This window comes from Nocardia vaccinii NBRC 15922, assembly GCF_001613305.1.
GTDB lineage: Bacteria > Actinomycetota > Actinomycetes > Mycobacteriales > Mycobacteriaceae > Nocardia > Nocardia vaccinii.
In genome coordinates, this window is the sequence record NZ_BDCC01000012.1 from 286,621 (window position 1) to 517,306 (window position 230,686).

Here is a 230,686-nt window from a genome sequence, read left to right on the forward strand (position 1 = left end):
GCACCAGTTCGGTGACCGCGTCCGGACCGGCAAGCCGCACACCGAGTTTCGCGGCGGCGGCCGGATCGGCGACGGCGACCTCGGTGGTGCCGGTGGCTCGGATCTGCTGCGCCAGCAGGTCGGTGTTGCCGCCCCGCGCGGCCAGTCCCACCACCTGGAACCGGTCCGGGTTCTCGGCGATCACCTCGAGCGCTTGCGTACCAATGGAACCGGTGCTGCCCAGGAGCAGGACTCTCACTATGTCGGACACCACTCCATTGTTCCGCATTACGGAAGCTGACACCTGCTCACCCCGCTGGCTACGACGGGCAGTCGTATGTAACGATGATGTCCGACAGTTCTACCTGTAACCGATGGGAGCGAGCAGTGGCCGGCAAGGATATGGAACACGCCGAGAACAGCGGCGTCGTCACCAAGGTCGACCCCGCCGAGGTTCCCTCCGCCGCCTTCGGCTGGAGCGGTGAATCCCGGATGACCTTCAAGGTCGCGGGCGTGGTCGTGGCCCTCATCCTGCTCGCCATGCTGTACGAGAACCAGCAGGGCGCGTCCACGGGCTGGACCGGTTACATCTACCTGATCCTGTTCGCCGCGACCATCCTCGGCATCCTGGTCCGCGACACCGTGCTGAAGAACAAGCCCAAGTAGAACTGGGATTCAGCCGCCCGGAGCCCCGCGCGGGGCACGACGAGAGACCGTCACCGGGCGGTTTTCTGTTGTCCGAGAACGGTTATCGACCGCGCCGACCGCGAGCGTCCCGCTGCCCCGCCCTGCTCGCGCGTGCCCCTTCGGCTTTCGCGCCACCGGCCTTCGCGGCGCCCGATCGGGTACCGGCCCTGCCGCTCGCGGACTTCCCACTCGCCTTGCCGCCGCCCGAACGCGATCGCCCGGACTGCGCTCCCCTGCCATCGGCTGCGCTGGCCTTGTTCCCGGCGGACTCGCTCTTACCCTCCGGCGCCGCATCCTGCTGCCGGCCGCGGGTGCTGCGGGCGGTGCGGCCGCGGACGACGCCGATGAAATCCTCCACCGCCGGGTTGTCCACGTCGATCGGCCAGGCCAGGGCGATCTCGGTCGGGGGGAGGTCGGTGACCGTGCGGTAGACGAGATCCTTGCGGTGGTGCAGGCGGGCCAGGGAATGCGGCATGATCGCCGCGCCGCCGACCGCCGCGACGAGTTCGACGGTGCCGGACAGGGCGTCCAGGTCGCCGGCGTCCTGCATGCGCTCGTCGGTGAGGTCGGTCGTGGCGACCTGCTCGAACAGCGCGATCGGGTGATCCTTGGGCACCACCACGACGGGCAGTTCCCGGTACAGCGGTATCGCGTGCAGTCCCTCGCGGTCGATGGGCAGGCGGACGAAACACATGTCGACCTCCCCATCGCGCAGCGCGGACTCCTGCCGCGCCTGCGGGATGCCGATCACCGCGAGCGAATCGTCCGCGAACCGCTCCGCCCAGATCCTGGCCCACTTGGCGACCGTCACGCCCGGCACGTATCCGACCCGCAGCGCATCGGGAGCACACTCGTTCATCCGACCAAGCGTATGGGATACCGCCACCGGAATGCCCACTGCATCTCGCAGGAAATCCGAACGGCCCGCGCCGGCTCGGGGTGAGATGACGCTGTCGATGCTCGACCCGACCCTGGGTTCGAGAGTGCTACCGCGGATCGTCCGGAAGGACATCGGCGGGCCGGCCGGTGTCGTCGAGGGCGTTCGCGAGGCCGTCGGTGCGGGGGGTTCCGTAGCGGGACGGGTCGCCGGGGTCGGTGGGGGTTCGCAGGGTCTCCGCGATCTCGGTGAGGGTGGCGGCCAGTCGGGGCGCGTTGTGGCGGTAGATGTTCGGGTGCGGGACGCCGCGGAAATCGTGGGGCATCCAGATGTCGTGGAAGACTTCGGCGGTGACCACGGGATCGGGTCGGGCCAGATCGATGTCCAGTAGCAGGATTTCGTCCTCGGCGTGGGGAATTCCGTTCTCGTCCAACCAGGTTCCCGGACCGGTGAGGACCAGGTCGCAGATCGTGGCGTCCGGATCCAGACCGGGTGGGCGCGCCTCGGTCAATGCTCGGGCGACGGCGGGATCGTCCAAGCGGCGATCGAGCGGAATCGTGGTCAGCACCCCAGGGACGATCCTGCGCCCCACGCACCATTGGCAACGCACCCGTTCGGGACGTAGCAGGCCGTGCCGAACCGTGATGTCGGCGAGCCGGGCGGCCACCTCGAATTGCGCCGCTCGACTGCCGACCGCCTCGGTGGGCCACCACGTCCAGGTGAGGCTGAAATGGGGAGTGCGCAACAGCGTCCGATCAGACATCGCTCACCTCACCCGCCGGGGAATACCGATCCGTCTCCGGGAATCGTACGGGTGGTGCCGTCGGAGAACCGCAGGTAGTAGGTGAGACTGCCACGCTGGGCCGACTGCGCGAGGCTCTGCGCGGTCGCAACGCTCAGTTCCGAGGCCGGGAAGGGCACGTCGAGGATGCCGACCTTGTGGTCGGCCGGTGCGTTGATCAGTTGTCGCACAATGCTGTTCGCGGCATTGCGGGGATTTCCGGTCTCCTTCAGCTGATAGCCGTAGAGCAGGTGACCGTCCGGCGCCTTCACCCCCACATCGATGTCGTAGACCCCGTCGGCCTTCCGCTCGAAGACCAGATTTCGCTGACCGCGGCGATACAGCTCGTCGCCGAAGCGCAACTGCTGCGCCGCCGCGCTGCGTCCGGTCACACTGGACTGGGCCAGCGCAGATACCTGGTCGGCATAGCCCTCCATATCCTTCAGACGCTCCGAACCGATGATGTCGGCGACCTCCGCACCCGCGGGCGTGCGATCACCGGCCCGCAGATTCGCCAGAATCTTGGCCCGGTCTCCCTGCTTGACCGGCAGGCGACCCAACGCGGCGGAGACCGCCTCCTGCTGATCGGCCCGCATCCCGCCGGCGCCGGGCGCCCGCGAGGAGATCCCGTTGTACTCCCGAGTCCACTGCTGCTGCGGAATCGGGCTGCCCGAATCGGTATGCCGTTGTGCGGCATCGGCGACGTCCTCGGGCTCGTCGGGATTCAGCGCGGGAACCTTCCGACCGTTACCGGTCACCTGTTTGCGGACCGCGTCGACCTGGGCGTTTCCCATCGCCCGGACATGACACACGACCCTGGCCTCGATCGGGAACGTCTCCCCCTCGTACGACGCGACAGGAGGGATGTAGGTCGCGGTGCAGGTGAGCGTCTTGGAGCCGTTGGGAGGCATGACGGCCTCCCCCTGGCACTCCGGGCCCAGGTTCATCGCGACCTCGGCCGACATCGTCACCTGATAGGTGAAATCGACCGATTCGACGGTGATTCCGGGACCGGCCTCGATGGTGTTGGAGACGTCGAATTCCACCGTGCAGGTGCCCTGGCACGGATTCTGCAGGAAGTGACCGGTGACGGTGCCGTTCAACCGGACTCGTGAGTCGATGGCATCGGACAGGGTGTTCACCTGATCCGGCATCGCGTCGTAGAGGTCCTCGGTCTTGTCCCCGTCCACCGCGCCGGCGTTCAGGTCCATCTGCGGCAACTGCGGCTCGCCCGGATCACTCGCGCCCGCGTCGACCACGATCCGATCGATATCGGGAACCGGGTCGCCGGAATCCGGCGTCCCGGACGGGACGGGACCACGATGCACCGGCGTGTACCGCGCGGGCAGCACGGACAACCGGGACGGCGAAAGGCCCACGGGCACAGGGCCGGACACTGGCGTAGTCGATGTCTCGGCCGACCACCGCACCCCGGCAGACGGCGATGCGCGCAACGGTGCTCCGAACGACGTGATCGGGATCGTCTCCGCTACAGGCGATGACGTTGCCGCCGAGGGGATTCCGGGCAACAAGGCGCCGACCGGACGCGTCCCGGGCGACGGTGTCGCGGGCGGCGGCGCGAGCGACGACGCCGCGGGTGGTCGTGTCGCCGGCGGCGGAGTTACCGGCGCGGGCGTTCCCGGAGTCGGCGAGGCGGGCGCGGAAGTTGCGGGAGCCGGGGTCGCCGACGACGACGGCGCCGTGCTCTGTGGCCCGGACGGAGGCGTCGTGGGCGAATGCGCGGTGTGCCGTACCGGATCACTCAGATAGACGGTGACATTGCCGCTGGTCACCGGCGTGGAACGGTGGCCGCCGATATCCACGGGCGTACCGATGCGCAGCGGTCTGTCATGTGCCGCAGCAGGATCCAGAGCGACGGCGAGGTTGATCGGCGCCAGGACCGTGGCGGGGTCGGCGGTGAACAGGGTGGGCGGGGCCAGGACCTTGCGTCCTGCGTAGTTCGCGGCGGCGTCGGCCGGGGCGCCGAACGCGGTCCAGGCATCGGCCGCGCCCTGGAGAAAGGATTTCCCGCCCGTCGCGAAGTAGTTCAGCGACGCGCCCGAGGAGGTGGCGACCGTCCCGGTGGCCTCGCCGACATTGGTCACCGTCAGGTCCACCTGCAGCCACTGCGATGGCGAATTCGCACCCCCGAGCATCCTGCCGGTGAAATGCACGGCCGGAGTGCGAGTCAAGCGCAGCTGCGCCGTCGCCAAATTCTCCCGGGCGACCTGCCGGCGTTGCACGGCGGTATCGGATACCTGCCCGATCCGCACCACCGTGAACACCGCCAGCCCCACGACCAGCAGCACGGACAGGATCGCGAGAACGATCGGCAACCCTTGAGAACGACGTTGCGGCGCAGGCGAATTCGGCGGCAGCGAATAGCCGGGCGCACTCGTGGCCGGCGGAACTCCGAACGAATGACCTGGCGGCACCGGATAACCGGGCCTCGAAGCGTCGGTCACGGCCCCTCCTCGCGAGTCGGTCACCCCTCGCGCCGACCGGGACAATCGTACGACGGAGCACCGACAGGCACCAGGAAGATTCCGCGCCGCAACATCATCGGGCAGCCGCGCCGACGCGCGCTAGAGTCCGTGCGCTCGTTCACCACCGACCACGGCGGCGACCTTCGCCTCCGTCGCCGCGGAGAACGGCGATTCGTAGTCGGCCACGGCCTGTGCGGTCTCCTCCAGGATCAGATCGGCGTTGATCTGCGCACCCGCCATCGCTCCGGCCGCGGCGGACGCGCCGACCTGGGCGAAGGGGTCGGTGACGTTGCCCGCCAACCAGATTCCGGCGACCTCGGCCCGCCCCAGCGGATCGGATGGGATGTACTCGCCTGCGCCGCTGGGATGTTCGACCGGGTGCAGACCGATTCCGGTGAGGAATGCGGCGCGAGCGGCCGAGCGCGAAGCGACGGCCAGCGCGGCTCGTGGGACGACCGTGCCGTCGGCCAGGCGCACACCGGTGATGTGCTCGCCGGTCACCTCCACCGCGGCCACCGCACCCTCCACCACGCGGATGCCGCGTGCGGCGAGCTGCACGGCCTGCTCGGCGGACAACGCGGGCGCGGTGTGCGCGAAGTAGACCACGTCATCGCTGAGCTGCCGGAACATCTGCGCCTGATGGATCGACGCGGGTCCGGTGCCGAGCACCCCGATGGCCCGGTCGCGGATCTCCCAGCCGTGGCAGTACGGGCAGTGCACCACGTCGCGGCCCCACTGCTCGCGCAGTCCCGGAATATCGGGCAGTTCATCGACCACGCCGGTCGCGACCAGCAGCCGGCGCGCCCGCACCGACCTGCCGTCCCCGAGACGCACCACGAATCCGTCCTCGTCCCGCACGACCGCGGCGACCTCGCCGGTCACCACGGTTCCACCGTATCCGGCCACCTCGGCGCGCCCCCGGGCCAGCAGTTCGCCGGGCGGAGTGCCCTCGCGTGCCAGCAGCCCGTGCACCCCGTCGGCGGGCGCGTTGCGGGGCGCGCCCGCATCGATCACCGCCACCGATCGCCGGGACCGGGCCAGCATCAGCGCCCCGTTCAGCCCAGCCGCACCGCCACCCACCACGACCACGTGGTATCCGTCCTGCAATTGTTCGGTCACCATGACCACCTCCTCGGCACACCACACTCCGGACCACATCCAGTTCCGGCAAGTAGATTTGCTGAATCAGCAAAATTCCGCCGCACCGGCCTTCGCGCACATCGGTCGTGCCGCGCTGTGGCCGAGCAGCGGGTCCACGCCGAGACCGCGGTGATACGTGGGAGACTCGTCCGCGTACCGATTCCGACTCACCGGAGGTGGCAGCACCGATGAAGAGCACCCGGATCGTCCTGGCCGCACGCCCGGTCGGCATGCCCGAACCCGAGAATTTCCGGACCGAGACCGTCGAACTGCCCGAACCCGATTCGGGTCAGGCCCTACTGGAAACGCTCTATCTCTCACTCGATCCGTACATGCGCGGACGGATGAGCGACGCGCCGTCGTATGCGCCCCCGGTGCAGCTCGGCCAGACCATGGTCGGCGGGACGGTCTCGCGCGTCCTCGAATCACGTGATCCCGCAGTGCGATCCGGCGACATCGTACTGGGTTACGGTGGCTGGCAGACCCATTCGGTGGAGCCGGTGCGGTATCTGCGCCGCCTCGACCCGGCCGCGGCGCCGGTGAGCACCGCGCTGGGCGTACTCGGAATGCCCGGATTCACCGCCTATTCCGGGCTGCTCACCATCGGCCGCCCGCAGCCCGGTGAGACGGTGGTCGTCGCGGCGGCCACCGGGCCGGTCGGCTCCGCGGTCGGGCAGATCGCGAAGATCCACGGCGCCCGCGCGGTCGGCATCGCCGGTGGCCCGCAGAAGGTCGCGCTGCTGCGGGAACGCCTCGGTTTCGACGCCGCACTCGACCATCGCGCACCGGATTTCGCCGAACAGCTCGCCGCCGCGGTGCCGGACGGCATCGACGTCTACTTCGAGAACGTCGGCGGCGCGGTCTTCGACGCGGTGTTCCCACGGCTCAACTCGTTCGCGCGAATTCCGGTGTGCGGCTTGGTCGCCGACTACAACGCGACCGACCTGCCCGAGGGGCCGGACCGGCTGGGGCTGCTCATGTCGGCGGTGCTGCGCAAGAGCCTGACCATCCGCGGCTTCATCCAGACCGAATTCGCCGGTGAGCAGATGCCCGCCTTCCTCGAGCAGATGCCGCAGTGGATCGCACAGGACCGGGTCCGCTATCTGGAAGACGTGGTCGAGGGATTCGACGGCACGATCGAGGCGTTCCGCGGACTGCTGGTCGGCAAGAACCTCGGCAAACTCGTTGTGCACGTAGCGGACTGAAGGGATGTGAAACATGTGTCGCGCCGCGGCGATACCTGTCGTGTGAGCACCATGTCACTGCCCCTCGCGCCGGCCGAACGGCGTGCTGCGGTGCGACGGCTCGTCGCCATCTTCGGCTCGATGAACGATCTGATCGACCTGCTGGACGTCGATCCTCGCGATCCCGCCCTGGCCCGCGCCCGCGCCACTCGCGACCTGATCGGCGAACTCGTCGTCGACCTGGCCGGAACCGCCACCCGCCGGTCGGCCTGATCCGATCCCGTCTGGTGGGGACCAGGCGCGCGATCCTGCAGATCGTGCTCCCGAGCCACAGCCGCTCTGCCGCACAGTTGGCGCTGCACGAACTTCTCCACCACGTTGACCAGGTAATTCACGAATTCGGTGACGAATGATTGGACCTGACATATAGGTATGCCTTACCTTTGGCAGGGTGAACTGGGCTGAGGCTGTACCGAACCTGCTGATCTGCCTTCGGGAAGGTCTCGAGGCCGGTCTCGTCGTGACCATCCTCTTGGCCGCGTTGCGTAAGGCGGCAACCGCGGAGCGTCCCGTCTCCACCGCACCGATCTGGCTCGGCCTGCTCGGCGCGATCTCGGTGGCGGGCAGTTTCGCAGCGGTGCTGACCTATTCGACCAGTGTGCTGTCCAGCTCGGCCCAGCAGGCGGTCGGTGGCGTCCTGAGTGTGCTCGCCGTAGTCATGGTGACCTGGATGATCTTCTGGATGCGGCGCACGGCGGCGACGCTGTCCAAACAGTTGCGCGGCGAGGTCGTGCGCGCCGCGGCCCTGGGCGCGGGTGCGCTGGCGCTGACCGCATTCCTCGCGGTCGGCCGGGAGGGGCTCGAGACCACGCTGTTCGTCTGGACCGCCGTCAAGGCGTCCGGCGCCACGGTGGCCCCGCTGATCGGCGCGGCGCTCGGCCTGATCATCGCCATCACACTGTGTTGGCTGCTGTATCGGCAAAGCGTGCGGTTCAACCTCGGAGTGTTCTTCAATCGGACCGCCCTGCTGCTGATCGTCATCGCGGCCGGTGTGCTCGCCTATGGTCTGGGCGATCTGCAGGACGCGGGGTGGCTGCCCGGCCTGCACTGGGTGGCCTTCGACCTCACCGCACACGTCGACCCGAACTCCTGGTGGGTCTCGATCATCTCGGGTATCACCGAACTCACGCCCAAGATGACGGTCCTGCAGGTCGTGTCCTGGGTGGTATATCTGGCCGTGATCATTCCGCTGTTCGTGCGGGCGGGCCGACCGGCCGCGGCACCGGCCGCTGCCACCACCACCGCCCGAGCCGCCGAGCCCACGCCGGACTGGTGGGAGCGCGTGGCCGGACCGCGCCTGGCGCTCGTGGCCACGGCCCTGGTTCTGGTCCCCGTCGTGGCCGCGGCCATCGCGATCGCGCTGCTGCCCTCCAGCAGCAGCGGTTCGGTCCAGGCCGTCACGATCGGCGAAAGCTCGTGCGCACCCGAGTGGAAGTCCGGCAAGTCCGGCACGCAGACCTTCCAGATCCAGAACAAGACGAGCAAGGCGGGCGAGATCAACCTGCTCGACGCGGGGGGCGCGATCGTCGGCGAGATCGAGACCATCGGCCCGGCCACCACCGCGGACATGACCGCGACGCTGGGCAACGGCAGCTACACCATCACCTGCCTGATGTCCGGCAAGCCCAAGACCACCTCGCCGACGGTGCAGGTCAGCGGCGCGTCCGGGAATACTCCGCCCGCGGTCCAGCCGGTCACCGCGAACGACCTGACCCCGGCCAACAACGCCTACCAGGCCTACGCCGATCAGGCGCTGAGCAGGCTCGCGAGCGCGGTCACCGCGATCGGCAACGATGTGCAGGCCAACAACATCCCTGCCGCACAAGCAGATTGGCTCGCCGCGCAGATGGAATGGGAACGTGTCGGCGCGTCCTACAACAGCTTCGGTGATGCGGGCACCGCCGTGGACGGGCTGCCCGATGGCCTCCCCGGCGGCGCCTCCGACGCGGGTTTCACCGGCCTGCACCGGATCGAATACGGCCTCTGGCACGGTCAGGGCCCCGATCAGCTGATGCCGGTGATCGGTCGGCTCGGCGGCGACATCGCCGACATCCGGAAGAATCTGAGCAGCGACGATCTGGCGGGCGATCCGACGAATCTGCCGATCCGCGCGCACGAGATCCTCGAGGACGCTCTGCGCGATCACCTGTTCGGCATCGATGATGAGGGCTCCGGATCGGCTTATCCGCTGACCGACGCCGATATCGACGTCACCCGCACGGTGCTCGACGAACTCGGCCCCCTGCTGGATGCCCGCGCACCCGGCCTGCGCACCGAATTGTCCGCCCACCTGGACACCCTGCACGCCGCCCTGCTGGCCACCCAGGACAACGGGCAGTGGCGTGCGCCCGCGCAGACTCCGCAGCCGCGGCAGCAGGCCGTGCGAGCCGCGCTCGGCGCGGCGCTGGAAGACCTCGCCCGGGTGCCGCGGTTGCTCGAAGTTCCACTCGCGCACTGAACTTCGGCCCCACACCCCACACCCCAACACAGTAAGTAGGACCTCACGATGGATGTCAGTCGCCGCCGATTCTTCTCGGGCGCCGTCGCGGGTGCGGCCGGGACCGCGCTGACCGCCGGGGTGCTCGCCGAGGGCGCTCGCGTGGACGCCGCCGCGGCCGGTACCGGGCAGAGCGCGATGGCGTCGTCGTATCCATTCCACGGCACCCATCAGGCCGGAATCCTGACCCCCGGGCCCTCGGGCAAGCAGAACGCCGCCTGCTTCGCCGCGTTCGACGTCACCGTCGCGAACAAATCCGAGCTGGCCGATCTGTTCAAGACGCTCACCGGCCGCGCGCGCTTCCTCACCGCCGGTGGCGCCGCGCCGGATCTCGGTGTGGGACAACCGCCTTCGGACAGCGCGGTACTGGGCGCCGATATCCCCGCCGACGGCCTGACCATCACCACCGGCGTGGGCGCGAGCCTGTTCGACGACCGGTTCGGGCTGGCGAAGCTCAAGCCCGCCAAGCTCACTCCGATGCGCACCTTCCCCAACGACGCCCCCGATCCGGCGTGGACGCACGGCGATCTGCTGGTGCAGCTGTGCGCGAACCATCCGGACACGGTCCACCACACGATCCGCGATATCACCCGGCAGACTCGTGGTGCGCTCCAGTTGCGCTGGAAGATCGAGGGCTACAACTCCCCGCCGCGCCCGTCCGGCACCGGCCGAAACCTCCTGGGCTTCAAGGACGGCACCGCCAATCCGACCGGTTCGAACGCCGAATCGCTGATCTGGACCGACGCCGCGGACGAGCCCGCCTGGACTCGCGGCGGCACCTACCACGTGGTGCGGCTGATCCGCATGCTGGTGGAGTTCTGGGACCGCGTCTCGATCACCGAACAGGAGAACATGTTCGGCCGCCGCCGCGATTCGGGCGCGCCGCTGGACGGCAACCAGGAATTCGACACCCCGGACTACGCCGCGGACCCCAAGGGTTCGGTCATCCCGTTGGATTCGCATATCCGCCTTGCCAATCCGCGCACCCCCGACACCGCGCGCCAGCAGTTGATCCGCCGGTCCTACAACTACGACCTCGGCGTGGACCCCAACGGCAACCTCGCCACGGGCCACATCTTCTCCTGCTATCAGCAGGATGTGAAACGCCAGTTCGAGGCCATCCAGACCCGCCTGGTCAACGAACCGCTCACCGACTACGTGCAGCCGTTCGGCGGTGGTTACTTCTTCGCACTCCCGGGCGTCGCGGACAAGAACGACTGGTACGGCCGCGGGATGCTCGCCTGATCGCGCCCACGCGTACGTGGGACCGGCCCGGATCCGGCGCTGCTCAGCGCGAGTCGTCCGCGAGGCAGACCGCCAAATTCCGCAGCCCGTCCCGGATGCGGGATTTCACCGTGCCCACCGGTTTACCCAGCCGCTCGGCGACCTCGGGATAGGTGAGTCCGCCGTAATAGGCCAGCACGATGGTTTCGCGCTGTAGCGGCGTCAGCTCGCGCAAACCGCGAACGACCGCCCGCTCGTCCAGCGTCTGCTCTACCGCTTCGCAAACCACGTCGTGGTCCCGCGGACGATTGAGCCTGCCGAAGTGCGCGTCGCGGCCGATGGCCGCGGATTCGGCGCGGATCCGGTCGACCGCGCGCCGATGGGTCAGCATCTCGAGCCAGTTCAGAGGGCTCGAGAGCCGTTCGTCGTAGCGGCCCGCGAGCAACCACACCTGCAGGTACACCTCCTGAGCGGTCTCCTCGGCCAGCGCGCGGTTGCGCAGTAACCACAGCGCGTACCCGAACACTCGATGACTGGTCTGCCGGTACAACGCCGTGAACGCCACGCGGTCGCCGCCGCTCACGGCGTGCAGGAGTTCGACGAGGTGGCGGCGGTCGGTGTCCTGCTCGGCTCGCGCAGCACCGGGGGCCCGCCCGAGGATGGGCTCATCGATGGCTCGCGAACCGCGTACCGGATTTTCTGTTCTGATCACGCTCGCACCTGCAGCAATCCTCCGAACAACATCGGAACGATCGGTATTCGCAATACCGGCCGCAGGGGCTGCACGGCCGATCGGACGCAAGGGGCTTCGCGCAGCACCACCCGCCGGTTTGGTCGGGCCACGAAACCTCTCGCATCTGCCGACGGAACCCACTGGGGCGGCACACCGAAACGCACCCCGTATGGAGGCTGAAGCTCGAGTCGCATCTCGACACTGTTCGGATCCACATGTCACTCTCACGATCATCGGTGTGCGCTGACCAGCGGGAGGCCGCGCGGGACGTCGGGAGACCGCGACGGCTGTGGTCCGCGCGCACCGACCGAGCCGCACGTCCGCGTGAGCCGGCATCGTATGCTGGAGCGTGCAGCTGGTTCGCCGTGGTGAAGCTGAGGAGCCCCGAACTCACCCTCCGGCGTCGAAGCCCGGCCGCCGACGGTTTCGTACCCCGGCCCGGGTGAGAGGGAACCCGGTGAGAATCCGGGACTGTCCCGCAGCGGTGAACGGGAACGACCGCCGTCACAGGCACTGGGTGCGAGACCTGGGAAGCGACGGCCGTTAGGACCAGCCGGGCAGCACCGTCTGCCGCGGTCGATTCATCCGAATCGGCGCCCGTGAGTCCGAAGACCTGCCGTCTGTGCCGGATACGCCGTATCCGGCGGCCGTCGCCCCGCGGAAAGGGCGTGCGCCGAGTGGAACCGGGCACGGTGTCATGCTGTGAGGGCTCCATCAGCGCACGTTCGACGGGTGGCGGTCGTCCACTGTCGAACAGGAGCACAACCGTGCCTGATACGAACACCACATTCACCGCGACGGTGCTGGGCGCGCCGCGCATCGGCCCGCACCGGGAGCTCAAACGGGCCGTCGAATCCTATTGGGGCGGGCGCATCGATGCCGCCGAACTGCATCGCGTCGCCGCCGATCTGCGCACCGCGCAACTGACCTCGCTGCACGCGGCCGGGCTGGATTCGGTGCCGGTGGGCACCTTCTCCTACTACGACCACGTCCTGGACACCGCGGTGCTGCTGGGTGCCTTGCCCGAACGTGTGCAAGGCATCGAGGACGAGTTGGACCGGTATTTCGCCGCGGCCCGCGGCACCGACGCCGTCGCTCCGCTGGAGATGACCAAGTGGTTCGATACCAACTACCACTATCTGGTGCCGGAAATCGGTGCGGCGACGCAGTTCTCACTGCATCCGGACAAGCCGCTGGCCGAATTGCGCGAGGCGCGGGCGCTGGGAATCCCGGCCCGTCCGGTCGTACTGGGCCCGATCACGTTCCTGAAGCTGGCCAAGGCGGTCGACGGCACCGACCCGCTCGATCGGCTGGCGGACCTGCTTCCGCTCTACGAGCGGTTGCTCGCGCTGTTCGCCGAGGCGGGAGCGGGCTGGGTGCAGTTGGACGAGCCGTCGCTGGTGACCGACCTCACCCCGGCCGAATCGGCCGCCATCGACACGGTGTACCGGCGTCTGGCCACAACGTCCTCGCGGCCGAAGATCCTGGTCGCCGGCTATTTCGGCCGTCTCGGCGAGGCGCTGGAACCGTTGGCGCGCACCGGTGTCGACGGTATCGCGGTGGATCTGGTCGCCGATGAGACGGCCGATCTGCCGGTAGCGCGGACGCTGACCGAGATATTGATCGTGGCCGGCGTGGTCGACGGGCGCAATGTCTGGCGCACCGACCCGGATGCGGCTCTGGCCACGCTCGCGCAGCTGTCCGACGGCGGCGCGGCGGTGGCGGTGTCGAGTTCATGTTCGCTGCTGCACGTGCCGTATTCGCTCGAGCCGGAGACCGACCTCGAGCCGCGGCTGGCGTCGTGGTTGGCGTTCGGCGCGGAGAAGGTCGCGGAGATCGTCACGCTTGCGACTGCCCTGCATCAGGGGCCCGGCACGGTGGCCGAACAGCTCGAGATCGCCCGCACGGCACTGCGCGATCGCCGCAACGACCCGCGGCTACACGTCGAGCGGGTCCGCACCCGGCTGGCCCGGCTCGACACCGCCGACACCCGACGCGCCCCGGCCGATCAGCGTCGCGAACTCCAGCAGGCCCGGCTCGGTCTGCCGCAGTTGCCGACCACCACGATCGGCTCGTACCCGCAGACCGGCCGGATCCGGCTGGCCCGCGCCGCGCTGCGCCGCGGTGAGATCGACGCTGCCGAGTACGCCGCCCGGATGCGCGCGGAGATCGCCGAAGTTGTTGCGCTGCAGGAGGATATCGGCCTGGACGTACTGGTGCACGGCGAGCCCGAACGCAACGACATGGTGCAGTATTTCGCCGAACAACTGGGCGGATTCGCCGCGACGTCCAATGGCTGGGTGCAGTCCTACGGCACCCGCTGCGTACGGCCGCCGATCATCTACGGCGACGTCACGCGGCCCGCCGCGATGACCGTCGAGTGGATCTCGTACGCGCAGTCCCTGACCGGTAAACCGGTCAAGGGCATGCTGACCGGCCCGGTAACCATCCTGGCCTGGTCGTTCGTGCGCGACGATCAACCCGAGTCCGATACCGCCCGGCAGATCGCCCTGGCCATCCGGGACGAGACGATCGACCTGGAGGCCGCGGGCGCCGCGATCATCCAGGTGGACGAGCCCGCCCTGCGCGAACTGCTCCCCCTGCGCCGGGCCGACCAGGCCGAATACCTCACGTGGGCGGTGGCCGCCTTCCGCCTGGCGACCTCCGGCGTGGCCGATACCACCCAGATACACACCCACCTGTGCTATTCGGAATTCGGCGAAATCATCGGCGCCATAGCCGAACTCGACGCCGACGTCACCTCCGTGGAGGCCGCCCGCTCGCATATGGAAGTCCTGGACGACCTCAACGCCGCGGGCTTCGACCTGGGCGTGGGCCCCGGCGTCTACGACATCCACTCCCCCCGCGTCCCCACCCCGGAGGAGATCACCGAATCCCTGACCCGGGCCCTGAAAGCCGTTCCCGCCCAACGCCTGTGGGTCAACCCGGACTGCGGCCTGAAAACCCGCGCCCCCGACGAGGTCATCGCCTCGCTCCGCAACATGGTCACCGCCGCCGCAACGCTGCGTCAGGCATGACCTGACGCACCCGCCGGCCGGTGTCGCCGACACCGGCCGGCGGACCGGTCCGGCCCGCCTTCGGCGACCGGGCCGAATTCGGCGACACGACCCGGACGAACAGCAGAACGTCCGCGGCGGTCAGTCCATATGTTCGATCTGGCGGATCTTGTTCATGGCATCGAGGGCGGCCACCTTGTAGGACTCCGCGAGGGTGGGGTAGTTGAAGACGGCGTCGACCAGGTAGTCGACAGTGCCGCCGCACCCCATGACGGCCTGGCCGATGTGGACGAGTTCGGTTGCGCCGGTGCCGAATACGTGGACACCGAGCAGTTCGCGGGTTTCGCTGCAGACCAGGAGTTTCAGCACGCCGTAGGAGTCGCCGATGATCTGGCCGCGGGCCAGTTCGCGGTAGCGCGAGACGCCGACCTCGTACGGTTTGCGGTCGGCGGTCAACTGATCCTCGGTCCGGCCGATGAAGCTGATCTCCGGGATGGTGTAGATGCCGATCGGCTGCAGCGAGGACAGCGCCTGCACCGGTTCGCCGCAGGCGTGATGGGCGGCCAGACGGCCCTGCTCCATCGAGGTCGCGGCCAGTGCCGGGAAGCCGATGACGTCGCCGACCGCGTAGATGTTCGGCACCTCGGTGCGGAAGTATTCGTCCACGGCGACGCGACCGCGCTTGTCCGCGCTCAGACCGGCCTTCTCCAGGCGCAGGCTCTCGGTCATGCCCTGCCGCCCAGCCGAGTACATCACCACCTCGGCGGGGATTCGCTTGCCGCTCTCCATGATCGCGATCGCACCGCGCGGATGCCGCTCGACCGCGGCGACCGTCTCGCGGAAGCGGAAGGTCACCGCGAGGTCGCGCAGATGGTATTTCAGCGCCTCGACCACCTCGATATCACAGAAGTCGAGCATCCGGTCGCGCGATTCCACCACTGTCACTTTGCATCCCAGCGCGGCGAACATGGAGGCGTATTCGATCCCGATGACGCCCGCCCCGACCACGATCATCGACTGCGGCACCCGGTCGAGCTGGAGAATTCCGTCCGAATCGATGATGGTCTTCCCATCGAAGTCGACCGTTTCCGGGCGCGCGGGCTGGGTTCCGGTGGCGATGACGATGTGCTCGGCAGTGACCCGGGTCTCCCGGCCGGTGCCGTCCATCACCTCGATCGTATGCGCGTCCAGGAACGACCCCATCCCGGGCAGCATCGTGATGTGGTTGCGGGACAACTGATTTCGGATCACATCGACCTCGCGGCCGATCACGTGCTGGGCCCGGGAGAGCAGATCGGTGACGGTGATGTCCTCCTTCACCCGATAGCTCTGGCCGTACATCTCGCGCTGGCTCAGGCCGGTCAGATACAGCACCGCCTCGCGCAGAGTCTTGGACGGGATCGTGCCGGTGTTGATGCACACCCCGCCGATCATGTCCCGCCGTTCCACCACGGCGGCTCGTCTACCCAGTTTCGCGGTGGCGATCGCCGCCTTCTGACCGCCGGGGCCCGATCCGAGAACCAGAACGTCGTAGTCGTACATGCGGCTCAGTCTGACAGCGAAAGGTGAAATCCACAGATGCAATCGGCATCGCGCCGGTCGATCCAGGGGCATCATGGTGACCACACCGCGGCCGCACGATTCGCGAACTACCGGCTCGGGAACCCATAAGCCCAGGTGAGAGTGCGAATGTCGGAAAAGATGTTTTACCGCCGCGCGCACGGTTACCCGGGGAAGAACGCCGACGACGACGCCGGCGTCGATGATCGGGTTCGAAGACTGGCCCACGCAATCGAAGACAGGCCACGCCCGTGGCCGTCCGTCCCGACAGCGGAAGGAACCAGACATATGCTCATGCTCACCCCCACAGCCATCGAGGCCGTACGCACGATCACCTCCGGTGATGGTGCGCCCGCGGAGGCGGGCCTGCGGATCTTTTCCGCAACCGAGAACACCCAGGCGCTCCAGCTCGCGGTTGCCGCATCCCCGGCCGAGCAGGACCAAGTGCTCAGCGCCGAGGGTTCCCGCATCTTCCTGGACGAGAAGGCCGCCGCCTTCCTGGACGACAAGATCCTCGACACCGGCCTGGACGACTCCGGGCAGAGCACCTTCGTCGTGGCGCCGCAGGGCCAGAATCAGCCGGACCAGAACCCGCCGCAGATGTAACCCATCGAGGTGGTTTCGCTGTGCCCCAACGCTTTTCGGTTCGCAAGCGCTCGGCGCACCGCCCGGGGAACGACGGAAAATCGCACCACCGTTGACATCGACGATCCCTGGCTGTCCGGCCGATCACCGGACAGACCAGGGATTTCGCCTACGAAGGCCACCTCGGCGGGAGTCCGCTCAAATCTTGGACGGATGAGCGGCCAGTGGTGTCACCATAATTCTCATACCGGCCGCCCTCGCGGCCCTGGTCACCCACCTGCGCGACGTCCGCGACCGAGGCCCCGGTCTCGTCCTGCTCACCGGTCGCTCCGGCGACGGCCGAACGACGTTGCTGCGCGAACTGACCGCACACCACGACGGCCCGGTCCGCTGGTCAACCGCCGCATCGTGGGAAACCGGCTACCCGTTCGGCATCATCGATCAACTCTTCCCGGGACTCGTCTCCCCCGTCCGCCCTACCGATGCCGCGGGTTCGGACAGCGCCACTGCGACACCAGCCGAGACCGCAGACCATCGGAAGTACCGAACCCTCGGCAGCACCACGGGCTCCACAGCGCCCGCAACGCCCACGATAGTTACGGGTCCCACAGTGACCCCGGCCCTTTCCGGATCAGCCGCCCTCGGCGGTGCGGCAGCGACGTGCGCGGCGGTCGAGGATTTCGGCGACGGACGGGGGCCGGTCGAGATCGCGGCGATGATTGCCGAACGAATCGGTAGTGCCGAGACGGTTCTGATGGTGGTGGACGACGCGCAGTGGGCCGATGTCGTTTCACTGCAGACTCTGGCATCTGTGGTGCGCCACTATCGTGACGCCCGGCTGCTCGTCGTGGCGGCGATGGTTGTGCGGGATGCGGATTTCCCGCCGGAGGCTGTCGAACTGTTGCACCGGGTCCGCACGGACACAGTGCGAATCGATCCGCTCACCGCCGCCGAGATCGGGCGGATCGCCGCGCGGCACGGGCTCGCGCTCCATCCGTCGATGGCCGAGCGACTGCGTGCGCATACCGACGGCGTGCTGCGCGACGTCGAGCAACTGCTCACCGAGGTTCCGCCGCGGGTGTGGTCGGGCTTCGATCCCGACCTCCCGGCACCGACCACGGTGGCTGCGAAAGCACGTGCGGCACTGGGTGATTGCACGAGCGCAGCGCGGCGACTGATCGAGGCGACGGCTGTGCTCGGGGCCGGCAACCCGGTACGGGATGTGGCAGCGCTTGCGGGAATCGACGACGATCTGCTCACTGTGCTGGACGAGGCGGTCCGGACCGGACTGGTGCGACCGGGGCCACAGGGACTCACCGAGATCGGTCCGGCCGACTCGATGCTGCGCGCGGCGGTGCTGGCGGATATGGGTCCGGCCGCGACGGCCGAACTGCGCTGCCGCGCAGCCGAATCGACCGAGGATCCGGTGCGACGACTGCGACTGCTGGTGGCGGCCACACCGGTGCCGGATGCCGATCTGGCCGATCGGCTCGACGAGCAGGCAGACGAGCAGGCGGCGAAGGGCGCCTGGGGAACCGCGGCCTCGCTGCTGCGAGATGCCGGCCGCCTCACCGCCGATCGGCTCACCCGCGAAAGGCGATTGACCCGAGCGGTGGACGCATTGGTCGGGGCGGGTGACATCTTCGCCGCCACTGCGCTGATCCCGGAGGTGGAAAGTCTGCGGGAGACGCCGCTGCGCAATGCGGTCCTGGGTTATCTGGCGATGGTGCGCGGGCGGCCCGCCGAGGCGGAGACCCGGCTGGCCCGAGCCTGGGATCTGGTGAACGCCGAACGGGAACCCGATGTGGCGGCACTGATCTGCCAACGCTATGTGCTGCATGCGCTGTGCCGTTGTCGCCCGAAGGATCTGGTGGACTGGGCGGATCGCGCCATCGCACTGGTCGGACCCGGTGCCCCGGCGGCGGTCGAGGCGGCCGCGATTCGCGGGCTGGGCCTGATGTACGGACACACCAGTGCGGCGCGGCGATCATATTCCGAACTCTCCCGCCAGATCCCGACCGGCGCTCAGGTGCAGCGCATGATCATGGGACGCGGCTGGCTGAATCTCATCACCGACGCATTCGACGACGCCCGCTCGGATCTGGAAAGCTCCGTCCCGACAACCTATCTCGGTGGTTCCACGCGAATTTCGCTGTGGGCCAGGGCCTGGCTGGCGCGCGTCCAGTTCCTCACCGGCGACTGGGACGATGCGTTGCACACCGTCGCCGAGGCCGCCGAACTGGTGGACCGTACCGGCATGGCGCTCTCGGCCCCGCTGCTGCATTGGACCGCGACATCCGTGCACTGTCTGCGCGGCGATTGGCATGCGGCGCAGATCTCCTTACGACATGCCGCGGCGGGGCCGCAGGATTACGAAATCATGCGGGTGCCTTCGTATCTGGCCCGCGCACAGTGGGCCGAGGCGCGAGCGGACTCGGCCGGAGTGCTGCGCGCGCTGCGTCCGATGACCCAGGCGTGGGCGTGGAACGGCCCCGACGATCCGGGCCAGTGGCCGTGGGCCGATATGTACGCGCTCGCACTGATCGCCGAGGGCGCGTACGATGAGGCCGAGGCATTTCTCCTCCGGCACGAGCGGCACGCCGCCGAACTCGTCCGTCCCTCGGCCCAAGCCCGCCTGCGCGCGGCACGTGGCCAATTGTCCGGTGCGCGCGGCGATCTCGATCATGCCCGCGCGGCCTTCACCGAAGCCCTCGAACAGCTCGACGGTATGCCCCTGCGGTACGACCGCGCCCGGGTGCGCCTGAACTACGGGCAGATACTGCGTCGCGCCGGTAAACGGCGTGAGGCCGACGCCGAACTCTCCACCGCCCGCGACCTTTTCGCCGCACTTGGCGCACATACCTATGTGATCCGCTGCGACCGTGAACTCAAGGCCGGAGGTGTGCGGGCCCAGCGCGCGGACCGGACCGGTGACCAGCTCACGCCGCAGGAGCGGGCCGTGGCCGCACTGGTCGCCCGCGGGCTGCCCAATCGGGAGGTGGCGGCCGAGCTGTACATCTCCACCAAAACCGTTCAGTACCACCTGACTCGCATCTATACCAAGCTCGGTATCCGCTCCCGCGCCGAACTAGCGGCACTGCGGGAGAACATCTGACGGGATCGGCGATCGGATGAGCCATGTCCGGTGGTCACCCGCCCTCCGTACCGGGCGGTACCTGCCGGACAACAGTCGCACCACGATGGATGTACGCGGAATGTGGACACTGTCACATCAAGATCCGGAAATGATCGATCCGTACCTGAGCGTTTGCTGACTAGTGACTAATTCTCCGACTCCCGGTATGTTCTCAAGAGTGGAGGATGCTAGAGAGTTGCTCACCTATCAGGTGACGATCTCGCGGCCCGACAACTACGGCGAGACCTGGTGGCAGGTCGGCAATGCGGGCAGCCCTGCCCAAGCCGCCGCCGCACTGACCGAACTGGCCGTTCGCTGCGCGCTGGAACCGACCTCGCCCACGGGTCGCTGCTGGTTCGTCTGCGACGTCCGTTTCGCCGATAACGTGCAGGTCGACTACTTCGTAGGCTCCATCAGCACCACCCATCTGGGCGATCAGCTCCGCGGCGCGGCAGCCCGCGTCCGCGAGGTGACCGACGCGGCCGCCCAAGCCGCCCACCCCCCGCTCCCTCCGAACGGCCCCCGCTGACCGACCCCGTACACAGCGGCGGGAAGCGAATACACATTCGGCATACAGCTAACTCTTAGCAATATTTAATCGGCACAATCGGACCTCGCCGATCGAGCCCAACGGACACCTCGCATCGAAAAACCGGTCTCGCCATCCAATGTTCCCGCGCGCCAGACCGTTTCGGCAGTCGGCAAGCGACGGTGCGTGATTCGCACGAAACCGTCACCGAGGGCCGGATGGACTTCGCCGCGGTTCAACGCCCCACCACGAGGCCCGCCGCCTCGATCCCGAGCGTGCCGCCGTGGCCTGAGCCCACAGGCTCGATATTCGAATTACCCACCAGCACAGGCGAAGTCGAAGAGGCCTTCGACTCGGCGAAGTCTCCCGCAGCCCAGCGCAGACCTCACCGGCCCCACTGCGGCCGACCCCCTGCTGATTTATCCAATATTGTGTTGTATAAATAAGGTATGAGGTATGCGATCAGCGGACCGCGCACGGTAGGGCGCCGCGGGGTCGACGCGCAGGCCGGAATCGGCCGATGAGTCCGTCACCAGCCGATCCCGTCGGCCGAACGGCCCGTACTCACGGTCGACGTGCCGATGTTTTGTCGGCGCTGCGCGCAGCCCGCGAACCGTTGAGCATCCTCGACCTGTCCACTCGACTGGGACTGCACGCCAACACCGTGCGCTTCCATCTCGACGCATTGGTGTCGGCCGGGCAGGCCGAGCACGTGCGGCCGGAACGCACCGGCCCGGGGCGGCCCGCACAGATGCTTCGCGCCCATCGTGGGATGGACCCGACAGGCCCGCGCAACTACCAACTGCTCGCGCGGATCCTGCTCGCCGAACTCGAGAACGCATCCGATCCGGCCGCGCACGCGCTTCGGGCCGGGCGCGCCTGGGGCCGCCGGCTCCCGCCTCCGGACACCGGGAAATCCGCCACCGATGTCCTGCTGAGCACGTTGGCCGAGCTCGGCTTCGACCCGCGGCTGGATTCGGCGGATCGGGAACGAATCCTGCTGCGGCACTGTCCGTTTCTGGATTTGGTCGAGGACCGTCCCGCACTGGTGTGCGCGGTGCACCTCGGCCTGATGCGCGGCGTGCTGGACGCCCGGCGCGCCTCGGTCACCGTCGACCGGCTCGACGCGTTCGCCCGGCCCGATCTGTGCCTGGCACATCTGACCACCACCGGCGGGGAGTATCCCGCCGCAGAACAGACAGGACACATCCCATGAGTTCCGCCCAGGCCGTCATCACCGCCATCCTGTTCGTCTGGCTGGGCATGGTGTTGGCGATCTCGTTCCTGGAAGCGCCGTTGAAATTCCGCGCACCGCAGGTGACTCTGCCGATCGGACTCGGCATCGGCCGCATGGTGTTTCGCGCGCTCAATACGATCGAGGTCGTCTTCGCCGTGGTCATAGTGGTGGCTCTGCTGTTCGCGCCGTACGGCGGCGTCTCGGTCGCGGCGGTGATCGCCGTGCTGATGCTCGCGGGCCAACTCCTGTTCGTCCGCCCCGGACTGACCCGCCGCAGCGACGCCGTTCTCGCGGGTGCGGACGCTCCCCGCTCGAACGCCCACTACGCATACGTCGCCCTGGAGGTGATCAAGGCGATCGCGTTGCTGGTGGGCGGGATCCTCGTGCTGACCGACGCCGTCGTCTGAGCGCGAAGCCGACCGGGTGATCCGCGGCGGACTCAGTCGCCGGGAACCGGAGACGCCGCCTAAGCTGAGGCTCCGAACGTCCGGCGAACGGGGGAACCGATATGAGGCACCATTCCCGGCGACTGGTCGCCGCCACCGAACCCCACATCGAATCGCAAGTACATCGCAGTCCTGATTTCGATCGTGGTGGTGTCGGCCGTCGCGATCAGCGTCGGCCTGCTGGCGCGGATCGCGTTCGCGAAGGAGATCTCGGGTAAGGCCATCGCGGTTCCCGGGGCGTCGTCGGCAGCGCATGTACTGGCCGACGGCGCGGTCCGGATCGGGGATCCGCATGCGAAGGTGACGGTCCGGGTCGTCATGGATCTACAGTGCCCGTACTGCAAGATGTTCGAGGCGAACAACGGGTCGGTGCTCGAGGGCGCGGTACGCGACCACACCGCCGCGGTCGAGTACAGCGTCATCACCTTCCTCGACCGGGCGAGCACCACGCAGTATTCCTCCCGCGCCGGAAACGCCTCGTTCTGCGTCGCGAATTCCGGCCTGGAGCACTATCAGTCATGGCTGGCCGCGATGTTCGCCCAGCAGCCCGAAGAGGGCAGCGACGGCCTCACCGACGAGCGATTGATCGACATCGCCCGGACGGCGGGCTACACGGAAAACGCTGTGGCGCAATGCATCACCAACCGCAGCTATGACACATACCTGCGCGCGAAGACCAAGGCGGTGCTGGCCGGCGGGGTGCACTCCACGCCCACCGTCACCGTCAACGGCAAACAGATCACCGCCGGCGGCGCCCTGCTGTCCCCCGGCGGGCTCGCCCCGTTCATCGCGGCGGGCTGAGCGCGGAAGACGTGTTTCGCCGCGCTCGGATATCGGGCGATGATGTCGGGGAGACCTGTTTCAACACCCCTGATCGTGCAGGCCGCGACAAGTGGCGGCAACGACCCCGGTGATCGACCGCATCATCACCCGATCGCGACGTCGAGTAGATAGGCGGCGGCAGCCAGTGCGAGGAGCAGGTAGAGGCCCGGGAAGGCGATGTTTCGGAAGACGCGGGCTCTGATGTGAGCGGCGATCGCGCCGACGAAGAACAGGGTCAGGCCGATTCCCGCCGCCACGCCGAGCCAGGGCAGGGCGAGCAGTCCGGCGATGAGCCCTACGGCCCCCGCCAGTTTCAGTGTCGCCAGGTACGGCACGGTGCCCGCAGGAACGTGCACCTCGGCCGAATTCCGCATTACGAACCCGGCCCGGACATAGTCGGCGAGCGCGATGGCCGCGTTCGCCGCGATGCACACGATCGTGGCGACGAACAGGGCGGTCATGCGCAGCACCGGCTCTCGGTGCGTTCGACGATCGCGAGATTCCGGCGCAATGGGGTCCGGGACCTGACCTTCGGTACGCTCATCAGCAGGTTGCTCCCTCGTGTGGTGGTGGACTTCGGAACAGAGATTCGGTGGTCTCGTTCGTCCCGACGTCTCACGCCTCGGAAAGGTGACACCCGGTGGTATCCGATGTGGAATTCGAAGCGGCCCGACCACAACTGACCGCGGTGGCATTCCGATTGCTCGGATCGGTGCACGACGCCGAGGACGCCGTGCAGACCACGTGGATCAAGGCATCGACCGGCGACGCGACCGATGTCCGCAACCCGGCGGCGTGGTTGACCACGGTGCTCACCCACGTCTGCCTCGATCAACTGCGCACGCGACATCGCCGCCGCGAGGAGCCGCTGCTCGCGGACATGATCCCCGCCGAGGCACTGGCGGCGGACGAGAGCTTTCTACAGCGCGAGAACATTTCCCGGGCCTTGATGGTGGTCCTGGACCACCTGACCCCGCCGCAACGCGTCGCGTACGTCCTGCACGACCTGTTCGACTTCCCGTTCCGGGAGGTGGCGCGGACTCTCGCCACCAGCTCCGACAACGCGAAGAAACACGCCAGCCGGGCGCGTCGGCGCATCGAACGAGCCGATCCCGAACCGGCGACCCCCACCGAGGCGAGCGCGGTCGTCGAAGCATTCCTCGACGCAGCCGCCGGTGGCGACATCGACCGCATGCTCGCGCTGATGACCGAGGACTGCGTGCGCGCCGCCGATCCCGCGCTGGTGCCGCCCGGCGCGCCGCCGGTCGTCGCCGGCGCTCGCGCGGTCGCCGAGGAGACCACACTGTTCGCCGACCGGATCCGCGCCGCGGTCCCGATGGTGATCGCCGGCCGGGCGACTCGTGTCATCGCCCCGGGCGGCCACCTCCTGGCGTTCGTCGACGTCACCACCCGGAACGGTCGCGTCAGCCGGATCGACGTCGTTCGTCCTCGCATGCCGCGGGATCGACCCGATCTCGCCGCCGCTCACCAGCGCTGATCAGCGGCGTCGCGGCCTGACGATGCCGGATCGCTCGGTAAGGAGGCGACAGGGTGGCCGAATTGCCTGCGGTCCGACGCATGCGCCGCGCCCGGCATGGTCCGGCCGCTGCCGATCAGCCGGCAGGCCAGGACCGCCCGAGCCGACCCCTGCCGGGTATTGACAGCACGCAGATAGCGGGCGATGATCGAAACTATGGAAACTAAAATAGTTTCTTCAGTTTCCAGCCATGAACGCGCCGAGGCGATCCTCGACGCGGCCGGCCGGTTGTTCCTCGCCCCCGGTTCGGGCCGGGTCAGCATGGACGATCTGGCCCGTGAGCTGGGGATGGCCAAGAAGACGATCTACCGCCACTTCCCCGATAAGCACACCCTGATGACCGCTGTACTCGACCGGCAGTTCGGCACGATCGAGCGGACTCTGATCGCGGCGGCCGAGGAATCCCGGGACCAGCCGTTCTCCGAGCAGGTACGCCGGTTCCTGATAGCGGCGTGCGGCGAACTCGAGCGGATAGGGGCAGCCCAGCTCACGACCGGACGCGGCGACGCCGTCCTGCGCCGGCACGTGGAGCAGCGCATCGACACGGTCGTCTACCAGCGGCTCGATGAACTGTTCCGGGACGGGTATCGGCACGGACTGCTGCGCGTACCGCCCGAACTGCTCGGCGAGATCGTCCGCGGCGCCGTGGAGCGGCTGCTCAATTCCCGGCTGCCGCGCGAACTCGATTGCACCGCAGCCGATCTGCTCCGCGCGACCGTGGACACGGTCCTGTACGGAGCGATCCGGCCCGACAGCGAAAGCGAGGTCACATCATGACCGATACAACCGGCAGGACAACCGGCAGGGTGGCGTTGGTGACCGGAGCCGGCAGCGGAATCGGCGCGGCCACCGCGCGCCTGCTGGCCGAACGCGGCATGCGCGTGGTGGTCGATTACCTGCGCAACGCGTCAGCGGCCGAGCAGGTCGTGGCCGATATCGAGGCCGCGGGCGGCCAGGCGATGGCCGTGCGGGCCGATGTCCGCGATGCCGCGGCGGTCAGCGCGATGATCGACCGGGTCGAAGCCGCCTGGGGCGGTGTCGACGTGCTGGTGCACAACGCGCTGACCCCCTACGCGATCAAGACATTCCAGGACATCAGCTGGGAGGAGCTGGGCGGCAAGCTCGACGACGAACTACGCGCCGCCTTCGTCGTCACCAAGGCCGTACTACCTGCCATGACCGAACAGGGCTGGGGGCGGCTCATCTATCTCGGCGCCGTCCCCAGCCGCCGCCCCCGTGCGGGGATGATCGCGCTGGGCACGGCCAAGGCCGCGCTCACGCAATTCTCCCGCTTCCTCGCCCAGGAACTGGGTCCGCGGGGCATCACGGTCAATGTCGTCGAGCCCGGCCCGGTGGCCGAGACCAAGATTTCGCAGGTCATCGACGATGAACAGAAGCAGCGCCAGGTGAACGCCACCCCGCTGGGCCGGCTGGCGCGCCCGGACGACGTCGCTCGCGTCATCGCCTTCTACGCCGAAGCGGACAACGCCTTCATGACCGGGACCACCGCCGCGGTCAACGGCGGAATGGCCATGTACTGAAAGGACAGTCGTGGACACCATCGATCTCGCCTACGTCGGGCGAGGCATGCACGAAGAACTCACCGCCTACATCGCGGACCAGGAGGACTTCTACGCAGACGAGGGCGTGCACGTCGCCCTTCGCGACGGCTGCGCCTGGGACGAATCCCGGCTTCGGCGCGTCGCCACCATCGGCCTCGGCCGGGCCCTGCTCTCCCGCCTGACCAGCGACATCCCCTGGGTCGCACTCACCGTCAACACCCACCGGCCGTTGTTCTGGTTCCTCACCCGCCCCGGCGTGACCTCCCTGGCCGACCTGGCCGGTCGACGGCTCGCGGTTCACCCCGCGCACACCGCACCGGGCTGCTTCGCCCGCATCGTACTGCGCCGGGCCGGGCTCGATCCCGACCGCGACGTCGACTGCGTCGTGCGCCGGCCCGGTGACTACGGGATGGATCTGCGCCGGCTGCGCGAGGGCACGATCGATGCCGCGTATGTCGGCAGCACCATGGCGCCGGAGGCCGTCGCCGCCGAATTCGGCTGGCAGTTGCCGGGGTGGGTCGGCGACCACTTCCGGATCCCCACCGTCGGCGTGGCCGTCGACCCCACACACATCGCGCCGGACGACCCCGCGGTCCGGGCCGTGGTACGCGCGCACCGACGCGCCCTGCGAGTGATCCACGACGATCCCGACACGACGGTGCGGTACATCCGGACCTTCCTGGGCCGCCACACCACACAAGAGGCCCGCGCGCACTACGACAGGTTCATCGCACCGCATTTCACCACCGACGGCCAGGCAGACCTCGAGGTCGCGGCCGCGGCGATCACCGCCGTCGCCACCGAGCTCGGCGTGCGAGAAACCGTCACCGCGACGGAGTTCTACCGCACCGCAACCGCTTAGGGGTTCGGCGGCACCGCCATCGAGAACGATCCGGAAGAGGAGGCACTTGTCATGGATGTGTACGAAGCGGTCAGGAGCCGGCGGGCGGTGCGTGCATTCACCGATCGGCAGGTTTCCGAGACGGTGCTCGAGCGCGTGCTGTCCGCCGCGGCGTGGTCGCCGTCCGGGTCGAACCTCCAGCCCTGGCACACCTATGTGCTGACCGGCGAGTCGCTGGCCGAGCTGAAGAGGCGCGCCGGCGAGCGCGCGGTCGTCGGCGACCGCTGGGACGAGCCCGAGTACCGGATGTATCCCCCGGAGCTGAGCTCGCCCTACCGCGAGCGACGGGCGGATTTCGGCGAGAAACGCTATGGCGCACTGGGCATTTCGCGTTCGGACTGGGATGCGCGACGCAAGGCCGCGACCGAGAACTGGGAGTGTTTCGGCGCGCCCGCGGCCCTGTTCTGCTACATCGACCGCGACATGGGCCGACCGCAATGGTCCGACGTCGGCATGTACCTGCAGACCGTTATGCTGCTATTGCGTGCCGAGGGCCTGCACAGCTGCGCGCAGATGGCATGGTCGGTGTACCACAGCACCGTCGCGGAGATCATATCCCCGCCCGACGGGCTCATTCTCTACTGCGGTATGTCGATCGGCTACGAGGACGTCACGGTGGAGCAACCACGCACCGGCCGGGCGCCGTTGGATGAGACGGTCACGTTCGTCGATCGTCGGCACCACACGACAAGTGGCAACACCCGCACCGATCCCAGCGCGGGCCGACTCGAGAATCATCAGGCACCGCCGAATCACCAGGCGGCACCGGCTCATCAGCCGCACTCCCTCGCCCCGAACGTCCAGGGGCACCGAGATCCAGCACAATCGACCGTAAGGGGAATCTCATGAAGATATCGGTTATCGGCACCGGACTCATCGGCTCGCAGGTGATCGACGACCTGACCGCGGCAGGGCACGAGGCCACCGGGCACTCCCGCTCGACCGGTATGGATCTGCTCACCGGCGACGGGCTCGACGACGCGCTGCGCGGCGCGGAGGTCGCGGTGAACCTGACCAATTCGCCCACCTTCGACGACGACTCGATCGACTTCTTCCGCACCTCGGTGACCAACCTGCTGGCCGCCGCGCAGGCAGCGGGCATCGGGCACCTGGTAACGCTGTCGATCGTCGGCGTCGATCAGGTGCCGGACATGGCCTACTACCGGGCCAAGGCACTGCAGGAGAATCTGGTCGAGACGGGCCCGATTCCGTACTCGATCGCGCGCGCCACCCAGTTCATGGAATTCGTCGCACCGACGATGGAATGGACAACCGACGGTGACGTCGTGCGCCTACCCCCCACCCCGATACAGCCCATCAGCTCCGCCGATGTCGCCGCCGCGGTCGCCGAGGTCGCCGGGGGCGCGCCGCTGCGCGGTATCCGGAACATCGCCGGACCCGACGTCTTCACACTCGACGAATTGGGACGGATAACCCTGGAGGCCAGGGGCGACCACCGGCACGTCGTCACCGACCCGACCGCCGGCCTGTTCGCCCTGGTCAAGGGCGACGTACTCACCGCACCGGAAGACGCCCGGCTGGCCGGCACCCACTACCGGGACTGGCTACGGTCGCACTGACATCTCGCGGCAGCTCCTGCGAGCGGCCCGTTCGCCACGACCGAGCGGGCCGCCTCGAGTGCGAGTTCGCGACCGATTCCCCAGGCCGCACCCGCGACGAATCCCCTTGTCGCCGGCATGCTTCCTACTCTCTTCCGGGAGAGACCGAGCGGCGGCGGACGCCGGCCAGGCACGATCACACGCACCGAACTGCGCGTCAATCTATACATATGAATAGCATTGAACGTAGGGTGTGGGAGCTGCCAGCACAAGAGTGCCACCCAGGGGAGAACAGTTATGACCGCTTTGGAACGGCCGAAGAAGACCGCGCTGCTCGTGGCACAGCGCATCGTCGAGGACATCAACGCCCGCGGGAATCAGGTCGGAGATCGACTGCCCCCGGAGAAAGCGATGCTCGAGGACTACGACGTCGGCCGCGGCACGCTGCGAGAATCGTTGCGGTTCCTCGAATTACAGGGCGTCATCACGCTCAAGCCGGGCCCCAGCGGCGGCCCGATCGTGCAGCAGCCGGACAGCTCCGCACTGGCCACCTCGCTGAGTCTGCTGTTGCAGTTCCAGCAAGCGCCGTTCCAGACGGTGATCGAGACCCGCGCCGCGCTGGAACCGCAAATGGCCCGGCTCGCCGCCCAGCGAATGAGCGAGGAAGACGTCGCGAAACTGTTCGCGATCGTCGAACTCGAACGGCAGAACCTCGACGACCACGCGGGATTCCTGGCTCAGACGCGGCGGTTCCACACCGCCGTGGCCGAAGGCTCCGGCAACCTCATCTTCGCGGCACTGTTCAACGCGCTGTTCGACATTCTCGACGGGGCCGCGGTCGGCATCGAGTATCCGCCGAGGCAGCGGCGACTGACCGTCGACACGCAATCCTCGATCGCCACCGCGATCTCCGAGCGCGATGCCGACCGCGCCGAGGAGTTGATGGCCACGCAGATGCGGTTGCTGGCCACCCACACCGCGAAGCACTACGCCAAAGTGCTTGCGGCGCCGGTGATGTGGAAGATGTGAGATGACGATGGCGACCCGACCGATCCTGGCCGACGACGAGGCCGATCGGGTCGCCGGCGGCGTATACCCCGTCGACTGGGCCGCAACGCCTTCCGGCGGGCACCCCGACCCTCAATTCCTGCGCATGATTATTAGCTGCGTGTAGGATCGGCTGAGTGTCCGGGGCCTCGGGAGATACGTCGCATCGCGTGCCCGACTGGGTCGAGAGCGGAGTGCCGCTGCTCACCGGATACGCCGACGGTTCACCGCTGATTCCTCCCGGCTCAGCGGCGACCGTCGCCCGGCGGCACACCGACCGGATCGCGGCGGCGACCGGCGGCCGCGTCCGGTTGGACGGGGCCCGGTTGCTTTCCGAACGGGCGGCTTTCACCGGATTCGGACGCGGCGGCACCACCTCGGCTGGCGGACACTGCCGCCTGCTGCCCACCGCCGATGGCTGGGCCGCGGTCAGCTGCGCCCGCCCCGACGATCCCGTCCTGCTCGGCGCACTCGTCTGCCGGGAGGTCGGCGACGATCCCTGGCCCCACGTAGCGCACTGGCTGCGCAGACACACCGGTGCCGAATTGGCCGAGCGGGCAGAACTTCTGGGCGTGGCCGCGGGACCCGTCGCCCCGGTGGGGGCGACCGTGCCACAACCACTCTCACCGCGCTCGGTGAACGGACTGCGAGTAGTCGACTTCAGCGCACTCTGGGCGGGGCCGCTGTGTGCACACCTGCTCGGTCTGGCTGGAGCGCACGTCATCAAGGTCGAGACGCCCACGCGCCCGGACGGTGCGCGCCGCGGCGATCCCGACTTCTATCGGCTGCTGCACGCGGGTCACGAATCGGTGGTCCTGGACCCGGACGTCCGCGAGCAACGCACCGCACTCGCCGACCTGGTCGCCTCGGCGGATATCGTGATCGAGGCCTCGCGCCCCCGCGCACTCGCCGGATTCGGGCTCGACGCACAGGGTTTCGCGGACTCCGGCGGAACCTGGATCTCGATCACGGCACACGGCCGGGCGTCGAACCGGATCGGATTCGGCGATGACATCGCCGCCAGCGCGGGACTCGTCGCCCGCACCGACGACGGCACACCGGTTTTCGTGGGCGACGCGATCGCCGACCCACTGACCGGACTGGCCGCTGCGGTCCTGGCGATGTCGGCCCCCGCCGACGGCTCCGGCCGGCTGTGGGACGTCGCGATGTCCGCGGTCGTGGCCGCGACGCTCGATCCCGCGCAGGTCACCGAGCCGATCGACGAATCACGAATCCTCGCGCCGAGCCGCCGGGAGGCGACCGGCGAGGCGCCGCTCAGCGGCCGCGACACCGACGCGGTTCTCGCCCGGTTGCGCAGGCAATCCGCATGACGGCGTTGCTGATTCGCAATGCCGAGGTCTCCGGTACGCGCACCGACGTCCTGGTCCGGGACGGACTCATAGCCGCGGTCGGCACGTCATCGGCACCGCCCGGAGTTCCCGTCCTCGACGCCGGTGGCGGCGCACTCCTGCCCGGCCTGCACGACCACCATCTGCACCTGCACGCGATGGCCGCCGACGCGAACTCCGTCCGCTGCGGTCCACCACACGTTCGCACGGCCCGCGAACTCGCCGATGCGCTGGCCACGGCTCCCGGTACGGGTTGGATCCGCGGGGTCGGCTACGTCGAAACCGTTGCCGGACTGCTCGATTCGAGCGCACTCGATGCGCTGCACCGCGAGCGGCCGGTCCGCGTCCAGCATCGCAGCGGTGCGATGTGGATGCTCAACTCGGCCGCGGCCCGCCTCGTCGGCCTGGCTTCGGCGGCGGAGCACGGGGTGGAACGCGACGACAGCGGTCACGCCACCGGCCGCGTCTGGCGTGCGGATACCTGGCTGCGCTCACGATTGCCCGACACCGGGCCGCCCGACCTCACCGCGGTCGGCATCCGGCTCGCCCGGTTCGGGATCACCGGAATCACCGATGCCACACCGGATCTGAGCGTGCACTCGCTCACCAGCCTGATCGACGCGGCAGCATCGGGCGCGATTCCGCAACGGCTGAACCTACTGGGCGTTCCACTCGGCCACCCCGGCGATCCCGCCGTCACGACCGGGCCGTACAAGATCGTCATCGCGGATTCCGGCCTGCCCGATATCGAGACGCTGGAGGCCACCGTCCGGCAGTCGCACGATCGCGGACGCCCTGTCGCGGTGCACTGCGTCAGCCGCGAGGCTCTGCTCATCCTGCTCGCCGCATTCGATGCCACGGGCGTGCTTCCGGGCGACCGGATCGAACACGGTGCGCTGGTTCCGGCGGAGTCCATCGACGTGCTGCGACGTCTCGGGATCACCGTCGTGACCCAGCCCGGCTTCATCGCCGATCGCGGCGACGACTATCTGCGCCGCGTCGACGCCCGCGATCTTCCGGATCTCTACCGCTGTCGGAGCCTGCGCGATGCCGGTGTGGGCCTTGCCTTTTCGAGTGATGCTCCGTACGGCCCCGCCGATCCTTGGCAGGTGATCGCCGCGGCCACCGTGCGTCGCGCTCCCGACGGCGTCGTCGTCGGGGACGGTGAGACGCTGCGGGCATCCGAAGCCCTCGAACGCTATCTGGCGCCGCTGCTCGATCCGGGCGGACCCGCCCGGGCCGTCGTCCCCGGCGCGGCGGCCGATCTGGTACTTCTGGACCGGCCGATCGCGTGGGTGTACTCGCGGCCGAGCGATGCTCCGGTGCGCTGCACGCTCATCGACGGACGAATCGTCCACGTGCGGTAGGCACTGCACCGAACATCGCAGCGCACATCCGATCGGCACCGTGCATCAGAGCCTGAACCCGGCGCGACCCCGTCACGCACCACCCGGCGCCGCCGGGCCTCGCCGGGAACGTACCGTCTCAGCGCCCTGCGCCCCCGGCAGCCTTCTTGGCGGCGTTCACCACGCGCCGCCGCCGATGATCAGCCGCTGGATCTCGCTGGTGCCCTCGTAGAGCCGCAGCAGTCGCACATCCCGGTAGATCCGCTCGACCGGGACCTCCCGCAGGTAGCCCGATCCGCCGTGCACCTGCACCGCGAGATCGGCTGCGCGGCCGACCATTTCGGTGCAGAACAGCTTGGCCGCGGACGGGCCGATCCGCCGGTCCTCGCCGGAAACGTAGCGCGCCGCGACCTCGCGAACCATCGCCCGGCCCGCCATGACGCCGGTCGCGATATCGGCGATCATCGCCTGCACGAGTTGGAAGTCACCGATCGCGGTTCCGCCCTGTGTCGCCGTCGCGGCATACCCGCTCGCCTCGTCGAGGGCGCGTTGCGCGGTACCCACCGACAACGCCGCGATGTGAACGCGGCCACGGGCAAGCGAGGTCATCGCCGCGCGGTAGCCCACATCCTCGCTACCACCCACGAGCGCGGCGGCGGGAACCCGGACGTCGGTGAAATGCACATCGGCGGTCCAGGCGCCCTCCTGCCCCATCTTGCGATCCTTGGGGCCGACTTCCACTCCCGGCGTGTCGGCGGGCACGAGGAAGACCGCGATACCGGTGCCGTTCTCGTCCGCCGGCCGGGTCCGCGCGAACACGATGAACAGGTCCGCCAGCGGAGCATTGGTGATGAAGCGCTTCTGACCGGTGATGACCCAGTCGTCGCCGTCGCGAACGGCCCTGGTCCGCAATCCGGCCGGATTCGATCCCGCCCCGGGCTCGGTGAGAGCGAACGAGGCGACGACCGCACCCGAGGCGATGTCCTCGAGCCACCGCGCCTTCTGCTCATCGGTACCGAACCCCACCAGCACCTGGCCCGCGATGCCGTTGTTGGTGCCGAACATCGAGCGCAGCGCCAAGACCGTGTAGCCGAATTCCATCGCCAGCTCGACGTCCTGGGTCAGATCGAGCCCGAGCCCGCCCCATTCCTGCGGGATCGCGTAACCGAACAGGCCCATCGCCGCCGCATTCGCGCGGATGTCCTCGGGAATGCTGTCGGTATCCGCGATCTCCTGTTCCCGCGGCACCACTTGTTTGCGGATGAACTCGCGAGTCTGCGCCAGGATATCAGCGAAATCTTCCGGACCGACTGCCGCAATGCTTGCCATGATGGAAGTATCACCCCAACGGAGGATCCCTGGATGACCCCCACGAACCGTACGGATGATCGCCCCCTCGCCGGGCTCCGCATCGTCGAGATCTCGAGCTTCGTCGCCTCTCCCCTGTGCGGCCTCACGCTGTGCCAGCTGGGCGCGGAGGTCATTCGAGTCGACCCTCTCGGTGGCGCCGCGGATATCGATCGGTGGCCACTGACCGCCACGGGGGAATCGATCTACTGGACCGGACTCAACCGCGGAAAACGATCGCTGGCGCTCGATCTGCGCAGCGATTCGGGGCGCGACATCGTGCAACGCCTCATCTGCGCCCCGGGCGACGGCGGCGGCATCCTGGTGACCAATGCGGGCGGGCGAGACTGGCTGAGCCACGAAACACTGTCCGCGCTGCGCTCCGACGTCATCACGCTGGAACTGCTCGGCCAGCGCGACGGACGACCGGCCGTGGACTACACCGTGAATGCCGCGCTGGGCTTCCCGCAGATCACCGGACCACTGGAGCACACCGGCGTGGTGAACCACGCCCTGCCCGCATGGGACGTCGCGGCGGGCCTGCATGCCGCGCTCGCGGTCACCGCGGCCGTCCATCGCCGCGAAGCCACCGGGGCGGGCTCGCGGATCGTGCTACCGCTCGAGGATGTCGCCCTGGCGACGGCGGGTGCGCTCGGTTATCTCACCGAGGTGCAGATCAACGGCAGTGGGCGGCCCGCCACCGGCAACGCCGTATACGGAACGTACGGAACCGATTTCGTCACCGCCGACGGCGAGCGGTTCATGGTCGTCGCACTGACCTCGCGGCACTTCCGGGATCTGATGGCCGTCACCGGAACCGAAAAGCTCGTCGACGCGATGGAGTCCGCCCTCGGCGCGGACTTCGGCCGGGAAAGCGACCGCTACGACCATCGAGAGGTGCTGACCGCGCTGTTCGCGCGCTGGTTCCGCACGCACAGCGCCGACCACGTCGCCCGGGAGCTGGCCGCGTCCTCGGTGCTGCACGAGCGATACCGCAGTTTCGAGCAGGTGGTCAGGTCCGGAGAGCTACAGGCCAATCCACTGTTCGCCGAGCTGGCACAACCGCGCATCGGCACCTATCTCGCCGCCGCCATGCCGGCCTCCTACGACGGTGCTCACCTGCGGACCGGACCGGCCGCGAGTTTGGGGGCCGACGGCCCCGCCGTCCTGCGCGATGTCCTCGAACTCTCCGATTCGGAGATCGGCGCACTGGAGAAAGCCGGTGTTCTCGCGATCTAGCGCGACCGGCCGGATCAGCGCGGCCGACCGCCATCGCGCACACCTGTGTGTGTACCGCACGACGCCACCGACTCGAAAGAATACATTGCATGTACCGTTATATAACGGTACATTTTTCAAGTGCATAATGACGGCGGTGTCGCCGCAACCTCATGGTGGCGACGTGTCAGCGACGAGGTCGAGACGGTCGGTGTGGCGCCGGTACCCGACGACCAGCGAAACGCCACTGCCGGAAAGCTTTTCATCACGTGGGCGATGACCGCGGCCTCGGCCATGACGCCGCTGATCGGCGCGATTCTCTACCCCTACGGCCTGTGGTACACGATCGGCGCGATGGCGGTCAGCTGGCTGGTCTTCCTCATCCCGTGCGGCCTGTTCTCCGAGATGGGCCGTGAGCTGCCACTTACCGCGCTGGTGGTCGCCCGCCGCACCTACGGCCGGTCGGCGACGTTTCTGCTGTCGACCTTGTTCTCGTTCGTCAATATGGCCTTCTTCGGGCTGAATGCCGCCGGTGGCGCCCATATCCTCGCCGCGCTGACCCATACCGGCGCGGCGCCCTGGTACTGGATCATCGGCGGCTCGAACGTGGTGCTGGTGCTGTTCGGGTTCAAGTGGCTCGAATACTTCTACCGCTACACGGCATTGCTGTTCCTGACCTGTTACGGCGCGCTGACCGTCTATCTGGCAACGCACTATTCGCTGCACGTCCCGCCCCGGACCGCCCCGATGCAGTGGGGCACGGCGATTTCGGTGATCGGCGGGTTCTGCATCCTGTCCTGGACCTACAAGACCTCCACGGTCTCACGCTTCTGCCTCCCGGCCGACCGAACTCCCCAGCGGCGCTGGTACTTCCTCGCCCCGAGCCTGGGCATCATGCTTCCGAACCTGGCCATGGGCATCATGGGCGCGTACTCGAAGGAGGCGACCGGCGACTGGAATATCGCTGTCTCCGGCGCGCACATCCCGGGGTGGGGCGCGGTGGCAGCGCTGGGCGTGGCACTGGCGATCATGCACATCAACGCCATGAACCTCTACCCGGCGACCGTCGATATCCTGGTGTCCCTCAACACCATTCGCACACCGCGCAGCTGGGAACAGCCCATCGCGACGATCGTGCTGGGCATTCTCGGCGTTCTACTCGCCCAAGCCGGAATCCTTTCCCACGCGGAAACTTTCGTTACCGACGCCGGAGAGCTGCTCGGGCCCTTCACATTCGTCCTGATCGTCGACTGGCTCTGGGGACTGCGCGACAAACACGATATCGACAGCTACTTCCGCCCGGCCCGCACGACCGCCGACCGGTGGCGCCCGGCCGCCCTGTCCTGTTTCCTGGCGGGTTTCATCGTCAGCTTCTGGGGCACACACTTGCTCCCCGGGACCTTCTACCACGCCGTACCCCTGAGCCTGGTCGGCTCCCTCACCGCAGCCCTGAGCTACGCGACCGTTCTGTTCGTGCGGCGTCGCCGCTCGCCCGGCGAGAACCCGCCGGATCAGATGGTGCCGAGAGTCTGCTCGAGCGAGTCCAGGTTCTGACGCAGTCGCTGCAGGATTCGCCGCGGGCCGGTGCCGCCGTCGGTATCGGCTTCCGGATCGATGACGGTTCGGGTCGCCATTTCGGCGAGTTGCGCGGCCGCGGCGGGACCGTCGTCCTGGCCGGGATGGTGCCAGAAGGCGATCCAGTTCAGCATCCCGATGATGCCGAGTGCGGTGGTTCGAGAATCCGCGGGGTAGAACTGGCCGGCGCGTATGCCGTCGTCGATGACCTTGATGAATTCCTTGAGGACCTGGCGACGGCTCTTGCGGTAGGTGTTGGCGAGGGCATCGGGTAGTTCGGCTTCCGAGCGCAGGAGCAGGCGGAAACGCTCGGGCGTCTGCATTTGATGCAGTGCGATGGACAGCGCCATTTCCCGCAGCCGCTGGGCCGGGTCCAGGTCGTCGCGCTGATTGATCTTCTGCAACTGCTGCGCGGGTTGCTCGGCGATCTCGATCACCAACCGGGCCAGCAGTTCATCCTTGTTGGCGACATAGTGGTACATCGCCGAACGTGTGAAGCCGGTCGCCGATGCGATGTCCTGGAGAGTGGTTCCGGCGAAACCCTTTTCGGCGAACAAGCGGGTGGCGTGTTCCATGATCTCTTGTTCGACGAGTTCGCGCCGTGACGTGCTCTGCGTCGCGGCATCGGTGCCGGACACCGCGCCCCCTCGGCCGCGGGCGGGGCGTCGCGCGGCGGTGTCGCGTGCTTCGGTGGTCACCTTGGACAGGGTATGCGGTGTCATGCCGAGACACGATCCACGGACGCGGGTTCCCGCGTGGTGTGCGCAACGGGGGTCGAGAACACCAGGTGCGCACGCCCGCTCGCCAGCGCCGCCGCCGCATCCGCCCGATGTTCTTCCGGTATCTCCACGACGATGGTCGCGGTGGAACACCACGTGGCACGCTCGGCGACATCGAGACGAGTCAGCACGTCCGACCGCGACGGACCGCCGGTGAGCCACACGATGCCCGAATCCGGAAGTGCCGCGACAAGTGCATTCGCCCGCGCGTCCCATGCGGAGTCGGTGTCGATCTCGACGATGTGGGTCGTGGGATCTTCCCGAAGGGCGGCGGACGCGAGTCGCGTGGAGAATGTTCGGCCGGATCGCGCCAGCGGCTGCGCGAGCACCCAGTCCACCAGTCCGGCGTCGGGGACGGTGTCCGCCCGGACCCCCGCGTAGCCGGCGACTCCGTGGTGGACCACATTCGGCGCCGACGTCGCGAACCGTTCGAGACTCACCTTTCCGGCGCGGGTCATGTAGTTGATCATGAGTTGGTCGACAGGAAGGGCAGTGCGGTCGGGGAACGAGTCCCACCATCGCTCACTGCGGGCGGCAATGGACTGCAAGTGCTCGACGTCGGGACGACGGACCCGCTCATATTCCGCCAGGGCGTCCTCGAGCGTCGAATTCCCGATGATCGCCCGGTCGAGCGCGATGGCGTCCTCCATGGCGAGTTTGGTGCCCGACCCGATCGAATAGTGTGCGGTGTGGGCGGCATCTCCGAGCAGCACGACATTGTCCGCATGCCAGCGTCGGCACGTCACGGTACGAAAGCGGAGCCAGCGGGTGCGATTGCCGATGAGGCGATGTCCGGAAAGTGCGCCGCTGAATGCCTTCTCCAGGTAGAGCAGAGACTCCTCATCGGATTCCGACGCGGGCGTCCGTTCGGTGGAGGCATCGAATCCGGCCCGCTTCCACGTGTCCTGGTCCGTCTCGATCAGAAATGTACTGCGGTCGGCGGAGTACGGGTACGCGTGCGCGACGAAAGTACCGTGCTCGGTGGTGACGGGGGTGAACACGGCGCTGGGAAGTGCGAAGTCCGTGCCACACCACAGATACAGGCCGGCCCCGGTCCGGATCCGCGGCTCGATTCGGTCCGTGAGGGCGGATCGAGTGGCGCTGTTGACGCCGTCGGCGGCGACGATCACGTCGGCCCGGAGATCACCGATCGTGTACCGCCGGCCGAATCGGAGCCGGACTCCGGCCGCTTCGGCGTGCCGCTGAAGGATGGTGAGCAGGGTCGTTCGGGCGATCGCCAGTAACTCACCGTGCGAGATCCGGGAGATCTCGTCACCGATCCGCATCGACATCTCGTGCGGGTGCGCCGCCGCGACGATGTCCTCGAGTGACAGAGAATCGGCCGCTCGCAGATTGCGCTGCGTCCGGGATGCCAGGCCCACCCCGAAACCGAAGGTCGTGTCCGGGGATCCCTGCTCGTAGACGGTGACCTCGGCGTCGGGATGACTGCGCTTGAGTAGGCGTGCCGCATACAGTCCACCAGGGCCGCCGCCCAGTACAGCCACTGTCCTCAGTTTCATGAAAACTCCTAATAGGTTCGCAGGGAACAGCTTTCACAGCTCGTTCGGGCCGGGGGCCCCCGATCGGAGAGTGGATGTCGCTGTGCGTGCGCATTCCTCGGCCAGCTTCCGGCCGATGTCGTTGCGCAGCTGTTTCTTATCGATCTTTCCGACGTTGGTCTGCGGAAGGGCCGGCACCCACTCGAGCCGCTCGGGCCATTTGAACTTCGCGACGCCCAATGCCTCCAGGTGTTGCCGAACCTCGGTCATCGTCAGTGCCGTGCCGTCCTGCGCGATCAAATACGCGCACGTCTTCTCGCCGAGCCGGGCGTCGGGCATCGCCACGACCGCGGCGTTGGCAATATTCGGGTGCTTGACCAGCAGAAGCTCGATCTCCTCGGCATTGATCTTCTCGCCGCCGCGATTGATCAGGTCCTTGAGCCTGCCTTCGATCGAGATGTATCGCTGTCCGTCGATCACGGTGATCTTCGCCAAGTCGCCGGTTCGATAGAAACCGTCCGAGGTGAATGCGGTTCGATTGTGTTCGTCCGCATCGAAATAACCCGCGATGGTGTACGGACCACGACAACTCAATTCGCCGACACTGCCGTCGGGGAGTTCGGCCTGGCCGCCGGGCTCGAGGATGCGGACTTCGTCGTCCGCGGACAGGGGCGTGCCGACCGTCCCGAACCGCGCGGCGGCCGGCGCGTCCAACGGCGTGACCAGGAACATGCCTTCCGACATACCGAACATCTGCCCGGCCCACCGCTGCGTCCCGGCATCGGCCCGCTCGAAAATCGAAGAGGTCGGTTTCGCCCCGGACATGACGATCCGTCGCAGCTGCTGTCGCGGCTCGTCGAACTCCGGCGAAAGCAATGCCTGGTAGTGACCGTGCCCGATGAGGACGTCCGTGGCATGAGCCTGCGTCATCAGCGGGAATGCCGTTGCGGTATCGGCGGTCGCCAGGATCAGGCACCCACCGACCGAATGAGCCCCGTGCAGCCCGCAGGTTATTCCCGCGTTGTGAATGAGCGGAATCAGGTGGGCGACTCGGGTGTTCTCGTCCCACCCCAGACGCCTGGCGTACAGCAGTGCGTTGTTCCAGTACTCCACGTGCAGTCGCGGGATCACCTTCGGGGCGCCGGTCGTTCCACCCGAAAGCTGGAATGCCACAACGTTTTCCGGATCGATCCCGGATTGGATGCGGTCCACGGTGGCACGCGCGTCGTCGGGCGTCAGCTCGGCCCCGAGCGATTCGAGCGCGATCAGGCCCGCGCCGTCCGACGGTGCACCGACGGTGATGATGTGCCGCAACGTCGGATGGCCGGTCCGCTGTTCCCGGGCGAAAGCGATGAGATCGAACGAGGTTCCACCCTCGACCAGATGAGCCACCGCGGCCACCTTGCGACTGATGTGCCCGATCTCGTGACCACGGTGTGCGGCCAATGTCGCGACGGGGACCAGGCCCGCCTTCAGACATCCGTACCACGCCCACACGGTCTCGAGCCGGTTGGTGACCTGGAAGACGATCGGATCTCCAGGTTGCAGGCCGAGCCGGGCGAGTCCGGCCGCGATCCGGTCCGTGCGGAGATCCAGTTCACCGAAGGTCACCGTTCCCTGCGCCGCGATCACCGCTGGGCGATCGGGAAATCGCCGGGCGATCTCGCGCAGTCGCTGGGCAAGCGGTGTGTCCGTCCAGGCTCCGGACCTGCGGTATCGCTCCATCCGCTCAGCCGGATACCCGACCAGCCGGTGCTCCCAGCGGGCTCGGCCCGGCCGAGCTGTGACCGTCATCGACTCGCCACCGCAGGCAGCAGCCGGGCCAGTTCCGCGATGTGGTCCGGGTGATCGGCGGGCACGATGCCGGAGTAGACGGCGGTCCAGCAGCCCGGGCAGCACTGCTGACGGAAGACGACCTCGGTATCGACGTATTCGGCGGGATCGGAGGTCACCTGGGCACCGGCGGCGCTCGACGGGCCCTCGTACCGCGCGAGAGCGAGCTTCCCGGATTTGTCGTCGCCGAGCAACCGCCCGCAATGAGCGCATCCGATGACGCGGGCCTCGCCGATCGTGACCTCGACGAGGTTGTCGTCGAGTCGGCGGGCATCGGTCAAATCCAGTGTGGCGCCCTGGTTCGGAGGCTGCGAGGAGCGGTCTCGCCGATGCTCTCGTATCGATGTGCGGAGTTCCTCGGTCCCGGCGGCATCGACCGCACCGTCGACGACGCGGACGCCGTACCCGCTCTCGGCACCGGCGAGCGTGACCTTGCCATTGCGGACATCGGCCGCGACCGCCTCGGGTTCGCGCCGCAGCGGATCGCCGTACCCGCCACCGCCTTGCCAATGCATGTACAGCACCTCCCCCGGAGCCAGGAAGCTCTCCGCGTAGCAGGCGCCCAGTTCGTGTGTCCCGGCCAGTTCCTCCAGCGAGCCCGGAATCCGTCCCTCGGCCAGCATTGCGGCGACACCGGAGTCGCGAGCGAGGACCTCCAGTCCGGTGTTGCCGGGCAGGCCACCGGCCAGCCCGCCGTTCTGCGCCACGGCCTTACCCGCCGAGGCGAAGATCAGCCCCATCGGCAGGCTGGTGCCGTACGGGGTCACCGCCAACGACGCGCTCACGCCGCCTCGGTGACGGCCCGGTCCGCCGGAATCCGGCTCCTCACGCCGCCACAGGGTCAGCAGGGGATAGAGGAACTCGGTCATCTCGGTGTCGGGGATGCGTCCCATCGGAATGCAGAACAGTCCGCCGGTATCCATTCCGTCGGCCACCGGTCGGGCGCCGTAACCACCGGCCATCGGCTCCATGATGATGTTGAGGAAGGGCACCGGCTGCTCGGGCCGCTCATCCAGACCCGCGACCACCGCGGTGTCCCAGGTACCGCAGCACGACGCCTGGACATTCTTACCCAGCTCGATGTGCCGATCGAGCATCTGGGCCAGACATTCGGCGATCAGGTTGCCGGTGAGCCAAGCGGGTCCGATCGGGCCGCGGCTGACCGCCGCGGGGAAGGTGGCATTGTTGAGCGTCCCCTCCTCCGATACCAGGTCGAAGCAGCGCATGAGCCCACCCGCCGACCACGGGATGTCGCCCGCGAGAATCGGGAGCAGAGCCAGCATCACCCCGCCGCGCATTCCGGCATAGGTGCAGTTGATGACGCCCGACTGCGGATCGGTGCCGGTGAAGTCGAAGACCAGATGGTCACGATTCTTCGTCATCGCCACGGTGATCTTGTGCACCTCGCGGTCGCCGACCTGGGACTGGTCCTGATAGCCGGTGGCCCGCCAGGTCCCGTCGGGCAGATCGGTCAACTTCGCCCGCAGCCGGGTCTCGGCGTCGGCCATCATGCGCTTCATGACCGCTTTCACGGTGTCCGCGCCGTACTGTTCGATGACCGCGAGCAACCGGTTGCGGCCCACCGTGTTCGCCCCGATCTTCGCCCGCAGGTCCAGGCCCACCAGCATGGGCACCCGCGAACGGCGTACCCAGGCATCGGCGACGTCGCGCTGGAGTTCGTAATCGCGGACGACCTTGATCGGCGGGGTGGGCACCGATTCGGAGAACACGTCCTTGGCCGCGGGGTCGAACGATCCGAGCCCGGAGCCGCCCAGATCGGGTTCGTGACAGATCGCGCTGGTCCAGCCGAACAGCTTTCCGTCGTGGAACACCGGTTGGTACACGATCACATCACTTTGGTGCAGCCCGCCACCGACCCACGGGTCGTTGCACAGGAACATGTCACCGGCGGTGATGCCGGGGTTCGTGGCCCGGTTCCGCAACGTCCAGTAGATCGCCAGATCGACCGCACCGACCAGCATCGTGTTGTAGAGCCCGACCTGTACCTCCTGGCCGAGTTCGTCGCTGATGGCGAAGTCGAAGTCGTTGGCGTCGGTCACGATCGGTGAACCCGACATGCGCTTGAGGGCCTCGCCCATCTCATCGGTCACCGACCAGAGCCGATGCCGGATCACCTCGTAGGTGAGCGGGTCGACACTGTCGATCTGTTCCTGGGTGACGGTGTGCACGGGCACCGACGGCGGCAGCGAACGCCGCAGGGCGTCGAGGTCCGGGGGTCGGCTCGCGAAACCTTCGGAACCGGGGATCGGTGTGGTCATGGTTCTGTACTCCTGTGGCGAGATCTGGTTCGGACTCGGACGGTCCGGGTCAGTCGACGGTGATGTGCAAGTTGCCGAGCCGGTCGATCGAGCCGGTCGTGTCGTGTGGCACCACCACGGTCGTGGTCGGCACTTCGATGACGGCGGGCCCGCGCAGGACATGGCCCGCGCGCAACTTCGCGTAGTCGTAGATATCGGTGTCCACATAGCCGCGCCGACCATCCAGGCACACTTTTCTGGTTCCCACGTGCGCCGCGCGCGGGTCCGATGATTCCGCGGCGGCCAGAGCCGGCAGTTCGGGCGTGAACGGCAGGACGCCGGTGCCGCGCACCCGGTAGGTGATCGCCTGGATGCCCGCCTCCCGGAATCCGCTGTCGGGACCGTAGAGGTCCGCGTAACGCTGTTCGAACATGGCCGAGGCCTCCGCGATTTCGGCGGCGCCGAGCGCACCGGCCGGGATCGGCGTCGCGACCTCCGCCAGCTGCATCGTGTACCGCATATCGATCTCGCGGCTGATTTCGATCGTGGCGAACCGCAATCCCTGCCGCGACAGCATCTCCCGGACCTGCTCTTCGAGTTGTTTGAAGTTCCGCTCGACACGCGCAGGGTCCAGCGGCATCACCGCGGGGTCCGAAAGTTCCTTGGCCAGAACGATATTCGAGGATGCCAGGCCGTAGGCGGAGAACGCCGACGCGACCTGGCCGAGGGGCACGACGACATTCTCGACGCCGATCTCCTGTGCGTAGAAACCGCAGTGCGCGGGGCCTGATCCGCCGAAGGCGTACACGATGAACTCGCGTGGGTCGTGCCCCGCCTCGACGACGGTCTTGCGTAACAGGTCACCGGTCTGCGCGTTCTGCACCTCGTAGATCGCCGCAGCGGCATCCTCGACCGACAGGCCCAGCGGCTCGGCGATGCGGGCCCGGATCGCCTGCCTCGCGAGCTCGAGGTTCAGCGCTTTTCGGCCGCCGAGCAGTCCACGCTCGGGAAGGATGCCGAGCACGAGGTTGGCGTCGGTGTTCGTCGGTTCGGCGCCGCCCTGCCCGTAGCAGGCAGGACCCGGGACCGCCTGCGCGCTGTGCGGCCCGATCTGCAGGTTCCCGCCCGCGTCGAGCCAGGCGATCGCGCCGCCACCGGAGCCGATCGCGTGCACCTCCAAGGTGGGCACGTTGATCGGATGGTGGTTGATGATGGTGGTCGACGAACGTACCGGCTCACCGTCCACGACGAGTCCGGCAAGAAATGTCGTTCCGCCGGCATCGGTGGCGATGATGTTGCGGTGGCCCAACTGCCTGCCCAGTGACACGGCGCCGACCACACCACCGGTCAGGACCGAACCGACGGTGGAGATCGCGTTGCCCGGCGCTTCCGCCGCCGCGACCGCCCCACCGTTGCTCTGCATCACCAGCAGCGGTCCCGCGAGCCTGCGATCACGCAGCTTGCTCTCCAGCTCACCGAGATAGTTCCGTAGTCCCGGGCCGATCTGTGTGCTCATGATCGTGGTCGCGTTGCGCGCGAACTCGCGGATCCGCGGGCTCACCTCACTGGACAGGGATACGAACACGGTGGGGTCGATCTCGTGCACGATCTCGCGGATCCGACGCTCGTGCGTCGCGTTGCGGAAGGACCACAGCAGCGATACCGCGATGGCCGAAATCCCGTCGGCGAGCAGGGTTTTCACTGCTGAGCGCACTTCGTCCTCGTTCAGCGCCACCACGACGCGGCCGTCACGATCGACCCGCTCGGTCACCTCGAGCGCGTGCCGCTTGGCGACCAGCCCGTGGGATTTGCTCTGGTCCAGCACATTCTGCAGCTGTTCGGCGGAGCGGCCGAGGTAGCGACCCTCGACGTTCATGATGTAGATCGAGTCGCGGTGCCCCTTGGTGGTGAGGAAGCCGACGTCCGGCACCTGGTTCATCACCAGCGCGTTCAGCGACGACGTGGTGCCGTGCGCGATGTGGTGGGTGTCGGCCAACATGTCCTCCAGCGGCCGTCCGAGCTGTTCGGCCAGCACGTCGAGCACATCCATCACGCCCTGGGAGTAATCCGGTGGCGTGGACGGCGCCTTTCCGGCGAGTACGAGCCCATCTCCGTCGTCGAGGACGGCGTCGGTGAACGTGCCACCGACATCCACACCGATCACATATGCCATTGCCGCTGCGCTCCTTCGGACAGTGGTGAGGCCGAATCCGACCAACCCAACCTGTTTTACGATGGCGTCAAGTATTTGACGTGCAAGACGACATGTCAAGGGGCTTCGGTGACTTCGATCACTTCACTGCCGTCAAAGGCGTTGCACGCCAGGCCAACTCCACTCCGACACTCATTACGGAGCGATAGATGACAGCCCGGTCGCTCGCACGAGGCACACGGACACCCACCCCACTCGCACCAGCCACACCACCCTTGACTAATCTGTCTCAATCGTCGAATAATTTTCGCACACGTCAAACTTTTGCTGAATGGCCTTCGAGGAACAGATCGGAAGGAAAGAGATGCACAGACACCGGATCGGGCTGGTGGTGCCCAGCTCCAACGCCACCGTCGAGACGGAGATGCCCCTACTGCTGTCGCGGCATCCCGAGGCCGAGTTCTCGTTCCACTCGTCCCGGATGCGGATGAACACCGTCTCCCCGGAAGGGCTCGCGGCGATGAACGCGCAGCGCGAGCGGTGCATTCTGGAAATCGCCGACGCATCCCCCGAGGTCATCCTGTATGCCTGCCTGGTAGCGGTCATGGTGGGCGGGCCCGGGGAACACCAAAGGGTGGAGAGTGCTGTCGCCGAACAACTCGCCACCGGCGGCTCCCCGGCACTCGTCCGCTCGAGTGCCGGAGCCTTGGTGGAGGGATTGCGGGCGCTGCGGGCGACGCGAGTCGCACTGGTCACTCCGTACATGCGACCGCTCGCGCAGCAGGTCGTGCGGTACATCGAGGCCGAGGGCTTCACCGTCACCGACTGGCGGGCGCTCGAGGTCGAGGACAACACCGACGTCGGATGCATCCCCGGTGACCAGGTCATGGCAGCGGCCCGATCGATCGACCTGAGCGACGTCGATGCGCTCGTGATCTCGTGCTGCGTCCAGATGCCCTCATTGCCTCTGATCGAGCCCGCCGAGCAGGAGTTCGGCATTCCCGTGCTGTCCGCGGCGACCGCCGGTGCCTACAGCATCCTGCGCAGCCTGGGCCTCCCGGTCGCCATACCGGGCGCCGGCAGCCTGCTGCGCGCGGACGCCACCGTCGCCGCCGGCTGACCGACCACCGTTTGGAGTCATCATGAGCGAACTCGCACACACCGTCCGGGGCGTCGACCACGTCGCCTACCCGACTTTCGACCCTGCCGCGACGGTCGCCTTCTACCGTGACGTGCTCGGATTCCCTGTCGTGCATTCGATCTGCGCGGCCGGGTGGGGTCCGGACAAACATCCCGATTTCATTCACTTCTTCTTCGATATCGGCAACGACGATCGCCTGGCGTTCTTCTACTACTTCGGCCTCGAGCCGCTCGACGGCGGACCGCAGGGCGACGCGTACTCGCGCTTCGAGGCAGACGTGCCGATCTGGTTCATCCGCTCGCGCCACCTGGCCATTCACGTCGACGGCGAATCCGAGCTCCTCGAATACCGGCGCCGTCTGGACGGCAGCCGATGGCCGGTGGAAATGCAGATTCAGCACGAAACCATCGAATCGATCTACACCCACGACCCGAACGGCTACATGATCGAGATCACCCGCGCGCTTCGCCCGGTCACTCCCCAGGAAGATCTCGACGCGAATCTGACCATCGACGCGCTGGTCGAGGTCGCGTCGCAGCCGAACCCGAGCATGGCCGCGCTGCTGGCCCGCAAGGCCGAACTCATCGTCGAGCGCGCGGCGGCCTGGCAGGACGCCCACGATGCCCGCTCGGCCGATGCCGGGGTGGTGGCGAAATGACGACGCTGTTCATCCTCGACGTTCCCGAGAACAAGCCGGTCACCGAGGTGGCCGGACACGATTCCTCGATCACCGTCGACCGCGTCGGACCGTATTTCAAACTCACTTCGGCCGGGCCGATCGTGATCGATCGCCGCGCGACCGGCTGCCGGCACGCCGTCTGGTACAGCAGTGTGGCCGGTCTCGTCGACTCGGTCATCACGCAGTGGGACAAGGACGCGATGAAGGTGGAACCCCGATGACCCGATCGGCCGAACGCCTCGGCGCCGGGCGGTACATCGAATCCGCACAGGCCCCCGAATCGACGACGACCTCCGTGCACGAACTTGTCACCGCGGACGGCGCCAAGGTCTCGGGCGTGCTCCGCACCGTCCCCGGAGCACGCACCGTGATCGCCCTCATGCACCCGCGCCAGGACCTCACCCACCACGTGCTCGTGCCCGAACTTCTCGCCCGCGGGCTGGCGGTGTGGACCCAGGGCACCCGGTCGCCGAACAACGACATCGCCTTGATCCACGAACAGGCCCTGCTCGATGTCGCCGCAGGCCAGGTCTTCTTGCGCGACAAAGGATTCGGACACGTCCTCACACTCGGTCATTCCGGCGGCGGCACGCTGTTCGCCTTCTACCACCAGCAGGCTGGGCTGCCTCCGAGCCGGCGTCTGTCCACCACCCCGGCGGGGCGGCCCGTCGATCTCGCCGGCGCGCAGATGCCACTGCCCGACGGCGCCGTCTTCATGGCGCCGCATCCCGGCCAGGGCGCGCTGTTGCAGCGTTCGATCGATCCCTCGGTTCTCGACGAGAGCGACCCGCTCAGCGTCGATCCCGCGTTGAATCCGTTCGACCCGGCCAACGGCTTCGCCGAACCCCCGCACACCTCCACCTACCCCCCGGATTTCGTGGAGCAGTACCGTGCGGCGCAGCGAGAACGCATCGAACGCCTGGACGCGACAGCGAAGGATCACGTCGCACGCGCATCCGCCGCACGTCGGCGATTCAAGGAGTCCGGCGACCCGGTCGACCGGCGCGCCGCCCTGGCGCCCCGCGTGATGACCGTCTATCGCACCGACGCCGACCTCCGATTCGTCGACCTGTCGCTGAGCCCGAACGAGCGTCCGTACGGATCGCTGTTCGGTCGTCGCCCGGATCTGACGAACTACGGTCTGGTCGGCTTCGGCCGGTTCACGACACCGGATGCGTGGCTTTCGACATGGTCCGGGCTGAGCACCAACGCCGATTTCGTGCGCTGCGCACCCGGGGTGAGTGTTCCCGCCCTGTTCATCGAACTCACCGGCGATCAGGCCTGCTTCCCCGAAGACGCGAAACGGATGGTCGCAGCGCTCGGTTCGGCCGACAAAACCCATACCTCGGTGGCGGGAACCCACTTCGGTGGTCCGATACGCGACGGGGCTCCCACCGCGGCCGCCCTGGCGGCAGCCCAGATCGGCGGCTGGCTGGCCGGCCGATTCCAGTGACCGAAACCGCCGCACTCACCTGCTCTGGAAAAACTTCCCGGCCGGTGCGGCGGCGGCGCGCACCAAATCGGCGTACACGGGTCCGGCCATCGCCGTGTGGACCAGGGCCAGATGCAACTGGTGTACTCCGATTCGTTCCTCCCAGCCTGTCGCGAGTGGATGAATCTCCTGATAACCGGCGATTATCCGATCCAGGTACGGCGCGCCGCCGAACAAGCGCAAAGTGGCCAGATCGGTCTCTCGATGTCCACCGTGCGCGGCCGGGTCCACCAGCCAGACTTCGTCACGACCCCAGAGCAGGTTGTGCGGATGCAGGTCGCCGTGAATTCTGGCCGGCCCTTCGACCGGCGGGTCGAACCTGTCCAGAGCCGTCTCGACGGCCGCGACATCATCGGCGGTCAGAGCCCCCGCATCCCTCGACGCGCGCAGATAAGGCTCGATTCGGCGCAGCCGGTACCACTCGAGCCACGCGATGGCGCCGCTGGTCGGCGTGTTGTCCAGAGGTTGGGTACCGATATACCCCGCCCAGTCGGCGCCGAAGTCCGGACAGGGTGCCTGATGCAGTGCGGCCAGTCGCCGACCGAAGTCCTCGGCACTGGCTGGACTCGGTTCACCGTGATGGATCCACTGCAATGCGATTCCGCTCGAATCCACCGCGATGACCTCGGGCAGCGACGGGCCGCCGGGCACCGCGATCCACCGGAGCCCCGCTGCCTCGGCAGCGAAGAAATCCGCGGGCGGCATCTTCGGCAATCGTTTGGCGAACAGCTCACTGCCATCATCCAACGTCAGTCGTTCCGCGATGCACACATCGCCGCCGGACACCGGAGTGACCCGAATTCGCTGATGCTCGAGGAACATTCCGAGATGGCGTGGGTTGGCACGAAGCCAATCGAGGTCCATCGGCGCGATGGTACGCGACGGCGGCTCAGCGCAGCGCCTGCGCCGCCTCCTTGCCCTGTTCGATGTCGCGGGAGGAACAGCACAGCAGATCGATCCCGGCCCGATTGGCGGCAATGGCCCGGTTGCCGGTCGACCCATAGTGCGCGAGCGCTCCCGCTTCCAGTGCGTCGCTGATGATCAACCCCTGGAAACCGAGTCGCCGGCGCAGGTGATTCTGCAAAATCACCGGCGACATGCCCGCCGGGCGGTTCGCATCCAGCGCCGGATAGATCGCCCAGGACGGCATGACATGTGCTACCCCGGCTCGAATCGCCCGAGCGAACGGGACCATGTCGACCCCGGTCAATTCCTGTGCCGACAACGTGATCGTGACGGGCTTTTCATCGGTGTTCGCACCCGCCGGCGCGGAACCCAGGCCCGGGAAATGTTTTGCGCAGGCCGAGACCTTACTGCCCTGCAGGGTCCGGACGTATGCTTCCGCGCAGTCGGCCACCACCGCGGGGCGGTCGGAAAAGCTGCGCCCGTACTGGTCCAGAAAATCCCCCGGACTGCGGTGCACACCGAGCACGGGGGCGAGATTGGTGTCGAGATTCGCCGCGGCCAGCACGTGCGCGGCAGAGACCGCCTGGGCGTCCGCGGCGCGAGAGACATCCCCCGCGGCACCGACCGTCTTGGCGGATCCGGCCGGGCCGCCCGGCAACCGGTTGACCTGCCCACCCTCCTGATCCGTGGTCAGCAGCAGCGGCACCGGCGAAGCCTTGCGCAGCTCCGCCGCAATCTCGGCGAGCTGCTGTGTGGACGCAATATTGTCGGCGAAAAAGATGACGCCCCCGATTTGGCTCCGGGAGGCCAGTGTGAGCAATTCCGCCGGAGGGTGGGGGCCCTTGTACGAATAAATAATGCGTCGGCCGGCAGGCAGCGCCGCGGCCCGGGCGCGCATCGCCGGAAGCGCCATGACGCCGAATGCGGCAGAGGACACCGAGGTCAAGAACCGTCGCCGGCCGAGCATGCGTATCGTTCCGTTCGTTGGCAGAGTCGGATGGTCTCATCCACCGTAACCGCCACCGGGCACGGGCCGGCCCGCTGCCCCTCCACGCGCCGAACGGACTCCCGCACAAGAGGTTTCGGTGAAGTACCGCTCCGAACCCGGATCGGGTGCAACGGGGGTCGGGTCGCCGGGACCGCCACCCTCAGAGGCGGTCCGCCCTGCTCTCGGCGAGGTCGTTGAACCGGGCGAGCATCCTGCCCAGCACGCGTACGTCCTCCGCCGGCCAGGTGGCGAGCATCGCGTGGAAGCGTTGCTGGCGGGCGGTGCGGGCGGTTTCCACCCTCCGGCGTCCCTCATCCGTGAGGACCAGCAGGTGAGCACGGCCGTCATCGGGATCGGGCCGGCGCTCGATCAGCCTGAGCTGTTCCAGCACCTTCACTTGCCGGCTGATGGTGGCCTTGCCGACGCCGAAGTGATCGGCCAGATCGCTGGGCCGCGAACGAGCACAGTCGTATATGCCGATGAGCAGTCCGTACGCTGCGGGCTCGAGCTCAGGGTGCACCTCGCGAGCCACCTCGGCGGACAGCGCCCGCGCACGACGGAACAGCACGCCCAGCTCATGCTCGACCGCCCGATACGCCTCATGTTCGCGCGCGGTCGTGGTTCCCTTCGTCATCGGTCCTTCATCTGCCCTCATACCCGCAACCTATCGGTTTTCGCCGGACCGCCACGATCGGCGGTCCGGCGGATCCGGGTCATTCGGCGGGGTGGCCGAGCCACAAGTCGTGCGAATCGTCGCCGTGGCCGGTCAGCTCGATCCCACTGGCCACCACTGGGTACCCGGTGGCCGTGACGGTGTACCGGCCACCCGTCAGGCCGGTGAAGTCGTACTCCCCGTCGGGGCCGGTTGTCCGAACGCCGACCACGTTCCCGGCCGCGTCGAGCAGCCTGACGCGGGCGTCCGGGACCGGGCCGCGGCCCTCGGCTCGGATCGTGCCGCGGATCCGCATGCCGGGGCGCAGTTCGACCTCCTGGCGGGTCCGGCCGCTGCCGACCTCGACCGGCACGGCGGCCGGACGGTATGTGGCGGCACTGACCGCGAGCGTGTAGGCGCCGGCGGTCACCGCCGGGACGAGGAAGGCGCCGTCGGCGTCGGTCGCGCCGCCGGCGACGACCTCACCGCGTCCGTCCGTCACGACGACCATCGCGTCCTCGATGGGTGCGCCGTCCACGCCGCGGACGACTCCGGCCAGGGCGCCGGAGCCGATGAGCGACACGTCGAAGTCGACCGGCTCGTCGCCGACCACCAGGGTCGCGGCCTGCGGGTCATGATTTCCCGCTGCGGCGATCAGCACGTAGGTGCCGCCGCCGAGAGCAGGCAGGACGTACCGTCCGTCGGCACCGGTGGTCGCGCGGCCGATCTGGCGCCCACCGACGTCGATCAGCGTGAGCACCGCACCGGGCATCGGGACACCGCCGTTGCGGACGAAACCGCGAATCATGCCGCTGCCCTGCGACTCTCCCGTCCGGACGGTGGCATCGGCTGGTATCGGAACGGTGACCTGGCCGTTGGACCCGACCGGGTTCCGGGCAGCGGTGGGGACCAGCTCCGGGTGCACGGCGTGCCGGCCGCGCGCCGAGGCGTCGGTCACGGGCGTGGAGGGAGCCAGGGCGGTCGGCGGCTCTTGGCTGTTGGACGTGCGCAGCGGCACCTCCTTGATGAACAGGATCACGATCACCGCGATCAGTACGCACGGCGCGGCGTACATGAAGACGTCACCGACGCCGTGACCGTAGGAGTCCTGGACGACGCCGCGGATCGGGGCGGGAAGGGCGGACAGCTTCGGGAGCGAGTCACCGCTGCCGACCGCGTGAACGCCGATGCGCGCGAGGCCGTCCGTCATGTAATGGGTGATCCGGTTGCCCAGCAGCGCGCCGAGCGCCGAGACGCCGATCGCGCCGCCGAGCGAGCGGAAGAAGGAGACGGTCGAACTGGCCACTCCGAGCTCCTGCGGCCGGACCTGATTCTGCACGCACAGCACCAGGTTCTGCATGGTCATGCCCAGGCCCGCCCCGACGCAGAGCATGTAGATCGCCACCTGCCAGTAGGCGGTGTCGTAGCGCACCAGGCTCAGCAGACCGTAACCGGCGGTCATCGCCACAGCGCCGAACACCAGGATGTTCTTCCAGCGTCCCGTGGTGCTGACGATGCGCCCGGAGATCGTCGACGCGACGGCCAGGCCGCCGATCATCGGCAACGTCATGAGGCCCGCCTTCGTCGGCGAGTCGCCGCGGGCCAGCTGGAAGTACTGGCTGAGGAAGGTCGTCGCGCCGAACATCGCGACGCCGACGAACAGGCTGGCCAGTGTGGACAGCGACAGGGTGCGGATTCGGAACAGGTGCAGTGGCACGATCGGCTCGCTCGCGAAGTTCTCCGCCACGACGAACAGCACCGCCAGGACCACCGCGCCGCCGAGCATCGCGGCGGTCTGCCACGACAGCCAGTCGTACTTGCTACCGGCGAACGAGACCCAGAGCAACAGCAGAGCGGCCGCGCCGGAAACCAGTGTCGCGCCGAGCCAGTCGATCTTCACCTTCCGCCTGTTCGTCGGGAGGTGAAGGGTTTTCTGCAGAACGATCAGCGCGACGACGGCGAACGGCACACCCACGTAGAAGCACCACCGCCAGCCGAGCCAGGAGGTGTCGACGATGACACCGCCGATCAGCGGACCGCCGACGGTGGCCAGGGCGAAGACCGCGCCCATATAGCCGGAGTAGCGGCCACGCTCGCGCGGCGAGATCATCACCGCCATGATCACCTGCACCAGGGCGCTGAGCCCGCCGGCGCCGAGCCCCTGGATGACCCGGGCCGTGATGAGCATCGCGGGGTTGTGCGCCTGCCCGGCGATGGCCGAGCCGACGACGAAGATCACCAGGGCGAACTGGATCAGGAGCTTCTTGCTCACCAGGTCCGCGAGCTTGCCCCAGATCGGAGTCGTGATCGTCATCGCGAGCAGTGTCCCGGTGATCACCCAGGTGTAGGTGGTCTGGCTCGCGTGCAGATCAGCGATGATCGTCGGCAGCGCGTTCGACACGACGGTGGACGACAGGATCGTCACGAACAGGCCGAGCAGCAGCCCGGATAGAGCTTCCATGATCTGCCGATGGGACATCGGGACACCTGAATCAGGTGCCGTCGCGCGCGCCTCGGCCGGTGCAACGGTTGCCATCCAACTTCCTTTCGCGCCCCGAAAGCCCGTGGCGTGAGGGACGGTGCTGACCTCCGCGGCTCGCTACCACAAAACTTGGTTGCCTAAGGCAAGTATCTACTAGTTGGTTGCCGAAAGCAACTTTATTTCGATGGTTGGGTGAACCGAGCAGGCCACCACACTCCGCTGCGAGATACCCGAACCATCCGGAGCAGGAGAAGTGATACCCCGCACCGCATTCACCGCACGCTTGCAGTTCGCCGGCGGCTCATCCATCGCCGCCCGCTTACAAACCGCCTGACGGTCGGAATCCTGCCCGCATATTTTCGACGATCACCGAGCCGAAACGCTATGCCTCGGCGGCGAGCTGCCCACACGCAGCCGCGATCTCCTGCCCCCGCGTATCCCGCACCGTACACGCCACACCCTGCGCCTCGACCCGCCGAACGAACTCCCGCTCAACAGGTTTCGGCGACGCATCCCACTTCGAACCCGGAGTCGGATTCAACGGGATCAGATTCACGTGCACCCGAGAACCCAATACCCTGTGCAACTTCGAACCCAGCATGTCCGCACGCCACGGCTGATCGTTGATATCACGGATCAGCGCGTACTCGATCGAGATACGACGACCGGTCCGATCCGCGTAATACTTTGCCGCGTCGAGCACTTCGGCCACCGACCAACGATTGTTCACCGGCACCAACGTATCCCGCAACTCATCATCCGGAGTATGCAGCGACACAGCCAAAGTCACCGACAAACCCTCATCCGCAAGCTTGCGAATCGCCGGAGCCAAACCCACCGTCGACACCACCACACTCCGCTGCGAGATACCCAAACCATCCGGAGCAGGAGAAGTGATACGCCGCACCGCATTCACCACACGCTTGTAGTTCGCCAGCGGCTCACCCATGCCCATGAACACGATGTTGGACAGGCGGCCGGGGCCGCCGGGGACCTCGTCGTCGCGGAGGGCGGCCGCGGCGGCGCGGACCTGGTCGACGATTTCGGCGGTGGACAGGTTGCGGTTCAGGCCGCCCTGGCCGGTGGCGCAGAACGGGCAGGCCATACCGCAACCGGCCTGGCTGGAGATGCACAGGGTGTTGCGATCCGGATAACGCATCAGAACCGATTCCAGGAGGGTGCCGTCGCCGGCGCGCCACAGCGTTTTGCGGGTGGCTCCGTCATCGCACACCACGTGCCGGACCTCGGTCAGCAGCGGCGGGAACAGTGATTCGGCCACCGCTGCGCGCAGCTGCGCGGGCAGATCCGTCATCTGCTCCGGATCGGCCACCAACCGGCCGTAGTACTGCCGGGCGATCTGATCGGCCCGGAACTTGGGCAACCCCAGATCCTGAACCGCCTTGCGACGCTCGTCCGCATCGAGGTCGGCGAGATGCCGCGGCGGCATGCCGCGACGCGGAGCATCGAAAACCAAGGGGAGAGGGGTAGCCATAGCCCTACCAGTCTCCCATCCACTTCCCGGTCGATGGGTCCCGGGCCCCGTCGACTCGGTCACATACGCTCGGTGGCGCGCCCGGACGGTCGAAACGCCATGGGCGAGCCGGACCTCGAGATTACGGCAGGAATGGTTATGGCTGAAATGCGCCTGCCCTATCGGACCACAATGGTGTTGTGGCTGAAGATGTCGAACTGCGGGTCTATGCCGAACTCAACGATTTCGTGCCCTCGGCAGCGCGCTACGCGGCGCAATCGCGGCCGATCCGTCCGCATCAGACCGTGAAAGACATCGTCGAGGCCGCGGGCATCCCGCACACCGAGATCGACCTCATGCTGGTGAACGGCGAATCCGTCGACTTCGGCCACCACCCGCGGCCCGGCGATCGACTCTCCGCCTACCCGGTATTCGAGACACTGGATATCGGGCAGCTGACACGGGTACGCCCCCGGCCGTTGCGAGATCCGCGCTTCATCGTGGACGTCAATCTCGGCGGACTCGCACGGCTCATGCGGTTGATGGGACTCGACGCCCGATGCCGGTGGGATGCCGACGACACCGCGCTGGCCGAGGCCGCCTCGGCCGAGCATCGGATTCTGCTCACCCGCGACCACGGACTCCTGAAGCGACGCAACGTGACCCACGGCGTGCTCGTACATTCGGACCGGCCCTTCGAGCAGATCGTCGAGGTGATCCGCCGACTCGATCTGGCCGATCACCTGACACCATTCAGTCGCTGCCTGCGCTGCGGCGGCGTGGTCGCCGATGTGGCCAAGCAGGACATCATCGACAACCTCGAACCACTCACCCGGAACTACTACGACACCTTCAGGCAATGCCAGGAGTGCGGCCGGATCTACTGGGAGGGTTCGCATCAGCAGCGGCTCAACGACCTCATCACCGAGATCCGCGCCGCCATCAGACCTGATTGACGGGCGCGGCGCAGACCGCTGAGCGGATCCGCGCGCCGCGAGGGCTGCGCGCGTTCGCCCGCGGACGGCTGTCGGCCGGTATCAGAACCCGCTCTCGCCGAGGGTCATGACATCGGTGTCGATATCGGCGATGACCGCGTGATCGGCGGCCAGTCGCGGCAGCACCTGCCGGGCGAAGAACGCCGCCACCGCGACCTTGCCCTCGTAGAATGCGCGATCGGCGCCCTCGGGGGCCGAATCCAGTGCGGACAGTGCTGTTTCCGCCCCGACGACGAGGCGCCAGGCCACCAATAGATCCCCGACGGCGAGCAGGAAGGCGACCGAGCCCAGGCCGACCTTGTACAGCTCGGTAGGCTTCTCGGCGGCGCCCAGCAGATAGCCGGTCAGGGCGCCGGCCATGTCCTGCACCCGGTCCGCTGCGGTCGACAGCAGATCCTTCGTCACCTTCAGCCGCGGGTGGTTATCGGATTGCGTTGTCTCGCGGACCTTTCCGAGTACGTGCCCCAAGGCGACGCCGCGGTCGCGGGCGATCTTGCGGAAGAAGAAGTCCTGCGCCTGGATCGCGGTGGTGCCCTCGTACAGCGAGTCGATCTTCGCGTCCCGGATGTACTGCTCGATCGGGTAGTCCTGCAGATAGCCGGATCCGCCCAGGGTCTGCAGCGATTCGGCGAGATATCGGTAGGCCCGCTCGGAGCCGACGCCCTTGACGATCGGCAGCAGCAGATCGTTGACCCGGGCCGCCAGTTCGGGATCGACGCCCGAGATATGCTGGGCCACAACGTCGTCCTGATGCCCCGCGGTGTAGAGGTAGATCGAGCGCAGACCCTCGGCGTAGGCCTTCTGCAGCAGCAGCGAGCGCCGCACGTCCGGGTGCCGGATGATGCTCACCTTCGGTGCGGTCTTGTCGGCCATCTGGGTCGGATCGGCGCCTTGCACGCGGGTCCTGGCGTACTCCAGGGCCGTCAGATAACCGGTGGACAGGGTGGCGATAGCCTTGGTGCCCACCATCATCCGGGCCTGCTCGATCACCCTGAACATCTGCGCGATACCGTTGTGCCGCTCGCCGATCAGCCAGCCCTTTGCCGGGACCCCATGCCCGCCGAAGGTCAGCTCACAGGTCGCCGACGCCTTGAGCCCCATCTTGTGCTCGACATTGGTGACGAAGACGCCGTTGCGCTCACCGAGCTCACCGGATTGCAGATCGAAGTGGTACTTCGGCACGAAGAACAGCGACAGGCCCTTGGTGCCCGACTCGGCGCCCTCGGGCCGAGCCAACACCATATGCACGATGTTCTCGAACAGATCGTCCGAATCCGCGCCCGTGATGAATCGCTTGACGCCCTCGATGTGCCACGAACCGTCTTCCTGCCGAACGGCTTTCGTGCGTCCGGCACCGACGTCGGAGCCCGCGTCCGGCTCGGTGAGCACCATGGTCGCGCCCCAGTTCCGCTCCGTCATCAACGTGGCCCAGTGCCGCTGCTGTTCGGTGCCGATGCCGTGGACGATATCGGCCATCATGGAACCGGCGAGATACATGTGCGCGGCCGGCTGCGCGCCGAGGATGAATTCGGTCAGCGCCCAGGCGAGCATGGACGGCGCGGGGACGCCGCCGATCTCCTCCGCCTTGCCGACCCGCCACCAGTCGGCGTCGTGCCAGGCCCGCACCGCCTTCTTGAACCCCTCCGGCAGCCGCACCGAGTGGCTCTGCGGATCGAAAACCGGTGGCGTGCGATCGGTTTCGGCGAATGGCGCGGCAACCGGGCCCTCGGCCAGCCGGGCAGCCTCGGCCAGCATCGACCGTACGGTGTCACCGTCCAGGTCACCGAAGGCGCCCGACGCCAGCACGGCATCGAGTCCATACACCTCGAACAGGTTGAATTCGAGATCGCGCACGTTGCTCTTGTAATGACTCACGGAGCCAATGCCTTTCGAGAATGAGTGGGGTGCCGGGCGGGACGCGACGATGGGACGTCGCCCGGCCACACTCTGCGGCAGCCGCCAGCCGTTGGCAATCAGAAGTTAATGACCACTAAGTAAATACGCGCAGACAATCCGCATCAGGATGCGCAGATAGCAGGACAATTGAAGGCCATAAGTTAATGGCCGCTAAGTGATGCAAATCACTACACGGTCAGTCGGGGTCCGATCGGAGCCGATTGGATGCACTCGCCGACCACGACCAGGACATCGACCAGATCTGCGCGGTGTCGTAGCCTCGGATTGCGGACGGCATCAATGACCACGGTGGCGGCGGCACGGATCAGTACGCGCGCCACCGGCGGCGGCACGTCGGGCCGGACGGCCTGCAACATGCGGCCCCACTGGGCGATCCCGTCCAAGCGCACCCGACGGTACCGCTGCACCGCGTCGCGGGGCAGATGCCGCGTCTCGCTGACGGTGATCGCGAGCAGATCCGGTTCGTCGGCGCCGAAACGGGCGAAACTGCGCATCAGCGATCGCATCGATTCCTCGGCGCTGCGCCCCTCGGCGACGGCCCGCGCCAGCATCAGGCGCATCCATTCGTCCTGCCGGCGCACGATCTGGTCCAGCAGGTCGGCCTTGCTCGAAAAGTGGTGGTACAGAGCGGGTCCCGAAACACCCACGGCCGCGCCGATGTCCTCGATCCCGACCGCGGCGAATCCGCGCGTGCTGAACAACCGCGCCGCCTCCGCGAGCATCCGCTCGGACCGCAGCGCCCGATCCAGTTCCGTATTACCGGCCTCGGTACGCACCTGCCGCGCCTGACTACCGGTCACCGGTTCGGGCAGCCGGGCGGAAACCACCGCCGCGACGGCAGCGTCGAGCACCTGAGCCGCCATCGGCGGCGGCAACTCGGCGCGGTGATACGACGGGCTCACCGCCACCGAGAGCACGCACCAACTCAGCAGCTCGGCATCCGCGCGAGTCAGTTCCGGGCGGCGCGCCAGGATCCAGCGCCGCAGATACCCGGTGAGCCGTACGACGCGAACCAGCACGGCGGCCCGGTCCGCGGGTGCCAGATTCCGGAACTCCAGCTGCCACAGTCGCGGCAACCCCCGTAGTTCCAGCGCGACCCGAACCAACTCGACCGGCACGGCGTCGGCGCGGCCACCGGACCGGGCGGCCGCCGCAAGCCGGGTCAGGGTGTCGTCCAACCCGACCAGCAGGCACTGGCCCAGCAGTTGCTGCTTGTTGCGGAAATGCCGGTACACCGCCGTCGCCGAAATACCCACGGCCGCCGCGATATCCGCCATCGACGTGCCGTGATAGCCGTTGTGTGCGAAAGCGTCGACCGCGGCGTCGAGGATCATGCCGCGCCGGTTCGGTGGCCGCCTGCTCGTAGTGCTCATCAATGCCGAGTGTCCTCGACGCGCCCGCGACCGGGCGGGCCCGGGGCGTGCCGGCCGGGCATCAGCAGATAGGCCGCTATGGCCATGACCAGCGGCAGGAGGCTCACGGTCAGCATGGTGAGCCGCAGTCCGCCGGAGAAGTCCAGCCCGAGGTCCAGCCCGGCCGCCTGCCGCAGCAGATTCGGGTCGTATCCGGTACTCCCCGGGCTGAACGCCATCCCGCTGCGCACGGCATCAACGGCGTGTTCGGCCTGGTGCACGGACAACCCGCGTGACTTCGCGTCCGCCAGCCATTTCCGCTGGAAGAAGAACCTGAGCAGCAGCAGATAGACGGTGGGCCCGAGGGCATAGCCGGTCATCCCGAAGGCCAGCTGTGTGGAGGCCACAGTGCCGGAATGCCCGGGCGGGGCCTGGGAGAGAACTGCCTCGGAGACCGCTGTGGAGGTGACCAGCGATCCCAGATTGCACAGCCATACAGCCACCACGAGCAACCACAGCGCCATCGTAGGACTGGCGGTAGCCGCCAGCAGCAGTCCGCTGGCCGCCAACAAGAGCAGTCCGGCCACCATCACGGGCCGCGGGGTGTATTTCCCGACCACGCGCCCCGCCAGGATCACGGCACCGGCAATCAACAGTGTGCCGGGCAGATACAGCAGCCCGATCGCCTCGGGGGACAACGACAGCACCCGGGCGCCGAACTGGCCCAGGACAATGCCCAGCCCCGCGGCGAGAAAATTCAGTGCGAGTGCCGCGGCCAGTGCCACAACGAATGCGGAACTGCGGAACAGCGCCAGGTCCAAGGCTGGTTCGGGGGTGCGGCGCTCATGGAGCACGAAAAGCACGGCAGCGGCTGCGCTGAACACCAGTGTCAGCCAGGTCTGCGGCCGGGAGATGCCATTCTGCGCCGCCGCGAGGCCGATGACGAGGGTCAGCAGGGTCACACCGACCAGGCTGATTCCTGTCACGTCGAGCCGCCGGCGCTGTGCGACGGGAGTCTCCGGGACGTACCGGGCCGTCAACCCGAGCGAGACCAGGGACAACAACGGGGCGACCAGGAACAGAAACCGCCAGCCGCCGACCGCCACGACCCAACCCGTGAACGCGGGGATGACCCCGCACAGGACCATTTCGACAGCGACGAAAACACCGATGGCCGCCGGCCGCTTCTGCTCCGGCACCGAGGTCTTCAGCAGGGCCAGCGGCCCGCCCAGGAGCGCAGCCATTCCCAGTCCGTCCAAGGCGCGCATTGCCAGCAGGTAGCCGTAGCCGGGGAGGAATAGGGTCGCCAGGTTGACTGCCGTGACGACGCCCAGTCCCAGCATCAGCAGACGCTTGAGCCCGAACGCGTCCCCGAGATTGCCCGCGCCGAGGACAGCGGCGGCCATGACGAGCGTCGCCATACCGCTCGTCAACCCGACGAATTGCGGCGGCACGTAGAAAGCGCGGCTCACCTGCGGCAGATTCAGGCTCAGCACCAGCGGGTCGGCCACCGTGACGGTGAAGGCGGTGGCGAGTCCGAGGATGACCGCCAGGGGTGTTGCGTCGGCCTGTGATCGTGCCGTCGGCACCGCGAACACCTCCATATTTCTTCCCGGCTTCCGAGCCGGTCGGGACTGGGCATCATCCTGGCGAGAAGGTCACCACCAGAACGTCGCGATACGCAGGATGACCCCGATCCACCGGATACACCGGCGACACGCTGTGCAGGGTGCGACGGTCGTCCGCCAGCAGCAAGGTTCCCGGCTCGCTGAGCGTGGTCGTCAGCAGCCGTCTCCCGGCAGTATCGAACACCGAACTCTCTCCGCCGACAGCGTTCTGCCGTCCGATGAGAAGCGAAGACACCAGGGTGACGCCGTCCCGGTGTCGGCCCTCCGGTGTGGGCAGTCCATGCGCGTCTGCCGAGGCCCGCACGCGGAAAGGATGCACCTTCGCGTTCCACACCGCCGGATCGTCCAGGACTGCCGCGATCCGTGCCAGCAGTGGCAGCAGAGCCCGGAACAGGGTTGCGGACACGAAGGAATCGGTCAGCGGCTCGAAGATGCGATTCACGCCGATATAGAGCGGATTGCTGTCATCCGGCTGCACGAAGGACTGCTCATGAGGCAGCGGTACGAACTCCCCCTTCGCCGCTCGGATAGCGAAGCGTCCATAACGTCGCAGCCTGCACGTGCCTTGGTCGGATGCGTAACCGTCCGGGCACAGCCTGTCCCAGTGGGTACGAAAACGATCCCACGCCCGCTCATCCACCCCGAGGCACGATGTCGTGACATGCGCGGGCATGAGATGGACACCGTCGCAGACCAGCGCCTGCCGGGCGGCCTCTACCGGGTGGCCCGCGTGCGAACCCGGCTCGGGTGCCGGCGGCTTCGTCACCTGCTCTACCCCGTCGGTCATCTTGTTCACGGGGTGCCCTGCCTTCCGATGGGTACTGTTCGGCAGTCTGCTCTTTCCCGTAGTGTGCGCTTTCCCGCTGCCGCAACCAAGCCTCGAGCAGCAAAGATGCCGAATACCGCGTCGAATACACGGCAATGGGTAATCATCGAGCATGACCAGCGACGCAGCCTCGAGCCCGGATACTCCCCCGCGGACATCCGCCGCCCCGGAGTCGCCCGCGATCCCGGAACCTGCCACCGGCTCGAAACCGCCCGCAGTCCCGGACACGACGAGGCCCGACACCACCACCCGCCCACGGACGCGGTCATTGGGGACGCGTGTCGGATACGCCTGGACCAGCCTGGTGGCGGCCGCGATCATCGGCATCATCCTGCTGATCTTCATCCTGCAGAATCTGAATCAGGTGAAGGTCACGCTGTTCTTCTGGAGTTTCTCGCTGCCGCTGGGCGTGACCATCCTGCTGTCCCTGATCGCCGGATCGCTGGTGATGAGCCTGGCGGGCGGCTGGCGAATCCTGCAGCTGCGCCGCGCGGCCAAACGCCCCTGAGCGCTACCGGCGCACCAGACGCCGATACGTCACCTTGTCGAATTCGCGACCGAACTCGTCGATCGCGATCACGTCCATCTCACTGGAGAACACCCCGGGCCGAACATCCACACGAATGAACGAGTACCGGCTGTAGCGCACCCGTGACCACTGCACCGCCTCGTACTGCTGCTTCCCGTCGGCGTCCCACAGCCCACTGCGAGCCACCGAGGTATCGGGCAATTCGTGACCGCGGTAGCTCTCCCCGAACTCGAACTCGCCGTGCGCGGCGCCGCCCCCGCCGACGACGTAGTACACGGTGCCATCGGTTTCGGGATAGACGATCGCGTTGTCCGCCGCGACCCGTGTCGCGCGGCCGCGGCGGATCGGGTCGGTGCGCTCGAAACAGTGATTGTGCCCCTGCAACGCCAGATCCACGTCGTAGCGATCGAACAGTTCCGCGAACATCCCGCGCACACCACCGTCGCTCGCCGCGCCCACACCGGTCGCATAGGCGCATTCGTGGAAGAAGCAGACGATGAAGTCCACGGCCGGATCGGCCCGCTGCGCGGCCAGCGTCCGTTCCAGCCAATTCTTCTGCGCCCCACCGGAATAGCCGAGATTCGCCCGATACTGATAGCAGGCCTCGTTGGCATCGAGCGAGAGCACGGCGACGTTGCCGTACCGGAAGGAATACACCGACGGGCAACCGGACGGGCCGTTGTCGGGCATATCCAGTCGCGCGGTCAGCCCACCGTAGCCGTGTGTGCCGTACACCGCCTCCATATCGTGATTACCGGTGGCGAACATCCACGGCACCCGTGCGGCACTGCCCTCGATGGCCTGGAAGTAGTTGTCCCAGACGAACGGGTTGTAAGCGTCGATCTTCGGGTTCCGCGAGGTGCCGCTCGGGACGAACCAGTCCGGCCCACCGCCGTGCGAGGGGTCGGCGTAGCAGATGTCACCGGCCAGAATGTGGAAGTCCGGCCGACAGGCGACGATCTGACGCTGAATCGCAGCGGCATTGCGCGCTCCCGGCGCATCCCCCTTGCCGTACTTGTTCCGGTACCCGCCGGGGTGCAGCCCCGCGGGCTGTGCGGGAGTGTCGTCGATTCCCTGATCGCCCATCATGGTGAACCGGAACGGCAGCAGCGCCGCCCGTGAACTCGGCATGGCCGGAGCCGCCGAAGCCACCTCGCTCACGAAACCGTCGGAGGTGCGCCAGCGGTAGAAATGCGGAATCCGTCCGGGCAGCCCGTCCACGGGCGCGTGCACGTAGAACTGCTCGGCCGCGAGCACTCCGCCGTCCGTGCGCGGAATCTGGGTGAGCAGATTGCGCACCCGCGCCTCGACGCGCGCACCCAGCGCGGGAGTCGGACCGTGTTCGAGAAAAACCTTGGCGCCACCCGGATTACGCGACAACTGCGCGGAGAACCGCAACTGACTCGCCGCATCCGGGCCGAATCCGACATGCCGCCCGGCCACCGCGAGCGGAGCCCCGTCCGCATAGGCGAGCGTGCCGAAGGAAGAAAATCCCGCCGCCATCGCCGCGGCGGTACTGCCGCGCAGCAACGAACGACGGCTCACCACATGCCGTTTCAGATACGACCGATGCCAGTCGTACTGCTCGTCCATCGTCATCCGGGCGGCCAGGGCCGCGGGAATTCCGGTGTCCGGGGCCAGGCCGGGAGGGTTGAGCATGAGGGAAACCTTCGCGCCGAGAAGTGGGAACGGATATCCGGGACTCATCCAAGTCGCGCAAGATTACCGACACCCGACAGCCCGATGAACGCGGCCTTCCCGGCCTCGGGGAGGTTTCGGCGTCGAAGGGATCGACAGGCTGGGCACCCCGCCCGGCGAATTCACAGCAGCGCGGTCAGCACCAACCAGGACACGAATGCCGAGGGCAGCATCGAATCGAGCCGATCCATGATGCCGCCGTGGCCGGGCAGCAGGGTGCCCATATCCTTGATGCCCAGCTCCCGCTTGATCTGCGATTCGATCAGGTCACCGCAGGTGGCGACCAGCACCACCGCAACACCCAGCAGGACGCCGATCATCGAATTCGCCTGCAGCAGCAGGGTTACCGTCAGTAGTCCGCCGATGATGCAGAACACCAGGGAACCGCCGAATCCCTCCCAGGACTTCTTCGGGCTGATCGCCGGAACCATCGGATGCCGCCCGAACAGCACACCCGCGACATAACCGCCGACGTCCGAACAGACCACCAGGATCATGAACGTCAGCACCCGCAGATTGCCGCGCGGTTCGGACAACATCAGCACCGCGAACGAGGCCAGCAGCGGAATCCAGGCCAGTACGAAAACCGTGATCGCGGTGTCGCGCAGGAAATTTCGCGGTGTCGCGGCCAGGCCGTGATCGAACAGCCGCCACGCCATACACACCAGCGCCGTCAGGCCGAACGCCCCCGCGACGCCCTGCGCACCGAACGGCCACGCCAGCCAGATCAACGCCTGCCCGCCCAGCAGCAGCGGGATCCGGGGCACCAGCACGTCGGCCTCGCGTAGCCGTTTGGCGACCTCCCAGGTGGCGATCGCGATGGCGACCGCGACCACGCCGACCAGAATCCTCGGCGCGAACAGCAGGATCGCGATCAGGGACAGACCGAGCCCGAAACCGACCGCCAGTGCGGCCGGTAGATTTCGGCCCGCCCGCGAGGACTTGGCCGCCTCGGCCCCGTCGGCCTCGGGCTGCGACTGCTCCCCCTCAGCGGACGCCTGCTCCGAACCGGCGGGAATCGCCTGGTCCGGTGCGCCGGATCTACCGTCTGCTTCGCTCGCCGGCATGCCCTCGCCGGCCGCGGCTTGTTCGGCCACGATTGTCCCGTCGCTCACGACTCCGCCTCGCTGGCGCTCGGCTCCGCCGTGCGCGACGCGCGCTGTCTTGTCGGTTCACTCCGCTTCGCTGCGCTCACGACTCCACCTCGCCGACACTCGGCTCCGCCGTGCGCGACGCGCGCTGTCTTGTCGGTTCACTCCGCTTCGCTACGCTCACGACTCCACCTCGCCGACACTCGGCTCCGCCGTGCGCGACGCGCGCTGTCTTGTCGGTTCACTCCGCTTCGCTGCGCTCACGTATCCGTCCACTCCGTCCCCGCCCCGGGCAGGCACTCGCGCCCGGGGCCGTCAGACCTCGAGCAGCTCCGATTCCTTGTGCTTGACCAGTTCATCGATCTGCGCCACGTATTTCTGCGTGGTCTTGTCCAATTCCTTTTCGGCGCGGCCGACTTCGTCCTCGCCCGCCTCGCCGTCCTTCTGGATGCGGTTCAGCTCGTCCATCGTCTTGCGACGCACGTTGCGGATGGCGATCTTGGCGTCCTCACCCTTACCCTTGGCCTGCTTGACCAGCTCGCGACGCCGTTCCTCGGTGAGCTGAGGCACCGAGATGCGGATGATGTTGCCGTCGTTGGTCGGGTTGACGCCCAGGTCCGAGTTGCGGATCGCGGTCTCGATCGCACCCAGCTGAGTGCTCTCGTAAGGCTTGATGACGACCATCCGGGGCTCGGGCACGTTGATACTCGACACCTGGGTGATCGGGGTCGGCGAGCCGTAGTAGTCGATGACGATGCGCGAGAACATGCTCGGGTTCGCCCGACCGGTGCGAATGCCTCCGAGGTCGTCCTTCGCCACCCCGACTGCCTTCTCCATCTTCTCCTCGGCGTCGAAGAGTGCTTCCTCAATCACGACCGTTTCCTCCACAGCGTTAGTCGTTGTCGGTTCCGGGATCACGAGGGCGGGCATCCGGAGAGGACACCGCTCCCGACGCTCGTCAGGACCGAACCAGTGTGCCGATCTTCTCACCGGCGACCGCTCGGGCGATATTGCCCTTGGTCAGAAGATTGAACACCAGTATCGGCATCTGGTTGTCCATACAGAGACTGAAGGCGGTGGCATCGGCCACCTTGAGGCCCTGCTCGATGACTTCCTTGTGGGTGATCTCGGAGTACATCGTCGCCGCCGGGTCCTGCCGGGGGTCGGCGTTGAAGACGCCGTCGACGGCCTTGGCCATCAGCACGACCTCCGCGCCGATCTCCAGGGCGCGTTGTGCGGCCGTGGTGTCGGTGGAGAAGTACGGCATGCCCATACCGGCGCCGAAGATCACGACGCGACCCTTCTCCAGGTGCCGCTTGGCGCGCAACGGGATGTACGGCTCGGCGACCTGCCCCATGGTGATCGCCGTCTGCACCCGGGTGTCGACCCCCTGCTTCTGCAGAAAGTCTTGCAGCGCAAGGCTGTTCATGACGGTGCCGAGCATGCCCATATAGTCCGAGCGAGCCCGTTCCATCCCGCGGTCCTCGAGCTCCGCGCCGCGGAAGAAGTTGCCGCCGCCGATCACCACCGCCACCTGAACGCCGGTCGCGACCACCTCCGCGATCTGCTCGGCAACGGTCTGCACGACATCCGGGTCGAGCCCGACGTTGCCGCCGCCGAACATCTCTCCTCCCAATTTGAGGAGTACTCGGCGATAGCCCTTACGAGCCGGTTCCGGGTCCGACATCTGTCTCCTTCTCCTCGGCGGAACGCCATGCACACGCGAAAAGACCATCCGGTGTCGCAGCGAGCACGGGATGGTGACAAAAGCTGCGTCCATCCTGCCCTATGCCGGGACGCGACGGTGAGCCGACCCTGATTCGACGCACGGAGGGCTCCCCGCGCAGTGCGCGGGGAGCCCTCCGGAGTCGATCCGGCCCGGTCAGGCCTGGCCGACCTCGAAGCGAGCGAAACGGGTCACGGTGACACCGGCCGCGTCCAGCTGCGCCTTGACGGTCTTCTTGTTGTCGGTGACCGACGGCTGCTCCAGCAGGACGACGTCCTTGTAGAAGCCGTTCACCCGGCCCTCGACGATCTTCGGCAGGGCGGCCTCGGGCTTGCCCTCCTCCTTGGCGGTCGCCTCGGCGATCTCGCGCTCCTTGGCCACCAGATCCGCGGGAACGTCCTCGCGGGTCAGGTACTTGGCCTTCAGGGCCGCGATCTGCATACCGGCGGCACGAGCGGCCTCGGCGGCGCCCTCGCCCTCACCCTGGTACTCGACCAGCACGCCGACGGCCGGGGGCAGGTCGGTGGCGCGCTTGTGCAGGTAGGTCGCGACCGGGCCCTCGAAGGACACGACGCGGCGCAGCTCGAGCTTCTCGCCGATCTTGGCGGCGAGCTCCTGCACGACCTGGTCGACGGTCTTGCCGCCGAGCTCGACGGCCTTGAGCGACTCCAGATCGGCCGGGCGCGCCTTGGCGGCGGCCTCGACGACCTGGGCGGCCAGGGCCTGGAACTCGGCGTTCTTTGCGACGAAGTCGGTCTCGGAGTTGATCTCGACCATGACGCCGTCCTGGGCGGCGACCAGGCCCTCGGCGGTGGCGCGCTCGGCACGCTTGCCGACGTCCTTGGCGCCCTTGATGCGCAGCACCTCGACGGCCTTGTCGAAGTCGCCGTCGGTCTCTTCCAGGGCCTTCTTGCAGTCCATCATGCCGGAGCCGGTGAGCTCGCGGAGCCGCTTGACGTCAGCGGCGGTGTAGTTCGCCATCCTGGCGAGCCTCCTTAACGGGGAGTGGGTATCAGGTCGTAGCACCACCATGCCGACCGCTTCCGAACAGGAAGGGCCGGCACGGTGAACAAATCCGTTCTGGCGGCGGGGTTGCCGCCATCGAACGCCGCAGCGTCAGCTCTCGGCGGTGGCCGGCTCCGCGGCCGGGGCCTCGACGGCCTCGTCGGTGGAGGGGGTCGCCTGAGCCAGCAGTTCCTGCTCCCACTCGGCGAGCGGCTCACCGGCGCCGGCCTCGGGCTTGACATCGCCGCTGGCGCGCGCGGCACGAGCCTGCACACCCTCGGCGACGGCGGAGGCGACGACCTTGGTCAGCAGCGCGGCCGAGCGGATCGCGTCGTCGTTGCCCGGGATCGGGTAATCGACCAGATCCGGATCGCAGTTGGTGTCCAGGATCGCGATGACCGGGATGTTCAGCTTGCGAGCCTCGCCGACGGCGATGTGCTCCTTGTTGGTGTCGACGACCCAGATGGCCGAGGGGACCTTGGCCATGTCCCGGATACCGCCGAGGGTGCGCTCCAGCTTGTTCTTCTCACGCGTGAGCATGAGGATTTCCTTCTTGGTGCGACCCTCGAAACCGCCGGTCTGCTCCATCGACTCCAGCTCCTTCAGGCGCTGCAGCCGCTTGTGGACGGTCGAGAAGTTGGTGAGCATGCCACCGAGCCAGCGCTGGTTCACGTACGGCATACCGACGCGGGTGGCCTCGGCGGCGATGGACTCCTGCGCCTGCTTCTTGGTGCCGACGAACAGCACCGTGCCACCGTGGGCGACGGTCTCCTTGACGAACTCGTACGCCTTGTCGATGTAGGTCAGCGTCTGCTGCAGGTCGATGATGTAGATGCCGTTGCGGTCGGTGAAGATGAACCGCTTCATCTTCGGGTTCCACCGACGAGTCTGGTGCCCGAAGTGCGCGCCGCTGTCGAGCAGCTGCTTCATAGTTACGACAGCCATGGCTGCGTATCCCTCTTTCGTTGCTGGTTGTCGCAGGGGTCGGCGACCTCTGCCCTGGCGTCCACGGCCGCCGGAACCCCGTTTCGGGGACCAGCCGACGGCTTGTGCGCTGGGACGCGCGAAGTCGATCCGGGATGAGCGGACCGCCGATCCAGTCTACGAGCCAGCGGCCGGAACTCCTAAACGGGGTGCTGTGGGGCCCGGACGGGGTGGCGCCCCGGGCGACAATTTGAAGACGTGCGCATTCACATCACCGGCGTTGTCCACACTCGCCGAAGGTCGGGTTTCGCGACACGACCGCGCCCGGCACCGTGGAGATATGCGCCGCATCATCACGATCGTCCTGGGCTGGCTGGTGCTGCCGATGCTGCTGCCCATGCCCCGCGCCGAGGCCGGACCCGGGAGATTCGACTGGCCGCTGCACCCGCGGCCGCAGGTGGTGCGACGGTTCGACCGGCCGGTGCACGATTGGCTGCCCGGGCACCGCGGAGTCGATCTCGGCGGCGGCGCCGGGCAGCCCGTGCTCGCCGCCGGGGACGGGTTCGTCGTCTTCGCCGGAGAGGTCGCCGGTAAACCGGTGGTGTCGGTGGATCACGGGGGCGGGTTGCGAACCACCTACGAACCGGTGCGCGCGTCGGTCACCCTGGGGCGCAGGGTTTTTCGCGGCGAGACACTCGGCGTGCTCGAGGCCGGGCACGCGGGATGCGCTGACGCCTGCCTGCATTGGGGAGTGCGGCGCGGGCGCGAGTACCTCGATCCGCTCGGGCTGATCCGCCGCGCGCCACTTCGACTCGAACCGGTGCGGCCGGAACAGGGAGAGCCACCGTGATCCGGCGAGCCGGGGTCCTACCGCCGTGCGCCGGCCGGCTGGGCACCTTCGCGCTCGGCGAGCTCACGCTTCCACTGACGGAAGGTCTCCTCGGTGCGCCCGCGACGCCAGTAGCCCGAAATCGAGGCGTGATCGGCGGGGACGCCTCGCTCCTTGCGGATGTAGGGGCGCAGCTCGTGCATGACGACCTGGGCCTCACCGTGGATGAAGACGTGCACCCGCCCGTCCCGCCACGGTTCCGCGCGCACGGCCTCGGCTAGTGCGGCGCCGGGCTCGCGGTCGCCGCGGTGCACCCAATCCAGTTCGACGCCCGCGGGCCGAGGGACGTCCAATTCGTCTGCGGGACCGGCGATTTCGACGAACACACGCCCCACCGCATGCTCGGGCAGCGCAGCGCAGGCGGCCGAGATGGCCGGGAGCGCCGATTCGTCACCGGCCAGCAGATGCCAGTCGGCATCGGCTTTGGGCGCGTACGCTCCGCCCGGACCCGTCAGCTCGAGCTCATCGCCCGGCTGCGCCGCCGCGGCCCACGGCCCTGCCACACCCTCGGCGCCGTGATAGACGAAATCGATGGCGATCTGCTCGAGCTCGGGATCGATCGAGCGGACCGTATAGGTACGCGTGGTGGGGCCGTCCGGTCCCGGGATCTGCAGTTTGACGTAGGCGTCGGTGAAACCGTTGGGCGTGAAGGCCGCGAATCCGGGGCCACCCAGGTGAACCCGGATCAGATGATCGGTCAGGCGTTCGGTGCGCCGGACCACGAAGGACAACGGTGTACGAGCCACAAGGCACCTCCGGTGTAATTAGGATTACCTAATAAGGACAGTAGCATGAACTATCGCCGATAGCTCACGATATGTTTTTGACGGTAATTCAGCTGGGGGATCACGTCGTAGGCCAGGATGGAGTGATGGCAGACGAACCCGGTGCCCCACCCTTCACCTATCCCGAAACCGGTGCGACGAACGGGGAATTCCCGTCCGGATATCACCATTTCCGGCTGCGGCGGCGGATCGGAACGGGCCGCGCCCTGTTCGAATCGGCAGCGCAGGAGGTCCTGGCCTATCGCATGCAGCGCGGCACCGGCATCTTCGGCTCCGCGAGCACACCGTCGGCAGCGCCGGGCACCGCACTGACGGTCCGCCTGGGCATCGGTCCGCTCGCCATCACCGCGCCGTGTCGCGTTGTCTACGTCCTGGACGAGCCGAATCGTCGCGGCTTCGCCTACGGCACCCTGCCGGGACATCCGGAGATCGGCGAAGAACTGTTCGCCGTCGAATACGACCCCGCCGACGATTCCGTCAACGGCCTGATCGCCGCCTTCTCCCGGCCTGGGACCTGGTACACCCGCCTCGGCGGCCCCGTCGCACGCCTGCTGCAGAGCTACATCGCGAGAAAGTACATCGACGCAATTCGCCCCTGACCTGGGCTCGGGACCCACCGACGACATCGGCGGTCAGAACTGTCGACGCGCATCCGGGGGGCGGCAACAGCGGGGCGAATTCGCCGCGGCAGGCCGCGGTATTCCTGTCCCGGCACGCCTGTACCGCGCACATCTTGCTGACTGCGGACTCGCTGGAGAAGAGTGCGGGGCGAAACCGCGGCGGCTCAGGCCCGCGGATGCGCCTGGTCATGGACCTTTCGCAGGCGTTCGACCGAGACGTGGGTGTAGAGCTGGGTGGTGGCCATGCTGGCGTGGCCGAGGAGTTCCTGGACCACGCGCAGGTCCGCACCGCCCTCCAGCAGGTGCGTGGCGGCTGTGTGCCGCAGCCCGTGCGGGCCCAGGTCGGGAGCTCCGGGGATCGCCGAAACCACCTCGTGCACAACGGTTCTGGCTTGCCGCGGGTCGAGTCGGCGACCGCGGCGGCCCAGCAACAGCGCGCGTCCGGACTCGGAGTTGGCGAAGGCCGAGCGGCCCGCACGCAACCAGCTCTCGAGCGCTTCGTCGGCGGGCGCACCGAACGGGACCGCGCGTTCCTTGTTGCCCTTGCCCAGGACGCGGACCAGGCGGCGCTCCCGGTCGACATCGTCGATATCGAGACCGCACAGCTCGCTCACTCGGATCCCCGTCGCATACAGCAGCTCGACGATCAACCTGTCCCGCAGCGCCATCGGTTCATGTTGTGCCGCACCGGATTGCGCGGCGTCCATCACGTCGGCGGCCTGTTCGCGACCGAGCACCGCGGGCAGGACCCGATGTGCCCGCGCCGATCCCAGCCGCGGCCCGGGATCGATCGCCAGCCGCCCGGTGTGGGTGAGCCATGCGGTGAAGGTCCGCGCCGCCGACGCGCGCCGCGCCATCGTGGTGCGCGCCGCCCCGGCCCCCGACTGCTCGGACAACCAGGACCGCAACAACGGCAGATCGATCTCCCCCACCCCGGAATCGGCCGCCCGAGAACACAAATGCAGCAGCAGCGACCGCGCATCACCCAAATACGCCCGCACCGTATGCGCCGACCGATTGCGCCCGAGCCGCAGGTGCCGCCCGTACTCGAGCAACAACGCCTCCAAATCCTCGGGCAGAGCATCCATACCCTCAACACTCACCGAGCTCCGCCCCCGTGACAAGTCACCCCACCGCACTCACGCCGGATCCGTACCCGCCGACTCGCTGCCCCACCGCCTCGTCGCCCACCGCCTTCATCGACCGCACTGCGTGCTCGGACCATCCGGCCACCGGGCGGCACACCGGCGGAACAGTTCGAGTTCGAGTGGATCGTCGTGGCCACCAGCGCCACCGTGGCCGACTGTCACGGCAGACCGACGACCACTTCGAGACTGGCCGATCCGCGGCAGTTCCGGCTCGGTGACCGAGTCATGGTGGTCGACGACGGTTTCGGTGAGCCGCCGCCCGCCGGGCACTGCCGACAAGCTACATGCGGCCACGCCCTGCCCTGATCGGCTTGCCGACAAGCACGCCCCGCCCAGCCGTGACGGTCGCGAGATCGCGCTTTCCTTCCGCGGAGAGCTGCCGGCCGCAGGCATCGGCTATCGACCCGGGCGGAGGGTTCTGAACCAGCCGGATTCGTCGCAGCCGACCAGTCCCGCGAGGTCCAGGGCCGCGAGCGCGGCGCGGACGGATGGGAGTGGGAGTCCGGACTCGCCGGCTAGTTCGAGGGGGATTCGGGCGCCGGTTCTGGGGAGGGCAGCGTAGACGAGAGCCTCGTCGCCGTTGAGGGATTGTTCCGGGGTGGCGGTGTCGGTGGGCAGGGACAGACGCAGTGGGCCGGCCTCGTCGATGATCTCCTCGGCGCGGCCGACCAATACGGCTTCGCCCTCGCGAATCATGCGGTGGCAGCCCGCCGAGGAGGCGGATGTGACCGGGCCGGGGATCGCCAGGGTCGGACGGCCCAGTCGGCGAGCCCATTTCACGGTATTGCGCGCACCGCTGCGCAATCCGGCCTCCACGACCAGCACACCGTCGGCCAGCGACGCGATGATCCGGTTCCGCGCCAGGAAGTGATGTTTGTTCGCAGTGCTACCGGGCGGATATTCGCTCACCACCAGTCCGGTCTCGGCGATCTCGGCAAGCAGGCGTGCGTGTGCGGCAGGATAGGGCCGGTCCACCCCGCAAGCCAGGACCGCGATCGTCGGTGCACCGGCGACCAGCGCCGCGCGATGGGCGGCGCCGTCGATCCCGAAGGCGGCTCCGGAGACGATCGTCCAGCCGCGCGCTGCCAGGTCGCCGACGATTTCGGCGGTGACCCGCTCGCCGTAGCCGGTGCTGCAGCGCGCACCCACCACGGCCAGAGCCTGTTCGCCGGCGGTCAGCAACGACCCCGGACCCCGCACCCACAGCACCAGTGGGACCGCTGCTCCCGGATCACGGTTCGAGTCGAGCCGGCCCAACCCCAGCATCCGCCAGGCAGGCCATTCCGGATCGTCCGGTGTCACCACCCGCCCACCCGATTCGATGATGCTTTCCAGATCCCTTACCGCACAGTCGATTCCACGACGCTGCTCCGTCGGCCCACGCAACGACTCGGGCAGGTCGCACTCCCGTACCGCCCGCGCCGCCTCGACGACACCGACCCGCTCGATCAACGCCGACAACGCCGCACACGGCCCCTGCACGACCCGCGACAGGTACACCCAAGCCAGCCGCCGCTCATCAGCATCGTGCATCGCGAGATCCATTACGCCCGTGGCATTCTCATCTTCGTCAACAGCCGGTTCCGCGCTCACCGCTACCGCCCTGACACCGTCGCGACCACCAAACATCAACTCCCCATTCGCTACCGCCGGCCCGGCTCCGACACGATCAGGCAATCTCGGCTCCCTTCCCAACCGCGTCTCGGTACCGCCGTATCCGCCGGAAAACGCCTCCCCCATTCCAACCGCTCCCCCGGCGCCGTCAGCACGATCAACCGTCGTCGATCCATCACTCGGCGTCCCAGCCGCCACACCATCGCAGCCGCGCAACGTCGAGCCATGACTCACAGCCGCCGCAACGAGATCATCACAATCACCCGAAACCGGGCGATCACTCACCACCGATCTCCCGGCACCGTAGCCATCGCGGACGGTCGGCCGGGCGAGCACAGCGGCGTCTTCGCGCGACGTCGAATCCCCGCCCTGGGTGCGGGCATCGACGTGTTCGCCGGGCATCCGATCCGCCCCCGTGTTCATGCCGCACCGCGCTGGCGGAAGTTCAGGGCCTGCATCACGTCCTGAGTGCCCGGTCTCTCGCCGCCGCGCAGGTCACAGATGGTCCAGGCGACGCGGATGGCTCGGTCGGCGCCGCGCGCGGACATTCGGCCCTGTCGTAGCGCGTTCTCCACCGGGACCAGTGCCTCGGCGGGAAGCCGGAAACGTTGGCGCAGAGTGTGTCCGGGGACCTCGGCATTGGTGGTCCAGCCGTACTCCCGCCAACGCTCGGCGGCAGCCCTGCGTGCCGCCTCGACCCGGCCGCGCACCACCGCACTGCTCTCGGCCTCGGAGGAGGCGAACGCACCGGAAGCCTGCCCGTGCATCTGCACCCAGATGTCGATGCGATCCATCAGCGGCCCGGACAGCTTCCCGAGATAACGCCGCCGCGCCAACGGCGCACAGATGCAGTCGACATCACGCGCGGGGGCGCACGGGCAGGGATTGGCGGCCAGCACGAGTTGGAAGCGGGCCGGATAGCGGGCCACTCCGTCCCGCCTGGCGATGCGAATCTCCCCCTCCTCCAATGGAGTTCGCAATGCTTCCAGCACCTTCGTACCGATCTCGGCGCACTCGTCCAGGAACAGCACCCCGCGGTGGGCGCAGCTCACCGCTCCCGGCCGCGCCGAGCCCGACCCGCCGCCCACCATCGCGGTCACCGAGGTCGAATGATGTGGCGCGACGAACGGCGGGACGGTGATCAGCGGATGATCGCCCGGCAGAATTCCCGCCACCGAATGGATCGCGGTGACCTCCAGCGCCTCACGCTCGGTCAGCATCGGCAGCAGGCTCGGAAGACGTTGCGCCAGCATCGTTTTGCCGATTCCAGGCGGTCCGGTCAGCAGGACGTGATGTCCGCCCGCGGCGGCGACCTCCAGCGCCCAGCGCGCCTCGTCCTGGCCGATCACCTCGTTCAGATCACCGCAGGGCCGCTCGGAGGAGGGCAGCGCGCCCTCGGGCGGACGCAACTCTCCCTCACCGCGCAGCCAGCCGATCAATTCACGCAGGGTGGCAGCACCGAGCACGGTGATCCCGTCCACCAGACTCGCTTCGGCCAGTGCGGATTCGGGCACCACCACCGTGCTGCGTCCGGCAGCCCGCGCGGCGAGCACCGCGGGCAGCACCCCTCTGGCCCGCCGGACACGCCCGTCCAACGCCAGTTCGCCCAGCAACACCGAACCCGCCAGCCGCACCGACGGAATCGCGTCCCCCGCATCCAGCACCGCCGCGGCCAGAGCGAGATCGTAGACACTGCCGACCTTGGGCAGGGTGGCCGGTGACAATGCCAGGATGACCCGGCCGTCCGGCCATTTCTCTCCGGAATTGGTCACCGCGGCCCGCACCCGATCGCGCGATTCGTTCAGCGTCATATCGGGCAGCCCGACCAGGTGTATCGATGGCAGCCCCTGGCCGATATCGGCCTCGATCTCCACCAACTGCCCGTCCACGCCGGTCACCGCCACCGAGAACGCCCGGCCCAGCGCCATCAGAACACCGCTTTCAGATGTTCGATGACCGGATCGTCCTCGGGTTTCACCAGCACCGACACCACATCGAAGCGGATCTGCCGCCACGGGCCCTGCTGTTCGTTGAGCCACAGCAGCGCCAGGCGTCTGATGCGCTGCTGTTTGGTGAAGGTCACCGCCTCCGCCGGGACACCGAATTTCAGACCGGAACGGGTCTTCACCTCGACGAATGCGGTCACCCCCGCATCCCGCCCGATCAGATCCAGCTCACCGTACCGGCAACGCCAGTTCCGCTCGACGATCTCCATCCCGGCCGCACGCAGATACTGTGCCGCCAGCTCTTCCCCGTGTGCGCCGAGCGCCAGATTATGTGCCACCCCGTCAGGATCACCGAGCCGCGCTCGGGATCCGTCACCCCGAACTGGGGAAACAGAAAACCTGTGGACAACCCCCGGATGTGGACAACACGCGGCCGCCCCGCCGGACGCCGTGTCGGCCGTTATTCGGGCAGTCGGAGGTCCGGCTTCTCCAGCTCCTCGATGTTCACGTCCTTGAAGGTGATGACGCGAACATGCTTGACGAAGCGGGCGGGCCGGTACATGTCCCACACCCAGGCATCGGACATGCGCACTTCGAAATACACCTCGCCATCGGCGTTCTGCGGCCGTAGTTCGACGGAATTGGCCAGGTAGAAGCGGCGTTCGGTCTCCACCACGTACGAGAACTGGCCGACGATGTCCTTGTACTCGCGATACAGCGAGAGTTCCATCTCGGTTTCGTACTTCTCGAGGTCCTCGGCACTCATCTGGTGGAAAGTCCTCCTAATTCACGACGCCGCCCCCGGCGGGCTCGCCATACTGCGTGTCCTGACATCATCTCGCATGCGCGGTACCGGTAGCCAACCGCCTCGCTCCGGAACCGAGGCGGCGGACCGGCTCGACCTCGGCCCCGCCGATCATCCGCACGTTCCGCCAGCTCTGGCGATGCTCGCTGCTGGGCCCCAGACGATCCAGCGCCGCGATGTGCTCCGGCGTGTTGTACCCCTTGTGCGCCGCGAAACCGTAGCCGGGCAGTCGCCCGTCCATCTCGACCATCATCCGGTCGCGGGTCACCTTGGCCAGCACACTGGCCGCGGCGATACAAGCCGCCGTGGCGTCGCCGCCGATCACCGGCAGCGAGGGCGCCATGATGCCGGGCACCTTGAAACCGTCGGTGAGCACATAACCGGGACGCTGATCCAATCCTGCCACCGCTCGCCGCATCCCCTCGATATTGGCGACGTGGATGCCGATCGCATCGATCTCCCAGGCCGGAATCACCACCACCTGCCAAGCCAGCGCCCGGCGCTTGATGATCGGGAACAGTTCCTCGCGAGCGACCTCGGTGAGCTTCTTGGAATCATCCAGGCCGGCGAGGGAATCGTATGCCTTGGGCGCGAGCAGGCAGGCCGCCACGACGAGGGGACCCGCACAACATCCCCGCCCCGCCTCGTCGACCCCGGCGACCGGCCCCAGGCCGCTGCGAATGAGGGCCGCCTCGAGCGTGCGCAGACCACCGGCCTTGCGCATCACCACTCGCGGCGGCCAGTCCCCGGCTCGTTGCCCGTTGCGCGCCACTGCACCCACCGTTCGATTATCCGTTCGCTCTTCACAACTGTCTCCGCCGGACCGCCCTCGTGAGCCCGGCCAATGGAAACAGTCAGCCGCAACCGCTCAGTTCTGCTGCGGATTCTGGGATCGCACCGGGCCGATCCGCCCCGGCGGCCAGATCTTGAACACCGCCTTGCCACGCACATCCTTCACCGGGACGGTGCCGGAAAACTCATCGTCCTGATGTGCGCGCGAATCGGCGGATTCGTTGCGGTTGTCGCCCATCACCCACAGATTGCCCTCGGGCACCTTCACCGGGCCGAACTCCCGCCCGACCGGATTGATCGACAGCCCCATCGGCGTCTTGACCGCGAACGGCAGACCGGGCTGATACGGATACAGGTACCGGGCGTACGGTTCGTCGAGCGGCTTGCCGTCGACCAGCACCCGCCCTTGGGCGTCACAGCACTGCACGGTCTGACCGCCCACCGCGATCACCCGTTTGACCAGATCGTTCTCATCCGGCGGCACCAGACCGAAGAAGGAGAAGAAATTCTGCACGCCGCGCACCATGACGTTGCTGGAACGATTTGTGTGGTACTCCTTGTTCCACGATCCGCTCGGGCCCACGAAGACGACCACGTCGCCCGGTTTCGGGTCGCTGAAGTCGTACGTCAATTTCTCGACGTAGATCCGGTCGCCGACGCAGGTGGGACAACCGTGCAACGTCGGCTCCATCGACTGCGACGGAATCAGATACGGCCGACCGATGAACGTCACCACCAACGCCGCGATCACCGCCGCGATCACGATCAGAATCGGCAACTCCTGCCAGAACGGGCGTTGCTTCTTCTGCTTCTTCCCCCGCGATCGCCGACGACGCGGCACCGGCGCGTTCGCACCGTCGTGATCCACCTCGGTCGACGCCCTGGAGTCGAATTCGTTTGCCACGCCGAACAGGTTATCCCGCCCACACCCGCGCCGGTGACCGGGATGTCGACAAGTGCCGCAACGCGTTCGGGGCGATGTGCTCAGTTGGTCTGGGGATCCTGGGATCGCACCGGGCCGATCCGGTTCAGCGGCCAGATCTTGAACACCGCCTTACCACGCACATCCTGCACCGGCACGGTACCGGTGTACTGATCGTCGATATGTCCGCGCGAGTCGAGCGAATCGTTGCGGTTGTCGCCCATCACCCACAGATTGCCCTCGGGCACCTTGATCGGGCCGAACTCCCGCCCGACCGGATTGATCGACAACCCCATCGGCGACTTGACCGCGAAGGGCAAACCCGGTTGGTAGGCAGATATGTAGTGTGCATACGGCTCGTCGAGCGACTTGCCATCCACCATCACTCGGCCCTGCGCATCACAACACTGCACCGTCTGACCACCCACAGCGATCACCCGCTTCACGAGATCATTCTCATCCGGCGGCGCCAAACCGAAGAACGCGAAGAAATTCTCGATCCCCCGGACGACGGCATCACTCGAACGTGGCGAATGATAATCCTCGTTCCAAGAGCCGCTCGGGGCCTTGAACACCACGACGTCGCCCGGCTCAGGATCGCCGAAGTCATAACTGAGCTTCTCGACGTAGATCCGGTCCCTGGTGCAACCAGGACAACCGTGCAACGTCGGCTCCATCGACTGCGACGGAATCACATACGGCCGACCGATGAACGTCACCACCAACGCCGCGATCACCGCCGCGATCACGACCAGCAGCGGCAACTCCTGCCAGAACGGACGTTGCTTCTTCTTCGCCTGTTTCCCCCGCGGCCGGCGTGGCGTACGTCTGCCCGCACGAACGTCGTCGGATTCGCTCATCGTCTCATTGTCCTGCGTCACGACGAATAACCTAGCCGCACTTCGCCCGCACGTACGGATCGATACCTCGAGAATGGGATCTGTCATTTACCGCCGCTATCCACTTGCGGTGGCAGCGGATCGAGGGCCAGCCCAAGAGGATTCGGGGCCGGAGTAACGGGAAAGCCTGCCCGGCCATGCATTTGGCTTTTGATCCTGCTCGCACGTCGCGCGAGGAGGGCGCGATCCGGTCTCCGTTCAGGCGGCACTGGTTGACGCACTTGTAGAGCAGGTTCAGCCCCGATGTAGCCGAACTCGGCGATTTCGGCGAACATCAGCAGCACCGGAACACCGGGCTCAACGGGGCGACGGGCGCACAGGTGATCGCGGTAGGCGTCGACCGGGCACGCCCGGTATCGGGGCGGGCGGCGCAGGCCAGCGGTTCGGCCACTCGTGCGTGACGCCTCACGGCGACTCGGTCCGCGGCCGATGCCGCTCGAGAACACGGGGACCCGCTCCCGGAGCATCCCGCAGCCACCGGCTATGGTCGCCGCCGACCAGCAGATGAAACAGAAGCGATCGCAATTCTCAACGCATCTATTCGCAACTCGAGTGGCGGCATCGGAGTGTTCAACACGAGCAGGTCCGGGTCGTAGCCTTCGAGTTTCGTGAGCAAATTATCGTCGAACTCGTCCCCGAATCCGGCAACCACTGTTTCAGTAATCGCATTTCCGAAGCCTTGACAAAAAACTTGTCGAAGACGGCAGAAATCTTGACGCGACTCCGCTGTCAACACTCTTACAGCCACTGCGAACCGAGGCTTACCGCACAATGGACCGGCCACGAAGGAGCTCCGATAATGTTCCGCAACCGAATAGTCGTTCTCTTTCAATAAAAAGCTACCGTAGCAGTACGGCAGTCCGAGTTCGGCCGCAAATTTCGCCGACCGTTCACCAGTGCCATTTATCCATATCTCGGGAGTTGAGTTCGACGGCAGGAGTCCGGCCGAAGGCCCGTCGCGGAACGTCTCGACCAGGATTCGCAACGACTCGCTGTAGTCCACCTGACCGGGCCGTCTCAATTTTTCAGCCGCAAAGGGTTCCGCACCAGGACCACGACCGATCCCTAGATCGATCCGAGAGGGGAACATGCGGCACAACATATTGAATGTACCCGCGACTTTGAGTGGCGCATAATAGGGCAGCAATACAGAAGCGGTGCCGACCCGAATTCTCCGGGTCATCTGAGCGGCTGCGGCGATCAACACTTCAGGTGCAGCACAACTACTTGCATCGCCGTGATGCTCCGAAACCCAGAACCTACTCGCGCCCAATTCTTCGGCCGCCTTGCACAGGCCCAAACTATCATGAACGGCGGCTTGCGCCCCATCCTTGCCGAAAGGAAACACCTGATCGAAGGCGCAGATTTCCACATCATGTCCCGATTGTCGGCTCATACCAATTCCTCGCAGCCATCATTACCAAGCATTTCACCAGCTATCCCTGTGTTGGCGGCGCGGATGAGCAAGCGGCGATACGGTCCAGTAGACGGCGCCAGACACCGTAAGCACTGTCCTCGTCTTCGTGATGGAGACCGAGGCGGTTGCTGTGCATGTGCAACAACGTGCGCACGACATTTTCCCGCTGGGACCACAGGGAGCCGGACGCATCGAGGTCGTCCATCCGGGAGCGGAAGCACGTACCTTCCATCTCCCACCGATCGCCGACATGCCGCAGGACATCGACGGCTGGGCCGACACCGGTGTACTGGGACCAGAGCGAGCCGGCCGCCGTTCGGTAGAGGCCGCTGCCCGCGGACCTCGATGCCATGGTTCGCACCAGCGTTCGGCGCCGGGAGAAGTCCGGAATGAGGATACTGCCGATGCGTTCCAGGCTGAGTGCTGCCAGACACTCCCGCGGCAGGTAGCTGTCCGCAGATTCGCCCCGATGGTCGGCGAGGTAGCGCAGCAACTCGGCCACGGCAGTGCTGTCTGCGCAGAACAGGCATTCCGCGGCGTCGATCATGGCGGGACCGCCATAACGTTCGGTTTCCCGGTGGTAGGTCCCGAAGGAGAATTCGGTGATCCGCCCCGCTGCCACCAGATCGTGCGCCCACTCCGTGACCGCGACGAGGCAGGCGCGGCGTTGCTCGGAGTACGGGACGCAGAAACGAACCCGCAAGTGTGGCGCGGGGTCGGCGTAGCGGAGGAAGAAGGAGCGATCGATGCCATGCGCTTGCGTCAGCCGACTCGTGAGCGCGATGTACTGGTCGATGAGCAAGGTGTCGTGGGCATCCGGCTCCGCGTACAGCTTGACGTACAGCCAGTCACTACCGATATGTCGCATTCGTTCACTGTGGGGAATCGGGCGTATCGCCGAGGAGATCGGAGCGCGTGCTGCCGGAGGCGGCTGCGTGCACACGACCGGGACGACGACCTCTGCGGTGTATGAGCGCCCGAGGTCGTCGGTCAGGAAACCGTCGTCGGGCGCGGGCAAAACCTCTTCGAGCCGGACCGGCTCTTCGTGTTCCCCGCGATAGAGGGCGCGGCGCAATTCCGCCAGCGACAGGCTGCTGTCCAAGTCCAGCATGATGTGATTGTCGCCCTCGGTGAGGTAGACGTGGCGTGGCAACATCCACCGCTCACCCCAGTTACGCAGTGCCACAAGGAACTCCACGTCATCGGCCGTGTCCGCCACGCCGAGATCTGCCGGACGCAGGTGCCAGCACGCACGCCGGAGGATCACTCGGTCGCGGCGAACCCGGGGTAGAAAGGACGCGATACCTTCCAGGTTTCCCCAGTCGAATCCGGCGATGCCGCGGTATTTCGTCGAGGACACCTCCAACAGGAAGCGGCAGACGTTCGGCCCGGAAAGCAGGCTGAGCATGCTGTGCTGGGTGAAGAGCACCTCGCATCCCAAACTGCGGCTCCACAGATACAGTCGTCCGGAACGGACCCCGACGACGATGTCGCTCAGGGACAGCCTTCGCTCCGTGGGGGTGCCCGGCGACACGTTTACCGGCAGCTCCCAAGCGCGAACCTCGGGACGCACAGCAACGTTGACCGCTCTGCCCAGGTGCGGCAGATAAGCCAGTTCGACGAGCTCAGCCGCGCCGGCCTGCGCCTGCTCCGCCTCGGCCAGTTCCCGGAGACCGTCCCGGGTCCGATCATCGAGCAGATCGTAGAAGCGTGCGAAGGTCCTGCCTCCGAACGTGGCAGCCATACCTGTGAGCACTGCCATCCAGCGATCGGCGAGTTTGCCTGGGGGGCTCAGCTGGAAGTGTATGTCCAGAGCTGGGATAGCAGGGCGCTCGTCCGGGGTGGCAGCGCCGGTTTCGACGAACGCGGCCAGCCACCTGTCGTCGAGCACGATCTCCAGGCAGCGGTCCGCCAGGGCCGTGCTGGCCAGCTGGGTCAGCAGGGCGTCACGGGCTTGATGGTGGCGCTCGGCCGTTTCGGGGATCAGCGGGTAGGAGCGAGCAGGATTGCGGTACCCGGTCGGTGGCCCCAGCCCTGTCTCCGAGGAGAGCAATTCGAGGACCGGCACGTGCGCCTGCACGCCATACCGCTCGGTGAAGGCGGTTGCATAGTCCTGTAGCCACCTTGGATAGCGGAAGCTCGTACCGACAACCGCGGCCAGGGTCTGCGCCGCTTGTTCGGCAAGAGCCTGCACGTCGGCTGGCAGGACAGGTGGGCCCTCGGTGTGAAGGCGGGCGTCGAGCTGCAGCAGGTGACCCGCATAGTCAGGAGAGAGCGTGCGCGAGCATTCGGCGACGTGCGCCATCAACGGCGGCAACATCACCGCACTGTCTTGGTCACCACGATTGAAATCGTCGACCGCTGTGGCCAATTCCTTCAACGCCACTGCGGCGTTCTGGTCCACGATGGACGCCAAATCGGCCAAAGGGTCATAAGTGTCGCTGTGGACCAGCTGCGGCCTGTCGGCAACCATGAGGAAGTCCAGCTCGATGAGTTGCTGCAGCAGGCCGGTCACAGTATCGGCGGGGACGCTGGGGAATTGACCGGCCAGTTGTTTCCGCAGAGTCTCCAGCGCAATGGGGGTGTGTGCCAAGTCGATGACAGCGCGTACCGGCGGTGACAGGCGTACCGACACGGAGCGGCGGGTGTTGGCTCCGTAGGCGTCGGCGGTCGGCAACCAGAGCCGGCCACGGCCTTGGTGGATGAGATCGTTGGTCCTCACCCGCAGGCCCGAGCGGGCAGCGGAGCTGTCGGTCAAGGACTGAAACAGGTGCAGTACCCAGGCCATATCCATGCGGGCACGCGGCCTTGCCAGCACTCCGTCGTGCCACACCACCCGCGGCCGGCCCTGTGCCGCGAAGGTGCCGGTGGCTACGCCGGCCATCAGCCCGAATGGTGTCGCACGCACACTCATCCGATTCACATAGCGCAGGAGGCTCATCAGTGCGCGCTGCCGGTCCCGCTCGGAGTGTTCTCCGAACTGGCGCAGCGCTTTCGACAAGTCGGGCGAGGCCATCTCGACCGCAGCCGAAACCATTCCCGAACGCCACAAGCGCAGGACATCGTCGATCAACTGTTCCGGCCGATTCGGTACATCCGCCGGACTGGACGCAAGAAGACCGGTTATCGTCTCCGCGGGCAATGCCGGAGCGCGCAGCAGAAAGAACGGGCGAGCCGAATATACGGGCCCGGGGACGGCGAACGTGCCGCCGCCATGGTCGGGCAGTCCAGAGTTCACAGCAATCCTTCACACGAATCGAACAGCCGGTGCAACGCCGTTCACAACAGGTTTCGCACTGATAGGCATGGAGCCAGAAACAGCACATCTTCCCAGGTGCACACCGCCGTCGAGAGCGCTCCGGAGAGAACGGACAGGACTCCGGCCGCCCCCATGAGGAAACCCGGATCATCCACGAGCCGACCGACCTCACGCCGATCCGCGAGCACATAGGGGCGCCTCGGATCTGCCAAGGCGAGCACTTCATTCACCGATGCGTCTCGTGCCGCCTGGAACTCGGTCAAGCCCGTCACTCGCCACGCGCGCTGGAAGACCGCCGCAAGCCCAGCGTGACCATGACATAGTGTCGGCGCAAAGACGTCCCGCTCCCGGACACCCGCCGCCATCACCCGGCGCAGTGCGGCAACTGCGGTATCGGCGGGCTCGGCGGTGCCGGTCAGGGCAGCTGCGCTGAGCAGCACCATCGCGATGCCGGGAGAGCCGTAGCACCAGGCTGTACGTGCCGCTGGAGCGTCCGAAGAACGCACCGGCACATGTTGTGCGGCAGAGGCATCGAGCCATACTGGCCAATCCGGCCCGACCGTCTCGGCCAAGCGATGCGTGCACAGCCACAGAGCAATCTCGCGCACGCGTTCCCGGACTTCTCGACCGCCCACACCGCTGTGCGCCGCGGCGCACAGAGCCGCAAGAACTCCTGGGATGCCATGCGCAAGTCCGAGGTTGTACAGCCCGTGCGGGGAACGCTCCCGAACATCCGGTGAGCAGAAGCGCGGTGCTACGTACCAGCCGTGCCGTCCCACATCGTCGACATCTGTCAGCCGCATCAGGTAGGCCGTCAACCTGGTCGCGGCCTCCGTCAACACCAGAGGTGGGTCGGGTAATACCGCATACGCTCGCAACAGCGCCGTGAGCTGCCCCGCCACGCCCGCGATCACGTCATAGGCTTCGAACGGCACGCCGGTGCCGGGCTCGCGGAGAGCCGTGCTACCCAGCAGAGTGCCCAGATTCCCGGCCGTACGCGACAAAGTTGGCAGATAGCGCGGCTCGCATACGGCAAACTCGGTCACCGCCCATGCGAATCCCGCATATCCGTTGTACAGGCCGAGCCTGTCCGCTGGTCGCAATGCGGTCGAGTCGGCCGCCTGGCGCAGTAGAGCACGCGCCGGGTCCACCAGATCGGACCGGCCGAGTGCATGGCTTGCGTGGAGCAGCGCAAGAGCGATGCCGGAATAGCCGGACCCCAGAGTGATCGCCTCGTGAACGACCGGGCGCGGCAAACCGAGAATGGACGGATCCGCGAGCCTCGACAGCCGATCCGCAACCTCCTCGGTCGTGTTCCGCAGAACCGATATTTTCGTCATAGGAGAATCTCCAGAAGAACAACTGGACGGAAGGATTCTGGATAGCGAGATTTCGATCAAGGTGTCCGGCAGCCTATTTCGGTGGAGACGAATTGTACCGAGCTTCCGGCTGGGCGGAGGCCGAAGAGCTTGCCTCCGCCCAGCCGGAACTTCCGCTCAGCACAAACGTGCATCGCATGACAATCCGCCGCAGGAATAGCACGAGCTACCCATGCTCAAGACGCCCATCTGATCAGCTTCGACCACTGTGTCGACCCGAACATCCAAATCAAAGTCAGCATACATATAACACACCCCCTCTCATATGAATCCATATCCGACATGGAGCGCACGCCCGCAGGCGTGGCCGTATCCGCGCCCCCGCAGCCTTCGGCGATACTGCAACACCAATAGCAGTCGAATCTTCGACCGGCGGGCAACTTATTCAGGACCGGGCCGAATTCGACTGTACACCGGGGTTGTTCAGAAACATAGGCGCCGCAGCGGCCCAGATCGGCTAATCAGGAACAAAGCTATTACGATCAGCTCGACGGGCCAATGAATTCGCCAGATCTTGCCAGCTCTGCGAATGCTGCCGCGCTAGTTCGACAACCAATTCGGCACAATGCATTGGCAGACTGTCGGCAATCGAGTCCCACGTCGTCGGTTCCAGCGGAACAATATCCAGCATACGCAGCAGCCTGCGCCCCTGTTCTGTGAACCGCAACGACGGATCCGCGCGAAGCTGCCGGATCATGGCGCTCGAATCTCTCAGCCCCCTGCGGCGCTCCGACTGCCGATCAGGCACCGCTACGCAATGGACATCGCCCGTTCTGGTTGAAACCTCGGCTCCCCCGCCTGGTCGCGCCACAGTTGCGGAATCTTCGCGGATCTGACGTTGCGCTCTCTTCACCGTCGATAGCGAAGCACCCGTGGCCGATGCCGCTGCTTGCGCCGGCGCGCCGGGGTTGACCTCCAAGAACTCCAGCACCTGGCGACGTCGGTCCCCGGCCTCGATCGGACGGGAGACGCCGTCACTTCCCACTCGCTCGGCAGGCCAGTGCGGATTTTCCGCAGCGACCCCCCTCCGGATGACTGCAACAGTCTTGTCGGACAGCCCCACTACCCGGGCAACCCGCCGGTTCGACCACTCAGGGTAGTCGTGCAGTATGCGGTCGGCCGCGGCCCTCCGATCAGACAGCGACAACGGCAGTCCATGCGCACTGTTCATACGCACTGCCGCCACGAACGCCTCTCGCGCATCCCCGTCGAAATACACTGCATCGATTACGTTTGCCCCGATGCATTGTGCTGCCCGCAGCCGATGCACTCCATCGACGACCATCATTGTCTGCCGATGAACAACAATCGGCGGCAGGCTGTCAACCACTTCGGTCAGACTCTGCACGTGCAGGTGATTCTCCCCTGCGGCTCGCGGCGAACCACATACGCGAACTCGCTCGATCGGAATCTGCACGATCATCGGAGTCCCAGCGGCAGATGCCGAATAAAGCGCATGATCGCCACGGAGGGTCGATTTCTTCGGTATGTCGGCAACCTGTTTCATGAACGAACCCCTCCCACCCGTGCGCACAATATAATTCGTGGCGCATCGGATACGTTTTCACTATAATCAGTTTCTCGATCGAATACCGTCACCGACGCGTGGCCTGCGGATACATTCCGGTGCGCCGAAAACGCGCTAGCTCTCGGTCAGATGTCGGCATCGCTGGTGCGACAGCTGCCCCGCCCTAATTGCCATCGCCCGAACGCCCTCGCTCCCAGCGACTTCTGCGAAATGGCGCTCGCAGCGTCTCGGCCCGTCGACCGTTGATCGACGGTATGGTCGGCGGTATCCAAACCGGGCAGGAAGTTGGAGCTCGAAGAATCCGGCTGGTTCCTTCACATGGCCCAGAGACAGCCTGCGTTCGACGCCCTTGCGCGGGTGTCAGGAAGCGACCGTCTCGAACAGGCGGTTGAGCTTGTCGGTGAAGTTCCAGCGATCCGTCCCCGCCTTCTTTCTCGCCGCCGGACTCCAGCTTCGGGTCTCCAACCGTGGTTGACATCATCGAGCACCCCCATGACTCCGATTCGAGAACCGGCCCCACAGTAGGACGAAAGGTTGAGAGCGTCAACCTCTTTCGGCGGTAGACTCCAGCAGGATGGAGTATGGCTGGATGCCAGGAATCTCTGGGCGTACGCCGCTGTTGCAGCAACATCGTCAGCCCGGCGGTGACCGCGTCCTGGTCGCGGGGCCGGTCATCGGACGTGTCCGGTCAGCGCGGCAAGCTCCGAGCCGGCGGCCAGGATCGCCTCCAGGCTCTGCCGGTCGCCGGCATCGAGATTGGCCCCGACCACGTAATAGAAGAATCCCCTGGCCATTCGGCCAGGGGATTCGAACAACGCAATCCCGTCAGCGGGATGTGGTCAGCGCTTTTCCTTGATCTTGGCGGCCTTGCCGCGCAGATCGCGCAGGTAGTACAGCTTGGCCCGGCGGACATCGCCGCGGGTCACCACATCGATGTGATCGATGTTGGGGCTGTGCACCGGGAAGGTGCGCTCGACACCGACACCGAAGGAAACCTTGCGGACCGTGAAGGTCTCGCGGATGCCGCCACCCTGACGCCGGATCACGGCGCCCTTGAAGACCTGGATGCGCTCCTTGTTACCTTCGATGACCTTCACGTGCACATTGATGGTGTCGCCCGGCCGGAAGTCGGGGACGTCGCTGCGCAGCGACTTTTCATCGACGAAGTCGAGGGTGTTCATTTCCGTCCTTGTGGAGTTCGCGTGAACAGAGGAACCTGGCGGCGCGCACTGGGCGCTCGACCGGTTCGTGCTCCGGATATGGGCGGTGCGCTGGGCAGATCTGCCCAAGGCAACCCGAGTATTGTGCCAGAGGACATCGCACGACTGTTAATCGCCCCCGGTCCGGCGGCCGTGACCGGGAATTCTCGGCCGGGATTGCCCGATCGGATGCGGCGGCGCGGGCGCGGGAACCACCGTGCGAGCCAACTCCTCCTCGGCGGCGACCCGCATATGCGCCACGGGGTCGGGCTTCCCGGCGATCAGGTCCTGGACGAAGATCTTCGCACGGATCACCGGCCGCCGATAGCGGCGTTCGCGCCGGATCGCACGCTGCATCAGCCTGGGCCGACCGGCATATCGCCAGCGTGCCCACGGTGCGCCGGGTCGACTCAGCCGCAGCGCCCCGACGACCAGCAGGGGCAGGAAGAACATGCCGAACAGTCCGGTCCAGATCTTGCCCTTGGCGATGACGATCGCGGCCAGCATCAGATTGACCAGAGCGAACAGGCTCAGGAAGGTGCGGCCCGTTGGGCTGTGGTCATGCCGGATATTGCCTACGTCCAGCAGCCAGAGCGGATGAAAACCCAGCACCAGCAGTCCGGTTACCGCCAGGGCGACGAAGACCGCGTCGACCGAGGTGCGGCCCTGTTCCTCCCAATAGACGTCGCGCAGGTAGTAGATGAGTGCGAATTCGTCCAGGACCAGTGCGGCGCCGAGGCCGAATGCCGAGGCCAGCACGCTGACCGTGCCGACCCCGCTGTTGTAGACGGTGACCAGGCCGATCCCGGACACCAACACCAGCACCACGCCGAACACCATGTGGTGGATGTGCACATCGCCCGCGCGCAGGTTGCCGGGCCACCAGCGCACCTGCTTGCGGATCAACCGGACGCTGAGCCGGATCAGCAGGAAACCGACGATGAAACCGAGCAGGAAGCACAGCAGCGGCAGGTGACCGTGCGTCACCACGGTCTCGTCCAGCCACCGTCGCATACCTGCCATATCCCGTCGTCTCCGCGCCCCGGGGCACGGGGGCTACCGGGTCCGCGTTACCCGCCAAGCCACATTGTGCGGCACCCCGAGCCCCGGCAGGGCGCATCTCTCCAGATGCCGACCGCCGAGGCCGGGACCGGCGCGTACTCCGACGAGCCTACTTGCCGAATCCGGCCCGACGCAGGGCATCGGCCATCGCGCCGGTCGGCTCGGATGCGTTGCGGCGCTGCTGGTTCCGCCCCTGCTGGTTCCGCTCCGGCTGGTTTCGGCCCTGTCCTTGCTGGCCACGGCCCTGACCGCCCTGCTGCTGATTGCGGCCCTGCTGACGCGGATTGCCGCCGCCGCGCTGACCGCCCTGCTGACGCGGACGCGAATCGCCGCGTTCCGGCTTGCCCGCGCCGGGCTCGTCGTCCAAACGCAGTGACAGGCCGATGCGCTGGCGGGCCACGTCGACCTCCAGCACCTTGACTCGCACCACATCGCCGGATTTCACGATCTCGCGCGGATCCTTGACGAAGTTGTGCGACATGGCCGAGACGTGTACCAGACCGTCCTGGTGGACACCGATGTCGACGAAGGCGCCGAAAGCGGCAACGTTGGTGACCACGCCCTCGAGCACCATGCCCGGTTGCAGGTCGGCGACCTTCTCGATCCCGGCGGCGAATTCGGCGGTCTTGAATTCCGGGCGTGGGTCGCGGCCGGGCTTCTCCAACTCGGCGATGATGTCGGTGACGGTGGGCACGCCGAAACGCTCGTCGGTGAATTCACCGGGGCGCAGCCCGCGCAGCACGGTGGTGTTGCCGATCAGCCCGGCCACATCGCGGCCGGTGGACTCGAGCATGCGCCGCACGACCGGATATGCCTCCGGGTGCACCGCGGAGGTGTCCAGCGGATCGTCACCGCCGCGGATGCGCAGGAAGCCCGCGCACTGCTCGAATGCCTTGGGACCCAGCCGCGGGACCTTCAGCAGGGCGTTGCGGTTGCGGAACGGACCGTTCTGATCACGATGCGTGACAATGGATTCCGCCACCGACGAGGCGATGCCGGACACCCGCGACAGCAGCGGCACCGACGCGGTGTTCACGTCCACGCCGACCGCGTTCACCGCGTCCTCGACGACCGCGCCCAGCGATCGGGCCAGCAGCGCCTCGGAGACGTCGTGCTGGTACTGGCCGACGCCGATGGACTTGGGATCGATCTTCACCAGTTCGGCCAGCGGATCCTGCAGGCGGCGGGCGATGGATACCGCGCCGCGCAGCGACACGTCCATATCGGGGAGTTCCTGCGAGGCGTAGGCCGAGGCCGAGTACACCGACGCGCCGGCCTCGGAGACCACGATCTTGGTGGGCTTGTTCTCCGGGATGCGGGAGATCAGTTGCGCGGCAAGGGCATCGGTCTCGCGCGAGGCGGTGCCGTTGCCGATGGCGATGAGCTCCACGTTGAACCGGGCGACGAGCGCGCCCAGCACGGCCAGGGATTTCTCGGTCTGGCCCTGCGGCTTGTGCGGATAGATGACCTCGGTGGCCACCACCTTGCCGGTGCCGTCGACCACGGCCACCTTGACGCCGGTGCGGTAACCCGGGTCCAGGCCCATCGTGGCGCGGGTGCCCGCCGGCGCGGCCAGCAGCAGATCGCGCAGGTTGTTGGCGAAGACGTCGACCGCGTCCTTCTCGGCGGACTGCCGCAGCCGCATCCGGATATCGATGCCGAGGCTCACCTGCAACTTGGTCCGCCACGCCCAGCGCACGGTGTCCAGCAGCCAGGTGTCGGCCGCGCGGCCCTGGTCGGCGATGCCGAATTTCAGTGCGATGCGGCCCTCGAAGATGGTGCGTTCGCCCTCTGGAGCGGAGCGACCATCGGATGCGGCGGACTCCTCGGCATCGGGCTCGAGGTGCAGGGTGAGCACCTCTTCCTTCTCCCCGCGCAGCAACGCCAGAATGCGGTGCGAGGGCAGCGTGTCGAACGGTTCGCTGAATTCGAAGTAGTCGGCGAATTTCGCGCCCGCCTCCTGTTTGCCCGCGCGCACCTGCGAGGTGAGCCGCCCGCGCTGCCACATCAGCTCGCGCAGCTCACCGACGAGGTCGGCGTCCTCGGCGAAGCGTTCCACCAGGATCGCGCGGGCGCCGTCGAGTTGCTCTGCGGTGTACTGAGCCGGATCGGTGGTCGGGTCGCCGATCAGGGCGTCGGCCACCGGTTCGTGACCGGCTTCGCGAGCGATCTGGGCCTTGGTCCGGCGCTTGGGCTTGTAGGGCAGGTAGATGTCCTCGAGCCGGGCTTTGGTCTCGGCCAGCATGATCTGCTGCTCCAGCGCGGCGTCGAGTTTGCCCTGGCCGCGAATGGATTCCAGAATCGAGGCGCGACGCTCGTCCAGCTCGCGCAGGTAGTGCAGCCGCTCCTCGAGCTGGCGCAACTGAGCGTCGTCCAGACCGCCGGTGACCTCCTTGCGGTAACGGGCGATGAACGGCACGGTGGATCCGCCGTCGAGTAGCTCGACCGCGGCACGCACCTGCTCGTCCCGCACGTTCAGCTCGTCGGCCAGGCGGCGGCCGACGCTGGCCAGCTGGACAGGCGCGGCTCCACCCGGCGCGGCACCGGCGGCATCGCCGCCCGCGGCGCTCGTGTTCACGGCATCGTTGCTGACGGATTCGCTGCTGACGGTTTCGGAGGCTGTCGTCACGCCCGCAGACACTACCGCCGCACCCCGACAGGTAGCCACAGCCCCGCGCCGAATCGACCACAGCCGCACCCTTTTCGAATGGCCACACCCGTCGTGTCGTGCGGATCAAGCGCGCGCAATGCCCCCCGACATCGAATTCAACGAGCCGAGGAACCCAGGTAGGCCAGCAGGTCGTCGATCAGATCCGCGGGCGCCGCCCGGCCCTTGCCGTCCGCGGCGAGGTGCCCGGCCGCCGCCAGATCCGCCGCACCGTGTGCGAGAGCGCGCAGCAGCGCCGCCATCCGCTCCGGATCGCCCCCGGGCAGTGCGCGATCCGACTGCGCCTCGGCGACCAGGGCCGTGAGCGCCTGCTGCGCGTTGTGTGCGACCTCGGCCAGCTCCGGGGACTCGTTGGTCCAGCGACCGAAGACCAGTTTGAAGCGCGCCGGATGCTCCCGCGCCCAGGCTATGTACCCGTGCAGTACCGCACGCACCCGCTGCACCGGATCCGGTTGCCGTACCACCAGGTGCGCGAATTCCGTTGCCCGCTCGGATAACTCGCGCGCCGCGACGGCCGCCAGCAACGCCTCCTTGTTGGCGAAGTGCTTATAGGGCGCATTGTGCGACACCCCGGCCCCGATACCGACCTCACGCAGTGTCACCGCCTCCACCCCACCCGAGTCCAGCAGACGCAGGGCGGAATCGAGGAGGACATCACGGGTGCTGGGCGGCATCCGCATATCGTAATCCGAGGTTGACAACGTCAACCTCGCCGCCTAGGTTGACGTTGTCAACCTAATCTGATCGGGAGGAATCATGAACGCATCGTCGACCGCGGTGGTGACCGGGGCGACCGGCGGTATCGGGGAGGCCATCGCGCGCGGACTGGCCGCGACGGGCCGGAGCGTCGTGCTGGTCGGACGAGACGTGGGACGCCTGTCCGCGGCGCAGCGACGAATCCGGGCGGTGGTCCCGGAGGCCGACCTGCGGACCGAATTGGCCGATCTGTCGTTGCTGAACCAGGTGCGCGCCCTCGCCGATCGGCTGGACCCCACCGGGATCGATATCGTGATCAGCAACGCCGCGGTGGTCGCACCGCTCGCCGAGCACACCTCCGAAGGGATCCAGCGCACCCTGGCGACGAATCACCTCGCGCCCTATCTGCTGCTGCGCTCGCTCGGCGAGAACCTCGCCGCCACAGGACGATCCGCGCGACTCGTCGTGGTCGGAGCCGCACCTGCCGCACTGCGCCGGATACCGGTACACCTGGACGATCTGGGCTTCGCCGACGAGCGCGGTATCGGGATTCCGCCGAGCTTCCGGCCCTTCGTCGCCTACGGCCGCACCAAGAATATGAACGCCATGTTCGTCTACAGCCTCGCTCAGCGACTGGCGGGGACCGGTGTCACGGTGAACGGAGCGCACCCCGGGATCATTCGCAACACCGGCCTGGGACGCGATTCCGCGCGCGGACTGTTGCGCGCCTTCGCCTGGACGCAGTGGGTGAACCCGCTCCTGCCCGGCCCCGAGGCGGGCGCGGACACGCCCGTCTGGCTCGCCACCGCACCCGAACCGGATGGCATCACCGGGCGATTCTTCGTGCGCCGCAGGGAAGTTCGAACCGCGTCGCACACCACCGACCCCGCCCGGCTGGACCGGCTCTGGGCGGAGAGCGCCGCATTGACCGGCCTGCCCGCATGATCGACCGCCCAACGCGCTTACGGACACGCTGTGGCACATACAGATTCGTCAGTACCGCTCGGCGAAGGCGCGACCGCCGATACCGGAACCCGCGAGTTGTTCCACCGAAACCGTTACAGGAGTGCGCGGTCCAGAGGCCGGCACCCGGCCGTCGACCTTCGGTGAGTAACCTACGCGCGTTCCGGGCAGGGCTGGGTGAGCACACCGATCCGCAACGTCGAACGAGGCGAAATCACTGCGGCGGCAGCAGGTCCGGGCGACGCTCCCGGGTCCTGGACAGGGACTGTTCGTGTCGCCAGGCATCGATCCTGGCGTGATTGCCGGACAACAGGACCTCCGGGACGTCCAGCCCGCGCCAGGTGACCGGGCGGGTGTAGCTGGGTCCCTCGAGCAGTCCATCGGAGAACGAATCCTGTTCGTGGGACTGTTGATTGCCCAGAACGCCGGGGCGCAGGCGGACCACGGCCTCGGTCATCACCAGAACCGCCGCCTCGCCGCCGATCAGCACGTAATCGCCGATGCTGACCTCCTCGACCCGGACGCGCCGGGCCGCATCGTCGAAGACGCGCTGATCGATACCCTCGTAGCGACCGCAGGCGAAGACCAGATGACGTTCACCGGACCAACGCCGCGCGGTGGCCTGCGTGAACGGAACTCCCGCCGGTGTCGGCACCACCAGTAGCGCGTCGTCGGGGCAGACCTCGTCGAGCGCGTCGCCCCACACCGTGGGTTTCATGACCATGCCGGGGCCGCCGCCGTAGGGGGAATCGTCCACGGCCTTGTGCACGTCGTGGGTCCAGCGGCGCAGATCGTGCACGCCGAGTTGGACCAGGCCCTTGTCGATGGCTTTGCCCAACAACGCCGTTCGCATCGGCTCGAGGTATTCGGGGAAGATCGTCACGACATCGATGCGCAGTGCTGCGGAGGATTCCGCTGTCGAGAATTCCCCGACGCCCTCGGACATTGCTCTACTCCTTGTCGAGCAGTCCCTCGGGCGGATCGATGACGATCAGGCCCTCGGCGACCAATACGGTGGACACGATCGCGGCGACGAACGGAATCAGGATCTCCCGGCCCGGCCCGGCGGAAGCCTCCACGTCGTCGAAGCTCGCCGCCGCACGCACCGAAAGCAGTTCTCCCGCAGCCGAATGCAGTACCTCGTCCACGGTGCCGACCACGGTGCCGTCGGCCAATCGCACCGAAAGCCCCTCGAGCTCATGGTCGTAGAACTCGTCGGGATCCTGCGACGGCGGCAGATCGTCGGTGCCGACCAGAAGGATCATGCCGCGCAACGCATCCGCCTCGGAGCGATCCGCGACGCCCTGGACCCGAACCAACAGTCGGCCCGAATGTTCCCGAGCCGACTCGATCGTGTACTCACGCACCGTCGTCGCCCGCGGCAGCCGCCCTTTCAGGACGGCGCCGGGGGCGAAACGCAACTCGGGTTCGTCGGTGCGGACCTCCACGACGAGTTCGCCGCGCACACCGTGCGATTTGGCGACCCGCCCGACGACCAGTTCGATGGGCTCATCCCCGCTGGAAGCAGGCATCAACTCGCATCGGTGTCGACGACGTCGACCCGGATGCCCCGGCCGCCGATCCCGGATACGAGCGTGCGCAGCGCCGTCGCGGTGCGACCGCCGCGCCCGATCACCTTGCCCAGATCGTCCGGGTGCACATGCACCTCGACGGTGCGGCCGCGGCGGCTGGTGATCAGCTCGACACGGACGTCATCGGGATTGGCGACGATACCGCGAACCAGATGTTCGACGGCATCGGCAACAACCACGCTCATTACTCGGCCTCGGTCTCGGCCGGAGCCTCGGCCTCGGCATCCTTCTTCGCGGCCTTCTTCTTCGGCGTCACGGCCTCGGCGACCGGCTCGTTGTCGGCGGCAGCCAGCGCGGCGTTGAACAGATCCAGCTTCGACGGCTTCTCGGCCTTGGTCTTCAGCGTGCCCTCAGCGCCCGGCAGGCCCTTGAACTTCTGCCAGTCACCGGTGATCTCCAGCAGACGCTGCACGGGCTCGGTGGGCTGCGCGCCGACGCTCAGCCAGTACTGCACGCGCTCGGAGTTCACCTCGATCAGCGAGGGCTCCTCCTTCGGGTGGTACTTGCCGACGTTCTCGATGGCGCGGCCGTCACGGCGGGTGCGCGCATCGGCGACGATGATGCGGTACTGGGGGTTGCGGATCTTGCCGAGCCGGGTGAGCTTGATCTTGACAGCCATGGGCTATCGCCTTTCGATGACGGCTGCCCGCGGGCAGCCTGAGTGGTCACGGCGCAATTCAGCGACCCGCACGGGACACGGGCCCGGTTTTGCGTTCGAGTGCGTGACCGCCGCGCGGTACGTAACCGGAGACGGGCTGACACTGTCCTCGACGAGGACGGTCGTCAATCTTGCCAGATGCCCCCACTCACTCGGAAATCAGCCCCCGATCAGCGCACCTGCACCCTCGCGATCCCGACCGGAAAGCGGCCCCGGCGCCGTCATCACCGCACGGCATCGAGATAGGACCTGCCGATAGCCGACCGCCACGAAGGTCGCCCCGCACGGTCGGCGCGACCATCGGGAGCATCGAACCGGCTGTGCCCGGGTCAGCGGTGGCCGGTGACCGGGTCTCGTCGCTTGTGCACCCTGCCGCGCAGGACCACGTGTGTCGGTGTGGCGAGAATCCGCGGCGACGTGCGCGGGTCTTCCTCGTAGACGACGAAATCCGCCGGTGCGCCGGGTTCGATGCCCGGGCGGCCGAGCCATTCGCGGGCGTTCCACGAGGCCGCGCCCAGGGCGTCGTGGCGGGACAGGCCCGCGCCCGCGAGGGCGTCGATCTCGTCGGCGATCCGGCCGTGGCGGATCGAGCCACCGGCGTCGGTGCCGGTGTAGATGGGGACGCCCGCGGCGTGGGCGTCGGCGACGGTGTCGCGGACGCGGCGGTGCAGATCCCGCATGTGGGCGGCGTAGACGGGGAATTTGGCTGCGCCGTCGGCGATTTCGGGGAAGGTGTCGATATTGATCAGGGTCGGGACCAGGGTGGTGCCGTGGCGGACCATCATCTCGATGGTCTCGTCGGTGAGGCCGGTGCCGTGTTCCAGGCAGTCGATGCCGGCACCGATCAGGCCGGGCAGCGCATCCTCACCGAAGACGTGCGCGGTGACCCGGGCGCCCTCGCGGTGGGCGGCGTCGATGGCCTCCTTCAGGACCGCATCGCTCCACAATGGACGCAGATCGCCCACCGACCGATCGATCCAGTCCCCGACGATCTTGACCCAGCCGTCACCGCGCCGCGCCTGCTCGGCGATGATCTGCGGCAGGTCACGCTCGTCGTCCAGTTCGATGCCCAGCTCGCGGATATAGCGTTTCGGGCGGGCGATGTGCCGACCGGCGCGGATGATCTCGGGCAGATCCTCGCGCTGGTCGATGAAGCGGGTGTCGATGGGTGATCCCGCATCACGCAGCAGCAGCGCCCCGGCATCGCGTTCGGTCTCGGCCTGCGCGACCGCACCCGCGTCATCCTCGTGCCCGCCGCCGTAGCGAATGCCGACGTGGCAGTGCGCGTCCACCAGCCCTGGCACGATCCAGCCTGTGGCACAGAGGGTTTCGGCGTCGGGCACCGGTTCGAAGGAGATCCGTCCGTCGCGCACCCACAGATCGCGCATGTCCTGGTCCGGAAGTACAACTCCCCGCAGATGCAATCGCATACGGTCTCCTGCTCGCGCCGACGTTCTCGATCACAAACTACTGCGCTCGCACGCGGACGGGCCGGCTCAGTTCTTGGGGAACTTCAGCTTGGACAAATCGATCCCCTCAAGACCGGGCGGCAACTGGTCGAGCCCGTTGGGCATCCCGGACAGGTCCGGCATCCCGGCGGGCATCCCGGGCGGCATGGCGGGCATACCCGGCATGCCCGGGAAACCGCCGCGCACCTTGGGCGGAGTGGGACCGCGACCGCCCTTCTTGCCCTTCTTCCCCTTCTTGTTGGTGCGCCGGTTGCCACCGCCGCCCATACCCATCTGACGCCCCATCTGCGCCATCATCTTGCGGGCCTCGAAGAAGCGGTCGACCAGCTGGTTCACATCGGTCACCGTGACACCCGAGCCGTTGGCGATGCGCAGGCGGCGGGAGGCGTTGATGATCTTGGGATTGGCGCGCTCGGCCGGGGTCATACCGCGGATGATGGCTTGCACCCGGTCCAGCTGCTTGTCGTCGACGGCGGCCAGGGCGTCCTTCATCTGGCCCGCGCCGGGCAGCATGCCCAGCAGGTTGCCGATCGGCCCCATCTTGCGGATGGCCAGCATCTGATCGAGGAAATCCTCGAGGGTGAGCTCACCGCTGCCGATCTTGCGCGCGGCCTCCTCGGCCTGCTGCGCGTCGTAGACCTGTTCGGCCTGCTCGATCAGGGTGAGCAGATCGCCCATGCCCAGGATGCGGCTGGACATGCGATCGGGGTGGAAGACGTCGAAGTCCTCGAGCTTCTCACCGGTGGAGGCGAACAGGATCGGCTGACCGGTCACCTCGCGCACCGACAGTGCCGCGCCACCGCGCGCATCACCGTCGAGCTTGGTGAGCACCACGCCGGTGAAGCCGACGCCGTCGCGGAACGCTTCGGCGGTGGTGACCGCGTCCTGGCCGATCATCGCGTCGAGGACGAACAGGATCTCGTCGGGCTGCACCGCGTCGCGGATGCCCGCGGCCTGCGCCATCAACTCCTCGTCGATGCCCAGGCGGCCCGCGGTGTCGACGATGACGACGTCGTACTGCTTGTTGCGCGCCTCGGCGATGCCGTCCTGCGCGACCTTGATCGGATCGGCCGCGGTAATGCCCAGCGGATTGTCGCCGCCGCCTGCCGCGGGACGCCTGGAGGCGGCAGCCTGCGTAACCACGGCAGGCCCGCTCGTGCCGCTCGTCGACACAGTGGTGCCGGGATGCGGTGCGAAAACCGGGACCTCGGCGCGCTGACCGACGACCTGCAGCTGTGTGACCGCACCGGGACGCTGCAGGTCGCAGGCCACCAGCAGCGGCGTATGCCCTTGGCCCTTCAGCCATTTCGCGAGCTTTCCGGCGAGGGTGGTCTTACCGGCGCCCTGCAGACCCGCGAGCATGACCACCGTCGGCGGCGTCTTGGCGAACTGCAGCCGCCGCGTCTCGCCGCCGAGGATCGCGATCAATTCCTCGTTGACGATCTTGACGACCTGCTGCGCCGGATTCAGCGCCGCGGAGACCTCCGCCCCGTTGGCGCGCTCCTTGACCCGGGCGATGAATCCGCGCACCACCGGCAACGCGACATCGGCCTCGAGCAGGGCCAGGCGAATCTCCCGGGCGGTCGCGTCGATATCCGCCGGTGACAGACGCCCCTTGCCGCGCAGATCGCTCAGTACACCGGTCAACCGGTCGGAAAGGGATTCGAACACCGATCGCGCTCCTGATCTCGAGGGACGTCACTCGACATACCAGGGTAATGCGCGCATGCCGATCGAAGGATCCACCCTAGTCGTTCCCGGTTTCGGTGTTCACGGCACCGGTGGCCCGCACGCGTGCCGGACGCGCTATTCCAGCAAGCTGCGCCGCGGCCTCGGCGCCTGGCGGATATCGCGATTCTCATTGGCGACCATGCCGACCGCCTCGCGGGCGGTCAGTCCCAATTCCAAGGCCATGGAATCGAGTCCCGCCCACTCGGCCTCGGTCGGCGTGCGCCCGTTCACCGTGGCGGCGATGGTCATCGCGGTCACCGCCTGCTGCCCGGTCAGAGTGCGGCCGGGTAGCCAGGACACCACCCAGCGGTCTCCACCGACACAGCGGGCGATGTGCTGCGTCAAGTCACTGGTCATCGTCGATGCGGAAACGACTTCAATTGCCACCGGCTCGCTCCCTCGTGCTCGAAAAGCTCGGACAAGCCTCGAACAACATCCACGGCATGCGGGCCGCTATCACCGCCGACCCCTGAGCACACCGTCTCCGCCAATGTGACAGCACAGATCCGGTCTGATCGTAGAGTGACATGCCCTACTGAAGCTTCAGGTTGCAGCAAATCTCACGCAACAATCCGGTCACTGACAAACGTCCAGTTTGTCCGCAACGCCGCGGACCGGGCGGGCGATGGCGAATCGGGGCGAAAATCCGGCCGAATGTCCGTTCCGGCCGGAACATTCGCTTTCGGCCGAAATGCCGCCCGAGCCCGGCTTATTCGGGCTCTTGCTGCGGAGGCGGCGGGGGCGTCTGTGGCGGGACGACCGCCAGCACCGCGGCCGCGATCCCGTCCCGTCGCGCCGGGCTGTCGGTATCCCCGAGATCCAGGCAGAACGCGTCCACGACGGCCGTGCCCCGGGTGACCACCTTCGCCCACCGCACATCCGCACCCGTGCCCGCGAGCGCACCGGCGAGCCGGCTGAGCAATCCGATCCGGTCCTCCGCACGCAGTTCCAGCAACACCTGACCGGCAATTCCGGTGTCGGCCCACAGAATGCGGGGTTCGGCCTGCGCGTACGGACTGGGCGGCAGACCCGCCTCACGTTCCTTGCGCTCGAGCACCGCCGCCAGATCCAGGTCGCCGTTCACCGCGCGGATCAGATCCTGGCGCAGCAGTCCGGCATCGGGCGGGTCGCCGAATTTCGGTGCGACACGGAAGATATCGATCGCCGAATCCCCCTCCGATCCGAGCGAGGCCGACAACACCCGCAGCGAATGCAGCGCCAGCACACCCGCAGCGTCGGACAGCAGTCCGGGGCTGTCGGGCGCGACGACTGTCACCACATGGCTGAAACGTCCCTCGCCGGGCGACAATTCGACGTGCACCCCACCGGATTTCGCCTTGGCCACCAGATCGGGATCGATCGGATCGGGTTCGGGAGCCGGTTGCCCGGCCATCGCCAAGCGAGAGCGCCGCACCAGCTCCCCGATCAGCGAGGCCTTCCAATCACCCCACACCCCCGGACCGGTGGCCAGCGAATCCGCCTCGGCGAGGGCATGCAGGAGCTCGAGCAGCTGCGGGTCGCCGCCCAGCGCGGTGACCACCGTCTCGGCGGTCGACGGATCGGCCAGATCGCGTCGCGTGGCGGTATCGGGCAGCAGCAGGTGGTACCGGACGATCGCGCTGAGCGTACGCACATCCGAAGGCCACAGCCCCAGCCGACGGCCGATCTGGGTGGCCAGCTCGGCGCCGACGATGCTGTGATCCTCGGTGCGGCCTTTACCCAGATCGTGCAGCAACGCACCGAGCAGCAGCAGATCCGGACGCGCGACCCGGGTGCTCAATGCCCCCGCGTAGGCGACGGTCTCCACCAGGTGACGATCCACCGTCCAGGTGTGCACCGCATCGCGCGGGGGCAGATCGCGCACCGCGCCCCATTCCGGAAACAGTCTGCCCCACAGACCCGTTCGATCCAGCGCCTCGACCGCGGCGATGGTGGCGCGGCCGGTGCCCAGCAAGACCAGCAGATCGTTGAGCGCCTCGCGCGGCCACGGCTCGCGCAATTCGGGTGCGTCCTCGGACAGGCGATTCAACGTGGTCGCCGACATCGGCAACCCGTTCTGCGCCGAGGCCGCGGCCACCCGCAGGATCAGGCCCGGATCCCGTTGCGGGCGGGCGTCGCGGGCCAGCACCACCTCACCGGCGTGTTCGACCACCCCCTCATCGAGCGGTCGACGCACCGGCATGCGGCGAAGCCTGGCCAGCCCGCGACGTGGCAGGGCGTTACCCGCCGTGCGCAACCCGACGTCGACCGAGTACCCCACCGTGCGGGCGGCATCACTCAACGTCCGGGCCAGATCGAAACGGTCGCCGATGCGCAGTGCCGCACCGATCTCGTCGGCGTCCTGCGCGCGCAACTGATCGCGGGAACGTCCGGCGACGCGATGCAGTTCGGTGCGCACATCCAGCAGACGGCGATGCGCCTGCTTCAGCCCGCCGCCCGGGACGTCGGGCCCCAGGCCGGGCATGGCGTCGGTCAGCTGGGCGATGGCGAGCGCGTCGAGCAGCTGGATGTCGCGCAGACCGCCGCGCCCGTTCTTCAGATCGGGTTCGGCGCGGTGCGCGATCTCCCCGCTGCGCCGCCACCGGGTCTGCGCCTGTTCGACCAATTCGCCGAAGCGGGAACGGATTCCGGTGCGCCACTCGCGACGCACGCCGCCGATGAGCAGATTGCTCAACTCCATGTCGCCAACGATGTGCCGAGCGTCCAGCATGCCGAGGGCGGCGGTGAGATCGTCGGCGGCCACCCGCAGCGCCTGCGGGACGGTGCGCACACTGTGGTCCAGTTTGATGTGCGCGTCCCACAGCGGGTACCACAGCCGATCGGCGACCTCGGCCACCCGCTCCGGATCGATGTCGTCGTGCAGCAGCACCAGATCCAGATCCGAGTACGGCAGCATCTCGCGCCGCCCCAGGCCACCGACGGCCACCACGGCCAGGCCGCTGTCCGCGGTGATGCCCAGCTCGGCGCCCTTACCGGTGAGCCACAGATCGTGCAGGTCCACCAGCGCCTGCCGCAGCGCATGGGCGTCCAGTCGCGGACGGCGAACCTGTCCGCCCTCCAGCAGCTGATCTCGAGCCCGTACCAGATCCGTTGCCCCGCTCGGCGTGTCGCTTTTCACCTGCACCACCCAACCCTCGTGCGGGCGGCCCCGCGCCCTACCGTCGCCCGGTGGGAGCGGAGCCGCCGACCGACCCGCTGACAGAGACCGTCCGCGCGCTACAGCGCGTCGCTGCCACGCTCTCCCGTCCGGACCCGGATCACGGACTCGACCGGCGTGACCCAGACCTTGCCGTCACCGATCTTTCCGGTGCGCGCGGCCTCGACTATCACCTCCACGACCTTCTCGACCGAGGCGTCGTCCACGACGACCTCGACCCGTACCTTCGGCACGAAATCGACCGAGTACTCGGCACCGCGGTAAACCTCCGTGTGCCCCTTCTGCCGTCCATAGCCCTGTACCTCACTGACGGTCATCCCGAGTACACCCGCCTGCTCCAGACCGCTCTTGACATCCTCGAGCGTGAATGGTTTGACGATTGCAGTGATCAGTTTCATATCGGTCATGCCTCCTTGACGGCGGTACGTGCCGTGCCACCCACAGCAGCGAAATCGTATGCCGATTCCGCATGCTCCGAATCGTCCATACCCTCGAACTCCTCCTCGTCGGTGGCCCGCAACCCGATGGTGAATTTGATGATGTAGGCCAGAACGAGCGACACGATGAACGAGAAAGCGAGCACGCTGGCCGCGCCGACGGCCTGCTTTCCGAGTTGGGTGAAACCTCCGCCGTAGAACAGGCCCTTGGCGCCGTTCAGGCTCGCCGACGCACCCGATTCCGGCGCCAGGAACAGCCCGACCATCAGGGTACCGATCACACCGCCGACCAGGTGAACACCGACCACGTCGAGGGAATCGTCGAAGCCGAGCTTGTACTTCAGGCCGACCGCCAGCGCACAGACGATTCCGGCGACCGCGCCGATGGCCAGTGCGCCCAGCACGTTGACCGAGGAGCAGGACGGGGTGATGGCGACCAGACCGGCGACCAGGCCCGAGGCCGCGCCGAGGCTGGTGGGCTTGCCGTCGCGGATCTTCTCCACCAGCAACCAGCCCAACATCGCCGCGCAGGTGGCGAAGGTGGTGGTGAGGAAGGTCGAACCGGCCAGTCCGTTGGAGCTCACCGCGGAACCCGCGTTGAAACCGAACCAGCCGAACCACAGCAGACCGGCGCCCAGCATGACGAAGGGCAGGTTGTGCGGGCGCATCGGCGACTTCGGCCAGCCCTTGCGCTTACCCAGCACGATGCACAGCGCCAGACCCGCGGCGCCGGCGTTGATGTGCACCGCGGTACCACCGGCGAAGTCGATCGCCTGCAGTTTGTTGGCGATCCAGCCACCGTGGTGGACGATGTTGCCCGCGGCGTCGGAGACGTTGAAGTCGAAGACCCAGTGCGCGACCGGGAAATACACGACCGTGGCCCAGACCGCGGCGAAGACCAGCCAGGCGCGGAACTTCAGGCGGTCGGCCACCGCACCCGAGATCAGCGCGACGGTGATGATGGCGAACATCAACTGGAACGCGACGAAGACGGTCATCGGGATGGTGCCCGCGAGCGGTATGTCCGCGCCGTGCACCGCCGCGGCCCCGGTGGCGGGGTCGGCAGGGGCGGCCTTGACGCCGTTCGTGCCGATCAAACCCTTCAGGCCGAAGAATTGGGCCGGATTGCCGATCACGCCGAACTTGTTGTCCCCGAACGCTTCCGAGAAGCCGTAGATCGACCAGAGCACGCCCACGATGCCCATCGCGCTGATGCTCATCATGATCATGTTCAGTACGTTCTTCCCGCGGACCATGCCGCCGTAGAAGAACGCCAGGCCAGGGGTCATCAACAGGACGAGTGCCGAGCTCGCCAGCATCCATGCGGTATCGCCGGTGTCCGGCACACCGACCAAGGGGTACGCCACCTTGTTCCTCCTCATCTCGGGCCCAGCCATAAAATGCGGCAAACGAGCCTGCACAGAAGGTTGGCTATTCGGTGTTTCATCCGTGCCGCCCCCGTGTTTCACATGAGTGAACGGATGCGCCCCCTGTGTTGCTACCACGTTTCATTTCCTACACAGCCGTTTCCGGCTCACTGTGAGGTTCGTGTCGCGGTGCGGAATTCATCGATGAATACCCAGTTCAGCCGCTATGCGGGCGAGGCGCCGATCGGAAGTGGAGATCACCATCCGACACACAGCGCGAAATCGTAACCAACCGCCCGGTGAGTACCTCCGCTACCCCGCCGATCCCCACACAGCTACCCGCCGCCCGTACACACGACGGCGGCGACCCCACGAGCGCTCAACCGAAAATCACCCAGGCTCACCCACCCCGAGCAACACCAGCACCGAGTTCGCGGCCCGTCTCGCCGTTCGGACGCGTGACGGGTGCGAGGAACGAGTGCCCGACACGGAGCCGAACGGCGAGGCCCTCAGGGCCGCGAACCCGCCGGAGCGAAGCGGAGGCAATCCAACACAGTTCGCGGCCCGTCTCGCCGCTCGGACGCGCGGCGGGCGCCCGACACGGGACCGACCGGCGAGACACCAGGGGGCCGCGAACCCGCCGGAGCGAAGCGGAGGCCGAAGATACAGCTCAGCCCAACAGGGCGTCGACGAATGCGCCGGGTTCGAAGGGGGCCAGATCGTCCGCGCCCTCGCCGAGGCCGACGAGTTTGACCGGGACGCCGAGTTCGTGCTGGACCTGGAAGACGATGCCGCCCTTCGCGGTACCGTCGAGTTTGGTCAGCACTACGCCGGTGATATCGACCACATCGGCGAAGACGCGCGCCTGGGTCAGGCCGTTCTGGCCGACGGTGGAGTCCAGCACCAGCAGCACCTCGTCCACGGCCGCCTTCTTCTCCACCACGCGCTTGACCTTGCCCAGCTCGTCCATCAGGCCGGTCTTGGTGTGCAGGCGGCCCGCGGTGTCGACCAGGACGACGTCCACGCCGTCATCGATGCCGGTGCTCACCGCGTCGAAGGCGACCGAGGCCGGATCCGCGCCCTCGCGCCCTCGCACCGTGTGCGCGCCGACCCGCTCACCCCAGGTCTGCAGCTGATCGGCGGCCGCGGCGCGGAAGGTGTCCGCCGCGCCCAGCAGCACCCGGCGGCCGTCCGCGACCAGAACGCGCGCGAGTTTGCCGGTGGTGGTGGTCTTACCGGTGCCGTTGACGCCGACCACCAGCAGGATGGAGGGGTGATCGTCGTGCGGCAGGGCGCGGATCGATCGGTCCAACTCGGGGCGCAGCGCCTCGACCAGGACCGAGCGCAGCGCTGCTCGGGCCTCATCGGCGGTGCGGACGGTGCGGGCGGCCAGTTCGCTGCGTAACCGTTCGACGATGGTCGAGGTGACAGCGGTGCCGAGATCGGCCATGACGAGCGTGTCCTCGATCTCCTCCCAGGAGTCCTCGTCCAGGTCGCCGCCGCCGAGCAGGCCGAGCAGGCTCTTGCCGACGGCGTTCTGCGAGCGGGCCAGCCGCCCGCGCAGCCTGGTCAGGCGGCCCGCGGTGGGTTCGATCTCCTCGAGTTGCGGTGCGGGAGCGGCGGTTTCGACGGGAGCGGGAAGCTCCTCGACCACCGCGGACTGCTCGACCTCGACCTCGGGTTCGGCCGTCGGCACCGCCTCCGCGGGTACTTCGACCGCCTGGGCGCTGGATCGTTCTTCGGTTTCCGCGGGCCGCGCTTCGACCTCGGGCGCTCGGACCTCCGCGGTTCCGGCTTCGGCGGTTCTGGCCTCGACCCCGGTTGTTTCGGTCTCCTCGACCTCGGGTTCCGGCAGCCGGACATCGGTGATCCCGCGACGTACCGAATCGCGCGGAATCGCCGCGTCGTCGCCGACATGCGGTTGTCCCTCGTCGTCGGTTCGCTCGATCGATACCGGTTCGGGCTGCGGTGGTGCCAGTGTGCTCGCGCCTGCGCCGCCCTGACTGAAACTGAATCCACCGGACGCGGTGTACCCCCCGGACCGGTCGGTCACCTCCTTGTCGGGCGTGGCGGGAGTCAGCTTCACCCGGCCGCGCTTGTACCGGACGAATCCAGCGACGACGAGCGCCACCACCACGATGGCGGCGATCACGGCGATCAGAATCCAAGCTTGCGCAGTCACGCCCCCATCCTTACAGAACGTCGACCACGCACCCGCAGGGCCGCGCGACGGGCGGGAAATCCGAAACCCTCGACCTGTGGTTTCGACTCGGCGGGGCCCGCGCGAGCCCGACCTACACCGGGCGCTAACACATATACCGGCAAATGCGGCGGTGACACGCCGGAATTGCCACACATGTGCCGTTCACCTACCGACCGGTCTGCCCGTCTCGGTGTCGCGACGCGGAAGCAGCGGCGAATCCAACTCAGAGACAATAGGATCGGCGATGTGACCGATCGAAATGTGCTTGGGGGACCGCTGGAGGAGTGCGGCACCGATCCTCTCACCGGCTTCTATCGGGACGGCTGCTGCAGCACCGGCCCCGAAGACCTGGGCAGTCATACGGTGTGCACCGTCGTTACCGCGGAGTTCCTGGAGCACCAGAAGTCGATCGGCAACGATCTGAGCACTCCGCGTCCGGAGAACAACTTTCCGGGACTGCAACCGGGCGATCGCTGGTGCGTGGTCGCGGTGCGCTGGCTGCACGCCCACGAGGACGGCGTTGCGGCCCCCGTCATCCTGGCCGCCACCCACGAGAACGCGCTCGAGGTCGTCCCGATGGAAACCCTGCGCAAATACGCCGTAGACGTCCCGGACGACGTCAGCGACCTGCTCTGAGCTCCCCACCGGACAACGGTTGCGCGTGACCACCGTGAGTGTGATGAGTCGCACACGGTCGAAGCGACAAGTTGATCGGCGCCCTCGATGGAGTTGTCTCCCGTAGCTGCCCGACTCGGTCGACGCGGACGACGGCGGGCCGCGCCGCCGCGGGCCTGGAGACGCACTGTCCGGACAACCCGGATTCCGGTGAATTTCTCGAAAGATGCGATTCACCGATGGGCAACGGCGGCCTGCCCCCTGATCGAGCTTCGCCTGCGGTGCGCCTTCTGGCGGCAGGCGGCCGAACAGTAGCGCGCGGGGCGGCCGAGACCGGCGGCTTTCAGGTCGGAGCCGCACATCGGACAGCGCGGAGACTCATTTTCGTTACGTATTTCGTTATGAATCGAGCCGTTGCCGTCGAGTTTCGTAACGGTGGGCGCCGGCGCGGCGCGCAGGGCGTCCAGGGCGATCCGGGCGGCCTTGACCAGCTCCGTCTCGGAGTTCGAAACGCGCTGTATCGCAACGCATCCGGTGATCAGCGCGGAGACGTCCGCGACGGTGACGTCCGGGCGCGCGGCACCGCATCGCTGGGCCTCGGTGAGCGCCGCGCGCAGGGCCTGGTGAAACCGGTCACCCGCGCCGCGCATGAGCGTGCGAGGCCAGCCGTCGTCGGCGGTGATCAGGTCGCAGACGGCCCGGCTGCGCGGAGCGGTGCGGACGACCTCGGCGCAGAAGTCGAAGAAGGCCGCACCAGGGTCCGGCGCACTCAGGCAGGCCGTCGCGCGGGCGGTCATCTGCTCGATACGCTGCTGCATCACCGCCTCCAGCAGGTCGGTCTTGGTCGGGAAGTGCCGATAGACGGTGCCCGCGCCGACACCGGCGCGACGGGCTATCTCGGCCAGCGAGACCGAGGTGCCGCGATCGGCGAAGGCGCGTTGGGCCGCGGCCAGCACCAGGGCGCGGTTGCGCCGGGCATCGGCCCGCGCCGCGGGACCGAAACTCTGTGGTAGGGCGGACATTTCGTTACGACACCCCTTTGCGCGGACCTGGCGAATCGAGTCGGACCACCCGTATCGTCCGAAATACGGGTCAGACAACCCGTATCCTACCGACACGAAGACAGGTGATCATGTCCGCACAGCACGATCGGATTCTCGTCACGGGCGCCACCGGCAAGCAGGGTGGCGCGACCGCGCGCAGACTGCTCGCCGACGGCGTTCCCGTCCGGGTCCTGGTCCGCGATCCGAACGCCGCGACCGCACGCGCGCTCGCCGAACTCGGAGCCGAATTGGCTATCGGCGATTTGGACGCACCGGAAACCATCGCGGCCGCGGTCCGCGACGTGCGCGCGGTCTTCGGCGTCCCCCCGGCCGCCTACGGCCCCGACGGCTGGGATACCGAACTCGAGGCGGCTCGCGGTGCGGCGCTCGTCGCGGCGGCCCGCGCGGGGGGCGTCGAGCAGTTCGTCTTCACCGGAGTGGCCTCCTTCGCCCGCGACAAGCGGTGGGGCGTCAACGGAAAACGCCGCATCGAACGCGTCGTCGCCGACAGCGGTATGCGCTACACCCTGCTGCGGCCGGTCCGATTCATGGAGAACTATCTGTTCCGAGGTTTCTCGGTGGACGGAATTCGCGACGGAGTGCACCGGCATCTGTTCCCCGCCGACCTGCCGATCCAGATGATCGCGGTCGAGGACATCGCCGCCGTGGCAGCCCTGGCTTTCGCCGATCCGGACCGCCTGCACGGTCGCACCCTGGATCTGGCAGGCGATCAGCGCACCATGCGCGAGGCCGCCGCGACCATCACCCGGGCCATCGGAATTCCCGTGCGCTACGAGGAAATTCCCGAATCGGAGGCCGCCGAACGAGGTCCCGCGATCCTCGAGGTCTGGCGGCTCGCACGCGAGGGTGACAGCTGGGGCGCGGACATCGCCGCGCTGCGCGAAATTCACCCCGCTCTGCGCAGTTTCGACACCTGGCTCGCGGAAACCGGTGCAGCCCAGCTGAAGTCCCTGCTAGCGAAATAGCCGGGCGATCCGCTGCCGATTCCGCGGGCTACAGCGCCCGGACACGAGCGTGGTGGACATCGGCACGGTCTCCCGCAAACCTCCCGTCGCCCACCCGCGCCGTTGCCCGTTGCCCGCGCAAACGCCGCTCGCCCCGGGACCTCGGCTCAGGCGCGGCCGACGAGATCGAGATCAGCATCCGAATACCGCTTCGAATGGATCGCTTGCCATGGCCTCGTGCGTGCAGTCGTAGTTGTATCCGCATCGCCGCGAGCAGCGGGGCACAGTGCACAGGCACACCCCTGGCTACTAGGCTGGGTGCGAGCGGTATCGGTTCTTTGTTCCGTCCTTTTCCACAGTGGCGTCATGGTCGGCCGGAGACGTACGGCGGACCGGGGAGCAGACGATGAATCAGCAATCGTTCGAATTCTGTGACGAGGTCCTACAGCAATGCCTCGGGGCCGAGGCCGCACTGTCGCTGCGGCCGTCCCCGCGAATGCGCCGGGGCGACATCGAAAAGCTCCTTTCCGACGACGCCGAGTGGCGTCTGCTGCACGGCCGTCGCGCGGCGATCGAATGGGGCATTCGTGACGCCGTCGACGCCGCCATCGCCTCGGAGCGTCTGCTGGTCACCGCGCATGGACTGGTGTATTTCGCCAGGTTGCGGACACCGCTGTGGAGAAACTCGCCCCGAGCGCTGTATTACCTGGCCACGCCGGAGTCGCTGTTCGAGCCGATCGTCGATCGGGTGCGCGTCACGCCATTGCGGCCGGGATCGGCGGCCGCGGTGGACGACAGGTTCGGACACGATCTCCTGTTCGCCTGGCCGCTCGACGCCGGGTTGCGCCGAATGCTCGACGACCGGCCGGTCCTGCGCATGGAATCCATTGGGAGGCCGTGATATTCGCGGAAACGCACCGCCGGGGCCCCACCCCCGCCCGGGGCACGGGCCGGCTACGCCGCATCGGCGTGGCCGCCGCGCTGGTGATGGCCGGCGGGTGGTTCGGCGTCCAGCCGGCGACCGCCGACGTAACGCCGACGGTCTGGCTGTGCCGGCCCGGGCAGGCCGATGCCCCGTGCGGCGGCGGCACCGATGCCCCGGTGGATTGCTTCTACGTCTACCCGACCGTATCGCTGGAACAGACGGCGAACGCGGATCTGACCATCGGACCCGAAGAGCGCGCGGTGGCAGCGGATCAGATCGCGCCGTTCGACGGCCGCTGCAATATCTGGGCGCCGATGTACCGGCAGGACACCTTGCTGGGGCCGGCCGGTTCACCGCGCGCGCCGCGTGCCGCCGCCTCGGACATCGCCTACGCCGACGTACAAAGCGCGTGGGAGGACTACCTGGCACACGACAACCGCGGGCGCGGCGTGGTCCTGATCGGACATTCCCAGGGGGCGATCATGCTGCGAACCCTGATCCGCAAGCGGATCGACGCGACCCCGCAGCGGCGGCTACTGCTCTCGGCCATCATTCCGGGCGCCAACGTGCTGGTGCGTCCGGGCGCGCTGACCGGCGGTGATTTCAACTCGATCCCGGCGTGCACCGACAGTGCCCAGATCAGCTGTGTCGTCGCCTATTCGACCTTCGCGACCGCTCCGCCGCCGGACACCCGGTTCGGGGTGACGCCGACCGGGCCGAACACCACCGGCACCCGCGACGGACTCCCCTACGGCCCCGGCTACGAGGTGCTGTGCACCGACCCGGCCGCGCTGGGCTCCGGTGCCGACAGCGGATTGCACAGCATCGTCGCCGGCCGTGTCGTGACCGGCTACCGCGGCCACTGCACCACCGCCGGCCCGCGCGTGCTGATAATCGAGGGCGGAGGCAACGGCATCCCACCGGCAACCGCCCTGCCCGCCCTGCCGGACCCGACCTGGGGCCTGCACAACCTCGACATGAACATCGCCCAGCAGGACCTGCTCGACCTCGTGACCGCCCAGACCCGATCCTGGCTCGACCGGCAGCACCACGCCGGTCGGTGAGCCCAGCAAACCCGCTTCGGTCGAGGCGACAACTGATTTCGCGAGCACCTGGGTGTAAAACGCCGCCCCAGCCTTTCCGATCACCGTCCCGCCTACAAGATCTCTCAGACAGTCCCTGCGCGGCGCCGCCCGGTAGCCAGGGTGGGGCGAGTTGTAACGAGGGAACACGCCATCGACGGTCGCGAGCGGCTCGTTCGGCGACCTCGAGGAATTTGGCGACGGGCTCGGTGGGCGGTTCGTCCCGCCAGGCGATACACCACGGGTAGTAGGGTTGCAGTTCCAGAGGACGGTGGATCGGAATTCCCGACATTTCGTATCTCACTGCGTAGCTCTCGAATTCGAGGATGTAGCAGAATCGACCGCGCGGTGCAGAGCAGCCAGGCAGTGACCGAATGTACCGGGATTGCCCAGCCAGCCCAGCGACAGATCGGTGTCGTGTTCGAAGGCGGTCAAGTAGTCGCCGTGTGCGTTGTAGAGTCCCGACTCCGGGCCATCGGCGAAAACCTCCAGAGGACGCTCATACAGCGATGCTCGAGGCCGTGGCGGATCGGCCGGACGTCCAATCAGATACATCGGTTCCAGGCGCAAATGGCGGAAACGCCAACCGGTGGGATGCTGCGTGGTCATGGCCCCGGTGACCCGGAGGATGGCCACATCGAGTCGGTGGTCCAGCAGCGCCTCGAGTTGCCGGACACTGTCGAGGGATCGTTCGATGATCCCGATCGATGGGTAGGCTGCCGCAAACGTGTCGGCGACCGTGCGACTGGTCTGTAGTTCGAAGATATGCGCGATGCGCACCGAATCGGAGTCGGCGGCACCGCGGCGGATCCGGGTCGCCAGCGCGATCATCTCTCGGGCATCCGCCAGCACGTGGTGCCCACGCGGAGTAAGCGTGACGTGCCGGCTGTCGCGTTCGAGGAGCGGGCTGCCGAGTTGGTCCTCCAGTTTGCGAATCTGCTTCGACAACGCCGGCTGTGTGATGAACAGTTTCGCGGCGGCTCGGCCGAAGTGCAGCTCCTCGGCGAGGGCGACGAAGTACCGCAGCTGCCTCAGGTCGAGGCCCATGGCCCGCCTCCTTCTTCCGCCTCATCCAGCGAGGGGCGGCGGTCACCTGCAAGTATGCCCTCCGGGTTATCGTTCGGCAGCCATTACGACTTGGACGGCGGACCGATCGTGATGGTGGAGTGGCCCGAGGGTCGAAGGAGCGATAGACATGTCACAGACACCGACACCGGTGGTTTTCATTCACGGGTTGTGGCTGCATGCAACCAGGTGGGGACCTTGGCTGGACCATTTCCGTGCCGCCGGTTACGCGCCGATCGCCCCGGGCTGGCCCGGCGAGCCGGACACCGTCGCCGCGGCGCGGGCCCATCCCGAAGCGGTCGCAGACACCGGAATAGACGAGGCCGCAGCGCATTTCGCTGCGATCATCCAAACCTTGCCGACACCGCCGATCATCATCGGGCATTCATTCGGCGGCCTGCTCACAGAGAAACTCATGGGGCAGGACCTCGGTATCGCCGGTGTCGCGATCGATCCGGCCCAGATCAAGGGTGTCCTGCCGCTACCGCTCGCTCAGCTGCGCGCCGGACTGCCCGCGCTCGGCAACCCTGCCAACCTGCACCGAGCGGTATCCCTGACCAAGAAGGAGTTTCGCTTCGGCTTCGGCAACGCGGTCAGCGAGCAGGAGTCGGACGAGCTGTTCGAAACGTGGACCGTACCCGCACCGGCGCGACCGCTCTTTCAGGCCGCCGCGGCGAATTTCGTCCTGCATTCACCGGCGAAGGTCGACACCGCCAACGCGAATCGCGGGCCGCTGCTGCTCATTTCGGGCCTCGCGGACCATACTGTTCCGGACGTGGTGACCCGCTCGACCCTGAAGCAGTACCGTGATTCCACCGCGGTCACCGAGCTTCGGCAATTCGAAGCCCGTGGCCACTGCCTCACCATCGACAGTGGTTGGAAGGACGTCGCGGACGCGGTCCTGACCTGGCTGGCGGACAAGGGTTTCTGACACCAAGGACGGAGCTGTCATGGATCTGGGACTCGCCGACGCCCTCGCCGTGGTGACCGGAGCCAGTCGAGGTATCGGGCTGGCCATCACCCGCACCCTCGTGGACGAGGGTGCGATCGTCGTGGCCGCAGCCCGCCACACCGGCGACGACCTGCGCGCCCTCGCCGACACCGGCCGCGTCCATCCGGCGGAGGTGGATCTGTCCACCGCGCAGGGCGCGACAGAGCTGGGCGCCGTCGCGGCGAAATTCGGCACCACGGCGATGCTGTTCAACAATGTCGGCGGCGTGACACCCCGGCTGAACGGATTGCTCGACATCAGCGACGACGATTGGATGTCCACCCTGACACTGGACCTGCTATCCGCAATCCGGGTGACGCGAGCGGTGCTGCCCGCCATGCTCGATGCGGGGCAGGGCAGCATCGTCACCATCAGTTCGGTCAACGCCAAACTGCCGGATCCGACCGTGATCGACTACAGCGCAGCCAAGGCCGCGCTCACCAACTTCAGCAAATCCCTGTCGAAACAGGTAGGACCACAGGGCATTCGGGTCAACACCATCAGCCCGGGTCCCGTCGCCACCGACCTGTGGCTCGGTGCGCAGGGTGTAGCACGCACGATTGCCGACACCGCGGGCGGAGATCCGGAAGACATCGCCCGCACCACGGCCGCCCAGACGGTTACCGGGCGATTCACTCGACCCGAGGAAATCGCCGACCTCGCCGTTTACCTTTCCAGTCCCCGGGCAGCCAACATCACCGGATCGGATTTCATCGTCGACGGAGGACTGATCACCACTCTGTGACGGCCTCGGGCATTCGGCATCACACCGAGCCTACGGTGGGGCTATTCGCTCGAGCTCGGTCCGGTCGCTCCAGCCGCGCGTCTTCGGTAGCGCGGTCGTCGACAGGCCCGCTCGACATCCTGTTCCGGGCAAGAACACCAGCGTCCGGTCTTCGAATCACGGTGGACGAGAACAAATAGCCGCAGGTCACACCACACTATGTGGCGACAGCCCGTGGCTGTCATTCGGTGTGGACACTGGTAACTCCCCGGGTACGCCCAGAAGGTGATCGGGCTGTCAACCGCCGGCCGCGAACGTCACCTGTGTGGCACCCGAGTCCGGCTTGAAGTCGCGGGGAGGCGGACCAGCCAGGCTCTCGCCCCGCAGCCGCTGGGAGATGACCTGGGTGATGCCGTCACCGCGCATGCTCACGCCGTAAAGGGCGTCGGCGATCTCCATGGTCGGCTTCTGGTGCGTGATGACGATCAGTTGGGATTTCTCTCGCAGCTGCTCGAACAGGCCGATCAGGCGGCGCAGATTGGTGTCGTCGAGGGCGGCCTCGACCTCGTCCATGACGTAGAACGGCGACGGGCGGGCGCGGAAGATGGCGACCAGGAGAGCGACCGCGGTCAGCGATTTCTCACCGCCGGACAGCAGCGACAGGCGCTTGACCTTCTTACCCGGCGGACGCGCCTCCACCTCGATACCGGTGGTGAGCATATCGGTGGGGTCGGTGAGCAGCAGGCGTCCCTCGCCGCCGGGGAACAGTTTGGCGAAGACGCCGACGAATTCCTGCTCCACGTCCTCCCACGCCTCGGTGAACACCTGCAGAATCCGCGCATCCACCTCGGCGACCACATCCAGCAGATCCTGCCGCGCCTTGGTGACGTCGTCGAGCTGGGTGGACAGGAAGTTGTAGCGTTCCTCGAGCGCCGCGAACTCTTCCAGCGCAAGAGGATTCACCTTGCCGAGGGTGGTGAGGTCCTTCTCGGCGCGTTTGGCGCGGCGCTGCTGGGTGGCCCGGTCGTACGGCATCGGCTGCGGTTCGCTGACCGCCTCGCCGCGCTCCTTGGCCTGCTCGTACTCCTGCCACTCCAGCGCCGAGGGCGGAGTGGGCACGTCCGGGCCGTATTCGCCGATCAGCGCGTCCAGGGCCATGCCGAACTGTTCGCCGATGGTGGCTTCCAGCTGTTCGATACGCAGCGCGGCCTCGGCGCGGGCGACCTCGTCGCGATGCACCGCGTCGGTCAGCTGAGTCAGCTGGGTGGTCAGCGCCCGGGTGCGCTCCTTGATCTGGTCCACCTGCCCGGCGCATTCGGTGCGGCGGCGGACCAGTTCGTCCCGTCGCGCGGAGGCTTCGGCGACAACGGATTCGAGCTCGGCGGCAACGCGTTCCGCGGATTCGGCGACCACCGAGGCGACCGCGGCGGCCTGCCGGCGCGCGGCCTGGGCGCGTTCGGCGCGCGCCCGGGTCTCGCGCTCGGCGCGGGCCGCGCGGCGCAACGAATCCGCTTTGCCCCGAACCGATTCCGCGCGCTCCTCGGCGGTACGCACGGACAGTCGCGCCTCCACCTCCATCGCGCGGGCCTCCGCGAGCGCGGCGGCGGCCTCCTCGCGATGCTGTCCGGCGGTCTCGGTTCCGGCGTCCTCGTCCGAATCCAGCCCGGACTGTTCGGATTCCACGCGCCGCAGGCGCTCCTCGAGTTCGGCCAATTTCTCGGAGTTGTCGTCACGCGCGGTCTCGGCGTCGTCGCGCTGGGTCAGCAGACGCTCGCATTCGCGCTGCGCGTTCCGAGCGGCCTCACCCAACCGGCCCAGCCGGTCGTAGATCGCGACCAACGCCTGATCGGATTCGTGCAGCGCAAGCAGTGCCTGATCGACGGATTCCTTGCGATCGGTCTGCTCGGCCAGCGCGCCCGACAGCGCTGCCTCGAGCTCCTCGGCCCGGCGCTGCCAGGACGCGAGTTCCGCGGCGGCCGCGTCGATATCGGCCTGGATCTCGAGCTGACTGGGCGCACGGTCCGAACCACCGAGCAGCCAACCCGAACCGGTCACATCACCCTCGCGCGTGACCACACGCAATTCCGGTCGCGCGGAGAGCAATTCGGTTGCAGCGGGCAGATCGTCCACGACCACGGTGCCCGCGGTCAGCGCCACGACGGCGCCGCGCATGCGCTCCGGGCAGTCCACCACATCGATCAACCGCCGCGCCCCGGCGGGCAGCTCGGCCAGGGCCGAATCCGACAGTGCCGCACCGCCGTACACCACCGCGGCCCGTCCGCCGTCGGCCTCCTTCAACGCCCGCAGCGCCGCATGCGCGGTGCCGCCGGACTCGGCGGTGATCGCATCGGCCAGCGGTCCCAGCGCGGCGGCGACCGCTGCTTCGAAACCGTTGTGCACCTGCAGAACTCCCGACAGCGGCCCGAGCAGACCTTCGGCTCGGTGCTCGAGCAGCCAGGCCGCGCCGTCACGGCGGGCCAGCCCCATGGTCAACGCCTCGATCCGCGCACCGAGCGAGGCGACCTTCTTACTCGCCTCCCGATCCCGCTCCCGCAGTTCGGTGACGCGCTCCTCGGCCTGCGCCAACGCTTGCGCGGCATGTTCGTAGGCGGCGTCCAGCCCCTCTTCACCGGCGTCCAGCTCGCCCAATTCGCTTTGCACGCGCTCGAATTCGTCCTCGGCGGCCTCGCCCCGGGCCCGCGCCTCGGTCAACGAGACAGAGAGCCGGGCGATCTCCCCCTCGGCGGACTGCGCCCGCGAACGCAGGGTGTCCACCTGACCGGACAGCCGGGCCAGACCCTCCCGGCGATCGGCGATGGCCCGCACCGCGGCCAGATGCGCCTGTTCGGCGGCCTTGGCGGCCTGTTCGCGCTCGTGCAGCTGATCTCGGGCGGACTCCAGCGTTTCGGCGGCGATCTCGACCGCCTCGAGCAGTTCGGCCTCCTGGGCCTCCACTCGCGCGGCCTCGGCCTCGAGTTGTTCGGGATCGCGACCGGTACCGGTGGGCTGCTCGATGGTCAGGTTACGGGCGCGGTCGCGGGCGATGCGAATGGTCGCATTGACCCGTTCCACCAGCGCCGAGAGCTGGAACCAGGTCTGCGCGGCGGCTTCCGCGCCCGGGGTAAGCCGGGAGAGCTGGAATTCCTGCTGTGCGAGTGCGGCATTGGCGGCATCGAGTTCGGCCTGAACGTTGATCTGCTGTTCGCGGGCGTAGGCCTGCTTGCTCTCCTGGCTCTCCAGATCGCGACGGCGCGCGACCAGATCGTCGGCGGCCAGCCGCAGCCGCGCATCACGCAGATCCGCCTGCACGGTGGCCGCGCGCCGCGCCACCTCGGCCTGTCGGCCCAGCGGCTTGAGCTGACGACGCAATTCGGTGGTCAGGTCGGTCAACCGCGCCAGATTGGCCTGCATGGCCTCGAGCTTGCGGACCGCCTTCTCCTTGCGCTTGCGGTGTTTGAGCACACCGGCGGCCTCCTCGATGAAGGCACGCCGGTCCTCCGGGCGCGACTCCAGGATCGCCGAGAGCTGGCCCTGCCCCACGATGACGTGCATCTCCCGGCCGATGCCCGAATCGCTCAACAGTTCCTGCACATCCATCAGACGACACGAGCTGCCGTTGATCTCGTATTCCCCCGCGCCGTCGCGGAACATGCGGCGGGTGATGGACACCTCGGAGTAGTCGATCGGCAGCGCGCCGTCGGAGTTGTCGATCGTCAGCGTGACCTCGGCGCGCCCCAGTGGCGCGCGGCCGGCGGTTCCGGCGAAGATGACGTCCTGCATCTTGCCTCCGCGCAGCGCTTTGGCGCCCTGCTCGCCCATCACCCAGGTGAGCGCGTCGACCACATTCGACTTACCCGAGCCGTTGGGACCGACCACACAGGTGATCCCCGGTTCGAGGCGAAGCGTCGTAGCGGACGCGAAGGATTTGAACCCCTTCAGCGTCAGGCTCTTCAGGTGCACAGCACGCCAATCTACCTGCTGCCGTGCGGTAGCCGTGGATACGCCGGGCTGGCGTACCCCTCGGCGGCCCGGCTCACCCGGCGAGGCCGCGCCCCCGGCAGCCGCGCGCTTCCCATCCGGTCAAGGCCCGGAACGCGAGCGCGACGCCCCACGGCCCGATCACCCACATCGGCCACGGATAGGTGAACCGGCCCACTCCGAGGCAGATCAAACCCCAGATGACCAGGCACAGCACGCTCACGCCCAGCCAGGCCGCACCCTCGATGCGCTGCCAGACCGGGATGCGCGCACCCCGGTTCCCCGAAGCCCGGCCCACGGGCGGTTCGGCCGCCAGATTCGGCAGATCGGAGAGTACGAGCCGCAGGTCCTCGCGGGTGGCGCAGGCCCATACCCGCGCGACCCGCTGGTCGTATTCGGTCAGATCGATGCGCCCCGCGCCCAGGTGCCGGGCCAGCAGATCGGCGACCTGCTGCCGCTCGGCGTCATCGGCGCGGGTTCCGGACGTGATGTCCATCAGCTGTCCCTCTCGGCGAGATCAATACTCCAAAGTGGAATGTATATATAACAGGATTATGCCTCCATTGTGGAATGTCAACAGATATCGCTAAGTTAACGACCATTTGCGTTCAGTGGGGAACAAATGAGAAGGTAGAGCTCCACTTATCGACCAAGGAGTTCTTCGTGGATCTGGACTGGTCACCCGCCGATCTGGCGTTTCGCGACGAGGTACGAGACTTCCTCGACGAGCATCTGACCCCCGAGATACGCCGCGCCGGGCGCCTGGCGACCAGCGTGTACCCCGACCACGAGGCCAGCATGCAGTGGCAGCACATCCTGCACGCCCGCGGCTGGGCCGCGCCGGCCTGGCCGGTGAAGCACGGCGGATGTCCGTGGAGCCTGACGCAGCACTACATCTTCGAGCGCGAGTCGACCCTCGCGGGCGCACCGCTGCTGTCCCCGATGGGCATCCGGATGGTTTCGCACGCGATCATCGCCTTCGGCACCGAGGAGCAGAAGAACTACTTCCTGCCCGGCATCCTGACCGGCGAGGTGTTCTTCTGCCAGGGCTACTCCGAGCCCGAGGCCGGTTCGGACCTGGCCTCGCTGACGATGGCCGCGGTCTCGGACGGCGACGACCTGATCGTCACCGGCAGCAAGATCTGGACCACCCACGCCACCGAGGCGAACTGGATCTTCGCCCTGGTCCGCACCTCGAAGCTGGAACGCAAGCAGCAGGGCATCACCTTCCTGCTGATCGATATGAACACCCCCGGCATCCAGGTGCGCCCGCTGGTCATGACCTCCGGCGAGCAGGTGCAGAACCAGGTGTTCTTCGACGCGGTGCGGGTGCCCAAGGCCAATGTGCTGGGCCGCATCGACGACGGCTGGACCGTGGCCAAATACCTGCTCAACTTCGAGCGCGGCGGCGCGATGGGCCCGGGGCTGCAGGTCATGGCCGAATCCCTTGCCGCCCATGCGGTCTCCCAGCCCGGCCCGAACGGCGATGCGCTGCTGGATGATCCGGCGTTCGCGGCCAAGCTGGCCGATGTCCGCATCCGCGCGGATGTGCTGGAGATCCTGGAATACCGCACCATGTCGGCGATTTCGCGCGGTAAGGATCCGGGCCCGGCCGCCTCGACGCTGAAGGTGCTCGGCACCGAACTGAGCCAGCAGCTCACCGAACTGATCCTGGAGGCGGCCGGCCCGCGCGGCCGCGCCTATCAGCCGCACGCCGCGATGCCAGGCGGTCCGGTGGCCGACTTCGTACCGCCCGCCGACGGCTACCTCAGCGGCGAGGAATGGCAGGCGGCCGCGCCGCTGCGCTATTTCAACGACCGCGCCGGATCGATCTACGCCGGCAGCAACGAAATTCAGCGCAACATCATCGCCAAGGCCGGCCTGGGCCTGTGACGGACGGAATCTGATATGGACTTCGAATACACCGCAGAACAGCAATTGCTGCGCGATACCGTCACCGAATTCCTGGCGGCGCGATACGACCTGGACAAGAGCCGGTCCGCGGCGCGGGTCGGAATCGGCTGGCAGCCGGAGATCTGGCGCGCCTTCGCCACCGAGGTCGGCATCCTCGGCGCGGCACTGCCCGAACAGGTCGGCGGTTTCGACGGCGGACCGGTCGAAACGCTCATCATCGCCGAGGCGTTCGGAGGGGCGCTGGTCGTGGAACCCTACGTCGACACCGTCGTGGTCGGCGCGGGTCTGCTGCGGCGGGCCGGTGGCGCACGCTCGGAAGAGCTGCTGCGCGGCATCGTCTCCGGCGAGGTGATCACCGCCCTGGCCGCCCTGGAAGCCGATTCGGGCTACAACCTCGCGAAGGTCTCTACCACTGCCCGCCGCGACGGGGACGAGTGGGTTCTCGACGGCGCCAAGACGGTCGTGACCAGCGCTCCCCTGGCCACCCACCTGCTGGTGACCGCGCGCACGCCCGATTCGAACGGGGTGTCGCTGTTCCTGGTGGAGGCCGGCGCGGCCGGGCTCACCCTGAACTCCTACCGCACCATCGACGAGCGTCGCGCGGCGGACGTCACGCTCGACGGCGTGCGCGTCCCGGCCGAGGCGCTGCTGGGATCGGAAGGAGCAGCGGACGATTCGCTGTCCACCGCCGCCGACGAGGCGATCGCGGCGATCGCGGCCGAGGCGGTCGGCGCGATGCGCCGAGTACTGGCCGACACGGTCGAATACGCCAAGCAGCGACGCCAGTTCGGCGTGCCGATCGGGAGTTTCCAGGTGTTGCAGCACCGCATGGTGGATATGCACCTCGAACTCGAACAAGCTGTCGCCGCAACGTATCTGGTGACTCTGAAGCTCCGTGCGCCGAAGGACGAACGTGCCCGCGCCGCGGCCGCGGCCAAGGCCACGATCGGCCGCGCGGCCCGCTTCCTGGGTCAGAACGCGGTGCAGTTGCACGGCGCGATGGGGATGACCGAGGAACTCGCGATCGGCCACTTCTTCAAGCGGCTCACCGCGATTCAGTTCGAATGGGGCACCACCGACCAGCACATCGCACGCTACGCCGCGCTGACCCGCCCCTGATCCGGCCCTGCCGGGCTCAGGGCGGAGCCGACGACGCCGGACCCCGCGGATGGGCCGGATCCGGCGTCGTCACTCGGTCGAGATCGCCTCGCGGGTGCACGGGCCGCCCTGACGCGATGCCGGAAAACGGATTCCGGTCCCCGGGCCCTTACGCGCTAACGTCGACGGATGCGATTGTCCGTGGGATGTGCGCAGTGGACGCACACCGCCTGGCAGGAGCAGCAGCCCGATCCGCGGGAACGATTGCGCGGCTACGCCGGTTGGTGCACTGCCGTGGAGACCAACACCACCTTCTACGCGATTCCGGCGCGTACAACCGTGGCGTCCTGGGCCGGCCAGACCCCGCCCGAGTTCCGCTTCGTGGTGAAATTACCGAGGGTCATCACCCATGAGCGCCGGATGAACGGGGCGGAGACCGAGCTGAACGCCTTCCTCGCCGCGATCGAACCGCTCGGCCCGCGGGTGCACGCGCTGTGGGTGCAGCTGCCCGCCTCGTTCGGGCCCACCGATCTCGGCGTGCTGGCCGGATTCCTTCGCCAACTCCCTCGCGAGCGCCGCAGCGCCGTGGAGGTCCGCCACCCCGCGTTCTTCACCGAAGAGCGGGCCGCGCGGCAGTTGGAGTACGTCCTGAACCGCGTCGGCGCGGAGTGGATACCCTTCGACACCACAACGCTTTTCGCCGCCCGCCCGATCAGCGCGGGTGAGCGCGAGGCGTGGGGCAAGAAGCCACGCCTGCCCCGTCGCGATCGGGCGCTCACCGAATTCCCGATCGTGCGTTATCACGGCCGCGACGATGCCGAGGCCACCGTCGCGGGCTGGCAGCCCTGGGCCGATGTGGTAGCCGACTGGTTGCGAGAAGGCCGCTCCCCCACGGTTTTCGTGCACACCCCCGACAATGCCGCGTCGCTCGAACTGGCCCGGCGCTTCCATGAACAGATGCGCACCCTCGTACCCGGGCTCGAACCGCTGCCCAGGCCGCCGGAGACGTCCCCCATGACGTTGTTCTGACCGAATCACGGTGCCCCCGAACAGCAGAATGCCCTTCCCGCCCGAGATGTTCAGGGCGAGAAGGGCATTCGGCGCGCGAGAATCAGCGAACGGGATCGAAGTCCCGTGCCGCGATGTACGTCGGCCGCGGCCTCGGCGCGGCATACGGTGCCACGAGCGTGTTCTCGACACTGTTGAACACCAGGAAGATGTTCGAGCGCGGGAACGGGGTGATGTTGCTGGCCGAACCGTGCATGATGTTCGAATCGAACAGCAGAGCCGAGCCACGCGCACCGGTGAACTGGGCGATGCCGTACTTCTCGGCCATCTCGGTGATGTGCTCGTGCGAGGGCACACCGATCCACTGCTCCTGCAACGATTCCCGGTAGTAGTCGGTTGGTGTGGCGCCCTGACACGGCACGAACGTGCGGTGCGAGCCGGGCATCAGCATCAGACTGCCGTTGAACGGGTAGTTGTCGGTCAGCGCGATGGACAGGCTCACCGCCCGCGGCGCGGGCATCCCGTCCTCGGCATGCCAGGTTTCGAAGTCCGAATGCCAATAGAATCCGGTGCCCTCGAAACCCGGCATGTAGTTGACCCGGCTCTGGTGGATGTACACATCCGAACCCAGCACATGCCGTGCCAGCTCGATGACGCGGGGATCGCGCACCAGCTCGGCCACCTTGGGGCTGATCCGGTGCACCTCGAAGATCGACCGCACGCGGTTCGACTTCCTCTCGACGATCACCCGTTCATCCGATCGCAACTCCGGATCACTCGCGAGTCGGTCGATTTCGGCGGAAAAGTCCGCGACCTCGGCGGTCGTGAGCAATTCGTCGATGATCGAGTACCCGTCCGATTCGAAGCTCGCCAACGATTCGAACGCTCCCGACTCCGGCCCGCCCCACACCGTGGGGTCGAGCCGGTCCACCACCGCCTCCGGCGACGGAGTACGGGTCAGGTAGCGATCGATTCCATTGTCGGCCAACGTCATCCGGCAGATTCCTCCTTATAGATCCGGAACGGTGACCAAGGGATAGACACCGTTCTCGTCGTGCACCTCCTGGCCCGTTACCGGCGGGTTGAACACACACAGCATCCGCATCTGCGTACGGGTCTCGACACGATGGCGTTCGTGCCCATTGAGCAGATACATGGTGCCGGGGGCCAAGTCGTAGGTCTTGTCGTTGGTGAGGTCGTAGAGCTTGCCCTCGCCCTCGACAACCCAGACCGCCTCCACATGGTTCTGGTAGTGGAAGACGTGTTCGGTGCCGGCCTGGATCGTAGTCTCGTGGAACGAGAATCCGACACCGTCACCACCCAGGATGATGCGCTTGCTGCGCCACTGTTCCTGCCCGACGTCGCGGCTGGTACCGGTGATTTCAGCAGTGGTACGAACGATCATTTTCAGCGGCCTTCCCGGATGGTGTGCACGGCGTCGGTGATGATCTTCAAGCCGTGGTCGAGTTCGTCATCGGTGATGGTCAGCGGCGGAAGCAGCTTGATCACCTGGTCCTCGGCGCCGGAGGTCTCCACGATCAGTCCCTTCTCGAAGGCGACGCGGCAGACCTTACTCGCCTGCGAGGCATCCTCGAAGACCAAACCCTGGACCAGACCGCGACCGCGAGTGCTGATTCCCGCGTGCGCGTCGGCGAGCGCGCCGAAGGACTCGCCGATCCGCTCACCCTTGCGACCGGTGGACTCCTCGAGCTTTCGGTCGGTCCAGAAATGCTCGAGCGAAACCTTCGCGGTCACGAATGCCGGATTGTTGCCGCGGAACGTGCCGTTGTGCTCGCCGGGCGCCCACTGGTCGAGCTCGCGGCGCATCAGCACCAACGCCAGCGGCATACCGTAACCGCTGATCGACTTGGACAGCGTCACGATGTCGGGAGTGATGCCCGCGGTCTCGAAGGAGAAGAACGGGCCGGTGCGACCGCAGCCCATCTGCACGTCGTCGACGATGAGCAGGATGCCCCGCGCCGCGCACAGTCCGGCCAGCGCGCGCAGCCATTCGTGCCGCGCGACATTGACACCACCCTCGCCCTGCACGGTTTCCACGATCACCGCGGCAGGCTTGTCCACGCCGGAGGAATTGTCGTCCAGGACGCGCTCCATCCAAGTGAAGTCCGCGCCGTCGACATAACCGTCGTAGGGCATCGGATTCACGTGTACCAGGGGCACTCCCGCACCCGCGCGCTTGGCGGCGTTACCGGTCACCGACAATGCGCCGAGAGTCATGCCGTGAAACGCGTTGGTGAAGTTGAGAATTGTGGTGCGGCCGGTGATCTTCCGGGCCAGTTTCAGCGCCGATTCCACGGCGTTCGCTCCGGTGGGCCCGGGGAACTGAACCTTGTAGTCCAGCCCGCGCGGCTCCAGCAGAATCTGCTCGACCGCCTCGAGCAGTTCCCGCTTCGCAACGGTGGACATATCCAGTCCGTGAGTAATTCCGTCACGTGCGATGTAATCCAGCAGCGCCTCTTTGAGGACCGGGTTGTTGTGCCCGTAGTTCAGCGCGCCCGCGCCCGCGAAGAAGTCCAAGTATTCCCGGCCGCTTCCGTCGCGAAGCCATGAGCCCTGAGCAGTGTCGAACAATGTGGGCCATGCCCGGCAGTATCCGCGAACATTCGATTCCAGCGACTCGAAAATTGTCAGTTCGGCGGTGGTCATCCGTGATCCTCCGTGATGTGATCGCCACTGTTTCGCAGCGGCGAGATCCGGTACAGGTCTTCGGGCTCGTGCCCGTCCGGAAAGTCTTCGGGTGCGAACAACGACTCGCGACTCAGCTGCGCGCCACGTCGGCGTGCGAGTGAGGCGAACATCGCCACTGATGCCTCGTTGTCCGGCGAGACCGTGGTCTCGAGGGTCGAAATACCATGTTCTGCTGCATCATTCACCAGGTGATCGAGCATCGCCACGCCGATCCCGCGGCCGCGGAAGGCGTGGTCGACGGCCACCTGCCAGACAAAAACCACCTCCGGTGCTTCGGGACGCAGATATCCGGTGACGAAACCCGCGATGTCACCGTCGATTTCGGCGACAACCGATGTGGATCGAAAATCCCGGCACCACAGGAGATACGCATAGCTCGAATTGGCATCCAGTACCCGGGAATCCACCGCGATCCGCCACATGGTGGCGCCGTCGCCGATTCTGGGGGAACGAATCACCACCGAGGAATCGGTATGGCCCCGGCGGATGCTGTCTTCATCGGAATGCGAAATCGAAGTGGTGCTCCGCGTTCGTGTCTGCATCACCTCTATAGGCTTCCCATCGAACTTTGAGCCAACCCGGTCCGTTACTTTACGGTTGTGTTACAGGATTATTTTCCGTGAGTTTCGTCACTCGACGGCATAGTGACGACGAATCGCGCGCCACCGCCCGGACGATCCTGGCAAACGACGTTTCCGCCATGCGCGGCAATGGTTTCCGCGACCAGCGCCAAACCGATCCCGGTTCCGGTTCCCGAACGCCGAGTCCGGCGGACCGTGACGAAACGATCGAATATGCGTTCGCGATCCTCCGGCGCGACGCCCGGCCCCGCGTCGTCGATCGTAATGACCACGTCATGTCCCACCGGCCCCGCGGTGATCGCGACGGCGCCGCCACCGTGCCTTTCGGCATTCTCCAGAAGATTCACCAAGGCACGTTCGAGCTCGAGTTTGCGGCCGATTACGGTGGCATCCGCCGACACGGTCAACAATTCGGGTTGATAGTGCAACTCATCGAGGGTGTGGGTCAGCAGATCGCGCACCGACAGCGGTTCGGCGTCCGCGCGGTGTATCCGCGCCTCGGCGCGGGCCAATGCCAGCAGATCGTCCAGCAACCTGCGCAGATGCTCGAGTTCGGCCCGCACCAGCCCCAACGCCCGGCGCGAGCGTTCGGACAGTTCGTCCTCGTGCCGGGCCATCACCTCGACGCTGGTGGTCAGGGTGGTCAGCGGGGTGCGCAACTCGTGGCTGACATCGCCGACCAGCCGATGTTCCCGATCGATGCGGCGTTGCAGCGAATCCACCATGGCGTTGAAGGTGTCCACCGTCGGCGCGAGATCGGGATCGTCGGTATCGGGCAGGCGGGTGCCCAGCTCACCCGAGGCGATCTTGGCCGCGGTGCGGGTGACCCGCTGCAACGGTTCGAGCAACCGCCGGCTCAGCCACAGCCCGACGATCGCGCCGATCGCGGTGCCCAGCACCGCACACGCGATCAACGCCATCCAGACGCCGCGGTCCAGGGCCGACACGGCGACCGCCAGCACCGAGGAGACCAGGCCCGCGGTCAGGGCGAAGGCGATGACCGCGCGTCCGCGCAAACTCTGACGTCGGGGCAACACCCGCCGGCGACGCGGCGGCAGTTCGGGGGTGGGTCGGCTGAGATCAGCGCCGCACATCGAGTCGGTAGCCGAGCCCGCGCACGGTCACCACGATGACCGGATCGGACGGATCGCGCTCGATCTTGGTGCGCAACCGGCGCACGTGCACGTCCACGATCCGCTCGTCACCGAAAAACCCCCGGTCCCAAACTCTTTCGAGCAGGACACTGCGCGAGAGCACCCGCCCCGGAGTCTCGGCCAGCTCGCACAGCAGCCGGAATTCGGTGAGGGTGAGATGCAACTCCTCCTCGCCGCGGCGCACGGTGCCGCCCTCAGGCGACAGGATCAGCGGCAGGTCGGGATCCGCATCCAGCACCAACTCCTGGGGAGCCTGCGGCTCGATCATCTGATTCGCCCGCCGCCGCAGCGCCCGCATCCGGGCGGTGATCTCCTTGATCTCGAACGGCTTGGTCACGAAGTCGTCGGCGCCGGCCTCCAGCGCGGCCACCACGTCGTGGGTGTCGTCACGCGCGCTGACCACTATGATCGGCACGTCGTGATCGCGGCGGATCTCCCGGATACAGGTGAATCCGTCCATGTTGCCGAGCATCAGGTCCACGATCATCACATCGGGCGCACCGTTGTCGCGCAGATGTTCGAGGGCGCCCTCGGCCTCCTCGGCCTCGGCTACGTCGTAGCCCTCGTCCTCCATGGCCAGTCGCAGCGCGTCGCGGACCCGGTCGTCGTCCTCCACGATCATCAGGTTCGCAGTCATATTCCAATCCCTAGCTGGCACGCGGCGAGGGCGCCCTTCGGCTCGGCATCCTCTTCGGGCAACGCATATGTGGATACCCAAGACCGCGTGAAGTAAACGTAGGGCAATCCGGCCGCGGCCATCAACCACCCGGTCGCCGGAACGACGGGCTGCGAAACCGTTATGGGCCTGTTACATTGACGTTTGCCGCCGAACGACTGCGACGTGATTGATGCCACAGCAGGTCACAGTCACGACGTGGGAGGACCGAACCGACCGACACCTCAACCCCGTGCCACCGAGCGTGCGCTCAAAAGTAACGGGGTACCCCACAACTGCATCCGGAAACATTCGGCAATCACCGCGATGTGCTGCCGCTCTCGCGCGCCCCGTAAGCTGGTCGGCGAACAGTTCGGCGATGGTGCGCAGCGGGGGCGAAGGCCCGCGCTCGCACGGGCAAGCGCAGGAGACACACAATGTCAGGTCGCCCAGTATGGAGCGACAGCCTCACAGGCGTGCGGTACCAGGGCGGGGCTCGTAGCAAACTCATTCGATTCGGTATGGGCAAGGGCGGTATCGCGCTGTGCCTGATGCTTGCGGTGGCGCTGCTGGCCGCATGCTCGTCCTCGCCGGGTTCCTCCTCGAAGGCGGGCCCGGGGTCGAGCGCACCCGCGGCCAAGATCTCGGTCACCCCGGGTGGCGGCAACAATGTGGACCCGCTCGGAAAGATCGAGGTCAGCACCTCACAGGGGCAACTGACCTCGGTCACGATGACGAACGAGAACGGCAAGCAGATCGACGGCATCTACACGCCGGACAAGACGGCTTGGAAGCCCTCGGCTCCGCTGGGCTACAACCACACCTATTCGGTCGCCGCCCAGGGCGTCACGGTGACCGGACCGATTCCCGAGGCCAAGACCTCGTTCACCACGCTCACCCCGAGCAATCAGACCAAGGCGTACCTGACCACCACCGGCGGTAAGGAGATCGACGGCGGGACCTACGGCGTCGGGACCGTCATCGTCGCGCACTTCGACGAGTCGATCCCGGACAAGGCCGCCGCGGAGAAGAAGCTCTCGGTGACGGCCAATCCCCCGGTGCAGGGCTCCTGGTACTGGCTCGACGACCGCAACGCGCACTGGCGGCCGGAGAAGTACTGGGCGCCGGGTACGAAGGTGACGGTGCAGGCCAACATCTTCGGCGCACAGCTGGGCGACGGTCTGTACGGGCAGGAGAATTCCAAGGCCTCGTTCACGATCGGCCCCTCGCACGTGTCCATCGCCGACGACAACACCCACCAGGTGCAGGTCTTCGAGAACGGCAAGCTGATCCGCACCATGCCGACCTCGATGGGTATGGGCGGCACGCAGGTCGTCGACGGTAAGACGATCTACTTCTGGACCATGCCCGGCACCTACACGGTGATGGGCAGGGGCAATCCGGTGATCATGGACTCCTCCACCTTCGGCCTGCCGGTCAACTCCCGGCTCGGCTACAAGGAGGCGATCAACTGGGCGACCCAGATCAGCGCGGACGGGATCTACCTGCACCAACTGGATTCGACTGTCTCGGCCCAGGGTGTGCGGAACACCTCGCACGGCTGTCTGAACCTCAACGAGACCAATGCCCAGTGGTTCTACAGCTTCTCCCTCCTGGGCGACGTGGTCGAGGTGCACAACACCGGCGGCCCGGCGCTGCAGGTCTGGGACAACGGCGACTGGACCCTGCCGTGGAACCAGTGGCTGCAGGGCAGTGCACTGAGCAAGTAAGTTGATCCGGAAAAGCCGAGGCCGCCTTCGTCATCCGATGAAGGCGGCCTCGCCCTTCCGGGCGGTATTCAGCCTCGGAAAGGGTATTTGCGGTCCAAATCGAGGTTGAGCTGCAGGACGTTGACCCGCGGCTCGCCCAGGAAGCCGAGATCACGGCCCCGGGTGTGCGCGGCGACCAATGCTCGCACCTGATCCTGGGAGATGCCACGAGCTTTGGCCACCCGCGCGACCTGGATGTTCGCGTACGTCGGGGAGATATTCGGGTCCAGGCCCGAGGCGGAGGCCGTTACCGCGTCGGTGGGTACGGGGGTATCGGCCGAGGCGTTGCCTCGGATCGGCACGATCTGCCCGATCGAGTAGTCCTGCCCCGGCTTGGCAGACTGCACAGCGACGCCCTCGTAGAACGCCAGAAACGGGGTTTTCGTGGTGCGCGAATCCTCGTTCACGCTGATCACCGCGGTCGGATCGGTCACCGTTCCGCGTGAGTCGCGCGGGCCCATGACCGCCAAGACCGCGCCGACGCCGCCGGAGGTGCAGAACGGGCGGCTGCCGTCCACGCCCTCCAGCGCGCCCACGGCCATACTGCGCGAGCACACCGTGGACAGCAGCGACAGCTTATTGCCCTTGGGATCCTTCGGGTCCAGGGTGTCCACGATGCTCTCCGGGCCCATATTTCCGAACGTGGAGCTTGCCGGGTCGTAGCCGTCCGGGATGGCACTGGCGCCGGTGGTCGGATCGGCCGCGGGCGTGGCATTGGACGGACGCGTCTGGAAATACTGCACCTTCGCATCGCCCTTGCCGTCGGTGAACGCCTGCCCGATCAGGCTGCTGCCCACCACCTTTCCGTTCTGCTCGACCAGCGAACCCTCGGCCTTGTCGTGCAGGCCCGGCAACTGGGCGACCACGAAAACCACCAGCGGATAGGCGATTCCGAGAATCACCGTCATGACCAGCAGCGCACGTAGCGCCGCGAGGTGCTGTCTGATCCAGGTCGACTGTCTTGTCGAAAAAGCACGCATCAGGACATCCCGGGGAAGAATTGAATGATCAGGTCGATCACTTTTATGCCGATGAACGGGGCGATGATGCCGCCCAGGCCGTACAGGGACAGATTGCGGCTCAACAACTTCGACGCACTCGAAGGCCGATAGTTCACCCCGCGCAACGCCAGCGGGATCAGCGCGACGATGACGAGCGCGTTGAAGATCACCGCCGACAGAATCGCGGACTGCGGACTGTGCAACCGCATGATGTTGAGCACGTCCAGACCCGGGAACAGCGAGACGAACATCGCCGGGATGATCGCGAAGTACTTGGCGATATCGTTGGCTATCGAGAACGTGGTGAGAGCGCCACGGGTGATCAGCAGTTGCTTGCCGATCTCGACGATCTCGATCAACTTGGTCGGATCCGAATCCAGATCGACCATGTTCCCGGCCTCCTTGGCCGCCGAGGTACCGGTGTTCATGGCAACCCCGACGTCGGCCTGGGCCAGTGCGGGCGCGTCATTGGTACCGTCACCGGTCATGGCGACCATCCGGCCGCCCTCCTGTTCCCGCCGGATCAGCGCCAGCTTGTCCTCGGGCGTGGCCTCGGCGAGGAAGTCGTCCACACCGGCCTCGTCGGCGATCGCCTTGGCGGTCAAGGGATTGTCGCCGGTGATCATGACCGTGCGGATGCCCATCGCGCGCATCTCGTCGAAACGCTCGCGCATACCCTGCTTGACGACGTCCTTGAGGTGAATGACGCCGAGCAGTCGCGCGGCACCGTTCTGCACCTCGCCGACGACCAGGGGCGTGCCGCCGGACGCGGAAATCCCGTCGACGGTTTGCCCTGATTCCGCTGGAATCGTTCCCCCCTGTGAGCGCACCCACTCGGTGACCGCACTGGCCGCTCCCTTGCGCAACTGGTGCCCATCGGACAGATCCACCCCCGACATGCGGGTCTGCGCGGTGAACTCCACCCAGGTCGCGCCCGTCAGCTCACCGGCGGTGCGCTCACGCTTGCCGAAGGCCTGCTTGGCATACACCACGATCGAGCGGCCCTCGGGCGTCTCGTCCGCGAGACTGGAAAGCTGTGCGGCATCAGCCAATTCGTCCGCGGACAGGCCCGGCATCGGCACGAAGTCCGAGGCCTGGCGATTGCCGAGGGTGATGGTGCCGGTCTTGTCCAGAAGCAGAGTGTTCACATCGCCCGCGGCCTCGACCGCACGTCCGGACATGGCCAGTACGTTGCGCTGCACCAGGCGGTCCATCCCGGCGATGCCGATGGCCGACAGGAGCGCGCCGATCGTCGTCGGAATCAGGCACACCAGCAGCGAGACCAGCACGATACCGGTGACACCGTTGGCATCGAGCGTCTGATTGTCCGCGACGCCGGGGTTGTTGGCCTTCGAGAAGATCGCCAGCGGCTGCAGTGTCGCGACCGCGAAGACGAAGATGATCGTCAACGCAGCCAGCAGGATGTTCAGCGCGATCTCGTTCGGCGTCTTCTGCCTGCTCGCGCCCTCGACCAACGCGATCATCTTGTCGATGAACGAGGCCCCGGGTTCCTGGGTGATCCGCACGACGATCCGGTCCGAGAGCACCATGGTGCCGCCGGTCACCGCGGAACGGTCACCGCCGGATTCCCGGATCACCGGCGCGGATTCACCCGTGATGGCCGATTCGTCCACGGACGCAATGCCTTCCACGACATCGCCGTCACCCGGAATGACCTGGCCGGCCTCGACGACCACATGGTCGCCGCGCCGCAGTTCCGGCGCCGGGACACTCTCCTCGACCACACGGGCGCCGGGAGACCAGTTCACCAGTCGCCGGGCGACGGTGTCGGTCTTGGCCTTTCGCAACGTATCGGCCTGCGCCTTGCCGCGTCCCTCCGCGACCGCCTCGGCGAGATTAGCGAAAAGCACGGTGAGCCATAGCCATACGACGATCGCCCAGGCGAAGAAGGTCGGATGGACCAGGGCCAGAACCGTGGACCAGACCGCGCCGATCTCGACGATCAGCATGACCGGATTGCGCCACAGTGAGCGCGGATCGAGTTTGCGCAATGCGTCCGGCAGCGATTTCACCAGCATCTTCGGGTCGAACAGGCCAGCCGAGACCCGAGACTTGCCGGCCTCGGCCTCCTCCGGTGCGAACGCCGCACTCTGATCAATGGTTGGAGTGGTCATGACTGGTGGATTCCTTCGGCGAGCGGCCCGAGCGCCAGCGCGGGCAGGAAGGTGAGGGCGACCAGGATGATCGTCACTCCGGTGACCATGCCGACGAACAGCGGCCGGTGGGTGGGCAACGTACCCTCCGAGGCGGGCGTGCGGCCCTGTGCGGCAAGGGATCCGGCCAGCGCGAGGACGACGATGATCGGCACGAAGCGGCCGAGGACCATGGCCAGTCCGAGCGCGGTGTTCCACCACGGGGTGTTGCCGCTCAGACCCGCGAAGGCCGAACCGTTGTTGTTGGCGGCCGAGGTGAAGGCGTACAGCACCTCGGACAGTCCGTGCGGCCCGGTATTGGCCATCGACGCGCGTTCCCCCGGCAGGGCCATCGCGACGGCGGTTCCGGTCAGCACGATCAGCGGCGTGGTCAGGAAGTAGGCGGCGGCCAGCTTGATCTCGTGCGGATTGATCTTCTTGCCGAGATATTCCGGCGTGCGACCGACCATCAGACCGGCGACGAACACCGTGATCACCGCAAGGATCAACATGCCGTACAGACCCGAGCCGGTGCCGCCCGGCGCGACCTCGCCCAGTTGCATATTGAACATCGCCATCATGCCGCCGGTGCTCGTCAACGAGTCGTGCGCCGAATCGACCGCACCGGTCGAGGTCAGTGTGGTGGCAGTGGTGAAGGTCGCCGAATCCGAGACACCGAACCGGGTTTCGATACCCTCCATGGCCGCCCCCACCGCCGTCGGCACGGTGCCGTGGTGGTGCAACTGGAAGAAATTTGTCAGGACCACGCTGAACACGGCCAGCGAGGCCATCACCGAGACGATCGCAAAACCGTGCTTCTTGCTGTCCACCATTCGGCCGAAGGTGCGCGGCAGCGAGAAGCTGATCACCAACAGCAGGAAGATCTCGACGAAATTCGTCCACGCCGTGGGGTTCTCGAACGGGTGCGCGGAGTTCACATTGAAGAATCCGCCGCCGTTGGTACCGAGTTCCTTGATGACCTCCTGGCTGGCAACCGGGCCACCCGGCAGTGCCTGCGTGCCCGTGTTGGCGACCGTGGTCGCCGTCTGCGACCACACATGGAAGTTCTCGATCACACCGCCGCAGATCAGCACGATCGCGAAGACGAACGCAATGGGCAACAGGATCCGGATGATCCCCCTCACGAGATCAACCCAGAAGTTGCCCAGATCGCCGGTACGGTGCCGGGCGAATCCGCGGACCAGGGCGATCGCCACCGCCATGCCGACTGCGGCGGAAACGAAGTTCTGCACGCCCAGACCACACATCTGCACGACGTGTCCCATCGTGCTCTCACCGGCATAGTTCTGCCAGTTGGTGTTCGTCACGAAGCTGATAGCGGTGTTCCAGGCCAGATCGCCGGTCATCTTGGTGCTCGGGTCGGCCAAGTGCAGCGGTAGGTGTCCCTGTGCCAGCTGCAGGAAGAACAGGAACAGCACGCCGACCGCCGAGAAGGCCAGCACACTGCGGGCGTACACGGCCCACGTCTGCTCGACCCCGGGATGCACACCGATGAGGCGGTAGATGACGCGTTCGGCCCGGGAGTGCTTCTCGCCGGAGTAGACCCGATACATGTAGTCGCCGAGTGGTACGTGGACCACGGCGAGCGCGAGGACGAGGGCCGCCACGAAGACGATCCCCGCAGTGGTCGTGTTCACCTAGAACCTTTCCGGGTACAGCAGGGCCGCGACCAGGTAGCTCGCGATTCCGACAGCCAGGACGAGACCGATGATGTTCTGCGTCACAGCCGTTCGACTCCCCGTTGGATGAGCCCGAGCAGGGCGAAGATCGCCACGGTCAGAACCGTGAACACCACGACAGACATGAGTCGAACCTTTCTCGGACCAGCGGCGCATACGAGTGCGCCGTTGTGAGTCAAGCGTCCGAGTGGTGTGTTTACGAGGGCCCTTGACGCCTTCTTAGCGCCCGGGGCGGCGGCCTTGACGGGTCACTTACGGGCGGCTTCCGACGAGCCGCCGAAGGGCGTAAAGGTCCGGGTCCGAGCCGTCAAGAAAGCGTCAATTCGCCGGTCGATCGGTGTGGCGACGGTAGACAGGTAGGGCCCCGGCCGCACATTCTCCCGGCCGTTTTCTTCGCACCACCCGAGGAGAGGTCCATGCCGGACCGTGCCGCAACAGCGCCCCACCAGCCACGATGATTCCGACGCGAGATGATGGACGCGTGAAACGCGGCCGGCTACGCATCTACCTCGGCGCCGCGCCGGGCGTGGGCAAGACCTTCGCCATGCTCGGCGAGGCACATCGGCGGCTGGATCGCGGTCGTGACGTGGTCGCCGCGGTGGTCGAAACGCACGACCGGAGCAAGACCGCCGCGCTGCTGGAGGGCATCGAGCGCATCCCGGCGAAGACGATGTCCTATCGCGGTGCGACGCTGACCGAACTCGACGTCGAGGCGGTGCTGCGCCGCGCGCCCGCGGTGGTGCTGGTCGACGAACTAGCGCATACCAACGTGCCCGGCTCGAAGAACGACAAGCGCTGGCAGGACGTCCACGAACTGCTCGCCGCCGGAATCGATGTGATCTCCACGGTGAACGTGCAGCATCTGGAGAGCCTCAACGACGTGGTCGAACAGATCACCGGCGTCGTACAGCGAGAAACCCTGCCGGACTGGGTGGTTCGCGGCGCGGATCAGGTCGAGCTGGTCGATGTCACCCCGGAAGCGTTGCGGCGCAGACTCTCTCACGGCAACGTCTATGCCGCCGATAAGGTCGACGCGGCATTGCGCAACTATTTCCGTACCGGAAACCTCACCGCGCTGAGGGAATTGGCGCTGCTGTGGCTGGCGGACCAGGTCGACGCGGCCTTGGCGAAATATCGCGAGGACCACCGGATCACCGATACCTGGGAGGCCCGCGAACGCGTCGTCGTCGCGGTCACCGGCGGGCCCGAATCGGAGACCATCGTGCGCCGGGCCGGCCGCATCGCCGCAAAATCCAGCGCGGAACTGATCGTCGTGCACGTGGTGCGCGGCGACGGCCTGGCCGGGGTGTCCACCCAGCGGCTGAACCGGCTGCGCGAGCTGGCCACCGGTCTGGGCGCGAGCCTGCACACCGTGACCGGTGCGGACGTACCCACGGCACTGCTGGATTTCGCGCGCGGGGTCAATGCCACCCAGCTGGTGCTGGGCACCTCCCGGCGCTCGCGCTGGGCCCGCATGCTCGACGAGGGGATCGGCTCGACCGTGGTGCAACTGTCGGGCAGGATCGATGTCCACATGGTCACCCACGAGGAGTCCAATCGGCGATTTCGCTGGTCGTCGCTGATGCCGCCGGAACGCAAACTCTCCTCCTGGCTCGCGGCGCTGCTGGTGCCCGCGCTGATCACCGCGATCTGCTACTACTTCCTGGACTCGCGCCTGGATCTGGCCGGGGAAAGCGCGCTGTTCTTCGTCGGCGTGATCGCGGTGGCCCTGCTGGGCGGCGTCGCACCGGCCTCGCTCTCCGCGGTCCTGGGCGGACTGCTGCTGAACTGGTTCTTCGTCTCCCCGCGCTACAGCCTGACCATCGCCGAGCTGAACAACTTCCTCACCATCGTGGTGATGGCGATGGTCGCCGTCGCGGTGGCCGCGCTGGTCGACATCTCCAAACGACGGGCCAGTGAGGCGCGCACGGCGTCGCGTCAGGCGGAACTGCTCACCCTGTTCGCGGGTGCGGTGCTGCACGGCGCGGACCTGCCCGATCTGCTCGAACACGCCCGCGAGACCTACGGCCAGCGCGCGGTCGCCCTGTACAGCGACGGCGAGGTGATCGCCTGTGTCGGTACGGATCCCGCCCGCCGGGTGAGCGATGCGGACACCGCCATGGAGGCCGGTGACGATCAGCACTGGCTGTTGCTCAACGGTCGCTCGCTCACCGCCGCCGATCGCGTCGTGCTCGGCGCGGTGGCCAACCAGGCGGCCGGGCTGGTCCGCCAGCGCCGCCTCGCCGACGAGGCGCAGGCCGCGGCCGGAGTGCTGGCGGCCGACCGGCTGCGCCGCGCATTGCTCTCAGCGGTGAGCCATGATCTGCGCACTCCGCTCGCGGCAGCCAAGGCCGCGGTATCCAGCCTGCGCAGCGACGACGTGGAATTCTCCGCCGAGGACACCGCCGAACTGCTGGAGACAGTCGAGGAATCGATCGATCAGCTCACCGGACTGGTCGGGAATCTGCTCGACTCCTCGCGATTGGCCGTCGGGGTGGTCGCCCCGCGGCTCGAGCCGGTGTATCTGGAGGAGGTTGTGAACCGCGCGGTGGTCGGCGTCGGCATGGGTACGCGCGGATTGCGCCGCGCGGTGCACGACCGGGTGAAGGTGGAGGTCGGCGACGTCGAGGTGCTCGCCGACAGCGGTCTGCTGGACCGCGTCCTGGCCAATCTGATCGATAACGCCCTGCGCTACTCCCCCGCCGAGACGCCGATCCGGGTGACCGCCGAGCGCACCGGGGACCGGGTCTCGCTCACGGTCGTCGACTACGGTCCCGGCGTGCCGACGGGGCTCGAGGACCAGCTGTTCGACCCGTTCCAGCGGCTCGGCGACCGGGACAACTCCACCGGAGTCGGCCTCGGGTTGTCGGTGGTGCGCGGATTCGTCGAGGCGATGGGCGGCAACGTGCACGCCGAGCCCACCCCGGGCGGGGGCCTGACCGTGGTGATCGATCTACCGGCCGTTCGGCAGGAAGGACAGGAGGAACTCGGGTGACGATACCGGCGAGCACGAACAACGGGGACCCGGTGCGCCCCCAGAGCGGCTCCCGCGACCGCGATCAGATCGGTGCCGCGTCGACGAAAGTCCTTGTGGTGGACGACGAACCGCAGATCCTGCGCGCGCTGCGGATCAACCTGTCGGTGCGCGGCTACGAGGTGATCACCGCGGCCACGGGTGCGGCGGCCCTGCGAGCAGCGGCGGAAAAACATCCGGATGTGGTGGTGCTCGACCTTGGTTTACCCGATATGGACGGTATCGATGTGCTGGCCGGTCTGCGCGGCTGGAGCACCACCCCGGTGATCGTGCTGTCCGCGCGCACCGATTCCGCGGACAAGGTCGAGGCGCTGGACGCCGGAGCCGACGACTACGTCACCAAACCGTTCGGCATGGACGAGCTGCTGGCGCGCCTGCGCGCCGCGGTCCGGCGCGGCGCGACCGCCACCGAGGGTATCGATCCGATCGTGCAGACCTCCTCGTTCACCGTGGACCTGTCGGCGAAGAAGGTCGTCAAACACGGCGGTGACGTCCACCTCACCCCGACCGAATGGGGCGTGCTCGAAATGCTCGTGCGCAATCAGGGCAAACTCGTCGGCCGCCGCGAACTGCTCCGCGAGGTCTGGGGCCCCTCGTACGCCACCGAAACCCATTATCTCCGTGTCTATCTCGCCCAACTCCGCCGCAAACTCGAAGACGACCCGTCACACCCCAAACACCTGCTCACCGAGGCAGGCATGGGCTACCGGTTCTGTGTCTGATGGCCTCGAGCGAAGCGGAGGCCGAGAATAGAGCATGGCAGGATTGTGTAATGGCTGAACAGACCTCGACCAGCACCGCCGCGGCTACCTCCGGCGCGGATGGCAAGACGCCGACCTCGCTGTGGGTGGAGCGCACCGGGACGCGGCGGTATACCGGACGCAGTTCGCGGGGGGCCGAGGTGCTGATCGGCTCGGACGGGGTGCAGGGTGTGTTCACCCCCGGTGAGCTGCTCAAGATCGCACTGGCCGCGTGCACGGGGATGAGTTCGGACTTCCCGCTGTCGAACCGGCTCGGCGAGAACTACGACGCCACCATCCGCGTCTCCGGCGACGCCGACCGCGAGAACGAGGTGTATCCGGAGCTGAACGAGATCGTCGAACTCGATCTGTCCGAACTGGACGAGGCCGGACGCCAACGTTTGCTGGTGACCGTGCAGCGGGCCATCGACAAGGTATGCACCGTCGGTCGCACGTTGAAGGCCGGATCGCAGGTGAACCTGTCGTTCCAGGTGGATGCGTGAGCGATCCCGTCCGGCTCAGCGCCTGGGTGCACGGCCGCGTGCAGGGTGTGGGTTTTCGCTGGTGGACCCGTGCCCGCGCGCTCGAACTGGGCCTGACCGGATACGCGCGGAACGCCGCCGACGGCCGGGTCCACGTCATCGCGGAGGGCCCGCGGGAGCATTGCGAGAAATTGCTGGAGCTGCTGCGATCGGGGACAACTCCGGGCCGGGTGGATCTGGTTGTGGAAGACTGGGGTGCCGGCCAGGGTGAGCTCTCGGGCTTCGCAGAACGGTAACCGGCGGGGAACAGGGAGTAGCACGGTGGCAACGGAACATCCGGGTATGGAGGCGTACAGCCCCGACCCCGGCGAGGCAGGCAGCTCGCACCCCACCGAGGACTCCGAGCCCACCGCACGGATGAAATCCCCTGATCCGCAAGGTCGGGGCTTCGCCGAACCCGAGCCGACGCACCCGCTGCCGGGCATGCCGAATCCGACGCTGCCGCTGCCCGTTCTCGGTGGCGCCGATCCGACGGCAGCCCTGCCCGGTCTCGGCGGGGCGGCGGCGGATACACCCGGTTCCAGTGAGCCGGATCGGACGGTGACCGCGCCTGCTCTCGGCATCCCCGATGAGACGAAGGTCAGCCCGCAGCCCGCGGCTCCCGACATCGGCGGCGCGATCTATCCCCCACCTGATGACGACGCGCCGCGCGGCCGGATCGAACGTCAGGAACCGGGCGTCACCCAGCCTCGCCCGCCGACGGTCGCCGAGGCGCGGGCGCGGGACAAGGCGCGCAAGCGGGCCGAGGAGGCCGAACACGCGGCCGCCCTCGCCCTCGCGGAGAAACAGCGCAAACGCAAGCGGGCACTCATCGGCGGCGCGGCCATCGTGGGCGTGGCCGCGGTGATCGGCGCGGGCTATCTGGCCTGCCAGGCGTCCGAACCCGATGTCACCGCCTACTGCACCACCGACAACAACGGCCAGCAGACCGTCGTCGACGACAACGACTGTGTCGCCGCGCAGAGCTACGCCACCAGCACCGGCGCGTACCACAGCGGACTGCCGGCGGTCTTCTTCTTCAACGGACACCAGTACCGGTACTACTACGGCGGCACCAACACCGTCGGCCGTCCTGCGGCCGGCGGTAGTTTCAGCGCACCGTCCAATGCGCATGTCAGTACCAAGAGCGGCACCGTGATTCGCGGCGGCCTGGGTTCCAAGAGCGGCGGAAAGTCGGGAGGTTCATAGATGCGCCGGGTGCGCGAACGGCCGCGTGCCGGTTGGCAGCGGATCATCGCCGATCAGGGCCTGGTCTTCGGCTCCCCGGGCCGCGACGTGGACGGTCGGCCCCGTCCGTACTGGGACGAGTCGGTGCACTACGAATTCGACCTGGACGAGATCCTCGCGATGGAGGCGCAGGTCGAGGTGCTGCACACCATGTGCCTGCACGCCGCCGAACAGGTCGTGCTGACCGAGCGGTTCGCCGATTTCGGTCTGCCCGAATGGAGTTGGGGCCCGATCGCCGAATCCTGGCGTCGCTCGGACCCTTTCGTCTACGGCCGCTTCGACCTGCGCTACGACGGCCGCGGTCCGGCGAAACTGCTGGAGTACAACGCCGATACGCCGACCTCGTTGCTGGAGGCGGCTATCGTGCAGTGGCACTGGCTCACCGACGTGCACGAGGGCGACGACCAGTGGAATTCGTTGCACGAGAAGCTCGTCGAACGCTGGGGCGAGCTGCGCAGGCAGCTCCCGAAGGGCGCACTGCACTTCACCTGGTCCTCGGCCGATGCCAGCGGCGAGGACAACGTCACGACCGCCTATATGCAGGAGACCGCCGCCGAGGCCGGATTCGACACCGTCGCACTGCCGATCGAGGAGGTCGGCTGGGACAGCGAGCTGGAACGCTTCGTGGATCTGGCCGAGGCGCCGATCGAATCGCTCTTCAAGCTGTATCCGTGGGAATGGGCCCTGGACGACGACTTCGGCAAGCGCGTGGTCGACTCACTGCCGGAGACCATGTGGGTCGAACCGCTGTGGAAGGCCCTGCTGTCCAACAAGGCATTGCTCGCGGTGCTGTGGGAGATGTATCCCGGCCATCCGAATCTGTTGCCCGCCTACATCGATGAGCCGCACGAGCTCACCGAATACATCCGCAAACCCAAGCTCGGCCGCGAGGGCGCGAATATGACCATCGTCGGCGGCGGCATGGAGACCTCGACCGGCGGCGTCTACGGCGAAGAGGGCTACGTCTACCAGTTGCTCGATCCGCTACCGGATTTCGACGGTATGCGCCCGGTCCTGGGCGCGTGGATCGTCGGCGACGAGTCCGCGGGCCTGGGCATCCGCGAAACCCCGGGCCTCATCACCGACGATTCCTCGACCTTCGTCCCGCACCGGATCGGTGCCTGATCTGCCTCCGCTTCGCTCCGGCGTGTTCGCGACCCTCGAGGCTCGCCGCGACCTGGCGTTCCATCGAAGGTTCACCGCACGAAGTGGCGACGGTCAGCCGCGACGTTCGGCCAGCCGGGCAAGCAGGCGCTTGTGTACGCCGGGCGGGAGCATGTCGGTGACGTCCCCGCCGAAGGCGGCGACCTCCTTCACCAGGGAGCTGGACAGGTAGCTGTAGAGCGGGTTGGTCGCGATGAAGAAGGTGTCGACGCCCGAGAGCTTCTTGTTCATCTGCGCCATCTGCAGCTCGTAGCCGAAGTCGGTGGCATCGCGCAGTCCCTTGACGATGGCGGTGAGGCCCTGTTCCCGGGCGAAATCGACCAGCAGGCCGTGCCAGGATGCCACCCGGACGTTCGGCAGATCCGCGGTGACCTCGCGCAACATCTCGATGCGCTCGTCCACGTCGAACATGCCCTGCTTCTTGTTGTTGATCAGCACCGTCACGACGACCTCGTCGAATTGCGCTGCCGCGCGGGCGAAGACGTCCAGGTGTCCATTCGTCACCGGATCGAACGATCCGGGGCACATTGCTCCAGCCATGCGGTAATTCTGGACTCCCCTTCGCCACGACGGGGCCGCGGCCCCCGGCGGATCGTCAGAAGACCCAGAGACGCAGGCTCAGGAAACGCAAGGTCCCCACTGCCGCGGTGATCACGATGACGGCGATCGCCTCGGCGATATCGCCCATCCCGGGAGCCACCACGTCCAGCAGGGCCAGCGCCGCCGACGTGATCGCCAACCCGGCCAGGGCCAGGCCGCCCCCCTCTATCTGGGCGGCCGGCCAGCCGACGCGATCGGCGGCGTGGAAGGTCAGGCGACGATGCAGTTCGTTGGCGATCGCGGTACTCACGACCGAACCGATCAGATTGGCCACCTGCGGTCCCTCGCCGTAACTGGCCATGAACAGCAGGAAGTATCCGACGTTGCTCAGTCCGCCGACGACGGCGAAACGGATCAGCTGAGCCGGCCACCGGTCGCTACGCAGATAGTCTCCGAGCCGGCCGAACGCGCCATGAAGCCGGGTGGCCACGATCCGCTCGGGTTCGGTGGATGCAGCGAATTCGGGCTCTGGGGTCACCCCCATGCCCGGATCCGCCGGATACAGCACAGCCATCGTGATTCCGATCAGGACATCGCCGGGCCGGGGCCCGGCTGATCTACCGCTCGGTAAGAATTTAGCACTCAACCGGAGAGATTTCCTCCACTTGTTTGTGTGGGATAGGAAACACCAGCCGACACACCGCCGGTGAACCCCGGGGGCACCGCCGGTACGAGGCACACTGGGCTACGACGGCAGAGATGTTCGCCATCGCAAGTTCGGCAGGAGAGTGGGGTCAGCAGATGTACCGCGTATTCGAGGCACTCGACGAACTCGTCGCGATCGTCGAAGAGGCACGCGGGATCCCTCCCACGCGCAACTGCATCATTCCCCGCGGTGACGTGCTCGAACTCCTGGACGACGTACGCGAGGCGATCCCGGGCGAACTGGACGACGCCCAGGATGTGCTCGATCACCGGGACAAGATCGTCAACGACGCCACCGACTCCGCCGAGAACACGGTCACCAGCGCGAACGCCCAGGCCGATCAGACCGTATCCGCCGCGCGCGAGGAGGCCGACCGCATTCTCGCCGACGCCAAGGCACACGCCGACCGCATGGTCGCCGAGGCCCGCGCGCACGCGGATCACATGGTCGCCACCGCCACCGCCGAGGCCGACCGGATCGTCACCGAGGGCAAGGCCGAATTCGACGCCGTCACCGGTCGCGCGCGTGCGGAGTCCGAGCGGATGATCGCCGCCGGTCAGTCCTCCTACGAACGTTCGGTCGCAGAGGGCCAGGCCGAACAGGACCGCATGGTCCAGCAGACCGAGGTGGTGCGGGCCGCGCACGCCGAATCCGCGCGGCTGATCGATTCGGCGCAGGCCGAGGCGGACCGGTTGCGCGGGGAGTGCGACCAGTACGTCGACGGCAAACTCGCCGATTTCGAGGAGATCCTGCACGGCACGATGCGCATCGTGGACCGCGGGCGGCATCAGCTGCGCACCGGCACGGGCATCCCGGATTACGCCGGCGACTTCCGCCGCTGATCCGGCAGGTTGCCGCGTCATCGAGGCGATTTCGGTTCGACCAGGCGTATTCGGTATCGTGGACTGGTTACCCATCCATGCCTACAGGTGAAGTGAGTTCGTGATGCCCGCCGACTCCGGTCCCGGTTCGCGTCGTCGTCCGCGCGACGCGGGTTTCGTGCTGGATACACGCAGTCTCGGACGCAAACCAGGCTCGATGAAGACACTGCGGCGTTCGGTGACCGTGCCGGACAGGATCGGGCTGGACCTGATCGCCATTCCGGCCGATGCCGAGGTGGATCTGGACCTGACGCTGCAATCGGTCTCGGAGGGCGTCCTGGTCACCGGTTCGGTGACCGCGCCGGTCGCCGGGGAGTGCTCACGCTGCCTGGAATCGTTCACCGACGAGGTCGTTTTGCAGGTGACCGAGCTGTTCGCCTATCCGGACAGCGCCACCGAGCAGACCACCGAGGAGGACGAGATCTATCGTCTCGTCGACGACATGATCGATCTCGAACCGGTCGTCAGGGATATGGTCGGCCTGGAACTTCCGCTGCAACCGCTGTGCGAACCGGACTGTCCCGGATTGTGCGCCGAATGCGGTGTGCGGATGGCGATTGCGGGTTCTGATCACCGGCATGAGATACTGGACCCTCGCTGGGCTGGGCTCGCCAAATTCACGGCCGAATCCCCCGGCACGGGCGGCACCGCCGCCGACCTCAATTAGACGTAGACGGATTTCCCGCGGGCCCGCACAGGTCCGCAGGAGAGAATTTAAGGAGAAGCAGTCGTGGCCGTTCCGAAGCGCCGGATGTCCCGTTCCAACACCCGCTCCCGGCGCAGCCAGTGGAAGGCCACCGCGCCGACCCTGATCACCTGCCCCAACCGGGCCTGCGGCGAGAAGACCCTCCCGCACATCGCGTGCCCGAACTGCGGCACCTACAAGGGCCGCCAGGTCGCTTCGGCGGTTTGATCGCACCGGCAGCGCAGAAGTGACCGCCAGTAAGGACCGCGCGGACGCACCCGCCGTGGGTGAGTCCGCCGATCACGCAAGCCTGCTCGAGGCACTCGGCGTCGATCTGCGCGAGGATCTGCTGCGCCTGGCCCTCACCCACCGCTCCTACGCATACGAGAACGGTGGTCTGCCCACCAACGAACGCCTGGAATTCCTGGGCGATTCGGTGCTCGGCCTGAGCATCACCGAGCGGCTGTATCTCGAGCACCCGGACAAGTCCGAGGGTGAGCTCGCGAAGCTGCGCGCCAGCGTGGTGAACATGCACGCGCTGGCCGAGGTCGCGCGCGGGCTGGGCGAGGGCGGCCTGGGCCGGCATCTGCTGCTGGGTAAAGGCGAGGAGATGACCGGCGGCCGCGACAAGCCGAGCATCCTCGCCGACGGGATGGAGTCGCTGCTGGGCGCGGTCCATCTCGATCACGGCATCCAGGTGGCGCGCGAGGTGGTCCTGCGGCTGTTCGCCGAACTGCTCGAGCGTGGTCCGCGCATGGGCGCGGGTCTGGACTGGAAGACCAGCCTGCAGGAGCTGACCGCCGAACGCGGTATCGGCGTGCCCGCATACGAGATCACCTCGACCGGCCCGGATCACGACAAGGAGTTCACCGCGACCGCGGTGATCGGTGGTCAGGCATACGGTTCGGGTGTCGGCCGGTCCAAGAAGGAAGCCGAACAGAAGGCCGCCGGGGCTGCCTGGCAGTCTCTGAATGAGGGGTAGATGCCCGAACTTCCCGAGGTCGAGGTTGTCCGACGCGGCCTCGCCGATCATGTGGTCGGTCATATCGTCGAATCCGTCACGGTGAAACATCCCCGCTCGGTGCGCAGACATGTGCTCGGCGGGGATGATCTGTCGGCGCGGATGTCCGGTCTGCGGGTCGAATCCGCCCAGCGCCGCGGCAAATTCCTCTGGCTGACCTTCGACGATCCGGAGATCGCGCTGGTGGTGCATCTCGGGATGAGCGGGCAGATGCTGGTCCAGCCCGCCGGTGCCCCGCTGGAGAAGCACGCGCACATCGTGGCCACCCTCGATTCGGGTGCGCAGCTGCGGTTCGTGGACCAACGCACCTTCGGCGGCTGGGCGCTGCATCCGCTGGTCGAGGTCGACGGCACCCCGGTGCCCGAAGCGGTCGCGCATATCGCCCGCGATCCGCTGGATCCGCTGTTCGACGCCGATGCGGTGGTGCGCAAGATGCGCGCCAAATCCTCCGATGTGAAACGGGTGCTGCTGGATCAGACCGTGATCTCCGGTATCGGCAACATCTACGCCGACGAGGCCCTGTGGCGGGCCGGCATCCACGGCGAGCGCAGCGCTGGCAAACTCACCCGGCCCGCACTGCACGGGCTGCTCACCGATGTGCGGACGGTGATGTCCGAGGCGCTCGGCGCCGGCGGAACCTCCTTCGACGCGCTGTACGTCAACGTGAACGGGCAGTCCGGCTATTTCGAACGCTCGCTGGCCGCCTACGGGCGCGAGGACGAGCCGTGCCGCCGGTGCGGTGCGCCGATCCGGCGGGAGAAATTCATGAACCGGTCCTCCTACTCCTGCCCGCGCTGTCAGCCCCGTCCGCGACGCTAGCCGCGAAAACCCGACGGTTGCGGATTTGCTCGCGCTACGGTCTTCAGTACGGCCACGTCCCGGCTGTTGAGGAGGACAGATGCGCAAACTGACCTACTACGTTGCCTCGACGATCGACGGTTTCATCGCCACCGATGACGGTTCGGTGGATTTCTTCCCGGTCGGCGGCGATCACGTCCCGGTGATCACCGCGCAGTATCCGGAAACCCTGCCGACCAAGGTGCGCGAGGCACAGGGCCTCGACCAACCCGCGACCACCTTCGATACGGTCTTGATGGGCCGCCGGACGCACGATTTCGGCGTCCGCACCGGAACCTCGAGTCCATACGCGCACCTGCGCCAGTTCGTGGTCTCCAGCACCCTGCCCGAAAGCCCCGCCGCCGACGTCGAGCTCATCTCCGCCGATCCGCTCGCGCGGGTGCGAGAGCTCAAACGCGAACCGGGCCTTGGCATCTGGTTGTGCGGGGGCGGCCAGCTCGCCCAGGCGCTGCTGCCGGAGATCGACCAGATCTTCCTGAAGCTGCACCCGATCGTGCTGGGTAGCGGGCGCCCGCTGTTCGGAACGGGATCGCGTCTGCCCGAACCGAATCGGTTCCGTGTGCTCACCAGCCGCGTATTCGAGGACGGCGTGGCCTTCCTGAAGTACGTGCATATCCGCCTCTCCGTGACTTCAGCGGGCTCCCCCGCCGCTTTCGCGGAACCACCGCGAACCCACCGCCGGTGAGACGCCGACCCGCACCGCTCGGCTATGGAAGTAGTCCACCAGTTCGGACGTAGCCGGACAGCCGGGGCGGGAGAACCGATCGCGAGCGCAGCCGGCCCCGGAGTTGCAAAGTTGCGGTCCCGAACCCTCGCCGGTGCACGCCATCGACTTCCGCTATGCCCTCGTACTCCAGAAACGTTCCGGGTGACGGCGGCCGGTCCTCCGGCGGGGGTCATCGGCACGGTTGCTGATCACGGCCTCGAAACGTGCGCGCTGCTCGTCATCGAGCCGCCGGAGGGTGGTGTCCATGCACTCCGAGTACTTCGCCCCCAATGTGATGCTCTCACCTCTGCGTTCCCATTTGCCGACCGCTTCCACCGAGCATCCGATCCGGGCGGCGAACTGAACCTGTACGTCCCGCAACGCCGCACGGAGCGCGGCGACCTCGAGCCCGGTCCACTTGGCGATCGTCATCGTTCGGGCCACCTCCCCTGCCAGCCGTCTACCACAAGCGTACGGGTTCGGTACAGGTCCAGTACAGGCTCGGTGAGTCCTGCAAGCCCAGTCGCACCGCGATGCTGGGAACAAGCACTTCCTCGGCGAATTCTCCGGGGCCGGTGAGCGAACCACGCAACGGTGATGGCGGCCACGGCCGCCTACCGATACCTACGTTCTCCGACCGGGGAAGCAGGGAGGCCCGCCCACATCCGCTCGATTGATGTCCGGGGGTCTCGTCGGTAAGCGGGGACGTTGTCCGCCCCGCGTGATTCAGGAAGGTTTTCCCATGTCCGATATTTCTGTTCTCATTGTGGGTGCGGGCCCGGCCGGGTCGACGCTGGCTATCGAATTGGCGCGGCGGAATGTGTCATGTCGGGTGATCGATCGGGCGGGTGGTCCGACGATCACATCCCGGGCGTTCACGGTGCATGCGCGTACCCTCGAGCAGCTCGAAGCGGTGGGGCTCGTCGAGAGTTTCCTCAGCCGAGGCTTGGTCAGCACGTCTATGGATTATCGGTTTCCGGGCGTGGACAAGGTCGCTCGACTGGATTTCACGCAGTTGCGGGACACCCATTACCCGTTCATTCTCATCAATAACCAGAACGCTACCGAGGCGCTGCTGCGGGCGCATCTGTCGTCGATGAATGTCCCGGTGGAGTGGGGCACGGCATTGCGGGAATTCACCGTAGACCCCGCGGGTGGAGTGACCGCGACACTGGTGCGGTCCGACGGCGGCAGCGAAGTCGTGCACGCAGAATGGCTGGTCGGGTGTGATGGCTTGCGTTCCACCGTGAGGAAAAAGCTCGAGCTGGGTTTCGCCGGTGACGAATACGCGGGTCACATGCGGATGATGGACGTGCCGTTGCACGGATTTCCTCTGGCAGACAACCGAATCCATTATCTGCACGGCGAGGGCCGCATGGTGCTGGTTACCAAGCTCCCGGGAGTCAACTATCGGGTGCTGATCAGCGAGCTGGGCGGATCCGCGATCACCGACATAGAAGTCGCGCAAGCAGAATTCCAGCAAGCCCTCGACGAGCATTTCGGTGGCGCGGTCGAGGTCGGTGTTCCGGAGTGGACCACACGATTCGTGCTGTGGAAGCGACTGAGCGCGGCGTTTCGGCGAGGCCCGGTGTTGCTGTGCGGAGACGCCGGGCACATCCACTCCCCGGCGGGCGGGATGGGATTGAACGCGGGCATGGGCGACGCGTTCAACCTGGGCTGGAAGCTCGCAGCCCTGGTCAATGGCGACGCGCACCCAGTATTGCTGGACAGTTACGAGGCCGAGCGGCGACCGATCGCGGCGCAGGTGATCGAGGCGACCGACATGCTGCACCAGGTGATCATGGCGCACGACCGCCCCATGGAAGAACGCATCGCGATCGCCGAAGCACCCGGCTTCAACGACCGTGCCGTTGCACGCATCTCCGGTCTCGCACACAGCTACCGCCACACCATGCGCGCGCCCGGTGGGCTCGAGGGGCCCGCCGTCGGGGACCGTGCCCCCAACGTGGCCCTGGACGCCCGCACCAGTGTGCACGATTTGCTGCATCACACCGACTACACGCTGCTGGTCATACATCACAGCCCGCGCTCGGCGTGGGAGCACGCAGCACTGCCCGCGCGGGTTGCTCAGCGGTTCGGCGACCGGATCAGGGTGACGGTGATCAGCTCACCCGGGCGCGCGGGCGCACCGAGCAACACCCTGATCACCGACACCGACCGCATCCACAACCTCTACGGCACACCGAACTCGGCCGCTGCCTGCCTGATCCGGCCCGACGGTCATATCGCTGCCCGCGTCCCGCTCGCCGAGTTCGGCCGGGCGCTCGCGGACCTCGAGACGGTCCTGACCTGACCCTCACGCCCGCCGGGAGGCCGCTGCGTAACGCGCTGACCACGGCCGAGCCCGCCAACGCGCTGAGCCGGCTGCAGCCGGCCCGGCTGCTGGTCCAACTCGAGTCCGGCAACTGCGAAATCTCGTATCAGATGCTCGACGAGCTCTCGCAGGACCACCCGACCCGCCCCCGCGGTTCGCTGCAGTTCGCCACCGGCATCCTGGATGCGCGGGGCGGGCGAACATCGCCTTCACCGTCCTGAGCGCTAGTACAGTCTGATGTCCATGTCCTTTCTGTGCTCCGAAACACGCCTGGCCGCATATGGTTCCGTCGCGACGTCCCTGGCTCTGCTCAGCGATCGCGCGCTGCGGCAGGCGCTGGACGCCGCGGAGCCGGTCGGATCGGGCATCGGCGGGAAGTCGGCGCTGTTCGAGGTCGCCGGGAGGCAGGTGTTCGTCAAGCAGGTGCCGCTGACCGACTTGGAACTGCGGCCGGAGAACGTCCGTTCCACGGCCAATCTCTTCGAGCTGCCGATGTTCTGCCACTACGGCATCGGCGGCCCGGGCTTCGGAGCGTGGCGCGAACTCGCCGCACATGCCATGACCACGAACTGGGCGATCACGGGCGGGTTCGCGGGCTTCCCGTTGATGTACCACTGGCGGGTGCTGCCGGATACGACGCCGCTGCCCGATGAACTGGCCGATGTCGATCGGGTCGTCGACTATTGGGAAGGCGGGGCGCAGGTGCGGCGACGCCTAGAGGAGCTGCGCTCGTCCTCGGCTAGCATCGCGCTGTTCCTGGAATACATCCCGCGGAACCTGTTCGGCTGGCTCGGTGAGCAGCTCCGGGCCGGCGGCGAGGCCGCCGACCGCGCGTTGGCCATGACGGATCGGAACCTGGCGGCGGGTATCGCGTTCATGAACGCCAACGGCCTGCTGCACTTCGACGCCCACTTCGAGAATCTCCTCACCGACGGCGAACGCCTGTACTTCGCGGACTACGGACTGGCGATCTCCTCCCGGTTCGAGCTGGCACATGACGAGCTGGCCTTTTTCGAGCGGCACCGGAACTACGACCGCTGCTACTCCGCCATGTACACGGGGCAGTGGCTGGTCACCGAACTCTTCGGCGCCGGACGCGTCGAGCGCGAATCCCGCCTGCGTGCGTACGCGTCAGGCCAGGCGCCGACCGGGATCCCGGAGACCGCCGCGGCGATCCTCGCCCGCGACGCGCCCGTCGTCGTCGCGATGACGGACTTCTTCACTGTGCTCCGCCACGAGACCAGGCGGGCGCCGTACCCGGCAGGGCTCTGATCCGGACGGCGGATCGGCTCCACTCGGTTCCAGCGAGCCGGACAGACGGACCGTGTACCGGATTGCCCGGGCTGCATGATCGTCCCGAGCGGGATAATCAACCCGGGCGTTGGAGGTCGGACAAACGAACCCAACACCGCCCGGTGCGTCTCGAAACGGGCTGTCTGGGAGGCGTATCAGAAACACGGGGGTGGCGTCCGCGTGCCGGGCGGGCCCACAGTGGCCGACCGGATCGTGTCAGCCAACAGCACCCGAGCGCGCCAACGGCAATTATGCATATCACATACATGTCCGGGTGACATTTGGGTATCGTCGCAGCTCAGAAGTCAAACTGGCCAACGACACTCAGTACCTTCCAACCTTGACAACCGGATCAATCGCAAGCTGGGTCGATGCGAGTACATGGAGGTACCCATGTACTCACGGCATCGGTCGTTGCACCGGGTAGCGGGACGGTCGGTGACGCGAAGCTCACCGAGTCACTGTTGAAAGCGTGTCCGAGTTTCGGACGTACCCCAGGAGTCGTTCATGTCCTCACCGGATGAGGTGGCCGGGGCGTTGAAAGCACAAGCGGCGCTTCGGGAGATCGCGTTCTGGATGGAGCGTGGGCGGGCGCAGACGCATCGGGTCAAGGCGTACCGCCGGGCGGCCGACGCGGTGGCGGCGTTGTCGGACGCCGAATTCGAGCGATTTCGGAAAAGCGGTGACTGGCAGGATATTTCGGGGATCGGGCCGAAGACGGGAGCCGTGATCGCTCAGGCGGCGGACGGACAGGTTCCCGCGAAGTTGGCCGAATTACGTTCGGAGGCAAGGCCGATCGCGCCCGAGGGAGCGGAGATCCGCAAGCTGTTGCGGGGGGATCTGCATACGCATTCGGACTGGTCCGATGGTGGTAGTCCGATCGAGGAGATGATGCGTACGGCGATCGCGCTCGGGCACGAATACTGTGCGCTGACCGATCATTCACCGCGGCTGCGGGTCGCCAACGGGCTGTCCGCCGAGCGGTTGCGCCGTCAGCTCGACGTGGTCGCCGAGCTGAACGAGCGGCTGGCGCCGTTCCGGATCCTGACCGCCATCGAGGTCGACATCCTCGACGACGGTTCGCTCGATCAGCGCGCGGATCTGCTCGCCGAACTCGATATAGTCGTGGCGAGCGTGCATTCCCACCTGCGCGCGGACAGCGCGACCATGACCAGGCGCATGGTCACCGCAGTCGCGAATCCGGATGTGGACGTCCTCGGACACTGCACCGGACGACTGGTCGAAGGTCAGCGCGGCATCCGGCCCGAATCGGAGTTCGACGCCGAACTCGTCTTCGAGGCGTGCCATCGCTTCGGGACCGCCGTGGAGATCAACAGCCGCCCGGAACGTCGCGATCCGCCCGGACGGCTGATCCGGTTGGCCGTCGAGGTGGGCTGCCATTTCGCCATCGATACCGACGCCCATGCGCCGGGACAACTGGACTGGCAAAGTTACGGCTGCGCGCGGGCGCTGGCCAACGGTGTCGATCCGGACCGGATCGTCAACACCTGGCCGTTGGATCGGCTGTTGGACTTCGCCGGCGCGCACTGACTCAATGCTGCAGCACCAGCACGGCGCCCAGGGTGAACATGATCAGGGCGATCACCGAATCCAGTGCGCGCCAAGCGGTTCGGCGAGCGAATAGCGGACCGAGCAGGCGAGCGCCGAAGCCGAGGCCGGTGAACCACAGGATGCTGCCGAGCATCGCCCCGGCGGCCAGAAACCACCGGTACGCGCCCGCGTAGGTGCTGGCGAACGAACCCAGCAGGACCACGGTGTCGAGGTAGACGTTCGGATTGAGCCAGGTCATCCCGAGGCAGGTGAGCAGCGTCGCACCCAGCGCCACCGAGGCGCCGGACGGTTCGCCGGTGATCGCCCCCGGCGACAGTGCCCGCCGTGCCGCCATGATCCCGTAGCCGATCAGGAACGCCGCCCCGGCGTACCGCGCCACCACCAGCACCGTGGGAGCCGACCGGATGATCGCGCCGAGTCCGGCCACGCCCGCGGCGATGAGCACCACGTCCGAGACCGCGCACACCGCCACCACGGCGAGCACGTGCTCGCGGCGGATGCCCTGACGCAGGACGAAGGTGTTCTGCGCGCCGATCACGACGATCAGTGAGAGTCCGAAACCCAGGCCCGACAGGGTGGCCTGCACGGCCGACGACGTATTCACCGGCTCCACGGTAAGTGCGGGCTTTCAGCCAGGCCAGCTAATGTTTCTCAACTATCATTAGAATTCCTTGATATGGATCTGCAGCTGGATCAGCTCCGGGCCTTGGACGCGGCCGTCGCCGAGGGCACCTTCGAGGCGGCCGCGCGACGGCTGCGGGTCACCCCGTCGGCGGTCAGTCAGCGCATCAAGGCACTCGAGCATGCGGTCGGGCGCATCCTGCTGCAACGTACGAAACCCGTGCGCCCCACCGAATCCGGGCTCGCGGTACTCCGCCTGGCCCGTCAGATCGAATTGCTGACCGGCGATACCGCCCGCGAACTCGGCGCCGCCGCAAGCGAATACGGCGAGGCGGGCCCCGAGGCGGACCGGCGCGTCCGGCTGCCGATCGCGGTCAACGCCGATTCGCTCGAGACCTGGGTGATGCCCGCGCTGTCCGGCGCGCCTGCCGGGGTCTGCTTCGAAATCCACCGCGAGGACGAGGAACACACCACGCGCCTGCTGCGCAACGGCACCGTCATGGCCGCGATCACCGCCACCGCCCAGCCGGTGCAGGGCTGCCGGGTGCGCCGCCTGGGTTCGATGCGCTACCGCCCCATGGCTACTCCGGAGTTCGCCCGGACCTGGTTCCCCGAAGGCGCGACCGCACGCGCCGTCGCGCTGGCCCCGGTGATCATGTTCGATGACAAGGACGACCTCCAGGACCGGCTCATGCGCCGCCGCACCCGGCGTCCGGTCGACCCGCCCCGGCACTACATCCCCGCCACCTCCAGCTACGCCGAGGCCGTCCGCCTCGGCCTGGGCTGGGGCCTGCTGCCCGACCTCCAGATCGACCTGCACGGCTATGCGAAGTCGCTGGTCACCATAGACGAATCGCTGCACATCGACGTCGCCCTGTATTGGCAGCAATGGCGACTCGACTCGCCCGCCCTCACCTGGGTCGCCACCGCCATAGCCGACGCCGCCGCCGAATCTCTGCTCTGAAGGCCACGCACCGGCTCATCACCGCCCTGACCACTCATGTCGCAGACACCGCCTGTCGATTCCACACCGGCCGGGTAGACACCGCCGCCATAGCCGACGTCGACGGCACCTGCACATTCACCGTGCGTACCGGGGCCTGTGTCGCGGAATGCCGTGGCCGCGCCGAACGAGTCTCACCGTAGCGGCGGCCGCGATACGCGGAAAAGTCGGTGGGCGAGGCAGTGTGGCGAGGATGGGTGATATGTCCGACGACGAGGGCGTCGGGACACCGCCGGGTGTCGGCGGCGAGAACGGCCAGACGGTGATCGCAACGCTGGCTGGAGCGTGGGACGGGCGGAGCCGGCCCGAGACTGCTCAGGGTTCGTAGTCGGCGGATTCGATGCGGGTCTCGCCGTAGCGGCGTTCCCGATGTGCGGAAAACCCTGTGGGCCACGAGGTTTCGGGGGAACGGGTGGCGCGTTCGATGACGACGAGGGCGTCCGGATACAACCAGCCGTTGGTGGCGAGAGCGGCCAGATCGGCGGTGATCGCGGCGCTGTCCAGGGCGTAGGGCGGGTCGGACAGCACCAGGTCGTACGGTTCGGGCGGGGCGGTGGCCAGTACGGAAGATACTGTGCCGATACGTAATTCACCGCCGGGCAGACCCAGATCGGCGATATTGCCGCGGACCACCGCCGCCGCCTTGCGATCGGATTCGACCAGCAGCGCGTGGGATGCGCCGCGGGACAACGCCTCCAGGCCGAGCGCCCCCGAGCCCGCATACAGGTCGAGCACCCGAATGCCGTCGAAATCCATTCGCGCACACAACATGCTGAACAGCGCCTCACGCACCCGGTCCGAGGTCGGCCGGGTCCCGGCGGGCGGCACCCGCAACCGCCGCCCGCCCGCGACTCCGGCAACGATCCGTGTCATCGGGATACGCTCCCGCCCAAGAGATCTCGCGAGTCACCGCCGGTGAACGACCTCACCGGCGGTCCCCGGATGTCCGCCGACGCCCGCTCACTCGGCGGCGGTCTCGTCCGGGCGGACGTCCACCAGCAGGTCGCCGCCCTCCACCTGCTGCACCCGGCCGATGGCGACGCGAGCGACGGTGCCCGCGCGGGGCGCGGTGATGGCGGCCTCCATCTTCATCGCCTCGATGGTGCCGATGGTGTCGCCCGCGGCGATGCGGTCGCCCTCGGTCACGACCAGGGTGACCACGCCGGCGAAGGGTGCGGCGATATGGCCGGGATCGGATTTGTCGGCCTTCTCCGCGGCCGGAATCTCGCTGGCGATCGAACGGTCGCGCACCATGACCGGCCGCAGCTGGCCGTTGAGAATGCACATCACCGTGCGCATACCGCGTTCGTCGGGTTCGGAGATCGCCTCGAGGCCGATGAGCAGCGTCACCCCCTTCTCCAGCTGGACCCGATGCTCCTCGCCGTGCCGCAGACCGTAGAAGTACTGGTTCGTGGACAGTCCGGAGGTATCGCCGAATTTCTCCCGGTGCGCCAGGAATTCGGTGGTGGGGCCGGGGAACAGCAAGCGGTTCAACGTCTCTCGGCGCTGCGCCGAATCGCCGTTCAACCCGGTCTCGTCCTCCGCGGTGAGCTCGGTCTCGGGTTTGGCCGGACCGCGCCCGGCCAGCGCCCGGCTCCGGAACGGCTCGGGCCATCCGCCCGCGGGCGTACCGAGTTCCCCACGCAGGAATCCGATCACCGAATCGGGAATGTCGTAGCGGCCGGGATCGGTGGCGAAATCGTCCACCGTCACTCCGGACCCGACCAGCGACAGCGCCAGATCGCCGACCACCTTCGAGGACGGGGTCACCTTCACCAGACGACCCAGGAGCCGGTCCGCCGCGGCGTATTTCGCCTCCACCTCCTCGAACCGATCGCCCAGGCCCAGGGCGATGGCCTGCTGCCGCAGATTCGACAGCTGACCGCCCGGGATCTCGTGCTCGTAGACGCGCCCGGTGGGACTCGGCAGCCCGGATTCGAAGGGCGCGTAGCCTTTTCGCAACGCCTCCCAGTACGGCTCCAGATCACAGACGTTCTGCAGGTTGATTCCACTGTCGTACGGCGAATTAGCCGCCGCGGCAACGATTGCCGACAACGCGGGCTGAGAGGTGGTGCCGGCCAGGGGCGCGCTGGCACCGTCCACCGCGTCGGCCCCGGCCTGCCATGCGGCCAGATATGTCGCGAGCTGACCGCCCGGGGTGTCGTGCGTGTGCACGTGCACCGGCAGATCGAAATTACTGCGCAGCGCGGTGACCAGGGTGTGCGCCGCGGGCGCGCGCAGCAGCCCGGCCATATCCTTGATCGCGATGACGTGCGCGCCGGCCTCGACGATCTGCTCGGCCAGCTTCAGGTAATAGTCCAGGGTGTAGAGATTCTCGTCCGGATTCGACAGGTCACCGGTATAGGACAGCGCGACTTCCGCGATCGTGGTCCCGGTCTCGCGCACCGCATCGATCGCCGGACGCATCTGATCGACGTTGTTCAACGCGTCGAAGATCCGGAAGATATCAATACCGCTGCCGGTCGCTTCCTGAACGAATGCGCGCGTGACCTTTTCCGGATACGGCGTGTACCCCACCGTATTGCGCCCGCGCAGCAGCATCTGCAGGTTGATGTTCGGGATCGCCTCCCGCAACGCCGCCAGACGCTCCCACGGATCCTCGTGCAGGAATCGCAACGCCACGTCGTACGTTGCCCCGCCCCAACATTCGATCGACAACAACTCCGGCGTCATCCGCGCCACGTGCCCAGCGACCTGCAACAGGCTGTTGGTGCGTACCCGGGTGGCCAGCAGCGACTGATGCGCGTCGCGGAAGGTGGTGTCGGTCACCGCGATCGCGCTCTGCTGCCGCAGCGCCTGCGCGAAACCCTCCGGGCCCAACCGCAACAGCCGCTGACGCGAGCCGTCCGGCGGCGGCACGGTCAGATCCAGCGCGGGCAGTTTGTCCTGCGGGTAGACCGCCGTGGGCCGCTCACCGTGCGGTTTGTTGACGGTGATATCGGCCAGATAGTTCAGGATCCTGGTACCGCGGTCCGCGGAACCGCGCTGGGTCAGCAAATGCGGCCGCTCATCGATGAACGACGTGGTGATCCGTCCGGCCCGGAAATCCGGATCGTCCAGCACCGCTTGCAGGAAAGGGATATTCGTGGACACGCCGCGAATCCGGAATTCGGCGACCGCTCGCCGCGCCCGCGCCACGGCCGTGGCGAAATCCCTTCCGCGACACGTGAGTTTGACCAGCATCGAGTCGAAATGCGCGGCGACCTCGGCGCCCAGATTGGCTCCGCCATCCAGTCGGATCCCGCTGCCGCCGGGACTGCGGTACGCGGTGATCCGCCCGGTATCGGGCCGGAATCCGTTGGCCGGATCCTCGGTCGTGATCCGGCACTGCAACGCCGCGCCGTGAATGCTGATCGAATCCTGGCTCAGCCCCAGCGATTCCAGCGTTTCCCCCGCCGCGATGCGCAGCTGCGACTGGACCAGATCGACGTCGGTGATCTCCTCGGTCACCGTATGTTCCACCTGGATACGGGGATTCATCTCGATGAACACGTGGTTGCCGCGCTCGTCCAGCAGGAACTCCACGGTGCCCGCGCAGCTGTATCCGATCTCCCGGGCGAAGGCCACCGCGTCGGCGCAAATACGCTCGCGCAGTGCGGGATCCAGATTCGGCGCGGGCGCGAGTTCGATCACCTTCTGGTGCCGCCGCTGTAGCGAACAATCGCGCTCGTACAGGTGGATCACATTGCCGTGGCCATCGGCCAGGATCTGCACCTCGATATGGCGCGGATTGATCACCGCCTGCTCGAGGAAGACCGTGGCATCGCCGAAGGCCGATTCGGCCTCGCGCATCGCGGCCTCGATGGATTCGCGCAATTGGGCCCGCTGCGCCACGCGCCGCATACCGCGTCCGCCACCACCCGCGACGGCCTTGACGAAGACCGGGAATTCCATCGATTCCGCGGCGGCCAGCAGTTCGGAAACATCGGCCGACGGTTCACTCGAGGCCAGCACCGGCAGGCCCGCCGCCCGCGCGGCCGCGATCGCGCGGGCCTTGTTACCGGTCAATTCGAGCACATCGGACGAGGGACCGATGAAGGTGATGCCCTCACTGGCGCAGGCCGCGGCAAGATCGGGATTCTCCGACAGAAATCCGTAACCGGGATAGATCGCATCGACCCCGGCGGTCTTGGCGGCGGAGATGATTTCCGGGATCGACAGGTAGGCCCGGACCGGATGGCCGGGCACGCCGATCTGATAAGCCTCGTCGGCCTTGAGCCGGTGCACCGAGTTGCGGTCCTCGTAGGGGAACACCGCGACGGTTCCGACTCCGAGTTCGTAGGCGGCGCGGAACGCCCGAATGGCGATTTCCCCGCGGTTGGCGACGAGCACTTTGGAGAACATCCGCTAAAGGTACCTGCCCGGATACAGGCCTGCGCAAACTGTAACGGGTTCGACCGAACACTCACCCCGGGCCGGTCCGGGCGGTGCGCGGCACGACATCGCCACGACATCTCACTGTGCATCGACCGAATGCGGACACCGGCGTCATCGGTCGGACACATTCGAACCACGCGATCGGATCGGTCACCACCGAATGCGAGCTGCCGGCCGCACGGCTCACCATCGGTTACCTTCGAGAACGGTTCCGCCGCACCGAGCCGCGTGCCGACGGGCGATTGCCTTCCCACCCGGCTCGACCATCGGGGATTCGCACACTACGCATCAGTAATATCGATAGAAATGGCGGGCCCGGCAGATCGTCCGCAGACATGGCCGAAGATATTGCAATGATTGCGAATATCCGTAGGTAGCATCTTGCAGGTGCGCAAGATGTATGCGGGTGCCCGACTACGGCGATTGCGCGAGGAACGGCGGATGACGCAGGCCGCCCTGGCAAAGTCCCTCGAGCTCTCGCCCAGCTATCTCAATCAGCTCGAGCGCGATCAGCGGCCACTCACCATTCCCGTTCTGCTGAAACTGAATTCGACATTCGATCTCGATGTGCAGTTCTTCGCCGCGGACTCCGACGCCCGTCTGGTCTCGGATCTGCACGAGGTCCTGGTCGAGGCGGCGGGCGGCACCGCACCGCCCGCCGCCGAGGTCGAGGATCTGGCCACCCGCCTTCCAGAGGTCGCCAAAACCATCGTCGCCATGCATCGCCGCCTGCGCGCGGCCACCGACCAGCTGGATCTGCTCTCCTCCAAGGTCGCCACGCCGACCGGTGCGCCCGGCGTGCCGATGCCGTACGAAGACGTGCGCGATTTCTTCTACGACCATCACAATCACATCGCCCAGCTCGATCTGGCCGCCGAGCAGCTGTTCGAGGAATCCGGCCTGACGATCGGGTCGCTGGACCGCCAGCTGGCCCGGGTCGCGGAGGAACGCGCCCGAGTGACCGTGCTGGTGCGCGGCGACGGAGCCGATCCGGCCATCCCCAAACGGCATTACGATCCGGAAACCCGCACCCTCACCCTGGCGCGACGGCTGCGACCGGGGCAGCGCGCCTTCCAGATCGCCACCACCTTGGCCTTTCTGCTGTACGGGCCGCTATTGGACGAGGTCATCGCCGGAACGCCGTCGCTGACCGGCGAGTCCCGCGCACTGGCCCGGGTCGGCCTGGCCAACTACTTCGCCGGCGCGGTGGTACTGCCGTACGGGAAATTTCTGCGCTCGGCCGAGGAGTTGCGCTATGACATCGATCTCCTCGGACTGCGCTTCGAAGTGGGCTTCGAAACCGTCTGTCATCGGCTGAGCACGCTGCAGCGGCAGGGCCAACGCGGGGTGCCGTTCTTCTTCGTACGCACCGACCGCGCCGGGAACATCTCCAAACGCCAGTCCGCGACCGCGTTCCACTTCTCCCGCGTCGGCGGCAGCTGCCCACTGTGGGTGGTACACGAGGCGTTCGCGAATCCCGGCCGGGTACTCACCCAGGTCGCCGCCATGCCGGACGGACGCCGCTACCTGTGGGTGGCCCGCACCACCAATCCGGCGACGCGCGGATTCAGCTCGGCCACAAAGGAATTCGCGATCGGTCTGGGGTGCGATATCGAATACGCCGACCGCTTGGTGTACTCCAGCGGCCTGCAGTTGGACGACCCGTCCGCCGCGGTCCCGATCGGCGCGGGCTGCAAGGTCTGCGAGCGATCCTCCTGCCCACAGCGAGCGTTCCCCCAGATCGGACGGCCGTTGGCCGTCACCGAGACGACATCGGTCGACCTGCCGTACCCCCGCGCGGTGCGCTAGGGGTACTCGGCGGTTGCGCTCGTTGCCGGGTGGCGATGCCGGCCACGGCCACCGGGCAGTCCGCTAGGGTTCGGCCCGGCCGGTACGGGTGGCGCCGGCGGACGCGGCGACCACGCACGCGATCCCGGCCCACTGGGGCAAGTTCATCCGCTGGCCCAGCACGAGCAGCCCGGCCACCGCCGCCACGGCGGGCTCCAGGCTCATCAGCACGCCGAACACCCGCGGCGGAATCCGGCGCAACGCCTCGAGTTCCACCGAATACGGCAGCACCGAGGACAGCATCGCGACCCCGAAACCGGCCGCCAGCACCGATGGATGCAACAGCGACGCCCCCGCGCCCGCGACGCCGACCGGCGCCATCAGGACCCCGCCGAAGGCCATCGCCAACGCCAATCCCCCACCGCCGCTGGTCTTCTCGCCGAGTTTCGCACCGAGCAGGATATAACCGGCCCAGCAGGTCGCGGCGCCCAATGCGAGGAGCACACCCGTCCAGGGCACCCGCCCCGCCGCGCGCGTCAGCAACAGCACTCCGGCGCCGGCCAGCACCGCCCACACCGGGTCCACCCAGCGCCGCGATCCGGCCAGGGCCACCGCGAGTGGGCCGAGAAATTCGACTGTGACGGCCATGCCGAGCGGGATGCGATCGATCGCCTCGTAGAAGGACAGGTTCATCAGCGCCAGCACCGCGCCGTAACCGAGGACGACCGGCAACGCCCGGCGTTCGATCCGCAGCGAGGAACGCCAGAACACCAACAGGACGACACCGGCGAAGAACAGTCGCAGACTCACCGCGCCGGCGGGCCCCGTCGCGGCGAACAACTCGGTCGCCAGCGCAGCGCCCATCTGCACACTGACGATGCCCGCCAGCACGAGCAACGTCGGCGGAATCCCGCCGACCCCCTGCCATACCGGCACCCGGGCGAACAGCCGAGGTACGGCCTCTTTGCGCACTCGCTCGAAATCGATCGCGACCACAGGTTCCGCCGTCCTTCCCATCCAGCGCCCGTATCCACCGACGCTCCATCCAACGCCCGCACTCGCGGACATCCGCCCCAACGCCCACACCCGCCGACACCTGCACGCTGAACCCACGTCCGCTATCGCCGACGCCCGACCCGACACTCACACCCGACTGCGTCCCGACCCGGCACACCCCGCCGAGCCCCGTTTCCGGCACCCGCCGACCGCTGTTCAACGCGTACACGACCCGGTGCAGGTCGCCGCGGCAGCACCCGATACCTCGCCGGTCCGGCCGGTCGGGGCCGTCGCCCACCGCCGAGCGGTCCCGGCCGTGTGATGCCGATCCGTGCGCCTACGACTTGGCCAGGTATTCCAGGCGTTCACCGTCGACCGCCGCGCGCATCATCGTCGCCAGGCCGGGGTGACGAACCAACCCCGGATCCGCTTCGACGATCTCACGGGCGAGCTGCTGCGCGGCGGTGATCACCTCGAGATCGTCGAGCAGTGACAGCAGTCGCAGCGACCGCGCCGTGCCGGACTGGGCCGAGCCCAGCACATCGCCCTCCCGGCGCTGCCGAAGATCGAGCACCGACAATTCGAATCCGTCCAGAGTGCCCGCCACCGCCTCGAGCCGGGCCATGGCCGTGCCCATCGGGGAGGTTTCGGTGATCAGCAGGCACAGTCCGGGATGTTCACCGCGCCCGACGCGACCGCGCAGCTGATGCAGCTGGCTCACGCCGAAGCGGTCGGCGTCCACGATCACCATGACCGTCGCATTCGGCACGTCCACGCCGACCTCGACGACGGTGGTGCAGACCAGCACATCGATCTCACCGTCGTTGAACGCGCGCATGACCGCGTCCTTCTCATCGCTCGGCAGACGCCCGTGCAGCAGCCCGACCCGCAATCCGGCCAGCGCACCGGCCGAGAGCGTCTCGTAGACGTCCCGGGCCGCATGTGTGGTCGGCCCCTCCTTCTCCTCCTCCGGTTTCGCCTTGCGCCCCTTGGTCTTCGGCTTGTCCTCCTCCTCGCCGATGCGCGAGCACACGACATACGCCTGACGACCTCGGCCGACCTCCTCGCGAATACGCTCCCAGGCCCGGTCCACCCAGGTCGGATGCGTTCTCGCGGGCACCACCCGGGTGGTGATCGGCGAGCGTCCGCGCGGCAGCTCGGTCAGCGTCGAGGTCTCCAGATCACCCAGGGTGGTCATCGCGATGGTGCGCGGAATCGGGGTCGCGGTCATCACCAGCAGGTGCGGGCTGAAGCCGTCTTTCGCCTTGGCGCGCAGGGCGTCCCGCTGCTCCACGCCGAACCGGTGCTGTTCGTCGACGATCACCATGCCCAGGTCGAGGAATTCGACGTTGTCCTGGATCAGCGCATGCGTGCCGATGACGATCCCGGCCTCGCCGGTCACCGCGTCCAGCAGCGCGGCCTTCTTCGCGCTGGTGGACATCGAGCCGGTCATCAGCACGACCTTGGTGGCGTTGTCGGCCGCGCCCAGCTCACCTGCCGTGCCGAGTTCGCCGAGCATGCCGCGCAACGACCGATAGTGCTGGGCGGCAAGCACTTCGGTGGGAGCGAGCAGGGCGCACTGCTGTCCGGCGTCGACCACCTGGAGCATGGCGTGCAGGGCGACGATGGTCTTGCCGGAGCCGACCTCCCCCTGCAGCAACCGGTGCATCGGATGCGGACTGGACAGATCCCCGGAGATCTCCGCGATCACCTGTTTCTGGCCCGCGGTGAGTTCGAACGGCAGGCGCTTGTCGAATTCGGTTGCGATTCCGCCGGTCCGGGGTGGGCAGGGTTTGGCGGTACGCCCCGCGGCGTCGTGCCTGCGTTCGGCCAGGACCAGTTGCAGGGCCAGCGCCTCGTCGAAACGCAAACGCTCCCTGGCCTGTTCGATATCGGACTTGCGCTCGGGCAGGTGCACCAGGCGCAGCGCGTCCGACACCGCGAGCAGCTCACGTTCGGCCCGAAGATCCTGCGGCAGTGGATCATCGATCGGATCCAGCTGATCGAGCACCTGCCGCACACAGGCGAGCACATCCCAGCTCTGCACCTTGGCCGTCGCCGGATAGACCGGGATGTACTCGCGCTCGAAGAACGACACGTCGACGCCCTCGGCGCCTTTCGCGCTCTGCGCCAGACCGCGCAGATCGCCGCTGCCGCGCACCGCGGTGAGATTCTCCACCGACTCCCCGGCCTCGGGCAGGATCAGATAGGAGGGGTGGGACAGATTCCACCGGTCCGGCCGCCACCAGTGCACGGTGCCCGACATCATCGCCCGTACACCCTGTTTCACGAGATAGCTCACCTTGTCGCCGTTGAAGAAGGTGATCTCCACCGGTTTCGCCGATCCGGCGTCGAGTTCGACCTTCAGCAACCGGCCGCGACGGTTCTTCATCGGCCGCAGTTCGGTTTTCGTGACCACGCCGACGACAGTCAGGTGCGCGCCCTCCTCGGGAGCCTCCTCGCTCAGCGGCTGCCCCTGCGTGGCGTATCGCAGCGGGTAGTGCCGCAACAGATCTTCGACCGTCTGCATATCGAAGGCGTCGGCCAGGGAGTCGGCCGCCTTCACACCGAGCACGTGATCGAGCCGGTCGCGTAGTGTCGCCATTGGTTATTCCACCCCGATCTGCACCAGATCCAAGGGCTGACCGCCGACGTAGGCGACCACCTCGACCCCGGGAAATGTCGCTGTGATGTGTTCGGCCAGATGCCGGCCCAGCTCGTCCGGCGCGTCCGCGCCCAGCAGCAGGGTTACCAACTCGCCGCCGAGTCCGAGCATCCGGTCCAGCAGGGTGCGGGCCGCGGCGCGCGCGTCTGCATCGATCACGACGACATCGTTGCCGACCAGGCCCAGCCCGTCACCCCGGGCGCACGTTCCGACAATGGTCAGCGCCCGCTCGCGGGCGACCCGCAGGGCACCCCAGCGAGTGCCCGCGGCCGCCTCGGACATGGCGAAGGCGTCGTCCACGGCGATCCGGCCGGCGTCGTGCACGGCCAGCGCCGCCATGCCCTGCACCATCGATCCGCTCGGCAACATCAGCACCTCCCGCGGGACGGCCCCCGCCCCACTGCGGGCGGCCATACCGACCGCGACGAGTTCGTGTGCGGCCAGCGCGCCGTTGGGCAGGACCAGCACCTCGCGCTGCGGCATACGCCGAATCGCGGCCAACAGCGTTTCCGCGGTGACCTCGCCGTCCAGCACCGTCGCACCGGAATCCTCGAACAACCGCGCCGCGCCCGCACCCGCCGCGACCGCGAGGATGCCGCGATCGGTAGCACCTTGGGCGGCCAGCGGATTCACCGTCAGACCTTCGATGCGGATCCGGCTCAGCGTGCCGGCAACCAACCCCGCCTCGACGGCCGCGCCCGCATCCGCACAGTGCACGTGCGCCGACCAGCCGTCCACGCCGTCGCCCACCACGACCACCGAATCTCCCAGGAGCGCAAGGCGTTCGCGCAGTTCGTCGATGCGTGCCCCGGTCGTCCCGGACAGCAGATACATCACCTCGTACTGCGGAGTCGCCGGATCGCTGGACACCGGATGCTCGTGCCGCACTGGAGGTTCGGACACATCGGGCGTCAGGTCCTGCCGAAACTCCTGTCGCACTGCAGTTCCGGGAATATCGTCCGAAATGGTCGACCGCCCGTCCTGCCGCACTGTGGATTCGACCGCACCACTGGACCGGTACTCCTGCCGCACCGGAGCCTGTCCGGCGCTCACCGCCACCAACGCATCCAACACCACCAGCAACCCGCGCGCCCCGGCATCCACCACCCCCGCCGCCCGCAATACCCCCAGCTGCGAGGGCGTATCGCCCAACGCCTTGCACGCGCCATCGGCAGCCGCCCGAGCCACCTCCGCCAAGTCCGTATCCGAACAGTCCGCCGCCCGATCCGCCGCCGCCTCCAGCACGCTGAGCATGGTCCCCTCGACCGGATTACTCAGCGCCGCTCGCACCAGCACCGCCGCCCGCCGCAGCGCCGCCCGCAGATTCCCCGCGGTCAACGGCCCGTCACGCACCACATCCGCAAGCCCCCGCAACACCTGCGACAAGATGATCCCGGAATTCCCCCGCGCCCCGGCCGTCCCCGCCCGCGCCATCGCGGCCAGCACAGCACCCGCGTCGGCGCTGGTCACAAGATCATCACCAGGTTGCTCGAAATCGGCCCCGGGTGGCGATGCGGCGGCGGCCAGCGCGTCCTGGGCGGCGGTGACGGCGGCACGCACGGTGGCGAGCAGGTTGGTTCCGGTGTCGGCGTCGGCTACCGGAAAGACGTTCAGCGCGTTGATCTCCTCGCGGTGACGCTCCAGGCCCACCAGGCAGAGCTGTCCCCACTCGACCATCGCGGCCCCATCGAGCACCTCCCGGACCCCGGGCACCGTCACCATCCTTCCGCTCCCAGCTGCGACCGCGACCTCGGCAACCACCCAGATCTCCCCGCAAGGGTAATCGCCCGCACCGACATGGCATCGTCACGCCGGCAGCCCCCTGCCGCCGCCGCAAGCAAGACGACCCGGAGTAACTGGAGTCAGAACCAGAGGTCGGCGAATTGTGTTGTTTTGTGACGATGCATTTCCGGGGGCGGGTGATCGTGATCGGCGTGTCGGTAGTCGGTCGTTACTCTCGCGGGCAGGCTGCGCGACAGGTCCCTGGCGAAGGCGATCCGGTCGGCCGGGTTCGCCGAGCCACGTCGCCGGCTCGGAACGACGCAACTCATTCGTGAACGGCGATTGGACATCGCTCGGCGTCGACGGCTACTCTTGCACGGTTGCCTCACGCGGCCGTCGATCGGTCGCGTCGCCGACGCTCTCGTCGGCAGGCATTGGACGATACGTTTCCGGATCGGCTGTCTCATGCGGCAGCGGTCCGTACATGACATGAAGGAGCTCGCGACTATGGCTGCCGTCTGCGATGTCTGCGCCAAGGGCCCCGGCTTCGGTAAGTCGGTTTCGCACTCGCACCGGCGCACCAACCGTCGCTGGAACCCGAACATCCAGACCGTTCGCGCGCAGGTTGCGCCCGGCAACACCCGCCGGATGAACGTCTGCACCTCCTGCCTGAAGGCGGGCAAGGTCGTTCGCGGCTGAGCTGCACGAACCGTTCGTCGACGCCCCGGCACCCGATGAGGGTGATCCGGGGTTTCGTCGTTTATCCACAGGTATCGAGATGAAGGTGCCGAGATGAAGGTGCCGAGATGACATCCGACCGCCCCTGGCACATCATCCCGCTGCGCGCCGAACACTGCCTCGGCCTCGCCGAATGCCATATCGCCTGCTGGCGGGAGGCCTATCGGGGGCTGATCCCCGACCACGTCCTGAACGCCTTCGACATCGCCCGCCGAGCCGAGCAGTGGGAACGCATCCGAGCGGCGACGCGAGCCCCGGATTCGATACTCGTCGCCCTCGTCGACCACACGGTCGTCGGCTTCGCGGGCGTCCGCGCGATCGACGAGGCCCCGGCCGAGCGGGAACTGAACGCGATGTACGTCCGGGCGGCGTGGTATGGCACCGGACTTGCGCACGATCTGATGTGCGAGGTCCTGGACACCGGCCGGAATACCTCCCTGTGGGTATTCCAGGAGAATCCGCGCGCCCAGGCCTTCTATCGCAAATACGGTTTCGAACTCGACAGCGCTCGAAGAGCCGAGCGCTTCTCCCCCACTGTCGAAGTCCGGATGCTGCGCCCAGCCGATGCGGAACCTGCCCGATAGGGCAGGTCCGCACCGCTACCGGCAGGGACTACCTACCGCCGCCCAGGCACTGGACGTTGGCACTGATGCTCTGGACGGCGCACAGGCCGAACGCGTTGACATTCGACGACAGCGAGGCGGAACCCGTCTGCGGGTCGTACAGGGCCAGCACCGGCGCGGCCTGTTCGGTGTTCGCGGGCGCTGCCGGCACCTGCTCCAGCGGAATGGTCTTGGCCTGTGCCGCAACCGGCGCCCCCATGATGGCCGCTCCGGCAGCGACGGTCACGATGGCACCGCGCACGGACTTGATCTGCATGCATCTGCTCCTACTGTGATGAGTTCGAACACCGGTCACGGCAGACGCCAGTCGACCGGGGCGGCCCCCAATGTACCGAGCAATTCGTTTGTTCGGGAGAAGGGCTGGGATCCGAAGAATCCCCGGGAGGCCGACAACGGTGAGGGATGGGCCGATTCGATGGACGGCCCCGAGCCGAGCATCGGCTTGAGGGTGGACGCGTCCCGGCCCCACAGAATCGCCACCAGCGGCTGCTCACGCGCGACGAGCGCGCGAATTGCCTGCTCGGTGACCGCTTCCCAACCCTTACCGCGATGTGAGGCGGGCTGCCCCGGCGAGACGGTGAGCACCCTGTTGAGCATCAGTACGCCCTGATCCGACCACGGCGACAGATCACCGCAGGAGGGCGTCGGATAACCCAGATCACGGGAGTACTCGGAGAAGATGTTCGCCAGACTGCGCGGCACCGGCGAAACATCGGGCGCGACCGAAAAGCTCAGGCCCATGGCATGTCCCGGCGTCGGATAGGGATCCTGGCCGACGATCAGCACCCGGACCTTGTCCAGTGGGCGCTGGAACGCGCGCAGCACGTTCTCGCCCTTCGGCAGGTAACCGCGTCCGGCGTTGTTCTCCGCCCGTAGGAATTCGCCCATGGCCGCAATGCGGTCGGCCACCGGCTCCAAGGCCTCGGCCCAGCCCGTATCGATGATCTCCGACAGTGGTTTCGCACCCATGTCGGACAAACTTAGTGTGGCCCGATTCACCACGACAGCTCACCTACCTTCCGAGAACGATTCCCAACCGCCCGGTCCGGACCGGCGTGCGCCGTCGACCGTGACTCCGGCGCCGTCCATGACCCGCCCGACTCGGGTCCATCCTTGCGGAAGTGCCTGTCCCGCAGCAAATGTAGCCGCGAAAGCATGGTCCTCGCCGCCGGTGAGAATCCAGTCCAGCGGATTCTCACCGAGTTCCCGGGCGACCGGGTCCAGTTCCGCGTCGCGGATCGCGGCGGTGTCGAGATCAACGGCGACGCAGGAGGATTCGGCGATATGCCCGATATCGGCGAGCAGCCCGTCGGAGACATCCGTGAGCGAGGTGATCGCCGCATCCTGCGCCAGGTCCAGCACCGCTCGATACGGCGGTCGCGGAACCCGGTGCGCGGCAACCACACCGGGAAACCGGCCCGGATCCAGGCCCGCGCTCAACACCGCCAGCCCGGCCGCCGACCAACCGAGCCGCCCGGCAACCGCGACCACATCACCGGGCTTCGCGCCGGACAGCAGCACCGGCGCGCGGCGCGGATCGCCGAACGCGGTCACCGAGACGATCAGCAGCGGCGCGCGCACCACGTCGCCCCCGGCGATCGAGGCACCCGCCCGGCCCGCCTCGGCCCACATTCCCTCGACGAATCCGTCCACGAAGGTCAGCGAGGTGTCCGCCGGGCAGCCGAAGGACGCCACGAAGGCGCTCGGCGCGGCCCCCATCGCCACCACGTCGGCGGCGTTCTGCGCGATCGCCTTGGCCCCGATATCGCGCGGGCTCGACCAGTCCAACCGGAAGTGCCGGTCCTGCACCAACATGTCGGTGCTGACCACGAAACGCCCGTCCGGCGCGGCGAGCACCGCGGCATCGTCGCCCGGCCCGAGCAGGACGGCCGGTACCTGGGCGCGACCGGTGTTCATCCGCGCGATGAGCCCGAACTCGCCCAGTTCACGCACCGTCCGCGGGCTGGTATCAGTGATGGCCGTCTCCTTTCGCGAACCGCGCCGGGGGCAGCGGACCCCCGCGACGCTACCCTCGGACCCGAAACCAACGACCACCAGCCAGGATCCGGTACCGAGACGAGTGGAGAAGAGCTCCGGGATGAGCAGCGAAACGGAACGGCCGGACGCGGCGGCGTCCGAGGATGCGAATACCCCGTCCGCCCAGGACGCGAACCGCTCGCGTCCGGCCGAACCGACGCCCTCGACCAGCGGTGAATCCGACGCGTCCGGCAGCCGCGCCCCGGAGGCCGGCGACTCGGACGTCACGGACGACAACGCGCAGTCCGATTCCGGGACCGACCGAACCGCGGACCGCTACAGCGTCGAGACCGAGGACACCCGCCGGTCGCCGGCGCTCATCGCGACCGCCGTCGCGCTGCCGGTCGCGCTGATCGTCGTGGTTCTGGCCATCGCGGTGTTCGCGCGGCAGCACCCGACGCGCGAGGCGCTCGCGCTGGGCTCGGTCCCGCAACCGCAGGCCAACGGTCAGGCGTGCACCACTCTGCTACCGGCGCTGCCGTCGAGCGTGGGCAGGTACACCCGCGTGGAGCTGGCCCAGCCCGCCCCGCCCGCGACCGTGGGCTGGCAGCTGCCCGACGGCGGCGACCCCGTCGTCCTGCGCTGCGGCCTGGACCGCCCGGCGGAATTCGTCGCATCCGCCGCGTTGCAGGTGATCAACGGCGTCAACTGGTTCGAGGTGCGCGATCCGGCCAGCGGAATCACCTCGGGTACCTGGTACGTCGTCGACCGCGGCACCTATATCGCCGTCACCATGCCCGACAAGGCCGGACCGACTCCGCTGCAGGACATTTCGAATGTGGTCGCCAAGGTGCTTCCCGCTCGTCCGATCGATCCCGCACCGATCCCGAACTGATTGTCATCCGGGTCGCCGGAACGTGACCCGGCCGGTGCTCAGATCGACACCGAGACCGCCGGGCGCACCATCGCCCGGATTCTCCCGGTGCATGAGTACCACTTGCCGCTGCTGGAATTCGATTTGTTTGCCCGCACCGAACACCGCGTCGAGTCCCTCCAGCCCGATGGCGGCGGCGCCCGGACCGCCCGATCCGCGCATCCACGGCAGCGCGGTTCGCCCGGTCAGCCTTCGGTACAAGACATCACCGCAGGCGACGACCGTGATCAGGACGACCAGACCCGGAATCGTCATCGCGAACAGCACCAGCCCGAGGATACCGGCAATCGGTGCGAATATGGGCGACTCGGTTCCCGCTCGAACTCGGGATGCCACGCCACGACCAGGTCGCCGGGGCAGTCCCGGCCCTGACCCGACTACGCCACACGTCGGCGCACCGCACAGGTCGGTCATGGCCCGCATGCGCCGTATTCGGCCCGGCGTCACCGGGCAGGCACCTGGACCGAACGGCACGCCTGAGCCGGGCGAGTCGACTCGTCCCGGTTCGGGAAATCAGCGCAGGCCGGTGCCGCGGGCGAGCGCGGTATCGATCAACGTGCTGATCAGGGCGCCGTTATCGATACCCGTCGCCGCCCACATCCGTGGGTACATCGAGATGGCGGTCATACCGGGCATGGTGTTGATCTCGTTGATCACCGGACCCTGCTCGGTGATGAAGAAGTCGACGCGGGCCAGCCCCTGGCAGTCCAGCGCGCGGAACGCCCGCACCGCGAGCTCCCGGATCTGCTGGGCCACATCGTCGTTCAGCTTCGCCGGGATGTCGAACTCGCACACGTCGTCGAGATATTTGGTGTCGAAGTCGTAGAAGTCCGGCGCTTGCGAGCTCAGCTCCGGCATCCGAATCTCGGCGGGCACACTGGCTTCGACCCGTCCGTCCGGGAACTCCAGTACGCCGCATTCGATTTCGCGTCCGACGATGGCCGCCTCGACGACCACCTTCGGATCGTGCAGGCGCGCAACGGCGATCGCCTCGTCCAGCCGATTCCAGCTGTCCACCTTCGTTATGCCGATGGATGATCCGCCGCGAGCGGGCTTGACGAACACCGGAAGCCCCAGGCGCTCGCGGTCGGCCTCGCTCACCGTGGCCGTACCGGGTCGCAGCACCACATGGTCGCCGACCGGAATGCCGTCGGCGGCAAAGAGTTTCTTCATGAACTCCTTGTCCATTCCGGTGGCACTGGCCAGCACGCCGGGCCCCACGTAGGGCAGGCCCGCCATCTCCAGCAGACCCTGCACCGTGCCGTCCTCACCGAATGCGCCGTGCAGTACCGGGAAGACCACCTCGAGCGCACCGGTCCCGATCGCGGAACCGTCGAGCGGCAGCAGACTGCCGCCGCGGGTCGGATCGGCCGCCAGCACGAGTTCGGTGCCGGATCGGTCGACCGAGGGCAGCGTGCGATCGGCGATGGCGAGCGTTCCGGCCTCGGAGCCACTCAGCACCCAGGTCCCGTCGCTGGTGATCCCGATCGGCACGGCCTCGTACCGTTCGGGGTCCAGGTTGCGCAGTACGAAACCCGCCGATACGCAGGACACCGCGTGCTCGTTGCTGCGGCCGCCGAAGACGACTCCGACCCGAATCCGGCCGCCGTGGGCACGCTCGGGCCCGGAGGAGGCAGCTTGCGTACCCACGGAGGGCCCCGCGCCCGCCGCCATCGACTCACTCATGACCGGAACCGTACCCGTACAGCGGAAATTCAATCACTCCGGCTTCATCGACCGCCCGAGCAACCGCCCGACGGCCTCGGCGACCGACAATCCCTCGTAGCAGACCTGATGCACCGAGGTCGTCAACGGCATCTCCACCCCGTGCCGTTCGGCCAGCGCCCGGATCGAGGTGCACGATTTGACGCCCTCGGCCACCTGACCGTGGGTGGCCTGCTGCGCGACCTCCATGGACCCGCCCGTGCCCAGCACATGCCCGAACGACCGATTGCGCGAGAGCGGTGAGGTGCAGGTGGCAACCAGATCGCCGACTCCGGCCAGTCCCGCCAGGGTCACCGGATTCGCTCCCAGCGCGACCCCCAACCGGATGATCTCGGCCAGCCCCCGGGTGATCAGGCTCGCGACGGTGTTGTCGCCCAGCCCCATTCCCGAGGCGATACCGCAGGCCAGCGCGATGACGTTCTTGCAGGCGCCGCCGATCTCGCAGCCGATCACGTCGGTGTTGGTGTAGGGCCGGAAGTACCCGGTCGCGCACGAATGCTGCACGGCCTGTGCGCGTGCCTCGTCACCGCAGGCCACCACCGACGCGGCGGGCTGTTCGGCGGCGATCTCCCGCGCCAGATTCGGCCCGGACAGCACCGCGATCCGGCCGGGGTCCGCACCGGTGACCTCCCCGATCACCTCGCTCATCCGCAGCAGCGTGCCGGTCTCGATGCCCTTGGCCAGACTCAGCAGCGTGGCATCGGCTCCGATCGCCGGCCGCCAGTTCGCCAGATTGCCGCGCAGCGACTGGGACGGGACGGCCAGGACGACGAGCTGCGCACCGTCGAGTGCGGCGCGATAGTCGTCGGTGGCCTGCACCCCGTACAGGCGCACATCCGGCAGATAGTCCGGATTGCGATGCTCGGTGGCCAGTGTGCGGGCGACCTCGGGCCGCCGGGCCCACATCGTCACCTCGGTGCCCGCATCGTTCAACACCTTCGCGAATGCGGTGCCCCACGATCCCGCACCCATCACTGCCGCCCTAGTCACCACACCGATACTGCCACTCGTTCCCGCATTCGCGTCGTAAGACCGGTGGTCATGACCCCCACCACAGTGCCGGACATGCAACGATGGGCGCATGCGTCCGGATGCCGTCCACGCCGTGATCGCGGTGAAGAACCTCGAGCGCGCCAAGAGCCGACTCGCCGAGGAGTTGCCGCCCGCCGATCGGTCGCGCCTGGTGCTGGCCATGCTGTCGGACACCGTGCGCGCCGCCCTCGCCGCGGGTATCGGCTCGGTCACCGTCGTCACGCCGGATTCCGGTGTGGCCGCGGCGGTGCGCGCCCTGGGCGCGGCGGTGCACCCCGATCCGGGAGCGGCCACCGATGGGCTCAATGCCGCGCTCGCCGACGCGGCCGAGGCGGTGCGGGGTCAGCACGGTGCGGTGGAACTGCTTGCGTTGCAAGCGGATCTGCCCGCGCTGCGTCCGGGCGAGTTGGCCGATATGCTGGCCGTGGCCCCCGCGACCGGACGCGCCCTGGTCGCCGATCACACCGGGCAGGGCACCGCCGCTCTGCTGGTGCGCGACGGAACCGCACCGCTGACACCGCTGTTCGGCCCGGATTCGGCTCGCCGCCATGCCGACTCGGGCGCAAAGGACCTCGACGGCGACTGGCCCGGCCTGCGCTTGGACGTCGACACTCCCGCGGATCTGCGGGCCGCGGTGACGCGCGGCCTCGGCCCGGCCACCACGGCACTACTGCGTGACATCGGTTGGCCGCACCGTGTTCACACGGATCTCATGCGGAGGTGCGGAGCGGGTCATATGTGTGCTAGATGATCGCCAGACCTGCGTCGAGGGTCGGCAGCCAGCGGTGCCGGTCACGGTGCCGCTCGAGTATGAGGGATGATCGTGAGTGTGATCGAGCCTGCGAGCGAACCAGCAGCACCGTCTGCGCCGAGCGGGTTACGACCGAGCGCAGCGAGGTGATGGTGTGAGTGATACAGAGATTGTCCAGCAGCAGCCCCGGTTGCCGGCGGCGCCGCCGGCCGCCGCACCGCCTCCCGGGAGCACGACTGCCTCACAGTTGCCCACGGATCGCTATCTCAACCGAGAACTGAGCTGGCTGGACTTCAACGGGCGGGTGTTGGCCCTGGCCGAGGATCGTTCCGAACCGTTGTTGGAGCGCGCGAAATTCCTGGCGATCTTCGCCTCGAACCTCGACGAGTTCTACATGGTCCGCGTGGCCGGGCTCAAACGCCGTGCCACGGCCGGGCTCTCGGTGCGCTCGGCCGACGGCCTGTCCCCCACCGAACAGCTGGAGCTGATCGCGGCCGCCACTCAGGAGCTGGCCTCCCGGCACGCCCGGGTATTCCTTGACGAGGTGCAGCCTGCACTCGTCGAGCAGGGCATCGCCATCATCGGCTGGTCCGATCTGGACGAGGACGAGCGCCGCCGCCTGTCGGGTTACTTCCAGGATCAGGTCTTCCCGGTGCTGACCCCGCTGGCCGTCGACCCCGCCCACCCGTTCCCCTATATCAGCGGCCTGAGCCTGAACCTCGCTGTGACGGTGAAGGATTCCGACAACGGGGGCGAGCATTTCGCGCGGGTGAAGGTGCCCGACAACGTGGACCGCTTCGTGCGGGTACGCCGCAGCGCCCCGGTCGCTCCGGGCCGCGCTTCCGTACTGCGCGAAGGTGATCAGGGAGCGTCGAGCCTGGCCGCCTTCCTGCCGATGGAGGATCTGATCGCGGCGCACCTCGATCAGCTCTTCCCGGGAATGGATGTGGTGGAACATCATTCATTCCGCATCACCCGCAACGCCGACTTCGAGGTGGACGAGGACCGCGACGAGGATCTGCTCCAGGCCCTGGAACGCGAACTCGCCCGCCGGCGTTTCGGCTCTCCGGTGCGCCTGGAGGTTTCCGACGATATGACCGAGCACATGCTCGATCTGCTGTTGCGGGAACTCGACGTCGACCCGGGCGACGTCATACAAGTGCCGGGTCTGCTGGACCTGTCCTGCCTGTGGCAGGTCTACGGGGTGGACCGGCCCGCGCTCAAGGACGCTCCCTACGTGCCGACCACCCCACCGGCGTTCGGCGAAAGGGAAACGCCTCGAAACGTTTTCGCCGCCCTGCGCGAGGGTGACGTGCTGGTGCACCACCCGTACGACTCGTTCTCCACGAGCGTGCAGCGATTCATCGAGCAGGCCGCCGCCGACCCGCAGGTGCTGGCCATCAAACAGACGCTGTACCGCACCTCCGGCGACTCCCCGATCGTCAACGCGCTCATCGATGCCGCCGAGGCCGGTAAGCAGGTCGTGGCCCTGGTCGAGATCAAGGCCCGCTTCGACGAGCAGGCCAACATCAAATGGGCGCGGGCGCTGGAACAGGCGGGCGTGCACGTGGTCTACGGCCTGATCGGGCTCAAGACGCACTGCAAGACCTGCCTGGTGGTCCGGCGCGAGGGCGCCACCATCCGCCGCTACTGCCACATCGGTACGGGCAACTACAACCCGAAGACCGCCCGACTATACGAGGACGTCGGATTACTCACCGCCGCACCGGAAATCGGCGCGGATCTGACCGATCTGTTCAATTCGCTGACCGGATACTCGCGCAAGGCCACCTACCGCAATCTGCTCGTCGCGCCGACCGGTGTGCGAGCCGGAATCATCGAGCGGATCCAGCGCGAGGTCGAACTCGCCGAGCAGGGTCTGCCCGCTCGAATCCGGATGAAGGCCAACGCGATCGTCGACGAACAGGTCATCGACGCGCTGTACCGGGCCTCCCAGGCCGGGGTGCCGGTGCAGATCGTGGTGCGCGGCATCTGCGGTCTGCGTCCGGGCGTGACCGGGATGAGCGAGAACATCGAGGTGCGCTCGATCCTCGGGCGGTTCCTGGAACATTCCCGCGTCATGCACTTCCAGGCTCAGGACGAGTACTGGATCGGCAGCGCCGATATGATGCACCGCAACCTGGATCGGCGTGTGGAGGTCATGGCGCAGGTCAAGGACCCCAAGCTGTGCGAACAGCTGACCGTGATGCTCGACTCGGCCCTGTATCCGACCACGCGCTGCTGGGTGCTGCAACCGGACGGGACCTGGCAGGCCCGCCCGAGCGCGGACGAGGTCGCCGAGCTCGGTGAGCAGGTGCGCGACCATCAGGAATTCCTCATGCGGCTGCGGCGTCCGGATCAGCAGTGAGCCGTTCGGCGACACAGGATTCCGGTTCCGCTCGCTACCCAGACCCCCGGGTCACCGCCAACATCCACGCCGCCGGTGCGGTGGTGTGGCGCCGGCGCCCGAACGGCGCGGTCGAGGTCGCGGTGGTACACCGCCCGAAATACGACGACTGGTCGCTGCCCAAGGGGAAACTCGATCCGGGCGAGACCGCGATGATCGCGGCGGTGCGCGAAGTGGCCGAGGAAACCGGTCTGAACACCCGGCTGGGCAGGTATCTGGGCAAAGTCACCTATCCGGTGACCGGGCATCGCAAACTCAAACGCGTGGACTATTGGTCCGCCCGGATCGACGACGGTGAATTCGCCGTCAATTCCGAGGTCGACCGGCTGCAGTGGCTCGGCATGGACCGAGTCATGGACGCGCTGTCGTATCCGATGGATCGCACCATCCTCCGCAATTTCCTGCGGTTCCCGGCGGACACCGCGACCCTGCTGCTGGTGCGGCACGCCAAGGCCGGAAATCGGGAGCGCTTCTCGGGCCCTGACGTCGAACGCCCGCTGGACAAGCACGGTACGGCGCAGGCGCTGAACCTGACACCGAATCTGGCGGCTTTCGGGCCCGAGGAGGTCTACTCGGCCCCGCCCGTGCGCTGTGTGCAGACCGTTCAACCGCTCGCGGACGAACTCGGCGTAGAGATCGGGATCGAGCCGACGATGTCCGAAACCGCTTATGCCACAGCGCCGGACGCGGCTCTGCGGCGGATCCGGGAACTGGTGTCCCCGGACACCGTGCGCGTTATCTGTAGTCAGGGCAAGGTGATTCCGCCGCTGTTGGCCGACTGGGCCGAAATCGACGGTGTCACACTGCCTCCCGCGCGCAATCGCAAGGGCAGCGCCTGGGTGCTGTCGGTGGCCGACGGCCGGTTGGTCGCCGCCGACCATCTCGACAAGGCGCTACGCGTGCACTGACGCGCTCACACCGAAAAAATGTGCCGATATACGAATCGGCCCCGGCCTGATGAGCCGGGGCCGATTTGTCGTGAAAGACCTCAGCGGCGGGCGGTCCGCTTCGCAGCGGTCTTCTTCGCCGTGGTCTTCTTGGCGGCCGTGGTCTTCTTCGCCGTGGCCTTGGCTGCCGTGGCCTTCTTCGCAGGAGCCTTGGCGGCCGTGGTCTTCTTGGCGGTGGTCTTCTTGGCGGCCGTCGTCTTCTTGGCCGCGGCCTTCTTGGCAGGAGCCTTGCTCGCCGTCTTCTTCGCCACGGCCTTCTTGGCGGCCGTGGTCTTCTTGGCGGCGGCGGTCTTCTTGGCCGCGGCCTTCTTGGCGGCGGCCTTCTTCGCCGCACCCGACACCGGCGCTGCCACACCGCGTTTCACGGCCGGGCCGGAGGCCGCGACCTTCTGCTTCCCGGCGATTATCGCCTTGAACTGTGCACCCGGCCGGAATGCAGGGACCGAAGTGGGCTTGACCTTGACGGTTTCACCGGTACGCGGGTTCCGCGCCACTCGCGCAGCGCGCTTGCGCTGTTCGAACACACCGAATCCGGTGATGGTGACGCTGTTGCCCTTGTTCACCGCGCGCACGATCGTGTCGACAATCTGCTCGACTGCCGCAGTGGCCGTGCGCCTGTCAGTACCCAACTTTTCGGTCAGAACGTCGATCAGTTCCGCCTTGTTCATTGAATCCTCCGCAGACTAATGGCCCGTCGTCGGACCGACTAGGTACCACGGTAAACCCTCAATGGGCAAGAGTCTATGTGCCACGCCAAATTTCATGTGGTGTGGCACACGCACAGCTACCGCGATTGGCGGCTCTCAGCTAACGCCTAGGGCGGATTAGGCCCGCTAATTAGGCGTCGGAATGGTCGTGGGTTTCCAACCTGGCCTTGCCTTTTCGAACCGGTCGATAGCCTCTTCCTGACGGAGAGTCAGTCCGATGTCGTCCAAGCCCTCGAGCAGACGCCACCTGGTGTAGTCGTCAATTTCGAAGGGCAACACGACGGTTCCAGTCGCCACTGTGCGCGCCTCCAGGTCGACGACCAATTCCTGACCGGGTCGTTCCTCGAGCAACTTCCAGAGCAATTCGACATCATGTTGTGACATACGGGCCGCCACCAGCCCGCCCTTACCGGCGTTGCCGCGGAAGATGTCACCGAAGCGTGCGGAGATCACGACCCGGAAGCCGTAATCCAGCAACGCCCAAACGGCGTGTTCGCGTGAGGATCCCGTACCGAAATCCGGGCCCGCGACCAGGACACTGCCCCGGTTGAACGGTTCGTTGTTGAGAATGAACGTCGGATCCGAGCGCCAGGCCGCGAACAACCCGTCCTCGAATCCCGTGCGTGTGACTCGCTTCAGATAGACCGCGGGGATGATCTGGTCGGTATCGACATTGGACCGGCGCAGCGGCACCCCGATCCCCTTGTGCACCTTGAAGGGTTCCATGAGTTCTCCTGAGTATGTGGCGGCATGAACGGTCAGGCGCGGAGGCGGCAGCGGAGCATATCCACGTAGCGCCCGGCTCATGCCGAAATATTTACGATCAGTTCAAGTCCGCAGGTGAGGACAGGGTTCCGCGGACCGCGGTGGCCGCCGCGACCAGCGGCGAAACGAGATGCGTGCGCGATCCTTTGCCCTGCCTGCCCTCGAAATTGCGGTTGGAGGTCGACGCGCAGCGCTGGCCGGGAGAAAGCTGGTCGGGATTCATGCCCAGGCACATCGAACATCCGGCCTGGCGCCATTCCGCGCCCGCCGCGGTGAAAATCTCGCCCAAACCCTCGGATTCGGCCTGCGCGCGCACTCGCATCGACCCGGGCACGATCAGCATGCGCACGCCGTCGGCCACCGTACGACCCTCCAGCACCGACGCCACCGCACGAAGATCCTCGATCCGGCCATTGGTGCACGAACCGACGAAAACGGTGTCGACCGCGACATCCCGAAGCGGAGTACCGGGCTCCAAATCCATATAACGCAATGCCTTCTCGGCGGTCTCGCGCTGTGTTTCATCCGCCATTTCCGCCGGGTCGGGCACGGACGCACCGAGCGGGGCGCCCTGTCCCGGGTTCGTACCCCAGGTCACGAACGGGGTCAGCGAGGAAGCGTCGATATGCACCTCGGCGTCGAATTCGGCGTCGGGGTCGGTCTTCAGCGCCTCCCAGGCCGCCACCGCCGCATCCCAGTCCGTGCCCTGCGGTGCGTGTGGACGGCCTTTCAGGAATTCGTAGGTGGTCTCGTCGGGGGCGACCATGCCCGCCCGCGCACCCGCCTCGATGGACATATTGCACATGGTCATCCGCGCTTCCATCGACATCGAACGCACGGCCTCGCCGCGATACTCGATGACGTAGCCCTGGCCGCCGCCGGTGCCGATCTGCGCGATCACCGCCAGGATGACGTCCTTGCTGGTGACGCCGTGCGGCAGCTGACCGTCCACGGTGACCGCCATGGTCTTGAACGGCCGCAGCGACAACGTCTGCGTGGCCAGGACGTGTTCGACCTCGCTGGTGCCGATACCCATCGCCAGCGCGCCGAACGCGCCGTGTGTGGAGGTGTGCGAATCACCGCACACCACGGTCGTGCCCGGCTGGGTCAGCCCCAGTTGCGGACCGACCACGTGCACGATGCCCTGCTCGATATCGCCCATCGGGTAGAGCCGGACACCGAATTCCTCACAGTTGCGGCGCAATGTCTCGACCTGGGTGCGCGAGGTCGGGTCCGCGATCGGCTTATCGATGTCGACGGTCGGGACGTTGTGGTCCTCGGTGGCGATGGTGAGATCGGGCCGACGTACCGGGCGTCCGGCCTGCCGCAGTCCGTCGAACGCCTGCGGGCTGGTCACCTCGTGCACCAGGTGCAGATCGATGTAGATGAGGTCGGGCTCGCGCGCCTCGCCCTCGCCCTGACCTCGGGCGACGACATGCTCGTCCCAGACCTTCTCCGCCAGTGTGCGTGGCCGTTCGGCCATCGGTATCACCTCTGTGTTTTTGGCCTCCGCTTCGCTCCGGCGTGTTCGCGGCCCCGAAGGCTCGCCGTTCAGCACTCGAGACTCGGGCTTCGCCCATGCGCTTCGAGCGCTGAACGGCGAGCCGGCCGCGAACGGTCGCTCGAAGGCTCGCTCCGTGCGGAGCGAGTTGAGAGCGGAAGTTGCGTGGTTGTGTTGTTGATGTGTCGGCCCCGCCGGGCTGGGCGGGAGTGTCGGACGGGTTTGCAAATCTCATTATCTGAGACTTAAATATCGTCCTATGAGACAGCATAGCGGTATCGGAGTGCTCGACAAAGCCATGACCGTGCTTTACGCGGTGGCCGAGCAGCCCTGCGGCCTCAACGAGCTGTGCGCGCGGACCGGACTGCCCCGGGCGACCGCGCACCGGCTGGCCGTGGGCCTGGAAACGCACCGCATGCTGGCCCGCGACGCCAACGGCCTGTGGCAGCCGGGGCCCGCACTGTCCGAGCTCGCGAGCACAGCGCAGGATCCCATGCTCGACGCCGCGGCCGTCGTGCTGCCCAGGCTGCGCGAGATCACCGGCGAAAGTGTGCAGCTCTACCGGTTGGACGGCCATTCGCGGATCGCGATCGCGGCCCTGGAACCCGCCTCCGGACTGCGCGACACCGTCCCGGTCGGCGCGCGCCTTCCGCTGACCGCGGGATCGGCGGCCAAGGTCCTGCTGGCATGGGCGGATCCGGAACTGCAGCGCAGCGTGCTGGCCGACGCGGTCTTCGGCGAGCGCGCCTTGGCCGAGGTGCGCCGGCGCGGCTGGGCGCAGAGCGCGGCCGAGCGGGCGGCCGGGGTGGCCAGCATCTCCGCGCCGGTGCGCGATTCGTCCGGGGCCGTCGTCGCCGCGGTCTCGGTGTCCGGACCGATCGACCGGATGGGACGTCGTCCGGGTGCGCGCTGGGCCGCGGATCTGGTAGCGGCCGCGGACGCGCTGCACAAACGCCTGTAGCCGGGGCACAGCGGCTCCGAGATGTGACGAAGACCGTGTGACGCGCACCATACGCCGTAAACTACAGTCGGCCCATGGGAGTCAATCAACGCGCACAGATCGTGATGTCCGACGACGAGATCACCGGATTCCTCGAGCGCAGCCGCATCATCACGCTGGCCACGCTCGGCCCGAAGGGCCTGCCGCATCTGACCGCCATGTGGTACGGCCTGGTGAACGGCGAGATCTGGTTCGAGACCAAGGCCAAATCCCAGAAGGCGGTCAACATCCGCCGTGATCCCCGAGTGACGGTGCTGGTCGAGGCCGGTGACAGCTACGACCAGCTGCGCGGGGTGTCCATCGAGGGCCGCGCGGAGATCGTGGACGACGCCGAGGCGCTGTTCGAGGTGGGCGTGAGCGTCTGGGAGCGCTACACCGGCCCGTACACCGAGGAGGTGCGCCCGATGGTGGAGGCGATGCTGAACAAGCGGGTCGCGGTCCGGCTGGTACCCGAACGCACCCGCAGCTGGGATCACCGCAAGCTCGGCATGCCGGAGATGCCCGCGGGCGGCTCGACCTGGCCCCTGCAGAACTGACCCTCACCACCCCAGCCGCCCAGACAGCACCGGACTCCAGACAGCACCGCCCCTGACGCAACCAGCTGCACCGGGGTCCGGGGGGCGAAGCCCCTCCGGACAGGGTGTGGGGCCGTGCCCCCACAAGATATGGCGAAACACAAACGGCTCATGCTCTCCATGAGCATGAGCCGTCCATTGTGTGTAGCCCCGACGGGATTTGAACCCGCGCTACCGCCTTGAGAGGGCGGCGTCCTAGGCCGCTAGACGACGGGGCCAGGACGAGTGTTCAACCGGATCGAACGACCCGGAGACACTCCGCTGGGGTACCAGGACTCGAACCTAGAATGGCTGAACCAGAATCAGCTGTGTTGCCAATTACACCATACCCCAATGACCTGGGCGTTCTACCTCCATCCCGGTGGGCTGGAGGCTCGTTTCCGGGCCGGGGAGAAGATTACCAGTCCCCTCCCCGATTTATACAAATCGCCTGGTCAAGCGGGGTCGAACGCGCTCAGATCGTAGTTGCGGCGGCTCGCAGCCGCTGCATGGTCACCTCTCGGCCGAGCAACTCCAGCGATTCGTACAGCGGCGGGCTGATGTGCGAACCGGTGACGGCCACTCGCACTGGTGCGAACGCCTTACGCGGTTTGAGGCCCAGATCGTCCACCAGAGCGGTTTTCAGCGCCGCTTCGAGTGCGATTGCCGACCAATCCGAAATATCCTCCAGCGCGGCGATGGCGGCCCGCAACACGGGCGCGGCATCGGGTCCGAGATTCTTTTGTGCCGCCGCCTCCTCGACAGTGAACTCCGCGGGCGGCAGGAACAGGAACTTCAACAAGTCCCAGGCGTCCCCGAGAACCACGATCCGGGTCTGCACCAACTCGGCCGCGGCCGAAAAAAGCGCATCGTCCACTTCCGCGCCGATGTGCCCCTGCCCGGTGAGGTAGCTGCGCAGCCGATGAGCGAAATCCGCGGGCTCCAGCAAACGAATGTGCTCGGCGTTGACGGCGTCTGCCTTCTTCTGGTCGAACCGGGCCGGATTCGAATTTACTTTCGATATGTCGAATGCCGCCACCATCTCCTCCATCGAGAAGATGTCCCGGTCCTCGCCTATGCTCCAGCCGAGCAAAGCCAGGTAATTCAGCAAACCCTCGGGAATGAATCCCCGGTCGCGGTGTACGAACAGATTCGACTCGGGGTCGCGTTTGGACAACTTCTTGTTGCCCTGCCCCATCACGAAGGGCAGATGACCGAACTGCGGAGTGAACTCCGCGACCCCGATCCGGCCCAGCGCCTCGTACAACGCGATCTGCCGCGGAGTGGAGGACAGAATGTCCTCACCGCGCAGTACGTGGGTGATCTTCATCAACGCGTCGTCGACAGGATTGACCAGTGTGTACAGCGGTTCGCCGGTACTCCGGGTGATCGCGAAGTCAGGCACCACGCCGGCCCGGATGGTGGTCTCGCCGCGCACCAGATCGCGCCAGACGATGTCCTTGTCCGGCATCCGCAGCCGGATCACCGCACCGCGGCCCTGCGCCTTGAAATCGGCGATATGCTCGGCGGTCAGGTCACGGTCGAAGTTGTCGTAGCCGAGCTTCGGATCGCGTCCCGCAGCGCGGTGCCGAGCCTCGACTTCCTCTGGGGTGGAGAATGATTCGTACGCTTCGCCCGCCTCCAGCAACCTCCGGACGATGTCCATGTGCAGGTCCCGGCGCAACGACTGCCGGTACGGCGCATACGGTCCGCCGACCTCCGGACCCTCGTCCCAGGTCAGGCCGAGCCAGCGCAGCGCGTCCAGCAGCGCGTGGTACGACTCGTCGGAATCGCGTGCGGCATCGGTGTCTTCGATGCGGAAGACGAATGCGCCGCCGTGATGCCGGGCGAAGGCCCAGTTGAACAACGCCGTCCGGATCAGCCCTACATGCGGCGTGCCGGTCGGCGACGGGCAGAAACGGACCCGTACGTCTGTCGCGGGGGATGGTGAGCCGGCGGAGCTTGCGGAGCCGGCGGGGTGGGTAAGCACAAGCCCTACTTTCCGATCAACGTTTGGCGGCAACAGGATTGGTGAGGGTACCGATACCCTCGACCGTCACAGAGACGGTCTGCCCGTCCTGCATCGGTCCTACACCCTCGGGAGTGCCGGTGAGGATGACATCGCCGGGCAGCAGCGTCATCACGGTGGTCACCCATTCGATCAGCTTCGGAATATCGTGCAGCAGAAGTGATGTCCGGCTGCGCTGGCGGACCTCGCCGTCGAGTTCGGTGACGATCTCCAGATCCGTTGGGTCCAGCTCGGTTTCGATCCACGGGCCGAGCGGGCAGAAGGTGTCGTAGCCTTTGGCTCGGGTCCACTGACCGTCGTGCCGCTGCTGGTCGCGCGCGGTGACATCGTTGGCGACGGTATAACCGAGGATCACCTCGCGGGCGCGGGCGGCGGGCACGTCCTTGCACGGGCGCCCGATGACGATCGCCAGCTCGCCCTCGTAGTCGACCTGAGAGGAACTGGGCGGCAATACGATTGCCGAGTTCGGCCCGGCGATCGCGGTGTTGGGCTTGAGGAAGATCACCGGATCCTCCGGCGCCTCACCGCCCATCTCGCGGGCGTGCGCGGCGTAGTTCTTGCCGACACACACCACCTTGCTGGCGAGGATCGGCGCGAGCAGCCGGACATCGGCCACCGGCCAACTGCGGCCGGTGAAGGTGGGCGTACCGAACGGGTGTTCGGCGATCTCCTTGGCGACACCATCGGAGGTGCTTCCTTCGATGCTCACGAACGCGACCCCATCGGGGCTGGCAACTCGACCTAGACGCATGGTTCGCAGTCTATCCACCAGGTGGTATGGGCCCGACCACCCGGTCTGCACTGCCGCGACGGAAGAACTGCCTCGCATGCGGCCGCGGGCCGGGTGTACGGTGAGCGATAAGTTCATAGAATAAGATTTCAATCCCAATATTTGAGATATGAGGTGAGGATATGGTGGCCGTGGCCCAGCTGAGCACCAACCGGCGGTGGGTCATGCTCGGCCTCGGACTCTTCGCCCAGGCCGCCAGCGCGGTGATGAGCAACGGTGCGCCATTCCTGTTGCCCGCCCTCACCGAACGCGGAATGCCCTTGGCCACAGCCGGTCTGCTGGTGGCGATGCCGATGGTCGGCATGGTCTGCACGCTGGTCGCCTGGGGTTACGCGGTGGACCGGTTCGGCGAACGCGCGGTGCTGGTCGTCGGGCCGCTGCTGATGTTCGGCGCGGGCGCGACCGCGGCCGCCACCACGAACTACCTTGCGCTGGGCGCATTGCTGCTGCTGGCCGGAATAGGCGCGGCGAGCACCAACGGCGCGAGTGGACGGGTGATCGCGGGCTGGTTCCCGCCCGATCAACGCGGATTCGCCATGGGAATCAGGCAGACAGCGCAGCCGCTCGGCGTCGGCATCGCGGCCCTGGCGATCCCGGCAATCGCGGCGGCACACGGCTTTTCCACGGCGGTACTGGTTCCCGCGGTGATGGCCGGTATCGCCGCGATCGGCTGCGCGATCGGGATCATCGATCCGCCGCGCCCCGAACGTTCTGCGACACAAGTTGTTTCAGACAATCCGTACCGCGGCGATACAACACTGTGGCGCATTCACGCCGTCTCGGTCCTACTGGTGATCCCGCAGGCGACGGTCTGGACATTCGCACTGCTGTGGCTGAATCACGGTGTCGGACTGTCACTTGCGATCGCGGGCGTTCTCGTCACAGTGACGCAGATCCTGGGTGCGGCGGGCCGCATCGGCGCGGGAATCTGGTCCGATCGCCTCGGCAGCCGCCTACGACCCCTTCGCACTATTGCGATCACAGCAGTGATTTCGATGGCCGCCCTGGCCTTTTCGGCATGGCTGCACTGGTGGTGGGCAGCGCTGCCGATCCTGGTGATCGCGTCGGTCATCACCGTCGCCGACAACGGCCTGTCCTTCACCGCCGTAGCCGAAATCGCCGGCCCGTTCTGGAGCGGCCGCGGCCTCGGCATCCAGAACACCGGCCAGTACCTCGCCACCGCCGCGGTAGCTCCCACCTTCGGCGCCCTGATCACCGCCGCGGGCTTCCCCGCCGCCTATCTCGCCGCCGCGGCCTTCGCCATCGCCGCCGTCCCGCTCGTCCCCCGAGACCGTCGCTAGCTCCCGCACAACCCCGCCCGAGCCGGACGCGAGGGCGGCTCAGGGGCGCAAGTTCGTTCCACTCGGAATCTATTCTGCGAGAACAAGGTCGAACTGGAGAACCGAAAAAGCTTGTCTACCTGGGTATTCCCGATCAAGTGTCCGACGGGCGACAATCCCAACGTTGAGACTACAACCGAAATGCCCCGCGCCCGAAGACATTCGGGCGCGGGGCCTGGTCGCCGTTGCTCAGAGCGAAGCGGCGATCCGGTCACCGATCTCGACGGTGGAAGCGGTGCCGGAGCGAGTGGACAGGTCCTTGGCGACGGCGGATTCGATGCGGGCGGCCTCGTCGGTCCGGCCGAGGTGGTTCAGCAGCAGGGAAACCGACAGGATCGCGGCGGTGGGGTCGGCCTTGGACTGGCCCGCGATGTCGGGGGCGCTGCCGTGCACGGGCTCGAACATGCTCGGGTTCACGCCCGAGGCATCGATATTGCCCGAGGCGGCCAAGCCGATACCGCCGGAGACCGCGGCGGCCAGATCGGTGATGATGTCGCCGAACAGGTTGTCGGTGACGATCACGTCGAAGCGGCCCGGATCGGTGACCATGTGGATGGTCGCGGCGTCGATGTGCTGGTAGCCGACCTCGATATCCGGGAATTCCGCGCCGACCTCGGTCACCGTGCGCTGCCACAGCGAACCGGCGAAGGACAGCACATTGGTCTTGTGCACCAGGGTCAGATGCTTGCGACGCTGCTGGGCGGCGGCGAAGGCGTATCGCACCACGCGTTCGATGCCGAAACGGGTATTCGTGCTGACCTCGGTGGCGACCTCGTGCGGGGTGTCCACGCGGATCGCGCCGCCGGTGCCGGTGTACGGCCCCTCGGTGCCCTCGCGCACGACGACGAAATCGATCTCCGGATCGCCCGACAGCGGACTGCGCACGCCCGGGAACAGCCGCGACGGCCGCAGATTCACGTGATGGTCCAGCGCGAACCGGGTGTGCAGGAGTAGTCCGCGCTCCAGCAGTCCGCTGGGCACCGACGGATCGCCGATCGCCCCGAGCAGGATCGCGTCGTGCTGCTTCAGCTCGGGCAGCACCGAATCCGGCAGCACCTCACCGGTCTCGTGGTATCGCTTGGCGCCCAGGTCGTAGTGGGTCTTCTCGACACCCGGCACGACCACGTCGAGCACCTTGAGCGCCTCGGCGATGACCTCGGGACCGATACCGTCACCGGGGATGACAGCCAGTTTCATATGACAACGCTCCGTTCGTTCACGCTCGTGGCCCATACCGGATATGTGGCCGAATCAGCCGGTCCGGCCGAGCGGGACGATCCCGGCGGCTGCCGCGGTACCGAGCCGATCGGCCATGCGATCACACGCGCCGATCGCAAGCATCGGTCACCTTATCCGTAGCCCGAATCGGTGCCGTAACCAGGGCGAGCGGCTCTCAATCAGTGAGATTCGGACTCCTGCGACCGGATCCGCGCAGTCTCCTACCCGACGCATCTCCGGCCACCGGCACAGCGTCCGATGATCACCACCGCCGAAGCCGCCGCACTTCTCGTCGTTTCCCGATCGGCTGCCCGCAGCCGGGTCACGCAGGTTCGTCTCATATCTGCGCGCCGGAGTCGCGGCCACGCCTTCTCCGGCGCGTTCCGATCCCGCGGTGTCCGATTACCCGAACTCGTTCGGTACGCGAAAAACACTGTGCGCGAACCGATCCTGCAGAGGATCGGTTCGCGCACAGGGTAAGCGGGACTCAGCTCAGGTCGACCTGGACGACCTTGGTCGCGCCGACGGCCTGCGCGATGGAGGCCTGCACGTCGGCGGGAACCTCGGTGTTCACCCGCAGGACCACCGTCGCGCCCTCCTTGTCGATGTCCTGGCTCAGCTGGGCGGCCTGGATGTCGATTTCGGCCTCGCCCAGGGCGGTGCCGATCCGGCCCAGCGCGCCGGGCCGGTCCTCGTAGTTCAGCACCGCGAGATTCAGGCCCTCGGCGCGCATATCGTAGTTGCGGCCGTTGATGTTGACGATCTTCTGCACCAGCTCCGGCTCGGTCAGCGTGCCGGAGACGTTCAGGGTGCGGCCGTCACCGAATACCGCGCGCATGTCCACCACACTGCGGTGCGAGGGGCTCTCGGTGGCGGTCGTGACGGTCGCCTCGATCCCCCGCTCCTTGGCCAGGGCCGGGGCGTTGACGAAGGTGACCGGATCCTCGATCAGCGCCGAGAAGATGCCGCGCAGCGCCGAAAGTTCCAGCACCGCGACGTCGTACGCGCTCAGCTCGCCGCGCGCCTGCACCTCCAGGCCGACCGGCAGCTCGTCGGCCAGCGCACCCAGCAGCACACCCTGCTTGCGCACGAGTTCCAGCCACGGTGCGACGAACTCGTCCACCGCGCCGCCGGTCACGTTCACCGCGCCGGGTACGAATTCGCCTGCGAGAGCGAGCAGTACGGACTTGGCCACATCGGTGCCCGCGCGATCCTGCGCCTCGGAGGTGGACGCGCCCAGGTGCGGGGTGACCACGACCTGCGGCAGGTCGAACAGCGGGCTGTCGGTGCAGGGCTCGGTCTCGTACACGTCGATGCCCGCGCCACGCACATGCCCCGACTTGATCGCGTCGGCGAGGGCCGCCTCGTCGATCAGCCCGCCACGAGCGGCGTTGACGATGATGACGCCCGGCTTGGTCAGCGCCAGCTTCTCCGCGGACAGCAGGCCCTTGGTCTCGGGGGTCTTGGGCAGGTGCACCGAGATCAGGTCGGCGCGGGCGAGCACCTCGTCCAGCTCGAGCAGTTCGATGCCCAGCTGCGCGGCGCGCGCGTGCGAGACGTAGGGGTCGTAGGCGACGATCTTGGTTTCGAACGCGGCCAGGCGCGCGGCGAACAACTGGCCGATGCGGCCGAGGCCGATCACGCCGACGGTCTTGCCGAAGATCTCGACGCCGTTGAACTTGCCGCGCTTCCAGGTGTGCTCGCGCAGGGTGGCGTCGGCGGCCGGGATCTGGCGCGCGGTGGACAGCAGCAGGGTGACCGCGTGCTCGGCGGCGGTGTGGATGTTGGAGGTCGGCGCGTTGACGACCATCACACCGCGCTCGGTGGCGGCCGGTACATCGACGTTGTCCAGGCCGACACCGGCCCGCGCGACGATCTTCAACCGCCGGCCGGCGTCGAGGACCTCGGCGTCGACCGTCGTGGCGGAGCGGACCAGCAGCGCGTCGGCCTCGGGCACCGCGGCCAGCAGAGCGGGCCGATCGGGCCCGTCGACCCAGCGCACCTCGACACCGTCGCCGAGCGCATCGACGGTCGACTGGGCGAGCTTGTCGGCGATCAGAACAACAGGACGGCCATTTTGGCTCACAACTGCACCTCGCTGGCGCTCGGCTCCGTCGTACGCCATGGGCGCTGTATCAATGGTTCGCTCGCAAGCTCGCTCACTGGGGGCACTCCTGGGAAAGAGGGGGATCGGCATTTACCGGGGCCAAGCTTAATGGGCTCGTCTGCGCCGGGGAGTGCGGGTGGTCGGATCGCGCCGCACCTCCGCACCGGGGGTGACCTCGGTCTCACCGACACCGAGACGAGTACCTCCCCAGCATCGGATGCGGTCTCGCCCCGCGCCCCGGAAAACCACATGACGCGTCCATGATCGGCTCTCGCGGATCACCGGTCACGCGTCCGCACCACAGCATCTCGCACTCGGATGCACGCGGAGGCGACGCCCTGCCTCTCAACCCGCCTGTGCGCGCTCCTCCTCGAGTCCGCGCATCGCGTAGACCCGCTCGAGGAAGTCGCGGTGGGCACGCAGCGTGGAGTCGAGCAGTTCGCGCCAGGTGCGGCGGTCGATGCGGGCGTCGCTGTCCAGGGAGGAGAGCGAGGCGGGGCGGAGGCTGTCGATGTGGTCGACGATGAAGGTGCGCCGGCGTCGGGGGAACTGATCGCCGATGCGGGGATTCTCGGTCAGGAACGTATCCAGCGCGTAGAGGTAGTTGATCGCGCGTCGATGAGCGCGTGCAGCTTGTCCACCACCGCGACTCGCTCCCCCGCGATCTGCCCGAGGGAGTAGATCTCCGCCACGCGGGCGCGTTCGAACAGCGCCACGACGACGTCCGGGCGCGGATCGGAGTCCTCGGCGATCTGCTGCAAGGTATCGAGCAGACTGCGTTGCGGCCCGAGCGACAATGCCAGGCGCACAATGCTTTCCACATGTCCCGGATCCTCGAGCGCGGCGCGGTCCTTGTTGGCCACCAGGATTCGCGCGGCGGCGGTCGCCGATTCGCCAAACAGCTTGTCGCCCGGCGCGATCGCCTCCAGCTTCGGTGGTGCCGCGCTGCGGGGCGGCGATCCCGTCCAGCGGGCCGACCGACGGGTAGTAGTCGCTCTCGGTGTCGTGCACCATATCGTCCAGGTCCAGGATGATATGGGAGACAGGCCATCCGGCCTCGGTGCGATCCCGCTCGCCGCTGCCCGCGCTGATCACCTCGATGGTCCGGCAGATCCCGAAGGCGGCCAGCTTGCCGATTCCCTTGCGGCCCATGACCGGTCGGCTGCGTTCGCGCGAAAGATCCGAGCCCGTGCGGATTCTCCGGTCCGAACCGACCATCAGATAGTGCTCGTTGACCTCGTCGGCGGTCATGCCGTGGCCGTTGTCGGTCACGACGATCTCGTAGGGCGCCTCCTGCGCGCCGCGCGCGGTACCCGCGAGGGTCACTCCCCACGGCAACCACACCGCCACTTCACTGGTGTCGGCGTCGTAGGAATTGGCGATGAGTTCGGCCAGCACCGCCGAGACTCGGTCGTAGAGGCGGATTCCCAGCTTGTCGATGGCCAGCCGGCTGATCCGCATCGTGTACTTGTGGTCGGACCGCACATCTTCGTCCATGGTTCGGGCCTTCCGACGCCCGCGGGCAGCCGCTGTTCAGCCACCACCACTGACACCATGCTGCGTGCCCCCGTTGACCAGGGGTTGAACGGTAAACGTCCAGGTCGTCACAAGGAGATTCCGGATTCGATGGTCCAGCCGGGGCGAAAGCGGCACCCGGAAACGCGAAAGGCCCCGCACCACGATGGTGCGGAGCCCTCAAGTCAGGTGACTCAGATCACGCGAACGCCCTGGGCCTGCGGACCCTTCTGGCCCTGGCCGATCTCGAACTCCACGCGCTGACCCTCGTCGAGCGACCGGAAGCCGCTACCGGAAACAGCCGAGTAATGCACGAACACATCCGGACCACCGTCGTCCTGAGCGATGAACCCGAAGCCCTTCTCGCTGTTGAACCACTTCACTACGCCTTGCGCCATTTCATACCTTCTGTAGACGAGCCAGGCCGGCCAACGTCCGCCGAACCCGGTCTCGATGTTCCAGACTGCCAGCCCGGCGGCTGCCGCGCCACTGTGATTTCGCGGAACGGGCGTTTGCGGCCGGTATGCCAGCAGATCGGCCGGACCCCAGTTGAGCACCCGTTATGATACCGATATAGGTAAAACTGCCGACCGATCCGATCATTCCGTACCTCGCGTCACCAGACCTCGTCATCGAATCGAAATAAGCGGCGGCCGGTCTCGGGCAATTACTGCCCGAGACCGGCCGCCGAGTCGATTCAACCGACCGTTGTGCGAGCTCAGCCGCCGAAAGACCCAGTCCACGGCGTGTTCAGGATCCCGTGGAACGCAGCGCTGCCGGTGCTGAACAGACCGTGCAGAGCGGCGGAACCGGTGTCGATGATAACGGGGATCATGGACTTTCCTTTCATTGTCGTCATCCGGCCGAACCGGCTTTCGACAGGCATATCGAGCACCTTGAAACACTCGTTAGCCAGAATTGCGGAAAGGTGACCCGGACAACACGATTTCGGAACTGTGTGCCACGACACACACAATCAGTTCTGTACGCTCCGGACGTTCCTGGCCTCGGGACCGGTCTTGGTATGCCGGATTTCGAACACCACTCGCTGCCCCTCGACGAGCGACCGGAAGCCGGTGCCTTCCAGCTCGGTGTAGTCGACGAAGACATCGGGCCCGCCGTCGTCCTGACGGATGAACCCGAAGCCCTTCTTGGTGTCGAACCACTTGACCGTGCCCAGTGCCATATCACAACCTTCTCGCCGTCGAGCCAGCCGAACCATAGCGAGGCAATCGACGGCAGTCCAGGCCGATTCGGCGCGTCGCGCACCGCGCCGTTCATCTCACGGCCGCAGATAACGCACCTGACGCGTCATCGCGGTCGCGTGAACCTCGTGGCCGGACAGCTGCTCCGGCACGCCGACCTGCCAGAACGCCCCGGATTCGGTCCATGCCGAGGGATGCGTGCGCACCACGACCACCGCGGGCCTCGACTGCCGCACGGCCGCCTCACGAGCATGGGCATAGGCTTCGCGGAATTCGTCCACACCCGTGGCGGTGAAAACCACACACCCCAGCGAATGCGCGTGCGCGGCGAAATTCACCCGTGGCGGCGCGGGATGATTGGTGCGGCAGTCGCGGTACAGATTGTTGAAACCATTGCCGCCCTGCCCCTCCTGCAAACGGGCGATGACCGCGTAACCGTCGTTGTCGCAGACGACCGCGACGAACCGATGACCGGCGAACGCCGCGGAGAACAGCTCGGAATTGAGCATCAGATACGAGCCGTCACCCAGCAGCGTGGTGACCAGCCCGTGCCGATGCGCCATGGCCGCACCCCACGCGCCCGCGAGTTCGTAACCCATGCAGGAGAATCCGTATTCGACGTCCATGGTGGGTTCACCGCCCTCGGCCCGCCAGCCGCCGACCAGCTCCCCCGGCAGCCCGCCGGACGAGGTCATCACGTAGTCGTCCGGTTCGCTCAGATCGTTGACCGCGCCGACGATCTGGGCATAGGTCGGCGGTCCGGCAGCCGGTGCGCGCAGGGTGTCGATGTAGTCGTCCCATTCACCGCGTATCGCCGATGCACGAGTCGTCCACTCGCGAGCGACCCGCCAGCCGGACAGTTCCTGCTCCAGATCCTCCAGCGCCGCAGCGGCGTCCGCGACCACCGCGAGGGCGCCGTGTTTGACCGCGTCGAAGCGCGCGGCGTTGATCGTGATCATCCGCACGTCGGGCGCGAAGGCCGTCCACGACGCGGTCGTGAAGTCCTGCAGACGAGTTCCCACCGCGAGCACCAGATCTGCCTGCGCCGCAAGGGTATCGGCCGACGCCGATCCGGTGATGCCGAGCGGTCCGGCGTACAGCGGATGATCGTGTGCGACGAGAGTGCGCCCGGCGGTGGTCTCCGCGATCGGAATACCATGCCGCTCTGCCGTTTCCAGCGCCTGCGGTCCCGCGCCCGAATACCGCACGCCGCCACCGAGGATCAGCAGCGGCCGTTGCGCCGAGCGCAGCGCTCGCGCCGCCGCGGCAAGGGCGGCGCGATCGGGGCGTGGCCGGGCGACCGCGTGCACGACCGGTTCGAACAGCAGGTCCGGGAAGTCGAAGGTTTCGGCCTGCACATCCTGCGGCAGAGCGAGTGTCACCGGTCCGGCATCGGCGGGATCGGTGAGCACCCGCGCGACCTGCGGCAGCGTCGCGAGCAACTGCTCGGGTCGGGTGATGCGGTCGAAATAGCGGCTCACCGCGCGGAACGCGTCATTGGCGGTCACGGTCGGATCGCCGAAGTGCTCGACCTGTTGCAGGACCGGATCGGGCCCGCGACCGGTGAACACGTCCCCCGGAAGTAGCAGCAGCGGAAGCCGATTCGCGTGCGCGACGCCGGCCGCGGTCACCATGTTCAACGCGCCGGGCCCGATCGAGGAAGTGACCACGCCGACCTGCCGGCGGTGCACGGCCTTGGCCAGCCCCACCGCGGCCAGGGCCATCCCCTGTTCGGAATGCCCGCGCCAGACCGGGATCACGTCGCGGCGTTCCTCGAGCGCCGTGCCCAGGCCCAGGACGTTGCCGTGGCCGAAGATCGCGAACACCGCGGGGAACAGCGGCACCTCGCGCCCGTCCAGGGTCTGTGAGCGCTGGGCGATCAGCCAGGCCACCAATGCCTGCGCGGTCGTCAGTCGCATCCGTTGCTCCTCGTCGTGCCGGTCGTACGGTTCATTTGCCACCGGTTTGTCCGCATCCCGGCCCGCGTTCGGCGAGTACCCATCGTGACCCGCTGCGTACCAACAAGTTTCCGGGCGGACCCGGAGACCGAACGGCCGATCCCGCCCGGATGCCGCCACGCCGAAGCGGCGGCCGGGTCAGCACACGCGTCCCCGATGGCCGGTGACCGGGCAGCGCGGGTCGGGCGCGGTCGAGATCCAGGTGTCACGGACCCAGCCGTGCGCCGGATCATCACAGAACGCCATGGAACGCTCGGGCGCCGGGCCCGCCAGGACGTTCAGGTAGTACATCGGATATCCCGGTGCGGCCACGCACGGCCCGTGATATCCGCGGGGTATGAGAAATACGTCCCCGTCGCGCACCGCGACGTTCTCCTCCAGCTCGCCGTCGGTGGTGTAGGTGCGATGCATGCCGAACCCCTCCCGCGAGGGTGTGATCGCGTCCCGTCCGGCGATGCGGAAGTAGTAGATCTCCTCGTTCACGACCTCGCACTCGCTCGCCTCATCGTGCTTGTGCGGTGGATAGGAGGACCAGTTGCCATCCGGTGTGATGAGTTCACAGGCATTCAGTTTGTCCGCATGCTCCCATGTCCCGGGTGTACCGAAATTCGTGACCTGCCGGGTGGCCCGGCCCGCGCCCCGGACCTCAACCGGCACATCTTCGGCCGCACCGTATTTCGCGGACAGTCGCCGCTCACAGCGCGCCATCGGCAGCGCGATCTGCGCGCCGGTCCGCGAGACGAGCTCCACCTCGGCCTCGCGCGGGACATATACGAAATCGGTGACGCGGGCGAAAACCGTCTTCCGGCCGGTCAACTCGAAGCTTTCGCCGTCCACCCGGACGGTGCAACCACCGCCGAGCGGAAGTACGAACGCCTCGTATTCGCCGGTGTGTATCGTCCGCGGCGCACCAGCCGGCAGGCGCAGTACGCGCAGCCCGGCATAGGACCATCCCGCGTCCCGGGCGGTCAGCAGGACCGGATCGTCGCCGTCCGCCAGTGTGCCTGCGGGGCGGTGCAGCCGGCTCATCGCGCAGCGCCCCTGTACTCGATATGAGACTGTCCGGCAGACAGGCGCCGTCGAGTACGCCACCCCACGGCCTTGTCGGTCAGCGGGACGGGATCATAGCCACCTTCCGATGCCCCTGCGGAACAGGGAAATCGGCTCGCCGAACGCCTGCGCGCACCGCCGGACCGGTCGGTGACCGACGGTACTCCAGGACGAGCCGATCGCCCGACCTCGAGACTCAGCAGGTCGGAATCGTGTCCGGCGGAGGGTGTTCCGGCCGGTCCGTGCAGCATGCTCATCTCGCCTCCGTGAGTGTTCGTGCGGCGGCGTCGACCGCGCCCGCGACATCGCCGTCGGGTGGATACAGCAGACTGCGGCCGACTACCAGGCCGCGCGAAACCCCGTGTCGCAGTGCGCCGCCCCAGGCCGCCAGATCCGCCGCCGGATCCCCCGAGGGCGCGCCGCCCAGCATGAGCACGGGCAGTGTGGTGGCGTCGAGTACCGAAATATCCTGCGGCGCGGGAATTTTCAGCCAGGTATACGCGGAGGTCACGCCGAGGCCCGAGGCGACGGTGATGGCCCGCTGCAGTGAGGCCGAATCCTTGTGCATCACCAGCGATCCGGACTCGTCGCGATGGTAGGGCAGCGGTTCCACCATCGCCATCAGACCGTGCGCGGCGAGTTCGGAGACCGCGCGGGCGCACGCCTGCAGGGTCGGGATGGTGCGCGGGTCCGAATCCACCAGCCGCAGCAGCATTTTCCCGCCGTCCAGGCCGAACTCGACCAGCGAGCGGGCATCGTATCCGGTGAACCGGTCCTCGATCTCCCAGTCCGCACCGGCCAGGCCGCCGCGATTCATCGATCCGATGACGACCTTGTCGTGCAACGCGTCCAGCAGCAGCAGTTCCTCCACCACGTCCGGGGAGCCGAGCACGCCGTCCACCGCCGGATTGTCCAGCGCGATCAGCAGATGTTCGAGCAGTGTGCGCCGATCCGCCATGGCGGTGCGGTCCGAACCGACCCCGAGCGCACCGCGAGCCGGGTGATCCGCCGCCACCAGGAACAACGTGCCCTGCTCGGACAGCAGCCGCTCGCGGCGACGTCGCGCGGCATAGGCACGCGCGATCGCCCCGGGTTCGGTGCTGCGCACGCGCAGCAGCGCACGCCAGCGTTCGTCGGTCAGGTACACCGCATCTCCTCATACGATCTCCTCGGTGCGCCGATTCCGGCACAGCAGTTCCTCGATCTGGGCGGATGTGGGCATGGCGTCCGCGCAGGCCAGACGTGAAGCGACCAGGGCCCCAGCGGCATTGGCGTATTCCGCGGCCTGGCGCGGGTTCCGGCCCGCGAGCAGTCCGTGCGCCAGCGCACCGCCGAAACCGTCGCCCGCACCGAGTCCGCACACCACCTCGACCCGGCACGGCGGCACGGTCCACCGGTGCCCCGCCGCATCGGCGACGAACACGCCGTCCGCACCGCATTTGATCACCGCGAGCTCGACGCCGCGAGCCACCAATCGCTCGGCTGCCGCACCCGGATCGTCGGTGCCGACCGCCACTCGCACCTCGGTTCTGTTGCCCACCACCACATTCACGTGATCCAGCAGTGCGCCGATCTCCCGCCCCGCGGTCGTCGCATCCGGCCAGAACATCGGCCGGTAGTCCAGATCGAGGACGGTGTGCCCGCGTCGCGCACGCCGCTCGAGCACGCGGTGCTGAGTGCTCCGCGCGGGTTCGGCGCTGACACCGGTTCCGGTCATCCACAGCAGCGGTACGGATTCGACCACGTCCCAGGGGATGTCGTCATCGGTCAGGGTCAGATCCGGCGCGATCGGGGCACGATAGAACAGCAACGGCGGGTCAGCGGGCGGATTGAGCTCACAGAACACCACGGGCGTCAGCAGATCCGCGGAGGTGGAAACGTATTGCGCCGAAACGCCGAACTCCCCCAGCGCGATTCGCACGAATTCGCCGAACCCGTCCGCCCCGACCTTGGTCAGCACCGCACTGCGCCGCCCGAGCCGAGCAGCGGCCACCGCGACGTTGGTCGCGGTGCCGCCCAACGATTTCGCGAACGTCCGCACCTGCGCCAACGGCACATTGCTCTGCTCCGGATACAGATCCACCCCGACCCGCCCGATCGTCAGGATCTCCAGCGGGATCGCCACATCGTCGCGCTCCGACCGCGGCCCGTTCATTCGGTCACCCGCTCCAATTCATGTTCCAGCGCAGCGAGTTCCGCACCACCGGCCATCTGCCGGGTCAGCTCGGGCAAGTCGATATCGGACTTCCGGTACGAGCCGAGTGAGGCGCCGCGTTTGAGCAGCAGGAAGCGATCACCGACGGGATAGGCGTGGTGGGGGTTGTGCGTGATCAGGACGACGCCGAGGCCGCGATCGCGAGCCTGGACCACGTACCGCAGCACCACCCCGGCCTGTTTCACGCCCAGAGCGGCGGTCGGCTCGTCCAGGATGAGCACCTTCGCGCCGTAGTGCACCGCACGCGCGATCGCCACACACTGCCGCTGGCCGCCGGAGAGCGTGCCGACCGGCTGCTCCATATCGCGGATCTCGATTCCCATATCCCCCAGCGCTTTGCGGGCGATCTCGCGGCCGCGACCGCGATCGAGTAAGCGCAGCGGCCCGATCCCGAAGGTCGGCTCGGAACCCAGGACGAAATTGCGCCACACACTCATCAGCGGGACGACCGCCAAATCCTGATATACCGTGGCGATCCCGCGATCGAGCGCCGCACGCGGAGAGACGAACCGGGTCGGCTCCCCCTCGACGAGCAGCTCACCCGAATCGTGCTGATGCACCCCGGCCAGAATCTTGATCAGCGTGGATTTTCCCGCCCCGTTGTCACCCAGTACGCAGGTGACCTCTCCCGCGTTCACCACCATGGACACGTCCTCGAGCGCGACCACACCGCCGTAACTCTTGGTGACGCCGACGGTTTCGATCAGCGGGGTTGTCTCGGACATCGCGGTCATCGCCGAATCCTCTCCGCGCGCTTGCCGAATGCGTTGTTGACCAATACCGCCGCGAGCAGCAGCACGCCGAGGAACAACATGAACCAGTCGTCGTTCCAGCGCGCGAATACGATGCCCTGCCTGGCCATTCCGAAGATCAGCGCGCCCAGGGCCGCACCGATCACCGATCCGAATCCGCCGGTCAGCAGGCAGCCGCCCACCACGGCCGCGATGATGAACTGCAGTTCCAGCCCGACGCCCTGATTCGCCTGCACGCTGCCGAACCGCAGAATGCTGCACGAGCCGACCACCCATCCGGCGAATCCGGTGCCCATGAACAGCAGGATCTTGGTCCGCACCGCGGGCACGCCGACCGCGCGGGCACTGGGCAGCGAACCGCCCACCGCGAACGTCCAGTTGCCGAATCGCGTGCGCAACAACAGAACCGAGCCCAGGATGGTCAGCAGGACCCACCACACCACCGATGCCTGGATGCGGGTGCCGCCCAGATCGATCGTGGAGGCGAAAACCGCACCGGCCGAGGAGTATCCGGCCGCACCGCGAATCCCGGCGACCTGCACGGTATCGGTGACCAGCCGGGTCACACCGAGGTTCAGGCCCTGCAACGCGAGGAACGTACCGAGCGTCACGATGAAGCTCGGCAGCCCCGTCCGCATCACGACCCATCCGTTGAACGCCCCCACGGCCAGCGCGAACACCAGCGAGGCCAGTAGCGCGAACCACACGTTCCAGCCCGCGTGCACCGCCAGCAGCGCGGTGACCAGGGCGGTCGAGGCCGTCATCACTCCCGCCGACAGGTCGAACTCCCCGCCGATCATCAACAGCGCCACCGCGACCGCCATGATGCCCAGCGTCGAGGAATCGTCGAGCCAGTTGGCGATGCCCAGCGGGCTCAGGAATCTGTCGGTGATGACGGTGAAGAAGACGAATACCAGCAGCGCGCCGAGCAGTGCCCCGATCTCGGGCCGCACGATCGCCCGTTGCAGCAGCGTGGGACCCGAGACCGCTTCCGGCGCACCGCCCTGCGCGGCGGCTGACTCCGAAGACGTTGCGGCGGTAGTCAATTCATCGCCTCTCAGCGCGTGCCCTGCGACACCAACGTCGCGATCGCGTCGACATTGTCCTTGTCCACGAAGGCCGGACCGGTCTGCACCGGTGCGCCGCCGCCGACGGTATTGCGATTGGACTTGTACAGCTGCAACAGCACGATCGGCAGATATCCCTGCTCGTACTGCTGCTGATCGATGGCGAACAGCAGTTTGCCGGATTTGATGGCGTCCACGACCTCACTGTTCAGATCGAACGTCGCGATCTGCGCGGCCGAACCGGATTCCCCGACCGCGGCCACCGCGCGCGCCGCCACCTGCGAATTGAGCGTCAGCACAGCGTCGATGGAGTGATCGGCCTCGAGCGCGCCCTTGATCCGGGACTGCGCGTCGGTCGGATTGTTGATGTCGACCTGCAGAGTGCTCGCGCTCCCGCCGAATCCCTTGGTCGCGCCGTCGCACCGCTGGTTGTCGCCGATATTCCCGGCCTCGTGAATGACGCAGAGCAGCTTGTGTTTTCCGGCCGCGGCCAGGCGCTTGCCGGCGCCCTCTCCCGCGGATTCCTCGCTTTGGCCGACGTGCCCGATCGCTCCGACGCTCGCGCTCTGCGCCTCACCGGAGTTGACGGTGACCACGGGAATGCCCGCGGCGACGGCCTTCTGGATCGAGGGACGCAGCGCATCGGGGTTGGCCATGGAAACCACGAGCCCGCCGACCCCCTGGGCCACCGCGTTGTCGATGAGTTTGGCCTGCTGGGTCGGATCGCCGGAGGACTGATAGTCGACCTTGATGCCGAGTTGCTTACCCGCGGCGTCCGCGCCGTTCTTGACCACGTTCCAGAACGCGTCGCCCGCACTGCCGTGCGTGACCACGGAGACCGACGTCAACGCGCCTGTCGCACCGGGCGCCTGGGTCGTGGTGTTCTCGGCGGCGGGCCCGCTGCACGCGGCCAGCACCGCGGCCGTGGCGAACCAGGGCAGCACACGCCGCCACCGTGGTCGGACGGTGCGGGCCGAGGCGGACTTCGTTGTCATCATCTCTCCTATCAGGACGGAAGGGCGGAGGGCGGCGGAGTTACGCTCCGCTCCCCCCGGCTCCGATCCGCTCACTCCTGGGTTCGGCGGAACCCAGTGCGGCGCCGATATTTTCGAGTCGGCGCAGACTCCGTTCGGTATCCCGGCTGGGCCCGGCCGCGGTGTCGCCCGCCGCCAGCGCCGTATCCTGTTCGAGCACATACCAACCGCGGTAGCCGCCCGCGTGGGCACACCGGACCAACGTTTCGATGTCCACATCGCCGTCGCCGAGCGGCACGAACAGTCCCTGACGCACGGCAGCGCTGTATTCGATTGCGCCGCAGCGAATCCGGGCCGCGAGATCGGCGCGGACATCCTTGAGGTGGATATGCCCGATCCGATCGGCGTGCCGACGTGCCAGCGCCACCGGATCGACGCCGCCGATCAGCAGATGCCCGGTGTCCAAGCACAATTCGAGGTCCGATTCGGCGAGCAGCCGCTCGACCTCCGCAGCGGTCTCCACGAGCGTGCCCACATGCGGATGCAGAACGGTTCGCAGGCCGTATCCGGCGGCGATATCGCGAATACCGATGGCGGTCCCGATCAGCGTGTGCCACTGGTGATCATCGAGTTGCGGGCGGGTGTCGTACCCCTGGTTCCCGGTCGCCGCGGCGAGCACCAGCACCTCGGCTCCGGCCGCGGCGAACAGCTCGGCACTGGCGCGAGCGGCGGCGCGGGCAGCCTGTGGATCGCGATGCAGAGCCAGGGCGAGGAATCCGCCGATCGCAGCGATTCCGTAGGGAGCCAACAGTTCCCGGAGCCGGTCCGGCTCGGCGGGCAGATATCCCGGCGGCCCGAATTCCGTGGCGGCGAGCCCCAGCGCGGCCATCTCCGACAGCACGGTCGAGGCGGGAAGCACATGCCCCCAGCCGGGCACCTCGCACACGCCCCACGAGATCGGCGCGGCGGCGATCCGCAGCGGCTGCATCGGTTCGGTCATCAGAACGCTCCGGCCTGTCGGTGCACGGTACGCTCGGCATCATTGGAGCGCTCCAATAATGTAACCTGTGTCACGATAGTGTCAAGAGGGCGTCGCACCGCGTTTACACGGCTTCTACCTCGCAAAATATCCCTCATCCAGGCGAATTCGGGAAAATCAGGATGGCGCGAATGTCTGATTGGAGCGCTCTATTGCTCGCTGCGCCGACGCGCGGTACCGTCGGCGCACAGGTTCCGCCGACCGTCCGGGGAGAGGGCACGATGCAGCGACCGACGATGCAGGACGTCGCCGCACGGGCGGGCGTCTCACGTGCCCTGGTCTCCCTCGTGATGCGCGATTCACCGAAGGTCAGCGAGCATCGCCGCCGCGCGGTCCTGGCCGCGGCCGCCGAACTCGGCTACCGGCCGCACACCATGGCGCGCTCGCTGGCCAGCCGGACCTCCAATATCGTCGGCGTGCTGGTTTCCGACCTGCACAACGCCTTCTTCGCCGACGTCGTGGAGGCCATGGACGGCGCGGCGCAGCAGGCCGGACTCGAGCTGATCCTCAACACCGGCCGGCGCAGCCCCGCTCGCGAACGCACCGCGCTGAGCAGTCTGCTGGCCTTCCGTCCGGGCGGAATCATCCTGCTCTCACCGGTTCTCGCGGCCGCGGCGATCCGCGAGGCGTCCACGCAATGCCCGGTCGTCATGGTCTCGCGCAGTTCGTCGGTGGCGGGCGTGGACACCGTCGACGATGACGGCGAGACCGGATCCGCACTGGCCGTGGATCATCTGGTCACCCTGGGCCACAAGCGCATCGTGCATTTCGACGGCGGCGCGGCCTTCAGCGCGACGCCACGGCGCAAGGGATACGTCGCGGCCATGCACCGGCACGGTCTCGAACCCCTGGTCGTACCGAGCGAGCACACCGACGAGGCGGGCATCGCGGCCGTGCGCAAACTCCTGACCGTGTTCTCCCCCAACAACTTTCCCACGGCCCTGGTGTGCGGCAACGACTTCAACGCCGTGGGCGCGATGTCCGCGCTGGAGGATGCGGGATTGCGTGTGCCACAGGATGTCTCGATCGTCGGTTACGACAACTCGTCGCTGGCCGCGCTACGGCACGTCGCGCTGACCACCATCGATCAGCCGCGCACCGAGATCGGCCGCCTCGCGGTCGAGGCGCTCGCCCAGCGGCTGCACGCCGATCGCACCGACCCGGTCCGGCGACGCATACAGCCCGCATTGATCGTCCGCGCGACCACCGCCGCACCCGCCGACTGACCGTCGAGCACACCATGCCGACCGTGCGGGCCCACCGGACTCACCGTCCCCGCCACGAAAGGAGAACGCCCCCATGACATTCCGGATCGGACTGGCAGGCACCGGCCGTATCGGCGTCGCACATACGGAGATCCTGCGCAACCTGCCCGAGGTGGACGAGGTCGTCGTGGCCGATGCCGAGCCCGAACGCGCCCGCACCACCGCGTCGAAATTGGGCGTGGAATTCGCGCCCGATATCCGGACGCTGCTCGCCTCGGATCTCACCGGTGTCGTGATCACCACCGCCACCGACTCACATCCCGAACTCATCACCGCGGCCGTCGATCTCGGCATCCCGGTCTTCTGCGAGAAACCGGTGGCCGCGGATATCGCGGGCACGCTCGCGGTGATCGATCATCTCGAACACTCGCGCGTTCCGGTGCAGATCGGTTTCCAGCGCCGTTTCGATGCCGGATACCGAGCCGCCCGCGCCGCTGTCGCCTCCGGCGAACTCGGCCGTCTGCACACCCTGCGCGCCACCACGCTGGACCCGGCTCCCCCACCGGCGGAATACATTCCGCGCTCGGGCGGCCTGTTCCGGGATTGCGGCGTACACGATTTCGACATCATCCGCTGGGTCTCGGGCCGCGAGATCACCGAGGTGACGGTCCTGGGCGCGAACCGCGGTGAACGCTTCTTCCGCGACGCCGGTGACGTGGACACCGCCGCGATCGCGCTGCGCCTGGACGACGACACCCTCGCGACGGTCTCCCTGAGCCGCTACAACGGCGCCGGTTACGACGTGCGCCTGGAGGTGCTCGGTTCGGTCGCCAACGCCATTGCGGGCCTGGATGATCGCGCACCACTGCGCTCGGTCGAACCCGACTGTCCGCCGCCGCTGTTCCCCGCCTACCCCGGTTTCATGGAACGCTTCCGCCGCGCCTACATCGAGGAGCTGGCCGTCTTCACCGCCGTGGCCACCGGCGCGGTCGAAAACCCCTGCGGTGCACGCGATGCCCTCGAAGCGTTCTACGTCGCCGAGGCATGTGAGTTGTCCCGCAGGCACAATCGTACGGTCTCTGTCGCCGAGGTCCGCTGAGACGGCTCACCCGACGACGTGCAGATACTCCCCGTAGAACAGCATCAGCCCGATGGCCGCGGCGATTCCGCCCAGTATCCAGAACCGGATGATGACCGTCGTCTCGGCCCATTTGCTCAACTCGAAATGGTGATGGAACGGCGCCATCTTGAACAGCCGGCTGCGCGTGGTGCGGAAGACCACGATCTGCAGCAACACCGAGGCAATCTCCGCGACGAACAGCGCGCCGATCACGACGGTCAGCAGTTCGGTCCGGGTGGTGATGGACAGCCCGGCCAGCATGCCGCCCAGTGCCAGCGATCCGGTATCCCCCATGAAGATCCGGGCCGGTGCGGCATTCCACCACAGGAATCCGACGCAGGCCGCCACCCCGGCCGCGCACACCACGGCCAGGTCGAGCGGATCACGGACGTCGTAGCAGCCGATCTCGGGCCGGGTGGAACAGGAGTTGATGTACTGCCACGACGTCACCACCACGTACGCACCCAGCGCCAGGCCCATCGATCCGGCCGCCAGCCCGTCCAGGCCGTCGGTGATGTTCACCGCGTTCGACCAGGCCACCACCAGGAAGGATACGACCAGCAGGAATGCGACGAGACCGAAGGAGACGGTGTCGATATCGCGCACGTAGGACACGTGCACACTGGCCGGGGTCAATCCGGTACTGCTCGGGAAACGCAGTGCCAGTACTCCGAAGATCAGCGCGGCGGCGATCTGCCCGACGAACTTCCCGCCCGCGGTCAGCCCGAGATTGCGTCTTCGGCGGACCTTGAGCAGATCATCGATGAATCCGACCGCGCCCAATGCCGTGGCCAGCCCCAGAACCAGCAGGCCCGAGGCCGATATTCCCGGTGGGTGGTAGTGCGCCCCGATCAGGTGCGCGCCCAGATATCCCGCCCACATGCCGGCCAGGATGGCGATGCCGCCCATCGTCGGTGTGCCGCGTTTGGCGTGGTGACTCGCCGGGCCTTCGGCGCGGATCTCCTGTCCGACGTCGCTGCGGGTGAACCACTTGATCAGCAACGGCGTCAACGTGATCGAGACCGCGAGCGCGATCATGGCCGCGAAGAGGACCTGGTTCATGCGCTCCCGTACCACCGACTACTGCCGCCGACCGCTCCGGCGGATTGCACCGATGGTAACCGTGCCGGGTTTCCGCTCGCCGTGACCCGGGCCGGAACGACGCAAGATCGAAACGAACGGCTGCGTAGCCGGTTCCGGCACGCTACGCACGACAACCGTTGCGCGCGGCCCGAATTCCCGCCCCTGATCAGCTCACACCCCGACGAACGGCGCCCCACGTTCCAGATAGACCGTGCCGCCCTCGTGATAGGCCGCGTACGCCTGCCGCAGGCGGCTCGACAGCCGCGGCACCGCGTAGTCGTCGAGCGCGGCGACAGGCACCCATTCCCACCGATCCAGCTCGCTGTCCTGCAACACGATGGCCGATTCGTCGCCGAGCTCACCGCAGTCGAACACGAACAGCAGCCGATCGGTACCGTCATGCGGTGCCCAATCACAGACCAGCAGGCGCCGGGGCGGCCGCGCGAGGCCGAGTTCCTCGGCGATCTCCCGGCGGCACGCCTCCACCGGAGCCTCGCTCACGTCCACGAATCCACCGGGGATGTCCCAGCCGTCGCCGTAGGTCTTGTGCACCAGCAGTACCGACTCCTCGCGCACGAACAGCGCTCCGGCGGCGAGCCACGGTCGGGCGAAAACTTCAGGGGTATAACTGGTTTGCTCAAACGAGGCATTCATGTCGCCCACCGACCTCACCAGCCCGCACGATGCGAGACTTCATTCCGGATCCGTACATTCGCCGAACACGATCTCACACCGGCGCTGCTGCGCGCCCGGCATCCGGACAGGACAGCGCAGGGAGCGGTCGGTTTTCATCTGGGCCGCACCGGGTTTCATGGGTATCGATAGGCGTGCATAATTACCCCGCCGCCTGGCAATTCTGATATCGATGACCCATGGCGAACGATGCGCTAGAGCCCGAGTACCGATTCAAGTGCTACAACGTGTCGGGTCTGGGTACCATCACGCCGCTTCTGGTCGCCGAGACGACCCTCTGCGGGCTGTACGTCCTGCACTTCGCCGACGGTGAGGCGTATGTGGGTCAATCGGTCAACGTGGCGGCCAGATTCTCCGCGCACGCCCGGATGTGGAACGACATCGAGACGATCGATTTCGCGCCGTGGCCGGTGGAGGACCTCGACTTCGCCGAACGTCACCTGATCTCCCTGCTGGAGCAGACCACGGAGCTGCGCAACAAGCAGTGGGTCTATCTGGCCGGTGACGACGACGACGAATTCGTCCCGGTCGAGCACGCGCGTTCCATCGTGCTGCCCTGGGACCGCGGATCACGCACCACGGTGGATACCGGAACCGCCGGCGAGCAACGACACCGCTACTGGGAGCTGCACCGACACGACGACTATCCGGCGCTGCGTGCCGCCATCGCGCTGTACATCAACGAGACCATTCCCGATCCGGTGAACACCCAACGCTACCTGTGGAACATCTCCGCGCTGCCGACCCGTTCGCGAGGCGGGCGCCGGCTGATGACATTGCGCTGCGGCGGCCTGGAGACGCTGTTCGTCTCGGAAAGCAAACTCGACGACGGCAGCCTCTACACCACGATCCGGATGAACGTCGACATCCCGCAGGGGATGGCCGACGAGGATCTGACCATCGAGAGCGATCTGTTCCATGCCCTACCCGGCACCTACCGCAATCAGCGCGTGTGGTCGTGGGTCTTCGGTCTGTACGACCTGATCGAGGAGGACATCAATGTCGACTCGGTTACCAGCGGCTACGACTTCTTCGACCTCGCCTACAGCCTCAACATCCGGATGATGCGCCGCGGCATCTCGCGCTACGCCCGCAACCACAGTCAGGATCTGGCCAACGACGTGCTGACCGAGGCGTACCGGCAGCAGATGGACTTCGGCGGTGAACTCTGATCCCGCCGGTCAACCCGGGACCTGCCCGAACCCGATCTCGTTGCCGTCGGGGTCGTAATAGGTGATCTTGCGGACGCCGTTGTCGTAGGTCTCGCGCTTCGCCGGTTCCACGCCCCGCCGGGATGCTTCGGTCACCCGGGCGTCCAGATCGTCCACGATGAGCGTGACCATGCTGTGCCCCGCGTGTTCCGGACGCTGAACGATATAGATCAATCGCTCTTCGGCGATTTGCCAGACCGCCTCGGTTTCGTGCGGGAAAGACGTCGGCGGCCCACCGAACACCTTCTCGTACCAGCTCAGGGCCGCTCGGAAGTCGGCGACGGGAATCCCCGCGAACAGGTACAACGCCATCGGCCCATGCTATCGGCCGTCATCCCGCGCAACGGCCGCTGGCGATCGGCTTGTACAGCTGTCTAGACTCGCGCTCGCCCCACTGACCCGCATGTGAAGGAGTTCGTACGATGCGAATCGCCGCGACGGAGTCCATCCGGCACGAGGGCGAGTCACGCCGATGGTGGTGACGGCCCTGCGGTTGACCATGACCAACGTCCCGGGCGCGGAACATATGTCGCGCTACCGGGAAGCGCTCGAGATGGCCGCGTACGTCGACGCGCGCGGATTCACCGCGGTCGCCTGCGAGGAACATCATCTGGCGGACAACGGCTGGCTGCCGTCCCCGCTGATCCTGGCCGCGGCGGTCGCCGGGTGCACACGCAGGGTGCAGATCTCGGTGTCCGCCCTGCTCGTACCGCTCTACGATCCGGTGCGCCTCGCGGAGGACATCGCGGTGCTGGACAACCTCAGCGGCGGGCGCTTCAGCTTCGTCGCCGGACTGGGTTACCGGGAGGCGGAGTACCGGGCGCTGGACCGGGAATGGTCGCGCCGCGGGCGAAGTATGGACGAATGCCTGGACATCCTCATGAAGGCGTGGAGCGGCGAACCGTTCGAGCGCAACGGCCGCAGTACGCGCGTTACGCCGCTGCCGCATACCAGGCCGCACCCGCTCATGTTCATCGGCGGGATGAGTGCCGCGGCAGCGCGGCGGGCGGCGCGCTACGGCCTGCCGTTCTATCCCCCGATGCCCATGCCCGAGCTCGAGCAGCTCTATCGGGACGAACTCGCGCGCAACAGCACCAGTGGCTTCGTCTATCGGCCACCGCGCGGAAACACCACCACCCTCGTGCACCCTGATCCCGAAACCGCGTGGCGTGAACTCGGCCCCTGTCTGCTGGCCGAGGCCGCCGAATACGCCTCGTGGAAGAGCGAGGGCGTCCCCCGGCCGAACGAGGAAGCGATGACCGTCGAACAGTTGCGTCGGGGCAACGCCGTCGAAATCCTCACTCCGGAAGAATGTCTCGCCGCGATCGACGGCGGAGTCGAACAGATCGTGATGAACCCCCTCGCCGGGGGTATCCCGCTCGACGAGGGCTGGAAGATGTTGCGGCTGTTCACCGAACAGGTGCTGCCGGCGGTCGGGCGGTCCTGAGCGATACCCCGCCTCGGCAACCGCTCAACCGCATCTCCCCCGCAAGCGGGCCACTACTCGATACCGAAGGTGCCGGGGTGATCGTGCAGGAACCGGGGGACCACCATCCGCCAGGCATCGATGACAAGCTCACGCATTCGCCGCTCATCGAGTGCGGCCATCGAGCAGTCGACCCAGTTGTACCGCTGATCCGATTTCCGGGGCATCCGGAACGTCTCCGGTTCGGCGGCGATCAACGCCGCCCGCTCCTGTTTCGGATACGCGACTCCCATCACCGTCTCGTCCCGCGAGAACGCGACATACACGATCCGCCCAACCCGAAACTTGATCCGATCATGCACGACCACCTCATACGACCGAGGCAGCCCGCCCACAACCTCGCGCACGTCACCGACGGTAATCACACGCCGATGATCTCAGCCGCCACCGACAGATTCGGCAGCTCATCCGACGGCATCCCGGTAACGGTGACCGCCCTGCCGCATCACTCGATCGCACCATCCGTCATCGAGCGGCGACATCCGCTATCCACCGCCGATCCGGTCGGCGGGAGCGCGAATCCCTCAGCGGATCCGGTACAGATCGCTGTGCCGGGGGTGTGGCGCAGGCTCGGCGAACAGGTACTGCACGCGGCACCGCATACAGATCGGATGCGCCCGGTGATGCTTGTTGATCATCCACCGGTCGCAATTGGCACAGATCGTCGAAGTCGGCGGATCGGACAGCTCCGACCAGCCGATCAGCAGCCCAGCGATCACCAGCATCAGCACGATCACCGGCAGTGCGAAAGCCAGAATATCCAATGCCATGGGCTCAACTCCTTCTATAAATATCGTACTACGATACTTATATGTCGTGACCCGATACAAGGGCGGTAGGGTGTGAACAATCAGTCATTCGCACCGACCGGTATGCGATACGAGGGAATTGGAACCGGCATGCCCAAGCTGACATCGCGTGACTACAACACGCTCCTACGCTTCCGGACCGCTCTACGCCGCTTCGAGCGCTGGAGCGAGGAACGCGCCAAGCAGGTAGGCCTGACCCCCGCCCAACACCAACTCCTCCTGGCGATCACGGGCCACACCGACCACCAAGGCCCCACCATCGGCGAAGTCGCCGACTACCTCACCGTTCGCCACCACAGCGCCGTCGGGCTGGTGGATCGCGCGGTGGAAGCCGGTCTGGTGGAACGCATTCGGGATCCGCAGGACTCGCGGGTGGTGCGGTTGATCGCTACGGCGTTGGGGGAGGAGAGGATCGAGGCGCTGAGCGAGTTGCACCTCGCGGAGTTGGGGCGGCTCACTCCCCTCCTGGACCATTTGACCGCGAGCCTGCCGATTCCCGAGGTTTCAGCCGAAGGGTGAGTTCGCACCCGACGCCCTTGTGCCACAACGACGAACGGCGGATCCGGCCAGGCTCAGTCGTGGACGGCGTGGTGTATCCGGAGCTGATCAGGCCGGCAGCTGTCCGATCAGTCGTGTTTCGCCTCGTAGCGCAGCAGGACCGTGCCGCCCGGGAAGGTGCGGTTCTCCAACAGCCGCAGGGAGATCCATGACGGCAGTGTCGGGAAGAACGGGGTGCCGCCGCCCACGGCGGTGGGCGCGACCAAGATCCGATACTCGTCCACCAGTCCGGCCCGCACGATCGGTGCGGCCAGCGTCGCGCCGGCCACCTCCAGCCTGCCGTCGGTTTCGGCTTTCAGCTTGGTCACCATCTCGACCGGGTCGCCACGTTCCAGGCGGGAGTTCCAGTCGACCGACTCCAGGGTGCGCGAGAACACGACCTTGGGCATGCCGCGCCAAATGCGGGCGAAGTCGACGATCACAGGGGTGGCGTCCGGAGCGCTGTCGGCGGTCGGCCAGTAGGCGGACATGAGTTCGTAGAGCCGCCGCCCGTAGAACGACAGGGCGGTCTCCCGCTCGATGTCGTTCCAGTACTGGTGCAGTTCTTCGCTCGGATCGCTCCAGTCGATGCTGCCCTGCGCATCGGCGATGTACCCGTCAACCGACACGTTGAAGCCATAGATGAGTTTGCCCATGCAAAGCAGACGACGCCGGAGGGCAAAACTCACCGCGACGCCACAAAAATCTCCTACATACCGTCGATCTCACGGCGCGGCCCACCCCGAAAGTTCTCCTCATCGAACAGCACCCACTGCCCCACCGCGATCTCGAACATCCGCGACGCCCCCTCCGGCATCGCATTCACGACCCCCGCCGCATTCGGCCAGCGCGCGACGAACGCCCGAGCCAAGTCATCGATGCCGGTGCCAGGCAGCTGCCGCGCCCGTCCGGTGAACGACACCCCGCGAGCCGTCAACCCGAGCTCGGCCGGCGGATTGTCCAGAATCGCCCCGGCGACCGCTGGGTTGCGCCGAATGTTGTTCGAATGCAGCCGATCGGTGCGGGAGACGAAATACAACCGATCCGGACGAAAGGTCGGCAGATACCACACGCTGCACACCGACGGTGTGCCGTCGCCGCACACCGTCGACAGCTGCATCAACTTGGCGTCCCGAACGTACTCCTCCAAAAGCTCGCGTTCATCCACGGCTACACGCTACGGGCACATGTTCCAGCCGGGGCCGGTGACACTCGCGTGGGCAGGGAGCTCAAAGCCGCCGAGATGGGGCGCAGTTCGTCCAGTGCGATAACCTTTGCATCGCCTCCATGAGCTCGAGATCCGTGAGCTCGAACGATCCAGCAAACCCCTTTGGCCACAATGCTTCTCGACAGGCGCAAACGGAGTGAACCGATGAACATCGAACTGGTCGTAGTCCGCGATCCGGACGGCCCGGTAGCGATCACCGTCTTCGTCGACGGAGTCGAGCATTCGGCCACCGACTACACCGTCGACGCCGGGGCGGATGGACCTGGGAAGAGTGGGTCGAGTCGCGAGACCGCAACCTGGCCAATGCATCCACCGCAGCACAGGCCGTCCTGGCCTCTGCGTACAACCGCCTACCCGGCTCGAGGTACATCTACAAGTCGGACCACCTCGACTGGGTCGACGACATACCAACCTCCGGCAGTTGAGAGATCGCTGGAAATAGGCGCCTTTCACGGCACCCACAGATCTGTGGCCGTGGGTGCCGAGGAGGCGGTTGCCTATCTGCGCTGTCCGAGATTCGGCATCGAGGCCGCTGGTCCGGACGGTGCATTGGTCGCTCAACCAACCGGGTCGTAACGGAGTCAAGATGTCTCGGACTTCCGGTCACGTTCAACCCAGACGCCGCTCAGATCAATGACATCGGTTGTGTCCCAGCTAGTTTGGTATCGAAGGATGCAGTCGACAGTACAGAACACCCTGCCCTGGTAACGGTAGATCCATTGGGTCGGGGCTCCGCACCAGTCACACCAGGCATCCTCCGTGGCGTTCACCGAGCGACCTGCCCGATCGCCTGTCGCCGCCGATTCACCACACCTCTGGCAGAACGTGCAGCGATGCTCGGAGGCTTCATCCGCCCGGAGCGGATCAACGCGTCGATCGCAGCCAACTTCCGAGGGCAATCGGCTGCGTCGCAATCGCGATGATCCTGCATCACCCGCTGAGCCTCATCAGGTGGGAACGGGCGCGGCGGCGCGACATGGAACCACACGGTGGCCGCCGACATATCTTCGAGCCACTGCCCGCCATTGCGTTCCCGGGCGGATGATGGATCCGATTCGGGATGTCTGGAGCAGCGGCAGACGACCGCGACAACGGACACGATGATCACGAACACGCCGCCCGCGATCAGAAACACCGTCGCCGACGGGCTCAAGACGACCTCCCCGGCGTGGTAGCGACACCCGCGGCACGACGAGTGCGTTCAGTGGCAACGCTGATCAGTCGAACGACATCGCGAAGATATTTGTCTATGCCGTACAGGTGGTCCCATGTCGGCACGATCACCGCGTCGGCATTGGTCGCCGCCAGAGCGTCCATAACCGTGACGAGCGGCCCTTCGACTGTCGGGGCAATCACCACAACCTCGGCGACTCTGTACCCGAGTAGCACACCGATCTCGCTCATAGCCTGTTCGTCCGCAACGCGGTTCTTGGTCAGTTCGGGTCGAATGCACCGAATAGCAAGCAGTTCCGGTGACGTTGCGCCTGTGTTCATATTGCAGTCCGCCTCGTGAAGGTCCGGTCTAGGGGAAGAACCCGCAGCCGATTGCCGTTGAACTGCCGCGTGCTGTTGACGACAACGGGTGCCCGAGAGTGTCCCGGCGGCGGGCGTTACGCATCTACCGTGGTCGAGATCGGAGAGCGGAAGTGACAAAGTATTTGTCACTCCGGCCGGTGCCCTCGCGCGACAATGAAGACATGACCGAGGACAGTCGTGGTGTTGGTGCACATGTCGCCGAGCGTCGCCGTCTCGCCGGATGGACACAGCCCCAGCTCGCTGAACGTGCGAAATTGTCGGCCAGCCTGATCCGAAAGGTGGAGCAGGGCAAAATCCCTGCGTCGTCGGCTTTCTTGGCGGCAACGGCAAAAGCGTTGCGGTGCACGGCCGCCGACCTCACCGGCCAACCGTACGCACCCGCTGCGCCTCGTGATGCCGAGGCGTACAACGCGATCAGCGCAATCCGCGCCGAGTTGGCCGCTTACGATCTGGATCCCGAGGAGCAGGTGACCGCGGTGCGGCCGATGGCCGAGCTCGCCGCCGATGTCGAGCAAATCTGCGCCGCACGCCGAAGCGCCGGCTTTCACAAGCTCGGCGACCAACTACCAGTGCTACTGCCCGAGATTCGGGCCGCAGTGCATCGCAGCGCCGGTCGAGACCGGGACCGAGCGCTCGTGATGGCCTGCGAACTCTATTACTCGGCCCATTCCTTATCGCACAAGCTAGGTTTCGCCGATCTCGCCACTCTGGCAGTAGAACGAATGTCTTGGGCTGCAGACGCATCCGGCGATCCGGTCTGGACGGCCGCGGCGCAATTCCACCGCGCAGCGATCCTCACCAGCAGCGGCGACTGGAACGCCGCTCTCCGATACCTCGAGACATGTCGCACTGACATCGAACCTCGACTGTCGGCCGGACACCGTTCGGACCTCATCGCTTGGGGCGGCCTACATCTACAATCCGGGCTCGCCGCAGCACGATCCGGCCGTCGCGATCTCGCCGACGAACATTTGGCGGAAGCTCGCGAGACCGCCGACCGCATGAGCGAACACGATTCCGACCTCGTATTGACCTTCGGTCCGACAAACGTCGGAATCTGGAGCGTCGCACTGGCCGTCGAGGGGCTCGACGCAACTTCGGCCTTGGACCGTGCCGCACATCTGGTAATCCCGGTCGGTACTCCAAAGGAGCGCGTGGGGATGCACTGGATTGATGTGTCCCGCGCTTACCTACTGCACGGCAACCGATCTCGGGCGTTCGATGCACTGACGACCGCGCGCATGGTCGCCCCAGCGCAGACTCGCTACAACCCGATGGTGCACGAGACGGTGCGATCGCTTGCCCGCGCGGAAGCGAGACGCACCGACATCGTGAGCGGGTTCGCCCATTGGTGCGGAATCGCCCCTTGAACCAGCTCAGTCCGGCAAACCCTTGTGCGCGAGCGGTGTCAGGAATTCCACGCGGAAACTGCTGATGTACTTCTCCCGCTCAGACAGGAAACGCACTGTATGTGGCTGAGTTTCATGCTCATCGAACGCATCCCGGTCGCGGTAGACCTCATAGAAAACCCGTGCGAGTGGCTCCCCCTCGATGGTGTGCGTCGCGTACATGAGAGTGCCGGGTTCACCTATGCGGATGGCGGCAACAGTCTCAGCGACCAGAGCATCGAAGTCGGCTGCCTTGTCGGTGTCGGCCAGATCGAAACGAACGACCAGAGCGAACATCGGAATCCCTTCGTATCGGCTGCCCGGCGTTGTTGTGAGCCAGGCGGTCTCACCGTACCGATGCAGTCCGCCAGACGCTGGGCAGTAACGATCTGCAGCCGACCGCTGGCCCCTCGAGGTGCTCGGCGATCTCAGTCGGTCGTTGCCGCTCGCCGCCCCACCCAATGAACAGGAGATCTCGAATAGCTTGTACCTTATGGGTTCCCGCGCATGATCACATGTGCTAGAAGCTCGATGTTCTTCAGCAGCTCATTGGGAGGAGAAGCTAGATCCAGAGTATGGCAATGGATTGCGATTCCGCAGTTGTGGATTTCATGAGTTCTTGCCGAGCCGTTACCTTTCGCATAGATCAGATGACCCTCCTTCAGATCGAGTACCGAGCAATAGGCAAGCATCTGATACAGATCAACTTCAGGAAAGCCCCTCGGTCGCTCAGACTTATATTTTGCATCCACAACAGCAATCGGCTGTCCATTATCACCGTACCAGACAAGGTCTGGACGGATCTTTACATGAGAGCCTTTATCTAGATCTTGCACATCCTGTAATTTCGGTTTTCCCCCGAATTGACGCATAGCCATGCCGAGCGCCCCAGTAACGAAATCTTCGTATATCTTAGACATGTCGAACATGAATCCAGATACCGCGAGCGGGCCGTTATCCTGATTGAAGGAACTATTGTCCAGAATCACTTCAGCGAGTCGCAAAGTGTCATGATATCTGACATTCAGTCGGTTAGCCGACCATTTCGGTGCCCCCTCCCACTTGCGCGGTAAGGTTATATCATCCAACATCACTCGTATCCTGCTGAGACGCTGTCGTGCCGAACCTTCGACATCGGGCATACCCAGTAGCCTGAGTGTAGCAAGTAATATTACCTTGTTCTCAGCCACATCGGGAGTGAAGTCGTCGTACTCTACGGCCACCGGAAGCGGCATTCCGAAATTTCTCGTGATTTGATCCCGAAATCGGACCCTGCCGCGCATAACGGAGAGACGGTCCGCGACCGTTGCATACCCCTGCAGAAGCCCTTGGTCGATAGATTGCGACGCCAGTCTGACGAACGATTCCGCAACAGCCGGAAACAACCCGTCCGCTTTTTCCAAGCGAACAAACTCGTCTCGCCAAATCGCAGGATTCGAACAATACCCAATGAAGAACAGCAGTCGATTCATCTCAGTTATTTTGGGACGAATATTGAGCTGCACATCGCCAAACCTTATAGATCCTACGTGCTGCCGCGGTTTGACCGAGTACTTTCCACGCGATTTCCGGGTAACCGTGGATACCTTGAGCTCCACCAATGCCTCGTACTCCTCAGCCGATAGATCAACCGCCCCCGTGTCACCCCATTCGACCAGATCGAGACGTTTCATTACGCCGGGGCCCCTGGTGTCGATTCGCCATCGCGAGCAAGCTTACGAATCACTTCCAGCGAATACTCTTCTCGTACAACAAAATTCGGATCACCGTAATGATATTCTTCCAACAGAGGAAGTATAGATGTACGCCATATGCGTTCAATACCATCATCGGATGCAGCAGAAGCTCGCATGAAGTACGAGGGACCGATCTTGAAATCTTCGTCCGGTATCTTCGAGTTCAACGCATCCATAAGGTCCGCTGGCTCACTACCGTACTCCCTGTCTGTCAGCCACCGGCGAAGCACGTCCTTGGTCGGATGCTCCGAAGGATGCAGCGCAATGAATGCGAACCGTCGACGTAGGGCAGAATCCAAGAGCGCAATTGATCGATCGGCCGTGTTCATCGTGCCGATGATGACAAGATTATTCGGGAGAGTGAACGTCGGATCCGATTCATCGGAATACATTAGACTCAAGTTGCTGTCACGATACTCCAGCAGAAAGTACAGCTCACCGAATATCTTCGCGATATTTCCACGATTTATCTCATCGATCACGAGTGTGTAGATTCTATCCGGATTCATCCTGGCCTCATCGGCCAGAACCTTCAGTGGACCGTGGTGTACATCGTACTGAAGTTGTCCGTTGCCGGATCTGCTCGGTCGAAATCCTTCGAAGAAGTCTTCGTACGAGTACGAAGGGTGAAACTGTACGACTTTAACGTTTTCTTTGCCGGAAAAATACTCCGCCAACGCCGTGGCGAGGTAGGTCTTCCCGGTGCCCGGCGGGCCATAAAATATGAGCTGCGGACGATCTCTAAGTAGTTCTATGCACTGCTGAATCCATTCCTTCGAGACGAGAAGCTTATCAGCCAATTTCTCAGTAGCGTCAGGGAACACCGGTTTTATCTCGGGTGGAAAACCGCCCGGATCGCTCTTTTGGCGACCGAACGCGCTACGCAGGATACGCATGAGCCCAGCAGCCTGCTCACGGTCGAGTTGCATCGACTGGCTACTCTTCGGGGGAGACTCTCGATTTTCCGACCCGAAAGTCGACAAATGCACCAAAGTCTCCCCGTCCGGACTCTCGAGCACCTTGTACTCGCAGGTGACACCCTCTTCGAGCTTATGCGGCCGGATACGGTCCTGCGTACTCGGAACGATCCGCAAAATGCGGGCCATCGATTGAACTCCCCTACAACATGGACGCTAGATTGACTCTGTTCCATTCAGACTAGCGTCCAAACGACTACCCCACCAAAGCCCACGCAACCAACCCACCTCGACGCTTATGGAACGCTCGATCGCCATCTTGACCTCAATGTTGCTTGAGGTTTTAGTATCGACTCATGCCCTTCACCGACATCGAACGCGCTTACCTCCACACCCAGAACCTCGGCCGCCTGGCCACCGTAACCCCAGGTGGCAAGCCCCTCATCGCCCCCGTCGGCTTCCAACTGAACGACGACGGGACCATCGATATCGGCGGCCCCAACCCGGAGTCTCAGCGATACCGGAACGTCCAGGCCAACCCGAATGTCACCTTCGCCGTGGACGATATGACTCCCGACGAGCCGGACGCGGTCAAGCCCGGGTGGGGGCGCGGAGTCATCATTCGGGGACTGGCGGAGGTGCTCACCGTGGAGACGCCGCCGGTTGCCCCGGACTGGTTCTCCAACAAGATCATTCGGAGTCGGCCGGTTCGGATTCACAGTTGGCACATCGATCCGGACAAGCCCGAGGGGGAAGTGCGGGTCGTGGGATAGGGGTTGTCCCGGAGGGGGTCTCATCCTTGCGGGGGATTCTGACCCGGAAGTCGGGCCGACACCGGTGACCTTCGGTTGGTTCTGCGCGAAAATTCAAGCAGGGCAATCGAGTTGGGAGACGGTGAGCGGAATGAGCAAACGGCATATGGCGCGGGTGGCGGTCGCGGCGGCGATCGTGGCGATTCCGCTTGCGGCGCTGGCTGTTCCGGCGCAGGCCGAGCCGACCACCCCGCACGCGACGCAGGTCCGGCACGAGCACTGGAACGCGGCGTGGGACGTGCCGGGGACCTGGGACAATTGGAACCGTTATGGCCGGTGGGACGACCGCAACCCCTACGAGCGTCGTCACCACCATCGCCCGGATTGGCAACGCCCCGTACCTCCGGGATGGTTCGGGAGCAGCTAGACCCGGGTGCGACGGCCCGGCACCGCACGGGGTGCCGGGCCGTCGTCGTTCGATCAGTGCCGGTCGTCGATGGTCGGGGGACGATGGTGACGCCGCCATTTCCAGATGACGACACCGATGACGACGAGCACCACGACGACGAGCGCCGCCCAGGCATCGACGCGCGCGAGAATCGCCGTGAACGACTCGCCGATCGCGTAGCCGGCCATCACCATCGCGCAACCCCAGATGATCGCGCCGACCGTACTGGTGAACAGGAATCGCGCATAGCTCATCGAGGACATGCCGACCAACTGCGGCAGCATGGTTCGGAAGAACGTGCTGAAGCGGCCGAGGATCACGGCCCAGCTGCCGTGGCGTTCGAAGTACCGGCCGGAGCGGTCCAACCGCTCGCGATGACGTTCGAAGATCGCCCAGCGCAGGATTCGCGCGCCGAAGACCCTGCCGGTGCCGAATCCGACGCTCGCGCCGATGATCGCCGCGATGACGACGAGCGCGAGAGTGGTCGGCAGATCCAGCCGTCCGCGGTTGGCGGCGACGCCGGCCAGGATCGCGGCCGTATCGCCGGGCACCAGAAGTCCGAAGACCATGGCCTCCTCGGCGCACACCAACAGCGCCACCACCAGGTACGTCCACACCGGTGGAAGGCTGAGGATGCGCTGAACCAGCGAGTCCATACCAATGACGCTAACCATTGCGGGGGTGGTCGTGCTCGGGCGACCCCGCGAGTCGCAACGCCCGCACGATATCGGCACGGGCATGATCGACGGCTACGTTCCGAATGGAACAACTCGAACGTCAGCTTCGACATACCTCACACAGATCGACCCGAACACGAATCGACCCTGAAGGAGCCGAACGGATGAAATTCGGTCGCATCGCCGCCGGTATCGCACTCGCTGCCGCCGCCCTCACCACGCTCCCGGCCGTCGCCTCTGCCGACGACCCGCAATTTCCGCGCAACGGCGTGATCCCACCCGGCACATACCACATCACCAGGCACCCCTCCAACGTCCTGGGCTCGCCCATGGAGAACTGTGACCTGCAAGTTTTCCTGGACCACGTCGTTGTCGTCCTGGTCTGCGGGGAGTCCGGAGTCACCGGACGCCAGTCCCCGATCGGACCCGACGAAACTCGCGTCACCTTCGACGGCAGGCCGTTCGGCCTGGATCTACAGGACATCGATCCGCGGTTCGGACATTGGATCGGCGTCCCGAATATCGCCGGCACACAGCTGAAGGCGCCGTATCCCCTGGCGGGAATCACGCTGAACCGCCGCTGATTCGGCAGAGCCCGGCTCCGCGGAGGGGTTCCTGCGTGGAGCCGCTCGGCTCATCGAGGAGCATGCCGCGATCTCATCCGAGAGGCCTCGGACCAGGCAACTCGCCCACCGGGACTCGAGCGAAAGAATACTGTCGCGTCGGCCGGCCGAACTTCAAGATCACCGCCGTCCAATCGCACGCGAGCGACCCAGGTGCGGCCACCGCGCGGTGGCCGCGGCTGCCCCGGCCGTACACCCCGCCGTTCCCGGGGATCGAAACCTTCGCGGACAAGATCATCCACACCACCGCCCGGGATCAGGAATGCGACCTCGCAGGCCGCCGGGCGGCGCTTCTGTGGCGCGCAGAGGGTGAGCAGGATGCGCCCGTGGTGGAGGCAGGAAGGGCCGCAGGATAGGGATACGGTACGCAACCAGCTGGTAGAACTGACTGCGACCGTCGTCAGTTCAGCGTCGGACGCACCGTGTTACCCGTGAGAGAGGCCGACTCAGTGGACCATAGCTCATTTCAGAAACTCTTCGACCTCAGCGGACGGACCGCGATCGTCACTGGCGGCACTCGGGGTATCGGGCTTGCACTGGCCGAGGGGTTGGCGTGTGCAGGGGCGAAAGTTGTTGTCGCCAGTCGGAAGCCGGAGGCTTGTGAGAAGGCGGCGGAGCGGTTGCGGGCGTTGGGGGCCGAGGCTGTCGGGGTGCCAACCCATTTGGGAGAGGTCGATGGGTTGCAGGCGCTGGTGGCGAGGACGGTGGAGGCGTTCGGCGGGGTCGACATCGTGATCAACAATGCCGCCAACGCACTGGCTCAGCCGTTGGAAGTCATGCAGAAGGCTGCGGTGGACAAGTCGTTCGCGGTGAATGTGCAGGGGCCGTTGTTTCTGGTGCAGGCGGCGCTGCCGTATCTGCGGCAGAGCAAACACGCTGCCGTGCTGAATTTCGGATCCATCGGGGCGTTGGGGTTCTCCGGCGGGCTGGCGATGTATTCGGCGGGTAAGGCGGCGTTGTTGTCGTTCACCCGCTCGATGGCCGCCGAATTCGCCGCCGACGGGATCCGGGTGAACGCGATCGCACCCGGTGCTGTGGACACCGATATGGTGCGCAACAATCCGCAGGAAGTGGTGGACGCGATGGCCGCGGCACCGTTGCTGCGGCGGCTCGGTGAGCCGGACGAACTGGTCGGGCCCGCGCTGCTGTTGTGTTCGAACGCAGGCAGTTTCATCACCGGGCAGACGTTCGTCATCGACGGCGGCACCATTCCGCGCTGACCACGAAGGCGACAGGCGCTGGAGCGGGATTTTGGATCATCGAGAAGTACGACGACGATTGCCCTACACAGCTGAGGCTCACCTTGATTCTCGGCATACCTCACCCAACCGATTCGCATCGAACGGAGAAGAACCATGAAGGAGTTCCTGGTCGAGATCACCACGACGATTCCCGACGGCACCGATCCGGCCGAGGTCGACGCACGCCGCGCCGCGGAAGCCGTCCGCGCCAAGGAACTCGCGGCCACCGGACACCTGGGCAGGCTCTGGCGCCCCGTCGGCGAGATGCGCAGCATCGGTCTGTGGCGAGCGGAAGACGAAAACGACCTCTGCACAAACGTTCTCGGATCATTGCCGCTCAAGGACTGGATGAACTTCGAGATCACCGCCGTCCAGCCACACCCGAACGATCCCGGCGCGTAGCACCGACCCGAAACGCACTGCGGCCCGGCACCTTCGGAAGGTGCCGGGCCGCAGTTGATGCGAAAACCCTACGCGGTCTCGGTGATCGGCCGGTCGACCCAGCTCATCAGGCCGCGCAGCTTGGCGCCGGTGACCTCGATCGGGTGCTCGGCGTTGGCCTTGCGCAGGCCCTCGAGCTCCTTGTTGCCGCCCTCGACGTTGGCAACCAGGCGCTTGACGAAGGTGCCGTCCTGGATGTCCTTCAGGATCTCCTTCATGCGCTCCTTGGTGCTCGCGTCGATGACGCGCGGACCCGAGAGGTAGCCGCCGAACTCGGCGGTGTCGGACACCGAGTAGTTCATCCGCGCGATGCCGCCCTCGTACATCAGGTCGACGATCAGCTTCAGCTCGTGCAGCACCTCGAAGTACGCCATCTCCGGCGCGTAACCGGCCTCGACCATGACCTCGAAACCGGTCTTGACCAGCTCCTCGGTACCACCGCAGAGCACGGCCTGCTCACCGAACAGGTCGGTCTCGGTCTCCTCCTTGAAGGTGGTCTTGATGACGCCCGCGCGGGCGCCGCCGATGCCCTTCGCGTAGGACAGCGCCAGCGCCTGACCCTGACCGGTCGGGTCCTGGTCGACCGCGATCAAGCAGGGCACGCCCTTGCCGTCGACGAACTGACGACGCACCAGGTGGCCGGGGCCCTTGGGGGCGACCATGCCGACGGTGACGTTGCCCGGGGCCTTGATCAGGCCGAAGTGGATGTTCAGGCCGTGGCCGAAGAACAGCGCGTCGCCGTCCTTCAGGTGCGGCTCGATGTCGTTGGTGAAGATCGACGCCTGCGCGGTGTCGGGGGCGAGCAGCATGATCACGTCGGCCCACTCGGAAACCTCGGCGGGGGTGCCGACCGTCAGTCCGGCCTCCTCGGCCTTGACCCGCGACTTCGAGCCCTCCTTCAGGCCGATGCGGACCTCGACGCCGGAGTCGCGCAGGCTCAGCGAGTGCGCGTGCCCCTGCGAGCCATAGCCGATGACGGCGACCTTGCGTCCCTGGATGATCGACAGGTCGGCGTCGTCGTCGTAGAACAGCTCGATAGCCACTGTTTGTATCCCTTCGCGGATGATCCCCGAGCGTGCCGGGGAGTGTGTTCGGTGCGCGCCACAGGCGCATTCAGTTCAATGCATCAATTTCGATCGGACCCCGCGGCAGCGGGGGAAAGCAGTTGCGCCGACCTATCGACCGACGACAACCCTAGTCCTCGCGACGCCGCGTCGATGCAGCGCCCGTCCTCTACCACCGCGTACGGCGCGCGTTGCGAGCGACGTCACCGGGTCGCGGTGATCGATTTCGGACCGCGCCCCACCGCCACCACGCCGGACTGCACGATCTCCCTGATGCCGTACGGCTCGAGCATCCGCAGCAGCGCGTCGAGTTTGGACCGGGTGCCGGTCGCCTCGACGGTGAGCGCATCGGGCGAGACGTCGATCACCTTGGCGCGGAACAGATTCACCGATTCGATGACCTGCGTGCGCACGCTCGAGTCGGCGCGGACCTTGACCAGGATCAGCTCGCGAGCCACCGAGTTGTCCGAATCCTGCTCCACGATCTTGATGACGTTCACCAGCTTGTTGAGCTGTTTGGTCACCTGCTCGAGCGGCAGGTCCTCGACCGTCACCACGATCGTCATCCGCGAGACGTCCGGCAGTTCCGTGCCGCCGACCGCGAGGGATTCGATATTGAATCCGCGCCGCGAGAACAGGCTCGCCACCCGGGCCAGCACGCCGGGCTTGTCCTCCACCAGCACGCTCAAGGTGTGGGTGGTACTCATTAACGGTCCCCCTTCTGCCCGGCCTGCTCGTGCGCCATCGCCTCGTGGATCACCGAGGGCTCCGCGGCCGCTTCGTCGTCGTCGAACAGCGGGCGGATGCCGCGGGCTGCCATGATCTCGTCGTTCGAGGTGCCGGCGGCGACCATCGGCCACACCTGCGCGTCCTTGCCGACGATGAAGTCGATCACCACGGGACGGTCGTTGATGGACTGCGCCTCGCGGATCGCGGCCTCCACCTCCTCTTCCTTCTCCACGCGAATTCCGTGGCAGCCCAACGCTTCGGCGAGCTTGACGAAATCGGGGATGCGCAGGGTGTGCGTGCCCAGATCGGTATTGGAGTACCGCTGTTCGTAGAACAGCGTCTGCCACTGCCGGACCATGCCGAGGTTGCCGTTGTTGATCAACGCGACCTTGATCGGCACGCCCTCCACGGCACAGGTGGCCAGCTCCTGATTGGTCATCTGGAAGCAGCCGTCGCCGTCGACCGCCCACACCTCTTTGTCCGGCGCGCCCATCTTGGCCCCCATGGCCGCCGGGACGGCGTAACCCATGGTGCCCAGACCGCCGGAATTGAGCCAGGTGCGCGGCTTTTCATACTTGATGAACTGCGCGGCCCACATCTGGTGCTGGCCGACGCCGGCGCAGTAGATCGCGTCGGGTCCGGCGAGCCGGCCGAGCTTCTCGATGACGAATTCCGGGGAGAGCGAACCGTCCGAAGACGGGGTCCAGCCCAGCGGATAGCTCGCGCGGATACCGTCGAGGTAGCTCCACCACTCCGAAAGTTCCAGCAGCGGGCCCGGAGCGGAGCCTGCGGAGCGACCAGAAGACACAGCTTTCGTGGCCTCATCGTTCTTGAGGGTCTCGATCAGCTCGGCGATCACCTCGCGGCAGTCGCCCACGATCGGCACGTCCGCGTGCCGGTTCTTACCGATCTCCGCGGGGTCGATATCGGCGTGGATCACCTTGGCGTTCGGGGCGAACGAATCGAGCTGTCCGGTCACGCGGTCGTCGAAACGCGCGCCCAGGGTGATCAGCAGATCCGACTTCTGCAGTGCCGCAACGGCTCCCACGGTGCCGTGCATACCCGGCATACCCATGTTCTGGCGGTGGCTGTCCGGGAACGCGCCGCGCGCCATCAGCGTCGTGACGACCGGGATACCGGTCAGCTCGGCCAGTTCCAGCAGTTCCGCCGAGGCGTCGGCCTTGATCACGCCGCCGCCGACGTACAGCACCGGCGACTTCGAGTCCAGGATCATCCGGGCGGCCTCACGCACCTGCTTGCCGTGCGGTTTCGTCACCGGACGGTAGCCGGGCAGCCGCATCTCCGGCGGCCAGCTGAACAGCGTCTGCGCCTGCAGCACATCCTTGGGGATGTCGACCAGCACCGCGCCGGGACGACCCGTCGAGGCGAGGTGGAAGGCCTCGGCGATCATCCGCGGGATGTCGAGCGGATCGTTGACCAGGAAGTTGTGCTTGGTGACCGGCATGGTGATACCGGAGATGTCCGCCTCCTGGAAGGCGTCGGTGCCGATCAGGCTCCGGCCCACCTGACCGGTGATGGCCACCAGCGGCACCGAATCCATCTGCGCGTCCGCGATCGGGGTCACCAGATTGGTCGCGCCCGGACCCGATGTGGCCATGCACACACCGACCTTGCCGGTGGCCTGGGCGTAGCCGGTCGCGGCGTGACCCGCGCCCTGCTCGTGCCGGACCAGTACGTGACGGACCTTGGTGGAATCGAACAGCGGATCGTAGACCGGGAGTACCGCACCGCCCGGAATGCCGAAGACCGTGTCGACGCCGAGCTCCTCGAGGGAGCGGACGACCGACTGCGCGCCGGTGACCCGCTCGGGCGGGACCTGGCGGCGGTTCGGTGCGGCAGTAGTCGCGGATGCCGGCTGATTGGCCGAGGGCGCGGGCCTGCGGGCCGAGGGCCCGGGCCGTGCGGTAGGTGCGCTCACCGTCTTGATCCTTTACTGCTTGTCATTCCCAGCGGAACTGGCCTGAACACAAAAAAGCCCCCGACAGCCGATGGCTGATCGAGGGTGGCGCGTCGCAGCTACGAGCTGAGGTAATCAGTCTCAGCGCTGGACGCGCCGGCCGATTACGAGGAGCTCGATTCGATTCACGCGCACGACGGTATTCGCGCGTGCGGCGTTGAGTCAAATTCCCTGACATGGGTGTCTCATCATGTGAGACAGGGCGGTATCTGTGTCCGATCGCCTTGATGCGAGGATGTGGGTGTGTCCTCGTCGCATCAGTCCGTGCCACCTACTCGATCGTCCCACACCGCAGACCAGCCGGGCGATACGGGTCGGGTGATCAGAAACCCGCGCCTCGGTCATCTCGCCGTGTTCGTGCTGCTGTTCTGTGTGGCGTTCGCCTTCTTCGGATGGCCCCAGGTGCTGTGGATCTTGTTCGTCATCCCGGTCGCGGTCGCGATCTGGATCGAGCGCACCCGCACGAAGGTGTCCGCGGCCGGATTGGATCTGCGGACATTCTTCGGTTCGCGGCATATCGACTGGTCACAGCTACACGGGGTGAGCATTCCGAAGCGCGGCTACGTGCGCGCGCATCTGTCCGACGGGTCCGAGGTGCCGCTGCCCGCGGTCGGATACGACCGGTTGCGCATTCTGGTCGAGGCCAGCGGTGGTCGCATCCCGGACCCGTTCGCGGCGGCCGAAGAAGCCGAGGCGAAGGCCCGCGCCGAGGCCGCGGCAGCGGAACAGGAAGCCTCCGAGGACACCGGCGAAGAGACCGAGATCACCAACGCGACCGCCGAATCCGGCGCGAAAGGCGAGGACGACTGATCTCGCCCGAGTGGGACCGATCCGCGTGCGCATCCGGCGCGGTGGTTCCCCGGCGATGGCGTCCCACCGATCCGCCCCGAGTCGCGCCGAGCGCCGATCTCGGACGTGGCGAAGCGGATGTGCCCGGACGCGGGAATATCGGTCGCGGCACGTGTGCTGAAAATCGAATCGGCCGATCGCGGCACACCAGCAACACGCGGTCCGCCGAGTCGCCCACCGGCGCATAACCTCCTCCTCACTCGGGAGTACCGTAAAAGGGCCGTCCAGGCAGTCACCAGTCGCCGACCAGCCCCCGCGACGAGATTCGAGGACCCGACACCTATGCCACCGCTTCGTTCACGCACCACCACGGCCGGACGCAACGCCGCAGGCGCACGCGCGCTGTGGCGGGCCACCGGCCTCACCGATTCCGATTTCGGTAAGCCGATCGTCGCCATCGCGAACTCGTACACCCAGTTCGTTCCCGGCCACGTGCATCTGAAGGACGTCGGCGAGATCGTTGCGGACGCGGTCTGGGCCGCGGGCGGTGTACCGCGCGAATTCCACACCATCGCCGTGGACGACGGCATCGCGATGGGCCACGGCGGCATGCTCTACTCGCTGCCCAGCCGTGAGATCATCGCCGATTCGGTGGAGTACATGGTCAACGCGCACACCGCCGACGCGCTGGTGTGCATCTCCAACTGCGACAAGATCACTCCCGGCATGCTCAATGCCGCGATGCGGCTCAACATCCCGGTCGTGTTCGTCTCCGGTGGCCCGATGGAGGCCGGTAAGGCCGTGGTCGTCGGCGGTGTCGCGCAGGCGCCGACCGACCTGATCACCGCCATCTCGGCCAGCGCCTCGACCGCCGTCGACGACGAGGGTCTCACCGAGGTCGAGCGCAGCGCCTGCCCGACCTGCGGTTCCTGTTCGGGCATGTTCACCGCCAACTCGATGAACTGCCTGACCGAGGCGCTGGGCCTGGCGCTGCCGGGCAACGGCTCCACGCTGGCCACCCATGCCGCGCGGCGCGCGTTGTTCGAGCGGGCCGGCACCGCCGTCGTCGAGGCCGCCAACCGCTGGTACCGCGAGGACGACGCCTCGGTGCTGCCGCGAAATATCGCCAACGCCAAGGCTTTCCGCAACGCGATGGCCCTGGACGTGGCCATGGGCGGTTCCACCAACACGGTGCTGCACACCCTCGCGGCAGCGCAGGAGGGTGAGATCGACTTCGACCTCGCCACCATCGACGAGATCAGCCGCCGGGTGCCGTGCCTGTCGAAGGTCTCCCCCAACTCCGACTACCACATGGAAGACGTGCACCGCGCCGGCGGCATCCCCGCCATCCTGGGCGAACTGCGTCGCGCGGGGCTGCTGGAAACCGACGTCTCGACCGTGCACACCCGCAGCTTCGACGAATGGCTCGACACCTGGGACATCCGCTCGGGCAAGGCATCCGACGAGGCGATCGAACTGTTCCACGCCGCACCCGGCGGCGTGCGCACCACCGTGCCGTTCTCCACGGAAAATCGCTGGTCGTCCCTGGACACCGACGCCGAGGGCGGCTGTATCAGGGACCTCGCGCACGCCTACACCGTCGAGGGCGGGCTGTGCGTGCTCCGGGGCAATATCGCCCCGGACGGCGCGATCCTCAAGACCGCGGGTATCGATGAGGACCTGTTCACCTTCGAGGGTCCGGCCGTGGTGCTCGAATCCCAGGAGGACGCGGTCTCGGCCATCCTCGGCAAGAAGATCACCCCCGGCGACGTCGTGGTCATCCGGTACGAGGGCCCCGCGGGCGGCCCGGGTATGCAGGAGATGCTGCACCCCACCTCGTTCCTGAAGGGTCTGGGCCTGGGCAAGGTCTGCGCGCTGATCACCGACGGCCGCTTCTCCGGCGGCACCTCGGGCCTGTCCATCGGCCACATCTCCCCCGAGGCCGCCAGCGGCGGCACCATCGGCCTGATCGAGGACGGCGACCGCATCCGCGTCGACGTGCACACCCGCGCGTTGGAACTGCTGGTCTCCGACGAGGTTCTCGCCGAACGTCGCGCGAAAATGGATGCGCGCGAACGGCCTTGGCAGCCGGTCAACCGTGATCGCCCGATCACCACCGCGCTGCGGGCCTATGCCGCGTTGGCGACATCGGCCGACAAGGGCGCTGTGCGGCGCGTGCCGTAACCGCTCTCCCTCTCCCCGCGAATTCGGGCCCGCTCGTCACGAGTGGGTCCGAATTCGTTTGCGGGAGGTCGAGCGGATGCCGACGGGCGAGCCGTTCACTCTGCCGCAGAACGTCTTCCGGCGCTCAGGGCTACATCGTGCATCAGATGGCCCGCACGGATCGAGACCTCGCGTTGTGTGCTCCGACGACGGCGGAGAAGTCTTGCGAGACTTGATTGCGGCGACCGCCTGTTACGGCACCCGGCGAGAGGTGTGGACAAGCGCCGGAGCGACCCAGTTGGTCAGGTAGCTGCGCAGTTCTCGGCCGCGGCGTGGTGGCCGACCGGGGTCGATGACGAACGACTGGACAATGCGAAGCATATGTTCGACGAGTTGGTCCAGGTCGGCGCCGGTGATTCCGGCCGCGGCCCAATCGACGGAGAAGCGTTGCAGGATCGAGCGGCCGAATGCCAGTGCGGTATCGGAGGTTACACCGGCGGAGAAGGCGCTGGCGCGTCCCGGGGCTAGCAGCAGGTTCAGGTATTTCTCATGTGGTAGGCGTTCGAGAGTGTGGGCGATGCCTTCCACCACGGCGGTGGCGGGGTCGCGGATATCGCGCAGGTGCTCGGTGAGGGCGTCGAGGAAATGTCCGGTCTGTGCGACGGCGGTCGCGGTCAGCAGCATTTCGGCACTGGAAAAGTAGCGGTACACGGTCTGACGGGTGACGCCGAGCTCACGCGCGACCTCCGCGACGGTGAAGTCGCTGCCGGATCGATCGATCGCCGCGCGTGCAGCGGCCAGAATCCGTGCGACGGCCTCCTCGTCATCGACGGGCGTCGCCCCGGACCATCCATGTGTGCGCACCGGATTGTTCACCCCTTCACCTGCGCCGGGTCGGGATCGAGGGTACCGGCCGGCGTGGACCGGGCCCGCACGTCGGCTGGTGCCGTGCGCTACGAGCCTTGACCATACATACTAGGTCAGCTGTATGGTCGTATTCCCTGGACGAAAGGAACACCATGACCGCCGTCACACCGCCGCGCCCGAAACAACTCGACTCCCCGCTGCTGCCGAAGATCTTCAAATACGCAGGCAGAGCCCAGGTTTGGGTGTACCGGTGCACCAACGGACGGATCGGCGGGAAGTGGCGCATCGGCGCCGGGTTCCGTAAGCCGGTACCGACCCTGCTGCTGGAACACCGCGGCCGGAAGTCCGGAACGACGTACACCACGCCCCTGCTCTACATCACCGACGGTGACGATACGGTCATCGTCGCGTCGCAGGGCGGGCTTCCCAGACACCCGCAGTGGTACCACAACCTGCGCGCCCATCCGGACACGCACATCCAGATCGGCCGCGACCACCGGCCCGTCCACGCCGTCACCGCCGACCCGCAACAGCGCGCTCGCCTGTGGCCGATCCTCGTCGACGCGTACGCGGACTTCGAGACGTACCAAGCCTGGACCGACCGCGAAATCCCGGTGGTCATCCTCCGGCCCCGCTCGACGCACGACTGAATCCCACCCCGCGCCTGCCGAGCCGGGGCATCGGGTGAGGTTCGCGACCGCCGCCGAATGGGGTGGCGCGGCGGCGACGCCGGGCTCCGAACCAGCCATGGCAGGCATCCACTTCGGCTGGAATCAGCTGCTGGACAACCTCACTCACGCCATCACCGCCTGAGCCGACTCGACGACCCCTGCCGGATCGTTGGTCCGTCACTCACCCGCACCTGTATCCCGCAGCGCCGCCACGGCCGGACTCATCTGCGGTACGACGACCTCGCCGTATACGCGCATGGTCTCCTCCTTGTTGTCGTGCTGCAGATACCCGGCGAACTGATCGACCCCGAGCGCGGCGAGCCGGCGCAGTTTGGCCAGGTGCTCCTCGGGGGTGCCCAGGATGCAGAAGCGGTCGACGACCTCGTCGGTGACGAAGTCCGCGTGGGTATTTCCCGCGCGGCCGTGCTGGTTGTAGTCGTAGCCGTGCCGCCCGGCGATGTAATCGGTGAGCGCCGCGGGAATCTGCCCGCTCGAGCCGTAGCGGGCCACGATGTCGGCGACGTGGTTACCGACCATGCCGCCGAACCAGCGGCACTGTTCGCGCATGTGCGCGTAATCGGTCCCGATGTACATCGGAGCTGCCACACAGACTTTCACCGCGTCCGGATCGCGCCCGGCCGCCGCGGCGGCCTGCCGGACGGTGCGGATCGTCCACTCGGCGATGTCCGGGTCGGCCAGCTGCAGGATGAATCCGTCGGCGACCTCACCCGTCAGGGCCAGGGCCTTGGGCCCGTACGCCGCGACCCACACCTCCAGTCGCGAACCCGCGCTCCACGGGAATTGCACTGTGCGGCCGTCGAATTCGACAGGGCGGGAATTGGCCAACTCCCGGATCACATGGATCGAATCGCGCAGCGTCCGCAGTGTTGCGGGATGGCCGCCGCCGACCCGCACGGCCGAATCGCCGCGCCCGATGCCGCAGACGGTGCGATTGCCGTACGCCTCGTTGAGGGTGGCGAAGGTGGACGCGGTCACCGCCCAGTCCCGGGTGGCCGGATTGGTCACCATCGGGCCGACCGTAATTCGCTTGGTCTCGTTCAGTATTCGGCTGTGCAGCACGTAGGGCTCTTGCCACAGGATGTGCGAATCGAAGGTCCACACGTGGCTGAAGCCGTACGCCTCGGCCAGTTTCGCAAGGTGCACCGTGCGCGCCGAGGGCGGATCACACTGCAGTACCGCGCCGAATTGCATTGCCGCCTCCCTAGATCAGATATTGACAGGGGTCGCGGCGCACGAAGCGGCCGTCGCCCTTGCGACCGATGTACTCCCCCGCGTCGACGACGACCTTGCCGCGCGAGAGCACCGTGTCGACGTGGCCGTCGATCTCGAAACCCTCCCAGGCCGAATGGTCCATATTCATGTGGTGGGCCTTGCCCAGGCCGATGGAGGTGTGCCCGTCCGGGTCGTAGATCACGACATCGGCGTCCGCGCCGGGCGCGAGCACCCCCTTGCGGCCGTAGAGTCCGAACATGCGCGCCGGGGTGGTGGAGGTGATCTCGACCCACCGTTCGAGGGTTATCCGACCCTCGACCACACCCTGGTACATCAGGTCCATCCGGTGCTCGACCGAGCCGATACCGTTGGGAATCTTGGAGAAATCCCCGACGCCCATATCCTTCTGCCCCTTCATGCAGAACGGGCAGTGGTCGGTGGCCACCATCTGAATGTCGTTGGTGCGCAACGCCTGCCACATGTGGTCCTGATGGCGCTCCGCACGCGAGCGCAGCGGGGTGGAGCACACCCACTTGGCTCCCTCGAAACCCGGCGCGCCCAGTTGCTCCTCCAGTGACAGGTACAGATACTGCGGGCAGGTCTCGCCGAAGACGTTGCGGCCGCGATCGCGCGCCGAAGCCACCTGCGCGACAGCCTGTTTCGCCGAGACGTGTACGACATACAGTGGGGCGCCGGTCAGATCGGCCAGCATGATCGCCCGGTGGGTGGCCTCCTCCTCGAGCTGCCAGGCCCGCGCGATGCCGTGATAGTACGGATCGGTCTTGCCCTGTTCGAGCAACTGGCCCACGAGAACGTCGATGGCGGGCCCGTTCTCGGCGTGCATCATCGTCATCAGGCCGGTGGACGCGCCGATCTGCATCGCGCGCAGGATCTGCGCGTCGTCGCTGTAGAACACGCCCGGATAGGCCATGAACAGCTTGTAACTGGTGATGCCCTCAGCAGGCAGCTCGCGCAGCGCCGACAACGACGCGTCGTTCACATCGCCGACGATCTGATGGAACCCGTAGTCGATCGCGCACTGTCCGGCGGCCATCTGGTGCCAGGTGGCCAGGCAGTCCTGCAAGCGCTCGCCGAACTTCTGCACCGCGAAGTCGATGATCGTGGTGGTGCCACCCCAGGCCGCGGCGCGGGTGCCGGACTCGAAATCGTCGGAGGCGGTGGTGCCGCCGAACGGCATCGACATGTGCGTATGCGCGTCGATGCCGCCGGGGACGACGTACTTGCCGGTCGCGTCGATCACCGTGTCCGCGGTCCGGGCGAGGTCCGTGCCGAGCACCGTGCTGCCCGGTTCGAGCAGTGCGGCGATCCGTTCGCCGTCGACGAGAATGTCCGCGGCGCCGCGGCCGGTCGCCGAGACGACGGTGCCGCCGGTGATGAAAGTTGTCGGCATACCGGGTAACTCCTTCGAAAGAGGACCGAAGATGGTGAGCCGGTGGAGCTTGCGGGATCGGAGCACCCGGCGCGACGATGATCGTGCGGAGTCGGCTGGACCGGATCAGGGCGCGACGATGGCCTCGTACGAATCCGGGCGACGGTCCCGGTAGAACTGCCAGTCCCCGCGCACCTCCCGCAGCACGTCCAGGTCCAACTCGCGGATCACGAGTTCCTCGGTTCCGGTGGAAGCGACCGCGCCGACGTAGTTGCCGCGCGGATCAACGAAATACGAACTGCCGTAGAAGGTCACCGCCGCCTCGCCGAATTCGTCGCTCTCCGTGCCGATTCGGTTGTTGGCCGCGATGTAGTACTGGTTCGCGGCCGCGGCGGCGGGCTGCTCGAGCTCCCAGAGCCGGTTGGACAGGCCGGGTTTGGTGGCCGAGGGGTTGAACACCAACTCCGCGCCGGCCAGCCCCAGCGCTCGCCAACCCTCGGGAAAATGACGGTCGTAGCAGATGTAGACCCCGATGCGGCCGACCGCGGTGTCGAAGACAGGGTAGCCGAGGTTGCCGGGCCGGAAATAGAACTTCTCCCAGAAGCCGGGCAGGTGCGGGATGTGATGCTTGCGGTACTTGCCCAGGTAGCTGCCGTCCGCATCGATCACCGCGGCGGTGTTGTACAGCACCCCTGGCTGCTCCTGCTCGTAGACCGGAAGGATGACGACCATGTTGTGCCTGCGGGCCAGTTCGGCGAATCGCGCCGTGGTCGGGCCGGGCACCGATTCGGCGTACTCGTAATACTTCCTGTCCTGAACATTTCCGAAGTAAGGCCCGTAGAACAATTCCTGGAAGCAGATCACCTGCACGCCCTCGACCGCGGCCTGCTCGACGAACTTCTCGTGCTTGGCCAGCATGGATTCCCTGTCCCCGGTCCAGGTGGCCTGGGTGATGGCCGCCTTGATCGTCGTCATCGAGGTTCTCCTTCCCGAATTCTTCAATTATTATCGAATATAAACATTTCCTGAATATTTCGATGAATGCAGGAATTGTAAACCTGCCGCCTCGGCGACCAGGCGGAAACGCGAAGAATCCCGCCGCCAGGAACGCCGGAAGGCCGGCCCCGACACGGTGCGGGCCGGCCTTCCGGACGGCGAATCGCGGGACGGCGATCGCCGGGACAGCGTTACGGATCAGTGGCGTATGCCGTGGAACGGGTTGCCGCCGTGCAGGTAGAACCAGGCGCCCGCGGCGGCCGCCAGCGCGAGGACGAGAACCACGAAGGAACCGTAGCTGGGGCGGGTGGCCCAGCCACGGCCGCGGTCGAAGGACAGGCGGCCGGGGCCGGTGAGGATCACCGCGGCGGCCAAACCCGCGAGGATCGACTCCAATTCGACTGTCTTGTACTGGAATCCGCTGGACATGCCCTGTTTCCAGAGCCAGGCGTCGCTGATCGAGGCCAGCACCGCGCCCGCGGCCAGGGGTGTGGCCAGGCCCAGGATGATCAGGATGCCGCCGCCGACCTCGGCGACGGTGAGCATCGAGGCGGACAGTTCGACATGCTTCCAGCCGCCCGAGGACAGCATCTCACGGGTGCCGCTCAGGCCCGGTCCGTGGAACCATCCGGCCAGCTTCTGCAGGCCGTGGTAGAGGAAGGTCAGACCGATGACCAGACGCAGCACCAGCAGGCCCAGATCCTGGGTGCCGCGACGAGTGTCGGTGCGGGCGAGGCGTTTACGCGGGGTGATGCCGTCACCGCTCGGGGCGGGCGGGATGGTGGCGAAAGAGTAGGTCGAGGCGGTGGATTCGCGCTCCGGCGCGTCGGCGTCCCCGGCGGGGTGTTCGCTTCCGACCGTTTCGTACCTGCCGATTCCGACGGATTCGTACTGGCCGGTGGTGTACGGCGCGGCGGACGAGCCGCCCGTGGCGGGAACATCGGGATCGAGGCCGAGTTCGTCCTCGGTGCGCGGGACATCGGAGCCGGAAGTGGATTTCACCGTGGGGAACTCCCCGGTGGGCCCGTCGTAAGGACTGCCCGCCGGCGCCCCGGAGTGCCCGGGAGTGTTCGACTCGGATGATGCATGCGGCTTGTCGGTCACCCGTGCAGACTATGTCGACGCCGGGATCCGCGCTTCGTCTCCGTGCGGCGTGTCCGCGCCACGCGGGCCGGTCAGGTCACCCCCTGCGAGCATGCACCGCGGTATTTCCGTAACGTCTGACCCATGAGTGTGGTTGTCGCGGGCCGTATCGCTGTGAGCTTGGCTGTCACCGCCGGTCTGCTGGCCGGATGCGCCGGCTTCGACGATTCCGCGTCCAAACCGTTCACCCCCGCGCCCAGCATCAGCCCCGAGGGATCGGGACCGACCACCACGCCCTCGACCAAGCCGTCCACGCCCAAACGCGCCGCCGGGCCGTGCGTCGACCCCGATCCGAGCGTCGTGGTGTCCTGCCTGGACACCACCGGCGGCCTCGCG

Annotated in this window: 211 protein-coding genes, 2 tRNA genes, 1 pseudogene and 1 riboswitch (2 of these 215 running past the window's edge); of the genes and pseudogenes, 85 read left to right on the forward strand and 129 right to left on the reverse strand. The window is 67.0% G+C overall.

What is annotated here, in order from left to right:
* On the reverse strand, positions 1-268 hold the start of the coding sequence (gene dxr, locus NV1_RS09915; RefSeq protein WP_067888210.1) for a 1-deoxy-D-xylulose-5-phosphate reductoisomerase. It extends 890 nt beyond the left edge of the window; only the first 268 of its 1,158 coding nucleotides appear in the window; the start codon lies at positions 266-268; its stop codon lies beyond the left edge, outside the window.
* Positions 269-366: 98 nt separating this feature from the next.
* Between dxr and NV1_RS09920 the strand changes: the two genes are divergently transcribed.
* A complete protein-coding gene (locus NV1_RS09920; RefSeq protein WP_084525223.1) occupies positions 367-645 on the forward strand; it encodes a DUF2631 domain-containing protein in 279 nt (92 codons plus the stop codon).
* Positions 646-727: 82 nt separating this feature from the next.
* Here NV1_RS09920 and NV1_RS09925 read toward each other — a convergent pair whose 3' ends face one another.
* The 4 genes from NV1_RS09925 to NV1_RS09940 all read right to left on the reverse strand — a co-directional run bounded on the left by NV1_RS09925 (position 728) and on the right by NV1_RS09940 (position 5,932).
* A complete protein-coding gene (locus tag NV1_RS09925) occupies positions 728-1,525 on the reverse strand; it encodes a LysR family substrate-binding domain-containing protein (protein WP_067888213.1) in 798 nt (265 codons plus the stop codon).
* 127 nt (positions 1,526-1,652) lie between these two features.
* The gene (locus NV1_RS09930) at positions 1,653-2,306 is read right to left on the reverse strand and encodes a hypothetical protein (RefSeq protein WP_067888216.1); all 654 of its coding nucleotides are present in this window, start codon (positions 2,304-2,306) and stop codon (positions 1,653-1,655) included.
* An 8-nt stretch (positions 2,307-2,314) separates the two neighbouring features.
* Positions 2,315-4,789 (reverse strand): hypothetical protein, encoded by a 2,475-nt coding sequence (locus NV1_RS09935; protein WP_157116741.1) that lies wholly within the window; start codon positions 4,787-4,789, stop codon positions 2,315-2,317.
* A gap of 120 nt (positions 4,790-4,909) precedes the next feature.
* Positions 4,910-5,932, reverse strand: coding sequence for an NAD(P)/FAD-dependent oxidoreductase (locus tag NV1_RS09940; protein WP_245713632.1), 1,023 nt, complete (start codon positions 5,930-5,932; stop codon positions 4,910-4,912).
* A 206-nt stretch (positions 5,933-6,138) separates the two neighbouring features.
* Between NV1_RS09940 and curA the strand changes: the two genes are divergently transcribed.
* From curA to efeB, 4 genes are all read left to right on the forward strand, one after another.
* A complete protein-coding gene (curA, locus tag NV1_RS09945; protein WP_067888223.1) occupies positions 6,139-7,155 on the forward strand; it encodes an NADPH-dependent curcumin/dihydrocurcumin reductase in 1,017 nt (338 codons plus the stop codon).
* 42 nt (positions 7,156-7,197) lie between these two features.
* Positions 7,198-7,407, forward strand: coding sequence for a hypothetical protein (locus NV1_RS09950; protein ID WP_157116743.1), 210 nt, complete (start codon positions 7,198-7,200; stop codon positions 7,405-7,407).
* Positions 7,408-7,585: 178 nt separating this feature from the next.
* Positions 7,586-9,652: an iron uptake transporter permease EfeU gene (gene efeU / locus NV1_RS09955; protein WP_067888229.1), complete on the forward strand. Its 2,067-nt coding sequence runs from the start codon at positions 7,586-7,588 to the stop codon at positions 9,650-9,652.
* A gap of 48 nt (positions 9,653-9,700) precedes the next feature.
* Positions 9,701-10,936, forward strand: a complete 1,236-nt coding sequence (gene efeB / locus NV1_RS09960; RefSeq protein WP_067888231.1) for an iron uptake transporter deferrochelatase/peroxidase subunit — start codon at positions 9,701-9,703, stop codon at positions 10,934-10,936.
* A gap of 43 nt (positions 10,937-10,979) precedes the next feature.
* Here efeB and NV1_RS09965 read toward each other — a convergent pair whose 3' ends face one another.
* The gene (locus NV1_RS09965) at positions 10,980-11,627 is read right to left on the reverse strand and encodes a sigma-70 family RNA polymerase sigma factor (RefSeq protein ID WP_067888234.1); all 648 of its coding nucleotides are present in this window, start codon (positions 11,625-11,627) and stop codon (positions 10,980-10,982) included.
* Positions 11,628-12,052: 425 nt separating this feature from the next.
* A riboswitch (cobalamin riboswitch) is annotated at positions 12,053-12,283 on the forward strand.
* A gap of 132 nt (positions 12,284-12,415) precedes the next feature.
* On the opposite strand from NV1_RS09965, the gene metE reads away from it, so the two are divergent.
* Positions 12,416-14,686 carry a 5-methyltetrahydropteroyltriglutamate--homocysteine S-methyltransferase gene (gene metE, locus NV1_RS09975; RefSeq protein WP_245713633.1) on the forward strand — a complete coding sequence of 757 codons (2,271 nt, stop codon included), beginning with the start codon at positions 12,416-12,418 and terminating at the stop codon, positions 14,684-14,686.
* A 120-nt stretch (positions 14,687-14,806) separates the two neighbouring features.
* Here metE and sthA read toward each other — a convergent pair whose 3' ends face one another.
* On the reverse strand, positions 14,807-16,216 hold the full coding sequence (gene sthA, locus NV1_RS09980; RefSeq protein ID WP_218026953.1) for a Si-specific NAD(P)(+) transhydrogenase: 1,410 nt from the start codon (positions 16,214-16,216) through the stop codon (positions 14,807-14,809).
* A 297-nt stretch (positions 16,217-16,513) separates the two neighbouring features.
* On the opposite strand from sthA, the gene NV1_RS09985 reads away from it, so the two are divergent.
* From NV1_RS09985 to NV1_RS10010, 6 genes are all read left to right on the forward strand, one after another.
* Positions 16,514-16,831 (forward strand): hypothetical protein, encoded by a 318-nt coding sequence (locus NV1_RS09985; protein ID WP_157116745.1) that lies wholly within the window; start codon positions 16,514-16,516, stop codon positions 16,829-16,831.
* A gap of 244 nt (positions 16,832-17,075) precedes the next feature.
* Complete coding sequence (locus NV1_RS45060; protein WP_281181814.1) at positions 17,076-19,925, forward strand: helix-turn-helix transcriptional regulator; 2,850 nt, start codon at positions 17,076-17,078, stop codon at positions 19,923-19,925.
* A gap of 199 nt (positions 19,926-20,124) precedes the next feature.
* A complete protein-coding gene (locus tag NV1_RS09995) occupies positions 20,125-20,475 on the forward strand; it encodes a hypothetical protein (RefSeq protein ID WP_157116749.1) in 351 nt (116 codons plus the stop codon).
* A gap of 520 nt (positions 20,476-20,995) precedes the next feature.
* Positions 20,996-21,691: a helix-turn-helix transcriptional regulator gene (locus NV1_RS10000; RefSeq protein WP_067888243.1), complete on the forward strand. Its 696-nt coding sequence runs from the start codon at positions 20,996-20,998 to the stop codon at positions 21,689-21,691.
* On the forward strand, positions 21,688-22,119 hold the full coding sequence (locus NV1_RS10005; protein WP_067888245.1) for a hypothetical protein: 432 nt from the start codon (positions 21,688-21,690) through the stop codon (positions 22,117-22,119). Before NV1_RS10000 ends, NV1_RS10005 begins: the two co-directional genes overlap by 4 nt.
* A gap of 183 nt (positions 22,120-22,302) precedes the next feature.
* A complete protein-coding gene (locus NV1_RS10010; RefSeq protein WP_245713634.1) occupies positions 22,303-22,959 on the forward strand; it encodes a DsbA family protein in 657 nt (218 codons plus the stop codon).
* 125 nt (positions 22,960-23,084) lie between these two features.
* Here NV1_RS10010 and NV1_RS10015 read toward each other — a convergent pair whose 3' ends face one another.
* Positions 23,085-23,441 carry a DoxX family protein gene (locus NV1_RS10015; protein ID WP_067888938.1) on the reverse strand — a complete coding sequence of 119 codons (357 nt, stop codon included), beginning with the start codon at positions 23,439-23,441 and terminating at the stop codon, positions 23,085-23,087.
* A gap of 179 nt (positions 23,442-23,620) precedes the next feature.
* Between NV1_RS10015 and NV1_RS10020 the strand changes: the two genes are divergently transcribed.
* The 10 genes and pseudogenes from NV1_RS10020 (at position 23,621) to NV1_RS10060 (ending at position 32,302) form a co-directional block, all read left to right on the forward strand.
* Positions 23,621-24,478, forward strand: coding sequence for a sigma-70 family RNA polymerase sigma factor (locus NV1_RS10020; RefSeq protein ID WP_067888249.1), 858 nt, complete (start codon positions 23,621-23,623; stop codon positions 24,476-24,478).
* Positions 24,479-24,673: 195 nt separating this feature from the next.
* Positions 24,674-25,294: a TetR/AcrR family transcriptional regulator gene (locus tag NV1_RS10025; RefSeq protein WP_067888253.1), complete on the forward strand. Its 621-nt coding sequence runs from the start codon at positions 24,674-24,676 to the stop codon at positions 25,292-25,294.
* Positions 25,291-26,058: an SDR family NAD(P)-dependent oxidoreductase gene (locus tag NV1_RS10030; protein WP_067888256.1), complete on the forward strand. Its 768-nt coding sequence runs from the start codon at positions 25,291-25,293 to the stop codon at positions 26,056-26,058. The genes NV1_RS10025 and NV1_RS10030 overlap by 4 nt, the downstream gene beginning before the upstream one ends.
* Positions 26,059-26,068: 10 nt before the next feature.
* The gene (locus tag NV1_RS10035) at positions 26,069-26,941 is read left to right on the forward strand and encodes an ABC transporter substrate-binding protein (protein WP_067888259.1); all 873 of its coding nucleotides are present in this window, start codon (positions 26,069-26,071) and stop codon (positions 26,939-26,941) included.
* Positions 26,942-26,992: 51 nt separating this feature from the next.
* Positions 26,993-27,649: pseudogene (locus tag NV1_RS10040) on the forward strand (nitroreductase); the annotation flags it as partial.
* A gap of 176 nt (positions 27,650-27,825) precedes the next feature.
* On the forward strand, positions 27,826-28,560 hold the full coding sequence (locus tag NV1_RS10045; RefSeq protein ID WP_067888262.1) for an SDR family oxidoreductase: 735 nt from the start codon (positions 27,826-27,828) through the stop codon (positions 28,558-28,560).
* 276 nt (positions 28,561-28,836) lie between these two features.
* Positions 28,837-29,568: a FadR/GntR family transcriptional regulator gene (locus NV1_RS10050; protein ID WP_067888265.1), complete on the forward strand. Its 732-nt coding sequence runs from the start codon at positions 28,837-28,839 to the stop codon at positions 29,566-29,568.
* A gap of 1 nt (position 29,569) precedes the next feature.
* Positions 29,570-29,713, forward strand: coding sequence for a hypothetical protein (locus tag NV1_RS43385; RefSeq protein WP_157116751.1), 144 nt, complete (start codon positions 29,570-29,572; stop codon positions 29,711-29,713).
* A gap of 10 nt (positions 29,714-29,723) precedes the next feature.
* Positions 29,724-30,917 (forward strand): CoA transferase, encoded by a 1,194-nt coding sequence (locus NV1_RS10055; RefSeq protein ID WP_245713635.1) that lies wholly within the window; start codon positions 29,724-29,726, stop codon positions 30,915-30,917.
* Positions 30,914-32,302, forward strand: a complete 1,389-nt coding sequence (locus NV1_RS10060) for an amidohydrolase family protein (RefSeq protein WP_067888271.1) — start codon at positions 30,914-30,916, stop codon at positions 32,300-32,302. Before NV1_RS10055 ends, NV1_RS10060 begins: the two co-directional genes overlap by 4 nt.
* Before the next feature lie 156 nt (positions 32,303-32,458).
* Here NV1_RS10060 and NV1_RS10065 read toward each other — a convergent pair whose 3' ends face one another.
* A complete protein-coding gene (locus tag NV1_RS10065; protein ID WP_067888274.1) occupies positions 32,459-33,610 on the reverse strand; it encodes an acyl-CoA dehydrogenase family protein in 1,152 nt (383 codons plus the stop codon).
* A 33-nt stretch (positions 33,611-33,643) separates the two neighbouring features.
* On the opposite strand from NV1_RS10065, the gene NV1_RS10070 reads away from it, so the two are divergent.
* Both NV1_RS10070 and NV1_RS10075 read left to right on the forward strand, forming a co-directional pair.
* On the forward strand, positions 33,644-34,867 hold the full coding sequence (locus NV1_RS10070; RefSeq protein ID WP_067888276.1) for a CoA transferase: 1,224 nt from the start codon (positions 33,644-33,646) through the stop codon (positions 34,865-34,867).
* A gap of 120 nt (positions 34,868-34,987) precedes the next feature.
* Positions 34,988-36,400, forward strand: coding sequence for a purine-cytosine permease family protein (locus tag NV1_RS10075; RefSeq protein ID WP_067888279.1), 1,413 nt, complete (start codon positions 34,988-34,990; stop codon positions 36,398-36,400).
* On the opposite strand, the gene NV1_RS10080 is transcribed toward NV1_RS10075, so the two are convergent.
* From NV1_RS10080 to NV1_RS10100, 5 genes are read right to left on the reverse strand one after another with little or no spacing between them, the layout of a single operon-like run.
* Positions 36,358-37,143: a TetR/AcrR family transcriptional regulator gene (locus NV1_RS10080; RefSeq protein ID WP_067888282.1), complete on the reverse strand. Its 786-nt coding sequence runs from the start codon at positions 37,141-37,143 to the stop codon at positions 36,358-36,360. The two genes, NV1_RS10075 and NV1_RS10080, sit on opposite strands and share 43 nt — an antisense overlap.
* Positions 37,140-38,720, reverse strand: a complete 1,581-nt coding sequence (locus NV1_RS10085; protein WP_067888285.1) for an FAD-dependent monooxygenase — start codon at positions 38,718-38,720, stop codon at positions 37,140-37,142. The genes NV1_RS10080 and NV1_RS10085 overlap by 4 nt, the downstream gene beginning before the upstream one ends.
* A 33-nt stretch (positions 38,721-38,753) precedes the next feature.
* On the reverse strand, positions 38,754-40,493 hold the full coding sequence (locus NV1_RS10090; RefSeq protein WP_067888288.1) for a (2,3-dihydroxybenzoyl)adenylate synthase: 1,740 nt from the start codon (positions 40,491-40,493) through the stop codon (positions 38,754-38,756).
* Complete coding sequence (locus tag NV1_RS10095) at positions 40,490-42,811, reverse strand: hydantoinase B/oxoprolinase family protein (protein WP_067888291.1); 2,322 nt, start codon at positions 42,809-42,811, stop codon at positions 40,490-40,492. Before NV1_RS10095 ends, NV1_RS10090 begins: the two co-directional genes overlap by 4 nt.
* Positions 42,812-42,860: 49 nt before the next feature.
* The gene (locus tag NV1_RS10100; protein WP_067888294.1) at positions 42,861-44,963 is read right to left on the reverse strand and encodes a hydantoinase/oxoprolinase family protein; all 2,103 of its coding nucleotides are present in this window, start codon (positions 44,961-44,963) and stop codon (positions 42,861-42,863) included.
* A 343-nt stretch (positions 44,964-45,306) separates the two neighbouring features.
* Here NV1_RS10100 and NV1_RS10105 point away from each other — a divergent pair, with 343 nt between their 5' ends.
* Genes NV1_RS10105 through NV1_RS10120 form a run of 4 tightly spaced genes read left to right on the forward strand, consistent with a single transcriptional unit; the run spans position 45,307 to position 48,215 of the window.
* Positions 45,307-46,062 carry a maleate cis-trans isomerase family protein gene (locus NV1_RS10105; RefSeq protein ID WP_067888941.1) on the forward strand — a complete coding sequence of 252 codons (756 nt, stop codon included), beginning with the start codon at positions 45,307-45,309 and terminating at the stop codon, positions 46,060-46,062.
* A 22-nt stretch (positions 46,063-46,084) separates the two neighbouring features.
* Positions 46,085-46,741 carry a VOC family protein gene (locus NV1_RS10110; RefSeq protein WP_067888297.1) on the forward strand — a complete coding sequence of 219 codons (657 nt, stop codon included), beginning with the start codon at positions 46,085-46,087 and terminating at the stop codon, positions 46,739-46,741.
* Positions 46,738-46,983, forward strand: a complete 246-nt coding sequence (locus NV1_RS10115) for a hypothetical protein (protein WP_067888301.1) — start codon at positions 46,738-46,740, stop codon at positions 46,981-46,983. Before NV1_RS10110 ends, NV1_RS10115 begins: the two co-directional genes overlap by 4 nt.
* Positions 46,980-48,215 (forward strand): alpha/beta hydrolase, encoded by a 1,236-nt coding sequence (locus tag NV1_RS10120; protein WP_067888303.1) that lies wholly within the window; start codon positions 46,980-46,982, stop codon positions 48,213-48,215. The genes NV1_RS10115 and NV1_RS10120 overlap by 4 nt, the downstream gene beginning before the upstream one ends.
* A gap of 15 nt (positions 48,216-48,230) precedes the next feature.
* On the opposite strand, the gene NV1_RS10125 is transcribed toward NV1_RS10120, so the two are convergent.
* The 5 genes from NV1_RS10125 to rlmN all read right to left on the reverse strand — a co-directional run bounded on the left by NV1_RS10125 (position 48,231) and on the right by rlmN (position 54,774).
* The gene (locus NV1_RS10125; RefSeq protein ID WP_067888306.1) at positions 48,231-49,118 is read right to left on the reverse strand and encodes a fructosamine kinase family protein; all 888 of its coding nucleotides are present in this window, start codon (positions 49,116-49,118) and stop codon (positions 48,231-48,233) included.
* Positions 49,119-49,143: 25 nt separating this feature from the next.
* Entirely contained in the window at positions 49,144-50,127 is a 984-nt protein-coding gene (locus tag NV1_RS10130; protein ID WP_067888309.1) for a glycoside hydrolase family 3 N-terminal domain-containing protein, read from the reverse strand.
* A gap of 181 nt (positions 50,128-50,308) precedes the next feature.
* The gene (locus NV1_RS10135) at positions 50,309-50,782 is read right to left on the reverse strand and encodes a MarR family winged helix-turn-helix transcriptional regulator (RefSeq protein ID WP_174557421.1); all 474 of its coding nucleotides are present in this window, start codon (positions 50,780-50,782) and stop codon (positions 50,309-50,311) included.
* A gap of 79 nt (positions 50,783-50,861) precedes the next feature.
* Positions 50,862-53,336, reverse strand: a complete 2,475-nt coding sequence (locus NV1_RS10140; RefSeq protein WP_174557422.1) for an MFS transporter — start codon at positions 53,334-53,336, stop codon at positions 50,862-50,864.
* Between the two features lie 328 nt (positions 53,337-53,664).
* Entirely contained in the window at positions 53,665-54,774 is a 1,110-nt protein-coding gene (gene rlmN / locus NV1_RS10145; RefSeq protein ID WP_067888318.1) for a dual-specificity RNA methyltransferase RlmN, read from the reverse strand.
* 179 nt (positions 54,775-54,953) lie between these two features.
* Between rlmN and NV1_RS10150 the strand changes: the two genes are divergently transcribed.
* On the forward strand, positions 54,954-55,709 hold the full coding sequence (locus NV1_RS10150) for a Mut7-C RNAse domain-containing protein (protein WP_067888321.1): 756 nt from the start codon (positions 54,954-54,956) through the stop codon (positions 55,707-55,709).
* A gap of 81 nt (positions 55,710-55,790) precedes the next feature.
* Here the strand turns inward: NV1_RS10150 and NV1_RS10155 are convergent, their stop codons facing one another.
* The 4 genes from NV1_RS10155 to NV1_RS10170 all read right to left on the reverse strand — a co-directional run bounded on the left by NV1_RS10155 (position 55,791) and on the right by NV1_RS10170 (position 61,432).
* Positions 55,791-57,623: an acyl-CoA dehydrogenase gene (locus NV1_RS10155; protein ID WP_067888325.1), complete on the reverse strand. Its 1,833-nt coding sequence runs from the start codon at positions 57,621-57,623 to the stop codon at positions 55,791-55,793.
* 209 nt (positions 57,624-57,832) lie between these two features.
* The gene (locus NV1_RS10160; protein ID WP_084525229.1) at positions 57,833-59,038 is read right to left on the reverse strand and encodes a TetR/AcrR family transcriptional regulator; all 1,206 of its coding nucleotides are present in this window, start codon (positions 59,036-59,038) and stop codon (positions 57,833-57,835) included.
* A complete protein-coding gene (locus NV1_RS10165; RefSeq protein WP_245713636.1) occupies positions 59,038-60,606 on the reverse strand; it encodes an MFS transporter in 1,569 nt (522 codons plus the stop codon). The genes NV1_RS10160 and NV1_RS10165 overlap by 1 nt, the downstream gene beginning before the upstream one ends.
* A gap of 52 nt (positions 60,607-60,658) precedes the next feature.
* Complete coding sequence (locus tag NV1_RS10170; RefSeq protein WP_067888944.1) at positions 60,659-61,432, reverse strand: 2OG-Fe dioxygenase family protein; 774 nt, start codon at positions 61,430-61,432, stop codon at positions 60,659-60,661.
* A gap of 307 nt (positions 61,433-61,739) precedes the next feature.
* On the opposite strand from NV1_RS10170, the gene NV1_RS46745 reads away from it, so the two are divergent.
* Positions 61,740-61,979 (forward strand): LapA family protein, encoded by a 240-nt coding sequence (locus NV1_RS46745; RefSeq protein ID WP_373864600.1) that lies wholly within the window; start codon positions 61,740-61,742, stop codon positions 61,977-61,979.
* A gap of 3 nt (positions 61,980-61,982) precedes the next feature.
* Here NV1_RS46745 and NV1_RS10180 read toward each other — a convergent pair whose 3' ends face one another.
* The 6 genes from NV1_RS10180 to rpsB form a co-directional block, all read right to left on the reverse strand.
* A complete protein-coding gene (locus NV1_RS10180) occupies positions 61,983-63,659 on the reverse strand; it encodes a metallophosphoesterase (protein ID WP_067888946.1) in 1,677 nt (558 codons plus the stop codon).
* A gap of 161 nt (positions 63,660-63,820) precedes the next feature.
* Positions 63,821-64,765 carry a phosphatidate cytidylyltransferase gene (locus NV1_RS10185; protein WP_084525258.1) on the reverse strand — a complete coding sequence of 315 codons (945 nt, stop codon included), beginning with the start codon at positions 64,763-64,765 and terminating at the stop codon, positions 63,821-63,823.
* 339 nt (positions 64,766-65,104) lie between these two features.
* Positions 65,105-65,662 (reverse strand): ribosome recycling factor, encoded by a 558-nt coding sequence (gene frr / locus NV1_RS10190; RefSeq protein ID WP_067888953.1) that lies wholly within the window; start codon positions 65,660-65,662, stop codon positions 65,105-65,107.
* Between the two features lie 85 nt (positions 65,663-65,747).
* Positions 65,748-66,476 (reverse strand): UMP kinase, encoded by a 729-nt coding sequence (gene pyrH, locus NV1_RS10195; protein ID WP_067888339.1) that lies wholly within the window; start codon positions 66,474-66,476, stop codon positions 65,748-65,750.
* Between the two features lie 195 nt (positions 66,477-66,671).
* Entirely contained in the window at positions 66,672-67,496 is an 825-nt protein-coding gene (gene tsf / locus NV1_RS10200; RefSeq protein ID WP_067888342.1) for a translation elongation factor Ts, read from the reverse strand.
* 135 nt (positions 67,497-67,631) lie between these two features.
* Positions 67,632-68,465 (reverse strand): 30S ribosomal protein S2, encoded by an 834-nt coding sequence (gene rpsB / locus NV1_RS10205; protein ID WP_067888345.1) that lies wholly within the window; start codon positions 68,463-68,465, stop codon positions 67,632-67,634.
* Between the two features lie 364 nt (positions 68,466-68,829).
* On the opposite strand from rpsB, the gene NV1_RS10210 reads away from it, so the two are divergent.
* Entirely contained in the window at positions 68,830-69,294 is a 465-nt protein-coding gene (locus tag NV1_RS10210; RefSeq protein WP_245713651.1) for a M23 family metallopeptidase, read from the forward strand.
* A gap of 17 nt (positions 69,295-69,311) precedes the next feature.
* Here NV1_RS10210 and NV1_RS10215 read toward each other — a convergent pair whose 3' ends face one another.
* Positions 69,312-70,079, reverse strand: a complete 768-nt coding sequence (locus NV1_RS10215) for a siderophore-interacting protein (RefSeq protein WP_067888351.1) — start codon at positions 70,077-70,079, stop codon at positions 69,312-69,314.
* A 125-nt stretch (positions 70,080-70,204) separates the two neighbouring features.
* On the opposite strand from NV1_RS10215, the gene NV1_RS10220 reads away from it, so the two are divergent.
* A complete protein-coding gene (locus NV1_RS10220) occupies positions 70,205-70,717 on the forward strand; it encodes a DUF1990 domain-containing protein (RefSeq protein WP_067888354.1) in 513 nt (170 codons plus the stop codon).
* Between the two features lie 185 nt (positions 70,718-70,902).
* On the opposite strand, the gene NV1_RS10225 is transcribed toward NV1_RS10220, so the two are convergent.
* The 18 genes from NV1_RS10225 to NV1_RS10300 all read right to left on the reverse strand — a co-directional run bounded on the left by NV1_RS10225 (position 70,903) and on the right by NV1_RS10300 (position 92,050).
* Complete coding sequence (locus NV1_RS10225; protein ID WP_067888358.1) at positions 70,903-71,826, reverse strand: tyrosine recombinase XerC; 924 nt, start codon at positions 71,824-71,826, stop codon at positions 70,903-70,905.
* Positions 71,827-72,282: 456 nt separating this feature from the next.
* Positions 72,283-73,419 (reverse strand): DNA-processing protein DprA, encoded by a 1,137-nt coding sequence (gene dprA / locus NV1_RS10230; protein WP_084525259.1) that lies wholly within the window; start codon positions 73,417-73,419, stop codon positions 72,283-72,285.
* A 500-nt stretch (positions 73,420-73,919) separates the two neighbouring features.
* A complete protein-coding gene (locus NV1_RS10240) occupies positions 73,920-75,428 on the reverse strand; it encodes a YifB family Mg chelatase-like AAA ATPase (RefSeq protein ID WP_067888363.1) in 1,509 nt (502 codons plus the stop codon).
* A complete protein-coding gene (locus tag NV1_RS10245) occupies positions 75,428-75,784 on the reverse strand; it encodes a YraN family protein (RefSeq protein ID WP_067888366.1) in 357 nt (118 codons plus the stop codon). Before NV1_RS10245 ends, NV1_RS10240 begins: the two co-directional genes overlap by 1 nt.
* Before the next feature lie 122 nt (positions 75,785-75,906).
* Positions 75,907-76,212, reverse strand: a complete 306-nt coding sequence (locus tag NV1_RS10250; RefSeq protein ID WP_011210678.1) for a DUF2469 domain-containing protein — start codon at positions 76,210-76,212, stop codon at positions 75,907-75,909.
* Between the two features lie 67 nt (positions 76,213-76,279).
* The gene (locus NV1_RS10255; RefSeq protein WP_281181815.1) at positions 76,280-77,023 is read right to left on the reverse strand and encodes a ribonuclease HII; all 744 of its coding nucleotides are present in this window, start codon (positions 77,021-77,023) and stop codon (positions 76,280-76,282) included.
* Positions 77,024-77,119: 96 nt separating this feature from the next.
* Positions 77,120-77,947, reverse strand: a complete 828-nt coding sequence (lepB, locus tag NV1_RS10260) for a signal peptidase I (protein ID WP_084525230.1) — start codon at positions 77,945-77,947, stop codon at positions 77,120-77,122.
* Positions 77,948-78,027: 80 nt separating this feature from the next.
* Complete coding sequence (gene lepB / locus NV1_RS10265; RefSeq protein WP_067888964.1) at positions 78,028-78,825, reverse strand: signal peptidase I; 798 nt, start codon at positions 78,823-78,825, stop codon at positions 78,028-78,030.
* 520 nt (positions 78,826-79,345) lie between these two features.
* Complete coding sequence (locus NV1_RS42005; protein WP_084525231.1) at positions 79,346-80,260, reverse strand: MsnO8 family LLM class oxidoreductase; 915 nt, start codon at positions 80,258-80,260, stop codon at positions 79,346-79,348.
* A gap of 40 nt (positions 80,261-80,300) precedes the next feature.
* Entirely contained in the window at positions 80,301-83,519 is a 3,219-nt protein-coding gene (locus NV1_RS10270; RefSeq protein WP_067888369.1) for a lantibiotic dehydratase, read from the reverse strand.
* A 41-nt stretch (positions 83,520-83,560) separates the two neighbouring features.
* Positions 83,561-84,880 carry a lanthionine synthetase C family protein gene (locus tag NV1_RS10275; RefSeq protein ID WP_067888372.1) on the reverse strand — a complete coding sequence of 440 codons (1,320 nt, stop codon included), beginning with the start codon at positions 84,878-84,880 and terminating at the stop codon, positions 83,561-83,563.
* 156 nt (positions 84,881-85,036) lie between these two features.
* The gene (locus tag NV1_RS46750) at positions 85,037-85,165 is read right to left on the reverse strand and encodes an FDLD family class I lanthipeptide (protein ID WP_218026943.1); all 129 of its coding nucleotides are present in this window, start codon (positions 85,163-85,165) and stop codon (positions 85,037-85,039) included.
* Between the two features lie 211 nt (positions 85,166-85,376).
* Complete coding sequence (locus tag NV1_RS42010; RefSeq protein WP_084525260.1) at positions 85,377-86,426, reverse strand: ParB/RepB/Spo0J family partition protein; 1,050 nt, start codon at positions 86,424-86,426, stop codon at positions 85,377-85,379.
* A 692-nt stretch (positions 86,427-87,118) separates the two neighbouring features.
* Positions 87,119-87,241: a hypothetical protein gene (locus tag NV1_RS46325; RefSeq protein ID WP_281181812.1), complete on the reverse strand. Its 123-nt coding sequence runs from the start codon at positions 87,239-87,241 to the stop codon at positions 87,119-87,121.
* A 45-nt stretch (positions 87,242-87,286) separates the two neighbouring features.
* Positions 87,287-87,628, reverse strand: coding sequence for a 50S ribosomal protein L19 (gene rplS, locus NV1_RS10285; protein WP_040826229.1), 342 nt, complete (start codon positions 87,626-87,628; stop codon positions 87,287-87,289).
* A 147-nt stretch (positions 87,629-87,775) separates the two neighbouring features.
* Positions 87,776-88,660, reverse strand: coding sequence for a hypothetical protein (locus tag NV1_RS10290; protein WP_067888378.1), 885 nt, complete (start codon positions 88,658-88,660; stop codon positions 87,776-87,778).
* A gap of 157 nt (positions 88,661-88,817) precedes the next feature.
* The gene (locus NV1_RS10295) at positions 88,818-91,220 is read right to left on the reverse strand and encodes a Tex family protein (RefSeq protein WP_067888967.1); all 2,403 of its coding nucleotides are present in this window, start codon (positions 91,218-91,220) and stop codon (positions 88,818-88,820) included.
* Positions 91,221-91,474: 254 nt separating this feature from the next.
* Positions 91,475-92,050 carry a TetR/AcrR family transcriptional regulator gene (locus NV1_RS10300; RefSeq protein ID WP_067888970.1) on the reverse strand — a complete coding sequence of 192 codons (576 nt, stop codon included), beginning with the start codon at positions 92,048-92,050 and terminating at the stop codon, positions 91,475-91,477.
* Between the two features lie 82 nt (positions 92,051-92,132).
* Here NV1_RS10300 and NV1_RS10305 point away from each other — a divergent pair, with 82 nt between their 5' ends.
* Positions 92,133-93,017, forward strand: coding sequence for an SDR family NAD(P)-dependent oxidoreductase (locus NV1_RS10305; protein ID WP_067888381.1), 885 nt, complete (start codon positions 92,133-92,135; stop codon positions 93,015-93,017).
* 232 nt (positions 93,018-93,249) lie between these two features.
* Here NV1_RS10305 and trmD read toward each other — a convergent pair whose 3' ends face one another.
* The 11 genes from trmD to ftsY all read right to left on the reverse strand — a co-directional run bounded on the left by trmD (position 93,250) and on the right by ftsY (position 105,628).
* Entirely contained in the window at positions 93,250-93,933 is a 684-nt protein-coding gene (trmD, locus tag NV1_RS10310) for a tRNA (guanosine(37)-N1)-methyltransferase TrmD (protein WP_067888973.1), read from the reverse strand.
* Positions 93,934-93,985: 52 nt separating this feature from the next.
* Positions 93,986-94,540 carry a ribosome maturation factor RimM gene (gene rimM / locus NV1_RS10315; RefSeq protein WP_067888976.1) on the reverse strand — a complete coding sequence of 185 codons (555 nt, stop codon included), beginning with the start codon at positions 94,538-94,540 and terminating at the stop codon, positions 93,986-93,988.
* Between the two features lie 26 nt (positions 94,541-94,566).
* Positions 94,567-94,812 (reverse strand): RNA-binding protein, encoded by a 246-nt coding sequence (locus tag NV1_RS10320; protein ID WP_067888384.1) that lies wholly within the window; start codon positions 94,810-94,812, stop codon positions 94,567-94,569.
* A complete protein-coding gene (gene rpsP / locus NV1_RS10325; protein ID WP_067888387.1) occupies positions 94,812-95,246 on the reverse strand; it encodes a 30S ribosomal protein S16 in 435 nt (144 codons plus the stop codon). Before rpsP ends, NV1_RS10320 begins: the two co-directional genes overlap by 1 nt.
* A gap of 368 nt (positions 95,247-95,614) precedes the next feature.
* Complete coding sequence (locus NV1_RS10330) at positions 95,615-96,715, reverse strand: amidohydrolase family protein (protein WP_067888390.1); 1,101 nt, start codon at positions 96,713-96,715, stop codon at positions 95,615-95,617.
* A 66-nt stretch (positions 96,716-96,781) separates the two neighbouring features.
* Positions 96,782-98,425: a signal recognition particle protein gene (locus NV1_RS10335; protein ID WP_067888393.1), complete on the reverse strand. Its 1,644-nt coding sequence runs from the start codon at positions 98,423-98,425 to the stop codon at positions 96,782-96,784.
* Between the two features lie 135 nt (positions 98,426-98,560).
* Positions 98,561-98,872 (reverse strand): hypothetical protein, encoded by a 312-nt coding sequence (locus tag NV1_RS10340; protein WP_067888396.1) that lies wholly within the window; start codon positions 98,870-98,872, stop codon positions 98,561-98,563.
* 322 nt (positions 98,873-99,194) lie between these two features.
* Complete coding sequence (locus NV1_RS10345) at positions 99,195-101,603, reverse strand: [protein-PII] uridylyltransferase (protein WP_067888979.1); 2,409 nt, start codon at positions 101,601-101,603, stop codon at positions 99,195-99,197.
* A gap of 98 nt (positions 101,604-101,701) precedes the next feature.
* On the reverse strand, positions 101,702-102,040 hold the full coding sequence (locus NV1_RS10350; RefSeq protein WP_029930039.1) for a P-II family nitrogen regulator: 339 nt from the start codon (positions 102,038-102,040) through the stop codon (positions 101,702-101,704).
* Between the two features lie 5 nt (positions 102,041-102,045).
* On the reverse strand, positions 102,046-103,461 hold the full coding sequence (locus tag NV1_RS10355; RefSeq protein WP_157116755.1) for an ammonium transporter: 1,416 nt from the start codon (positions 103,459-103,461) through the stop codon (positions 102,046-102,048).
* A 655-nt stretch (positions 103,462-104,116) separates the two neighbouring features.
* Positions 104,117-105,628 (reverse strand): signal recognition particle-docking protein FtsY, encoded by a 1,512-nt coding sequence (gene ftsY, locus NV1_RS10360; protein ID WP_067888402.1) that lies wholly within the window; start codon positions 105,626-105,628, stop codon positions 104,117-104,119.
* 267 nt (positions 105,629-105,895) lie between these two features.
* Here ftsY and NV1_RS10365 point away from each other — a divergent pair, with 267 nt between their 5' ends.
* Positions 105,896-106,285 (forward strand): DUF2237 family protein, encoded by a 390-nt coding sequence (locus NV1_RS10365; RefSeq protein ID WP_067888406.1) that lies wholly within the window; start codon positions 105,896-105,898, stop codon positions 106,283-106,285.
* 212 nt (positions 106,286-106,497) lie between these two features.
* Here the strand turns inward: NV1_RS10365 and NV1_RS10370 are convergent, their stop codons facing one another.
* A complete protein-coding gene (locus NV1_RS10370; protein WP_067888409.1) occupies positions 106,498-107,286 on the reverse strand; it encodes a TetR/AcrR family transcriptional regulator in 789 nt (262 codons plus the stop codon).
* A 110-nt stretch (positions 107,287-107,396) separates the two neighbouring features.
* Between NV1_RS10370 and NV1_RS10375 the strand changes: the two genes are divergently transcribed.
* The 3 genes from NV1_RS10375 (at position 107,397) to NV1_RS10385 (ending at position 110,261) form a co-directional block, all read left to right on the forward strand.
* The gene (locus NV1_RS10375; protein WP_084525261.1) at positions 107,397-108,293 is read left to right on the forward strand and encodes an NmrA family NAD(P)-binding protein; all 897 of its coding nucleotides are present in this window, start codon (positions 107,397-107,399) and stop codon (positions 108,291-108,293) included.
* Between the two features lie 385 nt (positions 108,294-108,678).
* On the forward strand, positions 108,679-109,173 hold the full coding sequence (locus NV1_RS10380) for a hypothetical protein (protein WP_067888411.1): 495 nt from the start codon (positions 108,679-108,681) through the stop codon (positions 109,171-109,173).
* Complete coding sequence (locus tag NV1_RS10385; RefSeq protein WP_245713638.1) at positions 109,170-110,261, forward strand: DUF3089 domain-containing protein; 1,092 nt, start codon at positions 109,170-109,172, stop codon at positions 110,259-110,261. Before NV1_RS10380 ends, NV1_RS10385 begins: the two co-directional genes overlap by 4 nt.
* A 318-nt stretch (positions 110,262-110,579) precedes the next feature.
* On the opposite strand, the gene NV1_RS10390 is transcribed toward NV1_RS10385, so the two are convergent.
* Positions 110,580-111,326 carry a LysR family transcriptional regulator gene (locus NV1_RS10390; RefSeq protein WP_067888414.1) on the reverse strand — a complete coding sequence of 249 codons (747 nt, stop codon included), beginning with the start codon at positions 111,324-111,326 and terminating at the stop codon, positions 110,580-110,582.
* Between the two features lie 148 nt (positions 111,327-111,474).
* Here NV1_RS10390 and NV1_RS10395 point away from each other — a divergent pair, with 148 nt between their 5' ends.
* Both NV1_RS10395 and NV1_RS10400 read left to right on the forward strand, forming a co-directional pair.
* Positions 111,475-112,275, forward strand: a complete 801-nt coding sequence (locus NV1_RS10395; RefSeq protein WP_067888417.1) for an alpha/beta hydrolase — start codon at positions 111,475-111,477, stop codon at positions 112,273-112,275.
* A 19-nt stretch (positions 112,276-112,294) separates the two neighbouring features.
* Positions 112,295-113,080: an SDR family oxidoreductase gene (locus NV1_RS10400; protein ID WP_067888420.1), complete on the forward strand. Its 786-nt coding sequence runs from the start codon at positions 112,295-112,297 to the stop codon at positions 113,078-113,080.
* A 276-nt stretch (positions 113,081-113,356) separates the two neighbouring features.
* On the opposite strand, the gene smc is transcribed toward NV1_RS10400, so the two are convergent.
* Together smc and NV1_RS10410 are read right to left on the reverse strand one after the other, a co-directional pair.
* On the reverse strand, positions 113,357-117,019 hold the full coding sequence (smc, locus tag NV1_RS10405; RefSeq protein WP_067888423.1) for a chromosome segregation protein SMC: 3,663 nt from the start codon (positions 117,017-117,019) through the stop codon (positions 113,357-113,359).
* A gap of 73 nt (positions 117,020-117,092) precedes the next feature.
* Entirely contained in the window at positions 117,093-117,533 is a 441-nt protein-coding gene (locus tag NV1_RS10410; protein ID WP_067888426.1) for a DUF1707 SHOCT-like domain-containing protein, read from the reverse strand.
* A 167-nt stretch (positions 117,534-117,700) separates the two neighbouring features.
* Here NV1_RS10410 and NV1_RS10415 point away from each other — a divergent pair, with 167 nt between their 5' ends.
* From NV1_RS10415 to NV1_RS10425, 3 genes are all read left to right on the forward strand, one after another.
* Entirely contained in the window at positions 117,701-118,930 is a 1,230-nt protein-coding gene (locus NV1_RS10415; RefSeq protein ID WP_067888429.1) for an acyl-CoA dehydrogenase family protein, read from the forward strand.
* A gap of 15 nt (positions 118,931-118,945) precedes the next feature.
* Positions 118,946-120,070 (forward strand): acyl-CoA dehydrogenase family protein, encoded by a 1,125-nt coding sequence (locus NV1_RS10420; protein ID WP_067888432.1) that lies wholly within the window; start codon positions 118,946-118,948, stop codon positions 120,068-120,070.
* Positions 120,071-120,238: 168 nt separating this feature from the next.
* Positions 120,239-121,078 carry a DUF72 domain-containing protein gene (locus tag NV1_RS10425; RefSeq protein ID WP_067888435.1) on the forward strand — a complete coding sequence of 280 codons (840 nt, stop codon included), beginning with the start codon at positions 120,239-120,241 and terminating at the stop codon, positions 121,076-121,078.
* A gap of 82 nt (positions 121,079-121,160) precedes the next feature.
* Here NV1_RS10425 and thpD read toward each other — a convergent pair whose 3' ends face one another.
* The 6 genes from thpD to NV1_RS10455 all read right to left on the reverse strand — a co-directional run bounded on the left by thpD (position 121,161) and on the right by NV1_RS10455 (position 126,138).
* On the reverse strand, positions 121,161-122,051 hold the full coding sequence (thpD, locus tag NV1_RS10430) for an ectoine hydroxylase (protein ID WP_067888438.1): 891 nt from the start codon (positions 122,049-122,051) through the stop codon (positions 121,161-121,163).
* Positions 122,052-122,066: 15 nt separating this feature from the next.
* Positions 122,067-122,462, reverse strand: a complete 396-nt coding sequence (locus tag NV1_RS10435; protein WP_067888441.1) for an ectoine synthase — start codon at positions 122,460-122,462, stop codon at positions 122,067-122,069.
* A 2-nt stretch (positions 122,463-122,464) separates the two neighbouring features.
* Entirely contained in the window at positions 122,465-123,724 is a 1,260-nt protein-coding gene (gene ectB / locus NV1_RS10440; RefSeq protein WP_067888444.1) for a diaminobutyrate--2-oxoglutarate transaminase, read from the reverse strand.
* On the reverse strand, positions 123,721-124,188 hold the full coding sequence (gene ectA, locus NV1_RS10445; RefSeq protein WP_245713653.1) for a diaminobutyrate acetyltransferase: 468 nt from the start codon (positions 124,186-124,188) through the stop codon (positions 123,721-123,723). The genes ectB and ectA overlap by 4 nt, the downstream gene beginning before the upstream one ends.
* A 188-nt stretch (positions 124,189-124,376) precedes the next feature.
* On the reverse strand, positions 124,377-125,441 hold the full coding sequence (locus NV1_RS10450; RefSeq protein WP_067888447.1) for a HAMP domain-containing sensor histidine kinase: 1,065 nt from the start codon (positions 125,439-125,441) through the stop codon (positions 124,377-124,379).
* A complete protein-coding gene (locus tag NV1_RS10455; protein ID WP_067888450.1) occupies positions 125,428-126,138 on the reverse strand; it encodes a response regulator transcription factor in 711 nt (236 codons plus the stop codon). Before NV1_RS10455 ends, NV1_RS10450 begins: the two co-directional genes overlap by 14 nt.
* 539 nt (positions 126,139-126,677) lie before the next feature.
* Between NV1_RS10455 and NV1_RS10460 the strand changes: the two genes are divergently transcribed.
* Entirely contained in the window at positions 126,678-127,886 is a 1,209-nt protein-coding gene (locus NV1_RS10460) for a L,D-transpeptidase (RefSeq protein ID WP_067888453.1), read from the forward strand.
* 68 nt (positions 127,887-127,954) lie between these two features.
* Here NV1_RS10460 and NV1_RS10465 read toward each other — a convergent pair whose 3' ends face one another.
* Genes NV1_RS10465 through kdpF form a run of 4 tightly spaced genes read right to left on the reverse strand, consistent with a single transcriptional unit; the run spans position 127,955 to position 132,935 of the window.
* Positions 127,955-128,905, reverse strand: a complete 951-nt coding sequence (locus tag NV1_RS10465) for a potassium-transporting ATPase subunit C (RefSeq protein ID WP_067888456.1) — start codon at positions 128,903-128,905, stop codon at positions 127,955-127,957.
* Positions 128,905-131,061: a potassium-transporting ATPase subunit KdpB gene (kdpB, locus tag NV1_RS10470; RefSeq protein ID WP_067888459.1), complete on the reverse strand. Its 2,157-nt coding sequence runs from the start codon at positions 131,059-131,061 to the stop codon at positions 128,905-128,907. Before kdpB ends, NV1_RS10465 begins: the two co-directional genes overlap by 1 nt.
* The gene (kdpA, locus tag NV1_RS10475) at positions 131,058-132,737 is read right to left on the reverse strand and encodes a potassium-transporting ATPase subunit KdpA (protein ID WP_067888462.1); all 1,680 of its coding nucleotides are present in this window, start codon (positions 132,735-132,737) and stop codon (positions 131,058-131,060) included. Before kdpA ends, kdpB begins: the two co-directional genes overlap by 4 nt.
* On the reverse strand, positions 132,738-132,935 hold the full coding sequence (gene kdpF / locus NV1_RS42015; protein WP_084525237.1) for a K(+)-transporting ATPase subunit F: 198 nt from the start codon (positions 132,933-132,935) through the stop codon (positions 132,738-132,740).
* A 298-nt stretch (positions 132,936-133,233) separates the two neighbouring features.
* Between kdpF and NV1_RS10490 the strand changes: the two genes are divergently transcribed.
* The 6 genes from NV1_RS10490 (at position 133,234) to NV1_RS10515 (ending at position 139,447) form a co-directional block, all read left to right on the forward strand.
* On the forward strand, positions 133,234-135,774 hold the full coding sequence (locus NV1_RS10490) for an ATP-binding protein (protein ID WP_067888468.1): 2,541 nt from the start codon (positions 133,234-133,236) through the stop codon (positions 135,772-135,774).
* Between the two features lie 68 nt (positions 135,775-135,842).
* Positions 135,843-136,535 carry a response regulator gene (locus NV1_RS10495; RefSeq protein WP_067888989.1) on the forward strand — a complete coding sequence of 231 codons (693 nt, stop codon included), beginning with the start codon at positions 135,843-135,845 and terminating at the stop codon, positions 136,533-136,535.
* Positions 136,536-136,585: 50 nt separating this feature from the next.
* A complete protein-coding gene (locus NV1_RS10500) occupies positions 136,586-137,056 on the forward strand; it encodes an OsmC family protein (protein WP_067888471.1) in 471 nt (156 codons plus the stop codon).
* Entirely contained in the window at positions 137,053-137,331 is a 279-nt protein-coding gene (locus NV1_RS10505; protein ID WP_067888473.1) for an acylphosphatase, read from the forward strand. Before NV1_RS10500 ends, NV1_RS10505 begins: the two co-directional genes overlap by 4 nt.
* 25 nt (positions 137,332-137,356) lie before the next feature.
* Complete coding sequence (locus NV1_RS45585; protein WP_245713640.1) at positions 137,357-138,283, forward strand: hypothetical protein; 927 nt, start codon at positions 137,357-137,359, stop codon at positions 138,281-138,283.
* Positions 138,284-139,447: a glutathionylspermidine synthase family protein gene (locus NV1_RS10515; protein ID WP_067888476.1), complete on the forward strand. Its 1,164-nt coding sequence runs from the start codon at positions 138,284-138,286 to the stop codon at positions 139,445-139,447.
* 93 nt (positions 139,448-139,540) lie between these two features.
* On the opposite strand, the gene coaD is transcribed toward NV1_RS10515, so the two are convergent.
* Both coaD and NV1_RS10525 read right to left on the reverse strand, forming a co-directional pair.
* A complete protein-coding gene (coaD, locus tag NV1_RS10520) occupies positions 139,541-140,026 on the reverse strand; it encodes a pantetheine-phosphate adenylyltransferase (RefSeq protein WP_067888479.1) in 486 nt (161 codons plus the stop codon).
* Positions 140,027-140,081: 55 nt separating this feature from the next.
* Positions 140,082-140,600 carry a GtrA family protein gene (locus NV1_RS10525; protein ID WP_245713641.1) on the reverse strand — a complete coding sequence of 173 codons (519 nt, stop codon included), beginning with the start codon at positions 140,598-140,600 and terminating at the stop codon, positions 140,082-140,084.
* 227 nt (positions 140,601-140,827) lie between these two features.
* Between NV1_RS10525 and NV1_RS10530 the strand changes: the two genes are divergently transcribed.
* The 6 genes from NV1_RS10530 to NV1_RS10555 all read left to right on the forward strand — a co-directional run bounded on the left by NV1_RS10530 (position 140,828) and on the right by NV1_RS10555 (position 144,862).
* Positions 140,828-141,574, forward strand: coding sequence for a DivIVA domain-containing protein (locus tag NV1_RS10530; protein ID WP_067888482.1), 747 nt, complete (start codon positions 140,828-140,830; stop codon positions 141,572-141,574).
* Positions 141,575-141,677: 103 nt separating this feature from the next.
* Positions 141,678-142,280 (forward strand): YceD family protein, encoded by a 603-nt coding sequence (locus NV1_RS10535; RefSeq protein WP_174557424.1) that lies wholly within the window; start codon positions 141,678-141,680, stop codon positions 142,278-142,280.
* Positions 142,281-142,343: 63 nt separating this feature from the next.
* Entirely contained in the window at positions 142,344-142,526 is a 183-nt protein-coding gene (gene rpmF, locus NV1_RS10540; protein WP_040826295.1) for a 50S ribosomal protein L32, read from the forward strand.
* A 19-nt stretch (positions 142,527-142,545) separates the two neighbouring features.
* Positions 142,546-143,280 (forward strand): ribonuclease III, encoded by a 735-nt coding sequence (gene rnc, locus NV1_RS10545; RefSeq protein WP_067888486.1) that lies wholly within the window; start codon positions 142,546-142,548, stop codon positions 143,278-143,280.
* Complete coding sequence (gene mutM, locus NV1_RS10550; RefSeq protein WP_067888488.1) at positions 143,281-144,138, forward strand: bifunctional DNA-formamidopyrimidine glycosylase/DNA-(apurinic or apyrimidinic site) lyase; 858 nt, start codon at positions 143,281-143,283, stop codon at positions 144,136-144,138.
* Between the two features lie 79 nt (positions 144,139-144,217).
* Entirely contained in the window at positions 144,218-144,862 is a 645-nt protein-coding gene (locus NV1_RS10555; RefSeq protein WP_084525239.1) for a dihydrofolate reductase family protein, read from the forward strand.
* Positions 144,863-145,015: 153 nt separating this feature from the next.
* Here NV1_RS10555 and NV1_RS10560 read toward each other — a convergent pair whose 3' ends face one another.
* On the reverse strand, positions 145,016-145,315 hold the full coding sequence (locus NV1_RS10560; RefSeq protein WP_157116756.1) for a helix-turn-helix domain-containing protein: 300 nt from the start codon (positions 145,313-145,315) through the stop codon (positions 145,016-145,018).
* Positions 145,316-145,625: 310 nt separating this feature from the next.
* On the opposite strand from NV1_RS10560, the gene NV1_RS10565 reads away from it, so the two are divergent.
* The 3 genes from NV1_RS10565 to NV1_RS10575 all read left to right on the forward strand — a co-directional run bounded on the left by NV1_RS10565 (position 145,626) and on the right by NV1_RS10575 (position 150,062).
* Entirely contained in the window at positions 145,626-147,197 is a 1,572-nt protein-coding gene (locus tag NV1_RS10565) for an FAD-dependent monooxygenase (RefSeq protein ID WP_169813311.1), read from the forward strand.
* Positions 147,198-147,455: 258 nt separating this feature from the next.
* Positions 147,456-148,490 (forward strand): protein kinase family protein, encoded by a 1,035-nt coding sequence (locus NV1_RS10570; RefSeq protein ID WP_067888497.1) that lies wholly within the window; start codon positions 147,456-147,458, stop codon positions 148,488-148,490.
* Positions 148,491-149,018: 528 nt separating this feature from the next.
* Positions 149,019-150,062 carry a PHP domain-containing protein gene (locus NV1_RS10575; RefSeq protein ID WP_067888500.1) on the forward strand — a complete coding sequence of 348 codons (1,044 nt, stop codon included), beginning with the start codon at positions 149,019-149,021 and terminating at the stop codon, positions 150,060-150,062.
* A gap of 1 nt (position 150,063) precedes the next feature.
* Here NV1_RS10575 and NV1_RS10580 read toward each other — a convergent pair whose 3' ends face one another.
* A complete protein-coding gene (locus tag NV1_RS10580) occupies positions 150,064-150,687 on the reverse strand; it encodes a LysE/ArgO family amino acid transporter (RefSeq protein WP_067889000.1) in 624 nt (207 codons plus the stop codon).
* 72 nt (positions 150,688-150,759) lie between these two features.
* On the opposite strand from NV1_RS10580, the gene NV1_RS10585 reads away from it, so the two are divergent.
* A complete protein-coding gene (locus NV1_RS10585) occupies positions 150,760-151,668 on the forward strand; it encodes a LysR family transcriptional regulator ArgP (protein WP_067888503.1) in 909 nt (302 codons plus the stop codon).
* Positions 151,669-152,022: 354 nt separating this feature from the next.
* Here the strand turns inward: NV1_RS10585 and rsmD are convergent, their stop codons facing one another.
* Both rsmD and NV1_RS10595 read right to left on the reverse strand, forming a co-directional pair.
* A complete protein-coding gene (gene rsmD / locus NV1_RS10590) occupies positions 152,023-152,580 on the reverse strand; it encodes a 16S rRNA (guanine(966)-N(2))-methyltransferase RsmD (RefSeq protein ID WP_067888506.1) in 558 nt (185 codons plus the stop codon).
* A gap of 87 nt (positions 152,581-152,667) precedes the next feature.
* Positions 152,668-156,072, reverse strand: a complete 3,405-nt coding sequence (locus tag NV1_RS10595) for a pyruvate carboxylase (protein WP_067888509.1) — start codon at positions 156,070-156,072, stop codon at positions 152,668-152,670.
* Positions 156,073-156,492: 420 nt separating this feature from the next.
* On the opposite strand from NV1_RS10595, the gene NV1_RS10600 reads away from it, so the two are divergent.
* Positions 156,493-157,914 carry a short-chain fatty acyl-CoA regulator family protein gene (locus tag NV1_RS10600; protein WP_174557425.1) on the forward strand — a complete coding sequence of 474 codons (1,422 nt, stop codon included), beginning with the start codon at positions 156,493-156,495 and terminating at the stop codon, positions 157,912-157,914.
* A 63-nt stretch (positions 157,915-157,977) separates the two neighbouring features.
* Here the strand turns inward: NV1_RS10600 and NV1_RS10605 are convergent, their stop codons facing one another.
* The 3 genes from NV1_RS10605 to fakA form a co-directional block, all read right to left on the reverse strand.
* The gene (locus NV1_RS10605; protein WP_245713642.1) at positions 157,978-158,889 is read right to left on the reverse strand and encodes an EamA family transporter; all 912 of its coding nucleotides are present in this window, start codon (positions 158,887-158,889) and stop codon (positions 157,978-157,980) included.
* A gap of 337 nt (positions 158,890-159,226) precedes the next feature.
* Positions 159,227-161,494 carry an ATP-dependent DNA helicase RecG gene (recG, locus tag NV1_RS10610; protein WP_067888512.1) on the reverse strand — a complete coding sequence of 756 codons (2,268 nt, stop codon included), beginning with the start codon at positions 161,492-161,494 and terminating at the stop codon, positions 159,227-159,229.
* A 3-nt stretch (positions 161,495-161,497) separates the two neighbouring features.
* Positions 161,498-163,276 (reverse strand): DAK2 domain-containing protein, encoded by a 1,779-nt coding sequence (gene fakA, locus NV1_RS10615; protein WP_067888515.1) that lies wholly within the window; start codon positions 163,274-163,276, stop codon positions 161,498-161,500.
* A 507-nt stretch (positions 163,277-163,783) separates the two neighbouring features.
* Here fakA and rpmB point away from each other — a divergent pair.
* Together rpmB and NV1_RS10625 are read left to right on the forward strand one after the other, a co-directional pair.
* Entirely contained in the window at positions 163,784-163,975 is a 192-nt protein-coding gene (gene rpmB, locus NV1_RS10620) for a 50S ribosomal protein L28 (RefSeq protein ID WP_011210730.1), read from the forward strand.
* A 107-nt stretch (positions 163,976-164,082) separates the two neighbouring features.
* The gene (locus NV1_RS10625; protein ID WP_067888518.1) at positions 164,083-164,598 is read left to right on the forward strand and encodes a GNAT family N-acetyltransferase; all 516 of its coding nucleotides are present in this window, start codon (positions 164,083-164,085) and stop codon (positions 164,596-164,598) included.
* Positions 164,599-164,626: 28 nt separating this feature from the next.
* Here the strand turns inward: NV1_RS10625 and NV1_RS10630 are convergent, their stop codons facing one another.
* Genes NV1_RS10630 through NV1_RS10640 form a run of 3 tightly spaced genes read right to left on the reverse strand, consistent with a single transcriptional unit; the run spans position 164,627 to position 166,614 of the window.
* A complete protein-coding gene (locus tag NV1_RS10630) occupies positions 164,627-164,893 on the reverse strand; it encodes a hypothetical protein (RefSeq protein ID WP_067888521.1) in 267 nt (88 codons plus the stop codon).
* A gap of 35 nt (positions 164,894-164,928) precedes the next feature.
* Positions 164,929-165,606 (reverse strand): uracil-DNA glycosylase, encoded by a 678-nt coding sequence (locus NV1_RS10635; RefSeq protein ID WP_067888524.1) that lies wholly within the window; start codon positions 165,604-165,606, stop codon positions 164,929-164,931.
* A gap of 39 nt (positions 165,607-165,645) precedes the next feature.
* Positions 165,646-166,614 carry a thiamine-phosphate kinase gene (locus tag NV1_RS10640; RefSeq protein ID WP_084525265.1) on the reverse strand — a complete coding sequence of 323 codons (969 nt, stop codon included), beginning with the start codon at positions 166,612-166,614 and terminating at the stop codon, positions 165,646-165,648.
* A 121-nt stretch (positions 166,615-166,735) separates the two neighbouring features.
* Here NV1_RS10640 and NV1_RS10645 point away from each other — a divergent pair, with 121 nt between their 5' ends.
* Positions 166,736-167,509 carry a DUF3515 domain-containing protein gene (locus NV1_RS10645; RefSeq protein ID WP_067888528.1) on the forward strand — a complete coding sequence of 258 codons (774 nt, stop codon included), beginning with the start codon at positions 166,736-166,738 and terminating at the stop codon, positions 167,507-167,509.
* 3 nt (positions 167,510-167,512) lie between these two features.
* On the opposite strand, the gene NV1_RS10650 is transcribed toward NV1_RS10645, so the two are convergent.
* The 3 genes from NV1_RS10650 to NV1_RS10660 all read right to left on the reverse strand — a co-directional run bounded on the left by NV1_RS10650 (position 167,513) and on the right by NV1_RS10660 (position 170,263).
* On the reverse strand, positions 167,513-167,815 hold the full coding sequence (locus tag NV1_RS10650; RefSeq protein ID WP_084525242.1) for a DUF6191 domain-containing protein: 303 nt from the start codon (positions 167,813-167,815) through the stop codon (positions 167,513-167,515).
* Positions 167,816-168,061: 246 nt separating this feature from the next.
* Positions 168,062-169,234, reverse strand: a complete 1,173-nt coding sequence (locus NV1_RS10655) for a D-alanine--D-alanine ligase family protein (RefSeq protein ID WP_169813312.1) — start codon at positions 169,232-169,234, stop codon at positions 168,062-168,064.
* A gap of 33 nt (positions 169,235-169,267) precedes the next feature.
* Positions 169,268-170,263 (reverse strand): NAD(P)H-dependent glycerol-3-phosphate dehydrogenase, encoded by a 996-nt coding sequence (locus NV1_RS10660; RefSeq protein WP_067889015.1) that lies wholly within the window; start codon positions 170,261-170,263, stop codon positions 169,268-169,270.
* A gap of 91 nt (positions 170,264-170,354) precedes the next feature.
* Between NV1_RS10660 and cofC the strand changes: the two genes are divergently transcribed.
* The 3 genes from cofC to NV1_RS10675 all read left to right on the forward strand — a co-directional run bounded on the left by cofC (position 170,355) and on the right by NV1_RS10675 (position 174,371).
* Positions 170,355-171,056: a 2-phospho-L-lactate guanylyltransferase gene (gene cofC, locus NV1_RS10665; protein WP_067888533.1), complete on the forward strand. Its 702-nt coding sequence runs from the start codon at positions 170,355-170,357 to the stop codon at positions 171,054-171,056.
* A 154-nt stretch (positions 171,057-171,210) separates the two neighbouring features.
* Entirely contained in the window at positions 171,211-173,424 is a 2,214-nt protein-coding gene (locus tag NV1_RS10670; RefSeq protein WP_174557426.1) for an RNA degradosome polyphosphate kinase, read from the forward strand.
* Positions 173,421-174,371, forward strand: a complete 951-nt coding sequence (locus tag NV1_RS10675; protein ID WP_067888540.1) for an NUDIX hydrolase — start codon at positions 173,421-173,423, stop codon at positions 174,369-174,371. Before NV1_RS10670 ends, NV1_RS10675 begins: the two co-directional genes overlap by 4 nt.
* Positions 174,372-174,451: 80 nt before the next feature.
* Here the strand turns inward: NV1_RS10675 and NV1_RS10680 are convergent, their stop codons facing one another.
* The 3 genes from NV1_RS10680 to leuC all read right to left on the reverse strand — a co-directional run bounded on the left by NV1_RS10680 (position 174,452) and on the right by leuC (position 177,365).
* Positions 174,452-175,078, reverse strand: coding sequence for an HU family DNA-binding protein (locus NV1_RS10680; protein ID WP_067888543.1), 627 nt, complete (start codon positions 175,076-175,078; stop codon positions 174,452-174,454).
* A 165-nt stretch (positions 175,079-175,243) separates the two neighbouring features.
* Positions 175,244-175,843: a 3-isopropylmalate dehydratase small subunit gene (leuD, locus tag NV1_RS10685; protein ID WP_067888546.1), complete on the reverse strand. Its 600-nt coding sequence runs from the start codon at positions 175,841-175,843 to the stop codon at positions 175,244-175,246.
* 97 nt (positions 175,844-175,940) lie between these two features.
* A complete protein-coding gene (gene leuC, locus NV1_RS10690) occupies positions 175,941-177,365 on the reverse strand; it encodes a 3-isopropylmalate dehydratase large subunit (protein WP_067889018.1) in 1,425 nt (474 codons plus the stop codon).
* 277 nt (positions 177,366-177,642) lie between these two features.
* Between leuC and NV1_RS10695 the strand changes: the two genes are divergently transcribed.
* Together NV1_RS10695 and NV1_RS10700 are read left to right on the forward strand one after the other, a co-directional pair.
* Positions 177,643-178,344: an IclR family transcriptional regulator gene (locus NV1_RS10695; RefSeq protein ID WP_067888549.1), complete on the forward strand. Its 702-nt coding sequence runs from the start codon at positions 177,643-177,645 to the stop codon at positions 178,342-178,344.
* A gap of 74 nt (positions 178,345-178,418) precedes the next feature.
* Positions 178,419-178,919 carry a PPOX class F420-dependent oxidoreductase gene (locus NV1_RS10700; RefSeq protein ID WP_067888552.1) on the forward strand — a complete coding sequence of 167 codons (501 nt, stop codon included), beginning with the start codon at positions 178,419-178,421 and terminating at the stop codon, positions 178,917-178,919.
* Between the two features lie 184 nt (positions 178,920-179,103).
* On the opposite strand, the gene NV1_RS10705 is transcribed toward NV1_RS10700, so the two are convergent.
* From NV1_RS10705 to NV1_RS10720, 4 genes are all read right to left on the reverse strand, one after another.
* Positions 179,104-179,176, reverse strand: a tRNA-Glu gene (locus tag NV1_RS10705).
* 43 nt (positions 179,177-179,219) lie between these two features.
* Positions 179,220-179,291 (reverse strand) — tRNA-Gln (locus tag NV1_RS10710).
* Between the two features lie 121 nt (positions 179,292-179,412).
* Positions 179,413-180,927, reverse strand: coding sequence for a glutamate--tRNA ligase (gene gltX, locus NV1_RS10715; protein ID WP_067888555.1), 1,515 nt, complete (start codon positions 180,925-180,927; stop codon positions 179,413-179,415).
* Between the two features lie 16 nt (positions 180,928-180,943).
* A complete protein-coding gene (locus NV1_RS10720; RefSeq protein WP_067888558.1) occupies positions 180,944-181,717 on the reverse strand; it encodes a fumarylacetoacetate hydrolase family protein in 774 nt (257 codons plus the stop codon).
* A gap of 161 nt (positions 181,718-181,878) precedes the next feature.
* Between NV1_RS10720 and NV1_RS10725 the strand changes: the two genes are divergently transcribed.
* Entirely contained in the window at positions 181,879-183,057 is a 1,179-nt protein-coding gene (locus NV1_RS10725) for an MFS transporter (RefSeq protein ID WP_084525244.1), read from the forward strand.
* Positions 183,058-183,285: 228 nt separating this feature from the next.
* On the opposite strand, the gene NV1_RS10730 is transcribed toward NV1_RS10725, so the two are convergent.
* From NV1_RS10730 to NV1_RS10795, 14 genes are all read right to left on the reverse strand, one after another.
* Positions 183,286-184,293 carry a 3-isopropylmalate dehydrogenase gene (locus NV1_RS10730; protein WP_067888561.1) on the reverse strand — a complete coding sequence of 336 codons (1,008 nt, stop codon included), beginning with the start codon at positions 184,291-184,293 and terminating at the stop codon, positions 183,286-183,288.
* Between the two features lie 508 nt (positions 184,294-184,801).
* Entirely contained in the window at positions 184,802-186,400 is a 1,599-nt protein-coding gene (gene serA / locus NV1_RS10740; protein WP_067889024.1) for a phosphoglycerate dehydrogenase, read from the reverse strand.
* A gap of 366 nt (positions 186,401-186,766) precedes the next feature.
* Positions 186,767-187,918 (reverse strand): ATP-binding protein, encoded by a 1,152-nt coding sequence (locus NV1_RS10745; protein WP_067888566.1) that lies wholly within the window; start codon positions 187,916-187,918, stop codon positions 186,767-186,769.
* 212 nt (positions 187,919-188,130) lie between these two features.
* Complete coding sequence (locus NV1_RS10750; protein WP_040749676.1) at positions 188,131-188,334, reverse strand: cold-shock protein; 204 nt, start codon at positions 188,332-188,334, stop codon at positions 188,131-188,133.
* 320 nt (positions 188,335-188,654) lie between these two features.
* Positions 188,655-188,822: a hypothetical protein gene (locus tag NV1_RS43395; protein WP_157116758.1), complete on the reverse strand. Its 168-nt coding sequence runs from the start codon at positions 188,820-188,822 to the stop codon at positions 188,655-188,657.
* 90 nt (positions 188,823-188,912) lie between these two features.
* A complete protein-coding gene (locus tag NV1_RS10755; protein ID WP_067888569.1) occupies positions 188,913-189,122 on the reverse strand; it encodes a cold-shock protein in 210 nt (69 codons plus the stop codon).
* Positions 189,123-189,218: 96 nt separating this feature from the next.
* The gene (gene iolD / locus NV1_RS10760) at positions 189,219-191,060 is read right to left on the reverse strand and encodes a 3D-(3,5/4)-trihydroxycyclohexane-1,2-dione acylhydrolase (decyclizing) (protein WP_067889027.1); all 1,842 of its coding nucleotides are present in this window, start codon (positions 191,058-191,060) and stop codon (positions 189,219-189,221) included.
* 177 nt (positions 191,061-191,237) lie between these two features.
* On the reverse strand, positions 191,238-192,128 hold the full coding sequence (iolB, locus tag NV1_RS10765) for a 5-deoxy-glucuronate isomerase (protein ID WP_067888572.1): 891 nt from the start codon (positions 192,126-192,128) through the stop codon (positions 191,238-191,240).
* Positions 192,129-192,402: 274 nt separating this feature from the next.
* Positions 192,403-193,296 (reverse strand): Cgl0159 family (beta/alpha)8-fold protein, encoded by an 894-nt coding sequence (locus NV1_RS10770; RefSeq protein WP_067888576.1) that lies wholly within the window; start codon positions 193,294-193,296, stop codon positions 192,403-192,405.
* A 9-nt stretch (positions 193,297-193,305) separates the two neighbouring features.
* Entirely contained in the window at positions 193,306-194,304 is a 999-nt protein-coding gene (iolC, locus tag NV1_RS10775; RefSeq protein ID WP_067888579.1) for a 5-dehydro-2-deoxygluconokinase, read from the reverse strand.
* A complete protein-coding gene (locus NV1_RS10780) occupies positions 194,301-195,098 on the reverse strand; it encodes an ATP-binding cassette domain-containing protein (protein ID WP_218026945.1) in 798 nt (265 codons plus the stop codon). Before NV1_RS10780 ends, iolC begins: the two co-directional genes overlap by 4 nt.
* Positions 195,095-196,162, reverse strand: a complete 1,068-nt coding sequence (locus NV1_RS10785) for an ABC transporter permease (protein ID WP_067888582.1) — start codon at positions 196,160-196,162, stop codon at positions 195,095-195,097. The genes NV1_RS10780 and NV1_RS10785 overlap by 4 nt, the downstream gene beginning before the upstream one ends.
* Positions 196,163-196,173: 11 nt before the next feature.
* Positions 196,174-197,178, reverse strand: coding sequence for a sugar ABC transporter substrate-binding protein (locus NV1_RS10790; protein ID WP_084525267.1), 1,005 nt, complete (start codon positions 197,176-197,178; stop codon positions 196,174-196,176).
* Between the two features lie 40 nt (positions 197,179-197,218).
* The gene (locus tag NV1_RS10795; protein WP_067888587.1) at positions 197,219-198,157 is read right to left on the reverse strand and encodes a TIM barrel protein; all 939 of its coding nucleotides are present in this window, start codon (positions 198,155-198,157) and stop codon (positions 197,219-197,221) included.
* A 170-nt stretch (positions 198,158-198,327) separates the two neighbouring features.
* Between NV1_RS10795 and NV1_RS10800 the strand changes: the two genes are divergently transcribed.
* Complete coding sequence (locus NV1_RS10800; protein ID WP_245713643.1) at positions 198,328-199,422, forward strand: LacI family DNA-binding transcriptional regulator; 1,095 nt, start codon at positions 198,328-198,330, stop codon at positions 199,420-199,422.
* A 73-nt stretch (positions 199,423-199,495) separates the two neighbouring features.
* Positions 199,496-200,500 carry a Gfo/Idh/MocA family protein gene (locus NV1_RS10805; protein ID WP_157116760.1) on the forward strand — a complete coding sequence of 335 codons (1,005 nt, stop codon included), beginning with the start codon at positions 199,496-199,498 and terminating at the stop codon, positions 200,498-200,500.
* Positions 200,501-200,506: 6 nt separating this feature from the next.
* Here NV1_RS10805 and mraY read toward each other — a convergent pair whose 3' ends face one another.
* Both mraY and NV1_RS10815 read right to left on the reverse strand, forming a co-directional pair.
* Positions 200,507-201,583 carry a phospho-N-acetylmuramoyl-pentapeptide-transferase gene (gene mraY / locus NV1_RS10810; RefSeq protein ID WP_067888590.1) on the reverse strand — a complete coding sequence of 359 codons (1,077 nt, stop codon included), beginning with the start codon at positions 201,581-201,583 and terminating at the stop codon, positions 200,507-200,509.
* A gap of 192 nt (positions 201,584-201,775) precedes the next feature.
* Entirely contained in the window at positions 201,776-202,258 is a 483-nt protein-coding gene (locus NV1_RS10815) for an NUDIX domain-containing protein (protein WP_067889039.1), read from the reverse strand.
* A 218-nt stretch (positions 202,259-202,476) separates the two neighbouring features.
* Here NV1_RS10815 and NV1_RS42020 point away from each other — a divergent pair, with 218 nt between their 5' ends.
* On the forward strand, positions 202,477-203,469 hold the full coding sequence (locus NV1_RS42020) for a GIY-YIG nuclease family protein (RefSeq protein ID WP_084525245.1): 993 nt from the start codon (positions 202,477-202,479) through the stop codon (positions 203,467-203,469).
* A 9-nt stretch (positions 203,470-203,478) separates the two neighbouring features.
* Here the strand turns inward: NV1_RS42020 and NV1_RS10825 are convergent, their stop codons facing one another.
* Positions 203,479-203,820: a VOC family protein gene (locus NV1_RS10825; RefSeq protein WP_067888592.1), complete on the reverse strand. Its 342-nt coding sequence runs from the start codon at positions 203,818-203,820 to the stop codon at positions 203,479-203,481.
* Positions 203,821-203,980: 160 nt separating this feature from the next.
* Between NV1_RS10825 and NV1_RS10830 the strand changes: the two genes are divergently transcribed.
* Complete coding sequence (locus NV1_RS10830) at positions 203,981-204,955, forward strand: LLM class flavin-dependent oxidoreductase (protein ID WP_067888596.1); 975 nt, start codon at positions 203,981-203,983, stop codon at positions 204,953-204,955.
* Positions 204,956-205,008: 53 nt separating this feature from the next.
* Here the strand turns inward: NV1_RS10830 and NV1_RS10835 are convergent, their stop codons facing one another.
* Positions 205,009-205,359, reverse strand: a complete 351-nt coding sequence (locus NV1_RS10835; protein ID WP_067888599.1) for an MmcQ/YjbR family DNA-binding protein — start codon at positions 205,357-205,359, stop codon at positions 205,009-205,011.
* 159 nt (positions 205,360-205,518) lie between these two features.
* Positions 205,519-205,764, reverse strand: a complete 246-nt coding sequence (locus tag NV1_RS10840; RefSeq protein ID WP_067888602.1) for a hypothetical protein — start codon at positions 205,762-205,764, stop codon at positions 205,519-205,521.
* Positions 205,765-205,893: 129 nt separating this feature from the next.
* Here NV1_RS10840 and NV1_RS10845 point away from each other — a divergent pair, with 129 nt between their 5' ends.
* The gene (locus tag NV1_RS10845) at positions 205,894-206,322 is read left to right on the forward strand and encodes a MarR family winged helix-turn-helix transcriptional regulator (protein ID WP_067888605.1); all 429 of its coding nucleotides are present in this window, start codon (positions 205,894-205,896) and stop codon (positions 206,320-206,322) included.
* A 107-nt stretch (positions 206,323-206,429) separates the two neighbouring features.
* Here the strand turns inward: NV1_RS10845 and NV1_RS10850 are convergent, their stop codons facing one another.
* The 3 genes from NV1_RS10850 to NV1_RS10865 all read right to left on the reverse strand — a co-directional run bounded on the left by NV1_RS10850 (position 206,430) and on the right by NV1_RS10865 (position 208,972).
* Entirely contained in the window at positions 206,430-206,996 is a 567-nt protein-coding gene (locus NV1_RS10850) for a dihydrofolate reductase family protein (protein WP_067888610.1), read from the reverse strand.
* A 53-nt stretch (positions 206,997-207,049) separates the two neighbouring features.
* Positions 207,050-207,508, reverse strand: a complete 459-nt coding sequence (locus tag NV1_RS10855) for a pyridoxamine 5'-phosphate oxidase family protein (RefSeq protein ID WP_067888612.1) — start codon at positions 207,506-207,508, stop codon at positions 207,050-207,052.
* A gap of 1,209 nt (positions 207,509-208,717) precedes the next feature.
* Positions 208,718-208,972, reverse strand: coding sequence for a hypothetical protein (locus NV1_RS10865; RefSeq protein WP_067888618.1), 255 nt, complete (start codon positions 208,970-208,972; stop codon positions 208,718-208,720).
* A gap of 293 nt (positions 208,973-209,265) precedes the next feature.
* Here NV1_RS10865 and NV1_RS10870 point away from each other — a divergent pair, with 293 nt between their 5' ends.
* Positions 209,266-210,474 (forward strand): helix-turn-helix domain-containing protein, encoded by a 1,209-nt coding sequence (locus tag NV1_RS10870; RefSeq protein ID WP_067888622.1) that lies wholly within the window; start codon positions 209,266-209,268, stop codon positions 210,472-210,474.
* A 6-nt stretch (positions 210,475-210,480) separates the two neighbouring features.
* Here the strand turns inward: NV1_RS10870 and NV1_RS10875 are convergent, their stop codons facing one another.
* From NV1_RS10875 to NV1_RS10880, 3 genes are all read right to left on the reverse strand, one after another.
* A complete protein-coding gene (locus NV1_RS10875; protein ID WP_067888625.1) occupies positions 210,481-210,789 on the reverse strand; it encodes a putative quinol monooxygenase in 309 nt (102 codons plus the stop codon).
* A 194-nt stretch (positions 210,790-210,983) separates the two neighbouring features.
* Positions 210,984-212,165 (reverse strand): McrC family protein, encoded by a 1,182-nt coding sequence (locus NV1_RS42025; RefSeq protein WP_084525246.1) that lies wholly within the window; start codon positions 212,163-212,165, stop codon positions 210,984-210,986.
* On the reverse strand, positions 212,165-213,334 hold the full coding sequence (locus tag NV1_RS10880) for an AAA family ATPase (protein WP_067888628.1): 1,170 nt from the start codon (positions 213,332-213,334) through the stop codon (positions 212,165-212,167). The genes NV1_RS42025 and NV1_RS10880 overlap by 1 nt, the downstream gene beginning before the upstream one ends.
* A gap of 167 nt (positions 213,335-213,501) precedes the next feature.
* Here NV1_RS10880 and NV1_RS10885 point away from each other — a divergent pair, with 167 nt between their 5' ends.
* Both NV1_RS10885 and NV1_RS10890 read left to right on the forward strand, forming a co-directional pair.
* On the forward strand, positions 213,502-213,918 hold the full coding sequence (locus NV1_RS10885) for a PPOX class F420-dependent oxidoreductase (protein WP_067888630.1): 417 nt from the start codon (positions 213,502-213,504) through the stop codon (positions 213,916-213,918).
* 130 nt (positions 213,919-214,048) lie between these two features.
* Complete coding sequence (locus tag NV1_RS10890; protein ID WP_067888632.1) at positions 214,049-214,324, forward strand: hypothetical protein; 276 nt, start codon at positions 214,049-214,051, stop codon at positions 214,322-214,324.
* 53 nt (positions 214,325-214,377) lie between these two features.
* Here the strand turns inward: NV1_RS10890 and NV1_RS10895 are convergent, their stop codons facing one another.
* On the reverse strand, positions 214,378-215,001 hold the full coding sequence (locus NV1_RS10895; protein ID WP_067888634.1) for a DedA family protein: 624 nt from the start codon (positions 214,999-215,001) through the stop codon (positions 214,378-214,380).
* A gap of 185 nt (positions 215,002-215,186) precedes the next feature.
* Between NV1_RS10895 and NV1_RS10900 the strand changes: the two genes are divergently transcribed.
* The 3 genes from NV1_RS10900 to NV1_RS10915 all read left to right on the forward strand — a co-directional run bounded on the left by NV1_RS10900 (position 215,187) and on the right by NV1_RS10915 (position 217,288).
* Entirely contained in the window at positions 215,187-215,606 is a 420-nt protein-coding gene (locus NV1_RS10900) for a hypothetical protein (RefSeq protein WP_067888636.1), read from the forward strand.
* A gap of 488 nt (positions 215,607-216,094) precedes the next feature.
* Positions 216,095-216,865, forward strand: coding sequence for an SDR family NAD(P)-dependent oxidoreductase (locus tag NV1_RS10910; protein WP_067888640.1), 771 nt, complete (start codon positions 216,095-216,097; stop codon positions 216,863-216,865).
* Between the two features lie 135 nt (positions 216,866-217,000).
* Entirely contained in the window at positions 217,001-217,288 is a 288-nt protein-coding gene (locus NV1_RS10915; RefSeq protein ID WP_067888642.1) for a muconolactone Delta-isomerase family protein, read from the forward strand.
* Between the two features lie 68 nt (positions 217,289-217,356).
* Here the strand turns inward: NV1_RS10915 and ilvC are convergent, their stop codons facing one another.
* From ilvC to NV1_RS10930, 3 genes are all read right to left on the reverse strand, one after another.
* The gene (gene ilvC / locus NV1_RS10920) at positions 217,357-218,370 is read right to left on the reverse strand and encodes a ketol-acid reductoisomerase (protein WP_067888646.1); all 1,014 of its coding nucleotides are present in this window, start codon (positions 218,368-218,370) and stop codon (positions 217,357-217,359) included.
* A 224-nt stretch (positions 218,371-218,594) separates the two neighbouring features.
* The gene (gene ilvN, locus NV1_RS10925; protein ID WP_067888649.1) at positions 218,595-219,098 is read right to left on the reverse strand and encodes an acetolactate synthase small subunit; all 504 of its coding nucleotides are present in this window, start codon (positions 219,096-219,098) and stop codon (positions 218,595-218,597) included.
* Positions 219,098-221,059 (reverse strand): acetolactate synthase large subunit, encoded by a 1,962-nt coding sequence (locus tag NV1_RS10930; protein WP_067888652.1) that lies wholly within the window; start codon positions 221,057-221,059, stop codon positions 219,098-219,100. Before NV1_RS10930 ends, ilvN begins: the two co-directional genes overlap by 1 nt.
* A gap of 357 nt (positions 221,060-221,416) precedes the next feature.
* Between NV1_RS10930 and NV1_RS10935 the strand changes: the two genes are divergently transcribed.
* Positions 221,417-221,908, forward strand: coding sequence for a PH domain-containing protein (locus NV1_RS10935; RefSeq protein ID WP_084525248.1), 492 nt, complete (start codon positions 221,417-221,419; stop codon positions 221,906-221,908).
* 321 nt (positions 221,909-222,229) lie between these two features.
* A complete protein-coding gene (gene ilvD / locus NV1_RS10945) occupies positions 222,230-224,071 on the forward strand; it encodes a dihydroxy-acid dehydratase (protein ID WP_067888656.1) in 1,842 nt (613 codons plus the stop codon).
* A gap of 231 nt (positions 224,072-224,302) precedes the next feature.
* Here the strand turns inward: ilvD and NV1_RS10950 are convergent, their stop codons facing one another.
* Entirely contained in the window at positions 224,303-224,914 is a 612-nt protein-coding gene (locus NV1_RS10950; protein ID WP_067889049.1) for a TetR/AcrR family transcriptional regulator, read from the reverse strand.
* A 155-nt stretch (positions 224,915-225,069) separates the two neighbouring features.
* Here NV1_RS10950 and NV1_RS10955 point away from each other — a divergent pair, with 155 nt between their 5' ends.
* On the forward strand, positions 225,070-225,567 hold the full coding sequence (locus tag NV1_RS10955; protein WP_067888659.1) for a nitroreductase family deazaflavin-dependent oxidoreductase: 498 nt from the start codon (positions 225,070-225,072) through the stop codon (positions 225,565-225,567).
* A gap of 34 nt (positions 225,568-225,601) precedes the next feature.
* Positions 225,602-225,730, forward strand: a complete 129-nt coding sequence (locus NV1_RS46330; RefSeq protein WP_281181813.1) for a hypothetical protein — start codon at positions 225,602-225,604, stop codon at positions 225,728-225,730.
* A gap of 35 nt (positions 225,731-225,765) precedes the next feature.
* Here NV1_RS46330 and NV1_RS10960 read toward each other — a convergent pair whose 3' ends face one another.
* The 4 genes from NV1_RS10960 to NV1_RS10975 all read right to left on the reverse strand — a co-directional run bounded on the left by NV1_RS10960 (position 225,766) and on the right by NV1_RS10975 (position 230,311).
* Positions 225,766-226,800, reverse strand: a complete 1,035-nt coding sequence (locus tag NV1_RS10960; RefSeq protein WP_067888662.1) for a TIGR03842 family LLM class F420-dependent oxidoreductase — start codon at positions 226,798-226,800, stop codon at positions 225,766-225,768.
* 10 nt (positions 226,801-226,810) lie between these two features.
* The gene (gene hydA / locus NV1_RS10965; protein ID WP_067888665.1) at positions 226,811-228,232 is read right to left on the reverse strand and encodes a dihydropyrimidinase; all 1,422 of its coding nucleotides are present in this window, start codon (positions 228,230-228,232) and stop codon (positions 226,811-226,813) included.
* Positions 228,233-228,337: 105 nt separating this feature from the next.
* Entirely contained in the window at positions 228,338-229,186 is an 849-nt protein-coding gene (locus NV1_RS10970) for a nitrilase-related carbon-nitrogen hydrolase (RefSeq protein ID WP_067888668.1), read from the reverse strand.
* A 219-nt stretch (positions 229,187-229,405) separates the two neighbouring features.
* Positions 229,406-230,311: a DoxX family protein gene (locus tag NV1_RS10975; RefSeq protein WP_067888671.1), complete on the reverse strand. Its 906-nt coding sequence runs from the start codon at positions 230,309-230,311 to the stop codon at positions 229,406-229,408.
* Positions 230,312-230,434: 123 nt separating this feature from the next.
* On the opposite strand from NV1_RS10975, the gene NV1_RS10980 reads away from it, so the two are divergent.
* A protein-coding gene (locus NV1_RS10980; RefSeq protein ID WP_067888673.1) for a PQQ-dependent sugar dehydrogenase crosses the window boundary here: on the forward strand, positions 230,435-230,686 show its beginning. The gene runs 882 nt beyond the window's last position; only the first 252 of its 1,134 coding nucleotides appear in the window; it begins with the start codon at positions 230,435-230,437; the stop codon falls past the right edge of the window.

What these genes read in the sequence shown, in the direction of transcription:
- hydA (WP_067888665.1), bottom strand. Translation starts at nt 228,232, where the DNA reads ATGCCGACAACTTTCATCACCGGCGGCACCGTCGTCTCGGCGACCGGC.
- NV1_RS10005 (WP_067888245.1), top strand. Translation starts at nt 21,688, where the DNA reads ATGAGTTCCGCCCAGGCCGTCATCACCGCCATCCTGTTCGTCTGGCTG.
- iolC (WP_067888579.1), bottom strand. Translation starts at nt 194,304, where the DNA reads ATGAACGGGCCGCGGTCGGAGCGCGACGATGTGGCGATCCCGCTGGAG.
- NV1_RS10410 (WP_067888426.1), bottom strand. Translation starts at nt 117,533, where the DNA reads ATGGACATCACGTCCGGAACCCGCGCCGATGACGCCGAGCGGCAGCAG.
- NV1_RS46750 (WP_218026943.1), bottom strand. Translation starts at nt 85,165, where the DNA reads ATGTATGCTGACTTTGATTTGGATGTTCGGGTCGACACAGTGGTCGAA.
- NV1_RS10555 (WP_084525239.1), top strand. Translation starts at nt 144,218, where the DNA reads ATGCGCAAACTGACCTACTACGTTGCCTCGACGATCGACGGTTTCATC.
- NV1_RS10435 (WP_067888441.1), bottom strand. Translation starts at nt 122,462, where the DNA reads ATGATCGTTCGTACCACTGCTGAAATCACCGGTACCAGCCGCGACGTC.
- NV1_RS10500 (WP_067888471.1), top strand. Translation starts at nt 136,586, where the DNA reads ATGGCTGAACAGACCTCGACCAGCACCGCCGCGGCTACCTCCGGCGCG.
- NV1_RS10080 (WP_067888282.1), bottom strand. Translation starts at nt 37,143, where the DNA reads ATGACACCGCATACCCTGTCCAAGGTGACCACCGAAGCACGCGACACC.
- NV1_RS10225 (WP_067888358.1), bottom strand. Translation starts at nt 71,826, where the DNA reads ATGGATGCTCTGCCCGAGGATTTGGAGGCGTTGTTGCTCGAGTACGGG.
- NV1_RS10065 (WP_067888274.1), bottom strand. Translation starts at nt 33,610, where the DNA reads ATGGCAAGCATTGCGGCAGTCGGTCCGGAAGATTTCGCTGATATCCTG.
- NV1_RS10780 (WP_218026945.1), bottom strand. Translation starts at nt 195,098, where the DNA reads ATGACCGCGATGTCCGAGACAACCCCGCTGATCGAAACCGTCGGCGTC.
- NV1_RS10720 (WP_067888558.1), bottom strand. Translation starts at nt 181,717, where the DNA reads ATGCGTCTAGGTCGAGTTGCCAGCCCCGATGGGGTCGCGTTCGTGAGC.
- NV1_RS10140 (WP_174557422.1), bottom strand. Translation starts at nt 53,336, where the DNA reads ATGGCAACCGTTGCACCGGCCGAGGCGCGCGCGACGGCACCTGATTCA.
- NV1_RS10825 (WP_067888592.1), bottom strand. Translation starts at nt 203,820, where the DNA reads ATGGCGTTGTACCTGTTCGCGGGGATTCCCGTCGCCGACTTCCGAGCG.
- NV1_RS10160 (WP_084525229.1), bottom strand. Translation starts at nt 59,038, where the DNA reads ATGAGCACTACGAGCAGGCGGCCACCGAACCGGCGCGGCATGATCCTC.
- iolB (WP_067888572.1), bottom strand. Translation starts at nt 192,128, where the DNA reads ATGAGCCGGCTGCACCGCCCCGCAGGCACACTGGCGGACGGCGACGAT.
- NV1_RS10970 (WP_067888668.1), bottom strand. Translation starts at nt 229,186, where the DNA reads ATGACGACGATCAAGGCGGCCATCACCCAGGCCACCTGGACCGGGGAC.
- NV1_RS10125 (WP_067888306.1), bottom strand. Translation starts at nt 49,118, where the DNA reads ATGGACCTCGATTGGCTTCGTGCCAACCCACGCCATCTCGGAATGTTC.
- NV1_RS10635 (WP_067888524.1), bottom strand. Translation starts at nt 165,606, where the DNA reads ATGGGTGCGAAACCACTGTCGGAGATCATCGATACGGGCTGGGCCGAG.
- NV1_RS09930 (WP_067888216.1), bottom strand. Translation starts at nt 2,306, where the DNA reads ATGTCTGATCGGACGCTGTTGCGCACTCCCCATTTCAGCCTCACCTGG.
- NV1_RS10525 (WP_245713641.1), bottom strand. Translation starts at nt 140,600, where the DNA reads ATGGCTGTGCTGTATCCGGCGGATCCGGGCATGGGGGTGACCCCAGAG.
- NV1_RS43395 (WP_157116758.1), bottom strand. Translation starts at nt 188,822, where the DNA reads ATGCCTGTCGAAAGCCGGTTCGGCCGGATGACGACAATGAAAGGAAAG.
- NV1_RS10120 (WP_067888303.1), top strand. Translation starts at nt 46,980, where the DNA reads ATGACCCGATCGGCCGAACGCCTCGGCGCCGGGCGGTACATCGAATCC.
- NV1_RS10095 (WP_067888291.1), bottom strand. Translation starts at nt 42,811, where the DNA reads ATGACCACACCGATCCCCGGTTCCGAAGGTTTCGCGAGCCGACCCCCG.
- leuC (WP_067889018.1), bottom strand. Translation starts at nt 177,365, where the DNA reads ATGGCCGAACGGCCACGCACACTGGCGGAGAAGGTCTGGGACGAGCAT.
- NV1_RS10800 (WP_245713643.1), top strand. Translation starts at nt 198,328, where the DNA reads ATGTCTGATTGGAGCGCTCTATTGCTCGCTGCGCCGACGCGCGGTACC.
- NV1_RS10575 (WP_067888500.1), top strand. Translation starts at nt 149,019, where the DNA reads ATGTCCTCACCGGATGAGGTGGCCGGGGCGTTGAAAGCACAAGCGGCG.
- NV1_RS10535 (WP_174557424.1), top strand. Translation starts at nt 141,678, where the DNA reads ATGCCCGCCGACTCCGGTCCCGGTTCGCGTCGTCGTCCGCGCGACGCG.
- NV1_RS10560 (WP_157116756.1), bottom strand. Translation starts at nt 145,315, where the DNA reads ATGACGATCGCCAAGTGGACCGGGCTCGAGGTCGCCGCGCTCCGTGCG.
- NV1_RS10115 (WP_067888301.1), top strand. Translation starts at nt 46,738, where the DNA reads ATGACGACGCTGTTCATCCTCGACGTTCCCGAGAACAAGCCGGTCACC.
- NV1_RS10050 (WP_067888265.1), top strand. Translation starts at nt 28,837, where the DNA reads ATGACCGCTTTGGAACGGCCGAAGAAGACCGCGCTGCTCGTGGCACAG.
- dprA (WP_084525259.1), bottom strand. Translation starts at nt 73,419, where the DNA reads ATGCACGATGCTGATGAGCGGCGGCTGGCTTGGGTGTACCTGTCGCGG.
- NV1_RS10460 (WP_067888453.1), top strand. Translation starts at nt 126,678, where the DNA reads ATGGGCAAGGGCGGTATCGCGCTGTGCCTGATGCTTGCGGTGGCGCTG.
- NV1_RS10755 (WP_067888569.1), bottom strand. Translation starts at nt 189,122, where the DNA reads ATGGCACTGGGCACGGTCAAGTGGTTCGACACCAAGAAGGGCTTCGGG.
- NV1_RS10085 (WP_067888285.1), bottom strand. Translation starts at nt 38,720, where the DNA reads ATGAAACTGAGGACAGTGGCTGTACTGGGCGGCGGCCCTGGTGGACTG.
- lepB (WP_067888964.1), bottom strand. Translation starts at nt 78,825, where the DNA reads ATGAGCGAATCCGACGACGTTCGTGCGGGCAGACGTACGCCACGCCGG.
- NV1_RS10030 (WP_067888256.1), top strand. Translation starts at nt 25,291, where the DNA reads ATGACCGATACAACCGGCAGGACAACCGGCAGGGTGGCGTTGGTGACC.
- NV1_RS10045 (WP_067888262.1), top strand. Translation starts at nt 27,826, where the DNA reads ATGAAGATATCGGTTATCGGCACCGGACTCATCGGCTCGCAGGTGATC.
- NV1_RS42025 (WP_084525246.1), bottom strand. Translation starts at nt 212,165, where the DNA reads ATGAAACGTCTCGATCTGGTCGAATGGGGTGACACGGGGGCGGTTGAT.
- NV1_RS43385 (WP_157116751.1), top strand. Translation starts at nt 29,570, where the DNA reads ATGACGATGGCGACCCGACCGATCCTGGCCGACGACGAGGCCGATCGG.
- NV1_RS10595 (WP_067888509.1), bottom strand. Translation starts at nt 156,072, where the DNA reads ATGTTCTCCAAAGTGCTCGTCGCCAACCGCGGGGAAATCGCCATTCGG.
- NV1_RS42005 (WP_084525231.1), bottom strand. Translation starts at nt 80,260, where the DNA reads ATGAGCCGACAATCGGGACATGATGTGGAAATCTGCGCCTTCGATCAG.
- NV1_RS10300 (WP_067888970.1), bottom strand. Translation starts at nt 92,050, where the DNA reads ATGCCGCCCAGCACCCGTGATGTCCTCCTCGATTCCGCCCTGCGTCTG.
- NV1_RS10850 (WP_067888610.1), bottom strand. Translation starts at nt 206,996, where the DNA reads ATGGGCAAACTCATCTATGGCTTCAACGTGTCGGTTGACGGGTACATC.
- NV1_RS10680 (WP_067888543.1), bottom strand. Translation starts at nt 175,078, where the DNA reads ATGAACAAGGCGGAACTGATCGACGTTCTGACCGAAAAGTTGGGTACT.
- NV1_RS10890 (WP_067888632.1), top strand. Translation starts at nt 214,049, where the DNA reads ATGAGCAAACGGCATATGGCGCGGGTGGCGGTCGCGGCGGCGATCGTG.
- NV1_RS10130 (WP_067888309.1), bottom strand. Translation starts at nt 50,127, where the DNA reads ATGCTCGGCCGGCGACGGTTCTTGACCTCGGTGTCCTCTGCCGCATTC.
- rsmD (WP_067888506.1), bottom strand. Translation starts at nt 152,580, where the DNA reads ATGACACGGATCGTTGCCGGAGTCGCGGGCGGGCGGCGGTTGCGGGTG.
- fakA (WP_067888515.1), bottom strand. Translation starts at nt 163,276, where the DNA reads ATGGTGACGGTGCCCGGGGTCCGGGAGGTGCTCGATGGGGCCGCGATG.
- NV1_RS09925 (WP_067888213.1), bottom strand. Translation starts at nt 1,525, where the DNA reads ATGAACGAGTGTGCTCCCGATGCGCTGCGGGTCGGATACGTGCCGGGC.
- NV1_RS10880 (WP_067888628.1), bottom strand. Translation starts at nt 213,334, where the DNA reads ATGGCCCGCATTTTGCGGATCGTTCCGAGTACGCAGGACCGTATCCGG.
- NV1_RS10105 (WP_067888941.1), top strand. Translation starts at nt 45,307, where the DNA reads ATGCACAGACACCGGATCGGGCTGGTGGTGCCCAGCTCCAACGCCACC.
- NV1_RS10135 (WP_174557421.1), bottom strand. Translation starts at nt 50,782, where the DNA reads ATGACGAAGGGAACCACGACCGCGCGCGAACATGAGGCGTATCGGGCG.
- NV1_RS10350 (WP_029930039.1), bottom strand. Translation starts at nt 102,040, where the DNA reads ATGAAACTGATCACTGCAATCGTCAAACCATTCACGCTCGAGGATGTC.
- recG (WP_067888512.1), bottom strand. Translation starts at nt 161,494, where the DNA reads ATGGCGACACTACGCGACCGGCTCGATCACGTGCTCGGTGTGAAGGCG.
- mutM (WP_067888488.1), top strand. Translation starts at nt 143,281, where the DNA reads ATGCCCGAACTTCCCGAGGTCGAGGTTGTCCGACGCGGCCTCGCCGAT.
- NV1_RS10865 (WP_067888618.1), bottom strand. Translation starts at nt 208,972, where the DNA reads ATGAGCGAGATCGGTGTGCTACTCGGGTACAGAGTCGCCGAGGTTGTG.
- NV1_RS10745 (WP_067888566.1), bottom strand. Translation starts at nt 187,918, where the DNA reads ATGGACGAAGATGTGCGGTCCGACCACAAGTACACGATGCGGATCAGC.
- NV1_RS10330 (WP_067888390.1), bottom strand. Translation starts at nt 96,715, where the DNA reads ATGCGATTGCATCTGCGGGGAGTTGTACTTCCGGACCAGGACATGCGC.
- leuD (WP_067888546.1), bottom strand. Translation starts at nt 175,843, where the DNA reads ATGGAACCCTTCAAGGTGCACAAGGGGATCGGGGTGCCGCTGCGCCGG.
- NV1_RS10830 (WP_067888596.1), top strand. Translation starts at nt 203,981, where the DNA reads ATGGTGGTGACGGCCCTGCGGTTGACCATGACCAACGTCCCGGGCGCG.
- NV1_RS10955 (WP_067888659.1), top strand. Translation starts at nt 225,070, where the DNA reads ATGACCGCCGTCACACCGCCGCGCCCGAAACAACTCGACTCCCCGCTG.
- iolD (WP_067889027.1), bottom strand. Translation starts at nt 191,060, where the DNA reads ATGCGACTGACGACCGCGCAGGCATTGGTGGCCTGGCTGATCGCCCAG.
- mraY (WP_067888590.1), bottom strand. Translation starts at nt 201,583, where the DNA reads ATGAACCAGGTCCTCTTCGCGGCCATGATCGCGCTCGCGGTCTCGATC.
- NV1_RS10090 (WP_067888288.1), bottom strand. Translation starts at nt 40,493, where the DNA reads ATGACGGTCACAGCTCGGCCGGGCCGAGCCCGCTGGGAGCACCGGCTG.
- NV1_RS10375 (WP_084525261.1), top strand. Translation starts at nt 107,397, where the DNA reads ATGTCCGCACAGCACGATCGGATTCTCGTCACGGGCGCCACCGGCAAG.
- NV1_RS10220 (WP_067888354.1), top strand. Translation starts at nt 70,205, where the DNA reads ATGGCAGACGAACCCGGTGCCCCACCCTTCACCTATCCCGAAACCGGT.
- NV1_RS10915 (WP_067888642.1), top strand. Translation starts at nt 217,001, where the DNA reads ATGAAGGAGTTCCTGGTCGAGATCACCACGACGATTCCCGACGGCACC.
- NV1_RS10515 (WP_067888476.1), top strand. Translation starts at nt 138,284, where the DNA reads ATGCGCCGGGTGCGCGAACGGCCGCGTGCCGGTTGGCAGCGGATCATC.
- NV1_RS10100 (WP_067888294.1), bottom strand. Translation starts at nt 44,963, where the DNA reads ATGGCATATGTGATCGGTGTGGATGTCGGTGGCACGTTCACCGACGCC.
- NV1_RS10015 (WP_067888938.1), bottom strand. Translation starts at nt 23,441, where the DNA reads ATGACCGCCCTGTTCGTCGCCACGATCGTGTGCATCGCGGCGAACGCG.
- NV1_RS10170 (WP_067888944.1), bottom strand. Translation starts at nt 61,432, where the DNA reads ATGACCGACGGGGTAGAGCAGGTGACGAAGCCGCCGGCACCCGAGCCG.
- NV1_RS10355 (WP_157116755.1), bottom strand. Translation starts at nt 103,461, where the DNA reads ATGAGGAGGAACAAGGTGGCGTACCCCTTGGTCGGTGTGCCGGACACC.
- rpsP (WP_067888387.1), bottom strand. Translation starts at nt 95,246, where the DNA reads ATGGCTGTCAAGATCAAGCTCACCCGGCTCGGCAAGATCCGCAACCCC.
- NV1_RS10625 (WP_067888518.1), top strand. Translation starts at nt 164,083, where the DNA reads ATGACATCCGACCGCCCCTGGCACATCATCCCGCTGCGCGCCGAACAC.
- NV1_RS10305 (WP_067888381.1), top strand. Translation starts at nt 92,133, where the DNA reads ATGAACGCATCGTCGACCGCGGTGGTGACCGGGGCGACCGGCGGTATC.
- rlmN (WP_067888318.1), bottom strand. Translation starts at nt 54,774, where the DNA reads ATGGCTACCCCTCTCCCCTTGGTTTTCGATGCTCCGCGTCGCGGCATG.
- ectB (WP_067888444.1), bottom strand. Translation starts at nt 123,724, where the DNA reads ATGACCACCGCCGAACTGACAATTTTCGAGTCGCTGGAATCGAATGTT.
- efeB (WP_067888231.1), top strand. Translation starts at nt 9,701, where the DNA reads ATGGATGTCAGTCGCCGCCGATTCTTCTCGGGCGCCGTCGCGGGTGCG.
- NV1_RS10645 (WP_067888528.1), top strand. Translation starts at nt 166,736, where the DNA reads ATGAGCAGCGAAACGGAACGGCCGGACGCGGCGGCGTCCGAGGATGCG.
- NV1_RS10870 (WP_067888622.1), top strand. Translation starts at nt 209,266, where the DNA reads ATGACCGAGGACAGTCGTGGTGTTGGTGCACATGTCGCCGAGCGTCGC.
- NV1_RS10630 (WP_067888521.1), bottom strand. Translation starts at nt 164,893, where the DNA reads ATGCAGATCAAGTCCGTGCGCGGTGCCATCGTGACCGTCGCTGCCGGA.
- NV1_RS10185 (WP_084525258.1), bottom strand. Translation starts at nt 64,765, where the DNA reads ATGCCGGCGAGCGAAGCAGACGGTAGATCCGGCGCACCGGACCAGGCG.
- pyrH (WP_067888339.1), bottom strand. Translation starts at nt 66,476, where the DNA reads ATGTCGGACCCGGAACCGGCTCGTAAGGGCTATCGCCGAGTACTCCTC.
- NV1_RS10815 (WP_067889039.1), bottom strand. Translation starts at nt 202,258, where the DNA reads ATGAATGCCTCGTTTGAGCAAACCAGTTATACCCCTGAAGTTTTCGCC.
- NV1_RS10465 (WP_067888456.1), bottom strand. Translation starts at nt 128,905, where the DNA reads ATGCGTGCTTTTTCGACAAGACAGTCGACCTGGATCAGACAGCACCTC.
- NV1_RS10960 (WP_067888662.1), bottom strand. Translation starts at nt 226,800, where the DNA reads ATGCAATTCGGCGCGGTACTGCAGTGTGATCCGCCCTCGGCGCGCACG.
- NV1_RS42010 (WP_084525260.1), bottom strand. Translation starts at nt 86,426, where the DNA reads ATGAAACAGGTTGCCGACATACCGAAGAAATCGACCCTCCGTGGCGAT.
- NV1_RS10695 (WP_067888549.1), top strand. Translation starts at nt 177,643, where the DNA reads ATGAGACAGCATAGCGGTATCGGAGTGCTCGACAAAGCCATGACCGTG.
- NV1_RS10900 (WP_067888636.1), top strand. Translation starts at nt 215,187, where the DNA reads ATGAAATTCGGTCGCATCGCCGCCGGTATCGCACTCGCTGCCGCCGCC.
- kdpF (WP_084525237.1), bottom strand. Translation starts at nt 132,935, where the DNA reads ATGCGCCGCTGGTCCGAGAAAGGTTCGACTCATGTCTGTCGTGGTGTT.
- NV1_RS10565 (WP_169813311.1), top strand. Translation starts at nt 145,626, where the DNA reads ATGTCCGATATTTCTGTTCTCATTGTGGGTGCGGGCCCGGCCGGGTCG.
- NV1_RS10655 (WP_169813312.1), bottom strand. Translation starts at nt 169,234, where the DNA reads ATGAGTGAGTCGATGGCGGCGGGCGCGGGGCCCTCCGTGGGTACGCAA.
- NV1_RS10530 (WP_067888482.1), top strand. Translation starts at nt 140,828, where the DNA reads ATGTACCGCGTATTCGAGGCACTCGACGAACTCGTCGCGATCGTCGAA.
- NV1_RS10585 (WP_067888503.1), top strand. Translation starts at nt 150,760, where the DNA reads ATGGATCTGCAGCTGGATCAGCTCCGGGCCTTGGACGCGGCCGTCGCC.
- NV1_RS10060 (WP_067888271.1), top strand. Translation starts at nt 30,914, where the DNA reads ATGACGGCGTTGCTGATTCGCAATGCCGAGGTCTCCGGTACGCGCACC.
- tsf (WP_067888342.1), bottom strand. Translation starts at nt 67,496, where the DNA reads ATGGCGAACTACACCGCCGCTGACGTCAAGCGGCTCCGCGAGCTCACC.
- NV1_RS10000 (WP_067888243.1), top strand. Translation starts at nt 20,996, where the DNA reads ATGAGTCCGTCACCAGCCGATCCCGTCGGCCGAACGGCCCGTACTCAC.
- NV1_RS10370 (WP_067888409.1), bottom strand. Translation starts at nt 107,286, where the DNA reads ATGTCCGCCCTACCACAGAGTTTCGGTCCCGCGGCGCGGGCCGATGCC.
- NV1_RS09940 (WP_245713632.1), bottom strand. Translation starts at nt 5,932, where the DNA reads ATGGTGACCGAACAATTGCAGGACGGATACCACGTGGTCGTGGTGGGT.
- NV1_RS10380 (WP_067888411.1), top strand. Translation starts at nt 108,679, where the DNA reads ATGAATCAGCAATCGTTCGAATTCTGTGACGAGGTCCTACAGCAATGC.
- NV1_RS09985 (WP_157116745.1), top strand. Translation starts at nt 16,514, where the DNA reads ATGCTCATGCTCACCCCCACAGCCATCGAGGCCGTACGCACGATCACC.
- thpD (WP_067888438.1), bottom strand. Translation starts at nt 122,051, where the DNA reads ATGACGTTGGCCGACAATGGAATCGATCGCTACCTGACCCGTACTCCG.
- NV1_RS10290 (WP_067888378.1), bottom strand. Translation starts at nt 88,660, where the DNA reads ATGCGACGGTGGCTGGACGAGACCGTGGTGACGCACGGTCACCTGCCG.
- kdpB (WP_067888459.1), bottom strand. Translation starts at nt 131,061, where the DNA reads ATGACCACTCCAACCATTGATCAGAGTGCGGCGTTCGCACCGGAGGAG.
- NV1_RS10790 (WP_084525267.1), bottom strand. Translation starts at nt 197,178, where the DNA reads ATGACAACGAAGTCCGCCTCGGCCCGCACCGTCCGACCACGGTGGCGG.
- NV1_RS10275 (WP_067888372.1), bottom strand. Translation starts at nt 84,880, where the DNA reads ATGACGAAAATATCGGTTCTGCGGAACACGACCGAGGAGGTTGCGGAT.
- NV1_RS10845 (WP_067888605.1), top strand. Translation starts at nt 205,894, where the DNA reads ATGCCCAAGCTGACATCGCGTGACTACAACACGCTCCTACGCTTCCGG.
- NV1_RS10395 (WP_067888417.1), top strand. Translation starts at nt 111,475, where the DNA reads ATGTCACAGACACCGACACCGGTGGTTTTCATTCACGGGTTGTGGCTG.
- NV1_RS10885 (WP_067888630.1), top strand. Translation starts at nt 213,502, where the DNA reads ATGCCCTTCACCGACATCGAACGCGCTTACCTCCACACCCAGAACCTC.
- ectA (WP_245713653.1), bottom strand. Translation starts at nt 124,188, where the DNA reads ATGTGGCGGATCGCGGTGGATTCCCGGGTACTGGATGCCAATTCGAGC.
- NV1_RS10400 (WP_067888420.1), top strand. Translation starts at nt 112,295, where the DNA reads ATGGATCTGGGACTCGCCGACGCCCTCGCCGTGGTGACCGGAGCCAGT.
- rpmB (WP_011210730.1), top strand. Translation starts at nt 163,784, where the DNA reads ATGGCTGCCGTCTGCGATGTCTGCGCCAAGGGCCCCGGCTTCGGTAAG.
- NV1_RS10455 (WP_067888450.1), bottom strand. Translation starts at nt 126,138, where the DNA reads ATGACTGCGAACCTGATGATCGTGGAGGACGACGACCGGGTCCGCGAC.
- NV1_RS42020 (WP_084525245.1), top strand. Translation starts at nt 202,477, where the DNA reads ATGGCGAACGATGCGCTAGAGCCCGAGTACCGATTCAAGTGCTACAAC.
- NV1_RS10570 (WP_067888497.1), top strand. Translation starts at nt 147,456, where the DNA reads ATGTCCATGTCCTTTCTGTGCTCCGAAACACGCCTGGCCGCATATGGT.
- NV1_RS10730 (WP_067888561.1), bottom strand. Translation starts at nt 184,293, where the DNA reads ATGAAACTGGCTGTCATCCCCGGTGACGGTATCGGTCCCGAGGTCATC.
- ilvN (WP_067888649.1), bottom strand. Translation starts at nt 219,098, where the DNA reads ATGAGTACCACCCACACCTTGAGCGTGCTGGTGGAGGACAAGCCCGGC.
- NV1_RS10490 (WP_067888468.1), top strand. Translation starts at nt 133,234, where the DNA reads ATGATTCCGACGCGAGATGATGGACGCGTGAAACGCGGCCGGCTACGC.
- rpsB (WP_067888345.1), bottom strand. Translation starts at nt 68,465, where the DNA reads ATGGCTGTCGTAACTATGAAGCAGCTGCTCGACAGCGGCGCGCACTTC.
- NV1_RS10725 (WP_084525244.1), top strand. Translation starts at nt 181,879, where the DNA reads ATGGTGGCCGTGGCCCAGCTGAGCACCAACCGGCGGTGGGTCATGCTC.
- NV1_RS10025 (WP_067888253.1), top strand. Translation starts at nt 24,674, where the DNA reads ATGGAAACTAAAATAGTTTCTTCAGTTTCCAGCCATGAACGCGCCGAG.
- NV1_RS10450 (WP_067888447.1), bottom strand. Translation starts at nt 125,441, where the DNA reads ATGTGCGGCGCTGATCTCAGCCGACCCACCCCCGAACTGCCGCCGCGT.
- NV1_RS10425 (WP_067888435.1), top strand. Translation starts at nt 120,239, where the DNA reads ATGCGATTGTCCGTGGGATGTGCGCAGTGGACGCACACCGCCTGGCAG.
- NV1_RS10240 (WP_067888363.1), bottom strand. Translation starts at nt 75,428, where the DNA reads ATGGCGCTGGGCCGGGCGTTCTCGGTGGCGGTGACCGGCGTGGACGGG.
- ilvD (WP_067888656.1), top strand. Translation starts at nt 222,230, where the DNA reads ATGCCACCGCTTCGTTCACGCACCACCACGGCCGGACGCAACGCCGCA.
- NV1_RS10110 (WP_067888297.1), top strand. Translation starts at nt 46,085, where the DNA reads ATGAGCGAACTCGCACACACCGTCCGGGGCGTCGACCACGTCGCCTAC.
- NV1_RS10320 (WP_067888384.1), bottom strand. Translation starts at nt 94,812, where the DNA reads ATGAGCGTGGTTGTTGCCGATGCCGTCGAACATCTGGTTCGCGGTATC.
- NV1_RS10250 (WP_011210678.1), bottom strand. Translation starts at nt 76,212, where the DNA reads ATGAGTGCCGAGGACCTCGAGAAGTACGAAACCGAGATGGAACTCTCG.
- NV1_RS10210 (WP_245713651.1), top strand. Translation starts at nt 68,830, where the DNA reads ATGCTGCTGCCCATGCCCCGCGCCGAGGCCGGACCCGGGAGATTCGAC.
- NV1_RS10070 (WP_067888276.1), top strand. Translation starts at nt 33,644, where the DNA reads ATGACCCCCACGAACCGTACGGATGATCGCCCCCTCGCCGGGCTCCGC.
- NV1_RS10895 (WP_067888634.1), bottom strand. Translation starts at nt 215,001, where the DNA reads ATGGACTCGCTGGTTCAGCGCATCCTCAGCCTTCCACCGGTGTGGACG.
- cofC (WP_067888533.1), top strand. Translation starts at nt 170,355, where the DNA reads ATGCGTCCGGATGCCGTCCACGCCGTGATCGCGGTGAAGAACCTCGAG.
- NV1_RS10875 (WP_067888625.1), bottom strand. Translation starts at nt 210,789, where the DNA reads ATGTTCGCTCTGGTCGTTCGTTTCGATCTGGCCGACACCGACAAGGCA.
- NV1_RS10420 (WP_067888432.1), top strand. Translation starts at nt 118,946, where the DNA reads ATGGACTTCGAATACACCGCAGAACAGCAATTGCTGCGCGATACCGTC.
- NV1_RS10390 (WP_067888414.1), bottom strand. Translation starts at nt 111,326, where the DNA reads ATGGGCCTCGACCTGAGGCAGCTGCGGTACTTCGTCGCCCTCGCCGAG.
- curA (WP_067888223.1), top strand. Translation starts at nt 6,139, where the DNA reads ATGAAGAGCACCCGGATCGTCCTGGCCGCACGCCCGGTCGGCATGCCC.
- NV1_RS10840 (WP_067888602.1), bottom strand. Translation starts at nt 205,764, where the DNA reads ATGGCATTGGATATTCTGGCTTTCGCACTGCCGGTGATCGTGCTGATG.
- NV1_RS10795 (WP_067888587.1), bottom strand. Translation starts at nt 198,157, where the DNA reads ATGACCGAACCGATGCAGCCGCTGCGGATCGCCGCCGCGCCGATCTCG.
- NV1_RS10805 (WP_157116760.1), top strand. Translation starts at nt 199,496, where the DNA reads ATGACATTCCGGATCGGACTGGCAGGCACCGGCCGTATCGGCGTCGCA.
- rplS (WP_040826229.1), bottom strand. Translation starts at nt 87,628, where the DNA reads ATGAACACCCTCGACTTCGTCGATGAAAAGTCGCTGCGCAGCGACGTC.
- NV1_RS10750 (WP_040749676.1), bottom strand. Translation starts at nt 188,334, where the DNA reads ATGGCGCAAGGCGTAGTGAAGTGGTTCAACAGCGAGAAGGGCTTCGGG.
- NV1_RS10700 (WP_067888552.1), top strand. Translation starts at nt 178,419, where the DNA reads ATGGGAGTCAATCAACGCGCACAGATCGTGATGTCCGACGACGAGATC.
- NV1_RS46325 (WP_281181812.1), bottom strand. Translation starts at nt 87,241, where the DNA reads ATGGCCAGGGGATTCTTCTATTACGTGGTCGGGGCCAATCTCGATGCC.
- coaD (WP_067888479.1), bottom strand. Translation starts at nt 140,026, where the DNA reads ATGGCTGGAGCAATGTGCCCCGGATCGTTCGATCCGGTGACGAATGGA.
- NV1_RS10180 (WP_067888946.1), bottom strand. Translation starts at nt 63,659, where the DNA reads ATGCTCAACCCTCCCGGCCTGGCCCCGGACACCGGAATTCCCGCGGCC.